Source organism: Marinobacter sp. F3R08 (assembly GCF_018860425.1).
GTDB lineage: Bacteria > Pseudomonadota > Gammaproteobacteria > Pseudomonadales > Oleiphilaceae > Marinobacter.
This window is the reverse complement of sequence record NZ_JAHKPI010000014.1, coordinates 172,656-403,341: the sequence shown is the minus strand read 5'-3', so window position 1 is coordinate 403,341 and position 230,686 is coordinate 172,656. Positions and strand designations below refer to the sequence as shown.

The window sequence follows — 230,686 nt, the reverse complement described above, 5'->3', positions numbered from 1 at the left end:
AGCACCGTAAGAGTGGCCACCAGGAACCGGCTGATGGTCGTGCCGAGAAACTGGTCAACCGTGTCCAGATCGGTAATAAAATGGCTGCTGATCCCGCCGGACCCCCTGGTTTCGTATTCGGACATGGCGACCCGCTGCAAACGCCCCAGCAGCCGGGACCGGATACGGAACACCACATCCTTCGAGACTTTGGAAAACTCCCGGGACTGCAAGACGTTAAACAACAACGCCGCTACGCGGAGCAAAAAGGCGGCCAGAACCATCAGGCCGATGTAGGCCACCGGCGTTTGCCAGCTCTCTGACAGAATCGAGTTCATGACCGGCAACACCGGGCCTGATTCACCCAGCAGCACTTCATCCACCAGTACCGGCAGTAACAGTGGAACAGGAACACTCATGATGGTGGCCATAATGGCCAGCAGGTTGGCACGCACCAGTCTCGGCCTATGCTTCAGCGCAAGCGAAAAAATATCCCGCCAGCTGTATCGCTGTCGGGTTTCAGCGGTGTCGAGACCGGTTACACTGTTATGCGTGTGTTCCAAGCAACCTCCGGATAGAAACCTTGTCGGGCTGAATACGCCCGGGAACTGACAATAGTCTACCTGTTAACTGATTTGCTGCGATCAAAACCGACATCTGTCATCATGAACCAACGAATTTCTGATGGACCAGGACAAAAGCACCAGTGAAACACGATTGCCACTATCATCCAGGCGAATCCGCCAAATGGCACTGCGGGGAGTGCCAGATTCACTACTGTAATCGCTGCATGCCTGATGCCGATACCCGGCAGCGACGAGCCCTGTGCCCGCATTGCAGCAAAGCCATGCGATACCTTGGTGCCGCCACGGAGGTCATCCCCTTCTGGCAGAGGCTGGGTGCCTTTTTCCGCTACCCATTTCACACCGATCCTCTGATTGTTATTGCCATCTGCACCCTGGTGCCCGTTGTTGCGCCGGCCAATCTGATCGGTATTGTGATCTGGCTGTTACTGGCGCTCGCCCTGTTCAAATACACTTACGCCGTCATCAATCACACGGCGGAAGGCCACCTGAAGCCACCGGCCGTATCCGTTGCGTTCACCGGCAGCGGCTTTAATATTGTCGTACTCCAGCTGCTGGTGTTCGTGCTGATGGGCGGGCTGGTTGGCACCGCGGCCATGCTCGGCGGCTCGATTCTCATGCTACTGGCCCTGGCATTCGTGGTTCTGGCACTGCCCGCCAGCATCATGGTTCTGGCCATGGAGCGCTCGGTCGGCGCGGCAGTGAATCCGATGAATCTGGCCCTGCTGATATCCAGAATCGGCACGCCTTACTTCCTGCTCTATGGCTACCTGATTCTGCTGACCCTCGCCTCCGGCGCCGCCCAGGACTTTGCCGTCAATCACTTTCCCATGTGGGTGGCCCAGCCCCTGGCCGGTTTCCTCAACAGTACCTTCACACTGATTCTGTTCCACATGCTCGGCTACCTGTTGTTCCAGTATCAGGAAGAACTCGGATTCGCCTCCGACATCCAGGACGATATTGCTGACCAGGACACGCACCAACGGGACCGCACCAGCCGCTTCGATGCAGACATCGACATGAACCTGAAAGATGGTAACTACGACCGGGTCATGGGTATGCTCAAGGAAGCGCTGAAGCGGGACAGGGACAACCCCGTGCGAATCGGCCAGCTTTACCAGCTCACCACGGCCCGCCAGGACGTTGAAGAACTCTACCGGTACCATCCGCGTATGCTGGGTTGGCTGGCCGATCACAACGACGGCGAAGGCATCGCCGGGCTGTTGAAAACGCTCCAGCAGGCAGAACCCGACTTCAAAGTCGAGGATCCCGAGTTGACCGTGCGTTGCGCCCGCTCGTTGTACAACAAAAACCTGTTCAAACCCGCTCTTCGGCTGCTGCAGGATTTTCACAAGCGATTCCCGGACAACGAACAGCTGCTACCCGCCTACCTGCTGGTGGCACAAACCCTCGCAAATGGTTTATCCCAGTGGGAAAAGGCGACAGCCTACCTGACGTTTATCCAGAAAAACTGCGAGAGTCACCCGCAGCATGATCAGATGACGACTTATCTCGAACAGGCCCGGAATAAAGAGCCCCTGAAGGGACCAAAAGCAACGTTTTCCGTACAGGACTGAGGCAGCGCATGGGAGGGGCTTCCTTGCCCTCCCGGCACTAACCGGCTTGCAGAAGCTGGCGATAGTGAAGTGCTTTCGGCGTCATCTGTAGCTTTTCAAACTCTTCTGCCAGTAACCGACAGGCCTCTGCTGTCAGCACGTCATTCCCCGTGCTTCTGATCCGCTCGAAGGCTTTTTCAGCGGCTTTGAGATCGTGCTGTTTCAGACTGAGGAACAGGACTCGGTTATGGTCTTCCGCTGCCAGTGGCTGGTGACTCTCACCCTTGCTGAGGTATTCCTGCCAGATGCCAATCATCTGCTCCGGCTGCCGCCGGCTCAGTGTATCGTTCATCAACTCTCTGGCAAGGTCGCGGTACTGGGGCAGATCCGGTCGCAGTTTTGCCAAATGGTAAAGATGCTCGAGCAGGATATGCCGGTCGGGATAATGCTCGCGCAGGGCCTCAAACTGTCGGCGGGCCAGGTCAAATTCCATCCGCCCAAGGCTCGCCATGGCCTGGGCGTAGCCAGAGGTAAAACGCGCGTCCTGCTCATCTTCCTCCGGCTCGAAGAACTCCTCCCGCACCTGGAGCCAGCTTTTGCCAAGCAGCCAGACCAGACCGGCACCGGCTATAAGGCCACCCGCATGGGCCATGTAGGCGACGCCGGTGGCGCCAGCAAACCAGTAATCGTAGATTTCCTTGCCAAGCCATACCGGCAGGATGGCAAGGGCGGGCGCACGGAAGTAATTGAAATAAACTCCGAGAAAAAAGAAAAACCGGATCTTCTGCAGCCCATAAATCGCCACGTACATGCCCATCAGACCGGAGATCGAACCCGAGGCTCCCACCAGGGGAATGTGGCTGCCAGAGGAGAAGGCCGTAAAGACCAACCCTGACAACGCCCCGCACACCAGATAGGCAATCAGGAACCGACCAGGGCCCAGGGCTTTCTCAACCGTAAACCCGAGCAGGAACAGAAACACCAGGTTGCCGATGATGTGGCCCCAGCCGCCATGAAGGAACTGGTAAGTAATCAGGGTGGACAGTGACAGATCAGCAGGTATCAGACCAAGCTGGTTTGCGCTCAGTTTCTGGAGGTAGTCCTGTTCGATGACGCTCCGATACTCGCGCCAGTGGGCACGTTCCGCAGGAGCCCAGATAACATCTTGATTCAGGACGAGGTACTGGTAAAACTCCCGGTCCATCAACAGATTGATGGCCAGCCAGAAGTTCTCATTTTCCTCCCGGAGCTGCTGGAACTGCTGGAGTTCGTGTATCCGGCCTTCTTCCCCCCCGAATTGAATCTGCCGTTGCAGGTAATCCTCGTAGGCTGGCGCCTCAAGCTCATGGAGATCGACCTCCAGATAGTGTTCAACGGCTTGCTCAAGCTTGCGGCTGTCACCCCCCTGATAGAACAGGAACACCAGCAGACAGGCCATGATCAGGCCAAGGGTAACCCATGGCGGGCGTTTCCAGTTGATGGCGTTTTCGGCGGGAATAATCAGCATGGGCGGTCACAATTCATCATAATCTGTCCCTGAGAATCTGCTTTTTACCACAGCGGCGCCTTCTTTTCGCGCTCAAATGAAATCCGGCACACAGGTCATTGCGGGTCCATCCCGCAAACGTGGCACACACCGTAGGTGCAGGCAAAGGCCCAATAACCGGCCCGAATGTCATTAGGGCGTCACACAAATGACATTTAATCGCTTCCATCGAAGGACTGTGCCCGGACACGTATCGACCTTTCGCCAATTGCCGTTATTCCTGCGCCAGCCAATAGTAACCAGGAATAACAAGAAAAACCGGATAGCGAAACAAGGATTCTGCAGATGACCACACTCATACTGGACAACCCCGAGCTGATCGCCAGGGCAGCCATTGCCGCCGGCTACTCCGCGGCAACTCTTGAAGCCACGGTAAAAAAGCCACACCGGATGAAGTTCCACTACGGCTTCAACCAGCATTCGCTGAATGACGACGACATGGCTTTCCTGAAACAGCATGCCCTCTATTTAACCCAGTCACCTTCAGTCACAGTCAGAATTCATGGCCACTCGGACAATTTCGGCTCTGAAGGCTACAACCAGTTCCTTTCCCGGCTCAGGGCCAATGCGGTTGCGCGGGTCCTTATGAAGGAAGGTGTGCCTGAATCTCGCCTGCTCATAACCTGCTGGGGCTCTGCCCGCCCACTGACCAGACAAGAAGACCGAGCTGCCAATCGCCGCGTTGAACTGGAATACCTGACACTGGACGTCGCCCGGGCACTTTGAAGCAACGGCTTACAGAAAAGGGGGCACGCCCCCTCTTCCTCATATTCCTACACCTCAGGCCTTGTCACCCCACTCGGCCATAAACCTGCCAGACATTCCACAGCAGCAACAACGCAGCCACCAGAATAGCCAGCCAGGTCAGCAGGATACCGATCATTCTGGCTTTATGGGGGCCGCCGCGACCTTTGATCATCCCGAACGCATGCAGAATTCGGCCAACCACCAGCGCCATTCCGGTCCAGTAGATCAGACCACTGGCGACACCATTAAGCTCGGCTATCGCGAGCATGATCAGGCCAATGGGCGCATATTCCACCAGATTGGCATGAGCCCGAACCGCCGCCTCGAAGTCCTGGTCATCGGTGACGCCCAGGCCTTTTCTATATTTCAGGCGAAACTTGACGACCTGAACCGACAACACCAACAACAAAATGCCGATGACGGCAGCAAATACTCCGGTTACGGGTAGGATCATGCTCAGGCCTTCTTGATTGCACTTACAATAGCGAGGAGTAACACAGCACCCACGGTTGCGGTCACCAATTCACCTACCGCACCCTGGGCTGCCAGACCCAGCAACCGAAACACGAAACCGCCGACAATCGAGCCGACAATCCCAATACCGATATTGGCCAGGACGCCAAAGCCACGGCCCTTCATAATCAAACCTGCGAGCCAGCCCGCCACACCGCCTATAATCAGAAACAGAATCAGGTTCATCTTTTGCCTCTCCCTGAGGATGCTTGAACGAAACGATCAGTCACGCAAGACTGCCCTGTTTCCAGTGGTGCTTCAAGCACTTCCAGACGAGCCGATCACAGTGTTGCAATCGTCTCCGCCATGTCCCGATGGCACCGGGACATCAATTCCGGAATATCCTCAACCGTCAGGCCTTCAGTTTCGACGGGTGGCAACACCCTGATGGCCACAGACTCGCGGCGACCACTCCAGCCCTTGGCTTCATCAGCATATTCCTGAACACAGACCATGGTGATCGGTGCTCCGGATGCCACCGCTGCGTGAAAGGCGCCTTTCTTGAACTTCTGCAGGCCACGACCCTTGCTGCGGGTACCCTCGGGGAAGATCCAGAGACTCTTCCGATCACGGGCGATAGCACTGCTTGTGGCCTGCATGACCGCAACAGCTTTGTGAGAGCGCCCGCGATTGAGGATAACGTTGCCACCGAGCCAGAACACCTGGCCAAAAAAAGGCACCCACACCAGTGCCGATTTACCAACGGTCACGGTGCGCGGCGGCAGCAGGTCTCCCATCACGAAAAGGTCATCATTGTGCTGGTGGTTGGCAATGACCACCGTCGGCCGATCCTGTGGCAGGTTGTCCCAGCCCTCAAGTGGCCGATCCATACCCAGAACAGCCCGTCCGAAACGCGCCACGGAACACCCGAGAAAACGGTTGTTGTCCGGATTGAACGGCCTTGCCACATAGAACACCAGCGCAAACAGGCAGATGATCGGCACACTCAGCCACGCCATCAATTTTCTAATAACACCCATGCAACCAAACTCTGCAGCCAAATTATGGCGCACAAGTGTACGCCAACCTTATATCCCGGCAACAGTGTCTATTTTTTCCCACTGCTTGCCCTTTGCCGAGGCCGTAACCACGTACCGAAGCGGTCCACCCGCATCAACGCTGTCAAACGGGTAACAGGTCACGAGTAGCAGGGTTCCGTCCGGCAACCGCTGTGTGTCAATCAGCTCTGCCCGGCTGTCAACTACCCGGATACCCTCAACGCGATACTCTTGCCATCGGCCATCCCGGCCTTGCAGGCGAACCTCATTGCCGGCTTCCAGCGCTTTCAGGCCCCGGAAATGCGTATCCCGATGCCCGGCAATGATCACGGCTCCGCCACGCCCGCCCCCGGCCAGGCGACCCGGACCGAAGGCCAGGCTTTCGCCGTGGGTATCGGCCAGGACGATCATTGAATCGTTAAGCTCCGGAATGGCAAGACGGGCCACCGGCCAGGTATCTGCCCACGGCCAGGGCCGCGACTCGGTTTGCCGGGCCTGGCTCTCCGCCCAGGCGAGCTCCAGTAATTCCTGGGCAATCGCCGCCTTGAGAGGAATCCATAATCCGAATACCAACAAGGTAGCAGAGCTGGAAAAGAGCAAAAGCAGCAACCTTCTCATGAGAACGTCCTCCGCTGCAGCAGCACAAGGGCAAGCGAAAACATCAACCCAACCAGCCCGAGCGCAATCAACAGCGGCGCCGACGTTGCCGTCTGCGGATATCGCAGCATGCCGGCCTGACTCCCCGCTGGCAGCAAGGTGGGCAGGTTATCCGATGCCATTGGCGTATCCACGCTACGGACGGGAGTGGATTCCACGGCGACAAAACTGGTGTAAGCCGACATCAGCCCATGGTTGACTGCCAACTCGGTGATACCGGCCTTGTCTGGTTCCCGACCCGTTACTTTCGCTTCATCCTCCAGAGTGTCGATCTTCTCTCTGGCCCAATGCCGATGAAGCCCTGTTGCGGAAGCAGCCTGCTGCAGATCCAGCGTCCAGCTCCAGTCCTTTCCACCGGGCAGGCGCCCCGAAACCTTCAGTTCACCGGTAGCCGTGACGCCCCGGGCAACAAACATCAAAGGCTCACCCTGAAACAGATCTCCCGGACGCCGCGGGAACGACTCAATACCCGCCTCCTGCCCCGGCCAGTTGACCCGGATATCCGTGAGCACCGGCGACTCCATGGCCGAAAACAACGCCTGCAGCGGGCCGTCAACATCTGCAGGCGACTGGATGGCCGTGTAGCTACCCCGTCCCCAACGGGCTGCCTCACGCATGAAATGGCGATTCGGCGCAGAACCGATGCCCACGGTAAACAAGCGTTTATTGCCTAACTGCTGACGAATCTGTTGAAACAGGGCCGCCTCGTTACCCACTGCGCCATCGGTAATAAAGATCACCTGGCGCACCCGCGCCCCGTCGTCCGTCTCGGTTGGGCCGTTTAAGGCCAGTGACAGAGCTGGCGCCATTTCCGTTCCACCATCGGCCTGGAGACGGTCAACGTATTGTCGGGCCCGGGCAAGATTGTTCCCGGTCGCCACTTCAGGCTGCACGAACAGCGAATACGTCTGGCTGTTAAACTGAATCACATTGAACCTGTCCGCCGGTGTCAGCGTCTCAAGACCGGCCTTAAGCGCGCTGCGAGCCTGGCGAATCGATTCACCCGCCATTGAACCGGAGGTGTCGATCACGAAGATCAGATCCCGTGGCAGCGCCATGGTCCCCTCCTCACCCGGCATCAGCATGGCCATCAGATAGTCCTCGCCCAACCAGGACTGATGAAAAACCGCCGCGGAAGGCTCGACCCCGGAAACCGGACGCCAGCGCACCACAAAATCCCGGTCCATTAGGATCTCACCGCCATCCGGACGAACTCTGAACGTCTGACCATCCTGACTGGTAGTCAGGCGATGTGACGGGCTGGAGACGCTCTCCAACGGCAACCCGGAATCAATGACCAGACTGATCGACGCCCGATGGCTGTCCGCTGACACATCGCCAGGGTTGACTGTAAACGGGCTGATAGCACCGGCATCAGGAACTTCGGTGGTCGGTACAGCCCAACCACCCTGCCACTGGTCTGGTGCCGATCTGACCGGCGTTCCCGGCATATAACGCGGCGTGAGCGTGGTTGGAAGAGTGAGCTCGAAAACGCCCGCCTGATACTGCACCGGTTGCTGGTACTTCAGCTCCACCGAGACCGTTTCTCCCGGAGGAATATTGGCAACCCGGGCGGTAAACAGATTCGGTCGCTGTTGCTCCACATTCGCCGCATGCTGCCCGGCTTCCCTGGCTTTTTCATAAGTTCGCCGGGCCTGCTTTTTAGGCTGCACCTCGCCCTCTATGGTCCGCTCCCCCACCTTCATGGTGAGACCATAAACACTGGCTTTCTCCGGTAACGGAAACACAAAGACCCCTTCCCGCCACTGATCGCTGGTATTCCGAAAACTGCGCAACAGGCGACTGTCAGCAATCAATCCGCTGATTTTTATGTCAAAGTCACTGTCCAGTACCAGTGCTGGCTCCTGCCACACACCCTGGCCGTCCACAAAGTGCAACTGACCGACGTGGTCCGCTTCATCCGCTTCGGCATAGAGTGGGTGAACAAACAACATCAACAACACCGTAAGCCAGAGGCTTACCCCCTCCAGCAAGCGTTTGAACCGGAATCTCTGGCGTCTGGAAACAGTAGCCGGTGTGTATAGCCGTAATGGAGAACTGGAAATAATCATGAGAGCATCCTTTTGACTGCATGACTGTGCGAAAACGCCATTTCAGCAATCCGGAAAGGAACTCCCATGGCAGAAAGCGACAAACCACCCATCAAAAAATGATGAATTATGGCAACAGAGACTTTCTCCCTTGTCATCAACACCTGCCGTGCTTAAATAGGCACTCACCGGCAAGGGGAAGCAGCCGCTACCATGAAGAAACACGTTGTACTGATCGAGGATGAACCCGCCATCCGCGACAACTACCGCGCGGCGTTTGAACGCCGCGGATATCGGGTAACCGCGCATGCTGACCGGTCGTCTGCCTGGCAGGTGCTCCGTCAGTCATTACCAGACCTGGCCATTATCGACGTGGGCCTGGGCGACGAACCGGAAGGCGGCTTTGCCTTGTGCCAGGATCTTCGGTCACTGTCACAGACCCTGCCGATCATCTTCCTGACCGCCCGTGACAGCGATATCGATTCCGTCCACGGCCTGCGCCTGGGCGCCGACGACTACGTCACCAAGGACATGAGCCTGGACCACCTTCTGGCCCGTGTCACCGCCCTGCTCAGACGGGCTGATGCCTGGGCCGAAGCTCTTCAGAAGCCGGATGAAGTTCTCCAGCGGGGCAAGCTTTCCCTCAATGTTGATCGCATGACGGTCGCCTGGGAACAGACACCCATTGACCTGACCGTCACCGAGTTCTGGATGTTGCATTCACTGGTGCAGCATCCGGGCCATGTGCGCAGCCGGGAACAATTGATGGAATCGGCGAGCACCGTGCTGGACGACAACACGGTTACTTCCCATATCAAACGTATCCGGCGAAAGTTCCTGCAGCTGGACGAATCCTTTGATGGTATCCAGACCGCCTATGGCATGGGTTACCGCTGGAATGCCCGTGAGGTCTGAGACTTGAGCCTGAAACGCCAGTTGTTTGTTGCCAGCCTGCTGATGCTGCTGATCCCCTGGGCAGGTTTGCAATTTGTCCTGGAGCTGGACGATGCCCTCCGGCAACAGGCCCGGCTGCAACTGCAGGCCCAGGCCGGCAGACTCGCCGAAGCCGCCGGCGACATGATCATCGGCAAGCCTGTTATAGGGCCAGATGAGCCAGCCATTTATGTTGAACCCCTCACCGGCGGCCTGAATCTGGACGGCTACGACGCCGACTGGCCCGGCTACGACCAGGAAAATCAGTCCTGGAGCGGGCAAGGCCGTACCGGCTCTGACGCCGGAGAACCCACTCTGACGTGGCAGGCAATCAGTGACCGGCGCTATCTGTATCTGTTCATTCGTATCAGCCAGCGCAAACCGGTTTACTTCAACCCGGGAAGCCCCGAGCAGCCCCACGACCGCCTCCGGATGTGGCTCGAACCGCCCTCCGGGACCCTTGGCCCCGACGCAAAGCCGAGATCCTGGCTGTTACGCACGCCAGCGCCCGGCCAACTGTATGGTCTGGATGAATCAACCATGCAGCCGGATTACCGTGTTTCCTCTTTCATGCATGGCACCGTAGAAGGCTGGCAACTGGAACTGAAGATGCCGATGCCCGCAGACCGGAGCCGGCTCGGGTTTGCTGCCTTGTGGGGCAACGAACCGTCAGCCGGCGTTGCCACCTCCACCAACCCGCTGCCGGTTCTGGTCAGTCGCAACCAGGCCCTTGAACGACAGTTTGAACCACGACTGAACGAAGGCCAGCGCGTCCGCCTGGTGGAACCGGCAGGCTGGGTAATCGCCAGCCAGCAATTCGCTTCGGCCGCCCCAACACCCGATTTTGACACCCTCAGCCCGCTTCAGGTGACTGAACAGATAAGTCTTAACGCCCTTCGAGCACTGGTACGCTTCTACCAACCGGAACCGACAACCATCGAAAACGGCAGCAGCCGGATAGCAATCGGAGCAATCCCCGAAGAAGGCCTGGTCCGCCACGAAGATGACAGCGTCTGGCTGCTGACCACCCGGAAAGTCTTCGGTGGCCGAACCCTGATCCTGGAGCAGTCCTTGGACCAGCTTCTCACCCTCTCCGGCTCCACGCTTGGTTCAGTCATTGCCCGCAGCACCCTTATCATCGTTGCCCTGACACTGGTTTTGCTCGGGTATGCCAGTTGGCTGTCATGGCGGATTACCCGGCTACAGCGGGCTGTCAGCGCCAGTATTGACGAGGATGGACGGATTACCGGCAAGGTGCCGGACTCCGGAACCAAAGATGAGCTGGGGCAGCTTCAGCAGCACTTCAGCCAGATGGTGGATCGTCTTCATGGCTACAACCGGTATCTGGAGAGCTTTTCCCGACGTCTGTCCCATGAACTGAAGACTCCGGTTGCCGTTGTCCGTTCATCGCTGGAGAACCTCAGCCATAGCGACTCGGAAGAAGAACGCCGGCAGTACATTGAGCGCGCCACCTCTGCCACGGAACGTCTGCGACAGATACTCCACGGCATGAGCGAAGCCGCACGCCTGGAACAGAGCCTGGACCATGCCGACAAGGAACCGTTTGATCTGGCAGAAGTGGCAGGCGCAGCTACCGGCGCCTATCAGGCACTGGATAGCAGTCATCAGATCCGTTACGCAGGGCCGGAAGCCGGCTGTCCAATCACTGGCTCCCCGGAGCTGATGGTGCAACTGCTCGACAAACTGGTGGATAACGCACGGGATTTCACACCCGAGGACGGGCTGATTGAGGTAGGCCTGGAAGCCACGCCAGAGGGCTTGTGCCTGTCGGTTTTCAACCAGGGTTCAAAGCTGCCGGAAGATGCCTCAACCGACATCTTCAGCCCCTTTGTCTCGATGCGGGACGGACAGGAACAGGGCCACCTGGGGCAGGGTTTGCTGATCGTCAGCCTTATTGCCGACTACCATGGTGCCCGGGTGGAAGCCAGGAATCGCTTCCAAGGTGGCATTGACGGTGTAAGCTTCCGAGTTATCATCCCTGCCATCCATTCTTGAAAACAGGACCTTCCCACCGTGAGCGCACGCCTGGACTCCCTCGACATCCATCCGCTACGGAATGACCTCTATAACGAGCTGCATTCGCGACCGTTTCAGGTGCTGCCTACGCCGGCGCGGGTCACCCAGATGGCGGTACTCACCACGCCGGAGCAGCGAGAAAAGCAGTTCCAGCATCTTCAGGAGCTGCATCGTTTGCTGGGGCATCCGGTGCCGGAAAAGGAAGTGAGCTGTTTTGAACACACCTTTGGCACCTTCCGCGTGCGACGCGAGATGCACATGGAATTCGCATCCTACACATTTATCAACCTTGCCGTGGATGACGAAACTCCCTTTACCACAACCGGTATTAGCCCGCTGCCCGCAGGATGGCTGGAGCAATTAACCGGAACGGTGATTGCGGCATTCCATCTGGACGTCCGCCCCGCCGCCGACGGCACCGAAGGCGATCTGGGCTTTGTTCGCAAGCACTTCGAAGGTATGCGGCTTGTGGGCAGCAGCCCCCAGGAAGGCGCCGCCCGGGTGTGGGGCACCTTCCGCCTGCACAGCGATGGCTTTGGCCGGTTCATGGTGATGAACCACCACATGTCCGACAGCCAGCTGGGCCGACTTACCCAGCGACTGATGGAGATCGAGACCTACCGGCTGATGTCATTGCTGGCACTGCCGGTTGCCCGGGAAATCACCCCATCCCTGAATGATATGGACGAAAAACTGGCCGTGATCACCCGCTCACTGGCCGAAAATGAAGATGTTGATGAAGAGAAGCTGCTGGCCCAGCTGACCAACATTGCCGCCCGCATTGAAGCTTTTCGGGCCCATTCCACGTTCCGTTTTGCAGCAACCCGGGCTTACCACCAACTGGTACTGACCCGCCTGGAGGAACTCCGGGAAGACGAACTCTCAGGCCACCTGACCCTGACCGAATTCATGACCCGCCGACTGACCCCGGCGGTAAAAACCTGCGAAGCGGTGAGCGAACGGCTGGAAGACCTGTCACGCCGGGTAGATCGGGCTTCGGACATGATGCGCACCCGGGTGGAACTGGCCATCCAGAGCCAGAACCAGCAATTACTCAGTTCCATGGATCGGCGCTCCAAGATCCAGCTGATGATGCAGCACACCGTGGAAGGCTTCTCGGTGGTTGCCATCACCTATTACCTGATCGGGCTGCTGAAATTCGGACTGGATTCGCTGTACGAAGCCGGCGTCGCCTTCAACAAAACCCTGGTTCTGGGCCTCGCCATCCCCGTGGTCATGGCCCTGGTCTTTCTCGGGGTCCGGGTGGTGCACCATCACTTCATCAAGATGGCAAAGCGGCAGTAGTGCCGCTTAGGCGCCCATTTCCCGTTCCCCGGCAAACTGCCGATAAAACTGCTGGGCGGTGCGGCCGTTACGGACACCCTTGGACGTAGCAAAGCGAATCGCCTCCCGATGCAGGCCCTCCCGATCCTCAACCTCCGGGAACAGCGCATCCACCGCCTGCAGGTAAACCTCCTGTGAAAACGCATAAAACGACAGTTGCAGGCCAAACCGGTCTGCCAGGGAAACCTGCTCCTCAATGGCCTCAGCCGGATGCAGCTCACCATCGCGCATCTCGCTCTTGAGGTTATCGGACATGAACTCCGGCATCAGATGCCGGCGATTCGACGTGGCATAAACCCGCACGTTCTCCGGCGGCAGTTCGAGGGAACCCTCAAGTATGCTCTTCAGAGCCTTGTAGCCCGATTCGCCCACATCGAACGACAGGTCATCGCAGTAAATCACGAACCGGAACGGCAGATCACAGACCTCATCGACAATTTCCGGCAGGTGCACCAGATCGTCCTTGTCCACCTCAATCATCCGCAGACCACTGGCCTGGTATCGATTCAACAATGCCTTGATCAGCGACGACTTGCCGGTACCCCGGGCACCCCACAGCAACGCGTTATTCGACGGTTCACCGGCGAGAAAACGCTCGGTGTTGCGGGCGAGGGCCTGTTGCTGCCGGCTGATGCCCGTCAGGTCCTGCCACTGGACCGGATCGAGCCGACGAATCGCCCTCAAACCCGCACGATGACGGCGCCAGACGGCTGCCGGTATGGTTTGCCAATCAAAGGATACTGTTCCAGACATAAACCTCTTTCCTATTCCGTCCCGGGCCAGCCTGTGAAACACTGCCCCGAAGAAACAACCGGTTAAAAAGGAGACTTTACCGCAAATGGCCGTAAAATCCGTCGCTCTGGTAGCACACGACAACAAGAAAAAGGAACTGGTGGACTGGGTCGAAGACAATCGCACCCGTTTTGCCCCACTGACACTCTACGCCACCGGCACCACCGGCCGGCTGCTTCGTGACAACCTGGGACGGGATGATATCCATTGCCTGCTCAGCGGCCCGTTGGGCGGTGACCAGCAGATCGGGGCCAAGATTGCCGAGGGTGAAATCGACCTGCTGGTGTTCTTCTGGGACCCGCTGGAACCCCAGCCCCATGACCCGGACATCAAAGCCCTGCTGCGCATTGCCGCGCTCTGGAATATTCCTGTGGCCTGTAACCGGGCAACAGCGGAGTTCATCCTGACTTCGGCTTACATGACCGACGACCAGCACCACCCGAAAAAGCCCGATTTCTCCGATTACACCGGCCGCTCTGTCAGCACCTGAGCAGTGATAAACTAGCCAGAACAAAACAACATGGAGGACACCATGGCACGAATCTACGAGGACAATTCCCTGTCCATTGGCAACACCCCATTGGTCAAACTGAACCGCGTGAATGATGGCGCAACCATCTGGGCCAAGATTGAAGGACGCAACCCGGCCTATTCAGTCAAATGCCGGATTGGCTCTGCAATGATCTGGGACGCCGAAAAGCGCGGCACCCTCAAGCCCGGCATGACCATCGTGGAGCCCACCAGCGGCAACACAGGCATCGCGCTGGCCTACGTGGCTGCTGCCAGAGGCTACAAGCTTATTCTGACCATGCCGGCCTCCATGAGTCTGGAGCGTCGCAAAGTCCTGAAAGCCCTGGGTGCAGAACTGGTACTGACGGAACCCGCCAAGGGCATGCCGGGTGCCATCGCCAGGGCTGAAGAAATTGCCGCCTCGGACCCCGAGAATCATTATCTGCCCCAGCAGTTCCAGAACCCGGCCAACCCCCGCATTCACGAAGACACCACCGGCCCGGAAATCTGGAACGACACCGACGGAGAAGTGGACATCTTCGTGGCAGGCGTGGGAACCGGTGGCACCCTGACGGGCGTGTCCCGCTACATCAAGGACACCAAGGGCAAAAAGATCACCAGCGTTGCCGTTGAACCCACAGATTCCCCGATCATCACCCAGGTAATGAACGGCGAAGATCCCAAGCCCTCGCCCCACAAGATTCAGGGTATTGGCGCAGGATTTGTGCCCAAGAACCTGGACCTTGAGCTGGTCGACCAGGTGGAAACAGTCAGCAACGAAGACGCCATGGATATGGCTCACCGTCTGATGCAGGAAGAAGGCATTCTCTGCGGTATTTCCTGTGGCGCGGCGGTAGTGGCTGCGGTGCGAATCAGCAAACAGCCGGAGCACCAGGGCAAGAATATCGTTGTGATACTACCGGATAGCGCAGAACGGTACCTTTCAACAGCACTGTTTGCGGACCGGTTCGGTGAAGCGGAAAACGTACAGTAAATGAAAAAGGCGCAGCCTTGCGCTGCGCCTTACACCCATCAGAACTGGAACTTCAGGCCAACACGCCCGGTATCGAATTCCGGCCCGCTATTGGTGACCTGGCCGTTGAAATCCTCTTTATCAATATCAACGTTGTAGCGGTTGTATTCCGCAAAGGCCGTCAGTTGCGGCGTTACACGGAAATCCACACCGGCACCCACATAGGGCGATACATCGTCGTAGGTTTCACTCTGTTCAAACGCATCCACATCGAATGCAGACACAAAGGCACCGGCTTTACCATATACGCCGAAACTTTCAGTGAGAGGTAAACGTCCCACTGCGCCAAGGCCAAAACCTTTCAGTTTGCCTTCAACATCGTCCTCGCCAAAGTTGCCAAAATCCGTGTATTCCGCTTCCAGAGCGAAAAACGAGTTGAACTGGTAACCAAGGGCGGCGCCAAGCAGGTCGTTTTCGTCCTCAAACTCGCCACCATGGGACTTATACCCCCCGTAACTGCCGCTGATGTAGGGGCCGGACTGATCACGTCCCACTTCGTCCTGAGCCATGACCACAGGCGCTGTGAAAACAGAAGCGGTAAACAGAGTGACACCGGTAAAACGGATCGCGGACTTCATAGGGCGTTCCTCCTAATGAGTTCAGGTTTCCTTCCAACGATTATTGAAAACTGCGTTTCAACAACTTGAACTCACCCTACCAGTGATCTCGCTAACACCGGGTTAAGATCGAACTAAGATATTGTAATCTAAGGTTAATTCTAAAAGGAGAAAGAAAGCAGGTCAGGCCGAAGGACCGGAACTTGAAGAGGTGGTTTCGCTCGTTGCTGGGGCTTCCGTATCGCCGGATTCCTCCGGTTTTCCGGATTCCGCCTGTTTCATCAACACCATCCCTCCTTGCAGGAGCAAGGACTTGAGCCGGGGATCTTTCTGTTCGGCAACCCCCACCGCAAACGCCATCAGCGCCGCCTCCATGGGATTTTCCTTGATCAGGCGGCGAATGGCATTGATGCCAGAGTTCGATTGGCCAGCAGACCCTGACTGAGACTTGCCGGATGAAACCGGGCGTGTCAGACGCTGGAAAACAAGCGCAAGCAGGAGCATGCACACCAATCCGACCGATCCCATGGCTCCGGCCTCGCCGAGCACAGGTGTCAGCGCCACGACCGCGGCCTGTATGAGAAGGTAAAGCCCGAAAAGCAGAAGAGCGGTGAACAAGACCAACGCCAGCAAAAAGCCAATGATGGCAGCGGCAGCCTTGCGCACCGCACCCTGTACCTGAGCGGAATCAAGCATGATCAGCGATCAAGCAGCTTGCCCACCAGGATGCCCGCCAGAAACATGAGGATTATGCTGAGAAACGGGCGCTCCTCAATCTTGTGTTCAACATCCTGAAACGCTTTATCACCAGCATCCTTGGCACGATGTAAAGCCTCATCGCCTCTTTGCCGGACCTGATCAAGAGCCTCTCGACTCTCTCGACGGATCTCGTCACGCAGGTTGCTGATGTTGCTTTTCTGGCCTTCAGAAACCGACCGGGTCAGCTTGGCCAGATCCTCGCGCAATTCCTGAAGATCCTGCCTGACCTGGTTATAGTCGTCCTGGGTAGAAGATTTGGCTTCCATGTTCTGCCTCCTTAAACAATAGATTTACTGCTAATTTGGCGATTGCAGATTAAGAGCACCCTCCGATGATCAGCGATCTTTACGGAGGGCCCTCTAGCCTAGCACATATAAATTAAACGCAGATTACCGGCTATTGGATCACCGGTGCCCCTTCCCGGGTTTGCCCGCCAGACCCATGCAGTTGGCGTAATACGTCGTGGTGGCCGGCCAGTCCGAGAAGATGCCTATCACACCTACATCTCGAGCCAGAACGTCAATCACAGTGAACATATCGCCATCGTTGTTAATGGCATCGGTTACCGTTTGGTAATACCAGCCACCGCCATTTTCAAGCGGACCACTGCGCTCAACCGTCCAGGCAATCATGTCCAGATCCGCCGTGCGAGCATTCTCTGCGTATTCGGATGGAACAATCTTGCCGTGGCTGTCCAGCGTCAGCATCTTCCACAGAGCCGGCGCCAGAATATTCACACCCTGGGCCTTCAGATCCTCCATGTAGGCCAGAGAGGTGTTCTCCGATGTAGGCGCTGACTGGTCCAGGAAAACAGCCTGCCGGCCAAACCGGGGCGTCTCGTTCACCCAGAAAAGCACATCATCCAGATTGAACGACTGGGGCCAAACATCTCTGGGTCGGACACCCGCATCAACATAATCCTGGATCATCTGCAGGGCATAATCCTGCTGGCTGTAATCGCCTTCAAATGGCATATCGACAACGGGTGATTTCAGCTCCGGGGTGAACTTCACACCCAACGTCTTGAAAAGCTCAATGCTCTCCTTGTGTGTCATCAGCGTGCCCTGACTGGCGTAAAGATCCGTACGCCAGTCTGCGGTGCCGCCCAGATACTCCTCCGGCGTGGTTGCCATCGGGTTGTAGGCATCCATCTTGCCCTTCAGGGACTTGAACTCGGCCAGGGTAATGTCGCTGGTGCGACACTCGGCCTTCGCGGGGGTACCAGAGGCCGGATCAGCCGGAACAAACGGCTGGGTACATTTGGCATTCAGCTCCGGCACAGCAACGATATTGGTGGTGGTGTGCAGATCGTTCTGGGCGTGCCGGCAAACCAGTTCCCGATCTTTGGTGAACGCCACGTCGCACTCCACAATTCCCGCGCCCATCTGGGCCGCAGCCACGTAGGACTGGAGCGTATGCTCGGGAAATTGCAGCGGAGCGCCACGGTGGCCAATAGAGAAATCCGAACGTTTGAATTGGCGGGTATTGCAGGACTGCAGGCGTTTTTTCAGCGGGCCGTCATCCATGTTCTCTACCAGCCAGAAAGGGCGTGGCCCAAGATGGATCGGCTGCCTGCCACCGGCCTGATTATGCCAACCGCTTGAAGGACCGTGCTTCCAACCCTCAGAACCGGGAGAACCCCAGGATTCTTGAGACCCCTTACCCGGGGCGGCATGTGCCGTTGTGAGGGCCGCCGTGCAAAGCGCGAGGCCCAGAATCGTGCGTAACTTCATAACCAGCTCCTTGTGAAATGAACGATACTGCCTCACCAGTGTTCACAAGGAGCGTTACGGCGTAAAGACGTTTTTATGAAGGCTAGATGATTCTCAACTGGCCGATGAAGCCTCGTACTCACGAATCATCCCGACCAACTGATCCTTCAGGTTCAGTCGCTTCTTCTTCAGGGTTTCAATGTACTCATCCGACGTGGTCTCGGCACCCGATTCAATGCGATGAACCTCATGATCCACCTCATGGTATTCATCAAACAGCTTGGCAAAATGGTTGCTGTTGGTTTTCAGCAGATGAATGGCTTCTTTGGAATCCGGCAGCTCATGAATCAGATCGTGTTTTTCCAAGGACATAATCGCAGTCTCCATGACTGTGGGGGGATAAAGTGTTTCCGACTCGTTTCAGTGTATGACTCGCCGCAACCGCCAGTCTTGATCCGTGTCAAACGCCCGCATGGATAAAGCAGAGGTAACCACTAGCTGTCACCGCAGGCTTTCTGCACTGTCGCGCCAAAATCCTCACGAATCCGGTCATTCTCGGCCTCATTCACATACACCCGCTCACCCTGTTCATTGATATCGTACAGCCTGGAGACACTGGCCAGATACTTTTCACGCGACTGAAGCTTTTTGCACAGGTCTGTGCGCTTTCTCGAATCCTCTTCAACCAGAACATCCACGGCCTGCTGCGCCGTGCGTTCACTCTGCTGTTGCTCCACAAATTCCATCATCCTCCGAACGCGCTCCCGGGCAGCGGCATCAAAGCTGGCCGGCGCCGGGTCAATCCTGACTTCACTGGATTCAGCGTCAGCCGGAGGGCGATCTCCAAAGTGAGTCTGCCCGTTGGCATCGACCCATTTGTAGACGCCGGCGTTTGCGGCGAGGGGGAGAATGCAGCAAGAGATCAAAACAACGAATGCTTTCACACAGACTTCCTTTAAAGCCGGTTAATTCCTTGGAGCCTCCGATAGTAAAAGGCTCTGGGTAAAACCTAAACTTTTATCTGCGTGACCGCCACCAATCAGATGCACGGCTCGACGAGAAGCCCACTTCCAGGGCAAATTTCCGAGAGTGAACTATTCTGCCAATATGGATAAACCATCGGAGTTATACCACCGGGCTCGTATAACTCCCTCAGTTAATCAGAGTAGGCCCTATAGGTATATGATATTTTTGAGGATAGTCATAAAAGACCTGAGAGTTATGCGTACGCCCTCAAAAGTGTCAAAGGAAAGAAATACATATAACTCCGGCACAAGCCGTTAGTCCTTGACTGTAAGTGTCTGGTTTTAGGGATTAAACTCATTTTTGGTCGATTGCCTGATTGGATTATCACGAATACGTGATAGGCGACCGCATTCGTCTAATTAGCCGTTAATGGCCAAGGCCTCGGAAGGATTCAGGCAGTAAAGCAGGGAGTTGCTTTCAAACGTTTATCACCGTCCAGCTCTTCTCCCCGCAAAATACTGCAAAATCCGTGAGTTTCGTGTTCTGGTTCCTTTCGCCATGGGCTAGGGTCAGTGCAAGCTGTTTGGTAAAAGGCATTCGGATTCGAGTGCCAGGGATGGACTGCCGGGTAACCGGCCATTAACAAGGCGCATCAGTACACGGCCGCTGGCCGCCGGACGCCACAGTCGTGGCGCCGCTGTGCTTCAGCGTTAACTCTGCAAAGATGGCAGTTAATGTAGTCAACAACTTGAGTCTGTATAAAAGGACGATTATGGAATACTCGGTCACTTATGAGGATGGATTTTTAACTAGGGAGATTGGTTCCATTGCCACAAAGGCCGATGTAGCCATCACAGAACTAATTGCAAATGGTCACGATGCAGGCGCGTCTGAGGTAAGAATCATTTTTCCGGATGAGAAAGGAAGCCTCATTACAGTCGAAGACAATGGGGTTGGCCTGACCGAATCGCAATTCGAGCAAAGGTGGTTGAAGCTACGCTATGACAGAAAGAAGCATCAAGGTTCCTTGGTAGAAATACCTGAAGATAATAATCTGGGAAAGACTAGACTCGCCTTCGGAAGAAACGGCGTCGGACGGCATGCGGGTCTCTGTTTTGATGATGAGTATACCGTCGAGACTTGGCGTAATAAAGAATGCAATATTTACGAGCTGAAGTTGTCATCCGGCAGGCAACCTATAGAGGTTAAAGAGCACCGCAAGGAAGATAAGCCAGGTCATGGAACAAAGATAAAGGTAATTGCTAATAAAAACTTGATACCGGTTGAAGAACTTACCGAAACTATATCAGCCAGATTTTTGTTCAATCCTGAATTCAAAGTATATGTAAATGGGAGGCTTATAACGCTATCAGAGCACCCAGGTATCGTCAAAAGCACAGAAATCAATCCTGTTGGAAGTATCAATATAAAGTTGACTCTGGTTGATTCATCAACAACCTCCCGAACGGCTAGACAGCATGGGGTAGCTTTTTGGTTGGGCGGTCGTTTATTGGGCGATCCTTCTTGGTCCATAAACGGGCAGCAAGTATTTGACGGGCGGAAATCTTTTGCTAAAAGATACACCGTGATAGCGGAGTCTGAGGACCTTTTTGACTTCATTGAGGCCGATTGGTCTGGCTTTAAATCTGATTTTTCCGCCCTAAATCTGATAGCAGAAGAAATTTCTGATTTTGTTAAATCATGCTACTTAGAGCTTTCAAAAAACGAAATAGAAACAACTAAGCGTCAGGTTTTTGATTCGCATAAAGGTGAGTTAAAAGAGCTGCCAAGACTGGCTCGAAGAGAGTTGGTTAATTTTGTTGATCAAATTTTAGCCGGAAGTCCTGACATAAGGATTGAGCTTCTTGAGCTTGCATTTAAAGCGGCTCTTAATCTTGAAAAATCTAGATCTGGGATCTCGTTATTATATAAGCTAACAAATATATCGCCAAACGATTCTGAATCACTGAACTCGTTCTTAGAGGAATGGAACGTGTCAGATGCAATGTCCATTCTTGCTGAAATAGATTCTAGAATAAAAGTAATCGAGGCGATAGAGAGGCTGAGCGGTGACCATAGTGTAGACGAGCTCCATACGTTGCACCCCCTTATCGAAAAGGCCAGGTGGGTATTCGGCCCTGAATTCGATACGCCAGAGTATGCAAGCAATAAGGGGCTGATCAAGACGATGATTTCTGTATTTGGAAGAAAATATAAGAAAGAGGATTTTACTAATTCTGCGAAGAGACCAGATATTGTGGTTGGTGAAAATTCCTCTATTAGTTCATTAGGTCTTGAAGAGTTCTCGGGTGAAATAAGAAAAACAAAAAGAGTTTTGTTAATCGAGCTAAAGAAAGGTGGCTTTGAGATTGGCCGCGGAGAAATGGATCAGGCTAAATATTATGTTGAGGATATCTGGCATGCCGGCGTTGGATCCTCTCAGCCATATATAAAAGCTTTTGTCGTCGGTGATAGTATTGACAACCTCACAGGAAAATACCAGTCAGTAGGAAAGTCAAAGGATGAGCAGTTTGGGGAAGTTCATGCGATAACATATTCTGAATTGGTACGGAGCGCTGAGGCTCGATTGTTTTCGCTAAAAGAAAAAATCGAAGGTCGGTATGACGGCTTGGAGGATGGTCCACTTCTAAATGAGCTTTTGGGGAACCCCGAGCAAAAAGATTTAGATTTTGCAGCCGGCCAAGAGTGAGGCAGAAGTTAACAAGGGGCTTCAGTCGACCAGTTTTCCGCTGCCGCTTCAAACTGGCGGCTGAGCCCGGCGCTATCCCCAAATCTGAATGTCCGCTTTGCGACCAGAGCGCCCAATTTGTAGTGTCAATCTCCAGCCATGTTGAGGTTTCAATACCATGCCCGATAGCACCGAATTGAGATATGTATTTACACGGCACAAAGCTCAGAGGTCTCAGTTTCTAAAGGCCAAGCCTCCCTTTCATGGGAAGCCGTCTTCCAGTCTGCCGATGACGCCCTTGAGAATACGAATGCGTTCGAGGCTATCCATGAAATTAACCGGCCTTTGATTCCCAAGAATCTCAATCGATTGGTTTAGCCAAGATTCTGCTAAAGTTGCATCATCGTCGAACGCCTCAACGGCCGCGCTCCTGATTGCCGCGCGCTGTTCTTTAAGAGTGTTTGCTGGGTCATTCATCAATGAATCTCCGTGCCCTAACCTATGTACGGTTAGGGGTGGTCAAGCCTACCCCGCTAAGTGGATTTCTTCACAATGGCAAATAGGTCAGTTTTAGCTAGGGACCAACTTACAGGGAAAATCGTCCACATCAGCGACGTCGAAGAGGGCTACGAACGCGCCATTTGCGATGTCTGCGACTCTAGGTTGGATGCTGCCAATTATTTTAGAAGCACCCGAAAGGTGGCTTTTTACTTCCGCCATCGCAGCGGTGGCGAGGGATGCTCATCAATGACGATGCTCCACGAATATGCGCAGCAGATTGTGCGTGATCGTGGGGTGATTCAGCTACCTGACTTTGAGGCGAGCGTCTATCCGAGAAATCCAAAAAATAATGTCGAACCCTTGGAGTTCAACCGAACGGGCTATCTAGCTAATCTGCTGAACCCTTCCTTGGAAAAAAACTATCCGACTATGCGAAAGCTGATCGCTGATGTTCATGGGACAGAGCCCGAAGTTGGAGATTTATATGTAGAAATTAAAGTCCATAATGAGGTCAATGAAGAGAAACAGGCCGCCCTCAGGAAAGCTGGCCTTGACGTTATCCAAGTTGATCTACGTTCACTCGTCGACCTGCCTGGTTTAACAAAGGAGCAAATTCAAGAAGCTGTTGTCTTCTCCGCCACTAGGGAATGGATTTCACAAAGGCGTTTTGAGAACGATTTACTATCCCTTCGACAACAGATGCGCGAATTGGAGCTTCAACTGACGTCAGAGAGGTGCAGCACCAGAATCGTACAAGAGGAGAAAGGCTTAAAGAAAAAGGACTGGCGAAGAAAACATAGCTCTGAGCTGGGATTACTTGAGGCCTATCACGACCTCGAAAATAGAAGGCTGGCAGTGAATCAGTTTTGGAAATGGTGCCAGGATCCTCAAAAACCGGAAAATACAGTTTACCGGAAGCTGACTGGTCGTTATGGGGGAGTTCCTCCTATCGTAAATATTCCAGTAAGGGGAGAGCTAGCATTTAAAGCTCATCGAACATACTGGCAGACCCTTATTTTTGAAGGGGTGATCTTGAAGATTTATGACGATCAAATGAGGAAAATTGCTCAGCAAAAACACAAGAATAAGCGTTTTTATTATGGTGACGAAATTGCCTGGCTAAGTGATCTTCCGTCTATTTATCCGGCAGATATTTATAAATTTCTGTTGAGAAGCGGTGTGCCTTTAACGACTTTGGCTAGCGCTTTTGAGGAACTTAGCGAAGAAGAGCCTTTGGCGGAGAGATATGGCTCAAGGCCTGACTCACTGCGGTTTGTAACAGTAAAGGAGTATGCAATTCTTCCAAAGCCGGTCCCTGCAATACGCAGATATTTAAAAGCGCTGTGCCAGATTGGGATAGTTTCCGCTTCTAACGACATCTTTTTCATCCCCTTCCAATCACGGCCCGAAGTTGATCAGAGCGTTGCTAACTATGACGAGCTGGCGAGGGAAGGTTTGTCAGAGTATGGGTGGTGAGTGCCTGCGAGGTTTTAGGCTACAGGCAACTTTCGATGGAGTGTGTCATGACGACCATGATCTGGAAGTAGGCCGACGATTTGTCAATTATCTTTGTGAAGTCAGATGCCTGTGATGCCCACACTAAATCGGGATATCAGTCTGTATGATCACTTTTCGCTCTGAGCAAAATTAGTAGAAAGCCGGGAAGTTATTGACCTGTAGGAACTATCTGCTTACTTTGAAGAATCTTCTGATTGAGGTATGAGTCACGAGAAAAGTGGTCTTGGGAGTCATATGTAATGCTAGCGCACGCAATGCAGGATATGCAGAGGCTCTGATGATCAAGACGGAAATACTGTCGGTTCGGAACCCTCAGTGGGCGAACGAAAATCGCACCGCCATTAACTGCTTGGTGAGAACTAACACTCTCCATCAAGAGGTGCCGTTTACTGCTAGTCCCCTCGATTTGGAGGCTCATGGACGCGAGACTTTCGCCAAGTGTCTTGCCGGTGAGTTTGGCGAAATAGCACCGATGGGCCCCAAGCTTTCGGAACAGTCCCCGTCACAACCAGAGCCTCCGGCGGAATACCTCCGCCTAGAGCGATTTCTTCTTGAAGCCAATCGAGAGAACAGCCGTAAATCTTTTCGTAGCGTCGTCATCGTTTGGGGCTCCTTACTAGATAACCTTCTAGATGAAATGCTGGAGGGCGAGGCCTTGCGTACTTCAGCTGCCGCAGAGGCCAGAGGAAAGCCACCGCGCAACTTTGATGCTCGGATTAATCGAGCTCTTGGTGCAGGCCTAATCGATCAGGAAGACGCTGACAGGTGCCATCATATAAGGCGAATACGGAATGCGGCAGCGCATGAGTGGGAGTTATCTTTGGAGACCAAGAATATCTTGCCGAGCCTTCGAGCACTTCACGAAGCGGACTACTCTGAATTGTTGGTCTTCCGCGAAGACCTGGAATTCCTCCTGCAACAAGTGTACAGCGCTTCTTGTGGGATGCTTGTTATGAAATTCGTTGATCGGCTTTCAGCGGTCAGTCGGTGAAGTTCTGAACGCTAACAATCGCAGGCACGGCGACGGCTACTCCATTGCGGCTTCGCCTCCATTCCGCAGCCGCGCATGCTGCGGGCATTAGAATTTCATATGGTTTAGTGACGTGACGCTTGTTAAGGGCGACACGGACTTTCTTGCGCCTTTGGAATATTATAGATTGTCGAATCGGCCCGGCTCAGCATTCCGGTTCAACAGAGAAGGAATCTCGACAGAAAAAGGAAATTTCTATGCACGCTCACATTCGTCGCATTACGCCCCATTGCAATTACCGCCAGCTTTCATTGATTTTTTCGCTGTGTCTGCTGGTCTTGCCGGCTCACGCAGACACCCTGAAAAGCTCAACCATTGAGTCGTTTCTCGCCAGCGTACAAGACATGATGCCCCTTTTTTACGATTCTGAGGGGAACAGTCCGGAGGAGAGTTTCGCCGAGGATGATGACTGGAACATGGACCTGACCAACATGTATTCGGGTATGGTCAAAGAGCTCAGCAACCATCCACCCACACTTAAAAAGGTAAGCGGTGTGGCTAAGCGTCACGGCTTTACGAACCTTGAACAGTGGGGTCAGATAGGAGACCGTATTTTTAACGCGTACATGGCAATCAACATGGAGGGCCAGCCGGCTATAGACACGAGGGCAATGGAGGACTACATGGCTTCGCTTGAGGGCCTGCCCGAAGCCGACACACAGAACATCCGTGCAGTGATGGAAAGTGCCATCAAATCAAACGAAGTGGTTCGCAATACCCCCGTTCGAGACATCGAAGCAGTGCGGCCCCACTTAACCGATCTGATGGCACTCTACGAGATTGAAGCCAGATAGAGGAATCGACAATGAGTGACCTGAAAACCCGCTTCGACGAAGCCGTCAATTACATCCAGACTGCCGAGGGCGATTTCAAACCCTCCAACGAGGTAAAACTGGAGTTTTATGCACTCTATAAGCAAGCCACCGAAGGCGATGTGTCTGGCAAACGCCCGGGCATGATGGATTTTGTTGGCCGGGCCAAGTTTGATGCCTGGGAAAAGCTCAAAGGCCTGTCCAGCGATGAGGCCATGCAGCAGTACATCGACAAGCTCGAATCCCTGAAGTAATCGTTTTTCCAGCCCAGACTCTGGTCACCAGATGACCAGAGTCAATCCTTCCTGTGTAAAGCTTTGCTCTCGCAAAATTCTTGTCATAAGATGCGCGCAAAATAATAAGACCAATTCATCAGGAAGAGTTATTTATGGACATCACAGAGGCGCTGGAACAATCCCAGCCGGGCCTTGTGGCGCGAGTCAAGGACGCCATTCACAAGCACAGTCTCAATCAACGCTCAGAGCAAACCTACCTTCACTGGATCTCACGTTTCGTGCTGTTCAACGATCTGAAGGATCCGGACGCTCTGGTCAATGAAGACCGGCGGCTGTTTCTTGAATACCTCAGCGATCGTATCCGGGTTTCCCGGGCACGGCTCAATCAGGCCAGCCAGGCCCTGACATTCTTCTATGAGGATGTGCTGGGTAAAACGTCTGCTGAGAACAAAGGCTGCGCGGCGGCCTGATTGCCGCGTCAGCGATCGTTCAGGTTAACGTTCAGCGTATCGTAGGCGCGGTTCTCTGGCGGCCGGATTACGTAGTTATTGCCGTGAGTCTGCCCGGGGATGATCTTGGGGTTGCTGAACTGAAACTCCGCCGGAATCTGGGAACGGCCGAGGTCGGTACGGTCATCACCCGGACGAAGGCCAAGCGGATCCAGATAAAAATCGTCTTCAACGCGGGGCTGTAGCGGCACACCCTCCGCCGGCGCAGCCAGGCCACCTTCGATTACCGTGTTGGCCAGGGTTTCTTCTTCGATGGAGTTCAGGTGGATGGTGTCGATAGTGGAGCGCTCTTCGTACTGAAACGCATTGTCCTGATGATCGTTCTGCGCATGCACTGCAGTTGAAAAGACCAACAGCAGGAGCGCCGACACCGATGGTGTGCACCACTTGCTCTGGTTGTTACTCACCGTTCCACACGTACCCATGGCAATGACCCCGGTAGACAGCCCTGTCTGCGATCTGTTGTGACAAATTTTGATCAGTCTATCGGCAAATCCCACCCTCTGCCCGGGCAGTCGTCAATTTTGTGACATTATTCACTTGTCGTCGGTTGGGGCCTGATACCGAATCCCCACCACGAACACCGACTTCCAGCCTTCGGGGGTGCGAACGCTCACTTCATCATCCAGGCGCTTGCCGATCAGGGCCCGGGCCAGGGGGGAATTGATACTGAGGTAGCCTTTGTTAAGGTCGAACTCGTCTGCGCCAACCAGGCGATAGGTCTGTTCGTCACCGTCTTCGTCTTCCACGGTCACCCAGGCGCCAAAAAACACCTTGTTCCGGTCTTCCGGCAAACGGTCTACAACGGTGAGCTCTTCCAGGCGCTTGCTGAGAAAGCGAACCCGACGGTCGATTTCCCGTAGCTGCTTCTTACCGTATATGTACTCGGCATTTTCGGAGCGATCGCCAAGGGCAGCAGCCTCACGTACCGCCTGGGTAACCTCTGGCCGCTTGATCTTCCAGAGGTACTGCAATTCATCACGCAAGGTCCGTTCACCGTCTGGAGTGATATACCTTGGGCGCGGGCCGCCGCTGCCGGGAACCTGAGTCATTGATCTCGCAACATCCTATGCCAACTGGGAAGTGTCATTGAGGGCAAAAAAAAACCCCGTAGAAACGGGGTAAGGCTAGCGCTGTGCTGGAGGAAGAAGCAAGCAACAATTGGGCTGGCTTCCATAACTACATTATCTATTATGCATGGGGTTGATTACGCGGGCGTGGCCGAGGAATTACCTTTTCGTCAGAGAAACTGCGGGCTCAGGTCGCCGGAATTAGGTTGCAGACTCTAGGATCAAAGCATAGCGTGGGCGCATACATTTCTTTTAACGCTGCCACTCAGGGAGAGAACAACATGAACACCCAATCGCTGCTCAACATGGCACTTAATGGTGTGGATGCTCTTGGCTACCGTCTGGACCAGTACGGAATTACGGGCAAGGTCAATCGTCACAACATTGCGGCTTTTCTGGCCGCCGAGCAGAAGCATCTGGAAGGTGAATGGGACAGTATTCAGGTACGGGTGAACCGTCGTCGTTCACAGGTTGAGAGGATTACCCACGAGATTGAATCCCGAAAAGACGCACTGATCGGCCCGGTGCTGTCAAAAATCAATCGGCTCCGCGCCAGTCAGTGAGTTTTCACGCCGTTGGATTCAGTGGCCGCCTGGGGTTCCCCGCCCACTGAATCCGCCGGCTGTTCGGCCTGGGCCGTGCGAATTCGTTTTCGCGCCTCGGTAAAGACCGGAATTCTCACTGCCACGGTCAGCCCCGGGGGTTCTTCTTGTGGCCTGGTATCGCTCAGAACGATCCGTCCCTGATGAATTTCCGCAACGGCGCTCACCAGGCTAAGCCCCAGACCATTCCCCGGTAGTGATCGGCTCTTGCCCACCCGATAGAAGCGCTGGAATACCTGATCCTTCTCAGCATCAGGAATACCGATGCCACTGTCCCGCACTTCAAAGATGGCTTCAGCGCCTTCCCGCCTGACGGAAACGCCGATAACCCCGTGCTCGGGCGTGTATTTGATCGCATTATCAATGAGGTTGCTGACCATCTGGAACAGAAGGTCACGGTCGCCATCGATCATCACACCGGTTTCCAGCTTCTGCTCAAACGACTGGTCTTTATCCTCGGCCAGCGCCTCGTAGAGTTCGCAGGCATCGGTTACCAGCTCGTCCAGTGACACCGGTTTCATGTCGGCCGTGTTGCCGCGGGTTTCCAACCGGGCAATACGCAGCAAGGCGTTAAACGTGGCCAGCAACTGATCGGCTTCTGCGACGGCTCGGCCAGCCTGTTCCCTTGCCTCATCGTTATCCACCGACATCAGGGTGTTTTCAAGCTGGTTGCGGAGCCTGGTCAGGGGTGTGCGCAAATCGTGGGCTATGCTGTCGGATACGTGCCGGATACCTTCCATCAGATACACAATCCGGTCCAGCATCTGGTTCAGATTGCCTGCCAGCTGGTCAAAATCATCATCGGTACCGCGGGTCGGAATTCTCAAGGACAGGTGGCCGTTCATAATTCGGCGGGAGGTGTTGTTGATCACCTCAATACGACGTGTCGTACTTCGGCTCATCAGAAAGCCGCCGAGTAACGCGAGAGCAAGGGTGATCCCCATCCCCCAGTTGATGGCTGTTTCTATCACCCGTTTCAGGTTGGTGAGCTCGTCTACATCTCGCCCTACGAGCAGGCGCATACCGCCCTGAACCTCAAAAATACGGGCACGGGCGAGGCGTTCGGAGCCTGCCCAGCCAACCGATTCATCGAGAGTGAAATTGATCCAGCCACTTTCCGAGCGGCTGCCTTCCGGCCAGGTCTCGATGTTGCCGGCCAGCTTCAGGAAGTCGTCGGTGGTGAGCAGATAAATGGATTTAGCGTTGGGATCGCGGGCGACACGCTCGCGAATAATGGTGATCAGGCCGTTGACGCCTCGACCACGGTACTGCTCCGCCAGACCAGCGATTTCCGCTTCTATGGTTTCATCGGTCTGAGCGGTCATGAACCCCGCTGTACGCCAGTATATAAAGGCCAGTAACAAGAATACCGAGGTGGCGAATACCACCATGTACAGCAGGGCTAGCTGGAAGGACGATGTCCTGAGCTGGCTAAGCAGTTTCACGTAGCATATACCCTGCACCACGAATGGTTTGCAGTAGGGGTGTATCGAATTCCTTATCGATCTTGGCTCGCAGCCGGCTGATGTGTACGTCGATCACGTTGGTCTGAGGATCAAAATGATAATCCCAGACCTTCTCCAGCAGCATGGTGCGGGTCACCACCTGGCCGGCATTGCGCATCAGATATTCCAGCAGACGGAATTCCCTGGGCTGAACATCAATGTTCTGACCGGCCCGTTTGACGGTGCGCGCCAACAGATCCATTTCAAGATCCGCCACCCGCAATACCGTTTCCGTTTCGGCCGACTGGCGGTTACGCCGTACCAACGATTCGATGCGGGCCAGCAGTTCAGTGAACGAAAATGGCTTGGTCAGGTAGTCATCACCACCACCACGCAAACCTTCAACCCGGTCGTCTACGTCACCCAGGGCGCTGAGAATAAGGACAGGCACCTGGTTTCCCGTTGCACGAACCGTCTTGATGATGGACAAACCGTCCATTCCCGGCAGCATGCGGTCCACAATCATGATGTCGTAATCTTCACTGGCCGCCATCATCATGCCTTCTTTGCCATCGGCTGCATGATCGACCACAAAGTCGGATTCTTTCAGCCCTTTGACAAGATAATTTGCAACGTCCTGATCGTCTTCGATTACCAGTGCTTTCACCGGCTCTCCTCCCGATAGCGGATTACAGTAACGACAAGGGTACGAAGAAGTTGGCAACCCGGCCAGTTACGATCTTGTAAGAGGGTGTCGCCAATGGCGACGGTCAGCGCCCCCCTGCAAACCAGCTCAGACTGTCAGCAGTGGCGCCCGTGGGCCGATATTCGGCGCTTACCCAACCTTCATAGCCCATGGTGTCGATGGCCTCAAAAACATTCGAAAAGTTAATCTCTCCGGTTCCGGGCTCGTGGCGACCGGGATTATCTGCAAACTGGATGTGACCAATCCACGGCAACAGGCACTCCATTGAGCGCACCAGATCTCCTTCCATAATCTGCATATGGTAGAGGTCGTATTGCAGGCGAACGTTGTCGGCATCAACGTCCTCAATCAATGCGAGCACCTTGCCGGAGGTATCCAGAAAGAATTCCGGCATGTCCACTCTGGAATTAATTGCCTCCAGGCAGAGGGTTATATTCTCGTCCGCCAGCTTCCCGGCCGCCCAACTGACATTACTCACCAGGGTCTGCCAGGCAGTTTCATCCGACAGGTCAGTGGGCTTGAGTCCCGCCAGGCAGTTCAGCTGCCGGCAATCCAGGGCCCGGGCATACTCAATAGCCTGTTCAACGCCAGCCCGAAACTCCTCTACCCGGTCTGGCAGGCAGGCAATACCGCGCTCGCCTGCATCCCAGTCACCGGGGGGCAGGTTGAACAGAACCTGAGTGAGCTGGTTGTCGTTCAGTAACTGTTTGAGCAGGTCCTTTGGGCAGGCGTAGGGGAACAGGTATTCAACCCCTTTGAACCCCGCGGTCCGGGCCATGGCAAAGCGCTCGGGAAAATCCACTTCCGTGAACAGCATGGACAGATTGGCAGCAAATCGGGGCATCACCTGGTTACTCCTTTGGGCCGCGGCCAAGAGAGCCAAGCAACGCACCGTTCAGGTGCTCCAGCTCAAGCAGCAGGCCACTGTGGTCGACATCACTGTGACCGTTGGCCACCAGCGACAGGTATTCATTGTGAGTCTGCTGAGCCAGTGGCAGCGTTAACTCTTCCGCACGGGCCTCATCCAGAATCATCCGCATGTCCTTGAGCTGGATACGCGCAGGCGCACCCGGTGCGAAATCCCGGTCAATCATCCGTTGCCCGTGCAACTCCAGAATCCGGCTACCCGCAAAGCCTCCCATCAGAGCCTCCCGAACCGCCGCCGGATCCGCCCCGCCCTTTGCGGCAAGCAATAACGCCTCGGAAACAGCCCCAATGGTGATGCCAACAATAGCCTGATTGGCCAGTTTTGCCAGTTGTCCGGAGCCCACGGGGCCAATTCGGGTGCACTTTCCGAGCGCTTCGAATATCGGTAAAGCACGGGCCACATCCGCTTCCGAGCCTCCGGCCATAATACTCAGACGCGCCTCAGACGCGCCCACCGTACCCCCTGACACCGGGGCATCCACGTAGCCTGCGCCCTGCTGCGCTGCGAGTTCTGCATGGCGCCGGGCGACAGACGGCTGGATAGAACTCATATCAATAATCAGTGCACCTGGCTTCAGGGCATCCAACACGCCCTGCTCCACCAGCACCCGCTCCACCACATCGCTGTTTTCCAGCATCGTGATAACCACGTCGGCACCGGTAACCGCCTGCGAAGCGGACTCTGCAATCGATGCCTCCGAGGCAAACGGCTCGCACTTGCTGGCCGTGCGGTTCCATAACGTCATCGGAAAGCCCGCGTCCAACAGATTACGGGCCATGGGCGCACCCATTAGTCCGATGCCAAGAAATGCGACGTGAGGAGTAGTCGAGGTCATTTTCACTGGGCCTTACTCAAATGTTCGGGTGATTATACAAACAAAAACGCCACCAACCGGAACCGGTGGTGGCGTTTAAAATTACCGTGTCCTTGAACACTGGCCGATAGATCAGGCCGCCTCGGACATCTGAATGCGAATCTTCTTCATCGCATTCTTTTCAAGCTGCCGGATACGTTCCGCCGACACGCCGTATTTGTCCGCCAACTCGTGCAACGTTGACTTGCTCTCGGACAACCAGCGCTCCCGCAGAATATCCTGGCTGCGTTCGTCCAGCTGCTCCAGGGCGTGCATCAACCGACCATTGGAATCATCGGTCCAGTCAGCATTTTCAAGCTGGGTGGCAGGGTTGCTGCGCGCATCTTCCAGATAGTACGCCGGTGCCTGATAGGCGCTATCGTCATCATCGTCTTGAGGACCGTCAAAGGCGGTATCCTGCGACGCCAGACGGCCTTCCATTTCGCGGACCACCTTCGGCTCGACGCCAAGATCTTCAGCAACCGCATTCAGCTCGTCATGGCTGAGCCAGGCAAGCTTTTTCTTCTGGCTGCGCAAATTAAAGAACAGTTTACGCTGAGCCTTGGTGGTGGCTACTTTCACGATGCGCCAGTTACGCAGAATAAACTCGTGAATTTCCGCCTTGATCCAGTGTACGGCGAAAGAAACCAGCCGCACACCGTATTCCGGGTTAAAACGTTTAACCGCCTTCATAAGGCCAACGTTACCTTCCTGGATCAGATCCGCCTGCGCCAGGCCATAACCCGAGTAGCTACGCGCGATGTGAATCACGAAGCGCAGGTGAGACATGACCAACTGACGGGCAGCTTCCACGTCGCCCTCGTAATGAAGCCGTTCTGCCAATGCCCGCTCTTCATCCACTGTGAGCACCGGAATGCGGCTCGCGGCCTGAATATAAGACTCGAGATTCTGGCCCGGAACCAGTCTGTCAATCAGCTGTAAACTCGTACCCATGCTCTAACCTCCGAACCCAACGGCCCTTAAATATATCAATTACTTTTTAGACCGCCAAGAACTCTGAAAGTTCCAAAAATCTCCAGTAAAACGTTGTATATCAACCAGCTGGAAATTTCACCGTTACTTTACTGACTCTCAAACTACGCCAGTACAAGTTGTTTCTTCAATACGGTTTTCCCGCTATCCGGATCATCATCCTCCGGCAATATCTCCCGGCTCCATGTCATCCAGATGACGCTTGACCGCGACCCAGGCGCCAAGCCAGCCTAGCAGCATCGCAACAATAATCAACGCCAGCGCACCATCAATCTGCAGCCCGTCGAGAGAAAAATCACTTCGATACAGCACCGCCAGCCGCTCTATGGGGCCGCTGAGCCACCACATAGACAATTGCAGCAGGATCAGCGCAACAGCACCCCCTCCCAATCCAAACCAGGTACCGGTATACAGGAAAGGCCGACGGACAAAGCTGTCTGTACCGCCCACCAGTTTCGCCACCAGAATCTCGTCACGACGGCTCTCGATAGAAAGCCGCACCGTATTGCCAATTACCAGCACAACTGCAGCTGCCAACAGGATCGCCAGCGCCCAGACGGCACGAGCCAGGAGATCTGTCATGGCGTTCAGACGCTGCAACCAGCCCAGATCTACCTGAACCAGCTCTACCCCTTCCATGCCTTCGACAAACCGCACGAGCCCTTCCACGCCCTCGGTGGACCGGGCACCTTCCTTCGGGGTAATCAGCAATGTGTGTGGCAGCGGGTTGCCTTCAAGATAATCCAGGGCATCCTCGAGTCCTGACGACGCCCGGAATTCAGTTAATGCCTGCTCCCGATCAACCAGTTCAACGCCAGCCACCCGACCATCGCCGGAAATGTCATCGGCGAGCACGCGGGCCCGATCGAGGGACACATCCAGCTCCATATAGGCAGTCACCCGGGCACTGCTCTCCCAACCGGCACTGACACCTTGAAGACTGGTCAGCAGTAGCAGAAGCGCTACCGGCAAGGCCAACGCAACACCCATCACTGTCCAGGTCATCAGGCTGGCCACCGGCGTTTGCCAAAGACGACGGGCGCTGTCTTCAGCCACCTTGCGATGGTGAGTCAGGTAGCTTTCAGCCTGCTCGCGCCAGGGCGAACGGGCTTTGTTGGCACCACGGGCAGACTCGGCTTTTCTGCGTGGATCAGAGGCCACTGGCAGCCCCCCCGATAACCGAGGTACCACCGGCGATCAGCCGGCCATGATCCAGCGTGAGGGTACGCCGCCCCATCTCGTTAATCAGCGCAATATCGTGGGTGGCGATCAATACCGTGACGCCCACCTGGCTGAACTGACCAAACAGATTCATGATATCCGCGGACAGCTCCGGATCAAGGTTACCGGTCGGCTCATCCGCCAAGAGTACCGGCGGCTTGTTAACCACCGCCCTGGCGATACCTACACGCTGCTGCTCCCCTCCGGAAAGCTGCATCGGGTTCATTTTCTCTTTCTTCAGCAAGCCCACCTTATCCAGGGCAGCCCGAACCCGACGGCCAGTGTCTCTGGGAGACGCGCCCATGACTTCCAGGGGCATAGCAACATTGTCGAAAACAGTCCGGTCAAACAGCAGCTGGTGGTTCTGGAACACCACGCCGATGTGCCGGCGTATATAGGGGATCTGGCGGCGGGGCAAACGATTGAGAACCTGGCCGCCCACCACTACCTCGCCAGCAGAGGGGCGTTCCATCACCATGACCAGTTTCAGCAAGGTGCTTTTGCCGGCACCGGAGTGCCCGGTAAGAAACGCCAGCTCACCTCGCTCCAGGCCAAAATTCACCTGGCGCAGAGCGGTGTGATCACTGTCGTAACGCTTGGTGACCTGGTGGAACTCAATCATCGGCGATGTCCGCGCGGCTGTATTCTGAGCTATTCGTCAAACAGGGCATCCACAAAGGTTTCAGCGTCGAAACTGCGCAGGTCGTCGACCTGCTCACCAACACCAATAAACCGGATGGGCAACTGCAACTGACGGGCAATGGCGAACACAATACCGCCTTTGGCGGTGCCGTCCAGTTTCGTTAACGTAATCCCGCTCACACCTACCGCCTGCTGGAACACCTGAGCCTGATTCAGCGCGTTTTGTCCCGTACCGGCATCCAGTACCAGCATCACTTCGTGAGGCGCAGACTCGTCCAGCTTTTTCATCACCCGGACCACCTTCTCCAGCTCCTGCATCAGGTTGTCCTTGTTCTGCAGACGACCCGCGGTATCGGCAATCACCACATCAACGCCGCGAGACTTCGCAGACTGGATGGCATCGAAAATCACCGAGGCGCTGTCAGCGCCGGTGTGCTGCGCCACGACCGGCACATTATTTCGCTCGCCCCAAACCTGTAGCTGCTCCACCGCCGCAGCACGGAAAGTGTCGCCCGCCGCCAGCATTACCGACTTCCCTTCGTTCTGGAATTTCTTGGTGAGCTTGCCAATGGTGGTGGTTTTCCCCACACCGTTTACACCAACCATCAGGATGACGTAAGGCGCTTTACCGGCGTCGACCTCCAGCGGCCGGGTCACATCCTTCAACAGGCCATGCAATTCATCCCTCAGAGCCTTGCGTAAAGCTTCTCCGTCCTTGAGCTGATTACGCTCAAGCTTGTCGGTGAGAGAATCAATAATTTCGGACGTGGCGGTAACACCAACGTCTGCCATAAGCAGCGTGGTTTCAATCTCCTCCAGCAGGTCCTCATCGATTTTCTTATTCAGCGAGAACAGGTCCGACAGGCCACCGGTCAGACTGGCCCGGGTTTTCCCAAGACCTTGCCGGATGCGTTCGAAAACGCTGACCTGCGGCTCTGGCTTTGGTTCGGGTTCGGGTTCGGGTTCGGGCTCGGGCTCGGGCGCCGTCTGTGGCGCTGGGGCAGGCACCGACTCAACCTTTGGTTCTGGCTCTGCAACCGGCTCGGGCTCGGGCTGCGACTCAACGGCGGCAGGTGCTTCGCTCTGGACCTTTTGCGGCTGTGGCGCTGGCCCTTTGGCAATCTCTGGTTTGCGCTGTGGCACCGGTTTCGGGCGCGGCGCCCGGCTTCGGTTACCGGCGATATCCAGGACAAATACGAGCACAAGAAGGGCCAGAAGGCCGATTGAAATCCACTCTGCCGTCATAAAGTCAATCCATCAGTCTGAATGGGCGGGACAAATAAAGCCGACATTCTAGCAGACTGTCCCGATGAAGTGAGCGTCGTCCGGATTATCACGCCCGTGAAGGTTTCCGGTAAGATGCGCGCTTGGACCCTGAACCGAACAGACCCGTGGAGCCGAGATTATGGCGCGCCGAAAACCTGCAAGCCAGAGCCCCTCGAATAGAAACCCGGCCAATCGTGGTGCGGGTTCGGCACGTAAAGATATTGGCGCCGGTGAACTGCGAATCATAGGCGGCGACTGGCGCAGCCGCAAACTGCGCTTCCCGGACGCCGGTGGCGTGCGGCCAACGCCTGCACGCACCCGCGAGACCCTGTTCAACTGGCTGAATTTCCACATCGCAGGCAGTGACTGCCTGGATCTATTCGCTGGTTCCGGTGCACTCGGGCTAGAAGCTCTCTCCAGAGGAGCCGGGAGGGTCACTCTGGTGGATCACACACCAGCGCTGGCCAGGGCACTCCGTGACAACCTCAGGCTGTTGAAGTCCGATAACGGGGATGTAGCCTGCGCAGAGGTCGAAAACTACCTGAGACACAGAGACCGCGCCCCGTTCGACATCGTGTTTATGGATCCCCCATTCCGACAGGGTTGGCTGGAAAAACTGTTTCCGCTTCTGGAGCACGAAGCCTGGATAAACCCCGGCGGCTGGGTTTACGTGGAACACGAGAGCGAATCGCCTACCCCGGCCGTGCCTGCAAGCTGGCACCTGCATCGACAGAAGAGCGCCGGCCAGGTTACCTATTCTCTGTTCCGGGTATCCCCTGAGACAGCATGACGGATGCTCAGAAACAAAAAGAGGCCAGATGAACGCATTCATCTGGCCTCTTCATTTTCATTGGCCGCCGGGCTGACTCAGGCAGCGGGGCGCAGCGAATAGGCCCGCAGGTGCTCGGCAAACTCCTCAAGATACCGGATGCCGCTGGCTTCCGCCTCCCGGCACCATTCCATCAAAGCGTTCAATTTATCCTGGGGTTTAAGCCCACGCTGACGCCACAGCGCCTGCAATTCATGGCTCTTTTCATAAATCTGGCGCAGTACCGCATTGCGCTCCAGAACCGCCTCAAGGGTTTCCTTTTCTTTCGGTTCAATCAGAGTTATTTCACGAGACAATAGCTGTTTGAGCTTCCGGTAACGTGGACGGATCTCATCATCCATCAATGACTTTTGCTGGCGCAACACCGGCTCCATGACACGTTTGCGGTACTGTCGCATGATGTCGAACCGGTTGTTGGCAATCGCCTGAACGGTTTCCACATCCATTTCCAGCTTGCCCGGCACATGGTGAGCTATAGGCCGATAGCCTTTCGGCTTGGCGAGTCCGAATAACTGGAACAGCCGGATATAGCCCCAACCGACATCCACTTCAAACCAGCGACGGGAAAGCTTGGACGAATTCGGATAGGTGTGGTGATTGTTGTGCAGCTCTTCACCACCGATAAGAAATCCTATGGGCGAAATATTCCGGGCGTTGTCGGCACATTCATAATTCCGGTAACCCATCCAGTGCCCAATACCGTTGACCACACCCGCAGCCCAGACCGGGATCCACATCATCTGAACCGCCCAGATCCAGATACCATGAACGCCAAACAGGGCCAGGTTGATAACGGCCATCAGGGCGATCCCCAGCATCTTGTACCGGCTGTAAACATTGCGCTCCACCCAGTCTTCCGGGGTGCGCTGCCCGTAGCGCTCAAGCGTTTCAGGCGTTGCCGATTCTGCATAGAGCTCGGCGCCCTCAAACAGAACCTTGCGGATACCCAGGACCACCGGACTGTGAGGATCTTCCTCGGTCTCGCACTTGGCATGGTGTTTCCGGTGAATGGCTGTCCATTCCTTGGTGTTCTGGGCGGTGGTCAACCAAAGCCAGAAACGGAAAAAATGCTTCAGAACCGGATGCAGATCCAGCGAGTTGTGCGCCGAATGGCGATGCAGGTAGAGCGTAACACTGACAATCGTGACGTGGGTCATTCCAAGTGTTACCAGAATGAGCTGCATCACCGACAGGTCAAGAAGACCGTTAAACCACATAGAAAATCCTCAAAATCCCAAACTTTGGCACAAAGCCAACATTCCAACTTTAGCGTACAGCTGTAAGCCTCAACAACAGTATTTGGATGCAAATTTGTTACTGTTTACACTTAAATGGTTTACGCCGGAGATAACCACCTGTGCCCGAACTGCCTGAAGTAGAGACCACCCGCCGCGGCATCGCCCCCCATTGTGAAGGCGCAACCGTTGCCCGAGTGACTGTCCGCAATGCCGGCTTACGCTGGCCGGTTCCGGCGGATCTGGGCGAAAAGCTGGAAGGTCAGGTCATCAGAAGTATAGACCGACGAGCCAAGTACTTGTTCCTGAACATGGATCAGGGTTCTGTGATTGTTCACCTTGGCATGTCCGGAAGTCTGCGCATTATCACCGACAACACGCCACCAATGACTCATGATCATATTGATCTGGCGTTACAGTCCGGTGTCATTCTGCGGTTCAACGACCCCCGCCGGTTTGGCTGCTGGCTGTGGGCCGATTCTGCCGCTGACCACCCCTTGATCAGCCATCTCGGACCAGAGCCTCTGGCCCCCGAGTTCAATGGCGCGCTGCTTTTCCGGCTGTCCCGGGGTAAAAACACCCCGGTAAAATCTTTCATCATGGACAGTCAGGTAGTTGTCGGCGTTGGCAACATCTACGCCAACGAAGCCCTGTTCAAATCAGGCATTCACCCTCGCCGTAAAGCCGGACGGATCAGTCTCGATCGCTACCACAGGCTGGCAGACGCCATCCGTGAAACCCTCAGTGCCGCCATACTGATGGGCGGAACCACCCTGCGAGATTTCGTGAACAGCGATGGCAAGCCGGGTTATTTTGCCCAATCCCTTCTGGTTTACGGTCGAGGCAGTGAGGCCTGTAAAGAATGCGAAAATCCCCTGAAGGAAATCCGGATGAACAATCGCTCGACGGTCTATTGCCCGCGATGCCAACGCTGAAGATGCCATCGATCCACTGTTTATTCGCCCGCCCCGGCCAGGGCAACCTTACGTGCGCTGTCTCGCTGCACCCGCATCGGCAAAAAGCCTGAAAAGGTTGAGCAAAGCGACAACTGATCCTTCCAGAGGGCAAGACTCCGTATTTTCACCGCTTGCCCTTGCGCCCAAACTCCGGCAGCCTGACGAAAACTCCTCAGGCTGTTTCTTTCTATGGTTGACTGGTCATCCCTGAATACTGTGTTCCTGGATATGGATGGGACACTGCTGGATCTGCATTTTGACAACCACTTCTGGCTCGAACATCTGCCAGCGCGCTATGCCGAGCGCTACAACCTTCATCCTCAGGAAGCGAAAGACCAGCTGATTACAATGATCATGGCCGAGCGCGGTTCACTGAACTGGTATTGCACTGACTATTGGAGCGAGCGGCTATCCCTGGACATCACGGGCCTGAAAGCAGAAGTAGGTGACCGAATCGGTTACAGGCCCCATGTGGAAGACTTTCTGGACGCGCTCCGGAGCTCAGGGCTCCAATCAGTAATCGTCACCAACTGCCACCCAGACCCCCTGGCCCTGAAGCTTCAACGCACCGGCCTCGCCTCACGGGTGGACGCTATCGTCTCCAGCCATCAATTGGGCAAGCCCAAGGAAGATCCGTCGTTCTGGCACGATCTACAAAAAATGTCGCCCTACGATGCGCGCAAGACTTTAATGGTTGATGACAGCTTTCCGGTACTCGAAAGCGCTATTGCCGCCGGTATTGCCCAGTGCCTTGCCGTGCTTGCACCGGACAGTCAGCAAGATGCCCGACAACAGCACCCGGAAATTCCCAGCATCCACCACTTCGACGAAGTTTTGCCCTCCCTTCGCCAACGGTCGCCCCTGCCATCCGGTCGATGACAGAGGTATAATTGGCCCACTAGCCCATCAGGTGAGGAGACATGACGGCATCAACCGCTGACGACCAACGTATAAGACTCGATAAATGGCTCTGGGCCGCCCGCTTCTACAAGACCCGCTCCCTGGCAAAGGAAGCAATTGAGGGTGGCAAGGTTCATTACAACAATCAGCGCTGCAAGCCCGGCAGGCTTGTGGAGGCAGGCGCAAAGCTTACGTTGCGCCTGGGCTGGCAGGAAAAGGTCGTTATTGTTGATGACATCAGTGACCGTCGCCGTGGTGCGCCCGAGGCCCAGAAGCTCTATCACGAAACCGAAGACAGCGCCAAGAAACGCGAGGAAATGGCCTGGCAGCGAAAAACCATGCAGGCAGCACAGCTTCCTCCGGCCAGACGTCCCTCCAAGAAAGACCGGAGAGATATTCAGCGCTTCCGCGATCAAAACGGCCTCTAAACTCTTTACACCCTGCCCATAGCCAACGTGCAACGACAGGCATCCAGCATTCAGGAGACACAACATGGCATCCCGCGACCAGTTCCAGCGCTTTATTTTTGAACACAGCCAGGTGCGGGGAGCCTGGGTGCAACTCGGCGAGAGCTATCAGAAAATCGGCAGCCAGGCTCCCTATCCGGACACCGTCCGGGAACTCCTGGGAGAGGCGCTGGTCTCCAGCATTCTGATGAGCAGCACTCTCAAGTTTGAGGGCACTCTTTCGATCCAGGCCCAGGGCGAAGGTCCATTGCGCACCTTGATGGCCGAATGCAGCCACGACAGGCATATCCGTGGTCTGGCGCGCTTTGATGAACAGGCGGTCAGCGAAGACAACTTCCATGATTTACTCGGCGAGGGGCGAATGGCCATTACTATTACGCCGAACCGTGGCAATCGCTATCAGGGCGTGGTGCCGCGGGAACAGGAGACGCTTGGCGGATGCCTTGAGGAATACTTTGACCGCTCGGAACAGATTCCCACCAGCCTGTTTCTCTTTGCCGATGAAAATGGCGCCGCAGGGCTCATGCTCCAACGCCTGCCGGGTGCAACAGAGGAAGACGACGATCTCTGGGAGCGGGTAAACCACCTGGCCCGGACAGTGGCAGCCGCTGAATTGCTCGAGCTCGACAGTGAAACCTTGCTTCACCGTCTGTTCCATGAAGAAACGGTTCGGTTGTTCGACGCAGAACCCGTCGCTTTCCGTTGCAGTTGCTCCCGGGAGCGCACCCTCGGTGCACTGGAAGCCATAGGTCAGGAAGAATGCTACAGCATTCTGGACGAACAGGGCTCCATCGAGATGGATTGCCAGTTCTGTCACGCACACTATCGCTTCGATAGAAATGATATTGATCATCTTTTCACCGGCCACACGTTACACTAGAGGCCTGTTTGATTCGCCGGGAAGTCCCTGACAACAAGGCTTCCCGGGCAGTCGTTTTTTACCGGCGTCTCTGGCATAATAGCGCGCCTGAATTGACCCGATTGCTCAGATTTCCGTCAATAATGGGGGGCGGGCTGGGCAATCACTAAGACATCCCGAGGGCGAGGTCGAAGTGAGCAACACTTATTGTGATCTGAGTACAGCACAACTGGTCGAGTTGGCGCTGGCACGTGAAGAAGGCCAGCTGGCTTCCAACGGTTCCCTGGTAGTAAGAACCGGCGACCGCACAGGCCGGTCACCCATGGACCGCTATATCATCGAGGAGCCAAGCACCTCGGACGATATCCACTGGGGGCCGATCAACCGTCCTTTCGACGCCGAAAAGTTCGACGCTCTCTGGGACCGTGTTGAAGCCTACATCGCCGAAAAAGACCAGTTTGTGTCTCATGTTCATGTGGGTTCCGACCCGGAACATTATCTGCCGGTTAAAATGACCACCGAAACCGCCTGGCAGAATCTCTTCGGCCGCAATCTGTTTATTCGCCCGGACAGCTACAACCCGGCTGACAAGCAGGAATGGCAAATTCTGAACGCTGCAAACTTTGAGTGCGTGCCAGAGCGTGACGGCACCAACAGCAATGGCTGCGTGATGATCAACTTTGCCAAGCGCAAAGTTCTGCTGGCAGGCATGCATTACGCCGGCGAAATGAAGAAGGCGATGTTCTCAGTCCAGAACTTCCTGTTGCCGGAAAAAGACGTGCTGCCCATGCACTGCTCCGCCAACGTCGGTGAAGATGGCGAGACCTGCCTGTTCTTCGGCCTGTCCGGCACCGGCAAAACCACGCTCTCCGCGGATCCACATCGCTTCCTGATCGGCGATGATGAGCATGGCTGGGGCCCCGGCACCGTATTCAATATCGAGGGCGGTTGCTACGCCAAGTGCATTGATCTGTCCAAGAAAAACGAGCCGATCATCTGGGACGCTATACGCTTTGGCGCCATCGTCGAAAACGTGATGATCGACCCGGAGACCCGCGAACCGGATTACACCGATGTCTCTCTGACCGAAAATTCCCGCTGCGCCTACCCGCTTGAGCATGTGGAAAAGCGCGTCATTGAGAACCGGGCTGGTGAGCCGTCTCACATTGTATTTCTGACCTGTGACATGACCGGCGTTCTGCCGCCCGTGTCCATCCTGAGCCGTGAAGGCGCTGCTTACCACTTCCTGAGCGGCTACACCGCGCTGGTGGGCTCCACGGAAATGGGCTCCTCATCAAAACTGAAGTCCACGTTCTCCACTTGCTTCGGTGCGCCCTTCTTCCCCCGTCCGGCCGGCGTCTATGCCGAACTTCTTATGAAGCGAATGGATGAGTTTGGCAGCAAGGTCTTCCTGGTAAACACCGGCTGGACCGGTGGTCCCTACGGTGAAGGACAGCGATTCAGCATTCCGACCACCCGGGCCATCATCGCCGGAATCCAGAACGGTGATCTGGATGACGTGGAAACCGAGCACCTGCCAACCTTGAACCTGGATGTGCCCAAGCACGTTCCGGGCGTAGATACCGAGCTGCTGAACCCCCGGAACACCTGGGTAAGCCCGGATTATTACGACGGCAAGGCTCAGGAACTGATCGCCCAGTTCGTCGAGAACTTCAAGAAGTTTGACGTGGCAGATTCGATTGTTGAAGCCGGCCCGAAACTGAGCTGATCCAGCATCGGTCTATCAGAAAGCGCCCTGCGAAAGCACGGCGCTTTTTTTGTATGATAGCGCAACATAATCAAGGAAACGGCTTCATGAAACAGCGCCTGCGACAGCTTTTCTCTTTTATCCTCCGGCCACTGGAGTCGGGGAACGTCGGACCCAACTACAAGGATTCACACCGGACCATCCTGAACGTGGTGGGTGTTCTGTTCCTCTTTCTGGCAACGGTATCAGCCATCGCGATGGCGTATACCGGAAAAGTCGGCGCCCTGATTCCGGTACTTGTGTTCCTTGGCATCGGGAGCGTCTCAGTGATCGTCGGAACGCTGGGCTCTGATGCAGCCGTCTCGAAAATGTGGGGCAATCGCTGATCATGGAGCTCAAACGCAGTGTTCTTGATCAGGCCACCAGAGACGAAATCATAACCAAAGAGCAGGCCGATCAGCTTTGGGCACTGTTTTCAGAACATGGTCAACAGACACCATCCTTTCGATTTACCCACATTCTCTATTATCTGGGTGGCCTGATTGCCATCGGCGCCATGAGTCTGTTCATGACCCTGTCCTGGGAATTGTTTGGCGGGTGGGGTTTACTCCTGATCGCCGTGATATACGCCGGTGCAGGGCTATGGCTGACCGAAGTGTTTCTACACCGCATGGATCTGAAGATTCCAGCGGGAATTACTGCCACCTTCGTTGTCGTACTCACTCCCCTGGCCGTCTTCGGCTTTCAGGCCGGTATGGGCTGGTGGTCGGACGACCATGAATACCGTGACTACCATCGCTTTATTGACTGGAGCTGGCTGTTCATGGAACTGGCCACGCTGGTGGCAGGCGCAATCATGCTTTGGCGCTACCGGCTACCGTTTCTGGTTATGCCCGTGGCCGTCACGCTCTGGTATATGAGCATGGACCTGACTCCTTTTCTGTTCGACAAGGAGTACGTTTCCTGGGAGCTCAGGAGACTGGTGTCGCTATGGTTCGGGCTCCTGATTACCCTGCTTGCACTCTGGGTAGACATCCGGAACAAAAGTAGCCGTGATTTTTCGTTCTGGCTGTATATCTTTGGTGTCACGGCATTCTGGACGGGGCTGTCGTTTACGAGTTCCAGCAGCGAATGGAGCAAGTTGCTCTACTGTCTGATGAATGTTGCAATGATTCTTACCGGTGCCACTCTGGGCCGAAGAGTCTTTGTGGTCTTCGGAGGATTGGGGGTTGCTGGATACCTTGGCTATCTCGCTTATGAAGTCTTTAAAGAGAGCCTGATGTTTCCCATTGCACTCACCTTTATCGGCTTGGGAATCATATGGCTCGGCATACTATGGCAGCGGAACGAACAGCGTTTGGCAGACCAGTTGCGAGGCGTCCTTCCTGTGACACTCAGAGAGTTGATTGCGCGCCGTCGTTAGACGGCGCGCGCTGGTCAACATGACTCAGGCATAAAATATCAGCGGCACGAAGGCCACCAGAACTAGAGAAATACCCATAGCAATGAGTGGCATGATGATACGCTCGTGGCGCTGATAGAACGTCCCCGCCTCCTGTTGGGCTGCGAGCACTTCTGCCTCACCAACCACTTGCCGGGTCAGAAGATGGTTCAGAGCCACTGGGGGGCTCAGGTAGCCCAGCTCAAACGCCACCAGTGTCACCATCCAGAAATGGACCGGATGAATCCCGCTGGAATATGCAATTGTGGCAACGGTGGCGGTTACCAGAATCACAGCGCCAAACGCGTCCATGATCATGCCCAGGATCACGAGAATGACCACCATTAACAGCATGGCTGACCAGGCACTGTTAAACGCCTGCGGGAAAGCCTCCATCAGGTGAGCCCGCTCGATCACTCCGCCAATGCTGACCGACAGACCAAGCAACAATAACAAAGCGCCAATTTCCGCCGTCGTATCGTTGGTGGCATTACGAAGACTCCACTCCAATCTCTTATGGTTGATGTCTCCTGAGGCTTTTCTTCTCCGGTTCTTCAGACTGACAGACTCATACACCAGGATTGCGAGCATGATGACTGGCAGCAGCCTTGGTGCCGAGAATTCATCCATGCCCACGTCCAGAACCAAGCGGTAGAAGAACACTACGGCAGCGATGACCAGCACATAGGGGATCAATGGTTTGAGTGCCTGCATCATGGCCGGGAAAGCCTCGGCAGAGGGCGCCAGATTGAATTGGCCCTGACGATTCACACTCAGAGCCACAAGCGCGAACATTGTGGCGGTCAGCACGAACACCCAGATACCCCAGCCGAACAGCTCGTCAGTGGTTACTTCCCGGTTCAGATAGGCAATCACAACCACTAACAGGCAAGGTCTCAGCACCACCCCCAGAGAACCAGACATGGCGGTAGCTGCCAGGGCCAGGTGTCGTCGGGCGCCGGCCGCACGAAGCTCTGTGTAAATTACCGCACCGGCCGCAATTACGAAGATACCAGAAGCACCGGTATAGGCTGTCGGCACGGCAGCAACCAGAACCGCTACAACCGCCAGCATTTCCGGTGGCATGCGCCAGGGCCGGAAAACGTTGAACACCAGGGTGGCAAGGTGGGTCTGCTTGAGCATCATACCGACCCAAACGTATAACCCTACGTTCAGGAACATGTCGGACAGCTCCATCATCTTGCCGAGGTAGATACCAATCCCGGAAGCGTGTCCGATCAGGGCGAAATAGCTGCCAGATATCAGGCACATCACGGTATAGAGTGGTACGGCCAGCAAGGCCTTGTTCAGACTGCCACCACCCCGGAGATCCTCCGGCACCCGAAACAACCGGTACAGACTGGCCAGCGTCAGGCAAGCGAAGCCTGCAATCCAGAAATTGTGCAGCAACAGTTCTTCTGAGGATACCGCGGTGGCTGAGCCCAGACTGGACTGCCGGAAAATCGCGCTTGAACCCAGCAACATGGCATTGGCAATGGTTTGCAGGGTATGGGAGACGGTGTAATCCAGCCGGGTCTCCATAGCGCGCATGGCGATGTGATGTCGGGTCAGCGTGGCGGTTACAGCGCACAACATAACCAGGATCACCAACACAAAACGCTGGGACTCCAGGCCAAACGCGATCAGGTCGGCAATGAACAGCTCGGCGGCCCGATAGACTTTCAAACCGGGTGTCAGCTGACCTCTGAGGTCGTCGAAATCCTGCAGTGCCGCGCGACAATCTGCGACCGCCCGCTCGATCGCTAGCCGGACATCGGCCGGGTCTTTTTCCTCGGTACCCAGCAACGCCGCCATGGGGTCGTCCGCTACGGTGCCGGCTGCCAGCTCGGCAGCCACCGCCGCTTCAATATCCCTGTTCGGATCACACGTGGGCTGGACCGGATCCATTCGCAATTTGTAGTAGCCGCTCCAGAGCTCTTCGCCTCCGCGCAGCATCTGATTGTGAATGTCACTGCTGGTGGAGAAAATAACCACCGCCAGCAAAAGCAGACAGGCAGGCAGCGATGAAAACCACTCCAACCCGCTACGCTGAAAACCGCCCTTCGACATAACTGATTACTCTGGGTATGGAGTGGTTACAGAAGATCATCCAGATCCATGATTTCAACGTTGCCCGACTGGTCGTCCCAGAAGGAGCCAAGCTGGCCCATAGGCGTGCGATGCCCCGTGTTTTCAGCCCACAGACGGTCAGACACTGCAACGATCATGTCCGTTGCCATAGCATCCACAAATCGCCAGTTCTCATTGGCCGGCGTGGTCTCAAGAGACTCCGCGTGCTTGCGAATCACCTGCCGGACCATCGCCTCGTCCCCTTTATTCAGGGCAGCTATGGCGTGGAATACATGTGGCAAACGAACTCCCGCAGCCTCTCCCTGCCTGCCGGCAATAGCCAACCGCTCGAACGCATCCTCGCCTTCTGGCTGGGCGCCCGGGATCATGGCCCAGACGGTTGCCCGCAGGGCCATAGGCGCCCCCCACCATTTGTCATTTTCAAGACAACTGGAGGCCCGGGCAGCGATGGAACCAAGGTTGGCAGGGACACCAATGGATGAGGTTGACTGAATCTGGGCGTTCAATGCCTGAAGACCGGACAGCAGACCGGCCATATAGATAAACTCGTCCAGGTCGTCATCAAAGTCCGGACACTCCCCATCCGCAGGATTGCCGTAGTGCGCACTATGATGTTGCCAGGCGGTAAAATAGCGCCGGGCGGCGACTGCGTATGCTCGCTTCTGACGGATCATGGCATCCTGTGCGGCATTCCCGTTTACGGCATGCAGGGCAGCAAGGGCAGCCAACTCATGTTGCCTGGCATCCTCTTCAGCGCAGCCACCGGCAGAGAGGTAAAGCATCACTGCAAGCTGGTCTGGCTCATGGGTAACCCGACCGAAAGACATCAACAGAGGGGCCGTTGCCTGGCTCATGGCACACCCCATAGCCAGATCATCACTGAGCATAAGAAACGGAACCGTGTGATCCCGGGAAAAGCCCTGCATTACATCCCCGGTGGTCTTGTAGATCATATTATTGACCGCACCACAGCCGCTCAGGGCCACACTCGCCGTTACAGCCAGCGCGAGGCATTTCAGATGGCGTGGGAAAAAAAGCGTCTTGAGGGCGGCACTCCGGAAATGGATCATACCTTCTTCACCTTTTCGTTTTTGTTCTGATGCCGCCTTGCTGCAATAGGCGAGGCGGGCTCTGGCAAACGAACACGTTTGTTACAGACTGTAACCAGGCGCGCATTATGGCTTAGAGGGTTGTGTTTTTATGCGACCGATGCCGCAAATGACACCGAATTGCGCACACCGTTGCCGTCAGGGTTTGCACAATGGGCAGGAAGCCACTATAGATTGGTGCAACCGTGAGTCGTAACGATTCCGGCCAGGACAGACCGAACCAGCAGAACTAAAACAAAGGAGTATCCGATGCTCAAACCTGAACTCGCGGCAGCCATTGCCGAACGCACTGAGCTAACCCGGGACAAGGCCAGCGAAGTGATTACTGCGTTCACCGATCAGGTGTCAGCCGCGGCCTCACGCGGAGAAGATGTCACCCTGATCGGTTTTGGCACCTTCAACATCCGGAGCCGCGAGGCTCGGGACGGACGCAACCCGCAAACCGGCGAGACCATTCGCATCCCTGCCAGCAAGACTGTCGGCTTCAAGGCCGGAAAAGCTCTGAAAGACGAAATCCGCTAGTCAGGCGCAGGCCCGCGCAAGTGGGCCTGCCCCACTCCGGTGTCAGGTTCCTGCAACCGAGGCACACTCGGAACGGGTGGCATCTACCCGACACCGAATCGCTTTCATGAGCTTGATGGCCCGCTCGTCGTAGACACCGTCTTCCAGTAACGACAGGCGCACCTTGCGCAGCATCTTATCGTATTCAGCGGTATCCTCCCGGGGCAGATGCATCCAGACCTCATCCGGAATCTCTGCTTCGGCCTGGGCGATGATTTCATAGGCCTCATCAATACGCTTTATCGCTTGATCGCGCACCATTTGACCGGCGGAATCCGGGAACCGGTCCCGATGAATGATGACCTGGAAGTTCATATAACCGAGCGCGTATTTGACCACTGCACCATTCGGTTGAACGCCTTTGTATAACTCTAACGGGGTGTAGGCAACCGCCGGGGCATACGCCAGGTCGACACTGCCATTATTAAACTTGCCGGCAAAGTTCGCCGAGTTGGCCCCTACCACCGAGGCCCCCACATGACGCACCATCCGCACGGATGCCTGATCGTAATCCAGGGTAGCAATCCGCTTACCCTGCAGTTTCTGGACGGAATCGATACTGCGATCACGGGTATGCAGGTAAATAGCTCCACCCGGGAAAACCCCGGCCACTTCATAGGGGCCGTCAATCAGAAACGGCCGGGCCTTGGCCTGACTCAGTGTGTTGTACAGCAGGCGCATTTCCTCTTCGCCGGGAACAGCGCCCATGGCTTCGAGGGTACCGGTGAACTTGTTGAACTCCCGGGCCCGGGTCCCGGTCAACAGAACGGCATCACACTGGCCCGCCTTGAAGTCCTCGGCGGCAACCTTTTCATCGGTATACGCGCGAAGAGCCAGCTTGATTCCGTTTTGCAGAGCAACCGGCTGAAAGGTCTTGGTAATGGTAAACAGAGGTCCATTCGCGCCAACCGGATCAAAAACGCAAAAACTGCGTTCCAGAGGCTCGTTCTGCGCATGCCCTATCAAGGGAAGCGCCAGGCTGGCACACAGGGCAGCCGCCATGGCCACCCTTCGGGGAAGGTTTGCTGATTTCACGGGATGACTCCTGATTATTATTGTCGGGCGCCAGTCCACTCATCGGCACTGGCCAGGCCACGTTTTTCTTGGTCGACCATAAGGCGACGGCTACAAGAATACGTTGGCACAGGTGCCTTCCATCAAGCGTTTTTCAGCAACAGGGGGGTAATCTGTGATGATGTCGACAGAGGTTCCGCAACCTCTGCCGCACTTTCAGACAATGATCCGGGGTCAGCCTGCTGTCTGCGGCCAGGCCTTGCGACCCTCACTCAGAGTAAGCCTGACAACGCCCGGTAATTCCCGATGGGTCACAGGTGCGTGGCGACCAGCCGAAACCAGTGTTTTCGAATCCGGAGTCCAGAAGGCGTCGGGATCAAACAGGCAAATATCAGCGGTTTCACCCTCCTCCAGACGAGCCGTTCGGCCAAGCACAGCTGCTGGACCGGTGGTCAGCGCCCGGATCAGGTCAGGCAGTGCCAGTTCATTCATCTCTACCAGCTCCAGCCCCAACGACAGCACACTCTCAATACTCGACAGTCCCGGTTCGGTGGCGGCCATAGGCGCCTGCTTCGCGGCGGTATCGTGGGGCTGATGCTGGCTGACGATGGCATCAATGACGCCGTCCCGGACACCGGCAATCAGGGCCTTCCGGTCACTCTCGCTGCGCAGAGGCGGCCGGACATGGAAGCGGCTATCAAACCCTGCAAGGGCATCCTCGGTAAACACCAGCTGATGCAGCGCGACATCGGCGGTTACCGCAATACCGCGACGACGGGCATCCCTCAGCATTTCAACACTGCGGCCGCAGGACAACTGACTCAGGTGCAAACGAACCCCAGTTTCCTCCGCCAGCAACAGCATTTCCATGACCGCAGCCGTTTCTGCCACTTCCGGAATACCAAGCAGGCCCAACCGGGAAGTGACCAGACCATCGTGGGCGTAGCCGTCGGCGGCCAGAGCCTGGTTCTCGGGACTGAACATCACCGTCAGACCGAATGTTTGGGCGTAGGCCATGCACCGGCGCAATATACGCGCGTTACGAACACCCCGGGACCCATTCCCCACCGCCACACACCCGGCAGCGGCCAGTCCAGCCATATCACTGAGCAGATCGCCCTCAAGGCCACGGGTTATTGCACCCACGGGTAAAACCCGGATGGGAGACCGGCTGGCCGCACCATCCCGGATCAGATGGGTGACGGCACTGGAATCATTGACCGGCGACGTCTCCGGAGAGGCACACACTGTGGTAAATCCGCCATGGGCAGCCGCGAGGGTTTCGGAGGCGATGTTGCCCTTCTGACCATTCCCCGGTTCGCGGAGGTTACAACAAAGATCCACAAAGCCTGGCGAGATCACGCTGTTTCCTGCGTGAATGATTTCATCAGCGTCTTCCCGGGCAGCCGCTTCGCCAATCGCCGCAATCCGGCCGTCCCGAATCAGCAAGGCCGTATTGTCCCGCTCTTCGCTGTAACCATCGAAAAGTCGGCCTCCGGTAATCTTCAGGCTGCTTCCGGATGTGTTGACACTAGTCATGCCTGGCCCCTCTCGCTCAATTTCTGCTGACGCTCTGCTACCTGCCCGCCCATCGCCATGGACATGACCGCCATGCGGATGGCAATGCCATTGGTGACCTGATTCAGAATCACCGATTGCGGCCCATCGGCCACAGCCGATTCGATTTCAACGCCCCTGTTGATGGGACCGGGGTGCATAACGATACAGTCTGGGTGAGCCAGCGCCAGCTTCTGCTGGTTCAGACCGTACAATCGGTAAAACTCCCGCTCGCTGGGCAACAGAGCTCCTTCCATACGCTCTTTCTGGAGACGCAGCATGATCACCACATCCAGGTCCTTCATGCCCCGCGTCATATCGTATTCGACCTTACAGCCCAGACTTTCCACATCTTTGGGCAGCAGGGTTCCGGGCGCGATGATCCGGACCTCCCCAGCGCCCAGCTCATTCAGGGCCCGAATCTGGGAGCGGGCCACCCGGGAGTGCAGCACGTCACCAACGATGGCCACCTTCAGACCTTCGAACTGTCCTTTTTTCTGGCGGATAGTGAGCATGTCCAGCATGGCCTGGGTCGGATGCGCATGGCGACCGTCACCGGCATTGATAATGGCCACGCCCGGGGTCACGCTCTCGGCAATAAAATGGGGGGCGCCACTCTGGGAGTGCCGGACCACGAACATATCGCTGGCCATGGCCTCGAGGTTCAGCAGGGTGTCAGACAGGGATTCGCCTTTGGAGGTGGCAGATGTGCTGATATCAAGATTCAGCACATCCGCGGATAAACGCTTGGCCGCCAGTTCGAAGGTACTGCGAGTCCGGGTGCTGGACTCGAAAAAAAGGTTCACGACGGTTCTGCCCCGCAGTAGCGGTACCTTCTTGATCGTGCGCTCACCTACCTCGATAAACGAATCCGCAGTATCGAGAATATCGGTCAGCAAGGCGCGGTTCAGGCCATCCAGGGTAAGAAAATGCCGCAACTGACCATCCCGGGTCAGCTGCAAGTGGTGCGGGGAAGAGTCATTCGCGGTCATGGGTCGCCTGTTATCTGATTCGGAGGTTTATTGTCCGGCTTCCTGAAGCTCAACACGGAGCGGGTCGGGGCCACGCAGCTTGACGCGCTGATGGGACTCCAGAGCCAGCGCCCGGCCCGTCACATCTGGCTGTATGGGCAGTTCCCGGGCGCCAAGATCAATCAGCGTGGCCAGTATGATACTGGCTGGACGGCCATAATCGAAGATCTCGTTCATTGCTGCCCGGATAGTCCGACCGCTCATGATGACATCATCAATCAGTATGATATCGCGACCTTCTGTATCGAACGGCAGACTTGAAGGTTTGACCCGGGGGTTCAGACCGATACGACTGAAATCATCCCGGTAGAAAGAAATGTCCAGTTCGCCGAATGGCTCTTCTGTACCGAGCCGTTTGCTGAGCACATCCGCCAGCCAGACACCGCCGGTACGAATACCAATCAACACCGGAGACTCGATCCCCCGTTGTTCAAGTACCTGACGCAGCCCGCCTTCCATCTGGTCCAGTAACTGATCAATATCAAGCAATGCCGTCATTCAATTCTCACTGTTAAAAAAGGTTTCCAGGATCAGCACCGCGGCCCGGTCATCGACTCCGTGGCGGCCAAAATCACGGCTGCCACCGGCGGCCATGACCTCGCCCTTGGCCTCAAAACTGGAGAGCCGCTCATCCACCATTTCAACCGGAACGTGGTAGCGGCCATGCAAACGCTTGCCGAATTTTCGTGCCCGGGCACACATATCATTCTCAGTGTTATCCATATTCAGTGGCAGACCAACCACCACAAGGTCCGGACGCCACTCTTCCAGCACGGCTTCAATCTGCTGCCAGTCGGGGATACCATCGCGAGCGGGAATCAGCGCCACGGGCTGCCCGGTGCCCAGCAGTTCCTGCCCGATCGCAACGCCAATCCGGCGGGTACCAAAATCAAACGCCATGACGCGACGGCTTGTCGGTTCAGGCATGACCCACCGACTCACTGAGCTGGTTGAGATCAATGCCGATAAGACCCAGTACCGCTTTGTAGCGCTCAGCCCAGGGCGTGCGGAAAAGAACGTCGGTGGTGGCGGGGCAGGTCAGCCAGGCATTGCTACCCAGCTCCTCTTCCAGCTGGCCTTCACTCCAGCCAGAGTAGCCCAGTGCCACCAGATACTCGGCGGGGCCCTGGTTACGGCCAATGTCCGCCAGGATGTCACGGGATGTGGTCAGTAGAACGTCCTCGTTCACCTCTGCCGTGTTCTGCCATTCGGTTCCGGGAGGATGAAGAACAAAGCCCCGCTCCGGTTGCACCGGGCCGCCGCTGAAGACCGGAAGATCCAACTCGCCCCCGGCCAGATCCAGCTGTTCCAGAATCTCGCCCAGATGAATGTCCAGAGGATGATTAATCATTAACCCCAGGGCACCGTCGTCAGAATGCTCGCAGATATAGATGACGCCGCCATGAAAACGCGGATCAGCGAGATAGGGTGAGGCCACCAGGAAATGATGCCGCAGGCTGTGAGGAGAGTGTTTTGATGCTGTCATCCGGATGTTAGACCCCGCTGCTGGAAGGACCAGGTACGTATGATCTCGAGTTCATCCACATTTTGTCGCATTTCGTCGGGAAATGGAGCAAAAGGCGCGGCCATTCTGACAATGCGGATTGCAGCGTCGTCCAGCACGGTGCTACCAGATGACTGCAGAATCGCCACTTCTTTAATGCTGCCGTCTTTCTTCAGCGACACCAGCATTCTGAGTGTGCCATGGATTCCGGCATTACGCGCCTCGGTCGGGTAGTTGATATTGCCCACCCGGGTCACTTTACTCACCCAGTTCTGAACGTACCAGGCGTTGCTGGACTTCAAGGTTGAGGCAGCAGTAACCCGCATCACCCTGGGTTTACGGGCGTAGGCTTGCCGTTGCGCATCGAAGCGGGCCTCCAGACTCGCAATTTCAAGACTGCGCTCCATAAGGCTCTTTTTCTCCCGCACCGGCAGAGGTTCCTCTTCTGGCGTTGTGCGCTCTTCCGGCTTGCTGACCTTCTGGCTGGACTGGCTGTCAGTCTGTACAACCTGAGTTTCCTGGCGCGGCTGCGGCTCTGTCTGGGCCGGAGGCTCGGGCTGAACCTGAGCCACTTCCGGCTGGCTGACGTCCGCCGGCTGTGGTGTGGTCATTTCCCGGACTTCATCCTGGGTTCCGCTGCCTTTCTGGCTGGTCTGGGCCAAAAAATCCGCTTTCTCCGGGGCTTCCTCATCGTCAAACTGAGATAAGGTAATTTCCATGGTCTGGGCCGAAGAGCGCGGCGACTCCGGCGCAAAGGTAATTCCCAGCACCACGATAGCGTGCACCGCCAACGCCATAAAAAGGGTGAAGGAAAACCGGTCGAAGTCGCTTACCTGAACTGCCATGCCTGATACGGATCCTTTCGTTAAACCTGCCCGGTCGTCGTGACCGGATTATGCCTGATCCAGGCGTTTTGCAATTGCATCCATCAAAAGCCCGGCAATATCGATTCCAAACGCCGAATCGAGTTCCCGGATGCAGGTCGGGCTGGTGACATTGATTTCAGTGAGATAATCGCCGATGACATCCAGGCCCACAAAGATAAGACCTTTTTCCCGAATCACCGGTGCAACACGCTTACAGATTTCCCGATCCCGAGCGGTCAGTTCACGCCCCTCACCTCGACCTCCAGCGGCAAGATTACCCCGATTCTCTCCCTGAGAAGGGATTCTCGCAAGCGCATAGGGCACCGGCTCACCGTCAATCAGCAGGATGCGCTTGTCGCCATCACGGATTTCCGGAATGTATTTCTGGGCCATGGCCTGATGAGCGCCGTAATTGGTCAGGGTTTCAATAATGACCCCCAGATTGAAATCGTTCTCCCGGACCCGGAAGATCGAATGCCCGCCCATCCCGTCTACCGGCTTCATGATGATGTCACCGTGCTGGGCGTAAAACTCACGAAAACGGGTTGCCGAGCGACTGACCAACAGCGGCGGCGTCAAATCCTCGAACTGGGTGGCAAACAGTTTCTCGTTGCAGTCGCGCAGCGTGGACGCTGGATTAACCACAAGAGCCCCCTGCTGCTCGGCCGCTTCCAGTATATAGGTGGCCATCAGGAACTCACGATCTACCGGCGGATCCTTGCGCATGAGAATGACATCCAGATCGCCCAAAACCCGATCCTGGGCCGCACCGAAGCTATACCAGTTTTCGGGATCCATATGGACAGTCAGATCCCGGGTGTGCGCCATGGCCTTGCCGCCATCAAGATACATGTCCGGCAGCTCCATGTATTCGATCTGCCACCCGCGTTTCTGGGCAGCCAGCAACATGGCCAGTGAGCTGTCTTTCTTGAAGTGAATATCTTCAATCGGATCCATTACGATCCCGAGTCTGACGGTCATGGGCGTTCCTGCACTCCTGAGGGTTAAAAACACGAACCGGTCTGCAGAGCGGACCGGACATTAAGTGCTATGCTATGAAACCAGATGGTATTGTACCCGAGCTGCAAATGCATCCGGAGAAATCCTCAGTCATTTACGTGACATTGCAGGCAACAGTACATTTGGTCACAAACAAATACTTTTTATCCGGCCATTGATAATCTATAAATGAGCGGGGTTTATAGATGAACCTTAAGGTTTGTGTTAAAACCCCCGTTTTAAAACAACGACAGTCGCTGAGCGCAAGGCAGTTGGACAATGGATGACAACTTCGAGAACTTGAAGATCATGGTGATCGACGACAGTAAAACCATACGTCGCACCGCAGAAACCCTTCTGAAAAAGGTTGGCTGTGAGGTCATCACCGCGACTGACGGATTTGACGCTCTTGCCAAGATTGCCGATTCCCAGCCTGACATCATTTTTGTTGACATCATGATGCCACGCCTGGACGGCTACCAGACCTGCGCACTTATCAAGAACAATTCCTCCTTCAAAAAGACGCCGGTTATCATGCTCTCCAGCAAGGACGGTCTGTTCGACAAGGCCAAGGGCCGGATCGTCGGCTCGGACCAGTATCTGACCAAACCGTTCAGCAAGGATGAGCTGCTCAATACCATCCGCCAATACGTTCCACAGGCGGAACAGTAAACCTGCTGACCCAAAGAACCATCGAGGAAACCATGGCCCGCATTCTGATTGTTGACGATTCCCCTACCGAGGTTAAGAAAATTTCCACGATCCTGGAAAAACACCAGCATGAAGTGCTGACTGCCGACAACGGCGCAGACGGTGTTGCCAAGGCCCGTGCGGCGACCCCGGACCTGGTTTTGATGGATGTGGTTATGCCCGGACTGAATGGCTTCCAGGCAACCCGCCAACTGACTCGCGCACCAGAAACCGCATCCATCCCTGTGGTCATCGTAACCACAAAGGATCAGGAAACTGACCGCGTATGGGGCACTCGCCAGGGCGCCAAGGGTTATCTGGTCAAGCCGGTTAACGAAGACGACCTGATCAAAACAATCAACAGTCTGATTGCCTGATCCCTAATCGTGGAGTAAGCATGTCCGCCCAGGCCGCCCCTTTTGCCGTTCTGACGGATATCGCCGAGCGCAGCCGATCCATGGCTGCCGGCCTTCCGGAACAACAGGAAGCCGTTGAGCTGTGGAACGGCATTGGCTTCGTTCTTGCGGGTGAACGTTACGTTGCCCCCATGGGCGAAGTCACTGAAATTCTGCATGTTCCCCGTTTCACGCACATTCCGGGAGTCCGCCCATTTTTGCTTGGAGCGGCCAATGTCCGTGGCCGTCTCCTCCCCCTGGTAGATCTCGCCAGCTTTTTCGATATCCCCCGCTCTTCCCGAAGCCAACGGGAACGGCGAGTGCTGGTTATTGAGCAGAGCGATATTTTCAGTGGGCTGGTGGTCGACAGCGTATTGGGTATGCAGTATTTCGCAACTGACAGTTTCAAGGATGCGCCCGAGGGTGTACCTGAAAACGTTCAACCGTTTGTCTCAGGCGGTTACGAACGTAACGAGGAAGTCTGGAAAGTGTTCTCGGCCGTCGATCTGCTCGAGGACGAACGCTTTCTGGACGTTGCACAGTGGTAAGGGTGGTGACAATGGCAGGAACATCACCCTGACCGCCTGAAACCTGAAACCTGAAAAAAAACTTGCCAATTTCTTGAAGAGGCCGGGAGCCAGAAAATGAAGAACAGAGCCGGAAGACTCAGTATGGGACAGGGAGGCAACAAGCTGGTTGCCGGCCTGATCGCAGCGCTGATCGCACTCACTATCCTGCTCGTTGTGGTGCTGTTCATTCTTAATACAGACAGCCAGAACGATCAGGAATACATCGCCAACACCGCCGAACTGAGGGTGCTGTCCCAGGAGATTGCGAAGAACGCGACCGAGGCTGCCGGCGGAACCGCCGAAGCGTTTAACCAGTTGCGCCGCTCCCGTGACGAATTCCAGCAGCTCTGGACCAACGTTACTGAAGGTAATCCCGCAACAGGCCTGCCGCCGAGTGAACTGGCTAAACAGAGTGGCGCTCAGGAAAACTGGAACACTGTACGGGAAAACGCCGACAGCATCCTCTCTACTCAGGATGCTGTACTGGGCCTGCATGAGGTCGCCCGGACTCTGAACGAAACCATTCCGCAGTTGCAGGTTGAGTACGACGATATCGTACAGATCCTGCTTGATAGCGACGCACCCGCCGAACAGATTGCCCTGGCTCAGCGGCAGTCACTTCTGGCGGAACGGATTGTTCGCTCAGTCAACAACGTACTCTCGGGTGATGAAGATGCGGTTATCGCCGCAGACCGTTTCGGTCGTGACGCAAGCCTGTTCGGGCGAGTGCTCGAAGGCCAGTTGAACGGCAGCCCGGGGATGGGTATCTCACAGGTAGATGATGAAGACGCCATTTACGGCCTCGAAGCCGTCGATGAGCTGTTCCAGTTCGTTTCCCAGAACGTAGATGCGATCCTTGAAGCTTCTCCCGACCTCTTCAAGGTTCGTACTGCGGCCAGCGACATCTTCCAGAATTCCGAGATCCTGCTTTCCGAACTCTCTGTGCTGGCAGAAAGCTTCCGGGCCCAGTCCGGCTCTCGACTGATCAGCCCTACTCTGGCCTTTGCCATCCTGGCCGCGATGATTGCCATTGTTGTCTTCATCGGTCTGGCTCTGTACCGCGAAGCCCAGGCCCGTCTGGCCACTACCCAAGAGCAGAACGAGCAGAACCAGAACGCAATCCTGCGACTGCTGGACGAACTGGCCGATCTGGCTGATGGTGACCTGACTACCGAGGCCACGGTTACCGAGGACTTCACCGGCGCCATCGCCGACTCCATCAACTACGCGATCGACCAGATGCGCGGTCTGGTACAGGCCATTCGTGGTACTGCCGTACGGGTAGCGTCAGCCGCCCAGGAAACCCAGGCTACGGCAATGCATCTGGCTGATGCTTCCGAGCACCAGGCTCAGGAAATCGCTGGCGCCTCCGCGGCGGTCAACGAGATGGCGGTGTCCATCGACCAGGTATCCTCAAACGCAGCGGAATCCTCTGCGGTTGCGGAGCGGTCGGTTGCGATCGCGAAGAAAGGCGCGGAAGTGGTACAGAACACCATCCGCGGCATGGATAACATCCGTGAACAGATTCAGGAAACCTCCAAACGGATCAAGCGTCTGGGTGAATCTTCCCAGGAAATCGGTGACATCGTATCCCTGATCAACGACATCGCCGACCAGACCAACATCCTGTCCCTGAACGCCGCCATTCAGGCCTCCATGGCCGGTGATGCAGGCCGAGGCTTCGCGGTTGTTGCTGACGAAGTTCAGCGACTGGCGGAACGTTCCTCTGCGGCAACCAAACAGATCGAAGCCCTGGTTAAGACGATCCAGTCTGATACCAACGAGGCGGTTATCTCCATGGAACACACCACCGCCGAGGTGGTCCGTGGTGCACGCCTGGCTCAGGACGCAGGTATCGCCCTCGAGGAAATCGAGAACGTATCCATGTCTCTGGCGGAACTGATCCAGAACATCTCCAACGCCGCACGCCAGCAGTCTTCGTCGGCAGCGCACATTTCCAACACCATGAACGTTATCCAGGAAATCACGTCTCAGACGTCCTCCGGTACCAACGCTACGGCGAAGTCGATCGGTAATCTGGCAGAGATGGCATCCGAGTTGCGGTCCTCTGTTGCCGGCTTCACCCTGCCGGAAGAAGACGTGGTTGACCAGGAAGAAGAGGAAGACAGCGACGTTCCGGTGGTGGGCTGATTTTCGGCCCGGGGCTGTTGACGGTTTATGGCGCCAATGCATAACAACCTGTCATCCGCCGACGGCATCTGGACACTGCGCCGACTCCCAGACATGGATGAGGCGCAGTTCAGCCAGTGGCAAACCCTGCTGGAACATCGAACCGGTATAACCCTGTCGGCCGAGCGCCGTTCGTTTCTGGAAACCAATCTTGGTATCCGGATGCGGGAAATCGGATGCGCCAGTTATCAGGACTATTACGAAAAGATCGTAACCGGACCAGATGCGATCAGGGAATGGTCAACGCTGGTAGACCGGCTGACGGTTCAGGAAACCCGGTTCTTCCGGGATCCGGACGCTTTTCAGCTGGTTTCCGACTACGTCCTGACCAGGCCGAGGGAGCAGCTGAAAAAGCGCCCACTGGAGGCATGGAGTGTCGGGTGTTCCACTGGCGAAGAGCCTTACACCCTGGCCATGGTGCTGAACGAATGCATGGGCAAGCTGGCATTGCAGCCACTGTTTGGTGTTACCGGCTCTGATATCAGCGCACCGGTCATCGAAAAGGCCCGAAACGGTCAATTCAATCCCCGCAAACTGCTGGGAATGGACGAAGACCTGAAATCCCGGTATTTCCGCCCGGCCGAGCGGAATACCGTAGAAATTGTAAACAGCATCCAGGACAGGGTGTGCTTTACCAGACTGAACGTTCTGGACCTTGATAAGGCACCTATGCACGGGATGCACATTATTTTCTGCCAGAATCTGCTGATTTATTTCCGCCGCTGGCGCCGGCGGGAAATTGTCAAGCGACTTGCAGAGCGGCTGGCGCCCGGGGGGTTGCTGGTTCTGGGCCAGGGAGAGCTGACCGACTGGCAGCCTCCCGGGTTACAGAGAGTCCCCTCGGAACATGTGCTGGCGTGGATCAAACGCCAGACTGACGAAGAATAACCGGAGTGGTTATGGGCAATCACCATGACAGCATCGCCCTCGACTGGGTTCGGGGAGAGATACAGGACACGCTGACCCAGGGTCAGCATGCACTGGAAGCGTATGTCGAAAATCGTGAAGACACCGCGCGCCTGCGCTTCTGCCTGAATTATCTCCATCAGGTACACGGCACTCTGCAAATGGTCGAGCTCTACGGTGCAGCCCTGCTCACCGAGGAAATGGAAAAGCTAACGCAGTCCGTGCTCAACGAAACCGTTGCCAATACCGACGAAGCCGTTGAAGTCCTGATGCAGGCTATCCTGCAGCTGCCACAATACCTTGAGCATCTGGCCAGCAGCCAGGACGACTTTCCTATGGTGCTGCTGCCGTTGCTCAACGACCTGCGTGCAGCCCGTGGCGAATCATTGCTGTCTGATACCTCGCTGTTCAAGCCGGATCTGACTCCTTCGCAAATAGCCGTGACCGGCAAGGTGTCTCAGCGCCTGCAGGACCCGACAGTTCTGGGGCACATCCGGAAGCTACGGCAGATGTATCAGTTTGCGCTCGCCGGCGTCATCCGGGAAGCGGATCTCGATGCCCATTTCGATTACATGCAGAAGGTGATTCAACGACTGATTCGCCTGTGCCAGAAAACGCCTCGGGGCGAGCTCTGGAAAGCCGCGAGCGCGTTCGTGGAAACACTGCATGCTCACGAAAACCCGGTCAACGCAGCGGTAAAATCTCTGCTCAGAGAGCTGGACAGTGAAATCCGACGTCTAACCGACGAGCACGCGGATATTCTTCAACAGCCCGTCCCTGAAGCACTGCTAAAACATCTGCTCTACTATGTTGCCCGTGCCCGAGACCTCGATTCACCCCAGGTTAATGCCCTGAGGGATGCCTATCAGCTGAATCAGGCGCTGCCGTCAGAAGACGATGTAGATGCCGCCCGAACTCGCGTATCCGGTCCTGGACGGGATGCCATTCATTCGGTTGTCGGCGCTCTGAATGAAGAGCTGGCAAAACTGAAAGATCAGCTTGACCTCTTCGTTCGGTCAGAATTGCGCCAGAACGGCGAACTTGACGACCTTTTGCCTGGTTTGCGCCAGGTGGCCAATACCCTGGCGGTGCTGGGCCTGGGCATTCCGCGCAAGGTGGTCACCGAGCAGGTCGAACTGGTTGAAAAGCTCTGCGCACAATCCGAGCCGGTGGATGATGGCACCCTGATGGACATCGCTGGTGCTCTGCTCTACATCGAAGCGAGCCTGGCCGGTCTGGACAGCGAGGGGCAACAGGAACCCTCTGCCGAGGACACCACTGATGCCCCGGTGAACCTTGGTTCCAGGGAGTTGGGGGAGGCCAGTGGCGCGCTGCTCCGTGAATCCCGGAACACCCTTGAGCAGGTTAAATCCGCGATTGTGAATTTCATTGCCTCGCAATGGGATACCCGTGAAATCGAGCACGTCCCGGGGTTGCTCCACAGTATTCGCGGAGGCCTCAGTCTGGTTCCGTTGGACCGGGTGGCCGACATGCTGGCCTCGGCCGAGCGTTACATCACCGATGTTCTGCTAAGCAGCAAGCAGGTCCCGGACTGGAAGCAGCTTGATACCCTGGCCGACGCAGTGACCAGCATTGAATATTATCTCGAGCGACTTGCCGAGGGGATTGGCGACAACGATTCGATCCTGATGGTCGCGGAAAACAGCCTCGAATCCCTGGGCTTCCCGGTCGGGGCGGAGCCCACCTGGACGGAAGCCGGCGATGAGGAAGTACCTGTCATCGAGTCGGTGGAAGAACAGCCGGAAGCCGTCGTCACGGCTGATCCCGAGGAAGCCAAGAGTTCGGATGCGGAACTTCTGGACGATGAAATTCTCGGCATTTTTGTTGAGGAGGCCGAGGAAGTTCTCGAAACCATCCACGATTTCTATCCCCGGTTGCGCCAGAATCACGGCGACCGTGAGGCCTTGACCGAAGTTCGTCGTGCCTTCCATACGCTCAAGGGCAGCGGACGACTCGTTGGCGCTACCAGCCTTGGCGAACTGGCCTGGTCTGTCGAAAACCTGCTGAACAGAGTGATTGATCAGACCATTCGTCCGACTGACGACATGTTTACTCTGCTGGACGAGGTCAATGCCCGCATTCCCTCGCTGATTCAGGAGTTCAAGGAAGGCCATACTGCAGGCGACGTCGAAGCGCTCAAGAGTCGGGCTGAGGCCATGGCAACGACTCGCCGCACTGACGATGAAGCCCAGGCGGACACCCCCCAATTGGAGCAAGTCAGCGTTGAGGCGGCAAACGAAGAGCCGGAAGCACCATCAGGTTCTGACGCTGACGTCACCTCCGAGACTCTGTTTGAAGAGTCCGCTGATGACGACGACCTGATTGACGATGAAATACTGGAAATCTTCGTTGAAGAAGCCGGTGAAGTGCTGGACACCATTCGCGAATATCTGCCGATGCTTCTGCGTCAGCATGATGATCGCAGCGCCCTGTCGGAAGTCCGCCGTGCCTTCCATACGCTGAAAGGCAGCGGCCGGATGGTTGGAGCTCTGGTTGTTGGTGAGCTGGCCTGGTCCGTTGAAAACATGTTGAACCGCGTCATTGACGGCAGCATTTTCATGAACGACGACATCGCCAGTTTGCTGGAAGATGTCACTGCCAATCTGCCGGTCCTGGTTGAAGATTTTGAAAAGCGGCGCGCACCGTCGGTTGACACGACGAACCTGGCAGCTCGTGCCAATGCCCTGGCCAACGGAGAAATCCCTGATGCCAGCACTATGCCGAGCGCCGAATCGGACGACTCTGAAGCCAGGACCGAAACCGGCGGAACCTATACAGGTGCCGGTCGCGCTGACGAAAGTGCGGTCGATACCGTGTTGCTCGATATTTTTGAGAGCGAAACCGAGACTCACCTACAGACCCTCAGGGACTTCCTCTCGGCAGCAGGTGATAAAACCACCGTCACCTATACCGATGATCTTTCCCGGGCCCTGCATACTCTCAAGGGCAGCGCACACACAGCAGGCATCGGACCGATTGCCAGCGTCATTACGCCAATGGAGCGATTCGTCAAGGAATCCCGGGCCCAGAACAAGCGGGCAAATCGCGACGTTCTTTCCCTGATTGAATCCGCCTGCGATTTCCTGGCTCAGGGCTTGGCCCAGATTCGTGAAAATCCGCAAGCCTCTTTGCCAGGTACCGAAGCTTTCCTTGAAAAGCTTGGGCAGCTGACAGATGAAACGTTCAGAATGCACAGCGAAGAGGCCTCGAGCCAGCCGTCGCAGCAGGCACCATCCCAGCTGGTTCAGCTGTTCCTTAGCGAAGGCCTGGATATTGTTCTTGATGCCGAACGGATTCTTGATCACTGGCGCAACAACCCCGGTGAAATGGAGGAGCTGAACCCGTTACGTTCCGAACTGGAACAGCTGACCACCAGCGCCTCCGGTGCCGGACTCAGTGACGTTGCCGCCCTCTCGGGTGCCCTGAAGGAAACCTATGATGAAGCGGCCAAACAAGAAGAGGCACCTGATGAGGCCTTCTTCGAGACTGTCCGCGCAGCTCATGAACAGCTGATTAACATGATGGATCAGGTGGCAGCGGGACTTGCCACGGAATCCACCGATGACATGATCGTCGCCCTTGAAGGGCTGAAACAGGCTCCCAGCCTGGACGACGAGAAACCGGACCCCTTCGAACAGGAGTTTACCGGCGATCTTGAGGAAATTGATCTCAGCTTTGAGATGGACGAAGCCGAGACGCCAGCCTCAACGGAACAACCTCCGCTACCGGAAATCTCCGAATCCGATGCCGAATTGGATGAGGAGCTGGCAGAGATCTTCCTGGAAGAAGCCCAGGACCTTATCGATAGCACCGCCGAAGCACTCCAGAGCTGGAGTGAGGATACCGGGAACCTGGATATCCTGCGCCTGCTGCAAAGAGATCTGCACACCTTGAAAGGTGGCGCCCGACTGGCGGACATTCCCGCCGTAGGCGATCTCTCTCACGAACTGGAAACCCTGTTCGAAGGACTTACCGAACAGCGGTTGTCGGTTAATGAAGAGCTCTCCGACTTGCTGTTCCGCTGCCATGACCGTCTTGCGGGCATGGTCGAGAATATGGAGGCGAAGGAGCCCCCTCGTCCTGCTCCGGATCTGATTAGCGAAATCCAGGCTTACATGGACAGCGAAAGTGCCTCCAGCATACGGCCGGTCACTAACGTAGACGAACAGGATGACGCATCGGAGCCGGATGCAAACACCCAAGCGCAACCCCCGCTGCCGGACGTGGATGAACCCGAAAGCGGCGATCTTGCCGCAAGGGAAGCCGATGACACCTCCGAGATGCAAGACGGGGTCACCGATCTCTCTCATCTTGATCCAGAGTTGGTAGGCATCTTCCTGGAAGAAGCCTACGATCTGATCAACTCCACCGGCAGTGCCCTGCACACCTGGACCGAAAATCCCTCTGACCGGCGCATTGCCGCTGAGCTGCAACGGGATGTCCATACCCTCAAGGGTGGCGCCCGGATGGCCGGCGTAGAAGCCATCGGTGATCTGACGCATGTGCTGGAAGACCTTTTTGAGAAAGTGGCTGACGGCCGACTGAACGCCAGCGAATCCATGAACGATCTGCTGTTTGCCTGCCATGACAGGCTTGCGCAGATGGTCGAGCAGGTTGCTACCCAGAAGCCCTGCCCGCTGGCCGACGAGCTGGTAGACCGGGTGCAGGCGATCCTTCGGGGCGAAGCTATGCCGGCGGATACCCTGGAGGAAGAACCCGAGGCCCCGGAAGCGACCGCTCACACTGAACCGACGGCTGAGCCCGCTCAAGAAGCACAGAGCCCAAGCAAGGCCGTGGTTCAAGCTGCTGATAACGACCTGATCGGCATCTTCCTGGACGAAGCCCTGGAAATTTACGATGCAATCAATGAGTGCCTCGACCAGTGGCGAGAGCAGCCAGAGGAATTGACAGGACTGACTCAGTTGCAACAGGAGCTTCACACGCTCAAGGGTGGTGCACGACTGTCTGATGTTGATCCTATTGCCAACCTGGCAGAAGCCTGGTCTGACGCCCTGGATCCGTTGATCTCCGGAGCCAATAACCAGAAGACTCTGCTGCGCCTCAGCGAACAGGCACTGGCCAGCCTCAAGGCCATGCTCAATAGCCTGGAAGAAGGCGGCAAGACCGAATCCGATACCGGACTCATTGAGGCGTTCCAGACAGCCCACGATACGTCGGCCGAAGAAAACGTCACCCTCCATGAAGAGTCCGAACAGGACGCGATTGATCCGGAAGTGCTCGAAATCTTCCTTGAGGAAGCCGGCGAGATTATGGATCAGCTGGAACGAGTGCTTGACGATTGGCGCAAAGAACCGGCAAACCCCAACTTCAACCAGGAAGCTCAGCGGGCCTTGCACACCCTCAAGGGTGGTGCCCGTCTGTCCCAGCTCACCCAGCTTGGAGATCAGGCCCACGCCCTTGAGACCCGACTGATTGATTTGGGCGGCAATGCCCCTGATGAGCATCAGTGGCGAGCCATTACCGACGACCACGACGCCATCGTGGCCCTGGTCGCCGATATTCGTAGAGGCTATAAGCCGGGCCCGAGCGTGCCCGAAACGAAGGAGCCTGAACAACCCGCGGCACCCGTTAAAAAAGCAGATGCACCGGTTGCACCAGCACCAAAATTCGGAAGTTCTCCGGCCAAAGCCCGCAAACAAGCGGCTGAAGCCCAGCGCACCGCCCAGGAAACCATACGGGTATCCGCGCCGTTACTTGACGAGCTGGTCAACCTGGCCGGTGAAACCAGTATTACGCGTGGCCGACTGGAGCAGCAGACCAGCGACTTTGGCCATACTCTGGATGAAATGGCTGCCACTATCGAGCGTTTGCGTGAGCAGTTGCGGCGGATGGAAATCGAAACCGAAGCCCAGATTCTGTTCAGTGCAGAAAAAGAGCACGGCCCTGATTACGGCGACGATTTTGACCCATTGGAGATGGACCGTTACTCCTCCATTCAGCAGCTCTCCCGAGCCTTGACCGAATCCTCATCAGACCTTGCAGATCTGCGTGAAACTCTGTCTGACCGGGTACGGGATACCGAAACCCTGCTGGTGCAGCAATCGCGGATCAACACGGAACTGCAGGAAGGTCTGATGAAGACCCGGATGATTCCGTTCGCCTCCATGGTGCCGCGCCTGCGCCGGATCGTCCGCCAGATCAGCGGGGAACTTGGCAAGAAGGTTGAGTTCGATGTCCGCAACGCTGAAGGCGAGATGGATCGGAACATTCTCGAGCGCATGATCGCGCCGCTCGAACATATGCTTCGCAACGCCCTTGACCATGGTATCGAGACGCCGGCCGATCGGAAGCAAGCTGGCAAGCTCGAAACCGGCGAAGTCACTCTGTCACTGACCCGGGAAGGCGGCGATGTTGTTCTGCGCATGATCGACGATGGCGCTGGTATTCCCTCGTCCGTGATTCGCGAAAAAGCGATTCGCCAGGGCATGCTGCGAGAAGATGAAGATCTGTCCGAGCGTGAAATTCTGCAGTTCATCCTGCAACCCGGTTTCTCAACCGCACAGGCGGTAACCCAGATTTCCGGCCGCGGTGTGGGCATGGACGTGGTGGCCAGCGAGATCAAGCAACTTGGTGGCAGCCTTGATATAGATTCCGTCGTGGGCCGTGGCACAACGTTCACTGTGCGCCTGCCTTTCACGGTTTCGGTGAACCGCGCCTTGATGGTCTCTACAGGTGAAGATTTCTACGCTATTCCGCTGAACACTATTGAGGGGATTGTACGGGTCAGCACCTACGAGCTCGAAGAGTACTACAAGCCGGATGCGCCGATGTACGAATACGCCGGACAGGAATACCGGCTTCAGTACCTAGGCAGTTTGCTGAACAGCGACCACCATCCAAAACTGCAGGGACAGGCTTTGCCGTTACCGGTCATTCTGGTGCGCGGTGCCGAGCAACCAATGGCCTTGCAAGTGGACAACCTGATGGGCAGCCGGGAGATCGTTGTTAAGTCCCTGGGGCCACAATTCAGTTCGGTTCGGGGCGTCTCCGGTGCCACCATCCTTGGTGATGGTAACGTGGTGGTGATTCTTGATCTGCCGGCCATGATCCGGACCGATATCCTGTCGGAACGCCAGCGCCTGGCGGACCTTGAGAAGGAACGTGAATCGGCCCGTTATGAAGAACAGACCACCGTGGTTATGGTGGTGGACGATTCGGTTACGGTACGGAAGGTTACTTCACGACTTCTCGAGCGCAACGGCATGGAAGTCATCACTGCAAAAGACGGTCTGGATGCCGTCGCCCAACTGCAGGACCATAAACCGGATATTATTCTGCTCGATATCGAAATGCCGCGAATGGATGGTTTCGAAGTTGCCAGCTTTGTTCGCCACGACGATAACCTGCGGGAAACACCGATCTGCATGATTACCTCCCGGACCGGTGAGAAACACCGTGAGCGGGCGCTGGCCATCGGTGTCAACGAATATCTGGGCAAGCCGTTCCAGGAAACCGAACTGCTTGAGACCATTGAGCGACTGACCGGACGTCCGTGATGACCGGCCAGCCTGGCCGGCCACGCGTCGGGATTGTGTCTGATGTCGTCTTGCAACGACATCGGCTGCAGGCCGCCACATCCAAGTTTGGCCTTGAGGTGGGTTTTTCCGGAGATCCGGACCGTTTGCTGGCCTATCCGGTGTTTCCGGATGTCAGCGTCTGGCTGGTGACGCTCGAAGACGAGGCCGATCACCCTTTGCTGTTCGATCACCTGCTTGAGAACACAGAGGCACCGGTTCTGTTCGGGCTGGACGAAACGCCCAGGCCCGGGGGTACTGAGTATTTTCGTTGGGAAAGACGACTGCTGGACAAACTGGAACAGCAACTGGGGCATCTGGAAGAACTGGACTCCGAAGCGACGCTGGCACAGCTGGAGCAGGACGCGGCGACGGCAACATCTTCGCCGGGGCTGCCATACTGGGTTCCGCCAGCAGCCCCCGGGTCGGTGGCCGAGGAGGTCTGGATTCTGGGCGCCTCACTGGGGGGACCAGCGGCGGTAAAAACGTTTCTCGATCACCTGCCCCCGAGTCTACCGGTCGGTTTTATTTACGCCCAACACATTGATGGTAACTTCACCGAGGTTTTGACGCGCGTACTGGGACGCCATGCCCACTACCAGCTCAAACCGGCGCAAGAAGGTTATCAGGTTCGAAACGGTGATGTTGTGCTGATGCCGGTAGAGCACGAATGGAAGCTGAGCGAACAGGGGACCCTGACCGAAACCTCTGATCCCTGGCCAGGGCCCTACGGGCCTTCTATTGATCAGGTCCTGCTGAATGTCGCAGATCATTACGGCCAGCGCTGCCATGCTATTCTTTTTTCCGGCATGGGTAATGATGGCGCGATTGCAGCACCTTTACTGAAAGCCTACGGTAGCCGGATCTGGGTTCAGGAGAGTAAAAGTTGCGGCAACAGCTCCATGCCCGAATCCGTGGCCGCCACCGGCTGCACCGGATTTTGTGGCACCCCAGAGCAACTAGCTCGGGAACTGATAAAAACCATCGAAGAATCCTGCCTGCTCAAGAGCCGGCAGAAACGGGACTCCGCCTGAGGTAACACGCAATGAATGACAACAGCCAATCCCTCTCCTGCGTCATGATTCCCATGAGCGGTCGGCAACTGTTGCTCCCTAACGTCTCGATTGCGGAAGTGGTCGATTACGCCAGCAGAGATGCCGGCACCAATACACCGGAATGGCTGGTTGGTTACCTGGACTGGCGAGGCCTTCAACTCCCGGTGATCTCTTACGATGCGGCCAACGGGGGTGAGCTTACCGTTCCGGGCGACAATCGCGGCCGTATTGTTGTACTCAACACCATCAGTGAGCACCATAAAGACATTCCCTTTATGGCTCTGGTTACCCAGGGCATTCCCAGCCAGGCCCGTATAACCGAAGAACAGGTCAGGAAACTGGACGACGAGCCGGGCCCTGCAGACCTCATGCAGGTTGAGATAGACGGCGAGAACGCCTGGATTCCGAACCTGAACTTCCTGGAATCTCTGGTTGCACAGTCCCGACATTGATTGGTCACTGACTCCAATGCCGGGCATGTCAGACAGCCCTGCCAATGTTATAATATTTCAAATTTTGCAGGATTCCGACCATGTCTGCCCGCGCCATTCCCTATCGGCCTCACAACCACGACGCCTGCGTCAGCCAGGCCCTGACTGACGCAAGAGCAATCTGTCAGCAGCAAAACGCCCGGCTTACACCGATTCGGGAGCGGGTTCTGGAACTTATCTGGCAGTCCCATAGACCCCTGGGAGCCTACGATGTGCTTTCAGAGCTGTCCTCTGATGGACACAATGCGGCCCCGCCCACGGTTTACCGCGCGCTGGACTTCCTGCAACAGCATGGTCTGGTGCATCGCATTGCCTCGCTCAACGCCTTTATTGGCTGCACACATGCCGGAGAGAATCATACCGGCATGTTCCTGATCTGTCGGGCCTGCAGCAATGTCCTGGAGTTAACGGCAACGGCAGTCTCAACGGAAATTCGCAAAGCAGCTTCCGGAGTGGGCTTTCAGGCCGAGAACACCACCCTCGAAGTCTCAGGCCTGTGTCCCCGCTGCCAGGCGGAGCCCGACGATGGCTGATTCTCTGGTTAGCCTGGACAATCTTACAATCCGCTTTGATGAACGGCTCGTGGTGGATCGGGTGAATCTGAAGGTTCACCGGGGCGATATCGTCACTATTATCGGCCCCAACGGGGCGGGCAAAACAACGCTGATCAAAGCGATACTGGGAATCCAGAAGGTATCCTCCGGCCAGGTTTCTCTCAAAAAGGATCTGGTGATTGGCTATGTTCCTCAGCATCTGACACTGGAAAGTACGCTGCCGCTGAGCGTCAAACGCTTTATGCTGCTCAGCGGCAAGTCGCTGGCCGAATGCGAGTCTGCCTTGACTCGCACCGGCGTCAGCCACCTGTTGCATGCCTCCGTACACCACCTGTCTGGAGGCGAGAAACAGCGATTATTACTCGCCAGAGCCCTGGCCCGTAAACCGGATCTCCTGGTACTTGATGAACCAGCCCAGGGCGTGGATATCAACGGTCAGGCCTCACTGTATAACCTGATTCGCCAATTACGAGATGAGCTGCACTGCGGTGTGATCATGATCTCTCACGATCTGCATCTGGTCATGGCGGCCACTGACAAGGTTATCTGCCTGAATCAGCATGTCTGTTGCAGTGGTTACCCTGAGGACATCTCCCACGACCCGGCCTTCATCGAGACGTTTGGCCGACCGGTGGCAGAGTCTCTGGCGGTCTATCATCATCACCATAACCACAGTCACAATCTGCATGGTGATGTCATCAACGGCGGCGCCCCTGACGCACCGACCAGCCATGGCGGACACCCGGAGTGTGATCATGCACACCATTGATGCCATTCTGGACGATTTCTTCTGGCGCGCCCTGATCGGCGGCCTGGGCGTCGCTTTGGTGGCAGGTCCACTGGGTTGTTTCGCCGTGTGGCGCCGTATGGCCTATTTTGGCGATACCCTCGCGCACTCGGCTCTGCTGGGCATTGCACTCAGCTTCCTGATCAGCATTCCGCTGAACCTTGGCGTCATCATCACCTGCTTGGTTCTGGCCATTGCCCTGGTGTTTTTGTCTCGGCTGCGAACCCTCGCCACCGACACTCTTCTTGGCATTCTTGCCCACAGCGCGCTGGCCATCGGCCTGGTCACCTTGAGCTTCATGCCGGACGTCCGCGTAGACCTGGCAGGCTTGCTGTTTGGAGATCTGCTGGCCATGAGCCGCAATGACTTGATCTGGATTTATGGTGGCGCGGCATTGATTCTCTTTCTTCTGGCGTTGCTCTGGCGCGGGCTGCTAATGAGTACAATTCATGAGGAACTCGCCAGGGTGGAGGGCGTCGCCGTGGAGCGCCTCAGATTGATCCTGATGCTGATGTTCTCCCTGGTCATAGCCGTGGCCATGAAGATTGTTGGCGTACTGCTCATAACAGCCTTGCTCATCATTCCTGCCGCTACCGCGAGACGGCTGGCCCACAACCCGGAAGTCATGGTGGTCATGGCGGTCGCCTTCGGGTTCATTGCCGTCACTGGCGGCCTGAGTCTGTCCTGGCATCTGGACACGCCCGCCGGGCCGTCGGTTGTGGTAACAGCTTTCGCCGTTTTTCTACTGGTATACGGTACCGCAGGCAGGGCTCGGGCCTGAGACGCTTCAGGAATAATACACGGCGACGCATGGCGCTCTAGTCGAGATGCTTGTGACTGCCATCGCACAGAGGGGCGTTTCCCGTCTGCTTGCAACCACAGAACCAGACCCACTCTTTCTTCTCAGCCTCGTATCTGACCGGGCTTATGCCTGTTCCTCTATGGGAACCGTCACAGAACGGCTGGCTCCCGCTTCGGCCACAGGCACACCAAAAGTAGTTCTTTCCCGCGTCCACCATGACTGAGTATGGCGTTTTACTGGCAACGACCGGTTTTTCATCAGACGACATAGCGCTCACCCGATTGATGACTGTACCAAACCAGTATAGTCCTTCTCAGGGATGTTCTGCGCTCAGAGAGGCTTGACGACATCGGGCAGACGCCCGGTTTCGACAAGTTCCAGAAACTCATCCCCCAGACGCTCACTCTCGGCAATGGCCGTTCGCCAGGCTCGCTCCCGGCCGGCATCGTCCCCGACGTAGCGCTCGAAATCCTTTCTGTCCGGCAGCTTACGGTCAGGCAGTGATGCCAGATAGGTTTTTGAAGGTGCCACCAGGAGTACATCCTGCAACCGGGTGGCGTCTCCCCGCCGCCAGGGCAAGGACTTATCGAACCAACCGGGCACCACCCTGTCGGTGAAGTGAGGATATAGCACCACACCCGGCTGCTGATAGGGCAGATCCAGGTGATAATCCAGAAGACCGCCATCGCGATACAGGCCTTCGGGGGCACCGGGAATGTTACGGACACCGGACATAACAAGCGGTATAGACGCAGACGCCAGGAGAGCCGGCAACAGGTTGTCGCGGGTCAGCGCAACCTCATGACTGGGGAAATCCACCAGCTTGGACACAGGCGCTTTCAGACGGTTGTCATGGATAATACCTCGCTCCATGAACCTGCCCAGATGCCGTCGGCTCACCAAATTGGCACTGATGGCACTCATCAGGCCGAGGCCTAACCGTCCCCGTGCATCTTCTGCCAGCATACCAAGGCTTCGAACGACCACCACGTTCAGCCGGTACCAGGGATGGTTCAGAATGTAGTCTTCCCGCCCAGCGAGCAACTCGTCCAGAAACAATACGCTCTTGCGGCTCACTTCCGCTGCGCTGACGCCCTTGGCAAAACGCTGGGACGTGTACAGATCAGCCAGTCGAGCGAGTTGGGCTTTCGGATCATCGGAAGAAGCAACGGCCGCAAAGCGCCAGCTTCCGATTGATGAGCCGATCAGCGATCGTTCCTGCGGCACCCGAGGTAACCAGTCACCGAAAATGGCCTTGTCCAGGCCACTGATTCCCAGTGCCTTGGGGCCACCGGCAGCGCCCGGTATAACGTGCACGTCCTCCGGCGTCAGAGGTTTTTCCTTGAGGCGCTGCATGGTGCGCCGTCCGGCGCGGATAACCAGTGCCGGTTCTCGGGTATGAATAGCAGTCATAAGGTCGTCCCTGGGCGTCTCCCTGAATGGATTCCGGGAGTTTAGCGAAATGGACATGGGCCGGCCAACGAACAAAATTAATCGCGACCATAAACGACACTCTCTGCTTCATTAAATGCATGGCCATGCTAGACTCCCGGTAGGTCCCGAAACAGGAAGCGGGCGGATTCGATTCGAACAGCAGGAGTAGCTGTGCATTTTCCATTACCCCCTCCCAGACTCGCCACCAACCCCACCCTTGCGGTTCTGGGCTTCAAGCGCCAATTGGTCTATCACCTGCATTTCTGGGCCTTCGTCGCGGTAGCGCCGCTGATTGTCATCCAGTGGCAGCAAACCAATTTTCTACTCTCTGCAATACTGCTGCTATTCGCAACCAACGCGCTCCTGGTGATCGGTTTCCTGAAATTTCGTGGCTCCTATTTTCTCCAGGGCCGCCTGTTCCCTCTGCTTGCGGTGATCAGCGCCGCCTACTCTACGCACATCAATGGCCACACAGGCCTGTACTGGGCCTACCCTTCCGCAACAGCACTGTTCTTCCTGCTACCGCTAAGAGAGGCTATCGGTAGCAATATCGTTTTCGTGATTGTCATGGCCGTGGTTTCTTTTCTGCGCTTCCCGGAAGCCGACTTCTGGCGGATCACCTTTTCCCTTGGCCTGACCTGCCTTTTCGCCATGATTTTTGCTTTTCTGGTGGGCAAGCTTCAGCAGGAGCTGACTCGGCTGGCCACCACGGACCCACTGACCGGTTGCCTGAACCGCTCGCAGCTGGCGGACATTCTCAATAGCCAGATTCAGATGCGAGAGCGGTACGAGAGGGTGTCCAGTCTGATCCTTCTGGACCTGGACTATTTCAAGACGATCAATGATCAGTGGGGCCACCTGGCCGGCGATAAAGTGCTTACCGAAATGGCGCTGCGCCTCAGATCCCGCTTGAGGGAAAGTGATCAGTTGTTCCGGATCGGGGGCGAGGAATTCATGATCGTGCTGCCGGAAACCCGCCAGAAAGACGCAGACATTCTTGCCAATCAGCTGCTGACCAGCATCAGTGCCCGGCCCTTTCTTGACGACATCAAGGTAACCGCCAGTGCCAGTGTCGCTGAAGTCAGCAAGGGCGAAACCTGGTCGGTCTGGCTGAATCGGGCGGACCAGGCGCTGTACGAAGCGAAATCCCGGGGTCGCAACCAGGTGTTCAATGCGGCCCGCCCGCTACCGGTTGTCGGCCGGGGTGCCGAGGACAGGCCTGATCCCGTATCGCGCTGATGCCCGGCAACCCGGGCGTTCCGTTTACCGATCGCAGCGTTTGCGAAACTCCCTGTAGGCGCTGAAAACGTCCCAGGGACACTCAAAATGCGGGTAATGCCCGATATTTCTCAGACAGACCACATCGCTATCGGATATCAACTCCCGATACCGGCGGGCCATGCCCGCTCCTGACACCGGATCGGCCGTTCCCGAGATCAGTCGCATCGGCTGCGCCGCCTTCTGCAACGCACCTACCCAGCGATTCCGGTGACAGCGGCGCTCTTCCATGAACTGGATCAGATGATGCAGGATACCCCGCCCGTTATTGTAGGTAAGCAAATGCCAGAAATCCTCCATGTCCTGACGGTCAGGTGGATTCTGGTCGCCGAACAGACCGCGGAAATTGCGCTCGAAGCTGCGCCGGGTAAGGACTCGGCTGATCAACCCGCCAAAGGGGCTTCTCAGCAGTCTCTGAATCAGCAACGGATTGTGAACTTCCGGAAAAAGAGCACCATTGAGCAAGCAGATACTGGCAATCCGGAAAGGCAGCTCACCTTCCTGCTCCCTGGCCAGCAGCTCCTGAGCCACGCTGCAGCCATAATCGTGAGCCAACAGGTGAACGGAGGGCAAACCAAGCCCCTCAATCCACCCCTGGAACAGGTCGGCCTGGTCTTCGATGCTGTATTCATAGTCCGTAGGCTTGTCAGAGAAGCCGAAGCCCAGCATGTCCAGGGTCAGCACATTATACTGCTGAACCAGCATCGGCCAGAGGCGATTCCAGTCCCAGCTGGCGGTGGGAAAACCATGAATCAGGATCAGCGGTTCTCCTGAGCCGGCCATTCGGCTGAAAATGGCATGCCCCTCGAAACTGAACCATTTACCTCCCTGTTGCCACCCTCCAAGGGTACCTGCGTCCTGGCCTGCGGCGGAAGCCCCTCCAGCGGTGGGTATCACCTGTTCCATGCCTTGTCCCCGGTGACTATTCATAGCCTGAGACTGTAGAACAAAGCGGCCCGCGCTGCCACAGTCCGGGCACCAGACATCTCAACAATGTGGTCTTTTCCCGCCCGGGCACCGTAAACCGTAGAGATAGCGGGCAAATTGCCTTAAGCTTTGGCCCTCGTAAGACACTGCTAATCGGACAAGACTATGACCAAACTCCTTGACGACCTCTCGGGGCACTTTCGAGCCATTATCAACGGGCTCGGCGAAGACACCAATCGAGACGGTCTGCAAGACACCCCCATGCGCGCGGCCAAAGCAATGCAGTTCCTGACTTGCGGCTATCAACAGGATCTTGGCGACCTGGTCAATAACGCGGTATTCGAATCCGCCATGGATGAAATGGTGGTGGTGCAGGACATCGAGCTTTACAGCATGTGCGAACACCACATGCTGCCCTTCATTGGAAAATGTCACATCGCCTACCTGCCTCAGGGCAAGGTGCTGGGACTGTCCAAATTCGCCCGCATCGTTGATATGTATGCCCGCCGACTGCAGATTCAGGAGAATCTCACCCGGCAGATTGCAGAAGCCGTCGAAAGCGTCACTGACGCCAAAGGCGTTGCCGTGGTGATCGAAGCCCAACACATGTGCATGATGATGCGAGGCGTTGAAAAACAGAACTCACGCATGAAAACGTCGATGATGCTGGGTCAGTTCCGTAAGTCCCAGGCAACTCGCACCGAATTTCTCACGCTTATCAGCAATAATCGCTGAAACCGCCGACTCTAGGGAGGCCACATGACAGAGGACAGCGGGAATCACCTGGCAAAAGTCCGAATCAAGGATCTGCTGCTCAGAGCCTATATCGGCATTAAGGAAGAGGAAATCAACAATCAGCAGGATGTGCTGATCAACGTCTGTCTGACCTACGATGCCTCGGAAGCGGTCAATCGGAACGAAATCTCCGCCGCTCTGAACTATCGCACCATTACCAAACAGATCATTGGTCATGTGGATGGCAACCGGTTTGCTCTGCTCGAACGCCTTACCCACGAGGTTCTGTCCATCGTGATGGGCCATGAGGCGGTGCAGTGGGCCGAGGTGGAAATCGACAAGCCCCACGCGCTACGCTACGCAGAATCCGTATCTGTCTGCCTTCAGGCACACCGTTAGTCAAACAAGGTTCCGCCAGCATCATGCCCAGCAATACACCGGATCATTTACGCAACATCCTGACAACCGTCAGAACCATCGCCCTCGTTGGCGCCAGCGAGAAGACCAGCAGGCCTTCCCACGAAGTGATGGAATACCTCCAGACCCAAGGCTACCGCATCCTTCCGGTGAACCCCCGGCTGGCAGGCAAAACGGTGCTTGGCGAAACCGTTTACGCCGACCTGAAGAGTTTGCCGGAACCGGTGGATATGGTTGACGTGTTTCTGGCACCAGAGCGCACAGATGCCATCATAGAACAGGCCATTGATCTCAATATCGCGGTCGTATGGCTGCAAATTGGCGTCATCAACGAAAAAGGCGCTGCCCGGGCGGAAGCCGCGGGACTGACCGTCGTGATGGATCGTTGTCCAAAACAGGAAATTCCCCGTCTGGGCATTCCCACCGTTTCTGAACATCGCTGAGCACGGATCTGCACCAGTGGTGTCTATCTTTCAACGCCACAAGCACACTGAGACCGCTGCCACCCGTTTGCCGGCATCTGCGCTGCACGCATTTATGCAAATGATGGGTGTGTATCCGCCCCGCACTCTGGTAAAACTATTCAGAGGCCCAGTGGCGGCCTGAGTCGACTCGCCCCGGAACGGAATCAAGGAACTGATGGCCGTAGCGAATAAAAATAGCTCATAATTGTGCTGGTGTTGCCACTGACTGGCACCACTGATTCAGGGCACGGAGTAACTTGTGGATCAATGTGTATCACCACCCAAAGTTGTTGTGTCCGGTCTTTTGAGCCCGGCATTTCCGGTGGTGATCTTTCTGGTTTTTCTGGTTCTGGCCGCTGGCCTTCACTACGGACTGGTTCAACAGGATAAACGCCAGATAGAAGCAAACCTCGCCAATGAAGCCCGGGCTCTGACCAATCATCTTGAACGGGAATTCCTGGTGCACGCCGAAGCGATCCGGCGCATGGCCAAGCGCCTGGAGGCAAACCCCGGCGAAACCGAACAGGAATGGCGACAGGACGCTCAAAACCACCTCGAAGACTTCGGCGTTTACCAGGCCATTGAATGGATTGACCCGGATTTTATTATCCGTTGGGTGGAGCCAATCACCGACAACGAAGAGGTCATCGGCTACAACGTTGCCTTCAACGAAACACGTCGGCAGGCACTGGAACTGGCGAAACAATCTGGCACCTGGAATCTGTCCGGCATTATCGATTTGCGCCAGGGCGGCAAAGGCATGGTGATCTATGCGCCGGTAGGTGCAGGGCCCGGAAACAATGGCTTTATGGCCGGCGTGTTCAAGATGGACGTGCTCGCCCGTCAGCTTCTCACTGAACGGGTTCTCGAGTCCTTCCGCATCGAAATCAACGAAGCTGACGAACTGAGCTATGAACTGAACGACTCACAAACGGTCAGTCCCGACTTTTCCCAGAGCCACCCCGTTAACCTGCCGACTCTAGATTGGACGTTAACCCTGCGCCCATCCGTTGACTGGGTCGAAAACCAGTATAGCGACTGGCCGGTGATGACCTTTGCAACCTTCCTGTTAATGGGTCTGTTGACCAGCCTGACCACACTGCTGGTACAGCTCATTCTCAAACGCAGACGCGACCTGTTGAAAACCCGGCAGGAACTGGACCTGGAAATCGAACAGCGCATGGCGATTCAGCAGGATCTCGTGCGTCTGGAATCTACCGACACCCTTACGGGGCTCGCAAACCGCCGGTTCTTCATGGAGGACTTGTCCCACACGCTGAACATTGCTGATCGTCAGATGCGCCAGGTTGCCCTGGTTATGCTCGATCTGGATCGCTTCCAGACGCTCAACGACTCCCTCGGCCACCAGGTTGGGGACGAGTTGTTGATCAAGGTGTCCGAGAGACTGAATCGTCTCAGCAATGAACGGCTGCTGGTCGCATACTCGGGCGGCGATGAGTTCATGTTTTGCCAGCAGCAGGTGGACAACCTGGACGACATCATTCACCTGCTGGGGCAGATCAAGCAGTGCTTTGCCCAGCCTTTCGATGTCCAGGGTCAGTCCCACAGCATTACCTGCACCATGGGGGTGGCGGTGTATCCGCAAAGCGGTCTGGACGGGGATACGTTGATGCGGAATGCAGACGTTGCGCTCTACCGTGCCAAGGAACAGGGCAGAAATACCTACCAGTTCTATACCGAAGGCATGCAGGAGCGGGAGGTCATGCGTCTGGAGCTGGACAAGGACCTCAGCCAGGCCCTGGCCAATAACGAATTCGTGCTTTTTTACCAGCCTCAGTTGAACCTGGACTCCGGTGAAATCCAGAGTGTCGAGGCACTGATCCGCTGGCGCCATCCCCGTCGCGGCCTGCTGTCACCGATCGAATTTATTCCCCTGGCGGAGGAGAGTGGTCGGATCACCGACATCGGACGCTGGGTGGTAATGGCAGCCTGCCGGCAGCTTGCCGCATGGAAAGGTACGCCACAGGAGCGTCTTCGCATTGCCGTCAATCTTTCGGGACGGGAACTGGACGACGAGAATCTGGTCGATCACATCCGGGAAGCAATGACGCTGGAAGGTGTGCCGGCGGATCGTCTGGAAGTGGAGCTGACCGAAGAGATCTTCATCCAGAATATCGAGCACAACCTGAATCAGCTAACCCGTCTGCACCAGCTTGGTATACACCTGTCCATCGATGACTTCGGGGTAGGCTATTCGTCTCTGGGTTACCTCCGGGATTTTCCGGTCGACCTGCTTAAAATCGATCGATCGTTCATCACAAACGTCACCGAACGTCATGACGATGCAGTGATCACCCGGGCGGTGATCAATCTGGCCCACAATCTGGGTATTCAGGTGGTCGCCGAGGGTGTGGAAACCGAGGAGCAGCTCAGCTTCCTGAAGAATCACCGTTGCAACGTTGCCCAGGGGTATCTGATAAGCCGGCCGATTCCCGTGGCCGACCTTGAGCAGGCCCTGGCCTCTGGAATTCTGTCCGTCACCAGTGCTGTCGGTTCCGGATTGTAATTGCTGCGGTCCACCCCCAAGATACGGCTAAACATTTCAGGTGAATCTCTATGGCCGCACAATACCTGAGTCCGGAACAGGATGAGAAAATTCGACAGTGGGAACGCTGGAACCGGAACTATTTCATTTTCGCGTTTGTGGCGCTGACCATAATTCTGGTATTCAGCAGTCAGTTGGGGTTGTCCAGCGGTGACAGCTGGGGGCCCCTGGGTGTTCTGATCGCCGCCCTGATCACGCCGATCATTGTTCTGCAACTGAAGCTGGCGTGTCCGGCCTGTGGTCACAAGCTTGGCTGGCAGGCAAAGCTCATGGCGCCGGACCAGTGTAAGACCTGCGGCACGTTTCTGCGCTCCAGGAGCCAGTAGCCCTCTCCCGATTCTTCCTTTTCAAAAACCCTTTGACCTGTGAGTTGCTCACAGGTTTTAGGCTATCCTCAGTGTGTTGGCTATCTGCCCTGTTGCGGCTAGTCCCAACTCGGCATCGACATAAGCGATGAATTTCTGACGACCTTCCCTTTGCGAAGTGGCAACAGACGATGAAAGTAAAAGACATTGCGGAAGCCGCTGGCGTAAATCCCGATACGGTTCGGTTTTACACCCGCGAGAACCTGCTGAAACCGACCCGGAATCCGGACAACAACTACCAGCAGTTTGATGCCGAGGATCTGCGGCGGCTCAAGTTTGCCCGGAAGGCCCGGCAACTGGGGCTTTCATTGCCGGAGATACGACAGATTCTGGAACAGGCGGACGACCATCATTCACCCTGTCCGATGGTTCGGGATGTGTTTCAGCATCGCCTGGAAGAGGTTGAGCGGGAAATTCGGGAACTGCAGCAACTGCGCAAACGAATGACTGCGGCGCTGGCTGCCTGGCAAGACATGCCCGATGGTACGCCGGATGGTCATACGATTTGCCGGTTGATCGAACACTGGGATGATCCGGCGCCCTGTTGCGATGCAGACGAACAGAGTAAGGGGTGATTTCGAATGACTGACGCACCTGTTTTACAAACGACTCTCAGCATTTCCGGGGCTTCGTGCCAGGGCTGTGCGAAGAAGATTCGCAGCGCCCTGGAACCGTTGACTGGCAACCCCGAGCTGGTTGAGGTCGATCTGGAAAAGCAAACCGTCGCCCTACCGGAAGGCATCGATGCCGCTGAAGCGGCCCGGATTGTTACCAAAACCGGCTTCCCGGCAGAACCTCTTGAGGACGGTGCCAGCACTGCGGAATCTGCGCACCAGGCTCCAGAGACGGCGGCGAGGTCCGACGATACCGGGCCTGAATCTTCCGGGAACGGGCAGGTTCACCTCGCGGTGACCGGCGCGACCTGTGCGTCCTGCGTGAATACCATTGAGAAGGCCCTGATGTCGGTGGCCGGTATCAGCCATGCCCATATGAACCTGGCAGACAATACCGCCACGGCAAGCGGTAATGCGGATCCTGAGGCGCTGGTGAACGCGGTGGAGAGTGCCGGTTATGGCGCCAGCGTTATCGAAGACGAAGACGAGGCGGATGACCGCAAGCAGGAAGAGGACAGAAAGCAGTACAGGACGCTGCTACTGAAGATGGCGGTGAGTCTTGGCCTTGGGCTCGGGCTGATGGTCTGGGGCATGGGCTTTGGCACCATGATGGTGACGGACGCCAATCAGGGCACCTGGCTTGGACTGGGTGTGCTGACGTTGGTTGTGATGGCCGCCACAGGCGGGCATTTCTACACCGGAGCGTGGAAGGCATTCCGGCATCACAACGCCAACATGGACACTCTGATTGCTCTCGGCACAGCCACCGCCTGGCTGTACTCCATCGTCGTGGCCAGCATTCCGGGCGCGTTGCCTGAGATGGCGCGCCATGTGTACTTTGAAGCCTCGGCCATGATCATTGGTCTGATTAATCTGGGCCAGGCCCTGGAGCTGCGGGCCAAGGGCAAGACATCGGAGGCTGTGCGCCGGCTGCTGGACCTCCGGGCGAAGACTGCACGGGTGATCCGTGACGGTGAGGAGCAGGATCTTCCGGTGGAGGAAGTCCGCAAGGGCGACCACATACGGGTCCGGCCCGGGGAGAAGTTGCCGGTCGATGGCATGATTGCCGAAGGCTCTACCCGGATTGACGAGAGTATGCTCACGGGTGAGCCCATGCCGGTAAGCAAGGCAGAAGGCGATGAAGTCTCCGCCGGCACCCTGAACACCCATGGCTCGATTGTGTACCAGGCCACCCGGGTGGGCAGTGACACGGCACTGGCGCAGATTATCAAACTGGTAAAGAAAGCCCAGGGCTCCAAGCCTGCCATCGGCCGCCTTGCGGACAAGATTTCATCGGTATTCGTGCCCACTGTCATGCTGATCGCCGTGGTGGCGGCGCTGGTGTGGTACAACGTGGGTCCAGAGCCGGCGGTGGTGCATATGATGGTGGCCGCAACGACGGTGCTGATTATTGCCTGCCCCTGTGCCCTGGGCCTAGCCACACCCATGTCAGTGATGGTCGGCGTTGGCAAGGCCGCTGAATACGGCGCGCTGATTCGCCAGGGTGACGCCCTGCAAACCGCAGGCAAACTGGATCTGGTGATTCTGGACAAAACCGGGACCATCACCGAAGGTCACCCGACAGTGACCCGGGTTCATGCCAGCGACGGGGATGAGCAACGCCTGCTGGCCCTGGCGGCCAGTCTTGAGCAACACTCCGAACACCCGCTGGCCGAGGCCATTCTGGCCACAGCCAAGGAACACGATGTCCAGCCCGGGAAGGTGACCGGTTTTGAAGCCCTCAATGGCAAAGGAGTGCAGGGTCATCTCGACGACAAACCCCTGCGTCTGGGCAACCGCCGCTGGCTGGAAGATCTGGGCATCGCCCTCGACGACCTGGCCGATGCCGCCCGTTCCATCACCGATGAGGCCGGCACGCCCCTGTTCCTGGCATTGGGCAACGAGGCTCTCGGGGTCATCGGCGTGGCCGATGCCATCAAAGCGGACTCCAGGGCCGCTATCCATCGCCTTCATGAGGCAGGCATCAAGGTCATGATGGTAACCGGCGATGTCGATGCCACCGCCAGGGCCATCGCGAAAAAGGCCGGTATTGATGACTACCGGGCGGAAGTGCTGCCAGAAGACAAAGCCCAGGTGGTCAATGAAATGCGCGGCGAGGGGCACACAGTGGCGATGGTCGGCGATGGCATCAACGACGCGCCGGCCCTCGCGGCAGCGGATGTCGGTTTTGCCATAGGCACCGGCACCGATGTGGCCATCGAGAGTGCCGGCATTACCCTGATGCGTGGTTCTCTTCACGGTGTACCCGATGCCATAGAGATCTCCCGGGCCACGGTTAAAAACATCCAGCAGAATCTGTTCGGTGCGTTCGTCTACAACTCCCTGGGTATCCCGGTGGCCGCCGGCCTGCTCTACCCTGTCTGGGGCATAGTGATGAGCCCGATTCTGGCCGGCGCCGCCATGTCCCTGTCATCGGTCACCGTGGTCTCGAACGCCAACCGTCTCAGGCTGTTCCGGCCCCGTCACCGCCTGGAACAGAACAGCAGTAACAGTGATCCAGAACAGCAAAAGGAGCGGATCTGATGGAAACCCTGCTGGTCAACGTCGGCGGATTTGCGCTGATGGCCGCCATCGTTTGGTGGTTCTGGCTTTCCGATTCCGACAACAAAGGCTCAAGTGAGCATCAACATCACCACTGAGGTATTTGCCATGAAGAATAACGCCCTGGCTCTTGGCCTGATGGCAGCCCTGGGATTCAGCACCACAGCTCTGGCCGGTGGCGCCGCGCAGAGCATCCACGTTTACAAATCCCCGACCTGCGGCTGCTGTAGCGACTGGATCGACCACCTGGAAGAAAATGGCTTCAGGGTGAACGCAACCGATACCAACAACATGGGCAGGATCAAGGCCAATGCCGGCCTGATTGCCGGTCTTGGCAGCTGTCATACCGCTTTCGTTGGCGATTACGTGATTGAAGGCCACGTTCCGGCGGACGATATCAAGCGGCTGATCAGCGAAGCGCCCCAGGCCAAAGGCCTGAGTGTGCCGGGCATGCCCATCGGGTCACCCGGGATGGAGATGGGCGACCGGAAAGATCATTACAACGTTATCCTGTTCAATGAAGCGGGACAGACCCGGATCTTTTCCCGGTACAACTAACCCGGACCAACGGACGAGGGCTTTCACTATCGAGCCCTCGAAATCCGCGCCCTGCCATAAGCTCGTCAGATCCTGCCCGTTTTTTCTACAAACTGGTTAGCCAGTGTTCTATTATTGACACCCAGAAACCCAGAAATTCTGCGAGGGATCCTCTTTGAGCTTGAAAACCCGCTTCCTAGGCCTTGCCGCATGCCTGATTATTGTGGCGTCGCTGGCCTCTTGGCTGGCCTACCGGGAGCTCTCCGAGAGTATTATCGAGCGCTGGGGGCAGCAGGTCGCGGAAATCCAGGTTCGTTACGACAGTGCGCGGCTCCTGCAGTCTCTGGAGCGGGAAATCGGCCTGGCGCGACAAATGGCCAGCTCTTCTGCCCTGATCAACTGGGCCGCCAATCCGGACAACGCTGCTCTGGAATCTGAAGCCATCCGGCAAATGGAAAGTTTCCGTACCAATTTCCGCGACAACACCTACTTCGTTGCGCTGTTGAACAATCGCCATTACTACTACAACAACGCGGAAAACGACTTTGCCGGGAGCCAGTTCCGGTATGTTCTCGATGAAGACAAGCCCGATGACGCCTGGTTTTTCCAGCTTGTTGAAGAGGGCCGGGACTTTCATCTTAACGTCAACCCGGATCCGGAGCTGGGTGTTACCAAGCTCTGGATCGATGTTCTGATGCGCAACGAAGCGGGCGAGGTTGTCGGCATGGTCGGCACCGGTCTGAGCCTGGATGCATTCCTTCAGGATATTGTCGATATCGGTCAGGAAGGGATTACCACCCTGTTCGTGGACTACAACGGGGCCATCCAGTTATACCGCGATCGGAATTACATCGATTTCGCCAGCATCATCAAACCCGAAGGCCAGAAAAATACCGTGGACCTGCTGTTTGATGATCCTCAGGACAAGCAGCAGATTCTGGGTATGCTGCAATTGCTCAAGAAGCGCAGCGACCAGGCCGGCCAGGTGGAAAGCGGTTTTGTGACTGTGGATGGCAAAGAGCATCTGGCGGGGGTTGCCTTTCTGCCCGCCATTGGCTGGTTTGAAATCACCCTCCTTGACCTCAATACGCTGGTGCCTTCCAGCTACCTCTGGCCACTGGTGGGCGTATTCCTCGGTACATTGCTGTTCACACTGGTGCTGTTTCACCTGATCATCCAGTCCCGCATTCTCAAGCCGATCATGGGCCTCGAGCATGCCGTGGAAAAGGTCCGGGAAGGCAGCTTCGAGTTGCCACGGCTGGATAAACCGGACAATGAGATTGGTTGGCTGGCTGATCACTTCGAAAAAATGGCGCACAACCTGGGCCACTCTACCCGTGAGCTCGAAGAAAAAGTCGCACAAAGAACGGAAGAGTTGAACCGACTGGCTCGAATCGATCCTCTCACCGGCCTGAAAAATCGTCGGGGCCTGGACGAGGTGCTGGATGAGGAAATCCAGCGTGCCCGCCGACAGGAAACCGGCTTTGGCGTGATCTGGCTCGACATTGATCACTTCAAACACATCAATGACAACCTCGGTCATCAGGCTGGTGATCAGATTCTGTGCCGCGTAGCCCTGTGGCTGAAAGCCGGCGTCCGTCCCTATGACTACCCGGGACGCTGGGGCGGCGATGAATTCGTGGTTCTGCTGTCACCCTGCGACCCAGGCACTCTGAGCCGGATCGCTCGGCGAATCCGGGAATCCGTAGAGCAGGAAAGTCACAAAACCGGAACAACAGTGACTGTCAGCGTCGGTGGCTACCATGCAAAGCCCGGCGATAGCAGTGACACCATTCTTCATTACGCCGACCGGGCCCTCTACCAGGCCAAGGGTGAAGGGCGTAACCGGGTCTGTATTACCACCTCGGAAGACCCCGAGATTAACCCCGCGTAACAGGTCTGACTCATACCGTCATAACCGTTATACTCCGCCTCATCATTCATTTTTTACCAGCCAGGTTACTTCATGCTCAATGCCGACGCCCTCAGCCAGTTGCGCCAGCTGAAATCGGATATCAAAGACAACAAGGTGGTCTTTCCCGGTACCGTCAAAGCCACCAACGGCCGCTTCGGATTTGTTGCCCTCGACGAGGGCCGGGATGTCTTTCTGCCCCCAGAAGAGATGCAGAAAGTACTGCCGGGTGACCGGGTAAATGTCACAGAAGAGGAAGTGGACAAGGGCAAAACCCAGGGTGTCGTGGACGAACTGCTGGAATCCCGCCTGAACACCTTTGTCGGCCGCTACCTGGTCAAGGGCAAAGGCCATTTTGTAGTGCCGGAGACGCCCGGCATCAACCGCTGGATTTTCATTCCGCCCAAGGAGCGAATGAATGCCCAGCAGGATGACTACATTTACTGCCAGATTCACAGGCATCCGATCAAGGACGGCAAAGGCCAGGCCCGGGTATTGCGCATCATCGGCAAGGCAGGAGAGCCCGGCATTGAACGCTCCCTGACCCTGGCAACATTTGACCTGACAGACACCTGGCCGGAAGCCGTGCAGACACAGGCCGAGAAACTTGATCAGGCCGATATCGAAGCCCGGGAAACCGGTCGCGAAGACCGCACTGACCGTCCCTATGTCACCATCGACAGCCCGGGCACCCAGGACATGGATGACGCTCTGCTGGCGGAGCCCAATGCCACCGGCTGGTCGTTGTCGATCGCCATTGCTGACCCGACCGCAGTGATTGCAACAGACAGTCCGACGGAACAGGAGGCGTTCAACCGAGCGACCGCCATCTACTTCCCTGGCGAACCGCTGCCCATGCTGCCAGACAGCATCAGCACCCGTCTGTGTTCGCTGATGCCAGACGTGAAACGGCTGGCTCTGGTTTGCGACCTTCAGGTCAACAATGACGGCAGTCTTGGCGAATACAGCTTCCATCAGGCGGTTATCCAGTCCAAAGGCAAACTCAGCTATGAACTGGTATCCAACCTGATCGAAGGCCGGCAAGACGAAGAGATCAAGGCCCTGCCCGATGCTGTGGGCAACAGCCTGGACCAACTGCACCAGGCAGCCACAGCCCTGAGAAAATGGCGCAGCGAACATGCGTTGCTCAGCGGTGACAGGCCGGAATTCAGGCTTCGACTGGACGAAAACAAGCGCATCCGCCTGATAGAGCCGTCCATTCAGAATGAAGCTCACCGTCTGGTGGAAGAGTGTATGGTCGCAGCGAACCGCTGTGCCGCGGACTTTTTGTCAAACCAGGCAGAGGGCCTGTTTATCCAGCATCCCGGTTTGCGGGATGACCGTGCCGACAATATCCGGGCTCTGATTGACAGCCACGCGCCCCACCTCTCGGGAGTCGATGCGCACAAGGCCGAAGGCTTCCGGACACTGATGAAGGAAACCGACACCCTGGAAGCTGAGGTGCCGGTGAAGGCCATACTCTCACGGCAGCTGGCCCGGGCCGAGCTGAGCTTCAAGCCAGCGCCTCACCAGGGCATGGGGCTGGATGCCTACACCACCTTCACCTCGCCGCTGCGCAAATTTTCGGATTTTTACGTGCATCGGCTGATCAAAGCGGCGCTGTGGGACACCCCGATGAAAGCCCTGACCGAGGATCAGCTGGACCTACTGCAGGCTGCACAGATCCGGGCCCGACAGGCTGCAAACAGCCTGGAGACCTGGCTGAAGAGCGATTTTGCCAAATCCCTCGGAGAAGATCCCCTGACTGGCATTGTCAGCCGCACGGTGCCGGCCGGTTTCTTTGTCCGTCTCGATATCAACGGACTGGAAGGGTTCGTCAGTTGCAAGGACCTTGACGGCAAATACAGCTTTGATCCGGTCACACTGCGCCTGATCCACAACAAGAACGGCCGAATTTTCCAGTTGGAGCAGCCAGTCACGGTAAGCTTTGCCGGGGTGGATGAGGAGCGCAGACAGATCAATTTCAAACTGGTGGAAGCTCAGGAAATTCCGACCGGGACCGACGCTGACAACGGTTGAAAAACCGCAGTGGCAGGCGCACCGTATGAATAAAGACACGATTCATTGATGGAGGTGCGCTATGCCCATCAGCCCTGACGAATTCCTCAAAAAGTACGGCTTCGACAAAGAAGAGGAAGATCGCGACCACAGCCTCCGTAACAATGCCATGGAGCACGCCAAACACCTGCGCAGACCCCATGCCGGAACGCCCCATGACTGGGAAGAGTGGGAGCGTTACAAGCGGGAACATCCAGATGAAGTAGAGGATGATTCCGATAGCTGATAGCCGGTGCTCAGGCTTTACTGTCCAGCATCCGCTCCAGCCGTTCGTCCTTGGCCTGCCACTGTTCCCCCAACCAGTTTTTTACATTCCTGCGATGCTCGGCATCCGTTGAGTAGTCCCGGCCCTTTAAATGCTCCGGGATCTCAACGGTCTGAATTTCCATTTTTACTTCCTTGACCCGACCACAAATAAAGTCCCAGAAAGTTGGCGCACCGGCCGGATACGCAATGGTCACATCCACCAGGGTCTGGATAGAATCACCCATCGCGTCGAGCACAAAGGCGGCACCGCCAGCCTTGGGCGTCAACAGATGCTGGTAAGACGATTTCTGTTTGTCGTGCTTCGCCTGGGTAAAGCGGGTGCCCTCGACAAAGTTCATCACGCTCACCGGGGTATAGCGAAACTTCTCACAGGCCCGGCGGGTTGAACGAAGATCTTCACCGCGCTTCTCCGGATGCTTGATCAGATATTCCCGGGTGTAGCGCTTCATAAACGGGAAATCCAGGCCCCACCAGGCGAGACCGATCACCGGCACCCAGATCAGCTGCTGCTTGAGGAAAAATTTCAGAAACGGTGCCCGGCGATTGAACACCCGCTGCATGGCCAGGATATCCACCCAGCTCTGGTGATTGGCGAGCACCAGATACCAGCTTTCCCGTTTGAGATTTTCAGCACCTTTCACGTCCCATCTGGTGCCATGGGTAAGCCTCATCCAGCCGGTATTGCAGGCAACCCAGGCTTCGGCAATCCAGATAATCACCTTGGTACACAGAACCCGAAAGCCAGTGACAGGGACAATCAGTTTCAGAATCGCCGGGATGTAGAGCAGGATGCACCAGAACAGGGTGTTGATTCCCAGCAGGATGGAATTGATAACACCAATAACGGGGGCGGGGAGAAAGCTGAGCATGGCGATCCTGTTTTTCTCGTTTTTCTTTTCAAATGGGGCCTAATCATACCAACCACTGGCCGCATTGGGCAGTAGCCTGGAGTGACCGGTTTACCCAACGGCCTGGAACCTTGTGCCATGCCCCACGATGGTCCCGGCCGGTTCGCCACTGATCGGCGTAAACATCAAAGATGCCCTGACGTCAGAGCGTCCTCAACGTTGCATCCAGTTCCGACAGGCTGTTGATTACCGCAGTAGGCTGAATTCCCCAGTCTTCAAAAACCTTACCCGGATCCCTCTGTACCCAGATAGCGAGCAATCCGGCAGCCCGGGCCCCGATAACATCCCAGGCATTACTGGATACAAGACACAGGGGGGATTCCCAGGCACCGGTGGCTCGGCGCGCATAGGTATACACGGCAGGATCGGGTTTGAAGCTCTTGATGTCATCCACCGACACCAGGCCTTCAAACTGTTCCAACAGGTTGTTATGCCCCAAGACCTTTTCCAGCGCCGGATAACTTCCATTGGAAAACGCGAATAGCGGATACTGTGGCTTGAGTGATGTCAGTGCCGGCAGCGCATCGTCGAACGCAGGCAGCGACAAGTAGGCTGTCATCAGGGCATTTTCGCGTTCTTCGGACAGGGTCAGTTTGTGGGTAGCCATGGCGTAGCGCAGGGCCTGCCGGGTACAGACACCGAAGTCTTCGTATACTTTCATCAAGCCCTTACGAAAAGAAAATTCCAGCTGTTTTTCTCTCCAGAGTGCAGCCACCACTTCGGCGCTCTCATCCGCGTCCTCCGCCAGAAGACGGGACATGCCCATTGGGTCGACCAGGGTTCCATAGACGTCGAAAGCAAGAGTCAGGCTCATTAGCGGGGTTCCTCATCCGGAAGGGGGCTCAGGGTTATAGAATGGACCACAGTATCGGGATTTGAACGATCACTCAACATAGACAGGCAGAAACAGGGAGTCGCAAAGACGTCATAGCGACACTGAAGACATCGGGTTACACTGCCATTCATGAGCCCCATTGATACATTAAATCTGGATTTCCGCGCCCTCAGCACCTTTTTAGCGGTGCTCGACGAAGGCAGCGTGTCCCGTGCTGCCGTTCGCCTGGGTGTGACTCAGTCCGCTGTCAGTCATACCCTGGAGCGCCTGCGGCAGGCCCTTGGTGATCCCCTGTTTGTGAAATCCGGGCGCGGCATTGTTCCAACCCGCTACGCGCTTCAGGCCGGGCCGCACATCCGCCAGATTCTGGACGACCTCCAGACCCTGTCCTCAGGCCCGCCATTCAGTCCTGCCACTGCCGAGTTCACCTTCACCATCGCCGCCAATGACTATCAGCGTGATCTGCTGCTGCCCGGCCTGGTGCGAACTCTGCGTGCGGAAGCGCCAGGAATCAGCCTTCAGGTCATCCCGTCCGGTATTCCCCGGGCAGACCTGTTACGCAAGGATGTCTGTGATCTGATTATTTCTCCTCACGCACCGGAAGCAACCGACATCATGCAGCGGGGCCTGATGGCTGACCGGTTGGTGGTGTTCTACGATCCCGAGAGCCGGAAACCGCCGGCGGACCTTCCGGAATACCAGAAGGCCGACCACATCGCCCTGCTTTTCGCTACCGGCGAAAAGCCGACTGTTGAAACGGCCATGGAGGCTCGTGGCCTGGTGCGTCGAAACGTGGTGACGGTCTCCAACTTCTCGGGCCTGCCGGAGTTTTTGCGGGGCACCGATATGCTGGCAACCGCCCCGGAGGGGATGAGCAAACACTTACTTCGAGACTTTGCCTGGGTTCCCCTACCCTTTGATTTCAAACCTTTTACCCTGCTTATGTTATGGCATCGCCGCAATCAGAACGACCCGGCTCACAAGTGGCTGCGTAATCAGGTGAATGCTGTTGCCGCTACGCTCAATGGCCTGAACAAGTAATCAATTAGTTTTGCTCATAGGTTGTATGAGCATGCACGCCGTTATCTTTTCACCTTCCCTCACCTAGACTGCCATCACTCAGCGGTCGGCCAGGCCGGGAAAGACTTTCCAACCTGGCCTTTCGTAACTTTCTGATAACGCATTAGGAAATCCATGCTGACTTTGACCAGTGTCTGGACAACTGTACTTCTCGCTGCCGCTGTGGCCCTTGGGCCGCTGGCGACTGATATGTATCTGCCAGCACTGCCTCAGATTGGTTCAGACTTCGGCTCCGGCACAGATCAGGTACAGCTGACTCTCAGCTTGTATATGGTCGGCTTTGCTATTGCCCAGCTGATTTGCGGTCCTCTGGCGGATCGTTTCGGTCGCAAACCGATCATGATGGGTGGATTCGTGCTTTTCGCCATCGCCAGCATCGGCTGTGCTCTGGCCACCAATATCGAAACCCTGATTCTGTGCCGATTCCTTCAGGCTCTGGGTGGATCTGCCGGGCCGGTGTTGGGCCGGGCGGCCATTCGGGATATTTACACGCCCCGTGAAGCGGCAAAAATTCTCGCCATCCTGGCCAGCATTATGGCTCTGGCACCGGCGGTTGCACCAACCATTGGCGGCTTGCTTACCGCTCATCTGGGCTGGGCTTCGGTGTTCCTCGCATTGGGTGGTTACGCGCTGGTGATGGCCGTGGTGGTGGCCTTCGGGATTCCCGAGCCCATGCGCCCGGAACATCGGCAATCCCTGAAGCTCTGCAGCCTGCTGCGAAACTACCGGACCATTGCCAGGGATATCAGCTTTCTGGGTTACACCCTGACCAACGCCCTGATTTTTGCCGGCCTGTTCGCGTTTCTCTCGGGTTCGTCGTTCGTGCTGATTGATTTTCTCGGTGTGCCAACAGAGCAGTTCGGCCTCTACTTTGCCTGTATGGTCGCCGGTTACATCATCGGCAATCTGAGCGCTGTCAGGCTTGGCCGCGCCCTGCTGCCCGACCAGATCCTGGTTCGCGGCCTGATCATCGCCGTTGCCGGCGGCAGCCTCATGGCCGTGCTGGCAGTGAGTGAAGTGTTCAACGTCTGGGCCGTCATCCTGCCCCAGGCCCTGTTCATGATCGGCACCGGCATGGTGCTGCCACAGACCATGGCCGGCGCCCTGGCCAACTTCCCGACCATGGCGGGCTCCGCTTCTGCCCTGTTCGGCTTCACCCAGATGGCCGTCGCTGCTATCGCCGGCATGCTTGTCGGCCACCTGCACGATGGCACCTCTCTGGTCATGGCAACCATCATCGCCGCTTGCTCCGCTATCGCGATGGGCTGTTATCTGCTGCTGGTTCAGCGTTATCCTGCCAAAGGGTTCGAGCCGCAAGGTGCGACCAACAGTTAAGGCAAAATCATCCAAAGTGGTCTACACAGAGTACGTAATTCTCTGAACCAGACATCAAGGAGCAAACAGTATGAGCAACGTGACACTGGACGGTAATCCCATCGATGTGAGCGGGAAGTTTCCCGAGCCAGACGACAACGCCTCTCCCTTTACCCTGACCAACAGCGGCCTGGAAGAGGTCAAACTCGACAGCTGGGCAGGTAAGCGCAAGATCCTGAATATTATTCCCAGCATCGACACGGGCGTCTGCGCCGCATCCACGCGGAAATTCAACGAGAAGGCCGGCAGCCTCGACAACACCGTGGTTCTGGTAATCTCCGCCGACCTGCCCTTCGCCGCAGCGCGATTCTGCGGTGCCGAAGGCCTGAAAGACGTGGAAACCCTGTCCACCTTCCGGAACTACAGCTTCCAGCAAGATTATGGCGTCGCCATCCAGGACGGCCCCCTCGCCGGTCTCTGCGCCCGGGCGGTGATTGTACTGGATGAAAACAACAAGGTGCTGCACAGCGAACTGGTTGATGAAATCAAGAATGAGCCAGACTACGATGCGGCGCTGAAGGTGCTGTAACACGCACATTCGGCGCTCAGGCGCAGCGACCGGCGCGGTTTTCCAGGACTGAGCATTGCCAGGGAGGGCAATGCCAAGCCCCCAGGAATGGGTTCACGGCGTGCTCTGGAAGGCCGCGCCGGTCGCTTTGCTAACACTCTAGCCGGAAACTGTTAGAATCCCCGCCCAAAGCCAGATCGCCAACCAAAGGCTCCGGACACCGCGTGCAAACAGCCCCCCAAAACCCAAGCCTGCCACGCCAGCTCTACAACATGACCTGGCCCATGCTCTTCGGGGTGCTTTCCCTGATGACCTTCCAGCTCGCCGACAGTGCTTTCGTGGGCCAGCTTGGCCGTGACCCGCTGGCCGCTCTGGGCTTCACCCTGCCGATGCAACAGCTGATCATCGGCCTGCAAGTGGGCCTTGGAATCGCCACCACGGCCATTATTTCCCGCACACTGGGTGCCGGCGATGACCTTCGGGCCTATCGTCTGGGTGGTCTGATCATTACCGTTGGCGCAACCATGGTATTTGTCATCTGCGTGGTGCTCTGGCTTCTGCAGAGCCGGATCATGACCGCCCTCGGCGCAGAAGACACTTTGCTTCCGCTGATTCGAAGCTACTGGGTGCCCTGGCTCCTCGCGGCCTGGACCGGCGCGGTTCTGTACTTCGGCTACAGTGTCTGCCGCTCCCATGGAGATACCAGGTTACCGGGTTACATGATGGTGGTCACCAGCCTGACCAACATCGCCCTGGACCCGCTGTATATCTTTGTATTTGGCTGGGGTCTGCCCGGTGCGGCATGGGCCACCGTTACCTCATTCGGCATCGGCTGTCTGGTTATCTACCCGAAACTGTTGAAGCGTCACTGGGTCCGGTTTGATCTGCGCCAGCTTGCTTTGTGGAAGTCGCTGAAACAGCTCAACAGCATCATGGCCCCGGCGATGGTCAGTCAGCTCATGCCCGCTGCCTCAGCGATGCTGGCAACCGCCCTGGTGGCCGGCTTCGGCTCCGCTGCGGTCGCGGCCTGGGGCCTGGGCACCCGCCTGGAATTCTTCTCGATTGTGGTCGTTCTGGCACTGACCATGTCGATGCCACCGATGATTGGACGATTACTGGGTTCCGGAGATATCGAACAGATCCGGAAACTGGTTCGGATCGCGGTCCGGTTTGTGGTGGTCTGGCAACTTGCCATCGGACTGATCTGGCTGGTGGCGTCAGGACTGGTTTCAGAACTGTTCACCAGTGATCACGACGTTCAGGAAGTACTCGCCGGCTACCTGGTGCGGGTACCGCTCAGCTACAGTGGCCTGGGCGCCTGCATGCTGATGGTGTCTGTCTGCAATGCTCTGGGATTGGCATTACGCGCATTGCTGGTATCAACACTGCGGCTGTTCCTGTGCTTTTTACCATTGCTCTGGCTGGGCAGTCAGATCAACGGCATCTATGGCCTCATGAGTGGTGCGCTGGTGGGCAATCTGTTTGCTGGCGCCATGGCTTACAGCTTCTATCGATCCGGCATGACGCGCCTGAAGACAGAGATGGCGTCAGGCAAACCGTGAACGGAAACTTTCGGGTACCGGCACCACTTCCTTTCGGTGGTAGTTGAAGAACACGAAACCGTACTTGGCCAATGCGACAGGCTGGCCGCTCTCGGCTTTGGTCACCCGGAACACAAAATCCCCGCCATAGTTATTGAAATCCATAACGCCCAATTCGAAGCGTAGCATTTCCGGAAAGAAGGACTCGGACTGATACATGGTGGCCAGATCGGTGACTATGATACCAACGCCGTCCTGACCTGCCTCCTGGAGGCCATAACTGACCAGAAACTGAGCCCGGGCTTCCGACAGCATGGAGATCAACGCATCGTTACCGAGGTGATTGGCGCCGTTTATGTCGGTAATTCTGACCGGCATTCTGGTTTCGAAGCAGAAAACGTCGTCCGGGAAAGAAAGTTTGATGCGCGCCACGGTGGGTTCCTGTTTTCGCTGGGTCTCTGGAGGCGAATCATACGCTGTTCGCCTTACGGGTTCATCCCGAGACGTTTGGGGTCATATCGGTTATCTTGCTATTGAACCTCTGCGCCTTGAGTGTTGGTGGAGCAACCGCAGGGAAGAGGCAAGCGCACACGAAAAACAATGATCGATAATGGGAGTGTTATGGATATTCAGCCTGCCGCCACACTGGTTTTAGTTCGTAACAATGCCAAAAGCCTTGAAGTCCTGCTGCTTCAGCGCACCTGGGATGCGGTGTTTATGCCCGGGTATTTTGTGTTTCCCGGAGGAAGGGTCGAAGAACACGAGACTCACGGGCGCAAGCATGTTTCCGGGACCGAAGACGCCGAGATCAGTCAGACCATGAGTGTTGACGAGGGTGGCGCGGATTTCATGCTGGCAGCAGTCCGGGAGTGTTTTGAGGAGTCCGGAATTCTGGTTGCAGTGGATAGTCAGGGAAGTCCGATATCCGGAGATCACCCCGCTCATTCCGATCGGCAATCCGTGTTTGACGGTGACCTGTCACTGGCGGGCCTGTGCGAGAAACATGAACTGGCCATCCCGCTGGACAGACTGGCCTACCTGGGTCACTGGATAACCCCACCGGGACCACCGCGGCGTTACGATACGCGGTTCTTTGTAACCCCCGCACCGGAACACCAGGTCGCCAGTCACGATGGTCAGGAAACCATAGATCATGTCTGGATCCGTCCAGAGTTGGCGCTTGCAGAGCATCGCAATGGCCAGCGCTTGCTGGGACTACCTACAATCCGGACATTGCGAATACTCAGCGATTTTGAATCCACCGATGCCTTGATGCGTTACGCCCATGCCAACCCGCCTGAACCGCATCCGAGCCAGCCCTGGCCGGCGCGGAGGAAAGGCAAGCCGGTAACGCTGGAGCCGGGCGCACCGGCTTATGATGAGGCAGCCAAGCTGGATCCCGAAGGCGAGGGGTCAACGTCGGCCGAGATTATTCCCGGTGAAACAGTTCAGATCGCAGCCCGGGTAACACGCCTGACGGCACCCAATCCCGGAATGATGACCGGGCCCGGAACCAATACCTACCTGCTGGGTCATGAGCGTTTCACGGTGATTGATCCCGGCCCTGCCAACGAAGCCCATATCGAGAGGATTCTGGAGGTGACCGGTGGTGCCATTGATCAGGTTCTGGTGACCCACACCCATCAGGATCATTCACCGGCGGTTGCCGCGCTCAGAGAGCGCACCGGTTGTCGGGTATTCGGCTGGCCTGCCCCCCAGGGTGCCGGGCAGGATCAAACGTTCAGAGCGGACGACGAACCGGCGCACGGTGACCTGATCGTCACCGAAGCCGGCCTTCTGAAGGTACTGCATACCCCCGGTCATGCCTCGAACCATCTGTGTTATCTGCTGGTCGATCAGAAGCTGCTTTTTTCCGGCGACCACGTCATGCAAGGGTCCACCGTTGTCATTAATCCGCCAGACGGTGATATGAAGGCGTACATCGAGTCGCTGTACGATTTGCTTACCGAGTCTGTACGCCACATTGCACCCGCCCACGGGTTCGTGATGGGCCATCCGGAAGCGGTCATTGATTTCCTGATCACCCATCGCCTGTCCCGGGAGCACAAGATCATTCGGGCTCTTGAGGCACTGTCTCCGGTAGACCTGAAGGGATTAACCGCAAAAGCTTACGATGATGTACCAGCCGCGATCCATGGTCTGGCAGCACGATCAGCCCTGGCGCATTTGTTGAAACTGGCGGCCGAGGACAGAGCGTTCCAGAAGAATGAACTCTGGCATGCCATACACGACAGCTAACGAGGGAGTAACGAAAGCACACCGGATTTCGCAAAACACCCATATTGTTAATCGCTCTTCCAGCGTATAACTGGCATCTCTATTACTTGCCCGGATTTCATGAAAGTGGCATTAAACCTTTGTCACAGCCGTATTCATGACCGCCAGAGGCACTCTATCCTTGAGCGCATACTGACGAACCGTGAGGAAATATGCTGTTTGAACGGCTTCTAGAACCATCCCACCGGATCCTGCTGATAGGTCTGGGTTTAGCCTGGCTCTCAACACCGCTGATGGCCGAAACCGATGCGGAAAAATCCGGTAAAAAGCCTGATGTCCTGATGGCGGAGCTCGCTGAAGATGAAAGCGTAGAGGACGTTGAACAGTCGGCACCTCTGGAAACCGCGGCGCCAGGAAAAGAAGCCGTAAACCCCGGTTCTTTACGAAGCGGAGTCGGCATCGATACGCCTTCATCACCATCCCGCAAAGTGGCCCCGAATATTGATCTGAAGGAGATTGCGCCGCCACCGGAAGCGCAGGCCTCAGAGTCCACTGACACAGCCCCGGATGACACCGGCTCTGCGGTCGTGGCCACAAAGCCTGAGCCCGAACCTGCGATTCGTGAAGGTGAGGTTTTTACCCTGTTGGATACCGATGTCATGCCCGGCACGTCTACCCGCCTGGCATGGACACCCGGCATCCAGATTGCCGGTCTGTCCCAGACAACGCCTGTTCTTGTGGTCAACGGTATCAATGCCGGTCCCACGCTGTGTCTTACAGGGGCAATCCATGGTGACGAGCTGAATGGCATCGAAATCATCCGCCAGACCATGTATGACCTGAACCCTGAGAAACTGTCGGGCCGGGTCGTCGGTGTGCCGATTGTGAATCTGCCCGGATTCCAGCAAGGCAGCCGTTATCTGCCCGATCGCCGGGATCTCAACCGGCATTTCCCTGGCAGCCAGAACGGCACTCTGGCAGATCGGATTGCCCATTCATTGTTTGAAAATGTCATTCGCAAATGCGACATGCTGGTGGATATTCATACCGGTTCACTGAAGCGCACCAATCTGCCGCAACTCCGGGCCGATATGAACAACCCGGAAGTGGCAGAATTCACCCGGGGCTTTGACCGCATGGCTGTGGTTCATAGCTCAGGCTCTGCAGGCATGTTGCGCACGGCCGCCGTGGAGGCCGGTATTCGAACCGTTACTCTGGAAGCCGGTGAATCCCATCGTATCCAGCAGCACCAGATCAGCGCAGGGGTGAACAGCCTGACCAGCCTGATGGAGCGACAGGGCATGATCTCCCGCATGTTTGTCTGGGGCGATCCGGAACCGGTCTACTACGATTCCAACTGGATCCGCGCAGATCATGGTGGGATTCTGTTCAGCGACATTGAGCTGGGGGCAACGGTCTCGAAAGGCGAAATCCTCGGGTATGTCTCGGATCCGATCACCAATGCCCAACACCCCATTCGATCCTCCAGCGATGGCAGGGTTATCGGCATGGCCGTAGACCAAGTAGTGATGGCCGGTTTTGCCGCCTACCACATTGGTACGGAGGCAGAAGTTCCCGGAGAGTAGTATGCTAGGCGTTTTTTGGGCATCACCAACCCCACAGGAGCCTTTGTGTCTTCCGAGAACGCAGGAGTCTTGACGCGAATTCCCGGCCTGGCCTACTTCGGGCTGGTTCTTACCCCTCTGTTCTGGGCCGGCAACGCGGTTGTGGCCCGGGGCACAGTAGACAGCATTCCGCCACTCTCCATGGCGTTCTGGCGCTGGGTCATTGCCCTGGCAATCCTGCTTCCTTTCGGGTTGCCGGGTATCTGGCGACACCGCCAGGTTATTCGCCAGCACTTCGGCTCCATACTGGCCCTGGCAACCTTTAGCGTGGGTGCGTTTAATACCCTGCTTTATCTTGCGGCAACCACCACCACCGCCACCAATATTGCCCTGATCAATGCCACCATTCCTGTTTTCGTGGCCCTGCTCGCCTGGATAATGCTGGGCGACCGTACCCGCCCGGTTCAGGCCATAGGGATCGCACTGGCGATTGCAGGCATCATCACGGTTATTGCCCGCGGTGACCTCTCGGTACTGACCCGTCTTCAGGCGCAACCCGGCGACCTGATCATGGTGGCGGCGGTATTCAGTTGGGGCCTTTTCTCAGTGTTATTGAGAAGACAGACGGTGCCTCTGCCCGCCCTGACCTTCCTGACCACCCAGATCCTGCTTGGCACGCTGGTTGTCCTGCCGTTCTACCTGCTGGATCTGGCGTTTTACTCCGGTGGCTTCGAGTTGTCGGAAAAAACCGCATTGCCATTGCTGTACATCGCTATTTTCCCGGGGATTCTGGCCTATGGATTCTGGAACCACGGCGTGCACAAGATTGGTCCGGCCCGGGCCGCGATCTTTCTCTACCTGACCCCCGTGTTTGCCTCGATTCTGGCCGGTATCTTTCTGGCCGAATCCCTCGGTCTCTTTCATGTTATCGGTGGTCTGTTGATCCTTGTCGGACTGGTGCTGGCCACTCAGGTCCGAACTAAACCCCATTACCCAACCTCAGAGCAGTTCGCAAAAGGAGACACCCATGATTAAACGCATACCCGGACATACTCGCAGCTTCTTTTGCCTCATCCTTGTTCTGATGGCCGCCAGCCTGTCTTCGACGGCGGCAGCTGAAACCTGCAACCCGGAGCAGGCCACCTGGGATCCGAACCACTTCTACCCCGAGGGGGCCGTGGTTTTCCACAAAGGTGACTGGTACGAATCCCGTGAGCTGCACAAAGCTCTTGAACCGGGCATTACCTTCGACTGGATCCGGTTGGACTCGGTGCCAGACTGCGAGAACCGACCTCAAGGCAGGGACAACTCGAAAAAAAGCGACGACACGGAGGGTAGCCAAAACGACCCCACTCAATCGCACCGCGGTGAAACAGCGTCCGGCATGTGCATCAAGCCGGAGCAGTGGCTGTTCTCCAAGGACTATGAAAAGGGAGACCTGGCCAGCCATGGCGGGCAAATTTGGGAAGCAACCGCCTCAACACGGGGCGACATGCCCGACATGGCTGAGCCTCCCCTCTGGAAACTCGTTGAAGCGCATTGCGCCCTGCATACTCAGTGATCTGACAGACCTCAGGTCAGGGCCGCTTCAATGCGGCCAATCACCATTTCCAGAACCGATTTCGGGCAGCCGATGTTCAAACGCATAAATCCGCTGCCCGGATCGCCGAACGAAATACCGGGGTTCATACCCACGCCCGCTTCCCGGACGAAAAAGCGTTTCAATCCGGCATCGTCCAGTCCCAGTTCCCGGCAATCCAGCCACATCAGGTAACTGCCTTCCGGAGCGGATACGTGAATGCCGGGCAGACGCTGGCCCACAGCCTGCACGACATAATCCCGGTTGGCCTGCAAATAGGTCATCAGATCGTCCAGCCAGGGCCCGCCATAACGATAACCGGCTTCAAACCCCGCAATGCTGAACGGATTGCACTGGGGCAGGTGCATCGACTCGAATACTGCCTTCAAGGCGTTGCGCCGGTCTGCGTCCGGGATCACCAGGGCCGACAGGCCCAGCCCGGGTATATTGAAGGTCTTGCTCGGAGCCACGGCGGTTACCAGGGCATCCTCAGGGCCAGCCAGTTTCGCCAGCACGGTATGAGCGGGCTTGTCACGGAACGTCAGATCACAATGGATCTCGTCGGAAACCACCACAAGCTGATGCCGTCGGGCGATATCCAGCACAGCCTGCAGCTCTTCCTCAGACCAGACGCGGCCCACCGGATTGTGAGGCGAGCACAACAACAGGATGCGGGCGTCCGGCCGGGCCGCGCACTGCTCCAGATGGTCCAGGTCCATGCGGTAATGTCCCGGATCCCCGGTATCCGGGTCTTCCGGCAACAAGGGATTCTCGATCACCACCCGACCACTGTGCCGAACCGAACTGAAGAAGGGCGGATAGACCGGTGGCTGGATAATGACCCCCTCGCCAGGCTCGGCATAGGCCATGCACGCAGCGTTGATTGACGGCACCACGCCGGGCGCCATCAGGATCCACTCCCGCGGAATCTCCCAACCATGACGGGTTGCGAACCAGTCGATCATCGACTGGTAAAGGCTGTCCGGAAACAGAGTGTAGCCGTACACCGGATGGGCAGCCCGCTCACTCAGCGCCCGTGTCACAGCCTCCGGTGCCGCAAAATCCATATCGGCAACCCAGACCGGAATGACATCTTCGGTACCAAAAACGGCCGGACGGGCATCGTATTTAACCGAACAGGTATTGGCCCGGGAAACGGGCTGATCGAATAAACTGGCCACAGACATTCTCCAGAGCAGATAAGCAGCTTAATTATCGGTATTGTGGTGGGGCCGACCGGTCATCGCAACCGTCGCACCCGAACATCACCGTTGCAATGATCCCCGGCTTTGGTCGAACATCGGCGATTAACACTTGCCCAAGCGGGCTAATACTTGCGAACCTAACGGTTTACTCAATAATAACCCTTGCGCATTTCCCGGAGCCTGCTCAATGATTGGCCAGATCCTGTCCACGATGTTGCCAGTATTTCTGATTGCTGGGTGTGGAGCCCTTTACGGTCGTTACCGAACCCCGGACATCCAGGGTCTGAATGTCCTTAACATGGAACTGTTTGTCCCCATGCTGGTTTTTGCGGTATTGGCCGACCAGCAGGCGCCCCTGCAAGACTATGCCAAACTGGCTCTGGCCGCCGCCGTGGTGGTGCTCGGATCCGGCCTGGTGCTCTACCCGTTGGCGAAGATTCTGAAACTGAACATGAAGACGTTTCTGCCGCCAATGATGTTCAACAACTCCGGAAACATGGGGATCCCGCTGCTGGTTCTGGCGTTTGGCGATGCGGCGCTGCCGGCAGCCATTGTGCTGTTTATCGTGGAAATGCTGCTGCATTTCTCGATCGGCCTGTACATGCTCGACCCGCACACCTCGATCGTCAAACGCCTCAAGTTGCCTATCGTATTTGCCAGTATCGCCGGCCTCTCGGTCAATCTGGGGGGCGTGCCACTGCCAGAGTGGCTACTGGAAACCCTGAACATGCTCGGTGGCGTCTGTATACCGCTGATGCTGTTTGCGCTCGGGGTGCGCATGCTCGATATCGATTTCAGTGACTGGAAACTGGGTATGCTGGGAGCCATCGCCTGCCCTGCCAGCGGTCTGATACTGGCGTGGCCGATGATCGCTGTTCTTGATCTTCCGGGGATGCAGATAGCGGCGTTGTGGGTCTTTGCGGCGCTGCCACCCGCGGTGTTGAACTATATCGTGGCAGAACAGTACCGACAGGAACCCCACAAGGTCGCCTCGCTGGTATTATTGAGCAATCTGGGCAGTCTGGTGGTCATGCCAATCGTGCTCGGACTGGTGTTTGCCGCCGGCTATCTTTGATCAACGACTCTGAAGCCGGCCCTGTCCCTGCCCCATTCCCGGCAGGGATCTGGACTGCGGTAAAGACCAAGGGCTTCTTCCTGCCCCCCCTTGCAACTGATCAGGCTTTGACCGATGGTAAAGGTCAGTTTCTAGCCGAATGCATTCACGATAGGGAGGTCTTCACATGAGTGTCCTACTTCTGCTGATCAGTGCCCTGGTACTGATCTATCTGGGTATTGGCGGCACCACAGCCGCTGCTGTCATGTCCATCGCCACCGTTGTGGGTCTGTTCCAGGATGAATGGCACCTGCTCAGCATTGTCTGTGGCGGTGTGCTGCTGGCACTGGCGTTGATCCTGGTTATCCCCGGAGACTTGCGTCTCGACAAGCTCAGCCGGCCATTGCTGGGCTGGGTCCGCAGCCGATTGCCCAAACTCTCGGACACCGAAGCCGAAGCGCTGAAATCGGGATCGGTGGACTGGGATGGCGAGCTTTTCTCCGGAAAACCCCAGTGGAACAAGCTCCTGGATGCGAAACCGGCACACCTCACCAGCGAGGAGCAGGCCTTCCTGGACGGCCCGGTGGAAAAACTCTGCGCCATGCTGGATGACTGGAAAATCACCCACGAGCAGTACGATCTGCCAGACAAGGTCTGGAAGTTCATCCGAGAAAACGGCTTCTTCGGACTGGTGATCCCCAAGGCAGACGGCGGCCTCGGTTTCTCCAACACGGCCCATTCGGAAATCGTCATGAAGATTTCCACCCGCAGCGTCTCCGCCGCCGTGACCGTGATGGTGCCCAACTCCCTCGGTCCCGGCGAATTGCTGATGCTTTACGGTACCGAAGAGCAGAAACAGCACTATTTGCCCCGGCTGGCCGGTGGCGAGGAGATCCCCTGTTTCGCCCTGACCTCCCCGGTGGCCGGCTCCGACGCCGGCGCCATCCCGGACAAAGGCATCGTCTGCAAGGGCGAGTGGAACGGCAAGGAAGTGTTGGGCCTGAAAGTCACCTGGAACAAGCGATACATCACCCTTGCTCCGGTCGCCACCCTGATTGGCCTGGCCATCAAGGTCTATGATCCGGAAAAACTGCTGGGTGACTCTGACGAGATAGGCGTGACCTGTGTGCTGGTTCCCCGGGAAACCGAGGGCGTGAACGCCGGTGCCCGTCACCTGCCCATGAACACGGTATTCATGAACGGCCCGACCTGGGGCAACGACGTGTTCATCCCCATGGAACAGGTGATTGGTGGACAGGACATGCTTGGCAAGGGCTGGACCATGTTGCTGGAATGCCTGTCCATCGGCCGCTCCATCTCCCTGCCCGCCCTGGGCACGGGCGCCGGCAAGGTGGCAAGTCTGGCTACCGGCTCCTACGCCTATACCCGCGAACAGTTTGGCCGCTCCATCAGTCAGTTTGAAGGGGTTCAGGAAGCCCTGGAGCCCATTGCCGGCTATACCTACATGATGGACGCCGCACGGCTTCTCACTTCCGGCATGCTGGACCGGGGTGTACGACCCTCGGTACCCTCAGCCGTTCTGAAATACCGCAACACCGACCTGATGCGGGAAGTGATCAACCACGCCATGGACGTTGTTGCCGGTCGCGGTGTCATTACCGGCCCCCGCAACTTCCTGGCCCGGGCCTACCAGGCGGTACCCATAGGCATTACCGTGGAAGGTGCCAATATTCTCACCCGAAGCCTGATGATCTTCGGCCAGGGTTCTATCCGCTGCCATCCTTTCATCGTTGAAGAAATCGAAGCCGCGGGCATGGAAGACGAAGACAAGGCCGCAAAGCAGTTCGACGGTATTTTCTACCGTCATCTGGCCCACACCACCCGCAACGCCCTGCGGGCCCTGCTGCTGGGTCTGACTCGCGGCTGGATCGAATCGGTGCCACGCCAGGGTGATATCAGGCCCTGTTACCGGCAACTGGCCCGGTTCTCGGCCGCTTTTGCATTGATGACCGATGTCACCCTGCTGACCGTTGGTGGTGGCCTCAAGGCCCGCCAGCGCCTCTCCGGCCGCATGGCCGACTGTCTGGTGCAGCTGTATTACGCAACCGCAGTGATCAAGCAATGGCACGAGGAAGGCTACCCGGACGATCAGCGGCCACTGGTGGAGTGGTGCCTGAAAACCTGCCTGCGGGATCTGCAGGGGTCCATGCGTGAAGCCATCATCAACTTCCCGGTACCGGCCCTGCGCTGGCCTTTGCGCCTGCTGGTGTTCCCACTGGGAGCCACCGGCCTGAACGGCCCGGACGACACACTGGGCGCGAAAGTCGCCGAATCCATCGTCAAGGACACCCCGGTGCGCCAGCGCATCAGCCGGGGCGCCTACACCACACTGGATCCGGAAGATCCACTGGGGCGGGTGCTCAACGCCTACACGCTGGCCAACGAGACGGCAGACATGCGCAGCAGGCTGCATGAGGCCATCCGCAATCGCGATGAAGACGAGCTGGACGGCATTGCCCTGCTCATGGGTCACGAACGCAAGGAACTGGTGGACTGGGCCTGCGCCCAGGGCGTGGTGAAAGCGGATGAGTGCGACAAACTTCAGGAGGCACTAACCGCGCTCTATGACGTCATTCGTGTGGATGCCTTTGAAGGCGAGGGCCTGAAAGCCCTTTCGCGATGTGCCAAAGGCAAACGCAAGGTGGTCGAACGCTCCCCGGGAGAAGACACCTGATACGCGGGCCGGCCAATGAGTAATGGCCCTGAAGGACTGCGTCCCGGCGAGCAAAGCGCCGAGCTCGAACCGGCCAATGACGCCAGATTGCGTTTCATCGGTACCATTCGGACGCCCTGGCACGATCGCCGGGATTGCCCGCGCCAGGGTCGACTTGACGGCCCGGAGTGCCAGATGGTTCTGGACCCTGTCTGGCACGCCGCGCTGCAAGGGCTTGAAGAATACGACACCATCGAGGTGCTCTATTGGCTGGACCAGAGCCGGCGCGATCTGGTCCGGCAAAGCCCGAAAAGCGATGGCCAGACGTTCGGAACCTTTGCCTTGCGTTCGCCGGTGCGACCAAATCCGATTGGCACGGCCATGGTTAAACTGCTTCGCATCGAAAAGGGCACGCTGGTTGTGCGCGGACTGGATTGTCTCGACGGCACACCGCTGATTGATATCAAACCCGACCGCTGCGCCTTCACTCCGAAGGCACCACCAAAAGCCGGCTCCTGACAGCCTCATCCACCAGCCAGTGTCGAAGGGTCTGGATACCCCGCTCCCGACGACGACTGGTCTTCCAGGCAAAATAGAAGGTGTCACCGGTCATCACCGAATGCGTTGGCAAACGCACAAAATCTTTCGAATCACGACGCGTACTCAACATGTAGTCATTGGTCAGGGCCACCCCCTGATGGAACCGCGCCGCCTCAAGAGCCAGCAACATATGGCTGAAATGCTGCACCCGTGCGCCAGCCGGCAAGCGCTCGCCAGCCTCCTCAAACCACGCCTGCCAGTCCGCGTTGGCACGATCGAAAATACTGTGGGTCGACAACAACGGAAACTGCGCCAGCTCCTCCAACGACAAGGTCGGCTCATCCCCCACCACCAACTGATCATTCCGCCCCAGTTCCCGCCGCATCCGCTTCCAGTAATCCTGACTGCACACCGGGAACAGCCGTTCCTCATACAGTTTGTCGTAGCTGAAAGCCGGCGCATCCGTGCGAATGGTGATAAAGCAGTCCGCCACCCGGTCCGCCAACACGGGATTGGCACTGCTCATCTCAAGCGCCAGATCCAGCTGGGGATGCAGGCGCTGCAGGTAAGGCAAGCGCGGAACCAGCCAGCGCACGGCAAATGAACTGAACACCGATAGCCGAAGCCGGGCCTCCTCATGCCCAAGCAGCTGTTCACTGGCCCGTTCGATCTGCAACAGCGCCGAGCTGACCGCATCCAGATACTCCCGCCCCTCATCGGTCAACGACAGCGTTCGCCCACTTCGCCAGAACAGTTGCTCCCCCAGATAGGTTTCCAGCTGTTTGATCTGATGACTGACCGCACTCTGGCTTACCGCCAGCTCTTCGGCAGCGAGCGAAAAGCTGTTAAGACGGGCAACCGCCTCGAATACGGGCAGGGATTTGAGAGGTGGCAGTTTCATTATCTAATTTTCTAATGGCAGATGAATAATGATCATTTTATCGGATATTAAAACCCAAATAGAATCCCTGAGCCAGTAAGGAAAGCCATGTGCTGACCCGGCTCAAGCACCCAACGTTGTAGAATCAAGGAGAAAGACATGTCAGGAAAAACCGTAAACAGCGCCATTTTGCTGCTGGTGATCGGCAACGCTCTGGCCTTGATCTCGGACGTGTTCATCAAACTGCTTGAACCTGGTGCCCCGGTGTTCCAGTTCGCTTTCCTTCGCAGCCTGATCACTCTGGCCCTGCTGCTGCCACTGGCCGGTCAACTGGACCGGAAAAACCTTTTCGCCGGCTTCAGAATCCATGCCCTTCGTGCTCATATTCACCTGGTGGGCATCCTGTGCATGATCATCGCACTGGGCAACCTCCCCTTAGCGACAGCCAATGCCGTGTTCTATGCCGCTCCCATCATGGTCATGCTGCTCTCGGTCTTCTTCTTCCGGGAAAAACTGACGCCGTTAAGCGTTACCGCCGTGTTCAGCGGCTTCGCCGGCATCATCCTGATTCTGCGTCCGGTGGAGTTCAACTGGGCCGCTGTGGCAGCCCTGGGCTCTGCCCTGGCCCTTGCGATCAACGCGGTCATGGTGCGCAAGCTGCCTGAACACCAGACCACGGTCCATAAACTGTTCCTGAATTACCTGCTGGTTCTACCCGTGGCGGGCGGATTGGCGTGGTGGGAAGGTGCAACCTGGGACCCGGGACTCCTGATCAGTGCCCTGGGCTCTGCCCTGTTCATCCTAGGCTATAACATTACTGTGCTTCTGGCCTACCGACAGGTAAATGCCAACCAGGTCACCAGTGCTGAGTACACCGGTCTTATATGGGCCGTCGCGATTGGCTGGATCTGGTTCGGGGAGGTTCCCGACGCCTGGTTCCTGGCCGGCAGCCTGATGATTATCGTACCCCTGCTGTTGATCGGCCTGCAGCAGCGACGTATGGCCCCTGCACGGGGGTTCAACCCGGCTCCGAAGCAGAGACAACGCCGGAGCCGGTCTGGATCACTCAGTGCCGGGACGATCCAATGAGCACGTGAGTGTCATAGATGATTCTCCCGATCCGGACTTCTGGCGGCAGCCGATCGCGGTGGCCCAGTATGATGCGATAACTGCCCGAAGGGTGATAGTGCCGCTTGACGACACGATGGCTATGCGTGTGGCGGGTGTGTTTATGGCCGTGGTTCTCGTAGTGGTGTTTCTTGACACCCGGCGCATGTCGGTCCTTGTCATGTGCCATCGCCGGTGCAGATGCCAACAAACACGCCCCGATCAGGCTTCCGATCAATAATCGTTTCATGATAGTTCTCCCGTTTTGTTCAGAGACATCCGGAACCTTTGCCGGCTGCCTCTGAATCAGACTATCGGATCGGGAGGAAAAGTCAGGAGCCTGGATCCGGCTTTACGGGATCTTTACCCAAAGCCGTATCTCCTTGACGTTCTAACGCTTTTTTGTATCGCTTTTGACGTCATACCTGAGATGAAACTCGACGGCGAAAGTGTGCGGGCAATCCGCACCCAATGCCCGTAACGACTCGGCAAGTCTGAGGAGATACTCCGCGTTGGGGCCGCTAGGGCCCGAAGCGGAGGCAATCTGGCGGGCAATATCCGCATCCGGTGCATGACCGAGGAAAGCTTCGTTGTCTTCCGTGGCGATGTAAACCAGGCCCTCGGTCTGGTCGCCGTCGTCGAAGGTAAGAGTGGTGCGCAGGCGCAGGTAACCGTTCTTCTCCCGGACATCCAGATGCTCGAACACCTTGGGCGATACCCTGAACGCCATACCCTGACAGACGGCACCCGGGCGCTTTACCAGAGTCACCACCCGTCCGGGCGCCTCCGGTGTGCCGCGATGATCATGCGACCCCTGCCAGAACCGCCGTTCCCAGCCTCGAATCGACGCGGGGCGCTGCTCCAGGAAAGGAAAATCGACCTTGTAGATCAGGGAGCCATAACCGAACAGCCATACCGACTCAACGCCGGAAAAATCGAAGCGACTGCGATTGTGTTCAATGGTATTGGCTGACATCAGACACCCTGAAACGCAAACAAATACCGGATTACTTTAAGTGGAGGCAATGAATCCGGCAATGCCTGTCAGCACAATCTCCGCTGCCATGGCCGAAAGAATCAACCCACTGACCTTGGACATGATATTCAGCCCGGTCTTACCCAACGCTTTTTCAAGATACCCCGACAGATGCAGTAGCACCCCGAGGAGCAGCAAGCTGGAGACAAGCCCCAGAAGACCGCCGGCCACTTCGGATACCCTGTTGAGTTCGGCACCGTAAACCAGGATCGCACCAATGGTGGCCGGACCGATCATCACCGGAATGGCCAAAGGCACAACGGCAATGTCATCCCGGTCTTCCTCAGGCAGACCCGTGGCGTGATTTCGGGTACCGCTGGTCACCAGGCTGATGGCCGTCAGAAACAGCAAACAGCCTGCACCGATTCGGAAAGAGTTGAGCGTGATGCCGATCGCGCTGAACAGCAGTGGGCCGGCAAAAAACAGAATGACGCCCAGAACAACCGCTGAGACACAGGCGCGTCGGATGATCGATGCTTTCTCCGAGGCTGGCAGGCCTCTGGTCAGTGCCAGAAACATGGTTACCACGAAGAAGGGCGCCAGCAGAAACAGAAAACGGATGGTACTGCTGATGAAAGTGGAGAAGAACGTCTCAATCATTTGGTGTCGTCCAGGGATCAACGAAAGCCGCCAAGCATAGCGTGCCAGAACCCTGGTTGCCGTACGGAAGTGAACGTATGCCCCCCCTCAGAACCCGGCAGAATCGGCCGGGCAGTGCATCAGGACAGCTCTTCCAGATAAGTCGCTCCATCCTGATACAGCGAGGCGAACTCCTGCTCGGGCACCACCGTTACAGCGATTTCCGGTTCGTGGTCACCACCGCCGAGCAACACACCCCGCATCGGAGTGATGTCGGAAAAGTCCCGGCCCCAACCCAGGGTGATATGCTCCAGGTCCGGCCAAAGCGCATTGGTAGGATCCAGCTCAAGCCAGCCAAAGCCCGGCACGAAAACAGCCACCCAGGCATGGGTGGCGTCCGCTCCCACCAATCGTTCTTTGCCCTCAGGCGGATGCGTAAGTATGTACCCGCTCATATACCGTGCGGCCAGGCCAAGGGACCTCAGGCAAGCAATCATGATGTGGGAGAAGTCCTGGCAGACGCCCCGGCGGGCCCGAAAGGCCTCTTCCACAGGCGTGAAGGTTTCCGTTGCCGTTGGATCAAAGCTGAAATCGCGATGGATCATCTTCATCAAGTGATCTGCGGCGTCCACCAGCGACCGTCCCGGCTGAAACGCCTCACCGGCATAGGCTGCATACTGTGAATCGATGGGAACATTTGGCGACACAAACCGGAATGCGGTGGCCTGCAAATGATCCGGCGGATACTTCCGGTCAGCGCTGTAGCGGAGGCTGTCGCGTACAACCTCCCAGGTAACCTTCAGCGCCTCTGCGGACGGCCTGGGCCGTTTACGCAGTTCCACCCAGAACTCGCTGATGATCTCCAGATACTCATGATCGGCGGTAAAATGAATGGCCGAAATCCGGTTCCCGAAACTGTCGAGGAACGATCGCCGCACCGAGGGTTCCGGCGCAATGGCCAGGTGATGTTCAAGGTTCTTCTGCCAGCCCAGGGCTCGTGGCGTGAGCCTGAGCAGGTGGTGGGACTCCCCTACGACCTGATCGTACTGGTACAGGGTCTCATGACGAACGTGGTATCGAATAAATGTCATGACAGCCGCCTCAATCCGGTTTCACAGCGCGGTGTGAATACCGGGTATGAATAAAACACTGTCGCTGGATTTCATCTGACACACGATAGACCTCAGAACGCACGTCACACAACAACTCGCCCATCGCCCTGCAGGCTTTATCGGCCTGTTTGCGTTCAAACGGATGCAGATCCACTGCCTGCAGCCGTTGCAGGGAGCTGGCCAGATCCGGGGGAAACAGCTGCCCGGTTTTCCGGCCCATTTCCGGCAGGTCCTTTTGCAACTGGCGCAGCTGGAACATCACCGAATGGGGGTTGCTCGCGTCCATCACCAGAGTATGCAACACGCCCAGAAGCTCTGGCGTACGGCGGTACCGGGTGCGATAGGTGACTTCCGAATTCGCCACCTCCAGCAGCCACTCAAGCATAGCGTGGCGGCTGAAGCGGTCACTGAACAACGGCACGCAGATCAGGGTACACAGATTGGCCAGACGCTCAAGACGCCGGCCTATCACCAGGAAAACCCAGCTGGCGTCCCGGGTGATGTCATCCATGGCAAACCCTGCCAATGATACACAATCCAGCAGCACAAGATTCAGAGCCCGGATGGATTGGTACGGATTGGCCGGTGGCGGTGTCAGAGGTTTACCCAAACGATTAAGCGTGTGCCAGTTGTCGGATGACAACCGGTCCCGAACCTGGCTGGCATTAAAGAGAAGCGTCTGCAGGATGGAGGCTATCGAACCGGGGAGTGCCGGATCACTCACCGCTCTGAGCAACGCTTCGGGGAGTGGCTCCCGTTCGGCATCTTCCTCGGCCTCCGGAAGTGTTCCGAACTGCTCAGCCGCCTGCTGCAACCCGAGCAGGGCTTCCTCGCTGACCTGATCGTGACCCGACAGCCGATTGAATGCCGCCCGAAGCAGCCGGGCTGAAGCTTCCGCCCGCTCCGAGTGCCGGCCCATCCAGAACAGGTTTTCACCCACACGGGAAGGCGTGTCCCGCTCACCTTCAAGCAGGTCGGACACCTGCAGCCGTTTCTTGATCAGCGACGTTGAGCGAGCTGTATGACGCGCCTGTACCCAGGTGTCTTTCGAAAACCCGCCCCGTTGCATGGAGATCACCTCGACCCCTTCATCCATGGCCACACGGGTCAGCCCACCGGGCATCACCTGCCAACCGGAAGGCGTGGCGGCGGCAAACAGGCGCAAACCGATGGATCGTGTTTCCAGTGGCTGATTCTTCTCACCTTTCCAGACCGGTGCCTGGGAGAGGTGTACCAGCTCCTGCCCCACGAAGGCATGGGGATGGGCGTTCATCTTCTTGATCAGTGCGTCCCGTTCCTTGCCCTTCACCTGATAGCCGAAAACCGGCTCCATTCTCATCGTTGCGAAAGCCGGTTTGATCACCAGTTCGTCCAGGTGCTCTAACACATATTTCAGAGCTGGCTTTTCTCCGCACCACCAGGAGGCTACCGAAGGCATGGCTAGGGGAGAGCCCAGCAGTTTCTTCGAAATCTCCGGCAGGAAGCCGAACAGGGCGGCACTTTCCAGCACACCCGAACCAAGCGCGTTCGCCATCAATACCTTGCCAGCCCGAACCGCCCCCAACAGCCCCGGAATGCCCAGAACGGAATCAGCCCGAAGCTCCAGCGGATCACAGAAGCCGTCATCCAGCCGGCGGTAAATGGCGTGCACTCTGCGCAGGCCCTGAAGTGTTTTCAGGTAGACCGTATCGTCACGGACGGTCAGATCCTGCCCTTCAACCAGAGGCAAGCCCAGATAGCGGGCCAGAAAAACATGCTCAAAATAGGTTTCATTGAACCGCCCGGGGGTCAACAGAACACACAGGGGCGACTCTGTCCCGGACGGTGACATGCCGGCCAGATTGTTCTGGAAGCCCTGAAAAAACTCCGACAGGTTAGTCACTGGCAGGTTGTGGAACGGCGCCGGGAAAGTGCGGGATATCACCAGCCGGTTCTGCAGGGCGTAGCCCGCTCCCGATGGTGCCTGCGTGCGATCCGCCATGACCCACCAGCCACCGTCAGGTGCCCGTGCAATATCCAGCGCATACAGGTGCAGGAACCGCCCACCGGCCGGGCGGATGCCCTGACAAGGCCACTGGAACCCCGCCTGTCCGTATACAAGAGCCGGAGGCATCAGCCCCTCTTTAAGCAGGGTCTGTTCGCCATAAAGGTCTGCCAGAACGCGGTCCAGCAGCTCGGCACGCTGAGCTACTGCCCTGGAAAGCCACTGCCATTCATCAGCGCCCAGTACCAGAGGCAGAAGATCAACTTCCCAGGGCCGGGTGTCACCACGGGGATCGTTGTAGACGTTGTAAGTGACACCGTCTTCGGCAATGGCATTCGCAACTGCCTGAGCCTTCTGATTCAGGCCGCCGACCGAATCAACGTTGAGCTGCTGCAGCAGGGGCCGCCAGTGAGACTTGGGCCCGGAACCCATGGAGCCAAGCTCATCAAACCGATCCGGCACCGGATGGTACTGGCGGAGGATATCAGTTACTGCGTGCTGCTTCGCCACCTTGAATTCGGGCCCCGTTGGTCAGTGAGCAGGAAGCATAGCCCCTTTATACGCTCCTGAGCCAGTATCAAACCGTAAGTTCCTGCGCCTTATTTGTGATATCGAAGATCCAGGGTGAACGGGAATTCCCGATGTTCGGGAACCGGTCGCAAAGGCTGTTGACCGGAACTGTGACCCGTTCTGAAGAACCGGGCCATCCGCCTGCCTTCCGCCTCGAACGAATTGACCGGCAGTGTCTCGAAATTGCGGCCACCGGGATGTGTGACGTGGTATTCACACCCGCCCAGGCTGCGTTCGTTCCAGGTATCCACAATATCGAATACCAACGGGCCATCCACGCCAATGGTTGGATGCATACACTGGGAGGGCTGCCAGGCCCGGTAGCGCACGCCTGCAACATATTCACCCACCATTCCTGTCGCCTGCAGAGGCAATGGCACCTCGTTACAGGTGATCTGGTAACGGTCCGGCGCAGCGCCACGCACCTTCACCTGCAAACGCTCCAGCGAGGAATCCACATAGCGGGCCGTGCCTCCGATGGCGCCGTGTTCACCGGTGACGTGCCAGGGCTCAAGGGCGGAACGCAGCTCGAGCGTGATGCCTTTGACCTTGTAGTCGCCGATTCGGGGGAACCGGAATTCGAAATGAGGCGCAAACCACTCGCTCTCAAGCGGGTAACCCTGAGCCTTCATATCATCAATAACATCCTCGAAATCCTGCCAGACATAGTGCGGCAACAGGAACCGGTCGTGCAGCTCGGTCCCCCAGCGCACCAGGCCGGATGGCTTGTAAGGCTGTTCCCAGAAGCGGGCCACCAGAGCCCGTAACAGCAATTGCTGCGTCAGGCTCATCCGGGCATGGGGCGGCATTTCGAAGGCACGTAGTTCCAGCAGACCATGGCGTCCGCCCGGGCCGTCCGGGGAATAGAGCTTGTCGATACAGAACTCGGCCCGATGGGTGTTACCAGTGACGTCCGTAAGCAGATCCCGGAGCAGGCGGTCTACCACCCAGGGTGCAACCTTCTTGCCCATCGGACACAGCCGTTCCATCTCCTTGAAGGCCAGCTCCATCTCGAACACGTGGTCGTTCCGGGCTTCATCGATTCGCGGTGCCTGGGAACTGGGACCGATAAAGAGGCCCGAGAACAGGTATGACAGGCTGGGATGGTTATGCCAGTAACTGATCAGGCTACGCAGCAGATCCGGACGTCGAAGGAAGGGAGAATCCTCGGCCTTCTGGGCGCCCAGCACGAAATGGTTGCCTCCGCCGGTGCCGGTATGGCGCCCGTCCATCATGAACTTCTCGGAGGTCAGCCGGCATTCATAGGCGTCGGCGTACAGGGTTTCTGTCTGTTCCACCATCTCATCCCAGGTTCGAACCGGCTGCACATTCACTTCGATCACTCCCGGGTCCGGGGTGATCCGGAAGTGACTCAACCGAGAGTCCGAAGGTGGCTCATACCCCTCCAGCAGCACCGGCTGCCGGAGCTCGGCGGCGGTCTTCTCAATGGCAGATACCAGCCCAAGATAGGGCTCAAGCTCCTCCAGCGGCGGCATAAAGACACGTAGAATGCCATCCCGGGGCTCCACACACAGCGCCGTGCGGACAACCTCGGGTGCCGACTTGCCTTTCGCGGGAGGCTCCCGCTCCGGAGACGACTGGCCAGCCTGGCCACGACTGTTCCATTGCCGGATTTCCTCGCTGCCGGGTAAGGGGCCACGGGGCGCAAAAGGATCCTGCTCGTGTATCCAAGGGTAGTCGGCTTCTTCCACCCAGGGCTGGCTATCCAGGGGCAGGCGGTGGCCCATGGGTGAGCCACCCGGAATCAGATAGCAGCGCTCGCTGCGCAGAAACCAGGGGCCCGTCTCCCATTCCTGTCCCTTTTCGGTGACACGCAGGGGAAGCACGTAGCCAACAGGCTCATCCAGACCCCGACTGAAAATCTGCTGCAGCTGCTTCCGCTCCAGGGCATTCTCGAGTTTGGCATCAAACGGATCAACGTTTACCGGCAGGCGTCGTTCCCGCCACAGGTAATAGAACGCATCCTCGAACGCCGGAAACTGCTGCGTTTCATCAACACCCAGTTGTTTCGCCAGCCCCGACAGAAACCGCTGGGCATCTTCCGGGGTCGCCTTACTCGCGGAGCGCTCATCCGCCAGCCAGCGCTCATCATGCCAAAGTGGCTCCCCATCGTTGCGCCAGTAACAGTTCAGGGACCATCTTGGCAGCGGCTCGCCCGGATACCACTTGCCCTGGCCGAAATGCACCAGCCCGCCCGCGCCATAGCGGTCTCGCATCCGATGATAGAGCTCGATCGCCTTCAGCCGTTTGGTAGGGCCCATCGCCTCGGTGTTCCACTCCGGTTCGTCCCGGTCGTGATTCGCGACAAAGGTTGGTTCGCCGCCCTGGGTCAGGCGTACATCCAGCTCCGTCAAACGCTGATCCACATCATGGCCAAGCCCGACGATTCGTTCCCACTGGGCTTCCGTATAGGGTTTGGTCACCCTCGGTGCTTCCCAGATGCGCTGAACGCCCATCTGATGCTCAAACTCAACCTCGCAGTCTTCCACCATACCGGTAATCGGTGCCGCAGAAGACGGTTCGGGACTGCAAGCCAGCGGAATGTGCCCTTCCCCGGCAAACAGGCCGGAGGTTGGGTCCAGCCCTACCCAGCCCGCTCCCGGCAGAAAGACCTCACACCAGGCATGCAGATCGGTAAAATCCTCCTCCGCTCCAGAGGGACCATCGAGCGCTTTCTGATCTGCCTTGAGCTGAATCAGGTAGCCGGATACAAACCTGGCAGCCAGACCCAGGTGACGAAGCGTCTGGACCAGCAACCAGGCAGAATCCCGACAGGAGCCCGAGCCTTTGCTGAGGGTCTCTTCCGGGGTCTGCACACCCGGCTCCATCCGGATCAGATAGTCGACCCGCTCGGAAAGCCGCTGGTTCAGGCCAACCAGGAAATCGACGCTGGGCGTTTCCGTGCGATCAACGGACGCCATCCATTCCCGGAATTGCGGCGTTTCCGGCAGTTTCTGGAAATAAGGCGCCAACTCCGTTGTCTGCCACTCCTCGTAGGCAAAAGGAATGGTTTCTGCCCGAGGTTCCAGAAAGAAATCGAACGGATTGATAACGGCCATCTCTGCCACCAGGTCCACCACAATCTTGAGCTCCCGGGTTTTCTCCGGAAACACCAGGCGGGCCAGATAGTTGGCCTGTGGATCCTGTTGCCAGTTAACAAAGTGGTCTCCGGGTTCCACTCTCAGGCTATAGCTCAGAATGCGGGTGCGGGCATGCGGACAGGGACGCAGACGAACCACCTGGGGCCCCAACTCGATGGGGTACTCATAGCGGTAATGGGTGGTATGGCTCAGAGCAACATGGATCGACATGGAACCTATCTCTTAATCAGAAAAGTGTGGTTTCAAACTGTCTCACTGACAGGAAACCAGGTCTCTGCAATATCCGCATGGAGTTCGCCGATTTCCAGCTGCAGCTTTTCCAGGAACGGGATCACCTCGTCCTTCCGGATCAGCCCGTCGACGTCGCCTTCCCGGGTGTGGCGGACGGCCTGCAAGGCGGTTCGCAACGGAATCTCATTCCTTGGCAAACGATCAAGCGCACTGGCCACCTCGTTGAGGCTGTGCAGCACCGATCGTGGAAACGGCTCGTTCTGCAGCAGGAACCGGATGACCTGAGGCCCGCTGACCTTACGCCGGACGTTATGCCGGTACATCTGAAAAGCACTCTGGTAACGCAGAACACTGGTCCACAAGAGCCCGCCATAGGTTTCGGTGCCATCCCAGCCATCCAGAAACTGCAGGGCGCCAATCTCAATCTGCCGGGTGGCCATATCGGAACGCTCCAGATTGCGACCGACCCGGATAAAATCGTAACCGGCGTCGTGGCTCATGCAGCCAGCCAGCAATCCGTTAAGCATCTGACAGCGGCCCACGATTTCACTCAGAAAATCGTATCTTGCCCGCTTGCCAATCCCCTGATCCAGGTTATCGAGAACGTATCGATACAGTTCATTGATCACTTCCCAGGCGTCAGTGGGCACCTGATCACGGGTGGTGCGCACGTTTTCCCGGGCCGCCTTGATGCAGGACGCTATAGAGCTCGGGTTGTAACCGTCAGCAATCAGAAACTTGACGCAATTGCGTTCATCAGCCCGCTGATAATGCTGTTCGAACAGCTCGCCCATGCCCGTAACCGCCACCAGCCCCTTCCAGGACAGACGGGTTTCCCGGGGCATGTCCAGCGCCAGGGTATTGAAAGCCATGATCATCCGGGCATTGTTCTCGGCCCGCTCAAGGTATCTGGCCATCCAGTACAGTCGTTCCGCTACACGTGACAGCACATCAATTCTCCTCGTCCACGATCCAGGTATCCTTGCTTCCACCACCCTGGGAGGAGTTCACCACCAGGGAGCCCTTTCTCATCGCCACCCGGGTCAGTCCTCCAGCAGTCACATAGGTTCTGACGCCCTGCAGAACGAATGGCCGGAGATCCAGATGCCGGGGCGCCAGACCTTCCTCACACAAGGTCGGGGAAACAGACAGGCTCAGGGTAGGCTGTGCAATGTAGTTGCGCGGGTTTTTCTGGATCAGAGCGGCGAACTCGGTTCGCTGCTTCTTTGTTGAATGGGGGCCCACGAGCATGCCGTATCCTCCGGATTCGTTTGCCGGTTTGACGACCAACTCTTCCAGGTGTTCCAGCACATATTCCCGATCCTGCTTGTTGACGCACATCCAGGTGGGCACATTCGGAATGATCGGCTCTTCGTCCAGATAATACCGGATCATGTCGGGAACAAAGGTATAGATGACCTTGTCATCGGCAACACCGGCACCGGGCGCGTTGGCCAACCCGACCTTGCCATTGCGCCAGGCTCGCATCAGACCCGGCACGCCAAGAGTGGAATCGGAGCGGAACACTTCCGGATCGAGGAAATCGTCGTCAATGCGCCGGTAGATCACATCCACACGTTCCAGCCCCTCCACCGTGCGCATGTAGACACAATCATCCTCACCGACCACCAGGTCGGCCCCTTCAACCAGCTCAGCACCCATGCGCTGGGCCAGGAAAGAATGTTCAAAATAGGCCGAGTTGAAGATACCCGGCGTCAGCACGGCAATTTTCGGATGATCCTGGGGCCGTGGCGAGATCGACGCCAGCATGTCAAAAAGCTGATTGGTGTAGTCGTCCACCGGAAGAATATTGGTGTTCTCAAAAAGCTCCGGAAACACGCGCTTGGTCAGCTGTCGGTTCTCGAGCATGTAGGAAACACCTGAGGGAACCCGCAGGTTGTCTTCAAGGACGTACACGGTGCCATCTTTATCCCGGACAAGATCCGAGCCGCAGATATGAGCCCAGACACCGAGGGGCGGTGTAAAGCCCCGACACTGCTCGCGGAAATTCTTGGAATTGGCGAACACGTACTTGGGAATTACCTTGTCCTTGACGATATTCTGGTCATTGTAGATATCGTTGATGAACATGTTGAGAGCGGTCAGGCGCTGAGCCAGTCCCTTCTCGATGGTTTTCCACTCCTTGAGAGGAATGACCCGCGGGATGATGTCGAAGGGCCACGCCCGATCAATGTTTTCCCCCTCGCTGTAAATGGTGAAACTGATGCCCATCTCGAGTATTGCCAACTCGGCTGCCTGCTGGCGCGCCTGGATTTCTTCCGAGCCCAGATCTCCAAGGTAATCGGTGACGGTGTTCGCCGCCGGTCTGGGACAGCCTTTAGCGGCAATCAGCTCATCGAAGAATTCGGTCGGATCGTAATTCTTCCAGTCAATGAGTCTGTTCTTTTTCATCTTGGGTCCTTTCGTTACTGACGGCTCGATCCCGTGCGCTGCGTTCATCCGCTGCTCGTCAATCGGCGGACCGAGCGCAGTTTGTTAACCATCGGCTCCACCTGCACACAGAGATAAGCCGCTTCATGCCTTGTGCTTCGATTAAGCCCGTCCCCCGAACAGGAACCTGCCTGTCCTTCACCCTTGCCCCGAATCGTCTGGCGGTCTCCAGGGTATCTACCCCATGCAGGTACTGTGCCCAGGTTCTGCACAGTTTTCCCGGGCAGGGCTGTGGTATGCCCGCTCAGGCACCAGGCCTGCCACCTGGCCGATAGACCACACGGGTAGCAGCAGGCCATCGCGAACCGGAATTGCCCGGCAATCATGACCGGCCTCATGGCAAAGGCGCCCTGAAACAGTGCGGCAGGGCCACGCTTCCAGTATTGGTGAAACAGGCCAAAATGCAACAAAGTCGGCAGGTCAGGCTTGGTTACGAGGTTCTCGTTGAAGGAGGGCTTGCAGAGCTGAGTGCAACCCCGCGACTGTCTGGAGCGGAGTCTGTTCGGTGGTGTTGTACACGTATGATGATACGGGTCATCGGGAATAAAAAAGCCGCAGGCCCGAAGGCTCTGCGGCTGGTTCCGATCATGCGACCGCAGGAATCGGTCAGTAAAGCTCGGCGAGAGATTTCTTGGCGAAGGATTCGACCTCGTTCAGACGGCCTTCCTTCACTTTGGTCAGCCATTCAGGATCCTGCAGAAGCGCCCGGCCCACAGCAATCAGCTCGAATTCATGGTTGGTCATGCGTGCCACCAGTTCATCGATACCCGCCTTCTCAACGGCTTCCTGCTTGCTGGCAAAGGTACCGCTGATGAAGTCTTCCGTCAGTCCGACACTGCCCACGGACATGGTCGGCTTGCCAGTGAGCTTCTGGGTCCAGCCAGCCAGGTTAAGATCCGAGCCTTCAAACTCCGGCTCCCAGAAACGACGGGTAGAGGCATGGAAAATGTCCACGCCAGCCTCAGCCAGAGGCTTGAGAAATGCTTCAAGTTCTTCGGGACTGTTGACCAGCTTTGCGTCGTAATCCTGCTGCTTCCACTGTGAGAAGCGCAGCATGATCGGGAAGTCCGGGCCCACCCGATGACGAACCGCCTCAACAATCTCGACCACAAAACGCAGGCGGTTTTGCAGACTGCCACCGTACTCATCCTCGCGCTGGTTGGTGCCTTCCCAGAGGAACTGATCCAGCAGATAACCATGAGCCCCATGAATCTCTACCCCATCAAAACCCAGTGCTTTGGCGTCCTGGGCGGCGTCGGCGAAGGCGGTGACAACATCGTCGATGTCGTCTTTGGTCATGGCCTTGCCGCTGGGCTTGCCGGGGGCAAACAGGCCGGACGGACTGTAACCGGGAACCGAAGGATCCGGAGGTGTCCCCTCCTTACGAACCGCGCCAACGTGCCAGAGTTGCGGGAAAATGGTTCCTCCCGCCTCGTGCACAGCATCCACTACGTTTTTCCAGCCTTGCAGGGCGTCGGCCCCGTGAAAAGCCGGTACGTTAGGATAGCCGTTGGCAGCCGGGTGATTGACCGTGGTGCCTTCCGTAATGATCAGACCAACGCCGGCTTCAGCCCGACGACGATAGTAGGCCTCCACGTTCTCACCCGGAACACCGCCAGGCGAGAAATTGCGGGTCATCGGTGCCATGGCGACCCGATTGCGTAGCTTGAGGTTGTGGAGTTCAAAGGGTTCGAAAAGCGGGCCAAGATTCATGCTCATGGTAATATGCAACCTCATTAATTTGGTTTCGTTAAGCAACCCTATTAAATCTGGTTTTAAAATGCAACCCTATTCGGTACACTGAAGCCATGGCCAGAAAACGTTTTGATGACTCCAATTGCTCCGTCGCCCGTGCCCTCAATGAAGTGGGAGACTGGTGGTCATTGCTGATCGTGTTGCACGGGATGTATGGCACCCGCCGCTTCGTCGATTTTCAGCAAGAGCTTGGTATCGCCAAGAATATTCTGTGCGATCGTCTGGCCAGGCTGGTGGACAACGAGGTACTCCGGAAAGTGGATGTGGGCGAGCATGGTTCGCGCTTTGAATATCGTCTGACGGAAAAAGGCAGGGACCTTTTCCCGGTGGTGATTGCCCTTCGCCAGTGGGGCGATAAATGGAACCCCGCCCCGGATCAGACACCTCTGGATTTGCGTGACCGGGCCACGGGTCGTCCGATCCACTCCGTGGAAGTCCAGGACGCTGACGGCCGCGCCCTTTCCATACGGGATGTGTTCGTACCGGACGAGAGCTTGCCCGGGGATAAAAAGAACACCGCCTGACTATCCGAAGTAACCGCAACACCGTTTGCTTTTTTGAGTTAAATCAATCCTCTGGTCAAACTCCCCTGCCTGTCCGGGCATTATTGCGCTAAATCAAGTTTCCATTCGCCGATGCCATTAACCTGCGTTCATCAACGATTCAGGTTAAGGAGATGGAGATGTCCCGCACATTCAAACTTGCTGTTCTGGCTGCCTCAGTTATGGCTGCGGCGCCCGCCGCTCAAGCATTCGAAGCCGGTGATTTCGTGATTCGCGCCGGCGTTGCCCATGTCGCACCGGACGACTCCAGTGAGTCAATCACTGTCGGTGGGGCTCCGCTTCTGGGACCGGGTGTCGATTCAAAAGTCACCGTAGATGCAAACTCCCAGTTGGGCATTCGCGCCACCTACATGGTTGCCAACCACATCGGTATCGGTGTCCTCGGTGCCACACCGTTCAAGCATGACATTAACGGTGGTGGCGATATCTCCAGTGACGTGAAACTTGGCGAGACAAAGCATCTTCCGCCCACACTGACCCTTCAGTACTTTCCGATGCACAGCGCATCTGCCTTTCAGCCCTACGCCGGTGTCGGCGTTAACTACACCACGTTTTTTGAAGAAAAAACCACTGACAACCTGAATGGTGCGTTGGGTGTTGCGTCCAGTGAACTGGAGCTGGAAGACAGTGTCGGCGTTGCCCTTGAGCTGGGCATGGACTACATGCTGAGCGAAAACTTCGGTCTGAATGCGGCTATCTGGTGGGCGGATCTCAACACCGACGCCACCGTCAAGGTTTTTGATGGCGCCGGCAGTTTCCTTGCCGAAACCGATGAGTTTGACGTGGAAATCGATCCGATGGTTTACATGGTCGGTTTCACCTACAAGTTCTGATCCCCGCACCTGAGCCAGTCGCCACGGTCTGTTGGCTGGCCCAGGTGCGTTCTCCTGTGCGGGGCCCTCCGGCCCCGTCTTTTTTACCGCTTTGAAACAAAAAAACGGAGCCGAAGCTCCGTTTTTTTCACTGCCGGGCGCCCGTCAGGCGCTCTGGCCCTGACCTGATCTACCCCGGTTACCACCGCCATTCTGGCTACGGCCACCGCTGCGACCACCAGGCCTGGCGCCGAAGCTTTTCGGTTTACCACCCGGACGACCATTACCACCACCGTTACCATTACGGTTGCGTGCGCGGCTGGGATCCGCCTTGGCCTTGGGTTTCAGCGGCAGGTTGTTGGTTGGCTCAAAGCCCTCCACTTCCTTGCGCGGCAACTGCTTCTTGATCAGTCGCTCGATACCGGCAAGCAGTTTGCCCTCATCGGCACTGACCAGTGACAGGGCGTGACCGCTCTCACCGGCACGACCGGTACGGCCAATGCGGTGCACATAGTCTTCCGCTACGTTGGGCAATTCGAAGTTAACCACTTGTGGCAACTGTTTGATATCCAGGCCGCGGGCCGCGATGTCGGTCGCAACCAGCACTCGTACGTCACCGGCCTTGAACTCCGCCAGCGCCCGGGTACGGGCTCCCTGTGACTTGTTGCCGTGAATAGCGGCAGCGGTAATGCCGTCCTTCTCCAGCTTCTGGGTCAGGCGATTGGCCCCGTGCTTGGTTCGGGTAAAGACCAGTACCTGCTCCCAGCTGTTGTCACGCACCAGCTTGCTCAGCAGCGCTGTTTTCTGGCTCTGATCCACCGGGTAGACAGACTGCTTTACCTTCTCGGCTGTGGTGTTACGGGTAGCAACCTCCACCTGAACCGGATTATCCAGCAGGCCTTCGGCCAGTGTCCGGATCTCGCTGGAGAAGGTGGCAGAGAACAGCAGGTTCTGGCGTTTGGCCGGCAACAGCGCAAGAATCTTGCGGATGTCGCGGATAAAGCCCATGTCCAGCATGCGGTCGGCTTCGTCGAGCACCAGAATTTCCACTTCGTTGAAGCGCACAGCGTTCTGCTGATACAGGTCCATCAGACGACCGGGTGTTGCCACCAGCACATCCAGGCCCTTGCGGAGCTTCATCATCTGTGGATTGATTTTTACGCCACCGAAGACCACTGCGGCCTTGGTAGGAATGTATTTGCTATAGAGATTCACGCTGTCGTGAACCTGCGCCGCCAGTTCGCGGGTAGGCGTCAGGATCAGAGCGCGGGGGCCTTTGCCGGTACGCGGGTTTTCACCCAGGCGCTGCAGCAAAGGCAGGGTAAAGCCGGCCGTTTTGCCGGTACCGGTCTGGGCCGCAGCCATGACATCCCTGCCAGAAAGCACGGCGGGAATGGCCTGGGCCTGAATAGGAGATGGGGTTTCGTAACCCTGGTCAGACGTTGCACGGACCAGCTGCTCGGACAATCCGAGTGAAGAAAAACTCATATAAGATCAACTCTTGATTATTCTGCCTCCACGAACACCGTTCTCGGTGAATGCGGGCAGATGCCATGAACATTCATGGAATAAAAGACGACTACGGTCACGCGCCGTTATCGGGGTGACGTCCTCTGACAGGTCGTATGGAAAGGTCGCACGGGCATATAGCCTTAAACTGCGGAATCCCTAGAGGCAGGATGCGGGCACAGTAACAGAGGCCCGGGCAATTAGCCATAGGTGATTATAATAAGCATCCGAAGGAACCCGGCGGGCAAGTGCCGGAAACGCAACGCCGCGCCGAGTTCCCGCTTCTGCCACTCTATCGGGTCGCTGCTTTGGCAAAATTGCCGAGCGCACCACTGACTTTGTTCAGCACCTCATCACAACCTTCAATGCCGTGGCGGCTTTTCAGGTACTGTGGGTCGTTGTACCCCAGCCAGACATCGCCGTTGGCGTCTTCCCAGATCAGGGCTTTCTGGGGTAAATCAATGGCGACGCTCTGGGCGCATTGCATAAGCGGCGTGCCAACCTTCGGGTTGCCAAAAATCACCAGCTCGGTTGGCCTCAGTACCAGACCAGCCGCAGCTGCACCCTCAGCGTGATTGATACGGTTCATGATCTTCATGCCTTTGTCACTCAGAACCGCCTCAAGTTTGTCAGCGGTCGCGGCAACACTGTGATTGCTCTTCACGGTAATCAGGCCCTCTGCAGCCTGGGCCATACCGCTAACGGCCATAGCCAGCAGCGGCACCGCAAGAATCTTCAACGCTTTCATACACCCTCTCCCTGAAAATTGGCACACTAAAAATCAGACCAATGCACAGCAAGCCATGGATCCGATCTCAAAATCAAGGAGTAGAGTTAATGATGAGCACATGGTAATACGTAGATGTCACATTCAAAAAGACAAGGTTTCACCATGCCCCAGGGGAAGTTCGCCGGTGGCCTCCTGATACTGCCACTGTTATTGATGGGTTGCAGTGAGAGCGCCTCCAAACAAGAAGAGACGACGGTTCTGAAACCACCCTCTGAAACGGGCGTCCTGAAAGTTGCTACCCGAAATGGCTCCACGACCTATTATCTGGACCGACACGAAAACCCGATCGGTCCCGAGCACGCACTGATCAGCGCCTACGCAGAGCACCGGGGCTGGCAGGTGGAATGGACCATGCTCGAGTCTACCCGTGATGTGCTGGCGGAGCTGGAGTCGGGCACCACCCACCTCGCCGCAGCGGGACTGACACACCTCGCTTCCCGGGATGAACGGTTCGCCCGAGGCCCTGCCCACACTGAAATCACGGAACAACTGGTGTGTCACCGGGATTCCCGCCCGATGCCGCGGAAACCCGAGGACATCCCCGGAACGGATATTGTTGTCACGGCAAGTTCCAGTTACGTCGAGACCCTGAACAACCTGGCCGACCAACACCCGGGCATTCAATTCAAGGAAGACAAAGAGCGCACCACAGAAATCATTCTCTCGGCGGTTGCCGACCGGAGCGTCGGCTGTACCGTCGCCGACTCCAACATTGTTCAGGTAATGCGCAGGCACTTCCCGCATCTGGAGGTTGCCATGACCCTGACGGATGGCAGGAACCTGGGCTGGTACCTGCCCAGGAACCTGCAGGCTCTGGGAGACGACGCCCATGAATGGATGAACAGCGTAGAAGGCGATGAAGCCATTGGCTTGATGGAGAATCGCTATTATTCCTACATCGGCGATTTCGATTTCGTGGATCTGCGGGCTTTGAACCGCCGGATAGCGAACCGGTTGCCTCTGTTCATTGATACGTTCCGGGCCGCCGAAGCCAAAACGGGTATGCCTGCGGATCTGCTGGCGGCACTGGCGTACCAGGAATCCCACTGGGACCCCAAAGCGAAGTCACCCACCGGTGTTCGCGGCATCATGATGCTGACCCAACGCACAGCAACATCCCTGGGCGTGACCAACCGGCTGGACCCCGAGGCCGCCATTGATGGCGGCGCGCGTTACCTCGCCGACCGGCACCGCCGACTGCCGGAGACCATTCCGGAACCAGACCGTACCTTTCTGGCTCTGGCCAGCTACAATATTGGCCGGGGCCACCTGCTGGATGCCCGGGAACTGGCACGGACACTGAACAAAAATCCGGATTCCTGGCAGGAAATGACCGAGGTGTTACCCCTCAAGGCCGACAAGCGATACTACCCCAGTACCCGTTATGGATACGCCCGTGGCTATGAGCCCGTGCATTATGTGCAGCGAATCCGCAACTACCGGGACGTGATACGTTCTGCCTTTGAATAATCAGGTCCCGAACAGGGCTGAGCGCAGAGGCCGCAGGAATCCGTCGGATTCTCTGCGACTCGCGTGCTTCCGTTTCCCGTCAAATGCCAGGTAGCCATCTTCAATCGGCTCAAAGCGCAGGATTTTCACATCCTCCAGGTAGTTTTGCGACGATTTCCAGGGCCCGTGAGTACCCTGGCGGGGCAGGCGATCCGCCGCGCGGCGTATATAACCGGCGTTGAGAGAACCGAGAACGGTATCATTGCCGCGACTGTTATCGGTGTCCCGGGCCAACACAGTTCGGTAGCCCCGCCTGTCCATCAGGTTCAGCAACCGGCACAGATACTCGGCGGCTATATCCACTTTCAGGGTCCAGGAAATGTTGGTGTACCCGAAGATCATGCCCGCATTGGGGATGCCCTCCACCATCACATTCTTGTAGATGATCTTGTCTTTCATCACCACCTCCTGACCGTCCACCGTCGGCCGGATACCTCCGAACATCTGGATGTCGAGACCGGTGGCCGGAACAATGATATCCGCTGTCAGCTCCTGACCGGATTTCAGGCGGATTCCGTGTTCGGTAAAACGGTCTATATGATCGGTGGCAATGGACACCTTGCCCGATTTCATGGCCTGAAAAAGATCGCCGTCCTTCACGACACACAGACGCTGGTCCCAGGGATTGTAGTCCGGAGTGAAATGCCGCATGTCAGCGCTGCTCGCTACCTGTCGCTTGATTATTCGAAGGAAAAGCCAGCGCATGAGCTTCGGGCACTTTCGGGAACACTGGTAAAGAAAACGGGAAATGGAAATATTCCTGGCCCGGGTAAACCGGTAGGCAGCCTTCTCCGACAGAACGTTCTGCAGGGCCAGGGTAATCTTGTCGATGGACGGCAACGGCATCAGATAGGTGGGTGAGCGCTGCAACATGGTCACATGCCCGGCCCTCTCCGCCATGGTCGGCACCAGGGTAATGGCGGTAGCACCGCTGCCAATCACCACCACCCTTTTACCCGCGTAGTCCAGATCTTCAGGCCAGTGCTGCGGGTGGACTATCCGGCCTCGGAAACCGCACTCTCCGGGAAAGTCCGGCTTATAGCCCTGATCATAGTTGTAGTACCCGGTACAGCCGACCAGAAAGCGTGCGGTGTAGTGTTCCGTATCACCCGTCGCTTCATTAAGGGCGGTAAGCTTCCAGCATTTGTCCAACCCGGACCAGTCCGCTGTTTTCACCGCCAGCCCGAAGCGGATATGCCGCGCGACATCATGCTCGCTCGCCGTGTCCGCCAGATAGTGTTTGATGGACGCGCCGTCCGCCAGCACCTTGGCGCCCGTCCACGGCCGAAAGTGGTAGCCGAAGGTGAACATGTCGGAATCCGAACGGATACCCGGATACCGGAACAGATCCCAGGTGCCGCCCAGGGACTGTCGGCGCTCAAGGATGGCAAACGACTTGCCGGGGCACTCACGCTTGAGATGACATGCCATGCCGATACCGGAAACGCCGGCGCCGATGATCAGAACATCGAAATGCTGGTTACTCACTGCCTGCCCTCTCGGATTCAAATCCGTTTTTTTATAATTAATGGCCAGGAATCAAGATAGCTCAGGCGGCCCGGTGCGGAAATTGGCCAAAGTGATCCCGGTCACCGTTGTTTGAGTCAGTGGTGTGCTTTGACATCCGGATACTTTCGCTGCAATCGGTACAGACGGATGATGGTAATGACGTTGGTAACGAGAACCATCCCCTCTGCCAGCGTCCCGCCCACCGAACCAATAACAATGTTATTGAGCATCCAGGCCAGGGCGGCCAGCCCCAGGATGATCCGCAGAGGAATGCCCCGGAGCATGAACATGCCGACGGTGCCGAAGACGGCCGCGGCCAGTGGAAAGACATCCGTGACCGACTTCCAGGTAACCCAGGCTACCAGCAGGTTCACCGCCAGCATGCCCAGCATAATAGACCAGTTACCCTGGTACTTGCGGGCAAGGGTAATGCGTACGATGACCAGAACCGTCAGCGCCGATGCCGTCCAGCTCTCGAACAACGCAAACATCAGGGCGAAAGCAACATTGGCCGAGATCAGCAACACCATCAGCCGGTCATCGTTCCGGTTGGAAAAGCCGGCAATACAGAAACCGAGGGCAACCAGACCGCAAAGCTGGCCCAGGCCCTGTGCCAGAGACAGTTCCGCGATCAGATCGGTCATAACTGCTCGACAAGCTGCCGGATCAGTTGCCCGGCGGGAATCTCCTGACAGCCGCTGGCGTTCTGCCCCGACCACAGCGGGCTGAAATCGCCGGAATCTCTCGCTTCTGCCGCCGCCCGAAGCGGAGCGATGGCCGAAGTTGCCAGCGGAAATTCAGGTGCCACCTCAGCAACAGGGCCCAGCTCCCGCATCACCCGGTTCATAATGCTTCGCGCCGGACCGCCGGAGAACAGGTTGGTGATGGCCGTGTGGCGGGCTTGCGGGCCTTTCAGCGCCTCCCGGTGAACAGCCCGGGTGGTAGCCTCCGGACACAGCAGAAAAGCGGTCCCGAGCTGAACACCGGCTGCGCCCAGCTCCATGGCCGCTCGGATACCACCGACATCGGCAATCCCCCCGGCGGCGATCACCGGAATCTTTACTGCGCCTGCCACCTGGGGGACCAGGGCAAAGGTGCCCAGCTGTGTGGACAGGTCACGGGTCAGAAAGATACCGCGATGGCCACCGGCCTCCAGGCCCTGGGCAATGATGGCATCTGCCCCGTTCTGTTCCAGCCAGAGCGCCTCTTCAACGGTGGTTGCGGTAGACAATACCCTTGCGCCAGCCGCCTTGACCCTTTGCAGCAGGGCTGGTGCCGGCAGTCCGAAATGAAAGCTCACCACCTGCGGTCGAAAGGCCTCCACCAGAGCGGCGGTTTCCTCGTTGAACGGGGTACGGCCGCCGCCGGCCGGAATGGCGTGGGGGTCGATGCCGAACTCCCGATAATAAGGCGACAAGGCCTCACGCCACCGTTGTTCCCGTGCGTTGTCTGGCACCGGCGGAGTATGGGCAAAAAAATTGACGTTAAAGGGCTTTCCTGTACCCGCCCGAAGGGTCTCCAGCTCTGATCTGAGGGCCTCGGGGCTCAGCATGGCGCAGGGCAAGGACCCCAGACCGCCGGCGTTCGATACCGCCAGAGCAAGCCTGCTGTCCTGCACACCAGCCATGGGGGCCTGAATGATCGGCCACTCGATACCCAGTACATCCTGCAACGCCATAGCGGTAATCCCCTCTCCCCGAAAAAGGCCTTAGCCTGCCACAATTATCGGGGTTGAGCCATGAAATGCCCTGTGCCAACGTGACCGTCATCATTCACCGAGGACCACCCGAGACCATGAAAACTGTTTTCTCTCCGCTGCACAGCCGCCGGCATGTAAGAACCGAACTGGACGGTGGCCTGCTGATTGAACCTCACGAAAAGCCTTCGCGAGCCGAAACCATTCTGGCCCGTGTGAAGGACCAGGCGCTTGGAGAGATTCTGGCGCCGGAAGAGTTTGGTCTTGGTCCGGTCAAACGGGTACACACGGCCGATTACGTCGAGTTTCTGGAAACCTGCTGGGAGGATTGGCTGGCTGCCGGTAAGCCCGGCGAAGCCATTCCGGCAGTCTGGGCCGGCCGCGGCATGCGTCACCGGCTGCCGAAAGACATCGACGGCAGGCTCGGCTACTTCAGCTTTGCGGCGGAAACATCCATCTCGGAAGGCACCTGGGAGGCGGCCCGGGCATCAGCCAATGTGGCTCTTACCGCCCAGAAACTGGTGGCCGGTGGCGAACGCGCTGCCTTTGCCCTGTGCCGCCCGCCCGGACACCACGCTCATGCCGATCTGTTCGGCGGTTACTGCTTTTTAAACAATGCGGCCATCGTAGCGCAGGCTTTCCGGGATCAGGGCTATGGCAGGGTCGCGGTACTGGATGTGGATTTCCATCATGGCAACGGCACCCAGGCGATCTTCTACCAGCGCAGTGACGTGCTGACCATCAGCCTGCACGGCGATCCGGACCTGGTATTTCCCCATTTTCTGGGTTTTGAAGACGAGACTGGCGAGGGCGCCGGCGAGGGCTCTAACCTGAACATCGTGTATCCGCCAGACACACCCTACAGTGTATGGAGTCAGGGACTGGAAAAGGCCTGCCAGCGGATTCAGGCATTCCAGCCGGACGCCCTGGTGGTCGCCCTGGGTGTCGACACCTTCGAAGAGGACCCGATTTCCTTCTTCAAGCTGACCTCCGGCGATTACCTGAGCCTGGGCCAGCGACTGGCCGGGCTTGGCCTGCCGACCGTGTTTACCATGGAGGGCGGATACGATGTCGATGCCATCGGCGTCAATGCCGTGAATGTGATGCAGGGCTTCGACCGGGCTGCGGGCTGCCTCAGCCCTTGAAGCCCTTGCCAAGGATATAGACTTCCCGGGAGCGGGCCCGGGATGAGTCGGGCTTGCGCACCACGACCTTGTCGAACACGGCGCGTACCGATTTCAGGTATTCGTCGTACCCTTCACCCTGAAACACCTTGGCAAGGAAACTGCCTTTGGGCTTGAGCACCTGGTTTGCCATATCCAGGGCCAGCTCCACCAGATACATGGAGGAGGCCTGATCGGCAACGGTCACACCACTGATGTTCGGCGCCATATCGGAAATCACCACGTCCACCGGGTCATCGCCCAGGGTTGCCATGATCGACTCGAACACCTCGTTCTCGGTGAAGTCCCCCTGAATGAAGTCCACACCGGCAATGGCGTCCATCGGGAGGATATCTGAAGCAATAACACGGCCCTTGTGGCCCACCAGTTTTGCCGCCACCTGCGACCAGCCTCCCGGCGCCGAGCCAAGATCCACAACCACCATGTTGGGGTGAATCAGCCGATCCTTTTTGTTGATTTCAAGAAGCTTGTAACTGGCCCGCGAACGGTAGCCGTCCACCTGCGCCTGTTTCACGAAGGGGTCGTTCACATGTTCTTCAAGCCAGCGGTTACTGCTTTTGGATCGGGCCATAGGATCTCTTCAAACGGAAACATCAGCCGCCAATTGTACGTGTCGCATCTGTCTGCGGCAAAACCCTGACAACCCGGGCTGGCACACGTACAATTCAGCAGCATGCTGCGATTCCTGTACATCCGACAACGCCCACTCTCCGGGAGAGCACCCCTTTGAATCTGGCCGACATTAAAAAACTGCACCAGAAAAAATACCGGCAGTCGCTTGGTCATTACCTCGTGGAAGGCGAGCATCTGGTGCTGGAACTGCAGAAGGCGGCCACGCAGCAACCAGCCCTGGCAGCAGCAGAGCTGTATGTCACCGGCACCTATGAGCACTGGCAGAGTCCGTTCAGGACTCACGTCATCAACGAGCGCCAGATGGCCCAACTTGCCGATACCCGCACGCCTCAGGGTATTCTTGCGATCGTGCCCATGCCGGATCGTCTGCCTGAACCGGAATCCGGCGAAAAAGCCATTTACCTGCACGAGGTCCAGGATCCGGGCAATCTGGGCACGATACTACGCACCCTCGCCTGGTTTGGCGGTTTCCGGTGTCTGATGAGTCCGGGCAGTGTGGACCCTTACAACCCGAAAGTGGTGCGCGCCAGTATGGGAGCACTCTTTCATGTGCCCCTGGAAACCGACGTTGCTCTCACAAGCCTGAAAACCCGATATCAGAGCCTCGCCTGCCTCGATCTCCACGGCGCTTCACTGGCAACGGATACTTTCCGGCAGCACGACTGCTACCTGTTCGGCAATGAAGCGAGGGGTGTGCCAAAAGACGCACTCGTCGAACTCCAGGCAATGCCCTACACCATTCAGGGCGGGGGCCAGATCGAATCCCTGAACCTGGCATCGGCAGTCAACATGTGCACTTACGAACTCGTGCGAGAGCAATAAAGGCACCGGATCGCTCCGGTGCCTCTCTCATCAGGCAGCGTTGTTCGGGTTTACGCCGCTTCTTCCTCGTTCTCGTCCACGGAATTGCGGATCAGAAAGTCAAAGGCACTCAATGCGGCCTTGGAGCCTTCGCCCATGGAAATGACAATCTGCTTGTAAGGCACAGTCGTCGCGTCACCGGCCGCAAAAACACCCGGTACGGAGGTTTCATTGCGATCATTGATTATGATCTCACCGTGCTGGCTCAGCTCAATGTCACCCTTCAGCCACTCGGTGTTCGGAACCAGACCGATCTGGACGAATACGCCTTCCAGTGCAACATGGTGCTGCTCGCCGGAGTTGCGATCGATGTAGTTCAGGCCGTTGACCTTGCCGTTGTCACCGGTGATCTCTGTGGTCTGGCCGGAGGTGATGATGTCCACGTTTTTCAGGCTGCGTAGCTTCTTCTGCAACACCTCATCCGCCCGCATCTCGGCACCGAACTCGATCAGGGTCACGTGACCCACGATTCCAGCCAGGTCGATGGCCGCTTCTACACCGGAGTTACCACCACCGACCACTGCCACACGTTTGCCCTTGAACAGCGGGCCGTCACAGTGCGGGCAGTAGGCCACACCCTTGTTCCGGTACTCTTCCTCACCCGGAACGCCCATCTGGCGCCAGCGGGCACCGGTAGAGAGCACCAGGCTGCGAGCCTTGAGGGAGGCGCCATTCGCAAGGCGCACTTCATGCAGGCCGCCCTTTCTGGTTGCCGGGATCAGCTTCTCGGCGCGCTGCATGTTCATGATGTCAACGTCGTATTCTGTAACGTGCTGCTCCATGGCAGCCACCAGTTTCGGGCCCTCGGTGTAGGGCACGGAGATCAGGTTCTCGATGCCCATGGTATCGGCGACCTGCCCACCAAAGCGCTCGGCGGCAATGCCGGTGGAAATGCCCTTACGAGCCGCGTAGATCGCCGCTGCAGAGCCGGCCGGGCCGCCACCAATCACCAGAACCTCGAAGGCTTCCTTCTGGTTAAGTTTCTCGGCGTCTTTTTCGGCTGAATTGGTATCCAGCCTGGCGACAATCTCTTCCAGGGTCATCCGGCCCTGACCCCAGGGTTCACCGTTCAGGTAAACGCTGGGCACCGCCATAACCTCACGCTGCTCCACTTCATCCTGGAACAGGGCTCCATCAATGGAGGTATTGCTGACGTTCGGGTTCAGCACGCTCATCAGATTCAGGGCCTGCACCACGTCCGGGCAGTTCTGGCAGGAGAGGGAGAAATAGGTTTCAAACTCGAGTTTGCCCTCCAGGGACTGAATCTGCTCAATCACTTCCTGAGCAGCCTTGGACGGATGGCCGCCCACCTGCAGCAGGGCCAGAACCAGAGAAGTAAACTCGTGGCCCATGGGAATGCCGGCGAAGCGAACGCCAATATCGGTGCCTGCACGATTGATCGCAAAAGAAGGCCGACGCACATCGTCAGCTTCTTCCGTGCGCAGGCTGATCAAGGAAGACATCGGTTCCAGTTCTTCCAGCAGCTCCCTCAGTTCCTGGGATTTCTTGCTGTCATCGTAGGCTGCTACCAGCTCGATCGGCTGCTGCAGCTTGTCCATGTAGGCCTTCAGTTGTTCCTTGATATTGGCGTCCAACATATTCTTACATCTCCTTTAAGAGTTCGAGACTTCGTATCTGGATTCAAATACGGTAACTGGATGAGATGTATTCAAAGATACGGATCGGCAACCTGATGCTCAAATTAATTGCCCCAAACTGTTTGATAGGGCCTTGCTATCTATTGAGATTCAGCACCCGGAAAACTTGACCAATAGCGCATATCCACGCGTCGATTGCCGCAGTATGATGTGATGTCAATGTAGCAACATCATTCTCTGGTACTCAGAATAGGCAACGCATGTTTCTAGACCGTTTCCATACCATCGAGGACGGGCAGATCGTTATCTCCGCCCTGCAGGCCAGCCAGTTTGCCAAGGAAATCGCGGGAGACTTCAACCCCATCCACGACCCCGATGCCCGTCGCTTCTGTGTTCCCGGGGATCTGCTCTTTGCCATTGTTCTGGCTCGCTTCGGACTGTCGGAAAACATGACTTTCCGGTTCCGCAGTCTGCTCGGCGAGGGCGTTCCCCTCAGATTTGTGGAAACTGACGACGGCCTCAACGTCTGCGACGGGGCAGGCAAAGTCTATATTGAAGTTGCTCGCAGTGGCGCCTGCACTCAGGACAAACAACTGATTGAAGACATCACTCGTGCCTACGTGGCGGCCTCCGGCAAGAACTTCCCCCACACTCTGAAGCCCTTGATGGAATCCAACGGGGTGATGTTCAATCCCGACCGGCCGATGGTGATGTACGAGAGCATGAGCCTGGCTCTGGACAACCTGAATCTGCCCTCTCCCGACCTCGAACTGAACAACGCGACACTCGAGGCAGCCGGCAAGCGCGGCAACGTGCTGCTGGAGTACCGGCTGATGGCCGACAACAAACCGGTGGGCGAAGTGACCAAGCGGTTGGTACTGAGTGGTCTGCGGCCCTACTGTCCTGAGGCGATGGCCGGGGTGATTGAAGAGTTCTATCGCCTCAAGGCCCGTGGTGCCGACTATTTCAACAAGGACAACAGCGGAGACCACAGCGATGCCAATCAAGCCGGGTGATACCCTGCCAGACATCGAACTTCAGGTGATGGGCAGCAAAGGCCCGGAGAAAGTCAGCACCGGCAAACTCTTTGCCGGCAAGAAAGTGGTGCTGTTTGCCGTACCGGGGGCCTTCACGCCCACCTGTTCGGCAGCCCACTTGCCCGGCTTCGTCGTGAATGCCGACAAACTCCGCGCCAAAGGGGTCGACAGCATCATCTGCACCTCGGTCAATGATGCCTTCGTGATGGATGCCTGGGGCAAGGCCCATAACGCCGAAGAGATCATCATGTTGGCCGATGGCCTGGGCGAGTTTGCCCGAGCCCTGGATCTGACTCAGGACCGGACCGCGAACGGTATGGGTATCCGTAGCCAGCGCTACGCCATGATCGTAAGCGATGGCAGCATTGAATTGCTGAACGTTGATGCCCAGGGGCTGGACCTGACCAGCGCCGAAACCATCCTCGACGCGCTCTGAACGATCGCCTTTTCCAGGACACAAAAAAACCCCGGAATTCCGGGGTTTTTTTGTTCATAAGTTTCCCGAAGGAAAAACTTAGATCTTGCCAACCAGGTCCAGAGACGGAGCCAGAGTTTCTTCGCCTTCTTTCCACTTGGCCGGACATACTTCGCCAGGGTGGTTGCGAACGTACTGAGCAGCCTTGACCTTGCGCATCAGGTCGTCGGCATCACGGCCGATACCTTCGGCAGTGATTTCCATCGCCTGGATAACGCCATCCGGATCGATCAGGAAGGTGGCACGGTCTGCCAGGCCCTGGCCTTCACGCATCACGCCGAAGTTGTTGGTGATGGTACCGTTCTGGTCACCCACCATGTAGTAATTGATCTTACCAATGGTTTCGGAGCTGTCGTGCCATGCCTTGTGGGTGAAGTGGGTGTCGGTAGACACGGAGAATACCTCAACGCCCAGCTTCTGCAGCTCTTCGTATTTGTCTGCAACGTCGCCCAGTTCGGTCGGGCAAACGAAGGTGAAGTCGGCCGGGTAGAAGAAGAAGACCGACCACTTGCCTTTTACGTCCGCTTCACTGATTTCAACAAACTCACCGCTTTTGAATGCGGTTGCGTTGAATGGTTTGATTTCGCTGTTAATGATGCCCATTAAAGCTCACTCCTTGTTGATGGATTCATACGTCAATGAATTTACAGTGCCCACGTTAACCCGATCAGGCGCCGGGATAAAATTGATAATTTCCAAACCAGACATAGGCTCTGCCTATTCATGGGGTCTTAACCCGCAAGTTCAATCTTCCCGAAGTCCAGAATATTCTCTTTCGGTGACGCTTTAATGGCCGACACTTCCACCCGTTTCTTGGCGAGAATATACGCAAAACACGAGAAATAGAGCGCGATTACCAGAGCACCAACCCATTGAATCCGGAGGAAATCGAGCTGAAACAGCATGGTCAGGGCAACCATCACCAGAACATTGAACACCACATAGTTTGCCCGCCCGAGGCGCTGGGCGGTGATATTGAGGTTATCGGTGTACAGCCGGATCAGGGAATCCAGAGAATTCACCACCATCAAAACGCCAACGGAGATCATCGCAATATTGGTGAGCGCGGCAATCTGCAGCCCCTCGGCATGGTAGTGATAGAGCACCGTAAACCAGACACCAATGGCTATAGACGGCACCACCAGCATGGCAATCAGCAATTGCCAGGTCCGGATACCACTTACGAAACGGGCGGTAAACTGGCCTATCATGATGCTCCAGGCAAACCACCAGAACAGGTAGAACTCATGATAGTCATTGATCGGCAATACAAACTGGTGAATGTTAGCGAAGTACTCGCCGATCAGTCCGGCGGTGCCCAGGAAGTCGGCTGGGGAGCCGGCCCCCAGAACAAATGCCCGGAACCACATACCAACGATCAGAGCGATGAACAGCAGACTGGAGCCCAAACTGAGGATGCGCACGTACTTGATCTTGGAACTGGAGTAGACCGCCAGCCCGATCGCAACAAACACTATAGCGTAGAAAGCCGGCACCACGGACTCGCCATCGCCGAGCTGAGGCAGGTACCAGGGCAGGTTTACCAATAGCAGGTACGCCGTGAACGCGCAGGTGCCAATGATCACCACATTATTCACGAGCTTCACCAGCGGAATTTCGAAGAACTGCACTCTTGGTTCAACGATCACAAAATAGAAGCAGGTCAGGAAATAAAAGCCCCAGATCAGGAAGGCCCAGAAGCCGAACTCGATCGCCAGCGGGTTGGCAAAACCATACTCGGGGCTGGACGACAAGTCGCCATAACCACCGAACTCGGTGAGCGGGAACATGATCAATCCCACATCCAGACCGGAGGTGAACAGAATGGCAATGAAGGTGAAGGTTCGGACCGGCGTGACTCCGATACACTTGATGTCCCACCATTTATACAGAATCAGCACAATGGCGGCGAAGGTGAATATCAGTCCTGTGGATAACCAGAGTGTCATCGACGATTCCTCCGGTTGGATAGGTTTACAGTAAAGCACAGCATGGGTGTTCCTCCTCTACTTGGTAAGCGCTGCTTATTTCGAATCGGACACAAACCCAGGACTTGCCTATCTGGCGCCCGAAAACGGCTGAACACCGCTGCGCTGATAGGGAAATCCTGAGGGCTTGCAAAACCCCGGGCGCATTGCACGCCCGGGTGGGATGACGACGCGCTATGTCAGCGCGCGCTTTGCCTGTCCCGGTCTCTGACGTGCCTGCCACTGGTTGTCCATCACCACAGGTGCGTCAGACGGTTGAAGGGGCTCCCTGCCCCGGATCAGGTCGGCTGCCCGCTCGGCCACCATGATGGTGGGTGAGTTCAGGTTGCCGTTCGGTATGGTCGGGAAGATGGACGAATCCACCACCCGCAAATGACGGATGCCGTGTACCCGGGTATCTGGATCCACCACGGCGAGGGCATCGGTACCCATCTTGCACGAGCAGGATGGATGGTAGGCACTCTCCACCGCCTGGCGCACGAAGGCATCAATTTCGTCGTCCGTCCGGACGTCGGCACCGGGCTGAATTTCCGCGCCACGATACTCATCCATGGCTGGCTGATTGATGATGTCCCGGGTCAGACGCACGCAGTCCCGGAAACCTTCCCGGTCTGCTTCATGTTCCAGGTAGTTGAAACGGATGGTCGGGGCCTGTTTCGGGTCTGCCGATTGCACATGCACGAAGCCCCGGCTTTTCGGTTTGTTGTGACCGATGTGCAGCTGAAAACCATCGCCATTGAATGCCTCTCTGCCGTCGTAGCGCATGGCCGCCGGCAGGAAGTGGTATTGCAGGTCGGGCCATTCGACACCGGCTTTGGAACGAATAAAGCCGCAGGATTCAAAGTGGTTGGTAGCGCCCAGGCCGTCCTTGCGCAGAATCCAGCGGACGCCGATCTTCAGCTTGTTCCACCAGTCCAGCTTGCCGTTCAGAGACACCGGCTGCTTGCACCGGTACTGAAAGTAGAATTCCAGGTGGTCCTGTAGGTTTTCACCGACGCCGGGTAACTCGTGTTTTACCTCAATTCCGGCCCGCTCCAGTACCTCACGATTGCCAATGCCCGACAGCTGCAGCAGGTGCGGTGATCCGATAGAGCCGGCTGACAGGATGACTTCCTCGGCGGCCTTCGCCTCATGTACCTTGCCGCCCTGCTCATAGCGAACACCGGTGGCGGTTTTACCCTCCAGCAACACCTTGTGGACCAGAGCATGGGTTACCACAGTCAGGTTCGGACGTTCCATGGCCGGGCGCAGATAGGCATTGGCCGTAGACCAGCGACGGCCATTTTTGACGGTCATGTGCATGGCGCCAAACCCTTCCTGTTGCGCGCCGTTGTAATCGTCGGTTTCCAGGTAACCAGCGTCGGAACCCGCCTTGATGAAGGCCTTATAGAGCGGGTTCTGCATGTTGTTGCCGTTATTCACTCCAAGCGGGCCCTTGTCCCCCCGGTAATCATCGCCACCAAACGCCCAGGTTTCAGCCTTCTTGAAATACGGCAGGACGTTCCGGTAATTCCAGCCTTTGGCACCCTCGGCGTCCCACTCGTCAAAATCCCGGGCATGACCACGAACGTAGACCATGCCGTTAATCGAGGAGGAACCGCCAAGAACCTTACCCCGGGGACAATGCATGCGGCGATTGTCCAGAAACGGCTCGGGCTCGGTCTCGAACTGCCAGGCGTATTTTTTGGTATTCATGGGAATGGACAGGGCGGTGGGCATCTGGATGAAGATGCTCTTGTCGCTGCCTCCGGTTTCCAGCAACAGCACCCGATGGCGCGCGTCCTCAGTGAGACGGTTGGCCAGAACGCAACCGGCGGAACCCGCACCCACTATGATGTAGTCGTATCGGTTTTCTGTCATACGCGCTCTCCTGTGTAACCGTCGGTCTTAAAAGGGTGCATCAATGTCTTCCATCCCCACGTACACCGACTTGATCTGGGTGTAGTGAGCGATGGTTTCGCGCCCGTTTTCGCGGCCGATACCAGAGAGTTTGTAACCGCCTACGGGCATTTCCGCCGGGGATGCGCCGTAGCTGTTGATCCAGCAGATGCCCGCCTCGAGCTGGTGAATCACCCGGTGGGCACGACGGAGGTCATTGGTAAACACACCCGCTGCCAGGCCGGTATCGGTGTCGTTGGCTCTGGCAATCACCTCGTCCTCATCGGAGAAAGTGAGCACAGACATCACCGGCCCGAAGATCTCCTCTTTCACGATGGTCATGTCATCCGTGCAGTCGGTGAAAATGGTGGGCTCGACAAAATAGCCCCCCTTTGAATCCTCTGGTTCAAGCGCCCGGCCACCCTGACTGAGGGTTGCGCCTTCCGACAGCCCCCTGGCAATGTAATCAAGCACCAGATCCCGGTGCTTTTCGGAGATAAGCGCGCCGAAATTCGTGTCCGGGTTCATCGGGTTACCGGGCTTGATATTGTTCCGGGTGCGCTCCAGCAGTCGCTCCATAAAACGGGGATACAGGTTTTCATGGACAAACACCCGGGTGCCGTTGGTACAGATTTCGCCCTGGGTGTAGAAGTTGCCAACCATCGCAGCGGAGATCGCGTTTTCCAGATCAGCATCGTCAAAGATGATCAGGGGAGATTTTCCGCCGAGCTCCATGGTGACTTCCTTCAACGTGGAAGCCGCCGCAGTCATCACTTTCTTGCCGGTGGCGACCTCGCCGGTAAAGGAAACCTTGGCAATGTCCGGATTGTGAGTCAGCCAGGCTCCGACCTCTGCGGCACCCTGAACCACATTGAACACACCCGCCGGAACGCCGGCTTCCTGGTATATCTCAGCCAGCTTGACCGCACCCATGGGTGTCTCTTCAGACGGTTTGAAAATCATGGCGTTGCCACAGGCCAGAGCTGGCCCCGACTTCCAGCAAGCGATCTGGATCGGGTAGTTCCAGGCCCCGATTCCGGCGCAGATGCCGAGAGGTTCCCGGCGGGTGTAATAAAAATCGCCACCCAGATCCTGCTGGGTGCCCTCGATGGACGGGGCCAGCCCGGCAAAGTATTCAATCGTATCGGCACCGGTAACCACGTCCACAGCTTCCGCTTCCTGCCAGGGTTTCCCGGTATCCCGGACTTCAGTGGCGGCCAGCTCGTCGTTGCGTTCACGAAGCAATGCGACCGCTTTCAGCAGAATTCGGCTGCGCTCCACCGCAGGCATCGCAGACCACTCGGCAAAACCGGCACGGGCACTTTCGATGGCAGCCTGCTGCACAGACTCATCCGCCACTTCAACTTCGTAGATAACGTCACCGGTGGCCGGGTTGACCACAGGGAAGGTTTCGCCGGTACTGTTGTCCAGGAAGCGGCCATGGACAAAATTCTTAACAACAGGAAGAGATGCAGACATAGTCAGTGAGTAACCTCGGTTCGGTGTCTTCAGGCCTTGTGGGCCATTCGAATCTATCGCAGCTCAGGCAGTTGCCTGAGCCAGTGTCTCGTGGACGAATTTCTTGCAAAGCCGCTCGCCGGCTTCGAAACTCTCCGCCGCATCCAGGCTCAGGGCGCTGCGCAACCAGAAGCCATCAATCATCGCTGCGGTTTGGCGCGCCGCTTCCGTTGCCGCGCCGGGTTCAAGCACCTGCGCAAAGGAATAACGCAGATTGCTGTACAACCGGGCGTTGTTGATCTGCTGCAACCGTTTGAGTCCCGGTTCATGCATTGAGCGGGCCCAGAAGCTCAGCCAGGTCTTGGCCGCCAGCGCCGAACGCTGGAACTCCGAAAAGTTGGATTCGATGATGCAGTTGAGGCGCTGTTCCGGAGAGCGGTCCGTTTTCGCCATACGCTCTCTCAGTTCCTTACCCAGCTGATCCAGCAGATAGCGCAGAGCCGCTTCAATCAGGCCCTGCTTGCCTCCGAAATAATGGCTGATGATGCCGGAAGACATGCCTGCTCGTTTACTGATACTCACGATGGTGGTGTTCTGCATGCCCAGCTCGGCAATGGACGCCATGGTGGCGTCTATCAACTGCTGCTTGCGTGTGTCTTTCACTCCAACAATCGGCATGGCGGCTCTGGTTACCCGTCGTGAATCCGGAATTGAAAAGCAGCAAAAACACGACCTGCTTTTATTAATTGAACGTTCAATTAATAAAAAGGTTACAGAAGGCAGGCAGCAAATTCAAACCTGATCAGAAAACGTACAGCTCAGGGCCGCCAGGAAGCGGCCCTGTTGCAACGGCAGGAACGGGGGAAAATATCAGCGGTGGCGCCGGTAATCGGGGTCTGTCCAGCACACGGGCAACGCCTCACCAGAAGCAAAGGCAAGCTCGGATTTGGCAAAGAATTCGGGATCCTGTGCCTCCTCCCCGTAATGGAGACTGCCACTTACCTGCTGGATGTGCGGATCGAAGAGTCCCTGGGTGTCCAGCACCTCAATCAGATGCCCGGTGGCTTTTTCGGCGACGAACATAGAGGCCTCCAGTGCTATGTATTCACTCCTTAACCATAGCAGGCACCCCACAACCCAGACAGCCAGACGACACCCGGGAAACAATCCGGAACCGCGTACACCCCTCTGCGGCCACAACCATAACCAGGAACAACAGGGGCACTTGCAACGTCAGTATTTCCAAGGCATTCAGCTCAGTTGTCATAATCCTTATCCAGCCCCAGCCCACGGGCTTTCTGATTCACCCTGTACGGGAAGGTGACCTCCGGGTTTACCTGCTTGACCGCCTTATACATTTTTCTGATGTTATTGCCGTAATTCATTGTGATGTGATGAAAGCTGCCGTCTTTCATGAGGATTCCATGCTGTGGAATGCCACGACCTGCATGGGACAGAGTCTGTCTGTTCTCAAAGCGCTTGATATCACCCACGTTCACACAGAAAGACCATTGCTCAGAGCCGGGATATTCAACCATAAACTGCTTGTCGGTAATGATTGCCCGGTAGGTCGCGGGATTCCGGAGATGCCACCTCCCGATCAGAAAAAGGATGACACTGGCAAGCGGGAATGCCGTTACAACGGCAAGATACAAGCCCTCCGGCACAGGCTGTGCCCCAAATTTCTCGTAGACGAACAAGGCAGCGACATATACCCAACAGAACAGCGCCATTCGAAAGAACAGCCTGGACCTCTGTTTCCTTGATTTGCTGAATTGATAGAGCAGTTTTTCTGTCATAGTAAATCGCAAATCTGATGGTGCATCCATTGCCGGGAAGGTACCGCTCCAGCATTTCATAAGCCCCGTGTTTTTTCGACAAATACCGCCCTTTCACAGCCAGTCCGCCATCAACAGTACAATCCTTTCTGGCACCGGTCGGCATGCGGTCAAGGGTGTCGGTCGCAAACGCAAAGCCGTAGGCTATACTGACATTCAGCGCATTTTACATTCGTTGACAATGTGGCCAGTACCGTCGCGCAGCGGATCATATTGTGAATCAGGGAGTTCCACTATGAGGCCGTACCTTTCACCGACACGCACTCTGACCTGTATCGCATTGGCGAGCTTATTAGTTGCCTGTGCCGGACCGGGGCCAAAACCCGATAGCGAGCTGCAATCTGCAGAATCCTCCATCAAACAGGCCGAGGCCTCGGATGCCCGGAGATTCCAACCGGTATTGCTGAATCAAGCCATGAACAAGGTTGCCGATGCACGCGTTCTGATCAACCAGGAACAATACAAAGACGCCAGACATATGCTGCAACAAGCGGAGGTCGATGCCCAGCTCGCCGGCGCCCGTGCCGAGACCGAAAAGGCCCGGCGGGCGGTTGCCGAGATCAACAACAATATCGAAAACCTCCGCCAGCAACTGAATTCGAGCCAGCAGTAAGCCCGGTTAAAGGAGACACACCAGATGAACGCTATATTATCAATCGTTTTCGCGATCGGGCTGTCGGTACTGATGGTTGGCTGTGCAAGCACCCCGGAACAGAACGCCAGAGTTGACGAAGCCAGAGCCACCTACATGGCAATAGAGCAGGATCCGAATGTTGCTCGCAGTGGCGCCGCCCAATTACGTAAAGCCAAACTCGAACTGGACCGGGCCCAGACATTGCTGGATGAAGGCGCTGACGCAAACCGTGTAGATCATGTGGCCTACCTGGCAAAACGTCACGCCGAGATAGCCATGCAGCAGGGAAAGCGTGCCGACCTGGAACAAGAGATCAGCTCAGCGGAAGAACGTCGCAAACAGCTGATGTTGCAAATGAAGTCCAATGAGGCAAATCAAGCTCGCAGGGAAGCCGAAGCCCTGAGGGCTGAAATGGCGGCACTGAAAGCTGAGAAAACTGAACGTGGCATGGTCCTTACCCTGGGCGATGTCCTGTTTGACCTCAACAAAGCGGATTTGAAAGCCTCCGGCAAACGCACAGTGGAACGACTGGCTGATTTTATGAAGCAGTATCCGGAACGCCGGGTTCGCATTGAGGGCTATACAGACAGCACGGGTGCCGCCGCATACAACCAGGAGTTGTCTGAGCGACGCGCCAGGTCAGTCCAGAGTGAACTGCTGAATCAGGGCATAACGGGCAACCGGATTGAAGTGGAAGGCTATGGCGAGGCGTATCCCGTCGCCACCAACGATACCGGAGCCGGGAGACAGCAAAACCGGCGGGTGGAGATCGTCATTTCGGATGAATCCGGCAGTATCGACACCCGATAGAGCAACTCAGACGGCCTGGTAATCTCCAGGCCGTCTGTCCCGCTCAACTCTGGCGCTCTGCTGCTCGGAGCGCGCGGCCCAGCAGTTGGTAGTAGTCCCGGAAAGCATGGTTGATTCGCTCGCGCTGATCACCCGACGGATACAGACCCATCCTGGCATCCTCCGTCTCCCGGGTCCCGCTGACCAGGAACGCATTCTTGCAGTCGCTGTCCTGGACAAAGGCTTCAAACGCCCGCGCGCACATTTCCTCGGGCAGGCTGAAGTACTGGACACCGGCTATTTTGTCGGCCTTGACCGAGTGCCGGAACAGATCACTGGGCTCGCCTCCGCTGTCGTCCAGCAAAATGGCCTTGAAACAGGCCTGCAGCCGATCATTCAACGGATGACTGATGGCGTCGTCACGGGTGAGCCAGAGCGTTGACGCAAACCGGCCTTTTTGTGTTTCACCAAACAGTTTTTCGCCAATGTAATGATCAAAGGCGTGGAACCACTCGTGGGCGATACTGCCGGGGCCTGCGTTTTTCGCCAATGCAAAACTGCGGGTGGCCGGTGTGTAGTGGGCTGACACCCCCGGCCGACCTCCAATACCGTACTGCAACGCCAGGTTGCCACGCAGCGATATCAACGATTCGGTGCCGCCCAGAATGAGCATCAGATCGCACAGGGCATCATAGAACAGCGCGGCACTTCGCTGCTTTTCCGGTTCCGTCACCCAGCGTCCAATCTCGATGGAGCGAAACTGAAACCGGCGACGAACATCCAGGAATGTGACCGGGGAACCAGCGCGATGGTCCGGGCCCCGACGGTAAAAGGTTTTGACCATGACGCTATTGTACGATGAAAAACCAGGCTGTCTTGCCAAAGCCCGACAGAATGATCGTTTGGCGGGATTGACCGGTTTTATGTGAATTATGACCGTCTGATTTTTGGCCGGCTTGTGCCACACTGCCAAAACCAACAATGACAAAAACCGGACCGAGTGTTTGCCATGACCAGCACCCAGACCCATTACCGCACCTGCAATATCTGTGAAGCCATGTGTGGTCTCGAGATCCAGCATCGGGGCAATGAGATCCTTTCCATCAAAGGAGATCAGGACGATCCCTTCAGCCATGGCCATATCTGCCCCAAGGCCGTCGCGCTGCAGGATTTCTACAACGACAAAGACCGCCTGAAAACACCCATCAGGCGGACCGCCGATGGCTGGCAAGCCATCGGCTGGGACGAGGCATTCGAGGAAATCGCCTCGCGTTTCCGCGGCATCCAGCAGGAACATGGCAAGGACACCGTTGGTGTCTATCTCGGCAACCCCAATGCCCACAACTTCGGTAACGCCATCATGCTGCCGCGGTTCTTCAAGGCTCTGGGTACCAACAACCGGTACAGCTCAGCGTCGGCGGATCAGCTTCCCCATCATGTGGCCTCAAATTACATGTTCGGTGCCGGTATGCTGGTTCCGATTCCCGACATCGACCACACCGATTTCATGCTGATCATCGGCGCCAACCCCATTGTTTCCAACGGCAGCCTGATGACCGCGCCCGGGGTGGGCAAACGCCTGAAAGCCATTCAGCAACGCGGTGGCAAGGTAGTGGTGGTCGATCCCCGCCGAACCGAAACTGCCCGGAAGGCCGACCAGCACCTGTTCATTCGTCCGGAAACCGATGCCCTGTTCATGCTGGCACTGGTCCACACTCTGTTCGATGAGCAGCGGGTGACGCTCGGCCACCTGGAATCCCGGATTGAGGGCCTGGACCAACTGGCCGATGCGGTGCAATCCTATTCGCCGGAAACCGTCGCGGAGACCTGCGGCATGTCCGCCACTGCCATCCGTGAGCTGGCGCGGGAGATGGCGGCCGCCAGGAGCGCGGTTTGCTACAGCCGGATGGGCGCCTCGACCCAGTCATTCGGGGGCCTCTGCCAATGGCTGAACAACGTGCTGAACATTCTCACCGGTAACTTCGATAGCCGCGGCGGCGCCATGTTCCCGCAGCCGGCGTTCGATCTGGTGCGGGACAAAAAGGGCAAACCCAGTTCCTATGGTCGCTATGAGTCCCGGGTGCGAAAACTGCCCTACTTCAACAACGAGTTCCCGGTGGCCACCCTCGCCGATGAAATCCTGACGCCGGGCGACGGCCAGATCCGCGCAATGATTACCATCGCCGGCAACCCGGTGCTTTCAGCACCCGGCGGAGCTCGTCTGGACGAAGCATTTGATGCCCTGGATTTCATGGTGTCAGTGGATATCTACCTGAATGAAACCACCCGTCATGCAGACATCATCCTGCCCGCCACCACCGGGCTGGAGGTGCCCCACTTTGACGTATTCTTCAATTCCTTCGCCGTGCGCAATACCGTCAAATTCTCTGAGCCGATGTTCGAGAAAACCCCGGACCAGAAGCACGACTGGGAAATTCTCCGGGATCTGTCCCTGCAGCTGACCGGCCTGGAAGACGATGGCCTAACCCCGGAGGCGATGCTAGATCTGGGCCTCAAACACGGCGCCTACGGCAAACAGGGCATGAGCCTGGAGAAACTGAAAGCCAACCCCCACGGCGTAGATCTGGGACCGCTGCAGCCCTGCCTGGAACAACGTATCCAGACCGAGGACGGCAAGATCCGGATTGCCCCTGATCTATACCTGAACGATCTCGAACGGCTGGATGCCTGGGCCCAGGTTCAGGCGAACCAGAACGCTGACTATCCGTTCGCCCTGATCAGCCGCCGGCTGCCCCGCAGCCACAATACCTGGACCCAGAATTCCCACAGGCTGGTGAAAGGCAGGAACCCGTGCACGCTGCAGATGAACGCTGCCGATGCCAACAGGCTCGGTCTTGAAGACGGTCAACTGGCGACGGTCAGCTCGGTCACCGGTCACATCCGGCTGCCGGTGGAGATTGATGACAATATGTTTGAAGGCGTGATCAGTGTTCCCCAGGGCTGGGGCCACAATCGGGGCGACATCCGCATGTCCATTGCCGAATCACAACCGGGCGTCAGTATGAACGACGTGACGGATTCACACCGAATTGACGCTCTGACCGGCAACGCCGCATTTAACGGAACACGGGTGGCGGTAAACCCGGGCTAAAACACCGGCGGACGCCGGTGTGAAAAAGCCCTGAAATAAGGCACTCCGCTCAGGGCTGCACCAATACAGGCCTGTTCACGCCGGTCATCCTGATCATGGCCGGCGTTTTTCATCTCATCACAATGCGTTGTTTTTACGGCGTAATTTGTTCGTTTTCTGCTCAAAACGCAGCACCTCTCGCCTTTGGCCGGTACAAAACCTGCAAGCAGTGTTGTCAGGGTCCCGGTTCAGCAATCAGCCTTGTCCACACTGAATGGATACCCATCTCTGTGCATCGGTGCGCTGAACCACTGACAAAAGGAAACACCCAGACAGGAGTGCACCACCATGTTGCTTGCCACCGATCTCGACGGAACCTTTCTTGCGGGCGATCCGGGCGAACGTCTCAGGCTGTACCAGCTCATTTCCGCTCACCCTGAAATCCAGCTGGTGTTTGTGACCGGTCGAGGTCTGGAGTCCGTACTACCGCTGCTCTCGGATCCCACCATCCCCCAGCCCGATTACATCATCTGTGATGTTGGCTGCACCGTCGTGCACGGTGAATCCCAGCAGGCTATCCACCCGTTGCAGGCCGAGATCGACCAGATCTGGCCCGGAGAACAGGTGATTGAAGCTGCGCTGGCGTCGTTTGAAGGCCTGCAGCGTCAGGAAGTTCCCCAGGAGCGACGGGTGTCCTATTTCTGCAAGAGCGCTGCGGTGGGCGACCGTCTGAAAGCGAAAGCAGACGCTCTGTCCTGCGATGTTCTGTTCTCCGCAGGCAAATACCTGGACATACTGCCCCGGGGCGTCAACAAGGGTAGCACCCTGACCCGACTGGTCGAGCACCTGGGCGCAGACCCGGAAACTGTACTGGTGGCAGGCGATACCCTGAATGACCTGTCCATGTACCAGCAGAATTTCAAAGGCGTCTGTGTCGGCGCCTCCGAGGCCGGCCTGCTGGAAGAAACCGAACATCAGGCCCGGGTGTTTCATGCGGAAGCCCCCGGTTGCGGTGGCATTCTGGAAGCCTTCGAACACTTCGGTTTCCTCGGCCATGCCGGTATCGACGCGGAGATTCCCGACACCATGCGATCGGGCAAGTCGGATCTGGTAATCGTCTATCACCGCCTCCCTTACGAGGAAATCATCGAGAACGGCCAACTTATCCGCCGACGCCCGCGATCCCCGAATGGCATCATCCCGACACTGCTGAGCTTTTTTGCCGATGGCAAGGCCGGCTCCTGGGTGGCCTGGTCTATTGACGATCCGGACCTGGGTCCGTTTCAGACCCACACCGAAGTGGATACCAGCCGCTATGCCAAACTGGTTGCGGCGCGGGTGCCGTTAAGCGCCGAAGACGTCGACATCTTCTACAAACGTTTCTCCAAGGAAGCCTTCTGGCCAACCCTGCATACCTTCTGGGAGCGGGCTACCTTCCGGGATGACCACTGGCAGGTGTTTCTGCGGGTTAACCGGCTCTTTGCCGAACGCACGGCTGCCGAGGCCGCCGAGAATGCGGTGGTCTGGATCCACGATTACAATCTGTGGATGGTGCCGGCATTCCTGCGGGAACTCCGTCCGGATGTCACCATCGCCTTCTTCCATCACACCTACTTTCCCTCTGCCGATGTGTTCAACGTACTGCCCTGGCGTCGGGAAATCATCGGCAGCCTGCTGCAGTGTGATCACATCGGCTTCCACATTCCCCGACAGGCCGAGAATTTTGTCGATGTTGCCCGGGGCGTTACGCCGCTAGAAGTCACCCGCAAAGCCGGCTGCGCGCCACGGTTCCTGACCTATGGCTGTGCTGTGGGGTTGGACGAGATGAGCACCGAAATCAAGGTGAATGATCGCAGGATCGGGCTCGGGGCCCACCCGGTCGGACTGGACCTGGGCCGGGTTCGCAACGCTCTTCTTGATAACGATGTCATAGCCCGTATGGAAAGCCTCCGGGAAGAACTGGACGACATCCGGCTGATTCTCTCCGTGGAGCGACTCGATTTCACCAAGGGCATTCTGGAAAAACTGCACGCCTACGAGCGAATGTTATCCGAACACCCGGAACTGGTGACCAAAGTTACCCTGATGATGGTGTGCGTGCCGGCCGCCAAAGGGATGACCATTTACGAGGAGCTGCTGTCCCAGATCGAGCAGACCGTGGGCCGCATTAATGGCCAGTTTGCACAGGTGGGCTGGACCCCGGTGCAGTTTTTCTTCCGCGCCCTGCCGTTCGAAGAACTTGTTGCCTATTACACCATGGCAGATGTCATGTGGATTACTCCGCTGCGGGACGGCCTCAACCTGGTCGCCAAGGAATACATTGCCACCCAGGGTCTGACCAGGGGGCGTGGTGTCCTGGTGCTGTCCGAGTTCGCCGGCGCCGCGGCCGAACTCCGGGGCGCTATTCTGGCCAACCCCCATCACCCGCAGGATCTGGCCGATACCTGCTATTACGCCCTGGCCATGAGCCGCAGTGAAGCCCAGAACCGACTGGCCGAGGCCTACCAGGCCGTGTGTCGATACGACATCGAATACTGGGGACGGGAATTCATAGAGGCTGTGGAAGTGCGGCGCGACAGCAAACTCAAAAAGATCGTACCGCTGGGCAAGAACGCAGCCTGAAGGGTAATCGCCCTGGAATTCACGAACCTGGAGCCATGCCATGCTGCTTAAAAACGCAGTGCAGCTGATCTGCTATCCGGACCGGATCGGCAGCAACCTGAAAGACCTTCACACCGTGGTGGAGAAACACCTCTCGGAAGCCATCGGCGGGCTTCACATCCTGCCGTTTTTTCCCTCGAACGCCGACAGTGGCTTCTCGCCCCTGACTCACAAGGAAGTGGACCCGGACTTTGGAACCTGGGACGACATCGAAGCCTTTACCGGCAAGTATGATCTGTGTGTGGACCTGACCGTAAACCACATCTCCGATGAATCGCCGGAGTTCCGGGATTTCATTGCCAACGGATTCGACTCGGAATACGCCGATCTGTTCGTACACGTCGACAAGTACGGTGAGATCTCCCCGGACGACATGGCGAAAATCCATATCCGGAAGGAGAAAGAACCGTTCCGGGAAGTGACCCTGGCCGATGGCACCAGAACCCGGGTCTGGTGCACGTTTACCGAACAGCAGATCGATCTCAACTACGATTCCGACCTGGCCTACCGCCTGATGGAAAGCTACATTGGCTTTCTCACCTCCAAGGGCGTAAACCTACTCAGACTCGACGCCTTCGGTTATACCACCAAACGCATTGGCACCAGCTGTTTCCTGGTCGAACCAGAGGTTTACCGGATTCTGGACTGGATCAATGAGGTGGCCCTGAAGCACGGCGCTGAATGCCTGCCGGAAGTGCACGACCACACCAGTTACCAGTACGCCATCAGCCGGCGCAACATGCACCCCTATGGTTTTGCTCTGCCGCCACTGCTGCTGTACTCGCTGCTGGATGCGAACAGCACCTACCTGAAAAACTGGCTGCGGATGTGCCCACGCAACATGGTAACCGTGCTGGATACCCACGATGGTATCTGCATCCCGGATGTCGAGGGCGTGCTGCCGGACGACAAGATCCGGGTGCTTATCGACAATATCGACGCTCGCAGTGCTGACCCGATTCTGCGCCGATCTGCGGCGAATATTCACAGTGTAGGGGCCATCTACCAGCTAACCTGCACCTTCTACGATGCCCTCATGCAGAACGACGACGCCTACATTGCCGCCCGGGCGATCCAGTTCTTCACTCCCGGCATTCCCCAGGTGTATTACGTTGGCCTGCTGGCGGGCTGTAACGACCAGGAATTGATGGAACAAACCGGAGAACTGCGGGACATCAACCGGCACTATTACAGCATGGAGGAGGTGGACGAAGAAATTCAGAAGCCGGTGGTTCAGCGCCTGCTCAGTCTGATGAAATTCCGCAGCAACTATCCGGCGTTCGATGGCCGGTTCGAGCTACACTATTCCAACGATTCCAGTGTCGCCATGGCCTGGCGCCATGGCGACTATTACTGTCATCTGTTCGTGGATCTGAACTTCAACACGGTGAAAGTCGACTACCTTAATGTAGAAAACGGAAAAACAGAGCACCTGGCCTGTTAAAAGCCTGCAGGATCCCCCGATCAAATGAGGACCTGACCACCGTCCGACATCAGGACAAGCCGGTCACCTGGTTTGCACACTGGCCCCGGGATTGCAGCTCCGTGAGGTTGGCCAACGTGGTCTGAGCGATGCTCTCGAGGGCATTACGGGTAAAAAATGCCTGGTGTCCGGTAATCACCACATTCGGGAAGGTCAGCAGGCGCGCGAACACGTCGTCTTTAAGCACGGTATTGGAAAGATCTTCGAAGAAAAGGTCGCCTTCCTCTTCGTATACGTCCAGGCCAAGGTAGCCAATCTGGCCAGATTTCAGGCCCTGAATAATGGCCGCCGTATCAACGATAGCTCCCCGGCTGGTGTTGATCAGCATCACGCCTTTTTTCATCTTCGCGACGGCAGCCGCGTCAATCAGGTGGTGGGTGTCTGGCGTTAGCGGGCAATGCAGGCTGAGTATGTCTACCTGGCCAAACAGTGTGTCCAGATCGACATACTCGGCGCCATGCTGCTGGGCTTCCGGGTTGGGATGAAGGTCGTAACACAGTACCCGGCAGCCAAAACCGCGCATGATACGCACTACGCCCACGCCAATCTGGCCCGTGCCGACCACACCCACGGTGCGCCCTCGCAGGTCAAAGCCCAGCAGACCCTCCAGCGCAAAGTTGCCATCCCGGATGCGCTGGTAGGCCCGGTGAATCTGCCGGTTAAGCGTCAGTATCAGGGCAACGGTGTGTTCGGCGACCGCATCGGGCGAGTAGGCCGGCACACGCACCACATCGATCCCCAGCCTCTGGGCGGCTTTCAGGTCCACGTTATTGAAGCCGGCGCAACGCAGCGCCACGGCACGGATGCCGCCCTCGGCCAGTTTTTCCAGTACCGGTGCATCTACCTGATCATTCACAAACACACAGACAGCTTCAAAGCCCCGGGCAAGGGGGGCCGTCGCTTCGTTCAACCGGGTTTCCAGGAAGACCAGCTCATGCTGACGGGTCTCCTGACTGGCCTGTTTGAGAAATTGCTCGTCATAGGGCTTGGTGCTGAAAACAGCGACTTTCATGGGTATGGACCTTGTGCTGAGGTGACACCCGGCCGGACATGGCCGGGATACTCGATGTCTGACAATTCAGGTATTGAATCCCCTGTTTCAGCATAGATCAACTCAAGGTCGATACCCACAAGGGTCGCCTGGATTTACCACTCCAGCTGCGCGCCGGTCTGGTACTCGATCACCCGTGTCTCGAAGAAGTTCTTTTCCTTGCGCAGGGTGGCCTGTTCGTCCAGCCAGGGCGACACGTTCTTCGCACCGGGGAACGGCTCCTCCAGGCCAACGGTGCGGGCACGACGGTTGGCCACGAAACGGAACTGTTCGCTGTGATACTCGGCGGAATAGCCGAGGATCGGGTCTTTCAGGATGTAATTGGCGTAGGCGCTTTCCGCCGCCTCCGATTCATCCCACATCTCGCGCACAGCTTTCGGATTGAACGTGATGTTCTCCTCCTCCACGATCTGGTTCACCACTTTCAGGCCGAAGGAAAAGTGCATGGCTTCGTCCCGCAGGATGTACTGCAACTGTTCACCAGTGCCACGCATCAGTCCACGTCGTTGCAGGGCGAAGATAGGGCTGAAGCCATTGTAGAACCAGGTGCCCTCGAACACGGCGGCAAAGAACAGGTAGGACATGATGAATTCCTCAAGGTCGTCCTTGTTCCTCAGGTTCATGTCCGGACGCATGGCCGCATCCAGCCGGCGGTTGGCGATCTGGATCTTGCCGTTGATCGCAGGTACTACCCGGTAGCGGTTGTAGATCTCACTCTGGTCGAGGTTGAGGGTTTCAATGCAGTGCTGGTAGGCCCAGGTATGCATCGCTTCCTCGTAAACCTGCCGGGCCTGGTAAATCTGCAGCTCCGGCGCGCTCATTTTCTCCATCACCGCCAGGCCAATGTTACGCATGGCCAGGATATCGGAGGTTGTGAGATAGGCGAGCACGTTCTCGTACACATGCTTTTCCGGCGCCGTGAGCCGATGGTGATAATCGGAAACATCCTGGGCCATGTTGACATCCAGGGGCGTCCAGTGATTCTTGTTGGCGTTCATGAAGTACTCCCAGGCCCAGGGGTACTTGAACGGCGCTAACTGGTTAACATCGGTCTCGCCGTTGATCACACGTTTGTCGTCGACATTCACAGGGGCCGGGGCGTCCGGGTTGCTGTCCCTGGTTTTGGCTTTTGATTCGTCGTCCCAATCAAGCATGGTTCTGCCTCAAAAATTAAGTAAGCGTTTACTGACAGGCTTCGCAGTCCGGGTCGTCGATACTGCACACCTGGGGCTGCGGCGCAGCAACCGGGGCGGTTTTCTCAGCGCCGGTGGCTCCCAGTGAGCGCAGGTAATAGGTGGTCTTCAGACCACGTTCCCAGGCCAGCTGATACAGGGCATCCAGCTTTTTACCGCTGGGTTCGGCCATGTACAGGTTCAGGCTCTGGGCCTGATCCAGCCATTTCTGACGGCGGGCAGCAGCCTCCACCAGCCAGCGGGCATCAATCTCAAAAGCGGTGGCATAGCGGGCTTTCAGAGCGGTCGGAATGCGTTCGATCTGTTGCACGGAGCCGTCAAAATACTTCAGATCGTTGACCATCACGTTGTCCCACAGGCCTTCGGCCTTGAGGTCGCGGACCAGTGAGGGATTCACTACCGTGAATTCGCCAGAGAGGTTCGATTTAACGAACAGGTTCTGGTACGCCGGCTCAATGGACTGGGACACGCCCACGATGTTGGAGATGGTCGCCGTCGGCGCAATGGCCATCACGTTGCTGTTGCGCATACCGTGTTGTGCAATCAGCTCGCGCACCGGGGCCCAGTCGAGCCGTGCGTCGGTGTTCACCGACAGATCCCCTTCCCTGCGGTTTTCCTCCAGCAGACGGATGGAATCGATCGGCAAAATGCCCTGCTGCCACAGAGAGCCCTCGTAAGTTTCATAGGCGCCACGCTCACCGGCCAGGGTGGCGGAAGCGCGGATGGCGAAGTAGCTGAGCTGCTCCATGGCAACATCAGCAAATTCCACCGCTTCCGGGCTGGTGTACGGCAGGCCCAGTTGATACAGCGCATCCTGGAAGCCCATTAGGCCCAGCCCCACCGGACGGTGCCTCAGATTGGAGTTCCTGGCCTGGGGCACGGCGTAAAAATTGATGTCGATGACGTTGTCTAGCATACGCACAGCTGTGTTCACCGTGCGCTCCAGCCGTTGCACATCAAGCTCACCGTTGTGAATGTGTGCCGCCAGGTTCACTGAACCCAGATTACATACGGCAATCTCATCGGCACTGGTGTTCAGCGTAATTTCCGTGCACAGGTTCGAACTGTGGACCACGCCACGGTGCTGCTGGGGCGAGCGCAGGTTGCACGGGTCCTTGAAGGTGATCCAGGGATGGCCGGTTTCAAACAGCACGGTCAGCATCTTGCGCCAGAGCTGTTTGGCCGGGATCTTCCTGGACAACTTGATCTTGCCCTGCTCTGCCAGAGCCTCGTAATGCTCGTAGCGTTCACGGAAGGCATTGCCATAGAGATCGTGCAGATCGGGCACATCACTCGGAGAGAACAGGGTCCAGTCCCGGTCTTCGCGCATGCGCTCGACCAACAGATCCGGCACCCAGTTGGCGGTGTTCATGTCGTGGGTGCGACGGCGTTCGTCACCGGTGTTCTTGCGAAGCTCCAGGAATTCCTCAATATCCAGATGCCAGCTTTCCAGATAGGCGCACACCGCGCCCTTACGCTTGCCGCCCTGATTCACGGCCACCGCAGTGTCGTTAACGACTTTGAGGAACGGTACCACGCCCTGGCTCTGACCATTGGTGCCCTTGATGTGGGAACCAAGAGCCCTTACCGGGGTCCAGTCGTTACCCAGGCCACCGGCCCATTTCGAGAGCATGGCGTTGTCCCGGATGGCGCCGTATATGCCTTCGAGATCATCACCGACGGTCGTCAGATAGCACGAAGACAGCTGGGAATGACGGGTGCCACTGTTGAACAGGGTTGGCGTGGACGCCATATAGTCGAACGAAGACAACAGGTTATAAAACTCGATGGCACGCTCGTTCGGGTTGTCCTCGCGCAGGGACAGGCCCATGGCCACCCGCATGAAAAAGACCTGGGGCAATTCGAGACGGGCCTTGTTCCAGTGCAGGAAATAACGGTCGTACAGTGTTTGCAGACCCAGGAAGCCAAACTGCAGGTCCTGCTCCGGCTTCAGGGCCGCGCCCAGTCGTTCCAGGTCGAAGGTGGCGAGGGTTTCATCCAGCAGTTCGTAGCGAATACCGGCCTCGATGAAGGCGGATAGCGCCTGCGGGTAGATCTCTGCCAGCGGTTGGCTGGTGGACAGATTCAGGGCGGTCGCGGTTTCCAGTCTTAGCTGCTCCAGGAGCAGGCGGGCAGTCACAGCGCTGTAGTCCGGTTCGCGTTCGATCCGGCTGCGGGCCGTCATCACCAGGGCAGAAAGTACGTCCTCCTCGGCGATGCCGTCGTAGAGGTTGGTCACTGCATCATCTACCAGGGAGTCGCCATCAATGCCTTCCAGCCCTGTCGCGGCTTGCTCTACCTGCAGTTTCATCAGCCCCAGATCCAGCGGGGCTGTCTCGCCGCTGGCCTTTTTGACCGTCAGATGTGGATGAGCCTCCATGGGTGCATGGAGGGCCCGCTCACGGGCATGCTCTTCACGATACAGCACATACGCCCGGGCCACTTTCTGTTCCTCAGCCCGCATCAGGGCCAGTTCAACCTGGTCCTGAATGTCTTCGATATGCACTTTCCCGCCTGCTTTCAGACGGCGGCCAATGGCGTGGATAACCTGCTCGGTGACCCGGTGTACGGCATCGTTGATGCGGGCAGAGCCGGCCGCCTTATCCCCTTCCACAGCCAGAAAGGCCTTGGTTACAGCGACGCTGATTTTCGAAGGGTCAAAGCTTACGAGCGTGCCGTTGCGTTTGATAACCTGCAGGGATTCGGTATCGGCGTGCGAGGTGGGCCGGGGCTCGGCCAGGGATGAGGCGGACATATGGTGTTCTCCTGAATGCGCGTGAATTCCTTTCACCCTCGCGTGCGCAGGGGAACACCTAACCACAGGCGTGGCTTGGCATCACCGGTCTGCTCACCCTGACTCGCGAAGGTGCAGTGAGGAGCTTTTGGCTCCTTATCCCTGGCAGGTCTTCGGACTCAGGGGCGTGAATCGTGTGATTCTGCCTTACGTGGCGACTTCCCGGCTTGCGCCAGTGTCGTTGATGCCACGCTTGTTCCCCAATACCGCTGCGCGTCAGTTCCGGAGTCTCACCGGATTCCCGATACCAGAAAACGAAAATGATCAGGCATTGATCGTTTTGATCACGCTATGATCACTACATCTGGTATCTTACCAAGAATAAAAACACTATATACACGATTTCAGTTCAGGACAAGATGGGCAATAAAAAAGGCCCCCGAAGGGGCCAAACACGTGACAGTCTCACAATCTTCATTCAATCAGTGGCTGATCATCCATGGCCGCATGGAGGGGAACATTTTCTTCCCGTCAGCGGTGTAGAACAGCATGTGCTTGCCGTCAGACTTCTTCTTGCAACCACAGGCCTTGCGGTGCTCGGCGTCTCGCGCGCGCTGATCTGCGGTGGAGATAATGGGTTCATGCCGCGCCTTTTCGTTGCGCTCCTCGGCCTGGCGCTTGGCAGGATCCATACCCAACAGTTCCGACGGCAGCACGATAACCCGGGCTGACAGTGCCTTGCAGGTGGGACAGGCGGCCGGGTTGCCGGCCTCCGCCATGGTGCCCAGCTCCTGGAACAGGCCGTGCTCACGGCATTTGTAGTCATACAGCGGCATGGCTTATTCCTTATCCTTTGACAGAGGTACGTCAACGCCCGGTGTGACCTTCTTGGTTGGCCCTTCCGCCGTCGGGTTAATGTCAAAGTCAAAGATTTCAGTCGGCAGCCAGAGTGTTGCACAGGCGTTCGGCACGTCCACGACACCACTGATGTGTCCTTCCACCGGCGCACAACCCAACAAGGCGTAACTCTGAGCCGGGGTGTAGCCAAACTTGGCAAGGTACTCAATGGCGTTCAGACAGGCCTGGCGATAGGCCACATGCACATCGAGGTAATGCTGCTTGCCCTGCTCATCGACCGAAATACCCTCGAAGATCACATAATCCTCGTAACGCGGCTTGATGGTGCTGGGTTTGAAGACCGGATTCTTGATGCCGTATTTCGATATCCCATCCTTGATCACATTCACCCGCAGATGGATCCAGCCAGCCATTTCGATAGCACCACAGAAGGTGATTTCACCATCGCCCTGGCTGAAATGAAGGTCGCCTACCGACAGGCCGCCACCTTTCACATAAACCGGGAAATACACCTTGGAACCCCGAGACAGATCCTTGATGTCACAGTTACCGCCGTGTTCACGGGGCGGAACGGTACGGGCGGCTTCAGCCGCGGCACTCTTGACGGCATCGCCGGCCAGCTTGCCCAGGTGAGCGGTATCGGCGTACGGCAGATTGGCCAGGCCGGGCACACGATCGGGCTCGGTATCGTAGAGTTCTTTCTCGCGCCGGTTCCATTCATCCAGCATTTCCCTGGAGGGCAGACAACCAATCAGCCCCGGGTGGATCATGCCGGCAAATTCCACGTTCGGGATGTGACGGGATTTGGTGAACATACCGTTGAAATCCCAGATGGATTTCTGCGCGTCCGGAAAATGCTCAGTCAGGAAGCCGCCGCCATTCTGCTTGGAGAAAAAGCCATTGAACCCCCACTGCTGATCCTTGAAGGCACCGATATCGAGGATATCCACCTCCAGCAGATCGCCGGGTTCAGCGCCTTCAACGCCGACCGGGCCAGACAGGAAATGCACCTGGGTAAGATCAACATCACGCACATCATCCGCGCTGTCGTTGTTCTCGATCTGCCCCCCGGTCCAGTCATAGCATTCAAGGACAAAATCATCGCCCGGCTTGACGGTCACCGCCATCGGGATATCGGGGTGCCAGCGATTGTGGATATTCTCGTTCTCGTAAGCGGATTTGCTCAAATCAACTTTGATAAGGGTTTCAGCCATCGTGGTAACTCCTCAGCGAATCATCGTGGTCGAGTGGACAGGAACACGATCACTATCGGTGAATCCACTGAGTGCAGCTATTCGTTAATAGCACCACCCACCTACGTCATTTAACGTAGGCGGGAGGCTGATGATGGTCTTCGTTACCTGTCAGGCTGAGTGGCTATTTCGGCATAGGCCCCAGCTTTACGCCATCGGGGTAGTATTTCCAGCCATCTCGGATCTTGACCTTGTCATCCCAGGGGAGCTTGTAGTTGCCCTCGGCAAGATCCTTGACCCAGGTGAGGTAGTTTTCGGTGCTGCCTCCAGGCTGGCCAACGTAGGCGCGACAACCCAGGTTGAAGATGTTGTTCTCCAGTGCCCAGTTTTCCCTTGCCTTGTCCACCAGTCTCGGGAACAGCTCCGCGGTGACAATCTCCCATGGATTGCGATGCCCCTGCTGGACCACGTTACCGTCGTAGTTACAGACCGTGCCTTCACCGAAGTAATAGAAGACGCCGTCATAACCTGCGAGGTTGACCGAGATGGTGTACATCAGGTTTTGCCAGGCATTTGTGCGGTTGGTCCAGATCCACTGATCGTTAACCTGGGTGGAATAACCGGAGATACGAATGTAGACGTTGGCACCTTTGTAGGCGGCCTCCCGGGCCAGTTCCGGGAACATACCGTCGTGGCAGATACACACCGCCAGCTTGGACCCTTTAGGCCCGTCACAAACCGGCATGCCGTAATTGCCGGGGGACCAGGGCTCAATCGGCACCCAGGGCTGAAGCTTGCGGTAGTGAAGTGCAATTTCACCATCACTGTTGACGATAATGGCCGTATTGTACGGTGGCTTTGATGGGTCCTCATTTTTCTCCATCAACGAAAACACAGCCCAGACGTTGTTATCGATACAGGCCTGCCTGAACTGGTCTATTTCCGGGCTGTCGATGGTCAGCAGCATTTCGTCATAGGTCCAGATCGCGGTATTCAGGCCCTGGGTGGAATACTCCGGGAAAACAATCAGATCCAGATCCGGATAACCTGCCTTGGTCGAGGCAAGAGCCTTGCAGATCTGATCCACCTGGACCTGGATATCCTCCGGCCCTTTGATCACGGGAACGGGGTACTGAATCATTGCAACCAGAAGCGCTTCTTCCCAAGCGCTGACACTACCTGTACTCGCCATGTTAAGACTCCTGAATAATGTCCGATAAAATTCTCAGCAGCTGCCATGGAATAGTGGCAATGTTATAACGTTCCAACAATGCGTCAAATAACGTAGTCCGTCTACGCCGCTGCTGACAAGGCTTTCAGCCCAATAAACCAGCTCTCTAAGCCCGAGCTCGGGCCGTCAATTCGTTGTCTGTACAGTCCACGTCAAAACCTGTGGACGCAGGATTCGACAACATTGCTCTGGCAACGACAGGCCCCAGTTCATGGCGAACCACCCGGCCCAGATCTCGGGCACCGTAGCGGGTATCGTAATCACGGCACATGAAATCCCTGGCCGCCCGCGTCAGTTCCAGATCGACATGATGATCCTGTAATCGCCGGCGCAGTTTGTCCAACTCAAGGTCGAGCAGTCTTCCCGCTTCGCCTTCAGGTAAACGCTGGTACTGCAGAATGAGGTCAATACGATTCACAAACTCCGGATCAAAGCGACGATTCAGCGCCTCATCAAGAATACGCGATTCTGACACCTGTCGGGGCTTGAGCAGTTTCCGCCATCCTCGCCGAAACCGGTTCTGGTATTGCAGCAGCTCGGTCGCACCAAGGTTGCTGGTCATGAATATCAGGGTGTTGTGAAAATGGATCGTCCGGTTACCAGCTGGCAGCGTCAGTACCCCCGTATCCAGGATATTCAGCAAGCTTCGAATCACCTCCGGGCTGGCTTTCTCCAGTTCATCGAACAGGACAATACCCGGTTTGCTGTAACTGCCCTGAATCTTGTCTGCATCGAACAGGGTGTGGCCTTCCTTGCTCCCCACATAGCCCGGCGGTGCTCCGGTGAGGGCAGATGCATAGTGCTCCTGGCTGAGCGTATTCATATCGATACGGCACAACGCCTGACGGCTACCGTGAATCAGCTCCGACACGATATGAACCGTCTCTGTTTTACCGACTCCCGTCGGCCCCATAAGCAGGCAGACACCCAGGGGGCGATGGTTGGAACCAATGTCTGCCCGGACAACCTGAAGCAGACCGTCAAGGTGAGACAGAGCCTCACTCTGCCCGACGATCCGCGATTGCAGGGCCCGGGAAACATGGTCCGGGTCGAAGGTATAACGCGTCTGCCTCAGGCCCGGTGGAGCTTCATGCTCCGCAATGACGCGCCGGTTAGCCTCAATCTGATCATTAATGAAAGGCATAGATGCTCGTCTCCAGGGCAGGCAGAATGTTACCCGCCTGCCGATTTCTCTTTTCCGTCCACCGGAAGCTGGCCAACCGGGCATTCAGCGACGCCGATCGTACCCCGGGTCATGGCTTCAACGTTTTCCTGTGCCTTTTGGGCGTCCATCACCCAGGTGCGGTAGAAGTCAAAAGGACAATCCGCCACGCCCTTGTCACCATCGCCGGAATTGTGAACCCCGGTGTAACCCCGGTGCAGCAGCTTGAACAGGTGATTCTGCGACTGGTCGTTCTGGCGGGCATCACGGATCTGGCTGACAGAAAGCTGGGCGTACTGAACCCCCATGTCTTCCTCGCCACACTCACCCAGGGTGCGGCCATCAAAGCCGATAATCGCGGAGTGGCCAAAGTAGGAATACACGCCGTCAAAGCCCGAGGCGTTGGCCACCGCTACATAGCAGTTATTGGCCCAGGCCATGCTTTTGGCCATCATCACTTGCTGCTCCTTGGCGGGGTACATATAGCCCTGGCAGCGGACAATGAGTTCGGCGCCTTTCATCGCGCAGTCGCGCCAGATTTCCGGGTAATTGCCGTCGTCACAGATGATCAGGCTGATCTTCATGCCCTTCGGGCCTTCGGTAACATAAGTGGTGTCACCGGGGTACCAGCCCTCAATTGGGCACCAGGGAATGCACTTGCGGTACTTCTGTACGATCTCACCTTCGTTATTGATCAGCACCAGTGTGTTGTACGGCGCTTTATTGGGGTGATCTTCATGGCGTTCACCGGTGAGGGAGAACACGCCCCAGGTATTGGCCTCGCGACAGGCAGCGGAGAAAATAGCGGTTTCGTCACCGGGGATCGTGGCGGCCGTCTCCATCATCTCGTCGTTGTCGTACATGATGCCCATGGTGCTGTATTCCGGGAACACCACCAGATCCATGCCCGGCAGGCCGATCTTCATGCCCTTGATCATGTCAGCGATCTTGCGGGCGTTATCCAGCACCTCGGCCCTGGTGTGCAGCCGGGGCATCTTGTAGTTCACCACCGCCACTCCGACGGTGTCGTCACTGCTGGAAATATCACCGTGTCTCATCACGTAACTCCTCGTTAAACCGCCAGATAACTTGCAATCTTGTCCTGATCCGCTTCTTCCCTACTCTCTTCGTGCACAATGGCGCCCTTCTCGATCACCAGGATCCGGTCCGCCGCGTCCATCACGAAACTCAATACCTGTTCAGACACCACAATCGACAGGCCCCGCTCATCCCGAATGCGACGCAGAGTCTGGGCAATGTCCTTGATAATGTTGGGCTGGATACCCTCGGTGGGTTCATCCAGCAACAGCACCTTGGGACGCGTTGCCAGAGCCCGGGCGATCGCCAGCTGTTGCTGCTGACCACCCGACAGGTTGCCACCCCGACGGTTCTGCATTTCCTTGAGCACCGGGAACAACTCGTACAGGTCCTCGGGAACCTTCTTCTCACCGACAGCAGCCAGACCGGTTTCAATGTTCTCCCGCACCGTCAGGGTCGGGAAAATCATGCGCCCCTGGGGTACGAACCCGATCCCGGCACGCACCCGCTGAAAACTCTTCAGGTTGGACAGGTTGGTGCCATCAAGGGTGACGTCACCACCTTTGGTGGGCGTCATACCCACCAGGGATTTCATCAGCGTGGTTTTACCCATACCGTTACGACCCACGACGGCGACAATTTCCTGCTTGGCCACGTCAAGATTCAGGTCATCGATGATGGTGCTTTGGCCATAGGCCACAGAATGATGTTTCACGTTCAGCATGATCAGTGCCCCAGGTAGACTTCGATGACTTTCGGATCCGACTTCACATGCTCGATGGACCCTTCCGAAAGAACCTTGCCCTGATGCATGACGGTGACCCGATCGGCAATATCGCCGACAAACTGCATGTCATGCTCAATCACCAGTACCGTATGATCCCGGGTGATCACCTTGAGCAACTCGGCGGTTTTCTTGCGCTCCGCCACGGACATGCCAGCCACCGGCTCGTCCAGCATCAGCAGGTCGGGTTTCTGGATCAGCAACATACCGATCTCCAGCCACTGCTTCTGTCCATGGCTCAACAGCGCTGCCGGTTCGTTCAGGGCATCGGTCAGGAAGATGGTCTCTGCCACTTCCTCAACCGCCTCAATAACCGCGGCATCACGTTTGAACGCCAGTGCCCCCATCACGCTGTGGCCCTGGGGGTAGGACACCTCAAGGTTTTCGAAAACCGTCAGGTCTTCGAAAACCGACGGGGTCTGGAATTTCCGGCCGACCCCCGAGTGAACAATCTGGTGCTCCTTGAGTTTGGTGAGCTCCTTGCCCGCAAACTTGATTGAGCCTGCCGTCGCTTTGGTCTTGCCGCAGATCAGGTCCAGAACGGTTGTTTTTCCAGCCCCGTTAGGGCCGATGATGACCCGGATTTCCTTTGGATCGAGATAGAAAGACAGGTCGTCCACGGCCTTGAATCCATCGAACGACACGGTCAGGCCCTCAACCGCCAACAGAAAATCCTTGCCTTTGCTCTTGGCTGCACTCATCACGATTTCTCCGGGCTATAAGAGTTGATCATCGGATCATAATCGTCGGCTTTCTCAGCATCCGGCTGTGCCGCTGCAGGCTTGGCCGCAGGTTCAGCCTCTGGCTTCTTACGCTTGAGCAGACGGTCCTCCAGGGGTATCACGTAACTCTGGTAAAGCCCTGCCAGACCATTCGGGAAAGCCAGCACCACACCGATAAACAGTGCACCCATGGCAAACGGCCAGAGTTCCGGGAAGGATTCGGAGAAGCCACTTTTGGCGGCGTTCACCAGCAAGGCACCGTAGACCGCTCCGAGAATGGACAACCGCCCGCCAAGCGCACAGAAGATAACCATCTCGATGGAGGCAACAATGCCGATGAACGACGGCGACATGAAGCCAACAATCAGGGTAAACATCGCGCCGCCGATACCGGCGAAGGCCGCAGCGAGGCAGAACACGAAGATCTTGAAGGCCGCCACGTCATAACCGGAAAAGCGCACCCGCATTTCCTGGGCATTCATGGCCACGAGAATGCGACCCAGCTTCCGGTTCTGGACCAGTCGCGCCACGAACAGGCACAGGAACAACATGCCAACACAGATGAAGTACAGGGTGGTTCGCGCCTCATCGGTACGGATGTCCCAGCCCATCAGGGTCTTCAGATCGGTAATGCCGTTTACCCCACCGGTGTAACCCTGTTGCCCGATGATCAGGATGGTCAGGATGGCGGCGATGGCCTGGGTGATGATGGCGAAGTACACGCCACCAACCCGGCGGGTGAACATCGCAAAACCGATCACAAACGCCAGCAGCATCGGCACACCGATAACGGCGATCAGGGTGAACGAGAAGCTGTGGAACGGCTCCCAGAACCAGGGCAGCTCGGTGAGCTGGTTCCAGTCCATGAAATCCGGAATGCCCGGTGTGGACTGGATTGCCGTGGCCTCCGGCGTGGAGGCCTCCAGCTTCAGGAACATCGCCATGCAGTAGCCGCCCAGACCAAAGAACACACCCTGGCCAAGGCTGAGGATACCCGCTTTACCCCAGCACATTACGAGGCCGATGGCGACGAAGGCGTAAGTCAGATATTTGCCCACCATGTTCAGCCGGAACGGATCCAGAGCCAACGGCAGGATAATCACCAGCAGGAAAGCCAGTGCCAGGTAATACAGCCCCTCTCGGGAGCCAAACCACTTCAGGGGGGATGAACTTTTCATGACAGTCTCCTAGCGACGGACCTTGAGGGCCATGAGTCCTTCCGGACGCAGCATCAGAATGCCGACGACGACCAGCAGGGTGAGTACCTTGGCCATGGAACCACTGAGGAAGAACTCCATGGTGGACTGAGCCTGGGAAATACCGAAGGCGGAGATAATGGTGCCGATCAGGCTTTGCGCGCCGCCGAAGACCACCACCAGGAAGGTATCGACGATGTAGGCCTGGCCGGATGATGGCCCGGTAGAACCGATCATGGTGAACGCTGCGCCAGCAATACCGGCGATGCCACAACCAAGAGCAAAGGTAGCCCGGTCAATACCGGCGCTGTTGATACCAACGGCTTCGGCCATGGGCCGGTTCTGAACCACGGCACGGACTTTCTTGCCGTAGCCGGAGCGGTACATCAGTAGGTAGACGCCAACCGCGATGGAAAGCGCGATAATCATTACGAACAGACCGTTGATTGGCAGTTCCACGAGGTCGGTCACGCTGATCGCCCCGATCATCCATTCCGGCAGCTCAACACCCACTTCCCGGGCGCCAAAGATAGAGCGATACGCCTGCTGCATGATCAGACTCAAACCCCAGGTTGCCAGCAGGGTGTCCAGTGGCCGGTGGTACAGATGCCGTATCATGAGCCACTCGACCAACGCCCCGAGTGCGGCACACACAATAAACGCCAGGACCATGGCGATAAGAAAATACCCGCCGAACAATCCCGGCAAGTAACTCTGAAAGAAACCCGATGTCAGGTAGGTGGTGTAGGCTCCGAGGATCATGAACTCCCCGTGGGCCATGTTGATCACCCCCATCTGACCGAAAATGATGGCCAGGCCCATTGCCATCAGTACGAACACTGAAAACAGGGAGAGCCCGGCAAATCCCTGCATGGCAAATATCGACATCAATTCACTGCTGGTGTAGCCATCGAACATGACCCTTCTCCCCTTCAAACCAACATGCTTTGCGTTATGGAGGCGATGAAAGCCGGCGCACTGGGGCGCCGGCCATTCAGTCTTACTGGTAACCCTCCGGGAACGGGTCCGGCTCCATCAGCTCTTCCGTTTCGTAGACAACTTTGTATTGTCCGTCGAGCTGCGCCTGGCCAATTCGTGTCTTGGACCAGAGGTGATGGTTCTCGTGAATGCGCACATAACCTTCTGGCGCCTTGTTGAACTCGATACCGGCAAACTCTTTGCGGATTTCGTCAATATCGAAGGAGCCGGCTTTTTCAACAGCCGCCTTCCACAACCAGGGACCAAGGTAAGCCGCTTGGGTAACGTCACCGATCACCATGTCGTCGCCGTAGGCTTCCTTGAAGGCCGCAACAAACTCTTTGTTGTTGGGGTTATCAAGACTCTGGAAGTACTTCATGGAGGCGTAGATGCCTTCCACGTTCTCACCACCGATACCACGGATTTCGTCTTCGGTTACCGAGATGGTCAGCAGCAGAGGCTTCTCATCGGTGAAATCAACACCGGCCGCTTTCATTTGCTTGTAGAAAGCAACGTTGGATCCGCCCACAACCGAGGCGAAGATCACGTCGGGCTTTTTCAGCTTGATCTTGTTGATAACGGAGTTGAACTGGGTGTGGCCAAGCGGGTAGTACTCTTCACCCACTACTTTCAGGCCCAGTTTGTCGATGTGCTTGCGGGCAATCTTGTTGGAGGTACGCGGCCAGATGTAGTCCGAGCCGAGCAGATAGAATGTCTTTGCGCCTTTTGCTTCAACAGCCCAGTCAATACCCGCGAGAATCTGCTGGGTAGCTTCCTGGCCGGTGTAAACCACGTTGGGAGACTGCTCGAGTCCCTCATAGAACGTGGGGTAATACAGCATGCCGTTGTACTGCTCGATGACCGGCAGGATGGCTTTGCGTGAGGCCGAGGTCCAGGCTCCAAAGATGGCTGCCACATTGTCCTGGCGCAAAAGCTTGCGCGACTTTTCAGCAAATGTCGGCCAGTCACTGGCACCGTCTTCCTGGACGAATTCAATCTGACGCCCCAGAACCCCGCCCGAGGCGTTGATCTGATCAATGGCGAGCTTCTCCGCCTGAACAGAACCAATCTCACTGAGCGCCATGGTGCCGGTGATGGAGTGCAGTATACCAACGGTGACGGTGTCATCCGTTACCGCCAGGCCGGTAGTGTTGACCTCAGCGGTGGCCGGTGTCGCCCCGTGTGCGGAAGTGGCCAGCATGACGGACGCCGCCAATGTCATCAGGCTTTTTCGAAATCCAGTTCCCTTGCCAAATGGCCGCCCTCTGGCGGCTATATCTGTGGTACCCATGGTGATTCCTCGCATTGTTTGAAGTCCGGATCCGCGCTTCCCTTCGAAAGCACAGTGCCCACGACAATCATTCTGCTCGGCCCCCTCAAGGGTGCCCATTCGGCATTCACCCCAGCGCACTACGTCATTTGACGCATTCCGATACCGGGCAACACAGGCTAAAACGCAGGTGCACGAATCAGGTGTGACCGCATTTCCCGGTGCAACAGGCTATGGCACGAAACTTGATATGATTTTCAGTTCCAACACGCCGAACCAAAGAATCGCACCAAGACCGGGCAATTCCCCGGGTTAGACAGGCAAGGCAACAATGGCCGCAAAACAGAATATTTTTCGGGTTCGGCGCCGCTACAACCAATGGGTCGCCAACCAGACGCTGGAAGACTATGCTCTGCGCTTTACTGCCAAGAGCGCCCGGCGCTGGTCTGCTTCCCGGGTCAGCAACACGGCCCTGGGGGCAATCTCGTTCCTGGCCATGGAGGCCATTGGCGGTTCCATTACCCTGCACTACGGCTTTGATAACGCGGTGGCCGCTATCCTGGCGGTCAGCCTGGTGATCTTCCTCACCGCGATTCCGATCAGCTACTACGCCGCGCGCTATGGCGTGGACATTGATCTGCTCACCCGGGGTGCCGGCTTTGGCTACATCGGTTCAACCATTACTTCGCTGATCTATGCCTCGTTCACATTCATCTTTTTCGCCATCGAAGCCGCGATCATGGCCATGGCCCTGGAGATGCTGTTTGATATCCCTCTGGTACTCGGTTACCTGATCTGTGCGGTGGTGATCATTCCCCTGGTCACTCACGGCATTACCACCATCAGTCGGTTTCAGGTCTGGACCCAGCCTGTGTGGCTTCTGCTGCAGCTGGCACCTTTCGTGTTCATCATTTATGCCGACGCGTCGTCCATCAGTGACTGGACCCGGTTCGAGGGTGTCGGTCTCAGCGCCGGTCAGGGGCTCAACGTGGTGATGTTCGGCGCCGCTGCTGCGGTGGTGTTCTCACTGATTGCCCAGATCGGCGAGCAGGTCGATTTTCTGCGCTTTATTCCCGAACCCCGGAACGAGGCAGAGCGAAAACGGTGGTGGCTGGCGGTCATGTCCGGTGGTCCGGGCTGGATCGTGGTTGGGACCTTGAAAATTCTGGCAGGCTCCTTTCTGGCAGTCCTTGCGCTGAATCAGGGCGTGTCGGCAAGTGAAGCGGCTGACCCCACCCAGATGTACCTGGTGGCGTTCAGCTACATTACGCACTCCCCGGAAATATCCCTGGCGATGGCCGGTATCTTCGTCATCCTGTGCCAGCTCAAGATCAACGTCACCAACGCCTACGCCGGCTCTATTGCCTGGTCCAACTTCTTCTCGCGGCTGACCCACAGCCATCCCGGTCGCGTGGTCTGGCTGTTCTTCAACGTGGCAATTGCCCTGTTGGTGATGGAGCTGGGGGTCTACCGGGCGCTGGAGGAAACCCTCGGGTTCTATGGCATCATCGCCATTGCCTGGGTTGGGGCTCTGGTGGCCGATCTTGTGATCAACAAGCCGCTCGGGCTCAGCCCCAGGCATATAGAGTTCAAGCGAGCCCATCTGTATGACATCAACCCGGTAGGCGTCGGTGCCATGCTTGCCGCCTCCGTGGTAGGCATCGTTTGCCACACCGGCACCCTGGGTGAGTATGCCCAGGCGCTGTCCCACTTCATTGCGCTGGGGGTAGCACTGCTGACAGCCCCCCTGATCGCCTGGAAAACCGGCGGTCGGTTCTATACCGCCCGCCCCTTTGTTCCCCTGGCAACCGACCATCAGCTGGTTCAGTGCACAATCTGCGAGTACAAGCTCGAACCGGAAGACGTGACCACCTGCCCGGCGTACGACGGCATCATCTGTTCCCTGTGCTGCTCGCTGGACGCCCGGTGTGGTGATTCGTGCAAACCTGGTGCCGGTTATCAGGCACAGCTCCAGCAATTTCTGGGCAAGCTGATTCCCCAAAATATACTGAGCCGCCTGCATTCCCGTCTTGGTCATTTCCTGACTTTGCTGGTCCTGATCAATGGTCTGTCCGGCCTGCTGCTGTCTCTGATCCACTACAAGACACCCGTGGCCTCGGCGCCCGAAGCACTGCTGCTGTCTGTCACTCTGTGGAAAGTATTCTTCATTCTGCTGATCGTTACCGGCGTGATCTGCTGGCTGTTTGTGCTGGCTCATGAAAGCCGGGTCGTCGCCGAGGAAGAATCCCAGCGTCAGACCCGCCTGTTGACGGAAGAGATCCTGGCGCACGAACGAACCGACCAGGCGCTGCAGCAGGCCAAGGAACAGGCGGAAGCGGCCAATGGTGCGAAGAGTCGTTATCTGACCGGAATCAGCCACGAACTCCGGTCACCGCTCAATGCCATTCTCGGCTATGCCCAGCTCATGGAGAACGATGACTCTATCCCCGACAACCGCAAAGAAGCCCTGGGTGTCATCCGCCGCAGTGGTGAATATCTCGCCGACCTGATTGAGGGCCTGCTGGATATCTCGAAAATCGAAGCCGGCCGGCTCGACCTGCACCGGGATCAGGTGCGCATCGGTTTGCTGATGGAGCAGCTGGTTACCATGTTCCGGCTGCAGGCCGAAGAGAAAGGACTGGCCTTTGATTACCATTGTCCGAACCCGTTGCCGGAAATGGTAACCACCGATGAAAAACGGCTGCGCCAGATTCTGATAAACCTGCTCTCCAACGCTATTAAATACACCGACAAGGGCGGAGTAGCCCTGACCCTGCGTTATCGCAGCCAGGTCGCAGAATTCACCGTGCAGGACACCGGCGAAGGCATCGCCGACGAAAACATGGAGCGCATCTTCCGTCCCTTCGAACGGATCCGTCTGCCGGGACAGAGCCGGGTTGGCACCGGCCTGGGCCTGACCATCACCCGACTGCTGACCGAAATCATGGGAGGCGATATCTCCGTGGACAGCGAAGCTGGCCGCGGCAGCACGTTCAAAGTCAGCCTGATGTTATCCAGCCTGCACAGCGCCAGCCCTCATTCAATCTCGGCACCGGCACGCCAGATTTATGGGTATCAGGGTACCCGTCGAAAAATCCTTCTGGTGGATGATGACACCTCTCATCGTCAGGTCATCCGCGCCATGCTGTCTCCGCTGGGTTTCGAAATTTTCGATACCGGCAATGCGCTCAAGGTTGTGGACGTCGTTGAGGCCAAACGACCGGATCTGGTCTTGCTGGACGTTTCGATGCCCGGTCTAACAGGCTGGGAGGTCCTGGAACAGCTACGGGCAGACAAACGTACGATGCCGGTGGTCATGGTGTCCGCCGATGCCAATGAAGGCCAGCACTCGGCGGACTCCACTCGCCTGCATGATGGCTACATCATCAAGCCGGTGCGCCTGAACCTGCTACTGGACACCATCGCCCGGGTGCTGGCGCTGGAGTGGCGATTCGAAAAGAGTGCCGAGCCGCTGGCGGCCATCCCGGTATCGGACACCGGCGATCTGCCGCTTCCGGCCATGGCTCATCGTGAGTCATTGGCGAATCTCGCCCGCATTGGTCACCGCAAGGGATTGCATGAACTGCTCCACGATCTGAGGCATCGGGGAGAAGCGACAGAACGCTTTACCGACGAACTGACTCAACTCACCAACGATTTCCAGTTCGGGAAAATCCTGGAACTCCTTGAGGTAGCTGAACATGAAGCTTCAAAATGACCGGAAAACGGTCGTGATGGTCGTGGATGACGCGGTCGACTCCATTCGAATGATTAACGATGCCCTGGAAGAGGCTGGCATGACCGTGTTGGTAGCGCTTGAAGGCCATCAGGCACTGACCATCAGCCAGAACATCACCCCCGATGTGGTGCTGATGGATGCCCTGATGCCGAACATGGACGGATTCGAAACCTGCCGACGTCTGAAGGAGAATCCGGCGTTTGCGGATATACCCATCATCTTCATGACCGGGCTGAGCGACACAGAACACGTCGTGATGGGCCTCAATGCCGGTGGTGTGGACTATGTGACCAAACCCATCAACACCACCGAACTGCTCGCCCGGATGGACGTGCACCTGACCAACGCACGAATGACCCGCAGTGCCCGCAGCGCTCTGGACACGGCCGGACAGAATCTGTTCGCCGTCGACCGGGGAGGCAATCTGCTCTGGGGAACACCCCGTGTCTGTCAGTTTCTGCCTGATACCGCGCACCCGGAGTTTTCAGAGGTCCGAGGCCGGCTTGAGGAGTGGCTGGGACATCAACCGGAACCGGGGCACAGTATGCCAATGGACATTATGGGCACGGCCCGATCGGTAGAGTACCTGGCGCTTGTGGATGACCGGGAATACCTTCTGCGGCTGAAAACCCCCCAGAACCAGAACAACGCAACAGCAGCACTGCGGGAACGGTTCGACCTGACCATCAGAGAATCTGACGTGCTACTGTGGATTGCCAATGGCAAAACTAACCGGGAAATCGGTCAGATACTGGACATGAGCCCACGAACCGTCAACAAGCACCTGGAACAGATCTTCCGGAAAATGAGCGTGGAAAACCGGACCGCGGCGGCGGCAAGTGCGATTCGGCTGCTGGCCATACAATGAGGGTGTCCGGGCACTTCTGAGCTAATATCCTGTCCATCGGGTTAGCCTTTCCCGGAAACAGGAAATACCATGAAAATAACAGCAAAGTCCCTGATATTGCTGGCGTTCGTCAGCCTCTCCGGCCCCCTGACGGCGGCGCAACCATCAACGCTGACACCGTTTTCCACAATGCAGTCCCTGAACGACGGCTGGGAACCACTGGAATTCCCTAAAATTGACCAGCTCACCCGTTATACCCTGGTAACAGAAGATGGCCGGCAACGGATGAAGGCGACTACCGAGGGTGGTGCCTCCGGCCTGATAGCCCGGGTAAGTCTGCAACCGTCGGATTCACTGATACTCCAGTGGCGCTGGAAGATTTCCAACGTTTTTGAACACGGAGATGCCCGTCAGAAATCAGGTGACGACTACGCTGCCAGAATCTATGTCGCATTCGAATTCCAACCCGAGAAAGCCGGCTTTTTCGAACGCGCCAAACGGAAAACAGTTGAGGTGCTGTCTGGCGAAACCCTCCCGGGCAATGCCCTTAACTACATCTGGGCCAACCGTCTTGCCGAAGGGGAGATCGTAGCCAATCCCTACACGGATAAAACCATGATGATCGCCGTTAGTTCCGGTTCAGAGCGTGTTGGAGAATGGGTCTCTGTGGAACGGGATATCATGGCAGACTATCGCACAGCCTTTGGCGAGGAGCCGCCACCGGTGGTGGGTATTGCCATCATGTCGGATTCGGACAATACCGGTGAGAAGGCCACGGCCTGGTATGGGGATATCCATCTGAAACCCGGGCTCTGAAGCGCCGCACTGGCTATCGGTACTGCTCCGGAAAGCCCGGGATAACGTAGCCCTCCTTCAGCTTCCGGACCGGTGGAACCTCACCGGTCTCTGCCAGGCGGATATAGGCATCGTCAAACGCTTCCCGAACAATGGCGGCACGCGGATTGGCCAGAGAAAAGAGCCAGGCCAGATTTCTGGAACGCACTTCAGACTCGCGAATCATACTGTCAGCCGGCACTTCCAGCGTGTCCATGACCGGTTGCCGATAGTCGAGCAGATAATCACCCCGCCCCCGCTTCAGCATATCCAGGGCCGAGCGATGATTGGGCGCTTCCGTGACGCGAATGGAATCCTTGCTCTCCAGCCAATACAGCAAACCGCCATAGGTATAGCCCCCGATAACGATGACGGTCTTGTTCAGAAGTTTGTCGAAGTGATCCAAAGGCTGTGTACCCGCCAGATACCACGCACTTAACTGCGCGGGAAGTGGACTCGCCCAGCTTTCCAGAACCTCACCATCAAGGGCCGGAATATTGGTCAAACCCGGCCAGACATCAACCTTCCCGTTGGTGAGATATAGATAGGCACGACTCACCGGCAGATAGACAAACTCCGGTTCGTAACCCGCCTCAACAGCAACCTTCCTGGTAAACTCGATAAACATTCCTGCCGGCTTACCATCGGGGGTTTGATAGGTAATCGGCGGAAACTCGACGTAGGCCACGCGAAGCGGGTTGCCGGGAACACCACCATGGGCATGGGCTCCCATGGCCAGCAGAGTGACAGCCAGCAAAAACCGGCGCATGAAGAACGAAAACCCGGTAAATGGCAGATAAAATAAACAGATCGGGCAGTGGCTGTGCATAAAGTCTGGGTGTTTGGCCTTGTTTAGAGAAAGGTTAACAGACCCAGCCAAATCTGCACGGACGCTGCCCTAAAAAATGGGGACTCGTCGTCAGATATGGTTCATCACCATGTACAGACCGACACCCCCCATTACCAGCATGTACGGAAACGCCATGATAACCATCTTCCCGTAGGACAGCCGAACCAGTGGCGCGATGGCAGAGGTCAGCAGGAACAGAAAAGCCGCCTGGCCATTCGGGGTCGCCACACTCGGAAGATTGGTACCGGTATTGATGGCCACCGCCAGCTGCTGAAAATGCTCATAGCTGATCGCGCCCGCATCCAGGGCCTGCTTCACCTCACTGATATACACCGTAGCCACGAACACATTGTCACTGATCATCGACAGCACACCATTGGCGATAAAAAACATGCCTGGCTGACGCGCTTCCGGTAGCGACAAAACGTAGTCAATAATAGGCTTGAACAGGTGCTGTTCGTGAATCACTGCAACCACCGCGAAGAACACCACCAGCAGGGAAGTAAACGGCAGGGACTCCTGGAAGGCTTTACCAATCTGATGCTCATCGGTCACACCGGTAAATGAGGTAATCAGGATGATGACCAGCAAACCAATCAGGCCAACCTCGGCCAGATGGAACGCCAGACCAATAACAAGGATCGCTGCAGCAACCCCCTGAACCCAAAGCGCTGCCTGATCCGCCTTGGTGCGCTTGGTCCGCTCGTTCTCGGCAAACTCTTCCAGCACACGGCGCACAGGCTTGGGTAAGCGTCCGCCGTAACCAAACCAACGCAGTTTCTCCAGAGCCCAGCAGGTAAACAGTCCCGCTGCCAGTACCGGCAGACTCACCGGCGCCATGTGCAGGAAGAAATCGGCGAAATCCCAGCCTACCACCTTGGCAATCAACAGGTTTTGCGGTTCACCCACCATGGTGGCTACACCACCCAGAGCCGTCCCGATTGCACCGTGCATCAGCAGACTGCGCAGGAAGGCCCGGAAGTTTTCCAGATCTTCGCGGTGCAATTCGATGACTTCATCATCACTACCGGCGTTGTGATCCTTGTGCTGGTATCCCTTGCCCGAGGCCACCTTGTGGTAAACCGAATAAAAACCCACTGCGACGCTGATGATCACCGCTGTGACCGTCAGAGCATCCAGGAATGCCGAGAGAATCGCCGCCGCAACACAAAACAGCAAGGACAAGGCAGACTTGGAACGCACGCCCACCAGAATCTGGGTAAAGGTCACCAGCAACAGTTCTTTCATGAAGTAGATGCCTGCGACCATGAACATCAGCAGCAGAATAACCGGGAAGTTGGTGAGCACCTCAAGGTATACGGCATCGGGCGTGGTCAACCCGATGAGCAAGGACTCCACGGCGAGCAGACCTCCCGGCAACAAGGGATAACACTTCAGCGCCATGGCGAGGGTAAAGATAAACTCGGCAATCAGCAGCCAGCCAGCCGTTCCCGGTCCCAATGTCCACATGACAATCGGATTGGCGACAAGAAACAACAGAATAACCTGCTTGTACCAGATGGGCGCCTTGCCCAGAAAATTGTGGGTAAAGCCGGAGATGACGGTAGTGGGCATTGCGACAGTCTTCTGAAAAAACGGGTTATTGGAATGGTGTGGCAGAAGGCTCGCATCTTCCTTGATATTAACGTTGCGCGGTAGGGTCCAAAGGTACGTTTTCAGACCTTACTTGGTCGCAATAACAATAGGAGGACAAGAAGAGTTCAGCCACCACGGCGCTTTTACTAGCGTTACTGGATGAGCATAACCACAGCGACTGTATTTTAACCGATTCCAGAGGAAATAAGGTCACTTTGGTTAAAAAACCGCAATCTTTGCACCCGCAAAGCGTGGACCATCAAAATAATGATAATGCGAGTCGTTTGCGTTATTATTTTGCTTGAAGATTCACGCACGTGAAAACCACCCCATCAACAGGAAACCCAGCATACGGGATGACCGTCTCAGGCCGACAACTCCAACAGAGCAGAATTGATCAGGTCCTGAAACACATCCACGGGAACCTGGACAAACCCCTGGCCGTTACCAGTCTGGCAAAGATCGGTGGATGGTCCCGTTGGCAGTTCAATCGGGTGTTTTCCTTCGAAACCGGGCAATCAGCGAGCCAATACGTGAGAGGTCTCCGGTTGAGTCTGGCAGCCGAAATGCTGTTGTTCACCGACCAACGGATCATTGATATCGGACTTGCCTGCGGCTTCGGGTCAGATATCAGCTTCAGCCGAAGTTTCAAACAGCACTTTGGCTGCCCACCCGCTCAATACCGCCGGCGCGGGCTTCCTTGTCTGCTGACAACGCCTCTGTGTCTTGATCCCGAGCTTCTGCCAGACAGGTCTCTTCGTGCCAGAGTCCCTGGCATTCGCCTGGATTCAAAACCGGCATTTTCGGTTACCGGCAGGTCCGATAAAGTGCAGGGGCTGTTTTCACCCAGCCCGGATTTTGAGCGTAAGGTACCGGAGCTGTGGAGGTCGGTTTCGAGGGCCGGTGCCCTTGCCGACGAATGCCCGAGCTTTGGGGTTCTGGATCTGTCCCAGGGACCAGGTTCCGGGTTTTCCTACCTCGCCGGCGTTGAATCCGCCAACGCGCCAGCCGGCCAGGCCCTGGAAACCCTGTCAGTACCTGCCCAGAACTACGTTGTCATTTCTTTCCAGGGACCCATGACCTCCCTGTCTGACATCCTGAAATGGTTCTTCAGCGCCTGGCTGCCCTACGCCGGCTGTAAAGCGATCTACGGATACGATCTGGAAGTCTACCCGCCTGGCTTTGATCCCCGGGCACCGGAGGTTGCCATGGAATACTGGCTTCCGGTCACTCTCAACAAGCCATTAATTTTGCGGCATGCACCAATCGGTTAAGTCCTGCCTAACAATTTAAATATAATGGTAATGATTCGCATTTAATTACTTCATGTTGTTACAGGATCCGATCATGCCCGCTTCCCTGATCAAACCCTCTTTGCTGACTGTGGCCGTCAGCCTGGCTGTCAGCCAGATGGCCGTTGCCGATACCAATGAGCCGATGGAACTCGACGAAATGACGGTATACGGGGAAACTTACCGTAATACCGCGACCAAAACGGCTCTGGAGCCCGAAGAAACTCCACAGAGCATTTCAGTTCTGGACCAGCAGGCCCTGGACATGCGGGATGCGGATTCGGTTGCTACGGCGCTGCGCTACAGCCCTGGTGTCAACACCGAACTGCGCGGCGGCGCCGTTGGCCGACTGGACCTGTTCAGTATCCGTGGTTTCCTCAATTACCAGAATTACTACGATGGCCTGCAACTGCTGTTTAACGACTGGAACCTGCAACCCCAGATCGATCTGAAAGCCGTTGAACAGGTTGAAGTGTTTCGGGGTCCGACCTCCACACTCTATGGGGCAATGCCTCCCGGCGGTATGGTCAACCTTATTGGCAAGCAACCCGCCACGGACAGCTTCAACAAGATCGAGATGTCTGCTGGCACCCGCAATCTGACCGAAGCCTCGGTTGAGAGCCGCGGTCAGCTGGGCGACTCCAACCTGTCCTACAGCCTGGTCGGCCTGACCCGAAGCCGCGATGGCCAGGCGGAAACGTCCGGAGAGGAACGCCACATGATTGCGCCCTCGGTGGATTGGCAGGTGACCGAAGACACCCTGGTCAATTTCAACCTTTACTACCAGAAGGATCCGGAAGCAGGCATCTACACCAGTCTGCCCGCCTCCGGCCTGTTCCTGCCCAATGCCAATGGTGAGCTATCTCGGGACGCTTTTTCCGGCGACGCCAACTGGAACGAGTTCGACAAAGAAGTACTGCTGGCGGGGTACAAGATCAACCACAACATCAATGACAACTGGACGTTTCTGCAGAACTTCCGGTACACCGATGCCGAAGCATTCCAGACCAATACCTATGGAACAGGGTTGGCAGCGGATGGCCGGACACTCTCCCGCGCGGCGTATCTGACCGACGAAGCCACAACAGGCTTTACTGTAGACAACCAGTTTTCCGGCCGTTTCCAGACCGGTCAGGCCCGGCACAATATTCTGGTCGGTGTGGATTATCTCAGCCTTGACTCGGACGTCATCTATGAGGACACCTCATACTACGATGCCAGCGGTACCTATTTCGGTGGCGCGCCCAGCATTGATCTCTTCAACCCTGACTACTATCAGATCTCACTCAACACCATCGACATCACCGATACCCTGTACTCATCGGACTTCAACATCCGGAAGAAACAACTGGGGATCTACCTCCAGGATCAGATCGAGCTGAACCGCTTCGTCTTCATCGGCGGCGTACGCTGGGATGACTTTACCGGTGAGGAAACGGGGCTGAAATACGGCAGTAACGTCGATACCCGACTGGAGCAGGACAATGTCTCCACCCGCGCCGGAGTCATGTATCGGGGTGCCAACGGCATTTCTCCCTATATCAACTACGCAGAAAGTTTCGAGCCACAAACCGGTAGCGACCGGAACGGTAACGAATTTGACCCGTCTGCAGGTAACCAGTGGGAGCTGGGTGTTAAATACCAGTCACAGGACCGCCGCACCTCCGCAAACCTCGCATACTTCCGGATCACCAAGGATAACGTACCCACCCGAGATCCGGACGGCACAGCCTACGACCAGATTCAGGCCGGGGAAGTGCGGTCCCAGGGTATTGAGCTCGAGGCCCAGGCGCAACCTATGGATAGCCTGCTGATGACCATGAGCTATACCCTGCAGGATGTGGAAGTCACCAAGGACAACAACGGTCTTCAGGGACAGACACCGGTCTGGGTTCCGGAGCATCTGTTGTCGGTCTGGGCTGACTACGGCTTCTACGACGGTCCACTGGATGGTCTGGTTGCCGGGATCGGTGCCCGCTATATCGGTGAATCCGAGTACGACGCCACAACCAACGAAGGCCACGTGCCTGATGCGACCCTGGTCGACATTGCGCTTCGCTATAGCCTGGGGCAGCTGTCTCACAGCCTGCGAGGCACCGAATTGGGGCTGTCAGTCAATAACCTGACAAACGAGCGTTACTTCAGCTGCTACGACAGTTCCAACTGCTGGTTTGGCGAGGAACGGACGCTTGAGGCATCGGTTTCCTACACCTTCTGAGGGTGTGCAAAGGAACCATCCACGAATCATGAAAAAGGAGTCGCCGCCTGTGAAAACCTTGCAGACCATTGTTGCCATCGAACAACCTTCACTGCTGTTGAATCGACTGTGCAAACATTTTCGTCACAAGGTACCAGCAGAGTGGGATGAACATCAGGGCCGGGTCGAGTTCAAACCCGGCCTGTGTTTGCTGACTGCGGAGGGTAACCGGTTACACATCTTACTCGAAGCAGAAACGGATTCGGCCCTGGAGTCCCTGAAAATGATTCTGGACATTCATATCCAGCGCATGGCCAGGAAAGAGGAGTTGGAGCTGACCTGGGAATCAGCTCCAACCTAGCAGCGGTCAGGTGGAATTGCGCATCAGATCCAGGATGAGTCGCCGAACACATTCTCTGGAATGAACATCCAGGCAGGAAAAATCCTGAGCGTGCAGATGGTGTTTTTTCAGGAGCCGGGACAGGCAGTCGGCATCTAGGGTGATGGATATTTTCCGGTTCCGGACATCCTCGTTCCAGTCAACGCTGGATGCCTGCAGCACGTGTCCCGGATCTGATCGTCTGACCGCCATGCCCATGCCACCTCCTGTCAGTGCAATACCCGGCCGCAGGCTTCGCCTGCCACTTTGAAAGGTATTCCTGGCCAGTTCAGGTAGTCCGAATAGAATTCCGCATGCCTGGCGCAATCCAACAGTACATCAACACACTCATGCAGCCCGCAACAGGAGTCTCCGCTCTGCATCGGCCGCCCGACGAGAAGAGCATCAACCGCTTTCGCAATCACTTGCTCAGCGACCTCCCTGTTCGCCCTATCAGACAACAGACGGGATACCAGAATGGCCGAGAGCGTCAGCTCTATGTGCATACAGCTCTCGTCATCCTGCAGTGGCAAACAGGCAAGGTCGAACGCACTCCCCGCCAGCGAGATCGCCTCTCGCCATTTTTCCTGATTACTGGATGTTGCCGCTTTCTCCATCCAGACCAGCCATAACTCCTTGCGATCTGCCAGCGGCAATTGAGAGAAATGACGACGATGATTGAGGCACAGAAAATTCACAGCATTCTCCTTTTGCTTTTACTCAAATGATAATAATTATCATTTGAGTAAAGTTCAAGGATCAGCCTGCGTTTATGACCATACCTTCATCCAACCACCGGCAGGCAGCTCAGCTCAGGTGCTGCGCATGGAATCGCAGATGCTCATCAATGAAGCTGGCAATGAAATAATAGCTGTGGTCATAGCCCTCATGCCGACGAAGCTCCAGAGAATACCCACTGACGGCCGCTGCGGCCTCAAGTGATTCCGGTTTCAGTTGCTCCTCGAGGAAGTTGTCAGCCGCCCCCTGATCGACAAGCGTTGGGACCGATGCCTGAGCCGCTGCCATTAACACACTGGCGTCGTATTGTGCCCAGTTCTCCGTATCGTCTCCCAGATAGGCCGAAAACGCTTTCTGCCCCCACGGGCAATTGAGCGGATTGCTGATCGGGCTGAATGCCGACACCGACCGGAACCGGTCAGGATTGCGCAGTGACACTATCAGGGCGCCGTGGCCACCCATGGAATGCCCGGATATCGCTCGTTGATCGCTGACCGGAAACACCGATTCGATCAGCTCTGGCAGCTCCTCCAGCACATAGTCGTACATCCGGTAGTGCCGGTTCCAGGGACTCTGCGTGGCGTTGACATAAAAACCGGCACCCTGCCCCAGATCGTAGCTTTCGTCGTTCGGTACGTCGGCGCCACGGGGGCTGGTATCCGGGGCCACAATCGCAAGACCAAGTTCGGCAGCCAGCCGGTGGGCGCCGGCTTTTTGCATGAAATTCTCATCGGTGCAGGTCAACCCGGACAGCCAGTACAGCACAGGGACCTTCTGCCCATTGGCCACCTGAGGCGGGAGGTATATCGCAAAGCGCATGGTGCAGCCGAGTGTCCGGGATTGGTGACTGTATTGCTTGTGCCAGCCGCCAAAACTCCGGTTACTGCTCAGGTTTTCAACCGTCATGGAACTCTCCGTCAACGCCGGAGCCCACCCGGTCGGGGCGGGCTCCGGCGATGGATCACTTGTCGAAATGGATAACGCTACGAATGCTCTTGCCCTCGTGCATCAATTCAAACGCCTCATTGATCTTTTCCAGACCCATGGTATGGGTGATGAAATCATTGAGTTTGAATTCCCCCTGAAGGTAACGCTCAACGATACCGGGTAATTCAGAACGGCCTTTAACGCCACCAAACGCAGAGCCTTTCCAGACCCGGCCGGTGACCAGCTGGAATGGACGCGTGGAGATTTCCTGACCGGCCCCGGCCACACCAATGACGATCGATTCGCCCCACCCCTTGTGGCAACATTCCAACGCAGAACGCATAACGTCGACGTTACCGATGCACTCAAAGGAGTAATCCACACCGCCATCCGTCAGTTCCACAATGACTTCCTGAATCGGTTTGTCATAGTCTTTCGGATTGATGCAATCGGTCGCGCCCAATTGGCGCGCCAGGTCGAATTTGCTCTCGTTGATGTCGATACCGATGATGCGACCGGCTTTGGCCATGGTGGCGCCAATAATCGCCGACAGTCCGATCCCGCCAAGACCAAAGATGGCCACGGTAGCGCCCGCCTCCACTTTGGCAGTATTCATCACGGCACCCATGCCGGTGGTCACACCGCAACCAAGCAGGCACACTTCTTCCAGCGGGGCATCCTTATTGACCTTCGCCAGGGAGATCTCAGGAAGAACAGTATACTCGGAGAAGGTAGAGCAGCCCATGTAGTGATAAATCGGCTGACCATCCTTGAAGAACCGCGTGGTGCCGTCCGGCATCAGGCCCTTGCCCTGGGTTTCCCGGATTCTGCCACAGAGGTTGGTCTTGCCAGACAGACAGAATTTGCACTCTCCGCATTCGGGCGTGTAGAGCGGAATCACGTGATCGCCAACCTCAACGCTGGTGACGCCCTCACCGATGGCCGTCACAATACCGCCACCCTCATGACCCAGAATCGCCGGGAAAATGCCTTCAGGGTCGTCACCTGAAAGCGTAAAGGCGTCTGTGTGGCAGACACCGGAGGCAACAACACGTACCAGAACCTCACCCGCTTTGGGCGGCATGACGTCCACTTCTTCGATGGACAAGGGTTGGCCAGGTCCCCAGGCAATAGCCGCTTTGGATTTGATCATCTCAGTCATAACAGTCTCGACGGGGTCGGTTCATGAAGGGCGGGCAACCGCCCAAGGATACGCCCATTGTAATTGCTTTCTCGTTGGTGATAATCAAGCTAACTGTCAATTCACTTTTTCTGTATGGCAACAATGAACCGAGCAAAGCAATCCGCACATTCTTGGGAAGGGGTATCAGAATTCGTTGCCGTCCTGGAAACCGGGGGATTTACCAGTGCGGCCAGGCGTCTTGGCATTTCCACGGCCCAGGTCAGCCGGCAAGTCAGCACCCTGGAAAGCCGACTCGGGATCAAACTGTTCTACCGGACTACCCGGCGGGTTTCAGCAACCGAGGCCGGTCAGCTCTATTACCAGCACTGCCGACAGGTTCTGGATGCCCTGGAAGAAGCGGAACGCTCGGTAACCAGTATGCAGCTCGCACCGAAGGGCAAGCTCCGGCTGACAGCCCCGGTGACGTACGGAGAAACGAACATCGCCCCGCTGGTGAACGACTTTGTTCTTCAGTATCCGGAACTCGAGGTGGAGATGAGGCTGACTAACCAGAAACTGGATCTGGTGGCCGAAGGCTTTGATCTGGCAATTCGCCTGGGAACCCTGGAGGACTCCAGCATGATGGCCAGACGCCTGGCCTCCCGGGCTTTGTACGTGTGCGCATCGCCAAGGTATCTCTCGGCACACGGAACACCGCACTCGTTATCGGAACTGGATCGGCACAACTGCCTGATGGGTAACCTGGATTATTGGCGCTTTCAGGATCAGGGCAGAACCCGGAATATCCGGATCCGGGGTTCCATCCGCTGCGACAGCGGCAGAGCGCTGCTGGATGCGGCCCTGAAAGGGCTGGGTATTGTACAGCTCCCGGACTATTACGTTCAGCAGGCCCTGGATGAAGGCTTGCTGATCCCCCTGCTCAATCACTACCGTGAAGATGAGGACGGCATCTGGGCGGTCTACCCACACAACCGCCATCTGTCGACCAAGGTCCGGATGCTGCTGGACTTCCTGACCGAATCCCTGGTCTGAGGGATTCCACCGTTGTGTGGAAGTCTTCGGTGGATCACTCCACCGTCACGCTCTTGGCCAGGTTCCGCGGCTGATCCACATCGGTACCCTTCAACACGGCAACGTGATACGACAACAACTGCAAGGGCACGGTGTAGACAATCGGGGCAGTAATCGGATGCACTGAAGGTATCGGCATGACGTGCAGACTCTCTTCCGGTTTCACGCCGGCTTCCTTATCGGCAAACACAAATAACTCACCGCCCCGGGCCCGGACCTCTTCCAGGTTGGACTTGAGCTTCTCAACCAGGTCGTTGTTCGGCGCTACGGTAACCACAGGCATTTCACTGTCGACCAGGGCCAGTGGGCCATGCTTGAGCTCGCCTGCCGGGTAAGCTTCGGCGTGAATGTAAGAGATTTCCTTCAGCTTCAGGGCACCTTCCAGGGCTACCGGGAACTGGGAGCCCCGGCCAAGGAACAGGCTGTGGTTCTTGTCCATGAACGCCTTGGACAACTCGGCAATCTCGCCATCCAGGGCCAGCACATCACTGACCTGTCCGGGCAACAGATGAATGGCCTCAATAATGTCGGCTTCCTTCTCCTCCGACAAACCGTTGTGACGGGCCAGGGCAAGGGTGAAAATCAGCAACGCCGTCAGTTGGGTGGTGAAGGCCTTGGTAGAGGCCACGCCGATTTCCGGACCGGCCTGCGTCATGATGACCAGGTCGGATTCGCGGACCAGCGAACTGCCGGGTACGTTACAGATGGCCAGTGCCGCCCGGAAACCGGCCTGCTTGGCCTGACGAAGCGCGGCCAGGGTATCCGCGGTTTCGCCGGATTGGGAGATGCACAGGAACAGCGTATCCTGCTGGATAACGTGCTTGCGGTATCGGAACTCGGAGGCCACTTCCACCGAGCAGGCCACGCCCGCAAGCTCTTCGATCCAGTAACGCGCCACCATGCCGGCATGGTAACTGGTGCCACAGGCAATGATCTGAACGTGGCGAACGTTCTCCAGCAGGTTAGCCGCTTCGGTACCGAGAGCCTGCTCCAGTACCCGGGTTTTGGTCACCCGTCCTTCCATGGTGGCCTTGATCACTTTGGGCTGCTCATAGATTTCTTTGAGCATGAAATGCCGGTATTCGCCCTTGTCGGCAGAGTCCGCACCATGCTCAAAACGCGTGACTTCACGTTCCACAGCCTGGCCTTCACGGTCCAGGATGGTCATACCATCCTTTCGGATATCGGCAATGTCCCCTTCTTCCAGGAACATGAAACGGTCTGTGACCGGCAAAAGCGCCAGCTGATCTGAGGCGATGAAATTCTCACCGATACCCACACCGATCACCAGTGGACTGCCTTCCCGGCACACCACCAGATGGTCCGGTTCTTCAGCGTGTACCACTGCCAGTGCATAGGCACCTCGAAGCCGTGAAATGGAAGCTCTCACGGAATCATGAAGGTTGCCCAGAGTGCGGTAGTTCTTTTCTATCAGGTGCGCGACCACTTCGGTGTCGGTCTGCGAGGTAAATTCAAAGCCGTCGGCCCGGAGTTCTTCCCGGAGTTCCTGATAGTTTTCAATAATTCCGTTGTGAACAATGGCCAGGTGCTCGCCCGACATATGTGGATGGGCGTTGATCTGGGATGGCTCGCCATGGGTGGCCCAGCGGGTATGGGCAATGCCCAGGTGACCGGTCTGCGGATTCGCTTTCATGGCCTCTGCCAGTGAGGCCACCTTGCCCACTTCCCGGGCTCGCTGAACCCCTTTGGCACCACCGATCACAGCCATGCCGGCGGAGTCGTAACCCCGGTATTCCAGGCGGCGCAGACCCTCAAGTAGGATACCCTGAACGTCCCGTTCCGAAACCGCACCTACAATTCCACACATGCTGTTTTACCTGTCTGTTAATCGTTTAAATCAGTGTTTCTTCGGTTTTTCCCAACCGGAGATATTGCGCTGCCGGCCTCGGGCTACAGCCAGTTCGTTGTCAGCCACATTCCGGGTAATGGTGGACCCGGCTCCGATCGTGGCGTCCGCTGCAACACTGACCGGGGCAACCAGCGCCGTATTCGAACCCACGAACACCCCGTCGCCGAGCACCGTCTGATACTTGTTCACCCCATCATAATTACAGGTGATCGTTCCTGCACCCACATTCACATTACGGCCCAGTGAGGCATCGCCCACATAACTCAAGTGATTGATCTTGCTACCCTCACCGACAAGGGCTTTTTTCGTTTCCACAAAGTTGCCAACCTTGGTATTGGCCGCCAGTTCGGTACCCGGACGAAGCCGGGCAAACGGCCCTATCTGGGCATTGGCACCAATCACCGCACCATCAATCACGCTGTGGGCGTTGATCTGTGCACCGTCAGCAATGGTAGCGTCCTTGATGACGCAACCCGGGCCAATGGACACCTGGCTCCCGAGACTGACCTTGCCTTCGAAAACAACGTTCACATCGATCCACAGGTCATTGCCAATGCTGAGTTCTCCACGAACATCAATCCGGGCCGGATCCGCGAGCGTGGCGCCTTCAGTCATCAACCGGTCAGCCTGTTGACGCTGGTACCAGCGTTCAAGCTCGGCCAACTGCAGTCGGTTATTCACACCCTGCACTTCGTAAGGATTGTCCGGCTGGGACACGGAAACCCCCAGACCCTGTTGCACCGCCATGGCAATAATGTCGGTGAGATAGTACTCACCCTGGGCGTTGGCATTGGACAGCGTGGGCAACCAGGTTTTCAGATGTTTCGCGGCAACGGCCAGAATACCTGTGTTGACCTCGCGAATCTGTTGCTGCTCCAAAGAAGCGTCTTTCTGTTCGACAATGGACTGCACCGCGCCCTCGGTGTTTCGGACAATCCGACCGTAACCCTGAGGGTTGTCCAGGGTCACGGTTAACAAGCCAAGGGTGCTGTCATCCAGCGTACTGACAAGGCTCTCGAGGGTTTCATGGCGAGTGAGTGGAACATCGCCATAGAGCACCAGCACGCGGGCGTCATCAGGGAGATCCGGCAATGCCTGGGCGACCGCATGACCGGTTCCCAGCTGCTCGCGCTGGGTAACCCAGTTTACTGACGCTTCATCCGTGGCCGAGCGAACGCTGTCGGCGCCATGACCGATCACCGTATGAATCCGTTCAGCTCCAAGCTGTTTCGCCGTGGCAATAACGTGGTGCAGCATCGGTCGACCTGCGATCGGATGCAGCACTTTGGGCAATGCGGATTTCATTCTGGATCCCTGGCCTGCGGCCAGGATGACAACGTGTAGCGGGCTCATGGAAAGTTCAGGCTCCCGGAGTTTTTCCTGTCTGAATGCTGAAAATAAAAAAAGCCGCACCCCTCATGACTGAATGGCCAACGCAACACGTTGATCATACAGCCGCTCAGGATGCGGCTTCGGTGTTCGGCAAACCCGAAACGAAAATGCTTAACGCATTTTGTTACGCAGCTGCTGGATGGTGCGAAGCTGGGCAACAGCTTCGGCCAGCTCTGCAGCCGCACGGGTGTACTCGAATTCACCGGTCTTGTTGGCAAGTGCGCTTTCGGCCTCTTTCTGAGCCTCAAGCGCGGCCGCTTCGTCCACATCCTTTGCACGAACCGCAGTATCCGCCAACAAAGTCACCAGATTGGGCTGAACCTCCAGATATCCGCCGGAAACGTAGAGAATTTCTTCCTCTCCGCCCTGCTTGATAATCCGAATGGGACCCGGCTTCAGCTGGGTCAGCAGCGGCGTGTGACCCGGGGCAATACCCAGGTCACCTTCAGAGCCCGCTGCGATCAGCATTTCCACCAATCCGGAATAGATCTTTGTTTCGGCACTTACCACATCACAATGCACGGTCATACCCATGTCAGTTGCCTCTTTGATCGATCCGGAAACAAATGCATCAGCTCAGATTAGCTCTTTGCCTTGCTCTTCATTTCCTTCCCTTTCTCAACCGCTTCCTCAATGGTACCAACCATGTAGAACGCCTGCTCGGGCAGTTCGTCATAGTCGCCATTCAGGATGCCCTTAAAGCTGCTGATGGTTTCCTTGAGAGAAACGTACTTACCGGGGGAACCGGTGAATACTTCAGCAACGTGGAACGGCTGAGACAGAAAACGCTCGATCTTACGGGCACGGGCTACGGTCAGCTTGTCTTCTTCTGACAGTTCATCCATACCCAGGATGGCGATGATGTCTTTCAGTTCCTTGTAGCGCTGCAGGTTGGTCTGCACGCCACGGGCCACTTCGTAATGCTCCTCGCCGATGATCAGCGGATCCAGCTGACGGGAGGTGGAGTCCAGCGGATCGATCGCCGGGTAAATACCCTTGGAGGCGATATCACGGCTCAATACTACTGTAGCATCCAGGTGCGAGAAGGTGGTTGCAGGCGACGGGTCAGTCAAGTCATCCGCCGGTACATAGACCGCCTGGATAGACGTGATGGAACCGTTCTTGGTGGAGGTAATACGCTCCTGCAGCTGACCCATCTCTTCAGCCAGAGTGGGCTGGTAACCTACCGCAGACGGCATACGGCCGAGCAGTGCGGATACTTCGGTACCGGCCAGGGTGTAACGGTAAATGTTGTCCACAAACAACAGAACGTCACGACCTTCGTCACGGAACTTCTCAGCCATGGTGAGACCGGTCAGGGCCACACGCAGACGGTTTCCAGGGGGCTCGTTCATCTGGCCGTAAACCATGGCAACCTTATCGAGAACGTTGGACTCCTTCATTTCGTAGTAGAAGTCGTTACCTTCCCGGGTCCGCTCACCAACACCTGCGAATACAGAGAGACCGGAGTGCTCTTTCGCGATGTTGTTGATCAGCTCCATCATGTTTACGGTTTTGCCCACACCGGCACCACCGAACAGACCAACCTTACCACCCTTGGCGAACGGGCAGATCAGGTCGATAACCTTGATGCCGGTTTCCAGCAGGTCGGCAGATGCAGCCTGATCGGCATAGCCAGGAGCTTTCCGGTGAATCGCCCAGCGCTCTTCTTCGCCGATCTCGCCGGCTTCGTCGATGGGTCGACCCAGAACGTCCATGATCCGGCCCAGAGTCTGGGTACCAACCGGTACCGAAATCGGGTTGCCGGTGTTTTCTGCTTTCAGGCCACGCTTGAGGCCCTCGGTGCTGCCCATGGCGATGGTACGAACAATGCCGTCACCCAGCTGCTGCTGGACTTCCAGAGTTGTTTCGCCACCTTCAAGCAACAGTGCGTCATATACTTTGGGTACGGAGTCACGTGGGAATTCCACGTCGATAACCGCGCCAATGATCTGAACGATTTGTCCGCTACTCATGCTCGGTTCCTCGTTATCTTGATAGTCAATAAAACCAGTTGGATTGTGGGCTGGATCAGACCGAAGCCGCGCCGCTCACAATCTCCGATATCTCTTGGGTAATAGCCGCCTGACGCGCCTTGTTATAAGCCAACTGAAGCTCGTCGATAATGCCACCGGCGTTATCAGTTGCGCTCTTCATGGCGATCATCCGGGCTGCCTGTTCACATGCCAGATTTTCTACCACACCCTGGTACACCTGGGATTCAATAAAACGTGGCAGAAGGCCATCGAGGATCTGCCTGGCATCGGGCTCGTAGAGATAATCCCACTGGTTCTTGATCTCTTCCTCGTCTTCACTCTCAGGCAGAGGCAGAAGCTGCTCCACCTTCGGGCTCTGGGTCATGGTGTTAACGAACTCGTTGCTTACCACATAAAGGCGATCGATCTTGCCTTCCGAGAACGCATCCAGCATAACCTTGACGTTGCCGATGAGTTTTTCAGAGCTCGGACTGTCCCCCAGATGGGTCAGCGCTGCGACAACATTGCCGCCGTAGCTCCGGAAAAAGGAAGCCCCTTTCTGTCCGATGGCGCACAGATCGGTTTCGACTCCCTTTTCTTTCCACGCTTTCATTTCACGGACAAGCGCTTTGAACAGGTTGATGTTCAGACCACCGCAGAGGCCACGATCAGTCGATACCACGATATAGCCCACGCGCTTTACCTCGCGCTCGACCATGAACGGGTGGTTGTACTGAGCGTTCGCCTTGGCAATGTGCCCGATCACCTGACGCATCTTGTCGGCATACGGACGTGTCGCCTGCATGCGTTCCTGAGCCTTGCGCATCTTACTCGCAGCCACCATTTCCATGGCGCTGGTGATCTTCTGCGTGCTCTTGATGCTTGAAATCTGGTTACGTATTTCTTTGCCGACGGCCATAACTCACTGCCTTCTCAAGTTAGACACTCGTTGCTACGAAAATCGGCCCGCAACCTAGGCTGCAGGCCCGTTTTCTTACCAGCTCTGAGTGGTCTTGAATTTCTCAAGTGCAGCTTTGAGGCCGGCAGCGATTTCGTCGTTGTAATCGCCTTTCTCGTTGATCTTGTCGAGGAGGTCTTTCTGCTCGGAGCGCATCCAGTCAAGCATCTGCGCTTCAAACTTCACTACCTTGTCGACATCAACATCGTCCAGGAAGCCTTCGTTGGCTGCGAACAGAACCGTACCCATTTCGGCCACAGACATCGGGCTGTACTGGTTCTGCTTCATGAGTTCCGTTACACGCTGACCGTGCTCAAGCTGCTGACGGGTTGCTTCGTCGAGATCAGAAGCAAACTGTGCGAAAGCAGCCAGTTCACGATACTGGGCCAGAGCCAGACGGATGTTACCGCCAAGCTTCTTCATGATCTTGGTCTGGGCTGAACCACCTACCCGGGATACGGAGATACCGGCGTTCATCGCCGGACGGATGCCGGAGTTGAACAGGTTGGTTTCCAGGAAGATCTGACCGTCGGTAATGGAGATAACGTTGGTCGGTACGAACGCAGATACGTCGCCGGCCTGGGTCTCGATGATCGGCAGCGCGGTCAGGGAACCGGTCTGGCCTTTCACTTCGCCATTTGTCAGCTGCTCTACGTAGTCAGCGTTCACGCGGGACGCGCGCTCCAGCAGACGTGAGTGCAGGTAGAAAACGTCACCCGGGTAGGCTTCACGGCCCGGCGGACGACGCAGCAGCAGGGAAATCTGACGGTAAGCCACAGCCTGCTTGGACAGATCATCGTAGATGATCAGGGCGTCTTCACCACGGTCACGGAAGTACTCACCCATGGAGGTACCGGAGTACGGAGCCAGGAACTGCATTGCTGCAGGGTCCGCGGCACCGGCGGCAACCACAATGGTGTGATCCATGGCGTTGTGCTCTTCCAGTTTGCGCACTACGGCGGCAATGGAAGACTGCTTCTGGCCAACGGCAACGTAGATACACTTGATGCCAGTATTCTTCTGGTTGATGATCGCATCGATCGCAACAGCGGTCTTACCGATCTGACGGTCACCGATGATCAGCTCACGCTGACCACGACCGATCGGAACCATGGTGTCGATCGCTTTCAGACCAGTCTGAACCGGCTCATCAACGGACTGACGTGCGATAACGCCCGGTGCAACCTTTTCAACCGGAGAGGTCAGATCGGTACCGAGGTCGCCTTTGCCGTCAATGGGGTTACCCAGAGCGTCAACTACGCGGCCCATCAGTTCCGGCCCAACCGGCACTTCCAGGATCCGGCCGGTGCAACGAACTTTCTGGCCTTCAGCCAGATCTTCGTAATCACCCAGTACAACCGCACCAACGGAATCACGCTCCAGGTTCAGAGCCATGCCGAAGGTGCCATTGGCGAATTCAATCATCTCACCGTACATAACGTCGGCAAGACCGTGGATCAGCACAATACCGTCAGAAACTGACAGGATCGTACCTTCGTTCTTTGCTTCGGAAGAGATATCGAGTTTCTCGATTCTCTTCTTGATGATGTCACTGATCTCGGATGGATTCAGTTGCTGCATGCCAATATCCTCAAACCTTGTGCTGAAATCAGGAGCCCAGAGCGTCGGCCAGCTTGGTCAGCTTTCCGCGTACAGATGCGTCAATGACCAGATCGCCGGTGCGAATAATCACGCCGCCAATAATAGACTTGTCCGTTGACGCCGCGAGTGACACTTGCCGCTCGAGTTTCTTCGAAAGTGCCTGGGCGAGCTTCTGTTGCTGTTCGTCCGTCAGCTCGAAAGCTGCGGTAACCGAGATATCAACAGTGCGCTCCAGATCAGCCCGGTACGTGTTGAAGAGCGCTGCAATCTCAGGAAGAAGAGCCAGACGGCGGTTTTCGGCCAGTACAGCGAAAAAGTTGCGGACCTGATCGGTAACGCCTTCTTCGGCGACCTCCAGAATCAGCTCTGCCTTCTTCTGCTCTTCCAGACCCGGATTCGCGAGAAGCTGTCGAATGTCTTTGTTCGCGGTGACCTGCCCGGCAATTGTCAGCACCTGGGACCACTCAGCCAGCTGTTCATGCTCCTGAGCGGCACTAAATGCTGCCTTTGCGTATGGACGGGCCAGCGTTCTCAGTTCTGCCATGATGAACCTCGTCGTTTAAAGTTCTGCCGCCAGTTTTTCCAACATCTCGTTGTGCTTGGAGGCATCGACAGAGGTTTCCAGGATCTTCTCGGCACCGGCGACAGCGATAACGGCAATTTCTGCCCGCAACGCTTCACGAGCCTGATTGCGCTCCTGCTCAATTTCGGCCTTGGCCTGCTCAATCAGCTTCTGGCCTTCCTTGCGGGCGTCATCCTTGGATGCTTCCACAATCTGGGCCGCACGCTTGTTGGCCTGTTCAATCAGGCCAGCAGCTTGCTGCTTGGCTTCACGCAGTTCCTGAGCTGACTTTTCCTGAGCCAGTTCCAGATCGCGCGCAGCGCGGTCTGAGGCAGCCAGTCCGTCAGCGATCTTCTTTTGACGCTCCTGCAGTGCGGCCATGATTGGCGGCCACACGTATTTCATGCAGAAGACGACAAAGATAAAGAACGCGATGGCTTGACCAATCATCGTCAGATTAATGTTCACGTCTTCACCTCTCGCCTGTTTTGTTAAGAATCATCTGCCCGGGGTGAAGCCCCCGGCTGGCGACTCGATTAACCGGCGATCTGGCCGACAAACGGGTTGGCGAAAGTGAAGAACAGTGCGATACCAACACCGATCATGGTGACGGCGTCCAGCAGACCTGCAACGATGAACATTTTAACCTGCAGCATCGGGGTCATTTCCGGCTGACGCGCAGCGCCTTCCAGGAATTTGCCACCGAGGATACCAAAGCCAATCGCGGTACCCAGGGCACCCAGGCCAATCAGCAGTGCAACGGCAATCGCGGTCATTCCAACTACAGTTTCCATGATAACTCCCAGTTTTCAGTTAGGTTTTTCAGTTTTAGGGTTTAGGGTTTAGAACTACGGCTTAATGGTGTCCGATCAGTGACTGTCTTCGTGAGCCATGCTCAGGTACACGATCGTCAACATCATAAAGATGAATGCCTGCAGGGTGATAATCAGGATGTGGAAAATCGCCCAGGGAACAGACAGTGTCCACTGCGCCCACAGAGGCAGCAGCGCAATCAGGATGAAGATCAGCTCGCCGGCGTACAGGTTACCGAACAGACGCAGTGCCAGAGAGATCGGCTTGGCCAGCAGGCTGACGCCTTCCAGAAGCAGGTTCACTGGAATCAGCAGTACTTTCAGAGCCAGGTTGTCCGAGGAGAACGGGTGCAGAGTCAGTTCGCCAAGGAAGCCGCCAAGGCCTTTCACCTTCAAACTGTAATAGATGATCAGAGCGAATACGGACAGAGACATGCCCAGGGTCACGTTCACGTCAGTGGTCGGAACCACCTTCATGTACTGGAAGCCCATCAGATGGAACAGCTGGGGCAGGAAATCGACCGGCACCAGATCCATCAGGTTCATCAGGAAAACCCAGCAGAAGATGGTCAGAGACAGAGGTGCAATAACCTTGTTCTTGCCATGGAAGGTTTCCTTGACGCTCTGGTCAACAAACTCAACCATCACTTCCACGAAATTCTGGAGCCCGCCTGGCTGGCCAGAGGTGGCACGCTTGGCCGCGATCCGGAACACAATCAGGAACACCAGGCCAAGGCCTACCGCCCATCCCAGAGAGTCAACATGCAGAGCCCAGAAGCCCATATCGGACGCTTCTGAGGCACTGGTGGCCATCGTCCAGGTGGCTTGGTCAAGGACGTCAACGACGTTGCCATTAGCGTCCAACCGCTCGTAGCCGGCTGGCAGTTTGCCATACGTGAGGTTCTGGAGGTGATGCTGGATATATTCGGATGCACTTCCTGCCATAACGGTTTCCCAGGTCCAGTTAGCTTTGCTGCGTAGTGCTGCCCGCCAGAAGCGGTGTCAACCAGTTGGTGACCAGCATGATCGCAAATGTTAAAAAAAGTGCCGCTATATCAAGCGGCTGAATCCATTTGAACACCATCGTGAAGAGGATGGCGCACAGGATGAGCTTGCCGGCCTCACCCTGGTAAAACGAAGTCATGATCTTTTTGGCAGACCGCGCGCCGGCGTAGCGGAATGCCTTTAGCGCAAAATAACCATGGGGGATCAGAAAGATAAGTCCGCCCAGCAGCGCTGAATAACCAGAAACCTGGCCTCGCAAGAGAAACGCCAGGCTGACAAAGACAAGTACCACACTCTCTATTACAAACCATCGTGTGATGGGCGGACGGCCAATAGCGCCCGGGGCTGCCTTTGTCATAATTGTCCCGAAAAAACGGTGCTTATTGTTCGATGTCGTATAAAAAGTAAGCAAATACACCGATACGAGCGCCGCAGATTATATGTGTTCAATGTACACGAATCAACAAAACCGGGTGTCGGCTGGCCCGCCTGAAACGGCGTGATAACTGGGTTTTGGCAATTTTCGTCACAAATAGACACTAGTTCAGTTTTTCACCACTACATGTTGTGTATATTTGCAGGAACGAACTTTCGTAGTGGGTCGAAGGACCCAGCCAACTCCGACGATTTTATTTGATATGGCCCAGGATGCCGTCGAGTTCATCCAGTGAGCTGTATTCGATCACCAGTTTGCCTTTGCCGCGCTGACCGTGGTCAATGGAGACTCGTGCGCCCAGTCGTTCGGCCAGATCGTCCTGCAGAGCACGAATATTGGGGTCTACGGCGCCTGTTTTACGGGATTTGCTGTCCGGCGTTTCCTGCTGGACACGGCGCACCAGTGCTTCGGTCTGGCGAACAGAAAGCGATTTGGCCACCACCTGTTTGGCAACCTGCATCTGCAATTCCGGCGCGAGGGTCAGCATGGCGCGGCCGTGCCCCATCTCCAGATCACCGTGCTCGAGCATAATACGCACGTCTTCGGACAATCCGATCAGTCGTAGCAGGTTAGTAATGGTCGTGCGGGATTTACCCACGGCTTCAGCCACCTGAGCCTGGGTCAGACCAAACTCGTCCTGCAGACGCTGGAGCGCAAAGGCTTCTTCAATCGGATTGAGATTCTCACGCTGGATATTCTCGATCAGCGCCATGGCAATGGCAGCTTCATCCGGAACATCCCGGATAATAGCGGGAATGCTGTCCAGGCCCGCCATCTGGGTGGCGCGCCAGCGGCGTTCACCGGCAATCAGCTCGTAGCGTCCTTCGCTTATCGGGCGGACAACCACTGGCTGCATCACCCCTTGCTGGCGAATGGAATCGGCCAGCTCCTGAAGGGCGGCAGGATCCATATCGCGCCGGGGTTGGTAACGGCCACGCTGGATCAGATCAACGGGAACTTCGCGAAGCTCACCGTCGTGGTCTTTCAGTTCCTGATCCAGATTGACCTTTGAGCCCGCCAGCAGGGCACCCAGTCCACGTTCACCCAATCCTCGTTTCTTCGCCGCCATGGTGTCAGTCATTCTTCCCGTTGAATATCTTTATGCTTAAGTGAGTGACAGGGCGGTATGTTACACCGCAACAGGCGCAGATGTCTTTTTCGAACCATGGCGACGGACCATCTCACCCGCCAGTGCCAGGTATGCGATAGCGCCCTTGGAGGCCCGGTCGTACTTCAGGGCAGGGACCCCGTAGCTGGGCGCCTCGGCCAGGCGAACATTGCGGGGAATCACCGCGCGATAGACCTTGTCGCCGAAGTACTCGCTCAGTTGGCCGGAAACATCCAGCGTGAGGCTGTTACGAGGGTCATACATGGTGCGCAGGATGCCTTCGACCTGCAGATTCGGGTTCACGGTTTCCTGAATCTGCTCAACGGTGTTCATCAATGCCGCCAGCCCCTCCAGGGCGTAGTATTCGCACTGCATGGGGATCAGCACAGAGTCTGCCGCCGACAGGGCATTCACCGTTAACAGGCTGAGCGACGGCGGGCAATCGATCAGGACGTAATCGTAGTTATCGCGAACCGTATTCAAAGCCAGACGCAGGCGATGCTCGCGACCAATCTCGTTCATCAGCTCGACTTCAGCCGCGGTCAGATCGCCGTTGGCAGGCAGGATATCGAACCCGGAAGCCTCCGCGGGAAAAATAACCTCAGCGGCGCTGGCTCGCTTGGTCAACAGGTCGTAGCCGGACAGCTCCAGGGCATTTTTATCCACACCACTGCCCATCGTGGCGTTGCCCTGCGGATCCATGTCCACCAACAGCACCCGGCGTTTGGTTGCGGCCAGGGAGGCAGCAAGGTTGACGCAGGTGGTGGTTTTGCCCACACCGCCTTTCTGATTGGTCACTGCAATCACGCGCGCCATGTCTTGCCTCCTTGTGTATGGGTTACCGGTTCAGAAACGGGACTGCCGAATTACCGGTCATTCTCTGCCCGGTCAATCAACAACAGATGACGCTCGCCATTGGCGCCGTGGACATCCAGGGAATGCGTGGATTTTACCTGCCAGGCAGCCGGAAGAGCAGCCACTTCATCATCCGGAAACTGACCTTTCATGGCAAGAAACTCGCCGCCATTTGCCAGCAGATCGCCGCACCAGATCACCAGGTTCTCAAGCGCGGTGAAAGCCCGGCTGCTGATCTGGGTGAAAGGCGTCTCTGGTTCACAATCTTCCGCCCGACCGTGAATCACCTCAACATTGCCAAGACCCAATTCCAGCACGCATTGATTGAGAAAACGGGTCTTTTTGCCGTTGCTGTCAAGCAGTGTAAACCGCTTCTCAGGCAAGGCGATGGCCAGAGGAATACCGGGCAGGCCGCCGCCCGCTCCCACGTCCAGCAGATGCTCCGTGGTCACCCAGGGAAGAATGCTGAGGCTGTCCAGTAATTGCCGGGACACCATGTCCTGCTCATTCCGAACCGCGGTAAGGTTGTAAGCGCGGTTCCATTTATTGAGCAGACCAAGAAACGCCAGCAGTTGTTGCTGCTGCGTTTCGGTCAGGGACACGTCCATAGCAGCCAGACCATCCCGGAGCTGGCGCTGCCAGAGTTCATGAATCATGGCCGCGGCTCAGGCTGACTGCTTGCGCAACAGGTCGCGCTTTTTCAGATGCACCAGAATCTGGCTGACCGCCGCCGGAGTCACACCCTGTACTCGGGAAGCCTGTGCCACAGTTTCCGGACGCACCGTCTTCAGCTTTTGCTTGATCTCGTTGGACAGGCCACCAATCACGTCGTAATCCAGATCTACCGGCAGGGAGGTGTTCTCATTTTTGCGCAGGCGCTCTATCTCGTCCGTCTGACGGGAAATGTAGCCCTCGTACTTGATCTCGATTTCCACCTGGTCTGCGACAACCGGGTCATCGGCCTGCGCGGCACCAATCTCGGCGATGTGACTGTAAACAATCTCTGGTCGACGCAACAGTTCCGCCAGTGACTGGTCCCGGGTCATCGGCTGTTTGAGGAAGCCATTGGCCCGCTCACCAGCTTCGGTGTTCGGGTGAATTCGGGTGCCTTCCAGGCGGGAACGTTCGCTGGTGATCGCTTCGCGTTTTTCGTTGAACTTCTGCCAGCGCTCATCATTCACGAGGCCGATTTTACGCCCGGTTTCGGTCAGGCGCAGGTCGGCGTTGTCCTCACGCAGAATCAGCCGGTACTCGGCTCGGCTGGTAAACATACGGTAAGGCTCAGAGGTACCCATGGTGATCAGGTCGTCCACCAGTACCCCCAGGTAGGCTTCATCCCGGCGCGGGTACCACTCGTCTTTGTCCTGGGACCGCAGAGCTGCGTTGATCCCCGCCAGCAGCCCCTGTGCACCCGCCTCTTCATAGCCGGTGGTGCCATTGATCTGGCCGGCAAAATACAGACCCTGGATAAACTTGGTTTCCAGGGTATGGCGCAGATCCTGCGGATTCAGGTAATCGTATTCAATGGCATAACCCGGCCGGGTGATATGGGCATTTTCGAACCCGGGAATGGAACGTACCGCCGCCAACTGGATATCGAATGGCAGGCTGGTGGAAATACCGTTCGGGTAGAGTTCGTTGGTAGTCAGCCCCTCCGGTTCCACAAAAATCTGATGGGAATCCTTGTCGGCAAACCGGTTTACCTTGTCCTCAATGGAGGGACAATAGCGAGGGCCGACACCCTCAATGCTGCCGGCAAACATCGGCGAACGGTCGAACCCGCTGCGGATAATATCGTGGGTCTGTTCAGTTGTGCGGGTCACATAGCAGCAGACCTGCTCGGGATGCTGACTGCGACTGCCGATAAAGGACATCACCGGAGTAGGGTCATCGCCCCATTGCTCCTGCATGACCGAGAAATCCACAGACCGGGCGTCAATACGCGGCGGCGTGCCGGTTTTCAGGCGGCCAACATTGAATGGCAGTTCCCGCAGGCGCTGGGCCAGTGCATTGGCCGGGGCGTCGCCGGCGCGGCCGCCGGCGTGGTGCTGCATACCAATGTGGATAACTCCGCCAAGAAAGGTCCCGGTGGTCAAAACGACCGTTCTGGCGTTAAAACGAATACCCGTCTGGGTGACGACACCGGTCACCTGATCGTTTTCCACAATCAGATCGTCTGCAGCTTGCTGGAACAGCGTCAGATTCGGCTGACTCTCCAGGGTATGGCGAATAGCCGCCTTGTAGAGCACACGATCCGCCTGGGCCCGGGTGGCACGGACCGCCGGGCCCTTGCGACTGTTAAGCACCCGGAACTGGATGCCCGCCCGGTCTGTGGCTTCTGCCATGGCGCCGCCCAGGGCATCGATTTCCTTCACCAGATGACTCTTGCCAATCCCGCCAATGGCAGGGTTACAGGACATCTGTCCCAGAGTCTCAATGTTGTGGGTCAGCAGCAGGGTTTGCGAACCCATGCGTGCAGCCGCAAGAGCGGCTTCGGTACCGGCATGGCCACCACCAATGACAATGACATCGAAACGGGTTGGAAAATCCACAGTTCACCTCGGAAATCGGGCTGAAAAGAAGGTACAAAAACAGGGCGGCGAGTATAACGCTTCACCCGGAAAATTGCAGTCGGAATGTGCAAATTTTAACCAGAGACGCCACTGGTTGGAAGTTAACGGGCCGTCGTGCGCAGTCAAACGAGGCTTTTGCGCAGGTTTACAAGGATGGTGGAAAACCGAAATGCATGGCTTTTCATAGGTTTGGATCGGTCTTTTCACAAAAGTTTTCAAGAAAGTTATCCACATGAAAGCCCCCTTGTCAATCACCCCCAAAAAACCCTTAAACCATTGTTTTAACTAATATTAATATAGATCATCCAGAAACTGTCCGTAGGTTGTCCAACTAATTATCCACAGATTGGGGAAGCGATTTTCGTCGAAGCTGCCAGACCAGCACCAGCACCAGCACGACGGCATTCAGCAGCGATAACAACAGGAAGAAACCGGGAATACTGAAATCCAGCAGACCAAGAACCACAATGCCTGCCAGTGCACTCACCACCATGAACAGGGCATTGATCACATTCAAAGCCGCAATGATACGGGCACGTTTGTCACGCGGGGTTTCATGCTGGATAAAGGCGTACAGTGGCACAATGAACAGTCCGCCGCAGATGCCAACGCCAACCAGATCCACCAGGACTCTAAGATAGACAGGATCGGTGATCAGGGTCCACCAGGTCGACGCCACCGGGTCGTCAGGCACCGCAAAGTACAGATCGGTTCCAAACAGGCTCAGCCCCAGAGCTCCCCAGGGCACAGGAATCAGGGTGACCCGGTGTTTTGTCAGGCGCTCACACATCATGGATCCGATGGAAATTCCGACCGTAAACATAGCCAGCAATAACGTTACCACCGTTTCATCGCCACGCAGGTTGGTGCGCGCAAAATTGGGGAACTGGGTCAGGTAGGCAGCGCCCAGGAACCAGAACCAGGAGATCGCCAGCACTGCCAGCAACACGTGACGACGTTCAGCCGCCACAGCCATCAGCTTGACCGTTTCCAGTACCGGTCGCAGGCGCACGGTAACACCGGAACCATCCGTTTGAGTTTCCGGAACCCGGCGTGCCGCCAGATAACCCAGCACAGCCATGACCACCACGGCGATCGCTGTCAGTCTGGCGGCCGCCTCGAACCCCATCAGCAGGCCGGCCGCAATGGTGCCCAGAAGAATCGCCACAAACGTACCCATGCCTACCAGGCCATTGCCCCCCACCAACTCCTCGTCAGCCAGTACCTGGGGCAGGATTGCGTATTTGACCGGGCCAAAGAAGGTGGACTGGGTGCCCATCAGAAACAACAGGACCAGCAGCAGTTCGTACCAGCTGAACCAGAGCCCAAGTGCGGCCACGGACATGATCACGATTTCCGCCAGTTTTACATTCCTGATGATCCGGGATTTTTCATAGCGATCCGCCATTTCCCCGGCGATGCCAGAGAACAGGAAAAACGGAAGGATAAACAGAAAGGCCGCCAGATTGACCACAATATCCACCGACAGACCCATCAGGCCCCCGGCGCTGTATGTGATCAACAGCAACAGGGCGTTCTTGAACAGATTGTCGTTGAACGCTCCGGAAAACTGGGTGAGGTAGAAGGGCAGAAACCGCCGTTGACCGAGCAGACGGAACTGGCTTTTTGATGACATCAAGAAATCCTGTTTCAGTGCAATAACAAGGTAAGAAGACCAGGGTCTGCGCTAATTCAGTGCAAATCTGCGACTGCCCACGACAAGGAAACGTTTATTTGACGGGATTAAGCAGCGCTAATAGCTTGGATTTTGACCAACTGGTACGAATTTCGCTTTAATCTCTTGTTCAAAAACATTTTTTTCATTTGGCCAGGATGGCTAGACCATTAGCAGTATAAAGGTTCCTGACCATGAGCAGCGTAGCCCGACTTCCCCGGCGCATCTATCGCGGAGCCGAAATAACCCAGACTCCGAACATGATTGAAGATTATCACTTCAGTTCTGTTTACCAGCCAATTCTAAGCCCGACCCATCGAAAAATGGTTGGCTATGAGGCGCTGGTAAGGGTCGAACGGAATGGCGAGACTATCTCTCCCTTCGAGCTTTTCGAGCAAGCCGAAGAACACAACCAGGCGACAAAACTGGACCGGCACCTGTTGCAGCTTCACCTGGATAACTTTGCCGTCAGTTCCGAGCCTGTCTGGCTCTTTCTCAATATCAATCCCGGCACCTGTATTCACCCGGACGCACCTCTGGAAAAGCTCGCCCTGCAATGTCAGAGCAGCGGGATTGAACCGGAGAAGGTGGTTCTTGAACTGGTGGAAACGGCATCCGACAACCCAACGGCGCTTCTGGAGTTCATCCAGAAAGCAAAGGCCCACGGTTTCCAGGTTGCGATTGACGACTTTGGTATGGGCGATTCAAATTTCGAGCGACTGTGGCGTATCAATCCGCTGATTGTAAAGCTCGATCGCAGCCTGCTCGTGAACGCTGAAAACAATAGTCGGGCCCGGATGCTTCTGGAGAGTCTGGTAAAAATGATTCGCGAGAGCGGCAGTCTCGTGCTCCTGGAAGGTATCGAAAACAGCACTCAAGCTCACATCGCTCTACAAACCGAAGCCGATCTGCTGCAGGGGTTTCTGTTTGCCCGGCCAACCAGCCTGCAAGACCATGAGGCAAAAGTGACCGAACAGACCTTGAAACAAATTATTTCCGATTCCAGCGAGTCATCGGCCCAGGACATCCGGGATCAGGAAAGTTATTTTCGACTTTTGCGCTTCGAAATTCTCGAAGCCTGCCATTCCCTGAGCCGGGAATTAGCATTCAGCACCGCATGCAACCGGCTTCTGGACCTGGACGGCGTGAAACGCTGTTTCCTGCTCGACCCCCAGGGCATACAACAGGGCAACCTGGCGCGGGCCAATCCGGACATTCATCGCGGAAAGTTCAACCCTTTGCTCCACTCCGCGGGTGCCCAATGGGCCCACCGGGAGTACTTCCGGAACGCTCTGAACCGTCCCCAGCACATTAACAGCTGTCGTCCCTACGTCGGTCTGCCCGATGCAAAACGCACGGTAACGCTTTCTACAATGCTACCGGGACAACACGTCTTGTGTGTGGATATCCACCCGGACGAGGTGCTCGAGGGCAAGCTCGAGTTTCCCGCCACCCTCTGATTCTGGTCGCTCTTAAAAGTCGTCAGCGCGTTTCTGAGCTACGGCCAGACCACCACCACCAGCGCTGCCCGAGGCCTGCCGCTCCAGTTCCTGCTCCACCGCGTTAGAGGATTTTGCGTACCGGGCCAACAGGTTATAGAGCACCGGAATAATGAACAGTGTCAGAGTGGTTGCGAAAATAAGGCCACCCAGAATAACCATACCAATGGCCGCACGGCTTTCCGCCCCGGCGCCGGTGGCAATGACCAGGGGAATCGCGCCAAAAATCGTCGATATTGTCGTCATCAGAACCGGCCGGAAGCGCAGGCAGGCGCCCTCAAGAATCGCGTCCTTGACCTCGTAGCCCTTATCCCGAAGCTGATTGGCGAACTCCACAATCAGTATGCCGTTCTTGGCCATCAACCCCAGCAACATGATGATCCCGATCTGACTGTATATGTTCAGGCTGATTCCGCTCCACCAGAGTGCCAGCAGCGCACCGGTCACTGCCAGAGGCACGGACAGCATGATGATCAGCGGGTGGATCCAGCTTTCGAACTGTGCCGCCAGGACCAGGAACACGATGACAAATGCCAGCGCAAAGGTGACATAGATAGCGGCTGAGGAGTCCTGGAACTCACGGCTCAGCCCCTTGTAACTGACCCGGGCTTCTGATGGCAGGTTATCCACAGCCAGGTTATTCAGGTAGGTCAGCGCCGAGCCCAGGTCATAGCCATCTGCCAGAGAGGCACTGATAACCACTGCCGGAAGCCGGTCAATACGGCGCAGGTCCGGGTTCGCGCCAACTTCGTCCACCGATACCAGCGCCTGCAACGGAATCAGGTTACCGCCTTCCCGGGGCCGGAGGAAAATCTGCCCCAGGTCAGCCGGGGTTGCCCGGTTGGCATCCTCAGCCTGGACGATCACATCATACTCGCGGCCCCGGTCGATGTAGGTGGTTACCTGTCGGGATGCCAGCATGGTTTGCAACGTCAGCCCGACATCTTCAACAGTGATGTCCAGATCCGCCGCCCGTTCCCGGTCTATGTTGACCCGAAGCTCCGGTCGGGTCAGTTCGAAATCGGTATCCAGATTCTGCAGATTCGGGTTTTCCTTCGCCCGCTCCACAATCTCCTGGCTCCAGGCCTGGACCGATTCATAATCCGGACCAGCCACAACAAACTCAACGGCCTGACTGAACCCGCGCTGCCCCAGACCGGGCGGATTCACCGCAACCGTTCGGATTCCGGACACATCGGCGAGCTTCTTACGGATGTCACTGGTCACCTCCTGCTGTTTGATCTCACGTTCGTCCCAGGGCGACAAACCCATGATCAAAAACGCGTTATCCTCTTCCTCCCGGAACCCGACAATGGCCAGCAAACGGTTGGCGGTCCCCTCTTCGAGGTACGGCAGCAGGGTCTCTTCCACCTGGCGGACGTAGTGGTCGGTATATTCCACCGTTGCCCCTCTTGGCGCGCTGGTCGGCATGATGATCACCGCCCGGTCCTCAGTGGGTGCCAGTTCCTGGGGTAGCTTGGGATACACCACGGCCGTAATCACCAGGCCCACCAGACCCAAACCCAACAGCAATCCCGGTTGACGCAGCGAAAACAGCAACAGTTTGCGGTACCCGTTGGTCAGACCATTCAGCAACTTCTCGCTGGCTGCCCAGAAACGGTGCCCTTCTGCGGTCTCCGGACTGTGCCTGAGCCACTTGGAGCACAGCATGGGCGCCAGTGTCAGGGCGACCAGGCTGGAAAACACCACTGCCGCGGCGAGGGTAAAACCAAATTCTGCAAACAATCGACCTATGTTCCCACCCATGAATGAGATGGGGATAAAGACAGCGACCAGTGTCAGCGTCGTGGCAATAACGGCAAACGCAACCTGTTTCGCTCCGCGATAGGCGGCAAGCAACGGAGGCTCACCCTCGTCGATCCGGCGCTGAATGTTTTCCAGCATTACGATCGCATCATCCACCACCAGACCAATGGCGAGAATCACCGCCAGCAAGGTCAGGACGTTGATGGAAAAGCCCAGGAACCCCAGCCCGATAAAAGCACCAATGACGGCAACCGGAATGGTCACCGCCGGTATCAGGGTGGCGCGCCACGAACGCAGGAACAGGAAGATAACCAGAATAACCAGAGACACTGCGATGGCCAGCGTGGTTACCACTTCCTTGATAGAGGCCCGGATGAAGATGGATTCGTCATAACTTTCCGCAATAGTGACTTCCGGTGGCAGAGTCTCGCGAATCTTTTCAAGCTCGGCGCGGACCGCATCGGAAACAGCCACTGTGTTGGCCTTGGACTGGCGGATAATACCCATGCCAATGGCGGTCTGGCCGTTCGCTCGCAAGCGGCTGACGTCCGACTCCACCCCCATCTGGACATTAGCCACCTCTCCGAGACGCAGCAGATCGTTGCCATCCCGGCGAACCACCAGCTGCCGGAACTGTTCCACATTCGACAACCGCCCCTCGGCTCTGACCGTAAAGTTACGAGTGGACGAATCCACCGAACCGGCCGGTAACTCCACGTTGTTGGCGCGCAATGCGCGTTCAACCTCCGCCACCGTGATATCGCGGGCTGCAAGCCGCTCCCGGTCCAGCCAGACCCGGATAGCGTATCGACGTTCACCACCGATACGCACGTCCGCTACACCATCGAGCACCGACAGCCGGTCAGACAGAACACGGTCAGCGAAATCACTCAACTCGGCGCTGTCCCAGATGTCACTGCGCAGGGTGACCCACATCATCGGGCGGGCATCGGAATCGGCTTTGCGTACCACCGGTGGATCCGCTTCATCCGGCAGCTGGTTAGCCACCCGGGACACCGCATCGCGAACGTCATTGGCAGCTATGTCCACGTCCCTGGCGGTGCTGAATTCGATGCTGGTTCGGGATTCGCCCTGTTCCGTTGAGGATTCAATGGACCGTATGCCTTCAATGCCACTGATGGTGCCCTCAATCACCTGGGTGATCTGGGTGTCCACGACTTCCGCGGCTGCGCCGGTGTAATCGGTGGATATGGAAACGACGGGTGGATCAATATCCGGATATTCCCGCACCGGCAGACCCATCAGGGCTGCCAGGCCAAATACCACGATCAGAAGACTGAGAACCGTCGCGAAGACCGGACGTTTGATGGAAATATCAGATAAGACCACGGATCACGATTCCCTGGCAGTAACAAAGCGGTTCTCGGGAATGGACTGGTCATCCTCCAGAACCCGAATCCGATCCCCACTACTGAGCCTGTCCTGACCGGTCACAATCACCGAATCATCCTGTTGCAGGCCAGTGGCAACCTCGACAAAACCCGGCATGCGCGAACCCAGACTGACGGAAACCCGTTTTGCCACACCATCGTCGACCACAAACACGTACTGTTCATCTCCGCGGATCATGACCGCCTGTTCCGGGATCACCAGCGCCTGCCGTTCCCGAAGCGTCAGGGTCGCAGACATGAACTGGCCCGGCCGGAGCAGGCCATCAGGGTTGTCGATCAATGCGCGCACCGGCAGCGACCGGCTCAACTCACTGACCCGGGAACCCAGCTCGACCAGTTGACCGGAAAATGGTCGATCAGCGTAGGCCGGAGAGGTTCCCTTTACCTCCTGGCCAAGACCAACCTGGCCAAGAAACCGCTCGGGAATCGAAAAACCGAGCTCCATTCTGTCTGTTGTATCCAGAGTGGTCACCGACGTTCCCGCCGTAATATAAGCTCCGATACTGATGTCACTCAGCCCCACCACGCCGGAAAACGGCGCCTCTATCCGATGGTTTTCCAGACGAACCTGCGCTGCCTGGCGCTGGGCTTCGGCCACGTCCACCGACGTTCTCAGTTCGTCGACCTGGGACTGGGAAATACTGTTGTTGGATCGCAGCCGTTGCGCTCTTTCAAACTGTCGACGGGCATCGGCCAGTTGGGCTTCGATGACGTTCAGATCGGCCCGGGCCTGGCGATCGTCCAGGCGTAACAGAACCGCACCCTGCTCTACACGGCGACCGGTTTCCAGATTCAGCTCCACGACCCGCCCGCTGACCTCGGTGGTCAGTTCAACCGCGTTGAGAGCTTTCAGACTGCCAACGGCGTTGACCACATCTCGAACCGTGTCCATGCGTGGAACAACCGTGTTGACGGCACTGGCCGAACGCTCCCCAACACTCTGGGAATCTGCGCCCGCGTCCAGCTTCTGATACACCACGGCCCCGCCTACAGCAACGGCCACCAGCACCAACGCAATCAACCACTGTTTCCACATAGGGTTTCCAGAATTTCCCGGTTTCGTTTTTTTGATCAGTTGTCTGTTACTTTTTCTGGATGACCAGAACCACCTCACCCACATTGACTCCCCACTTGCTCATAGTGGTCTGGTTAATCAACGTGTCCGGAGTGACCAGGTACATCCAGTCGTCCATGCGCACATCCAGGGTTCCATCACCGTAAGCCACACGAAGAACATAATTCATGTGTATTGCGTTGCCACTCCAGCGCATGGTTCCAGGTTCAACCACATCACCAGCCTCGGCATGATAGCCCTGAGCCGACGGCGTCAGCGTCCAGACCCGGGTCTGGACCTCGCCATCATCAAATCGAAATACTTCATTCAGGGTCCCGACATCCTCATCATCCCAGGACGCGGTGATATCTGCATCGAAGGTACGAATGACCTGCCCTGAGAAATCCTTGACCTCGCCACGGGCGGAAAGTTCGCCGGAAAAGAATTTTTCAGGTACCAGTTCAGGGTTCTGATCTGCATAGTCCTCAAGCGAAGGGCCAGCACAACCACTCAACAACAGCGCCGATAACAGTACCCAGAGTATAGTTGTCGAAATACGATTCAATATTATACTTATCAGGCTTTGCATGACTTTTACACTCTCCGATGGATGTTGACGAATTCCTGGCAAACAGAAATACGCCACAGAGAGCTTCAACGATCATTACCGGGAACCCGGATTTCCCCTGTTCGCGGGCGTTACAAGGCGCTGTTGCCGATCTAGTCCAATGGCAGCGAAAGGCTCTCCTTCACCTCTTCCATCACAATATAGCTCTTCGAATTCTTGACCCCGGGCAACGTCAGAAGCATGTCTCCAAGTAAGGCCCGATATTCAGAAATCCCGCTGATCCGTGCCTTGATCAGGTAATCAGAATCGCCAGACACCAGATGACATTCCAGGATATAGGGCAGCGCTTCGACTGCCTCACTGAATTCCTGGAACGAGTCCGGCGACTGGTAGGACAGGGAAATCTCCACAAACACCAGCATGTTGTAGCCAAGCCGCTCGGGGTTCAGTCGGGCATGGTAGCCCTCGATATAACCCTCTTTTTCCAGTCGCCTCACCCGTTCAATACAGGGCGTTGAACTGAGGCCAACCTTGTCGGCGAGGTCGACGTAGCTGATTCTGCCATCCTTTTGCAGTGCCTTGAGGATACGGATATCCAGTTTGTCGAGAGATCGCTTTCTTCCTTCATTCATTTTTAGAGTTTTCCACTATTTTAGGTGATTTTTTCAAAGGTTAATCCTTTATATTCCTTAAAATCAAAGTTTATTAATGGTGTTTTGATAATAAACTGGTGATATCAAATTACTTGTATCTGGCTGGAGACGGACTATGAAAGTGCTGGTTTTAGGTAGCGGCGTTATCGGCGTAACGACCGCCTGGTATCTGGCAAAAGCGGGCAATGAGGTCATCGTGGTAGACCGCCTGGACACTCCGGCCACCGAAACAAGCTATGCCAACGCCGGCATGCTGTCCTTTGATTATTCAACGCCTTGGGGCGCCCCCGGAGTGCCGTTGAAAGCCATCAAATGGATGATGCAGGATATTTCCCCTCTCTACTTCGACGTCAAACGTTTCGATGCCAGCACCATCAGCTGGATGATGAAAATGCTGGCCCAGTGCTCATCCGAGGCATTCGATGTGAACAAGGAGCGGATGCTGCGTGTGGCCCGCTATAGTGCCGACTGTTTCCGGGAGCTGAATGCCGAACTGGATCTGGACTACGACGTGCGAATGAAGGGAACCCTGGAAGTCTTCCGAAGCCAGAAAGAACTGGATGGAGCAGCCAGTGACGTGGCGATTCTGGAGCGTTGCAATGTTCCCCATGAAATGGTCGATGTACAAAGCTGCATCAGCCATGAACCGGCCCTGGCCAACGTGAAAGACAAGATCGTCGGAGGCCTCTATCTGCCCGGCGACGGAACCGGTGACTGCCACAAGTTCACCAACGGTCTGGCCCAGGAATGCCGGAAACTGGGTGTGCAGTTCATGATGGGAACCGAAATTCACTCGATCGAAACCACAAAGGGTAAGGTCAGCTCCCTGAAAACCAGTGCCGGCGAACTCAAAGCCGACAAGTACGTGATAGCCCTGGGCAGCTATGCACCGTACCTGACCCGCCAGATTGGTATCAATCTGCCGATCTACCCGCTGAAAGGTTATTCCCTGACCATGCCGATTATTGACGAGAGCAAGGCGCCGGTCTCCACCGTCATGGATCAGAAGTACAAGGTGGCGGTGACCCGTTTTGATGATCGTATTCGGGTTGGCGGTATCGCCGAGATCGCCAACTTCAACAAGGAGCTGAATCCGAAACGACGGGGCGCCATCGAGTTCACAGTCAGAGATCTGTTCCCGGGCGCCGGCGATGTTGATGGTGCCGAATTCTGGACCGGGTTGCGTCCCATGACCCCCGACAGTGTGCCCATTCTGGGCAATACCCAGTACGACAATCTGGTCCTCAACAGTGGTCACGGTACGCTGGGCTGGACCATGTCACTGGGCGCCTCCCGCTACGTCGCCGATGTGGTCAACGGCAAAAGCCCTGATCTCAATCCTGAGGGGCTCTCCATGGCCCGCTATCACTGATCTTTCACCCGTAGAGTAACGAAAAGGGATCCACCATGGCCCGCGCAGCAACCTTGACGATAGATCTGGATGCCATTGCCCACAACTACCAGATCGCGAAATCCAGAGCACCAGAGCAACAGGCTCTGGCAGTGGTCAAAGCCAATGCCTATGGCCATGGCGCGATTGATGTGGCAAGAAAGCTCGAACCCGACGTGCCCGGGTTTGCGGTTGCCTGCATTGAAGAAGCGGTAGAGCTGCGTGATGCCGGTATTCGCAAACCGATTCTGCTGCTCGAAGGGTTCTTCACCGCTGACGAACTCGATTACATCTGCCGCCATAATATCTGGACCGCGGTACACAACGATTTCCAGCTCGACGCGATTACCTCAGCGAAGCTGGCCGAACCGGTAAATGTCTGGCTGAAGCTGAATACCGGTATGAACCGACTGGGCTTCGGCCCGGATGACTACCGGCTAGCCTATCAGAAGCTGAAGGATCATCCGCAGGTCAGTGGCATAACCCTGATGAGCCACCTCACCTCAGCGGATAATCTGGCCAGTCCCGAGACCCGGCAACAGATCGAACGCTTCAACAGCGTCTATCGCGACTGCCCTACTCCCCGGAGTATTGCCAATTCCGCCGGCACCATGAAGCACCCCGGGGCACTCCAGGACTGGCAACGCCCGGGTATCATGCTCTACGGTTCCTCACCGTTGACGGATGAAAATGAGGTCCAGAGCCGGTTGAAACCAGCGATGACTCTGACTTCAGAGGTTATTGCCGTGCATGAGCTGCAACCCGGAGAGGCCATCGGTTATAACGGTACCTGGGTGTGCGAGCGACCAACCCGGATCGGTACGGTGGCGATGGGCTATGCCGACGGCTATCCACGTCAGGCCAGGAATGGCACACCAGTGCTGGTGAATGGCCAGCGCACCCAGCTGATCGGCCGGGTGTCCATGGATATGCTGACGGTAGACCTGACTGGCCTGGACGCAGGCCTCGGTTCGGCCGTGGAATTCTGGGGAGACAATCTGTTGGCCAATGAAGTCGCATCCTGGTGCGACACCATTTCCTACACCCTGTTTACCGGTATTACCCGCCGGGTGCATCGCAAGCTGCAGGGCTTTGAGAGACGCTAGCAAGGGGACCGGAGACACGCCTGATTATTGCCCTTGAAAAATTCGGACCTGTCCCCCAGCTTTACTCCCGAATTTTCAATTTTTATATCTTAACTAATTGATATTTAAATTTAATTTTCAGATTTCAGTATAAAAGATGGAGGTTCGAATATGGAAACTCGTGCTGACGACTTTTATCCAACCCGCCTTGAACGCCCGACCAAAAGCTTCGAACGGCAGGACCCCGTCGTGCATAGCAAGGGTCGGGACCGCGCCGACGGGCCACTGAGTGACACCGAGCTGGCACAGTACGAGGATGACGGCTTTCTGGTATTCAACAACTTTCTCGATCCAGCCACCGTTCGTCAGTTCCGGGAAGATCTGCGAGCCTATGAAGACGATGACCGTATCCTTCGCTCGGAAGGCACTATTACCGAGCCAGGTAAGCAGGAAATACGCTCGATCTTCGGCATTCATGAGCTTTCCGATCGTTTCGACCGCCTGACCAGGGATCCCAGGATCCTGGCTATGGTACGCCAGCTCCTGGGCAGCAAAGCGCACATCCACCAATCGAGAATCAACTTCAAACCCGGTTTTCACGGCAAGGGCTTTGACTGGCACTCTGATTTCGAAACCTGGCACGCCGAGGACGGGATGCCCCGGATGCGGGCGGTCAGCTTTTCCATCGCCCTCACCGATAACACGCCGTTCAACGGCCCGTTGATGCTGATTCCCGGGTCCCACAAGACCTTCGTGCCCTGCGTCGGCCGCACGCCGGAAGACAATTATCAGTCGTCACTGAAAAAACAGGACCTTGGCGTTCCCAACAACCGGGACCTCGCCGCCATGGCCGATGAACACGGTATCAAAGCTCCCACCGGACCTGCCGGATCGCTGATCATTTTCGAGTGCAACACACTGCATGCTTCAAATGCCAATATGTCGCCCTGGCCCCGAAGCAATCTGTTCTTCGTCTATAACAGTGTGGAAAACCAGCTTCAGGCGCCCTACTGTGGCAATAAACCCCGGCCAAATTTTCTCGGCAACCGGGCATCGACAAACGCTTTGCAAGCAATCAATACCCGGCGCCGGAAACAGGCAGGGTAATACGTGCTCAGATAAAAAAGGGAAGCCACAAGGCTTCCCTTTTTAGTCTTCCACCCGTGCTGATCAGAGTCCGTACTTGGTCTCGATGGCTTCGAACATTCCGGACTCCTGAATTGCTTTGAGCCCCTCAGTCAGTTTCGCAATGACCTCATCGGGAGTTTCCGGATTCATCGCCAGAAACAACTGTGTCGCATTGAACGAGAAGACCGGAACCAATCCCTCAATATCCTGCTGGGAAGCAACGTAGGGGCCACCAAGGCGATCTGCCAACCACAGATCAATCTGACCGAGTTCCAGCCGCTTCGGATTCAGATCATCACTGTCGAGTGCCGAAACCTTGTAACCGCGTTTGATGAGGTATTCCGACTTCACATCATTCCGATAACCACCAAAGACCTTATCTTTCGCTTGTTCCAGATTGGTCATCTGAAAATCGGAGCCGGCCGGAGCAAACACCGTCCAAAGGTTGTTGGTTAATGGCCCAACCCATTTGAACAACGGCGCACGGTCTTCTGTGTAGGTGGTGCAGAAGATCCCGTGATTGGGTTTGCTCAATGCCCGGTTATATCCGTAATCCCAGTTCCGGAGTTTAATGCGGTAATCCAGATCGGTCTCTTTAAGGGCAGCCAGCACCAGCTCTGTGCACAGCCCACCAATTTCTTCGGCACTGTGCTCGAAGGCTCTTCCGGAATTGCTCATGTTGTACGGAGGGAAATTTTCCGTATAAAGATACAATCGATCGTCGGCCTGGGTGGCCAAAGAGGTTAAAACCAGGCCCAACAACGCACTGATACTGAGTAGTATTCTGAACACGTTTCATCTCCGAGCAGCTAGTAAATTCAATACTACCTACATTAAGGCAAAATTTACGCCTTACGCCTCTACCACTCTCAATAAAAACGTTTCAATTGGTAACCGGAGAGACGGAGCCTGGCCTGGCTCCGTCAGCTTCAGAATCTGCTTTGCTGAGCAGTCGCAGATACACTAACGCCTGGGCGCGTTCTCAGGAACAGCGACCAATTTCCCATCGAGTTTTTCACAGGTCGCCTCGAGACTCTCGCCACCGCGTCCGGCAAAACTTACATGTTCACCCTCTGCCAGACCTTCACAGGCTTCGAAGGCTTCCGGGGGCGGTCCGGATGGGCGCTTGCCGCCGGATGAACCAGGCTGCCCAGCATGGCTGCAGGCCGACAAAGTACCCATCAGGATCAGAGTCATCAGTACAGATCGGGATTTGCCCATCGGTTGTATCACCTCGCTAAATGGATTGGTGTTGCGATCAGGCAGAAGTGTATTGAGAAGCGTTGTCGAGATTGTGAGAGAACTATGGAATTTGCCCTTTTGCCGGGGATCGCCAGTGCGCATTCATTCCGGATCAAAGCGATAGCCTGCACCGTAGACCGAGTGGATAATCTGTTTACCCGGACAGTGAGGCGCCAGTTTCCTTCGCAGATTTTTGATATGGGAATCAATGGTCCGTTCGCAAACCAGGCGATAGTCATCGTAGATAATATTCAGGAGCGCATCACGGCTGAACACCACGCCAGGTTGTTCCAGCAGATGACTGAGCAAGCGATATTCCACCCGGGTCAGGTCCAGAGGCTGTCCCTGGACCCGAATGGTCATTCGCGCCGGATCAACAGTGAATGGGGAAACAGGGGAGTTTTCCCGCGGGAACGGTGTACGCTCCATTCGCCGGAACATGGCTTTCACCCGGGCAACCATCTCTCTGAGACTATAGGGTTTGCAGACATAGTCATCGGCGCCGGATTCAAGCCCACGCAACCGATCCGCCTCCTCAACCCGGGCAGTCGACATAATGATAGGTATCGGAAACGCGTGCCGAATGTCATTGCACAGGTTGAGTCCATCGCCTCCGGGCAACATCAGATCCAGAATAATCAGGTCGGCGTCGTGGCTGGACAACCAGGGCATGACCTCGTCAGCGCGATACAGACAGTGAACCCCGAAACCGGCAGCTTCCAGATAATCCCGTAGCAATGCTGCAAGCTTCTCTTCATCCTCAACAACCAGAACGGTTCTGTCGGTTTTTGTCATGTCGGTTAACTTCCTCCCGCTGGTTCGCCGAAACGGGGCAATTCCACCCGGATGGCCAGACCACCCATCGAACTCCTGTTGGCCGAGATTGTTCCTCCATGAGCCAGAACGATCTCCCGACAGATCGCGAGGCCCAGACCGGAGCCACCAAGCGCACGACTGCGGGATTGATCGACCCGGTACAGGCGATCAAAGATCTTTTCACAATCCTCCTCGGACACCGCCGGAGCGGAATCGAGAACCTCCAGGACAACCAGCGTGTCACCGGCGCTGAGCCGGACACACACCTCACCGCCCGGGTCCGTGTATCTGAGACTGTTTTCCAGAAGATTTTTCACCAGTTGGGACAGTCGATGGGCGTCTGCCTGCAAGCAAACCTGTCCCCGTATCTCGGTGTCCAGCGCCAGATCCTGTTGCTCCATGCGGGCTCGGAAATGGGCTATCTGGTCCCTGACAAGACCTGCCAGATCAATCTCTGCCCATGTCAGCTCAAGAGAGGCCTGATCGGCCAGGGACAGCAGATGCAGATCATTCACCAGTTTACCGAGGGCATCAATTTCACCATGCAGAGCAGCCATGCGTTCCGGGGTGGGCTGTCGGATACCATCGATAATGGCTTCCACTTCGCCCCCGAGAACGGCAATGGGAGTGCGAAGCTCATGGGAGATATCCACAATCCACTGGCGCCGAAGCTGCTCGTTACGGGCCAGAGTTCGGGCAAGGTGATTAAAGTTGATGGCCAGTTCACTCAACTCGTTTCGTCCCTTGACCGGTACACTGACTTCATAGTGTCCGGCCGCAAGTTGCCGGGCCGCATTCATAACACGATGGATGGGATTCAGGAACCATCTCGCCCAGACCATGGCCACCAGTAACGCCAACACCAGACCTGCCAGCATTATCCAGACAAGGTTAGTGCGTTGTTGATCAATAAAACTGCGTGCAAGCTGGTTACTGACAATCTCTGTGGGCTGCAGTCCTAACCAGCCGACCGATTTGCCGTTGGTGCGAATGGGATACCAGTGGTCTTCAGAAACCGGAATCGATGGGCCCGCGACCCGCTCCCAATTGTTATCCACAAGCACAATCCGGTGAGCCAGGGGAACCATTGCCGCCATCAGGTCAGGCTGTTGAGGGGCGTGTACGCCACCTGTTTCCCCCCGAGTGCGAGGCCGCGGCGGCTGACGCATCTCGGACGGAACAGTAATAGCTGAGGCTTCCAACAGCCTCGGCCAGTGCCGACCATCATTCCGCAGAAACTGCCAGCTACCATGTTGAAGGTATTCACCGGCAAGCAGATTGGCGGTGTGGACAACCTGCTGGGTCTCGATCTGCCGGACGTAGGAAACGAACCCGCGCTGAAAGGACCAGTTCACAACCACCAGTATCATCGTAACAATGACACTGAAGGTCAGCAGGAGGCTTAGCAGCCACTTGTAAAACACTCCGAATCTCACGGATCACCGCTTCAGGAACAGAAAGTCCGTATTTGACCCGGAGTGTCAGTGATTGGCAAGTATGTTGCTCCTGAATCAGGATATCGCTGACAGCGTTTCTGCCAACAACTCGACCCGATCCTGCCCCCAGAATTGCTCACCATTCAACACATAGGCAGGCACACCTACCACGCCCTCGCGAACAGCATCCTCGCTGTTGCGATCGTATTCATCCGCAATCTCTGCACGTTGAGCAGCCGCGATAATACCGTCGCTATCCAGCCCGAGACTGTTCAGAATGTCACCAATCACGGCTTCGTCCGCAACATTTTTCTCCTCAGCCCAACAGGCCGTCAACACCCGTTGTACAAACTCGCCCGGAGAATGACCCGCATGCTGCAGGGCCATAGCGCAACCGTCTGCCAAAACCGGACTCGCCGGAAAATGTGCCGGTTTGAGATTCACAGCCAAACCACGTTTCCTGGCCCACCGTTCGATTTCAAGCAGTCGATATTCCTGACGGCAAACCGGGCGCTCCGGGATAGGTTTCGCGCCGGAATTAGCAAATACGGTTCCCAGTTTAACCGGCTTGAAGTTGATCTCTGCACCGGCCTTTCGGGCTGTCTCAAGGAATGCCTGGTGTCCAAGGTAAGTGAACGGGGAAATGCACGTGAAGTAATAGTCGATCTTGGGATTCATCGCGTTTGGCTCCTGGATAATTACTTTTGTTTGTTTTGTTCGTCCAGTACTCTAGCGATTATTGAGTGACCGCTCAACAAAAATGAACACTGATTGTGAAAAAGCCGGTCATACCAGTATCGAATGACTACTTGCCAATGCAGAAACTGCTGAAAATCTTGCCCAACAGTTCATCAGGCGTCAGGTGACCGGTAATTTCACCCAGTGAATCCTGGGCGGCGCGCAGATCTTCCGCAAGAAGTTCGCCTGCACCAAACCCCTCCAACTGACTCTGCCCCTGAATTAACAGGTCCCTCGCACGTTCCAGTGCATCCAGATGACGACGACGGGCCAGAAAACCGCCTTCTGTCGTGCTGGCAAATCCCATGCATTGCTTCAGATGGTCTCGCAGTATTTCCAGACCGTCGGCACCTTTCGCTGCCAGACGAATGACCGGAGCGTCGGGATGGTCTGTATTGCTGATTCCCACTGTTTCGCCCGAAAGATCCACTTTGTTACGGATAACCGTGACAGGTGCTTTCTCGGGCAACTGGTCGATAAAGTCCGGCCAGATTTCATGGGGTACGGTTTCGTTGGTGGTAGTGGCATCCACCATCAGGAGGATGCGATCAGCTTGCCGGATTTCCTCCCAGGCCCGTGCGATACCAATCTGTTCAACTTCATCGGGGCTGTCCCGGAGACCTGCGGTATCGATAATGTGCAGTGGCATGCCATCAATGTGGATATGTTCTCTGAGAACATCCCGGGTAGTTCCTTCGATGGCCGTTACAATGGCCGCCTCACGACCAGCCAGAGCGTTGAGCAGACTGGATTTACCGGCATTGGGCCTGCCGGCGATTACCACTTTCATGCCATCTCGCAGGATAGTGCCCTGCTGGGCTTCCGCCAGGATTATCTCAAGCCGATCCAACAGGTTCTGCAGGTCGCTGGCTACCTTGCCATCGGCCAGAAAATCAATTTCCTCTTCCGGAAAATCAATGGCCGCCTCAACGTAGATTCGCAAATGGGTAACCGCATCTACCAGATCTTCTATCTGCCTGGAGAACACCCCCTGCATGGAACGAACAGCGCAACGGGCCGCCTGTTCCGAACTGCTCTCAATCAGATCGGCAATGGCTTCGGCCTGAGCCAGATCGAGCTTATCGTTCAGAAACGCCCGTTCGGAGAATTCTCCCGGCCTGGCCAGCCTCGCGCCCTGACTGCAGACTTCACGAAGCAGCAAGTCCAGGATGACTGTTCCACCGTGCCCCTGCAGCTCGAAGACATCTTCCCCGGTGAAGGAGTGGGGATTGGGGAAAAACAATCCGATGCCCTCATCAATCAGCTCGCCCCCACTATCGTGGAAGGGTCCGTAATGCGCATAGCGGGGTTTGGGCTCGTAACCCAGTATCTGACAAGCAATGGCACGGGCTCCAGGGCCGGAAACACGCACGATGCCGACTCCGGCCTGGCCGGGTGCCGTCGCAATGGCTGCAATGGTTTCGGTACTTTGACTCATGCTTTTTCCACAGGCTGAAAACAGCAAAGGCTCCACAGAGGAGCCTTTGCCGGGACGGTTCGGGCACCGATCAGTGCTTTTTGCCGGCCATTTCTGTTTCGATCTTGCGGGTAATGTACCACTGCTGGGTGATCGACAGAATGTTGTTTACCAACCAGTACAGAACCAGACCAGCCGGGAACCAGAGGAAGAAGACCGTGAAGATCAACGGCATCAACTTCATGATCTTGGCCTGCATGGGATCCGGTGGTGTCGGGTTCAGACTCATCTGCACAAACATGCTGGCGCCCATCAGGATCGGCAGAATGAAGTAAGGGTCCATCACCGACAGATCCTGGATCCACAGCATGAATGGCGCATGGCGTAGCTGCACACTTTCAAACAGTACCCAGTACAGAGAGATGAACACCGGCATCTGAACCAGTATCGGCAGGCAGCCGCCAAGAGGATTGATCTTCTCACGCTTATACAGCGCCATCATTTCCTGGGACATACGCTGACGGTCATCACCGTACAGCTCTTTCAACCGGGTTAACTGAGGCGCCACCGCCCGCATTTTGGCCATGGATTTGTAACTGGTGGCGGACAGGTGGAAGAACACTGCCTTGACCAGCACGGTCAACAGGATAATGGACACACCCCAGTTGCCGACGATGCTATGGAACCAGTCCAGAATGATGAACAACGGCAGCGAGATAAAGAAAAGCCAGCCGAAATCAACAGTACGGTCCAGGTTCGGAGCCATGGCTTCCAGACGATCAATAATCTTCGGTCCGACGTAAGCCTGGGCACCTATCTCGGCAGTCTCACCCGCCGCTACGGTGGTTGCAGGATAGACAAAGCCCATTACGTAATTCGAGCCGCGCTGTGTGGTCTGGTATTGGGCAGGGATATCACGCTCCGGCACCCAGGCAGACAGGAAATAATGCTGCAGGAAGGCCAGCCATCCGTTGGTTACAGACTGATTGATCTGGGTTTCCTGCAGATCACCGAAATCAAATTTTTCGTACGGATCTTCCGGCGAACTGATAACCAGACCCAGGAAGGCCTGAATACCCATGCTGGTCTGTGATGTCGGATCCGGCGCTTGGTCACGGACGATTTTGCCGGTGAAATTGGCTTGCCAGTCATCACTGGACTGGTTTGCAATCAGGTACTTGACGTCAATTTCATAACTGTCGCGTTGGAATTGATAGCGCTTGGTGATCTGGACACCTGTCTCTGTGGTGTAGGTCAGATCTACCTGCAACTCGTTATCACCCTCGGCCAATTCATAACTGGAAGCGTCGGTGCTGTAGACAGGTGCGGAACCGTTCTTACGGCTATCGGGGCCATCACGACCTATCAGACCACTTTCCAGGACATACAGTCGGTTCTGGGTGTTATTCAGCAGAGTTAACGGATCTGTGCTGTTGAGTGAATCGTCGTAGTTAAGCAGCTGAGCTCTGACCAGGTTGCCGCTGACCCGATCAATTTGCAGATCGTACACGTCAGTGCGAACTGAAATGAACTGATCACTCACGGTGGTGTTGGTTTCTGTCGAGCTGATAACCGCCTGACCTGTTTCCGGCGTAGAGAATTCGCCATTACCGTCAACCTGTGCGGAGCCGCTTTCCGGTAGCATCATATCGTCTGAACTACCCATGCTGCCTGTAGACTGCGAAGGCTGAGATTCAGAGACTTGCGGGGTTACGGGTTGCTGATGGTAATCCTCATTCCAGGCAAGCACCATCAGATAACTGACAATAGCCAGGCCGGCAAATAATACGATGCGTTGAATGTCCATAGAGTTACTGTCTGGTCTGGGTTGTTGTGTGGGAATGATCAGCGTGTGAGCAGAGTGTTACGGTTTCCTGACCCTGGAGTTCTTTTGTTCCAGGCACGGGATCATAACCGCCTTCCGCCCAGGGATGACACCTTAACAGACGCCGGATTGCGAGAAATAATCCTTTGATCGCGCCATGGTGAGTTATCGCTTCAACGGCGTATTGTGAACACGAGGGATGGTGGCGGCAATGGCTAGCCATCAGAGGACTGATTGCATACTGGTAGAAGCGGATGGGCAGAAGCAAAAGCTTGCGCATTAACCCGTTCCTCGATCGGCAGTTTCGGATGATGCTGCCCGGGATGGCTGGGATTGTGCGTGTTTTTTCCTGAGACGACGCCAAAGATCATCTACGGATGCACGAACGGAAGGATTATCGAGGGAAGCAAGTCCCTGACGACCCAACACGATCAGATCGAGGCCAGGCAGATCCGTCTGTAGCCGAAAACTTTCTCTGATTTGCCGTTTTATCCGGTTTCGCTGGACCGCGTGCTTCAGATTCTTTTTGGAAAAAATTAATCCGATCCTGGCATGACCGAGGGTATTCGGTGTCGCCAGGATCAGAAAATTCCGATGCGGAACCTTCAGCTGCACGTCGTTGAAGACTTTGCCGTAATCAGCAGGTCGCAGAAGACGATGCGATTTCGGGAAACTCAAAGCCTTCATGAGGCAGTCAGAGCTTACGCGGACAGACGTGCGCGGCCTTTGGCACGACGACGGGAAATAACTTTGCGGCCGTTGGCAGTGGCCATACGGGCACGGAAACCGTGAACGCGCTTACGCTTCAGGACGCTTGGTTGAAACGTTCTTTTCATGGTGATGATCTCACAATTCGTAAGTTAAAAATTCAGTAACTGGCTGGAAAATGATCAGCCAAAACAGGAGCGGCATTCTATGCAAATACCGGGGGGAATTCAATGATTATTGCTAGGGGGTTGTGCGCATGCCGAAATTTAACGGCGTTGTCCCTGCGCTAATAAAATCAGTAAGTATTTTTAGAATTCTTTTAAGGATTAATTATTACTGTTATTAGTATCGATGGTTTCTGTGGATAATCGATAAAAAAACTTAAAAAACAAATCTTTACGAGGTTCATAAGGATATTGATAAGGCAGCGTGAGGTCTGTGGATAGCGGCGGGGCGAAATGTGGGTAAGCAGGATTGTCTGTTTCGATCAAAGTTATCCCCGTTGGCGTCCCGGGGTTTCCAACAGGGTTAACCCTAGTCTGTACACACAGGGCTGTGGGTAACTAATCTGTAGGGATATTTCTGTACACAAGGTTGTAGGTAAGTCTGTAGTTTGTTGAATTATAAATAAATAAATTTCCACAGGCTGTTCATGAACTGGCTTTAGCTCTTTCACTGGGGGGCTGCTCGGGTTAGAATCCGGGGTCATCTCAATGGACAGGATGTCCCATGTCCGTTCAGAGACATTTCAGGGTTATCGGGAGCAGGCTGTCGTGCCAAACCAGATGTGGCATCAATGTCTTGAAGTACTTCGGGACGAGTTTCCCGCACAACAGTTCAATACCTGGCTCAGGCCCCTGCAATCCGATCACCGGGAGGGGCAACTGATGCTGTTTGCACCCAACCGTTTTGTTATGGACTGGGTGAATGAGAAGTACCTGCGACGTATCGAAGAGGTACTGAAAGATCTGAATGGTGGACAGGCACCACGGGTCAATATGAAAGTGGGGTCAGCACCCCGGGAAAGTGAGCCGGTCAAACGCTCCGAAGCGACGGGGCCAGCCAATGGCCGGGTTCAGGATGAATCAGGAAGCCGGGTAACAGAAGAAGAGAGAGGTGTGGCTGCCACCGTGGCGGGCTCAACGTCTGTGCGCCCGAAAAACGGAGGAGAACGCCGGCCGGTTCAGGTTGAGGGCGATATCAAGCATCAGAGCTTCCTGAATGAGGGGTTCACGTTTGAAACCTTTGTAGAAGGTAAGTCTAACCAGCTGGCAAGAGCGGCTTCCATGCAGGTGGCTGAAAATCCTGGTGGCGCCTACAATCCCTTGTTCCTTTATGGTGGCGTTGGCCTGGGTAAAACCCACCTGATGCATGCGATCGGGAATGAGATTGTTCGGCGCAACCCCAGAGCTAAAGTCGCGTATCTCCGTTCGGAACGCTTTGTGGCGGATATGGTCAAGGCGCTGCAGCTGAATGCGATCAATGAGTTCAAGCGTTATTATCGCTCTGTTGATGCCCTGTTGATCGATGATATTCAGTTTTTCGCCCGTAAGGAGCGCTCCCAGGAAGAGTTTTTCCACACCTTCAACGCATTGTTGGAGGGTGGACAGCAGGTGATCGTTACCTGTGATCGTTTTCCCAAAGAAATTGTCGACATGGAAGAACGGTTGAAATCACGGTTTGGCTGGGGCCTGACCGTAATGGTCGAGCCTCCGGAACTGGAAACCCGGGTGGCGATTCTGATGAAGAAGGCTGATCAGGCCAACGTGAAGTTGAGCAGCGAAGCGGCATTTTTTATCGCGCAGAAGATTCGATCTAATGTTCGAGAACTCGAAGGCGCGCTGCGTCTGGTGATAGCGAATGCTCACTTCACCGGATCAGAAATTACGCCGCCTTTCATTCGTGAGAGTCTGAAGGATCTGCTGGCCCTGCATGAGAAACAGGTAAGTATCGATAATATCCAGCGCACTGTGGCGGAGTATTACAAGATCAAGGTCGCTGATCTGTTGTCGAAACGTAGGACCCGCACGGTCACCCGGCCCCGGCAGGTTGCCATGGCGTTGTCCAAGGAACTGACCAATCACAGTTTGCCGGAGATAGGAGATGCCTTCGGTGGTCGAGATCACACCACCGTATTGCATGCGTGCAAGAAAATCGTGGAATTGCAGGAGACCGATCCGGGCATCCGCGAGGATTATCAGAATTTTATGAGACTGCTGACCACCTGATGTCAGGCGTTGGCGAACCACATTCACCCTTCCAACATAAAGAAAGCTGAGTGCCATGAAACTGACGATCAGCCGTGAATCCCTGCTTACCCCGCTGCAAAGTATTGCTGGTGTGGTAGAGAAGAAACAGACCATGCCGGTATTGTCCAACGTGTTACTGGTAGCCGAGGACAATACCCTGACCCTGACCGGGACCAATATGGAAGTGGAACTGGTTGCCCGGGTAACACCGGTGCATGTGGATCAACCGGGACGGATTACTGTACCTGCCCGCAAACTGTCTGACATTTCGAGGGCCCTGGGTGACGAAGCGCCGATGGAGCTGGCTCTGGAAGGAGACCGTTTGCATTTGCGGTGTGGTGCCAGTCACTTCACGTTGTCTACCCTGCCGGCAGAACACTTTCCGAATGTGGAAGACGAAGACGAAAGTTTCCGTCTGGAACTGCCCCAGAAAGAACTGGGCCGGATGCTCGATGCTACGGCTTTCGCCATGGCCCAGCAGGACGTGCGTTATTACCTGAATGGTCTGCTGCTTGAAGTGGACAAGGATCACGTAAGGACGGTTGCTACCGACGGTCATCGGCTGGCAATGGCGCATCTGGAACTGGCCACGAATTGCCCTGAGTTGCGGCAGGTGATTGTACCGCGCAAGGGGGTATTGGAACTGGCGCGGTTGCTTGAAGATGTGGAAACACCGGTGACTCTGGTTATTGGTGACAATCACCTGAGGGCGACTGTCGGTTCCTACACGTTCACGTCAAAACTCATCGAAGGTAAGTTCCCGGACTACAACCGGGTTATCCCGAGGGGCGGTGACAAGGTGGTTCTGGCGGATCGTGCCACGCTGAAGAATACCCTGCAACGGGCCGGGATCCTGTCACATGAGAACATTCGCGGCGTACGCCTGAATCTGGCGTCGAGTGAACTTCAGGTGTTTGCCAACAATCCGGATCAGGAACAGGCCGAAGACGCGCTGCCGGTGGACTATCAGGGGGAATCTCTGCAGATCGGATTCAATGTAGGTTATCTGGTCGATGTAATGAACGCCCTGGATGAGGACGATGTGAAAATTACCCTGTCCAATCCCAACAGCAGCGCGCTGATAGAAGCGAAGAACGACAACCGCTGTCTGTACGTTGTGATGCCGATGAGGTTGTAGGAGGATCAGACTGATGAGTACCGTAACGAATGGAATCAAAGGGGCTTTTCGGATTGGCCAGACGGTGTCGGTACTCGGGCGTACCGGATTCAATTGGTTGCGGGGGGAACGTCCCCCGGCGCCGAAAATGCTGAGACAGACCTTTGAATCTCTTGGCGCAACCTACATCAAGCTGGGTCAGTTTATCGCCAGCTCGCCCACGTTTTTCCCCAAGGAATATGTGGAAGAATTCCAGTACTGCCTTGATAAGACCCCCAACCTGCCTTTTGGCGTGATCAAGAAGATTGTTCGGGAAGAGCTCGGACGACCTCTGGATGAAGTTTATTCGGACATTGATCCGGTTGCGCTGGCATCGGCTTCTATTGCGCAAGTTCACGCTGCCCGTCTGGTTACCGGTGAAGATGTAGTGATCAAGGTGCAGAAGCCCGGGGTTGAGAACATTCTTCTTACCGATCTGAACTTCCTGTACCTTTCCGCTCGTATCGTGGAGACGCTGGCGCCGAAACTGTCCTGGACGTCTATGTCGGGTATTGTTGAAGAAATTCAGCGAACCATGATGGAGGAATGTGATTTCATCAAGGAAGCCAATAATCTGAGAGTGTTTCGGGATTTTCTGCACGATACCCATAATGAAGACGCCGCGGTGCCGAGAGTGTTCGAACACTGCAGTACCCGCCGTATTTTGACGATGGAACGTTTCCACGGTGTACCACTGACTGATCTAGAAAGTATTCGAGGGTATGCCCGGGATCCGGAGCGCACGCTGATAACGGCGATGAACACCTGGTTTGCCAGTCTGACCCAGTGTGAATTTTTCCATGCAGACGTTCATGCCGGAAATCTCATGGTTCTGAAAGATGGCCGGGTTGGTTTCATCGATTTTGGAATTGTGGGGAGAATCAGGCCTGATACCTGGCAGGCGGTCAGCGATTTTATTTCGGCGGTTATGGTGGGCAATTTCAAGGGCATGGCAGATGCCATGATTCGTATTGGGGTTACCCGTCAGACTGTTCGCGTGGATGACCTTGCCGCAGATCTGCAACGTCTGTACCAGCAGATGGACAAGATGGTGCCAGACGAGGTGCCCTACGAAGCCGATCAGGCGGAAGACGATGTTAATCATATTTTGATGGATATGGTTAAGGTTGGTGAAAGTCATGGGCTTCACTTTCCGAGAGAGTTTGCCTTGCTGTTGAAGCAATTTCTGTATTTTGATCGTTACGTTCATATCCTGGCACCGGAAATGGATGTGTTTATGGACGAACGTCTGAATATGCTGCACTGAGGCTGTCGCCTTAATCCTCGGGCTTTTGTACACTAGGGCGGCGTTACCGAAGGGGTAACGCCGCCCTTTTGGTTCTGGGGTTTGTATTGGTTCCTTCCTTTCCCCTTCGAGTTTGTTGCTCTATGGCGCTCGTAAAATTCCAGACAGAGAACTTCCGCAATCTATCGGCCTCGCCGGTCAGCTTCTCGTCCTCCTTTAATTTGCTTTACGGTCAGAATGGCAGCGGAAAGACCAGTGTGCTCGAAGCGATAGGTTATCTGGGGCTTGGGCGGTCTTTTCGGGTAAATCGACATCAGGCCGTGGTAAGTCACGGGGAACAGCGTTTGACGGTGTTTGGTGGTCTCGACCGTGGCCTGAGTCCTTCCGGGACGGAAATCGCTGGAAAGCCAGAAGAACTTGAGCACAGGCTTGGCATTTCCAGGGACGTGGGACAAAAGGAAACTGTGTTAAGAGTGGATGGCGAAGCGGTGCGGAGTTTGTCAGGGCTGGCTAAGCATCTTCCGGTTTCGGTGATTGATCCTGGTGTTTTTGATGTGGTGGCCGGTGGGCCGGGCAAACGACGTCAGTTCCTCGACTGGTTGGTGTTCCACGTGGAACCTTCGTTTGGGTCCGACTGGCAACAATGCCAGAGAGTGACATCGCAGCGGAATCAAACGCTCAGAAATGGTAGACTAGACGAAAAGCTGTTGCGGGTCTGGGATCAACAATACGCAGTGCTCAGTGAGCGGATTACAGAGACTCGCATGGGTATTTTTGCACGCTTCAAAGAGGCGTTTGAAAGGCTGGTCCAGGAAGTCGAAGTACCCTGGACGGAAGGTCTGAAGCTGGAGTATTACCCTGGCTGGGATCTTTCAAGGCCATTGGCGCAAGTGCTTGTTGATCATCGTGAGCAAGAGCGCAAGGTTGGGCATACGCTTTATGGTCCTAACCGCGCTGATATCCGCTTGAAGTTTCAGGCGCGCCCCGTTGCTGAAACCTTCTCTCGGGGCCAGCAAAAAACTCTGGTGATATTGATGAAAATTGCCCAGGGCATGGTCTTGAGCCAGATGGGCAAACAGGTGACCTTTTTGCTTGATGATATCAATGCCGAGCTGGATGAAGGGCATCGGGCCATGTTGGCCGGGAAGTTACAGGCATTGCGTTGTCAGGTGTTTATTACGTCTATAGAGCGCCCTCAGGTGGAACAGCTCTGGCCAGAGGGTAAGGCACCGGATTACAGATTGTTCCACGTGGAACATGGCAAATTGATGGAAGAATAAGACCGGTGCGACGACAAAGAATGCCCCGGCCTATTACGCTTCAGGAGTTTCCGAATGAGTGAATCGAACTACAATTCCTCCAGTATCAAAGTCTTGAAAGGACTGGATGCGGTGCGAAAGCGGCCAGGCATGTACATTGGTGATACCGATGATGGCACCGGCCTGCACCACATGGTCTTTGAATTGGTGGATAACTCCATCGATGAAGCACTCGCGGGCTATTGTTCGGAGATCGGGGTGATTATTCACCCGGATGAGTCGGTATCCGTCAAGGATAACGGCCGTGGCATACCGGTAGACCTGCATGAAGAAGAGGGTGTGTCGGCAGCGGAAGTCATTATGACCGTGCTGCACGCCGGTGGTAAGTTCGACGATAACTCCTATAAGGTCTCCGGGGGTCTGCACGGTGTTGGTGTATCCGTTGTTAATGCTCTGTCCTCTACCCTCACCCTGACAATTCGCCGGGATAACAAGGTTTACGAGCAATCCTACACCCACGGTGTGCCCAATGCGCCGTTGAGCGCGGTTGGTGAAACCGATGCCTCCGGCACCAAGGTGCACTTTATTCCGTCTCCGGAAACCTTTACCCACATTCAATTCCATTACGAGATTTTGGCGAAGCGGCTCCGGGAACTGGCGTTTCTGAACAGCGGCGTTCGGATCCGGTTAACCGACGAGCGCTCCGGTAAGGAAGAAGTCTTTGAATATGAGGGTGGCCTGCGAGCATTTGTCGAGCATCTGAACGCCAACAAGACGCCCATCAACCGGGTATTCCACTTCACTCGCGAGCGTGAAGACGGCATCGTGGTGGAAGTGTCCATGCAGTGGAACGACGCTTTCCAGGAAAATATTTACTGTTTCACCAATAACATTCCGCAGCGCGACGGAGGTACCCATCTCGCCGGTTTTCGGGCAGCCCTGACCCGTTCACTGAATAACTACATCGAGCATGAGGGCCTGGGCAAGAAGGCAAAAGTAGCCACCTCCGGCGACGATGCTCGTGAGGGTCTGACGGCAATCATCAGCGTGAAAGTGCCGGATCCGAAGTTCTCGTCACAGACCAAGGACAAGCTGGTGTCTTCCGAAGTGAAGACAGCAGTGGAACAGGAACTGTACCAGAGCTTTGCGGAGTACCTGCAGGAACAGCCCAATGAAGCGAAGCTTATCGTCAACAAGATGATTGAAGCAGCCAGAGCTCGTGAGGCGGCCCGTAAAGCCCGGGACATGACCCGTCGTAAAGGTGCGCTGGACATTGCCGGTCTGCCGGGCAAACTGGCCGACTGTCAGGAGAAAGACCCTGCCCTGTCCGAACTGTACATTGTGGAGGGTGACTCTGCGGGTGGCAGCGCCAAACAGGGGCGTGACCGGAAGACTCAGGCAATTCTTCCCTTGAAGGGTAAGATTCTGAACGTTGAGAAAGCCCGCTTTGACAAGATGCTGTCTTCTGCAGAAGTTGGCACCCTGATCACTGCTCTGGGCTGTGGTATCGGGCGGGAGGAATTCAATCCCGATAAACTCCGTTACCACTCCATCATCATCATGACCGATGCTGATGTGGACGGCTCCCATATCCGGACTCTGCTGCTTACCTTCCTGTTCCGTCAGATGCGTGAAATCATCGAGCGCGGTCACGTCTTTATCGCCATGCCTCCGTTGTATAAGGTAAAGCGTGGCAAGCAGGAGCAGTACCTGAAGGACGAGAAAGCCAAGGAAGCCTACCTCACCCAGACGGCTCTCGAGGGAGCTCAGCTGTATGTGAATCCTGAAGCTCCGGCGATCAAGGATTCGGCCCTTGAGACCATGGTCAAGGACTATCAGGCCGTAATGGCCATGATTGGCCGGCTATCCCGGGCTTATCCTGCCAAGGTACTGGAACAGATGCTCCAGAACATTACGCTGAAGGCTGAGCACCTGAAAGACGAAGCCGTTGTGGCACGCTGGGTAGCACGCCTGGGTGACGGTCTGGATCTGGATACCCGCACCGGTACCAAGTATACCTTCTCGGTTACCAAGGATTCAGAGCGGGATCTGTACCTTCCGAAAGTGACTATCTATGTGCATGGTATCCCCTATGAGCATGTATTCAGCCACGAGTTCTTTGACTCCTCCTCCTATGCAGCCATTGCTCGTATGGGAGAAACCCTGGATGGCCTGATCGAAGAAGGTGCCTATGTTCAGAGGGGCGAGAGAAAACAGCCTGTACTGTCCTTTGAGGGCGCCCTGGAATGGTTGATGAAGGAAGCTCAGCGAGGCCTCAACATCCAGCGCTATAAGGGACTGGGTGAGATGAACCCGGAGCAATTGTGGGAGACCACCATGGATCCGGAGACCCGGCGTATGATGAAGGTGACGATCGAGGACGCCATTGCGGCGGATCAGATTTTCACCACCTTGATGGGAGACGACGTAGAACCGCGTCGAAATTTCATTCAGACCAACGCTCTGGAAGTGACCAACCTGGACATCTGATCTGGCACCACATTCAGCAGTAATAAAAAAAGCGGCGGAGGCTTTCAAACCTCCGCCGCTTTTTTATGTCCGGCGTTACTTCGACCCGCTGGCGCTTGCTTATTCTCCGGTGGTCGATTCCGACGATTTGTTTTTTTCTTTCTCTTTCTCTGCCAGATGGGGCGCCATGACATCTTCCAGGGTGTATCCCGTCAGACGACGAATCGTGCGCCAGAGGTAGTAGAAAATCAGCATCATCATGATCATGGAGGGAATGGCGATCATCGGATAACTGACCAAAGTCATCCGCCCAAGCTCTTCGTTGAAAGCCTGAGTACCCGAGGGGCTGACAACTATCCATTTCGCCAACACGTAATTCATAATGGATGAGAACAGAAAGGTTCCGGAGAAAAAGTAACTGGCTTTCAGCAAACGGGCCTCAAACTCCCCTACCCGGTTGTGCTCTTTCAACCTCTTGTGAATTTTTTCCACATCCAGAACGGTGGGGTTATACAGCAGGGTCCGCACCAACGGGTATCTGGTTCGGGTGGATGCCAGAACGGCCAGACCAATCACCGCAGGAATTGCCGCCTCTTTGATGGCCAGCCAACCGGCATCAAGTTCCAGTAATCCGATGCCCCCGGTGAGTCCGACACTGATCAGTCCGAGCACGGCGATGAAGTTTTTCTTACGGTACTTCACCAACTCGAACAGACCCCAGCCCAAAGGAAAGGCGAGGCCCAGGAGCAGCGCGTTCACGTTGCCAAGGTGCTCATCGCCACTGAATTTCATCAGGATAACCGATGGAATGATAATGCTGACCAGCAGATCGACCCAGGGCCTTGGCTTGTGGTCCGGAATGTCAGTGGAGCTCGGAGACGTCATGATTAAGCCTGGTTGGTGGAACTGAAGCAGGCCTTAGGCCCTGCCTGAGAAGTCTCGGCAGTATACGATGAATCACAGTGCAGACGTAACCGTACAGAGACGAAGGCGCTGTGAGTCACCTATCCCTCTTTTTCGAGGCGCACTTTTTTAAGATAGCCAATAATACCGCCCGTTAGAATCAGATCTTTGCTTTTTAACGGAACCCTCTGACACTGGAGAACATCCCCGGTTTCTTCAACTGATATCTGTTCTGTTTCCCAGTTGAAAGATATCGTCTGCCAGCGTTCCACAGCCGAGGTGATCCCGGGACATTCGATCAGTGGATAGCCATTGGAGGATTCGCCTCTGTAAAACCCTGGTGAAAAGGATTCTGCAATGATTGCATTGATACCCAGAGCTCTCAGTGCGCGGCAGGATGGATAGTGGGGGTGCCCATAACCAAAGTTTTTACCTCCTATGATGACGTCGCCTGCCCTCACCTTATCGGGAAACTCCGGATCGAAACTGGTCATACAGACCGATTTCAGTATGTTAACGTCTTGCGTCTTCATGTGGTCGACGCCAACAATCAGGTCAATGTCGAAGTTGGGTTCCTGAAAAACCCAGGCAGCCCTGCCTTGAATTTTTGGTAGCATGAATGTGCCCTCAAAGCATTGTACGTGGATCTGTTATTTTTCCATTAATGGCTGTTGCAGCAATTGTGTAAGGGCTCGCCGTGAAAATCTCGGCGCGGTTACTGCCCATTCTCCCGGGGATATTCAGTGTACCCGTTGAAACTGAGCGCTCACCTTCGCTGAGTGCCCCCATCTGACCAATGCAAAAGTCGCAGGTTGATACATGGACCTGGGCTCCCGCGTTAATAAGTTTGGGAGTCAGCCCAAGTTCACTCATCTGTGCCTGGATACGAGTGGTAGTGGGTACTGCGTTCAGCCGAAAGTACTCGGCAACATGTTTGCCCTCGAGAATCTCAAGTGCCTGCTGAAAGTCCTTGATTCGTCCACTGGCGCAGGAGCCGATGTAACCCGAATCAATCCGGGTACCGAGAGCGTCACTGATGGAGATCGTATTCGCCGGAGATGGCGGCGCAACAAGAACGGGCTCCACATCAGAAAGATTAATGGTCACTTCCCTTTCGTACCTGGCACCGGGATCCGCGAAAACAGGCGGATGCCTTTTGCCGGTTGTTCGCTCAAGATACTGGTCCGTTTGTTCATCCGTTTCCATGACTGCTGAAATGCCGCCGAGAAACATGGCAAGGTTGCACAAAGTAAAGCGTTCATCCATTTCCAGGGATTGAAGGCCTTTACCTCCGTACTCGATCACAGCCTGCCGGCAGCCGTCAGGACCTATTTCTCGGACGATCCAGTGGAATACATCGCGCGACGTGACCCCTCTTTGTAATGCGCCCTCGAGATTTATGCGTACTGAACCAGGAACGACCAATGATACCTCTTCGGTAGCAAACGCTTCGATCATGCTGTTTCGTATACCAATACCGAGAGCTCCCAGAGCGCCGATAGTGCTGATATGACCATCAAAGTGGGTTACGAACATACCAGGTTTAACGTATCCCTTCTCTGAGATTACCTGATGTCCTATGCCGTCTCCTTCATGAAGTTTGAAACCGTAACGCTTTGCGAACCTTCGGGTAATCTGATGAATCTGTTGGGCTTTGGCGGTACCAGCAGGATAGAGGTGGTCAATGAACAGCACGAAACGCTCTGGGTGTTTTACACTGGTGATCCCAAGTTCTTCGACCATCTGTGTTTCGTATTTATCGATATAGCCCGGATAGTCATAGGCGGTAATCAGGTCAGGTGGAAAAATCGCTTCGGTACCGGCACTGATCGTACGGCCAGCAACACGGGAAAAAATCTTCTCGGCGATGGTTTGGTTCATGACGTTGCTCCAGATAAAAACGATACGGGGCGTAACTTAATTGGACACACTGACCGGGCCTGCTCGAAACGCTGCTTCACAGAAGGCAACGATTCGATTGACTGACTCATCCATACTGTTGGTATTGCACAGTCCATTGCTCACCTCATCCAGTCGCTTAAGGTCCGTAATGGTGTAGTGAAGAGCGCCAAGAACGAAATGCAAACGCCAGTGAATATCGGCTTCGTCCAGCTCCGGTAGTGTTCGTTTGAGGTGCGGGACGAAGCGCTGAAGATGTCTGACATCCCGATAGAAAAGTTCATTCAGAGGAGATGATGGATCAAGCTGGCAGCGGATCATGAACTGAATGAAGAGTCCCCGCTGGCCTTGATCAAATGACCACCGGATACCCGGAAGCAGCAATGCCCGCATGATTTGCCGAAGAGGAATGACTGATCCAGCGGAGGTCTCCTCGGATTCATTGAGCATGGCTACCCGTTCACGGTTGAGCTCAATGGCTCGGCGCAGGAAAACGGCTTTCAGCAAGTCGTCTTTACTGCCCAGATGGTAATTCACGGTAGCAACACCAACCGACGCGGCCTTGGCAATCTCACGAAGAGAAACGGAGGCAAAGCTTCGGGTAGCAAACAGTCGCTCGGACGCATCCAGAATTCCCTGTTTTGTGACTTCGCTTCTCTCTTGCCTTTTTACGCTGTCTTCGTCCATTCCTGACTCCTGGGCAGCAAAGGTCTCATTCATTGGTGTTTCTCCTTAGAGAGTGGACTGAGAGCTGAAAAGCGATTTCTGATTGGCTGATGATAATAATAGAACAACTGTTTGTAAAATTAATGCTTATAAAATAGCTAAAAACCATCTTTAAACTAATCCTAATAGCAGTAGACGATTAAAATCGTCGTTAACTGTCCTTTTTGAGGGGGTTTGAGGTGATAATCCAATAAATTCCTACTGATTTGTTGACAGAGTCCGGTTTTATCAGCAAATATTTAGAACAGGTGTACGGCTTTTCGTTAACGTATCGTGACGTCGATGATTACCGAACGCTGTAACGCCATAGACAACAACAAGTTCTTGAGGATTCTGGTATGAAATGGTTTGTTCGTCGCATGACCGTGGGCGTCGCCCTTGCTGCCTGTTTTTCTTCTGGCCCTGTTCTGGCCCAGGAGAGCTTTAATTTCCGAGTGACTTCTGCGTTGAGCGCCAGCCATGGCCAATGGCAGGGCTTTACAAAGCCATGGATGGAACAGGTAGAAGAAAAAAGTGATGGCAGGATCACCTTCACCCCGTTTGTATCAGGCGAACTGGTAAAGGCTACCAATGAGCCGGATGCCTTGAAGCAGGGCATTGTGCAGATAGCTGCTCCTCTCCTGCCAACCTATGATCCGGCAATGTTTCCGATGTCTGAAGTACCGATGCTTCCTCTGACCAAGTCCAGCCCGGAAATCGGTAGCCTGGCGTTGAAAGCCCTGATAGAGAGCGATGAGCCGTTGATGGACGGAAAAACGTTCTCTGAACTTGAGTACGAAGCGAACGGTTTGGTTGCGATTCCAATTACCATTTCAGAGGAATACTCCATTTCGACCACCGGGCACCGGTTTGAAACGGTCGACGATGTTCAGAGCGTAACGCTCAGAACACCTTCCCGTATCCACGAGATGTACGCCAAAAACGTTGGTATCAACTCTATTACAATGCCGGCTTTTGATCTTTTCGATGCACTGAGTCGTGGTGCCGTCGACGGCAGCTTCCTGTTTATTTCTGACTGGACCGGATACGGGTTTGATGAACTGTTCAAGTACACGGTAACGGATGTAAACCTTGGACATTTTGCTTCGGTTATAGCGCTTACCAAAGACCAATGGGATGCACTGCCCGAGGACCTGCAGAGCGTGATGCTCGAGGCGGCCTCTGATCAGATCACCAAGGGCGCGCAGCTCTGGGTGGATCGTCGTCAGGATATTATGGCGAAGACCCAGGCAAACGGTGCAGAGTTTGTTCCGGTGAGTGAATTGGCTCCGGAGGTTCAGGAACTGTTGATGTCGGGTATGGAAAAAACCTGGTTTGATTACATCGATAACCTGGAGCAGAAAGGGCTTCCGGGTAAAAAATTGGCCCGTCTGTGGCGAGACATCGTGATTGAACAGGGCGGAGACGTTCCTGACGCCATTCACGATCTGTAAAACGCCCATCGCAACGACGAATGACTGCGTTGTCTGTTCGTAGACGGCGCAGCTTTTTTGCTAACCAGAGCGTTAATTTCCCATGAGTGACCCACTGTTCATACTCTCTATTGTTTGTGCCTTTCTGGTCCTGATGGCGGCCGGTTTCCACATCCATTCGATTCTTCTTGGGATTGGGGTGATGGGTCTGGTTCTTATTCAAGACTTCAATATTGCTGCGGCGTTTTTGAGGTCGGATCCCTTTGGACAGATCGCCAGTTATGCACTGACGACGATTCCTCTCTACGTCATCATGGCGCAGTTCATCCTTAAATCAGGGGTGGTTCAGGATGCCTTCGTTATGGTTTACAAGGCGTCCAAGGGTAAACCCACGGTACTGGGTTCCATGACGGTGGTTATTGGTGGTTTTCTGGGTGCGGTATCCGGTTCAGGGGCAGCTACGTCTGCATCCCTTGGCAGTGTGGCCGTTCCGGAATTGCGAAATTATGGTTTCCGTCCGGACCTGGCCGGTGCTATTGCCGCTGCCAGTGGGTCCCTGTCCGGCATTATTCCTCCGAGTATCATATTGATACTTTATGGCGTCATTACCGAAACGCCCATAAGCGATCTTTTCATGGCGGCGATGATTCCTGGCGTGTTGACCATGCTGGTGTTTGTTGGCTGTGTGATTGTCATGCACCGCAATGGATCTGAATCCTCAATAGATGTGGCTTCGTCCCCAGAGCTTAAGATCGGTGCGAGAAGAGCCATTACGGTCGTGGCCGTGGGTATCTTTATGTTCACCCTGATTTTTGGTGGCATATACCTCGGGCTGGTTACCCCGACTGAGGCCGGCGCGATTGGAGCACTTGGCGCGTTTGTTACAGCCCTGGTTCTGGGCAAGGTTGACCGGACGTTCATGGTTTCGTCGGTCAGGGATACGGCTGTCGTTACCGGAATGATAGTCCTGATCCTGATTGGTGCGGCGATTTTCGGCCGGTTTGTTTCTTTTTCCCTGTTGCCGAGACGGATTCTCTCGATGATCGAGTTCTTGATTCAGTATCCGTCGATTGTACTGATCATTCTTGCGATCGCCTTCTTCTTCCTGTTCATGTTCATTGAAGGAACCGCAGTGATCCTCATGGCTCTGCCAGTGGTGTTGCCGGTCATTGAACAGGCGGGAATCGACGTTCTCTGGTTTGGGGTCTTTATCGCTGTTATCTGCACGCTGGGACTGATTACGCCGCCGGTTGGCTTGAGTGTCTATTCTGCGGCCGGAACCA

The 230,686-nt window shown here is 56.4% G+C and carries 210 protein-coding genes and 1 riboswitch (2 of these 211 only partly in view); of the genes, 88 read left to right on the top strand and 122 right to left on the bottom strand.

Annotated features, from left to right (window positions below; all coding sequences use genetic code 11):
* Positions 1–542, bottom strand: partial view of an ABC transporter ATP-binding protein gene (locus tag KO499_RS04920; protein ID WP_215982591.1) — the 5' portion only. It extends 1,282 nt beyond the left edge of the window; the window shows 542 of its 1,824 coding nt (coding positions 1–542); the start codon lies at positions 540–542; its stop codon lies off the left edge, out of view.
* Positions 543–685: 143 nt separating this feature from the next.
* Here KO499_RS04920 and KO499_RS04915 point away from each other — a divergent pair, with 143 nt between their 5' ends.
* On the top strand, positions 686–2,140 hold the full coding sequence (locus KO499_RS04915; protein WP_215982590.1) for a hypothetical protein: 1,455 nt from the start codon (positions 686–688) through the stop codon (positions 2,138–2,140).
* A 37-nt stretch (positions 2,141–2,177) separates the two neighbouring features.
* Here the strand turns inward: KO499_RS04915 and KO499_RS04910 are convergent, their stop codons facing one another.
* Positions 2,178–3,626 carry a rhomboid family intramembrane serine protease gene (locus KO499_RS04910; protein ID WP_215982589.1) on the bottom strand — a complete coding sequence of 483 codons (1,449 nt, stop codon included), beginning with the start codon at positions 3,624–3,626 and terminating at the stop codon, positions 2,178–2,180.
* 324 nt (positions 3,627–3,950) lie between these two features.
* On the opposite strand from KO499_RS04910, the gene KO499_RS04905 reads away from it, so the two are divergent.
* Complete coding sequence (locus KO499_RS04905; RefSeq protein ID WP_215982588.1) at positions 3,951–4,391, top strand: OmpA family protein; 441 nt, start codon at positions 3,951–3,953, stop codon at positions 4,389–4,391.
* Between the two features lie 64 nt (positions 4,392–4,455).
* Here the strand turns inward: KO499_RS04905 and KO499_RS04900 are convergent, their stop codons facing one another.
* The 5 genes from KO499_RS04900 to KO499_RS04880 form a co-directional block, all read right to left on the bottom strand.
* The gene (locus KO499_RS04900) at positions 4,456–4,866 is read right to left on the bottom strand and encodes an MAPEG family protein (RefSeq protein ID WP_215982587.1); all 411 of its coding nucleotides are present in this window, start codon (positions 4,864–4,866) and stop codon (positions 4,456–4,458) included.
* Between the two features lie 2 nt (positions 4,867–4,868).
* The gene (locus KO499_RS04895) at positions 4,869–5,111 is read right to left on the bottom strand and encodes a GlsB/YeaQ/YmgE family stress response membrane protein (protein WP_215982586.1); all 243 of its coding nucleotides are present in this window, start codon (positions 5,109–5,111) and stop codon (positions 4,869–4,871) included.
* A 95-nt stretch (positions 5,112–5,206) separates the two neighbouring features.
* A complete protein-coding gene (locus KO499_RS04890; RefSeq protein ID WP_215982585.1) occupies positions 5,207–5,905 on the bottom strand; it encodes a lysophospholipid acyltransferase family protein in 699 nt (232 codons plus the stop codon).
* Positions 5,906–5,953: 48 nt separating this feature from the next.
* The gene (locus KO499_RS04885) at positions 5,954–6,541 is read right to left on the bottom strand and encodes a class GN sortase (RefSeq protein WP_215982584.1); all 588 of its coding nucleotides are present in this window, start codon (positions 6,539–6,541) and stop codon (positions 5,954–5,956) included.
* The gene (locus KO499_RS04880) at positions 6,538–8,652 is read right to left on the bottom strand and encodes a marine proteobacterial sortase target protein (protein ID WP_215982583.1); all 2,115 of its coding nucleotides are present in this window, start codon (positions 8,650–8,652) and stop codon (positions 6,538–6,540) included. Before KO499_RS04880 ends, KO499_RS04885 begins: the two co-directional genes overlap by 4 nt.
* 192 nt (positions 8,653–8,844) lie before the next feature.
* On the opposite strand from KO499_RS04880, the gene pdsR reads away from it, so the two are divergent.
* From pdsR to KO499_RS04865, 3 genes are read left to right on the top strand one after another with little or no spacing between them, the layout of a single operon-like run.
* Positions 8,845–9,546, top strand: a complete 702-nt coding sequence (gene pdsR, locus KO499_RS04875) for a proteobacterial dedicated sortase system response regulator (RefSeq protein WP_215982582.1) — start codon at positions 8,845–8,847, stop codon at positions 9,544–9,546.
* A 3-nt stretch (positions 9,547–9,549) separates the two neighbouring features.
* Complete coding sequence (locus KO499_RS04870; protein ID WP_215982581.1) at positions 9,550–11,580, top strand: ATP-binding protein; 2,031 nt, start codon at positions 9,550–9,552, stop codon at positions 11,578–11,580.
* A gap of 18 nt (positions 11,581–11,598) precedes the next feature.
* Complete coding sequence (locus KO499_RS04865) at positions 11,599–12,906, top strand: DUF3422 family protein (protein WP_215982580.1); 1,308 nt, start codon at positions 11,599–11,601, stop codon at positions 12,904–12,906.
* A gap of 6 nt (positions 12,907–12,912) precedes the next feature.
* Here KO499_RS04865 and KO499_RS04860 read toward each other — a convergent pair whose 3' ends face one another.
* Positions 12,913–13,698, bottom strand: a complete 786-nt coding sequence (locus KO499_RS04860) for an ATP-binding protein (protein WP_215982579.1) — start codon at positions 13,696–13,698, stop codon at positions 12,913–12,915.
* A gap of 85 nt (positions 13,699–13,783) precedes the next feature.
* Between KO499_RS04860 and KO499_RS04855 the strand changes: the two genes are divergently transcribed.
* Positions 13,784–14,227, top strand: coding sequence for a methylglyoxal synthase (locus KO499_RS04855; protein WP_215982578.1), 444 nt, complete (start codon positions 13,784–13,786; stop codon positions 14,225–14,227).
* A gap of 42 nt (positions 14,228–14,269) precedes the next feature.
* Positions 14,270–15,241, top strand: a complete 972-nt coding sequence (gene cysK / locus KO499_RS04850) for a cysteine synthase A (protein WP_215982577.1) — start codon at positions 14,270–14,272, stop codon at positions 15,239–15,241.
* A gap of 38 nt (positions 15,242–15,279) precedes the next feature.
* Here cysK and KO499_RS04845 read toward each other — a convergent pair whose 3' ends face one another.
* The 6 genes from KO499_RS04845 to KO499_RS04820 all read right to left on the bottom strand — a co-directional run bounded on the left by KO499_RS04845 (position 15,280) and on the right by KO499_RS04820 (position 19,252).
* Positions 15,280–15,858, bottom strand: coding sequence for a porin family protein (locus KO499_RS04845; RefSeq protein WP_215982576.1), 579 nt, complete (start codon positions 15,856–15,858; stop codon positions 15,280–15,282).
* A 162-nt stretch (positions 15,859–16,020) separates the two neighbouring features.
* Positions 16,021–16,533, bottom strand: coding sequence for a hypothetical protein (locus tag KO499_RS04840; RefSeq protein ID WP_228339754.1), 513 nt, complete (start codon positions 16,531–16,533; stop codon positions 16,021–16,023).
* Positions 16,534–16,535: 2 nt separating this feature from the next.
* On the bottom strand, positions 16,536–16,862 hold the full coding sequence (locus KO499_RS04835; protein WP_215982575.1) for a DUF883 family protein: 327 nt from the start codon (positions 16,860–16,862) through the stop codon (positions 16,536–16,538).
* Between the two features lie 138 nt (positions 16,863–17,000).
* Positions 17,001–18,329: a glycerophosphodiester phosphodiesterase family protein gene (locus KO499_RS04830; protein ID WP_215982574.1), complete on the bottom strand. Its 1,329-nt coding sequence runs from the start codon at positions 18,327–18,329 to the stop codon at positions 17,001–17,003.
* Positions 18,330–18,422: 93 nt separating this feature from the next.
* The gene (locus tag KO499_RS04825) at positions 18,423–18,680 is read right to left on the bottom strand and encodes a YdcH family protein (protein ID WP_215982573.1); all 258 of its coding nucleotides are present in this window, start codon (positions 18,678–18,680) and stop codon (positions 18,423–18,425) included.
* A 122-nt stretch (positions 18,681–18,802) separates the two neighbouring features.
* Entirely contained in the window at positions 18,803–19,252 is a 450-nt protein-coding gene (locus KO499_RS04820; RefSeq protein ID WP_323133320.1) for a DUF4124 domain-containing protein, read from the bottom strand.
* Between the two features lie 794 nt (positions 19,253–20,046).
* On the opposite strand from KO499_RS04820, the gene KO499_RS04815 reads away from it, so the two are divergent.
* Positions 20,047–21,984, top strand: a complete 1,938-nt coding sequence (locus KO499_RS04815; RefSeq protein ID WP_215982572.1) for an ATP-binding protein — start codon at positions 20,047–20,049, stop codon at positions 21,982–21,984.
* 240 nt (positions 21,985–22,224) lie between these two features.
* Here the strand turns inward: KO499_RS04815 and KO499_RS04810 are convergent, their stop codons facing one another.
* On the bottom strand, positions 22,225–22,440 hold the full coding sequence (locus KO499_RS04810) for an antitoxin Xre/MbcA/ParS toxin-binding domain-containing protein (RefSeq protein ID WP_215982571.1): 216 nt from the start codon (positions 22,438–22,440) through the stop codon (positions 22,225–22,227).
* Between the two features lie 75 nt (positions 22,441–22,515).
* Here KO499_RS04810 and KO499_RS04805 point away from each other — a divergent pair, with 75 nt between their 5' ends.
* The 5 genes from KO499_RS04805 to KO499_RS04785 all read left to right on the top strand — a co-directional run bounded on the left by KO499_RS04805 (position 22,516) and on the right by KO499_RS04785 (position 26,530).
* Entirely contained in the window at positions 22,516–23,940 is a 1,425-nt protein-coding gene (locus KO499_RS04805) for a hypothetical protein (protein WP_215982570.1), read from the top strand.
* Between the two features lie 319 nt (positions 23,941–24,259).
* A complete protein-coding gene (locus KO499_RS04800) occupies positions 24,260–24,973 on the top strand; it encodes a DUF4145 domain-containing protein (protein WP_215982569.1) in 714 nt (237 codons plus the stop codon).
* A 236-nt stretch (positions 24,974–25,209) separates the two neighbouring features.
* Positions 25,210–25,806 (top strand): hypothetical protein, encoded by a 597-nt coding sequence (locus KO499_RS04795; protein WP_215982568.1) that lies wholly within the window; start codon positions 25,210–25,212, stop codon positions 25,804–25,806.
* Positions 25,807–25,817: 11 nt separating this feature from the next.
* Positions 25,818–26,078 carry an acyl-CoA-binding protein gene (locus KO499_RS04790; RefSeq protein WP_215982567.1) on the top strand — a complete coding sequence of 87 codons (261 nt, stop codon included), beginning with the start codon at positions 25,818–25,820 and terminating at the stop codon, positions 26,076–26,078.
* Between the two features lie 134 nt (positions 26,079–26,212).
* Positions 26,213–26,530 carry a site-specific integrase gene (locus KO499_RS04785; protein WP_215982566.1) on the top strand — a complete coding sequence of 106 codons (318 nt, stop codon included), beginning with the start codon at positions 26,213–26,215 and terminating at the stop codon, positions 26,528–26,530.
* Positions 26,531–26,538: 8 nt separating this feature from the next.
* Here KO499_RS04785 and KO499_RS04780 read toward each other — a convergent pair whose 3' ends face one another.
* Together KO499_RS04780 and greB are read right to left on the bottom strand one after the other, a co-directional pair.
* Entirely contained in the window at positions 26,539–26,994 is a 456-nt protein-coding gene (locus KO499_RS04780) for a hypothetical protein (protein ID WP_228339753.1), read from the bottom strand.
* Positions 26,995–27,105: 111 nt separating this feature from the next.
* Positions 27,106–27,621 carry a transcription elongation factor GreB gene (gene greB / locus KO499_RS04775; protein WP_215982565.1) on the bottom strand — a complete coding sequence of 172 codons (516 nt, stop codon included), beginning with the start codon at positions 27,619–27,621 and terminating at the stop codon, positions 27,106–27,108.
* Positions 27,622–27,920: 299 nt separating this feature from the next.
* Between greB and KO499_RS04770 the strand changes: the two genes are divergently transcribed.
* Positions 27,921–28,202: a hypothetical protein gene (locus tag KO499_RS04770; protein ID WP_215982564.1), complete on the top strand. Its 282-nt coding sequence runs from the start codon at positions 27,921–27,923 to the stop codon at positions 28,200–28,202.
* Here the strand turns inward: KO499_RS04770 and KO499_RS04765 are convergent.
* The 8 genes from KO499_RS04765 to ftsY form a co-directional block, all read right to left on the bottom strand.
* On the bottom strand, positions 28,196–29,686 hold the full coding sequence (locus KO499_RS04765) for a sensor histidine kinase (RefSeq protein ID WP_215982563.1): 1,491 nt from the start codon (positions 29,684–29,686) through the stop codon (positions 28,196–28,198). The genes KO499_RS04770 and KO499_RS04765 overlap by 7 nt on opposite strands.
* On the bottom strand, positions 29,673–30,353 hold the full coding sequence (locus KO499_RS04760; protein WP_008175694.1) for a response regulator transcription factor: 681 nt from the start codon (positions 30,351–30,353) through the stop codon (positions 29,673–29,675). Before KO499_RS04760 ends, KO499_RS04765 begins: the two co-directional genes overlap by 14 nt.
* 103 nt (positions 30,354–30,456) lie before the next feature.
* Positions 30,457–31,236: a hydroxypyruvate isomerase gene (gene hyi, locus KO499_RS04755; RefSeq protein ID WP_215982562.1), complete on the bottom strand. Its 780-nt coding sequence runs from the start codon at positions 31,234–31,236 to the stop codon at positions 30,457–30,459.
* Between the two features lie 7 nt (positions 31,237–31,243).
* Positions 31,244–32,155: an NAD(P)-dependent oxidoreductase gene (locus KO499_RS04750; RefSeq protein ID WP_215982561.1), complete on the bottom strand. Its 912-nt coding sequence runs from the start codon at positions 32,153–32,155 to the stop codon at positions 31,244–31,246.
* Positions 32,156–32,266: 111 nt separating this feature from the next.
* Positions 32,267–33,127: an RNA polymerase sigma factor RpoH gene (gene rpoH, locus KO499_RS04745; RefSeq protein ID WP_215982560.1), complete on the bottom strand. Its 861-nt coding sequence runs from the start codon at positions 33,125–33,127 to the stop codon at positions 32,267–32,269.
* 195 nt (positions 33,128–33,322) lie between these two features.
* Positions 33,323–34,327, bottom strand: coding sequence for a permease-like cell division protein FtsX (gene ftsX, locus KO499_RS04740; RefSeq protein ID WP_215982559.1), 1,005 nt, complete (start codon positions 34,325–34,327; stop codon positions 33,323–33,325).
* Positions 34,317–35,009 carry a cell division ATP-binding protein FtsE gene (ftsE, locus tag KO499_RS04735; RefSeq protein WP_215982558.1) on the bottom strand — a complete coding sequence of 231 codons (693 nt, stop codon included), beginning with the start codon at positions 35,007–35,009 and terminating at the stop codon, positions 34,317–34,319. Before ftsE ends, ftsX begins: the two co-directional genes overlap by 11 nt.
* A gap of 29 nt (positions 35,010–35,038) precedes the next feature.
* Positions 35,039–36,274: a signal recognition particle-docking protein FtsY gene (gene ftsY, locus KO499_RS04730; protein WP_215982557.1), complete on the bottom strand. Its 1,236-nt coding sequence runs from the start codon at positions 36,272–36,274 to the stop codon at positions 35,039–35,041.
* Positions 36,275–36,434: 160 nt separating this feature from the next.
* On the opposite strand from ftsY, the gene rsmD reads away from it, so the two are divergent.
* Positions 36,435–37,085, top strand: coding sequence for a 16S rRNA (guanine(966)-N(2))-methyltransferase RsmD (gene rsmD / locus KO499_RS04725; RefSeq protein WP_215982556.1), 651 nt, complete (start codon positions 36,435–36,437; stop codon positions 37,083–37,085).
* A 77-nt stretch (positions 37,086–37,162) separates the two neighbouring features.
* Here rsmD and KO499_RS04720 read toward each other — a convergent pair whose 3' ends face one another.
* Positions 37,163–38,341 (bottom strand): fatty acid desaturase, encoded by a 1,179-nt coding sequence (locus KO499_RS04720; protein ID WP_215982555.1) that lies wholly within the window; start codon positions 38,339–38,341, stop codon positions 37,163–37,165.
* 140 nt (positions 38,342–38,481) lie between these two features.
* On the opposite strand from KO499_RS04720, the gene mutM reads away from it, so the two are divergent.
* The 7 genes from mutM to KO499_RS04685 all read left to right on the top strand — a co-directional run bounded on the left by mutM (position 38,482) and on the right by KO499_RS04685 (position 44,672).
* On the top strand, positions 38,482–39,294 hold the full coding sequence (gene mutM / locus KO499_RS04715; protein ID WP_215982554.1) for a bifunctional DNA-formamidopyrimidine glycosylase/DNA-(apurinic or apyrimidinic site) lyase: 813 nt from the start codon (positions 38,482–38,484) through the stop codon (positions 39,292–39,294).
* A gap of 210 nt (positions 39,295–39,504) precedes the next feature.
* Entirely contained in the window at positions 39,505–40,194 is a 690-nt protein-coding gene (yrfG, locus tag KO499_RS04710) for a GMP/IMP nucleotidase (RefSeq protein WP_215982553.1), read from the top strand.
* Positions 40,195–40,235: 41 nt separating this feature from the next.
* Positions 40,236–40,643, top strand: a complete 408-nt coding sequence (gene hslR, locus KO499_RS04705; RefSeq protein ID WP_215982552.1) for a ribosome-associated heat shock protein Hsp15 — start codon at positions 40,236–40,238, stop codon at positions 40,641–40,643.
* A gap of 64 nt (positions 40,644–40,707) precedes the next feature.
* On the top strand, positions 40,708–41,562 hold the full coding sequence (hslO, locus tag KO499_RS04700) for an Hsp33 family molecular chaperone HslO (RefSeq protein WP_215982551.1): 855 nt from the start codon (positions 40,708–40,710) through the stop codon (positions 41,560–41,562).
* A 172-nt stretch (positions 41,563–41,734) separates the two neighbouring features.
* Entirely contained in the window at positions 41,735–43,270 is a 1,536-nt protein-coding gene (locus tag KO499_RS04695) for a phosphoenolpyruvate carboxykinase (protein ID WP_215982550.1), read from the top strand.
* 86 nt (positions 43,271–43,356) lie between these two features.
* A complete protein-coding gene (locus KO499_RS04690; RefSeq protein ID WP_215982549.1) occupies positions 43,357–43,635 on the top strand; it encodes a hypothetical protein in 279 nt (92 codons plus the stop codon).
* Between the two features lie 2 nt (positions 43,636–43,637).
* Complete coding sequence (locus KO499_RS04685; RefSeq protein WP_215982548.1) at positions 43,638–44,672, top strand: DUF2157 domain-containing protein; 1,035 nt, start codon at positions 43,638–43,640, stop codon at positions 44,670–44,672.
* A gap of 24 nt (positions 44,673–44,696) precedes the next feature.
* Here KO499_RS04685 and KO499_RS04680 read toward each other — a convergent pair whose 3' ends face one another.
* Positions 44,697–46,760 carry a TRAP transporter large permease subunit gene (locus KO499_RS04680; protein ID WP_215982547.1) on the bottom strand — a complete coding sequence of 688 codons (2,064 nt, stop codon included), beginning with the start codon at positions 46,758–46,760 and terminating at the stop codon, positions 44,697–44,699.
* A 26-nt stretch (positions 46,761–46,786) separates the two neighbouring features.
* Positions 46,787–47,851 (bottom strand): hypothetical protein, encoded by a 1,065-nt coding sequence (locus KO499_RS04675; RefSeq protein ID WP_215982546.1) that lies wholly within the window; start codon positions 47,849–47,851, stop codon positions 46,787–46,789.
* 288 nt (positions 47,852–48,139) lie between these two features.
* Between KO499_RS04675 and KO499_RS04670 the strand changes: the two genes are divergently transcribed.
* On the top strand, positions 48,140–48,412 hold the full coding sequence (locus tag KO499_RS04670) for an HU family DNA-binding protein (protein WP_215982545.1): 273 nt from the start codon (positions 48,140–48,142) through the stop codon (positions 48,410–48,412).
* Between the two features lie 42 nt (positions 48,413–48,454).
* Here the strand turns inward: KO499_RS04670 and KO499_RS04665 are convergent, their stop codons facing one another.
* The 8 genes from KO499_RS04665 to gshB form a co-directional block, all read right to left on the bottom strand.
* Positions 48,455–49,453, bottom strand: a complete 999-nt coding sequence (locus KO499_RS04665; RefSeq protein ID WP_215983382.1) for a putative solute-binding protein — start codon at positions 49,451–49,453, stop codon at positions 48,455–48,457.
* Positions 49,454–49,699: 246 nt separating this feature from the next.
* Complete coding sequence (locus KO499_RS04660; protein ID WP_215982544.1) at positions 49,700–51,004, bottom strand: dihydroorotase; 1,305 nt, start codon at positions 51,002–51,004, stop codon at positions 49,700–49,702.
* Complete coding sequence (locus KO499_RS04655; RefSeq protein ID WP_215982543.1) at positions 51,001–52,014, bottom strand: aspartate carbamoyltransferase catalytic subunit; 1,014 nt, start codon at positions 52,012–52,014, stop codon at positions 51,001–51,003. The genes KO499_RS04660 and KO499_RS04655 overlap by 4 nt, the downstream gene beginning before the upstream one ends.
* A gap of 27 nt (positions 52,015–52,041) precedes the next feature.
* Positions 52,042–52,551, bottom strand: coding sequence for a bifunctional pyr operon transcriptional regulator/uracil phosphoribosyltransferase PyrR (gene pyrR, locus KO499_RS04650; protein WP_215982542.1), 510 nt, complete (start codon positions 52,549–52,551; stop codon positions 52,042–52,044).
* Positions 52,552–52,980: a Holliday junction resolvase RuvX gene (gene ruvX, locus KO499_RS04645; RefSeq protein WP_215982541.1), complete on the bottom strand. Its 429-nt coding sequence runs from the start codon at positions 52,978–52,980 to the stop codon at positions 52,552–52,554.
* Positions 52,973–53,539 (bottom strand): YqgE/AlgH family protein, encoded by a 567-nt coding sequence (locus KO499_RS04640; RefSeq protein ID WP_215982540.1) that lies wholly within the window; start codon positions 53,537–53,539, stop codon positions 52,973–52,975. The genes ruvX and KO499_RS04640 overlap by 8 nt, the downstream gene beginning before the upstream one ends.
* A complete protein-coding gene (locus KO499_RS04635; RefSeq protein WP_215982539.1) occupies positions 53,536–54,402 on the bottom strand; it encodes an energy transducer TonB in 867 nt (288 codons plus the stop codon). Before KO499_RS04635 ends, KO499_RS04640 begins: the two co-directional genes overlap by 4 nt.
* Positions 54,403–54,450: 48 nt before the next feature.
* Entirely contained in the window at positions 54,451–55,404 is a 954-nt protein-coding gene (gshB, locus tag KO499_RS04630; protein WP_215982538.1) for a glutathione synthase, read from the bottom strand.
* A gap of 297 nt (positions 55,405–55,701) precedes the next feature.
* Between gshB and pilG the strand changes: the two genes are divergently transcribed.
* The 11 genes from pilG (at position 55,702) to znuB (ending at position 71,396) form a co-directional block, all read left to right on the top strand.
* Positions 55,702–56,094, top strand: a complete 393-nt coding sequence (gene pilG, locus KO499_RS04625; protein WP_008175635.1) for a twitching motility response regulator PilG — start codon at positions 55,702–55,704, stop codon at positions 56,092–56,094.
* Positions 56,095–56,126: 32 nt separating this feature from the next.
* Positions 56,127–56,489 (top strand): twitching motility response regulator PilH, encoded by a 363-nt coding sequence (pilH, locus tag KO499_RS04620; RefSeq protein ID WP_215982537.1) that lies wholly within the window; start codon positions 56,127–56,129, stop codon positions 56,487–56,489.
* A 20-nt stretch (positions 56,490–56,509) separates the two neighbouring features.
* Complete coding sequence (locus tag KO499_RS04615; RefSeq protein ID WP_215982536.1) at positions 56,510–57,055, top strand: chemotaxis protein CheW; 546 nt, start codon at positions 56,510–56,512, stop codon at positions 57,053–57,055.
* Between the two features lie 96 nt (positions 57,056–57,151).
* A complete protein-coding gene (locus KO499_RS04610) occupies positions 57,152–59,227 on the top strand; it encodes a methyl-accepting chemotaxis protein (RefSeq protein WP_215982535.1) in 2,076 nt (691 codons plus the stop codon).
* A 27-nt stretch (positions 59,228–59,254) separates the two neighbouring features.
* Positions 59,255–60,154: a CheR family methyltransferase gene (locus tag KO499_RS04605; protein ID WP_215982534.1), complete on the top strand. Its 900-nt coding sequence runs from the start codon at positions 59,255–59,257 to the stop codon at positions 60,152–60,154.
* An 11-nt stretch (positions 60,155–60,165) separates the two neighbouring features.
* Entirely contained in the window at positions 60,166–67,710 is a 7,545-nt protein-coding gene (locus tag KO499_RS04600; RefSeq protein ID WP_215982533.1) for an Hpt domain-containing protein, read from the top strand.
* Positions 67,710–68,762 carry a chemotaxis protein CheB gene (locus KO499_RS04595; RefSeq protein ID WP_215982532.1) on the top strand — a complete coding sequence of 351 codons (1,053 nt, stop codon included), beginning with the start codon at positions 67,710–67,712 and terminating at the stop codon, positions 68,760–68,762. Before KO499_RS04600 ends, KO499_RS04595 begins: the two co-directional genes overlap by 1 nt.
* Before the next feature lie 11 nt (positions 68,763–68,773).
* Complete coding sequence (locus tag KO499_RS04590; RefSeq protein WP_215982531.1) at positions 68,774–69,235, top strand: chemotaxis protein CheW; 462 nt, start codon at positions 68,774–68,776, stop codon at positions 69,233–69,235.
* Positions 69,236–69,315: 80 nt separating this feature from the next.
* On the top strand, positions 69,316–69,807 hold the full coding sequence (locus KO499_RS04585) for a Fur family transcriptional regulator (protein ID WP_215982530.1): 492 nt from the start codon (positions 69,316–69,318) through the stop codon (positions 69,805–69,807).
* Positions 69,800–70,597 (top strand): zinc ABC transporter ATP-binding protein ZnuC, encoded by a 798-nt coding sequence (gene znuC / locus KO499_RS04580; protein ID WP_215982529.1) that lies wholly within the window; start codon positions 69,800–69,802, stop codon positions 70,595–70,597. The genes KO499_RS04585 and znuC overlap by 8 nt, the downstream gene beginning before the upstream one ends.
* The gene (znuB, locus tag KO499_RS04575) at positions 70,584–71,396 is read left to right on the top strand and encodes a zinc ABC transporter permease subunit ZnuB (RefSeq protein ID WP_215982528.1); all 813 of its coding nucleotides are present in this window, start codon (positions 70,584–70,586) and stop codon (positions 71,394–71,396) included. The genes znuC and znuB overlap by 14 nt, the downstream gene beginning before the upstream one ends.
* Positions 71,397–71,433: 37 nt before the next feature.
* Here the strand turns inward: znuB and KO499_RS04570 are convergent, their stop codons facing one another.
* Together KO499_RS04570 and KO499_RS04565 are read right to left on the bottom strand one after the other, a co-directional pair.
* On the bottom strand, positions 71,434–71,685 hold the full coding sequence (locus KO499_RS04570; protein WP_215982527.1) for a CDGSH iron-sulfur domain-containing protein: 252 nt from the start codon (positions 71,683–71,685) through the stop codon (positions 71,434–71,436).
* A 62-nt stretch (positions 71,686–71,747) separates the two neighbouring features.
* Entirely contained in the window at positions 71,748–72,830 is a 1,083-nt protein-coding gene (locus tag KO499_RS04565) for a patatin-like phospholipase family protein (RefSeq protein ID WP_215982526.1), read from the bottom strand.
* A gap of 192 nt (positions 72,831–73,022) precedes the next feature.
* Here KO499_RS04565 and KO499_RS04560 point away from each other — a divergent pair, with 192 nt between their 5' ends.
* Complete coding sequence (locus KO499_RS04560; protein WP_215982525.1) at positions 73,023–74,090, top strand: sensor domain-containing diguanylate cyclase; 1,068 nt, start codon at positions 73,023–73,025, stop codon at positions 74,088–74,090.
* A 24-nt stretch (positions 74,091–74,114) separates the two neighbouring features.
* On the opposite strand, the gene KO499_RS04555 is transcribed toward KO499_RS04560, so the two are convergent.
* Complete coding sequence (locus tag KO499_RS04555) at positions 74,115–75,035, bottom strand: alpha/beta fold hydrolase (protein WP_215982524.1); 921 nt, start codon at positions 75,033–75,035, stop codon at positions 74,115–74,117.
* Between the two features lie 186 nt (positions 75,036–75,221).
* Here KO499_RS04555 and folE point away from each other — a divergent pair, with 186 nt between their 5' ends.
* The 11 genes from folE (at position 75,222) to KO499_RS04500 (ending at position 87,533) form a co-directional block, all read left to right on the top strand.
* Positions 75,222–75,791 carry a GTP cyclohydrolase I FolE gene (gene folE / locus KO499_RS04550; RefSeq protein ID WP_215982523.1) on the top strand — a complete coding sequence of 190 codons (570 nt, stop codon included), beginning with the start codon at positions 75,222–75,224 and terminating at the stop codon, positions 75,789–75,791.
* A 24-nt stretch (positions 75,792–75,815) separates the two neighbouring features.
* Complete coding sequence (gene folX, locus KO499_RS04545; RefSeq protein WP_215982522.1) at positions 75,816–76,190, top strand: dihydroneopterin triphosphate 2'-epimerase; 375 nt, start codon at positions 75,816–75,818, stop codon at positions 76,188–76,190.
* 23 nt (positions 76,191–76,213) lie between these two features.
* Complete coding sequence (locus KO499_RS04540; RefSeq protein ID WP_215982521.1) at positions 76,214–76,651, top strand: CoA-binding protein; 438 nt, start codon at positions 76,214–76,216, stop codon at positions 76,649–76,651.
* A 280-nt stretch (positions 76,652–76,931) separates the two neighbouring features.
* On the top strand, positions 76,932–79,199 hold the full coding sequence (locus tag KO499_RS04535) for an EAL domain-containing protein (RefSeq protein ID WP_215982520.1): 2,268 nt from the start codon (positions 76,932–76,934) through the stop codon (positions 79,197–79,199).
* A 50-nt stretch (positions 79,200–79,249) separates the two neighbouring features.
* Positions 79,250–79,564 (top strand): hypothetical protein, encoded by a 315-nt coding sequence (locus KO499_RS04530; protein WP_215982519.1) that lies wholly within the window; start codon positions 79,250–79,252, stop codon positions 79,562–79,564.
* Positions 79,565–79,734: 170 nt separating this feature from the next.
* Positions 79,735–80,178, top strand: a complete 444-nt coding sequence (locus KO499_RS04525) for a MerR family transcriptional regulator (RefSeq protein ID WP_215982518.1) — start codon at positions 79,735–79,737, stop codon at positions 80,176–80,178.
* Positions 80,179–80,184: 6 nt separating this feature from the next.
* On the top strand, positions 80,185–82,761 hold the full coding sequence (locus tag KO499_RS04520) for a heavy metal translocating P-type ATPase (RefSeq protein WP_215982517.1): 2,577 nt from the start codon (positions 80,185–80,187) through the stop codon (positions 82,759–82,761).
* Positions 82,762–82,887: 126 nt separating this feature from the next.
* Positions 82,888–83,337 (top strand): DUF411 domain-containing protein, encoded by a 450-nt coding sequence (locus KO499_RS04515; protein WP_215982516.1) that lies wholly within the window; start codon positions 82,888–82,890, stop codon positions 83,335–83,337.
* Between the two features lie 154 nt (positions 83,338–83,491).
* Positions 83,492–85,210 carry a sensor domain-containing diguanylate cyclase gene (locus KO499_RS04510; protein ID WP_215982515.1) on the top strand — a complete coding sequence of 573 codons (1,719 nt, stop codon included), beginning with the start codon at positions 83,492–83,494 and terminating at the stop codon, positions 85,208–85,210.
* 72 nt (positions 85,211–85,282) lie between these two features.
* Positions 85,283–87,268 (top strand): ribonuclease R family protein, encoded by a 1,986-nt coding sequence (locus KO499_RS04505; RefSeq protein WP_215982514.1) that lies wholly within the window; start codon positions 85,283–85,285, stop codon positions 87,266–87,268.
* A gap of 61 nt (positions 87,269–87,329) precedes the next feature.
* Complete coding sequence (locus KO499_RS04500) at positions 87,330–87,533, top strand: hypothetical protein (RefSeq protein ID WP_215982513.1); 204 nt, start codon at positions 87,330–87,332, stop codon at positions 87,531–87,533.
* Positions 87,534–87,543: 10 nt separating this feature from the next.
* Here KO499_RS04500 and KO499_RS04495 read toward each other — a convergent pair whose 3' ends face one another.
* On the bottom strand, positions 87,544–88,443 hold the full coding sequence (locus KO499_RS04495; RefSeq protein WP_215982512.1) for an acyltransferase: 900 nt from the start codon (positions 88,441–88,443) through the stop codon (positions 87,544–87,546).
* Between the two features lie 181 nt (positions 88,444–88,624).
* Entirely contained in the window at positions 88,625–89,296 is a 672-nt protein-coding gene (locus KO499_RS04490) for a haloacid dehalogenase type II (protein WP_215982511.1), read from the bottom strand.
* Positions 89,297–89,446: 150 nt separating this feature from the next.
* On the opposite strand from KO499_RS04490, the gene KO499_RS04485 reads away from it, so the two are divergent.
* The 4 genes from KO499_RS04485 to KO499_RS04470 all read left to right on the top strand — a co-directional run bounded on the left by KO499_RS04485 (position 89,447) and on the right by KO499_RS04470 (position 93,841).
* Positions 89,447–90,358 carry a LysR family transcriptional regulator gene (locus KO499_RS04485; protein ID WP_215982510.1) on the top strand — a complete coding sequence of 304 codons (912 nt, stop codon included), beginning with the start codon at positions 89,447–89,449 and terminating at the stop codon, positions 90,356–90,358.
* A gap of 153 nt (positions 90,359–90,511) precedes the next feature.
* A complete protein-coding gene (locus KO499_RS04480) occupies positions 90,512–91,732 on the top strand; it encodes a Bcr/CflA family multidrug efflux MFS transporter (RefSeq protein WP_215982509.1) in 1,221 nt (406 codons plus the stop codon).
* A 70-nt stretch (positions 91,733–91,802) separates the two neighbouring features.
* Entirely contained in the window at positions 91,803–92,300 is a 498-nt protein-coding gene (tpx, locus tag KO499_RS04475) for a thiol peroxidase (RefSeq protein ID WP_215982508.1), read from the top strand.
* A 203-nt stretch (positions 92,301–92,503) separates the two neighbouring features.
* The gene (locus tag KO499_RS04470) at positions 92,504–93,841 is read left to right on the top strand and encodes an MATE family efflux transporter (protein ID WP_323133319.1); all 1,338 of its coding nucleotides are present in this window, start codon (positions 92,504–92,506) and stop codon (positions 93,839–93,841) included.
* Here the strand turns inward: KO499_RS04470 and KO499_RS04465 are convergent.
* Positions 93,827–94,252, bottom strand: a complete 426-nt coding sequence (locus tag KO499_RS04465; protein WP_215982507.1) for a thioesterase family protein — start codon at positions 94,250–94,252, stop codon at positions 93,827–93,829. The two genes, KO499_RS04470 and KO499_RS04465, sit on opposite strands and share 15 nt — an antisense overlap.
* A 189-nt stretch (positions 94,253–94,441) precedes the next feature.
* On the opposite strand from KO499_RS04465, the gene KO499_RS04460 reads away from it, so the two are divergent.
* From KO499_RS04460 to KO499_RS04445, 4 genes are all read left to right on the top strand, one after another.
* A complete protein-coding gene (locus KO499_RS04460; RefSeq protein WP_215982506.1) occupies positions 94,442–96,079 on the top strand; it encodes an MBL fold metallo-hydrolase in 1,638 nt (545 codons plus the stop codon).
* 191 nt (positions 96,080–96,270) lie between these two features.
* Complete coding sequence (locus KO499_RS04455) at positions 96,271–97,644, top strand: succinylglutamate desuccinylase/aspartoacylase family protein (protein ID WP_215982505.1); 1,374 nt, start codon at positions 96,271–96,273, stop codon at positions 97,642–97,644.
* 45 nt (positions 97,645–97,689) lie between these two features.
* Positions 97,690–98,658, top strand: coding sequence for a DMT family transporter (locus tag KO499_RS04450; RefSeq protein ID WP_323133318.1), 969 nt, complete (start codon positions 97,690–97,692; stop codon positions 98,656–98,658).
* Entirely contained in the window at positions 98,651–99,184 is a 534-nt protein-coding gene (locus KO499_RS04445) for a carbohydrate-binding protein (RefSeq protein WP_215982503.1), read from the top strand. The genes KO499_RS04450 and KO499_RS04445 overlap by 8 nt, the downstream gene beginning before the upstream one ends.
* Positions 99,185–99,195: 11 nt before the next feature.
* Here KO499_RS04445 and KO499_RS04440 read toward each other — a convergent pair whose 3' ends face one another.
* On the bottom strand, positions 99,196–100,383 hold the full coding sequence (locus KO499_RS04440) for a MalY/PatB family protein (RefSeq protein WP_416240382.1): 1,188 nt from the start codon (positions 100,381–100,383) through the stop codon (positions 99,196–99,198).
* Between the two features lie 211 nt (positions 100,384–100,594).
* Between KO499_RS04440 and KO499_RS04435 the strand changes: the two genes are divergently transcribed.
* From KO499_RS04435 to tsaA, 3 genes are all read left to right on the top strand, one after another.
* Positions 100,595–101,482 (top strand): AEC family transporter, encoded by an 888-nt coding sequence (locus KO499_RS04435; RefSeq protein ID WP_215982501.1) that lies wholly within the window; start codon positions 100,595–100,597, stop codon positions 101,480–101,482.
* A gap of 166 nt (positions 101,483–101,648) precedes the next feature.
* Positions 101,649–104,156 carry an acyl-CoA dehydrogenase gene (locus tag KO499_RS04430; protein WP_215982500.1) on the top strand — a complete coding sequence of 836 codons (2,508 nt, stop codon included), beginning with the start codon at positions 101,649–101,651 and terminating at the stop codon, positions 104,154–104,156.
* A 15-nt stretch (positions 104,157–104,171) separates the two neighbouring features.
* Positions 104,172–104,654 (top strand): tRNA (N6-threonylcarbamoyladenosine(37)-N6)-methyltransferase TrmO, encoded by a 483-nt coding sequence (gene tsaA, locus KO499_RS04425; RefSeq protein WP_215982499.1) that lies wholly within the window; start codon positions 104,172–104,174, stop codon positions 104,652–104,654.
* Here tsaA and KO499_RS04420 read toward each other — a convergent pair.
* Positions 104,620–105,576 (bottom strand): LysR substrate-binding domain-containing protein, encoded by a 957-nt coding sequence (locus KO499_RS04420; RefSeq protein ID WP_215982498.1) that lies wholly within the window; start codon positions 105,574–105,576, stop codon positions 104,620–104,622. The two genes, tsaA and KO499_RS04420, sit on opposite strands and share 35 nt — an antisense overlap.
* A 138-nt stretch (positions 105,577–105,714) precedes the next feature.
* Here KO499_RS04420 and KO499_RS04415 point away from each other — a divergent pair, with 138 nt between their 5' ends.
* Positions 105,715–106,644: a DMT family transporter gene (locus KO499_RS04415; protein ID WP_215982497.1), complete on the top strand. Its 930-nt coding sequence runs from the start codon at positions 105,715–105,717 to the stop codon at positions 106,642–106,644.
* On the opposite strand, the gene KO499_RS04410 is transcribed toward KO499_RS04415, so the two are convergent.
* From KO499_RS04410 to KO499_RS04370, 9 genes are all read right to left on the bottom strand, one after another.
* Positions 106,622–106,912, bottom strand: coding sequence for a hypothetical protein (locus KO499_RS04410; protein WP_215982496.1), 291 nt, complete (start codon positions 106,910–106,912; stop codon positions 106,622–106,624). The genes KO499_RS04415 and KO499_RS04410 overlap by 23 nt on opposite strands.
* A 141-nt stretch (positions 106,913–107,053) precedes the next feature.
* Positions 107,054–107,638 carry a gamma-glutamylcyclotransferase gene (locus tag KO499_RS04405; RefSeq protein WP_215982495.1) on the bottom strand — a complete coding sequence of 195 codons (585 nt, stop codon included), beginning with the start codon at positions 107,636–107,638 and terminating at the stop codon, positions 107,054–107,056.
* 36 nt (positions 107,639–107,674) lie between these two features.
* Entirely contained in the window at positions 107,675–108,298 is a 624-nt protein-coding gene (locus KO499_RS04400) for a MarC family protein (protein ID WP_215982494.1), read from the bottom strand.
* 119 nt (positions 108,299–108,417) lie between these two features.
* A complete protein-coding gene (locus tag KO499_RS04395; RefSeq protein ID WP_215982493.1) occupies positions 108,418–109,368 on the bottom strand; it encodes a transglutaminase family protein in 951 nt (316 codons plus the stop codon).
* Positions 109,369–109,378: 10 nt separating this feature from the next.
* Positions 109,379–111,883 (bottom strand): circularly permuted type 2 ATP-grasp protein, encoded by a 2,505-nt coding sequence (locus KO499_RS04390; protein WP_215982492.1) that lies wholly within the window; start codon positions 111,881–111,883, stop codon positions 109,379–109,381.
* Positions 111,884–111,972: 89 nt separating this feature from the next.
* On the bottom strand, positions 111,973–115,275 hold the full coding sequence (locus tag KO499_RS04385) for a DUF2126 domain-containing protein (protein ID WP_215982491.1): 3,303 nt from the start codon (positions 115,273–115,275) through the stop codon (positions 111,973–111,975).
* A gap of 32 nt (positions 115,276–115,307) precedes the next feature.
* Positions 115,308–116,246, bottom strand: coding sequence for an alpha-E domain-containing protein (locus KO499_RS04380; RefSeq protein WP_215982490.1), 939 nt, complete (start codon positions 116,244–116,246; stop codon positions 115,308–115,310).
* A gap of 1 nt (position 116,247) precedes the next feature.
* Positions 116,248–117,708, bottom strand: coding sequence for a circularly permuted type 2 ATP-grasp protein (locus KO499_RS04375; RefSeq protein ID WP_215982489.1), 1,461 nt, complete (start codon positions 117,706–117,708; stop codon positions 116,248–116,250).
* A gap of 645 nt (positions 117,709–118,353) precedes the next feature.
* Positions 118,354–119,466, bottom strand: a complete 1,113-nt coding sequence (locus KO499_RS04370; RefSeq protein WP_215982488.1) for an NADH:flavin oxidoreductase — start codon at positions 119,464–119,466, stop codon at positions 118,354–118,356.
* An 89-nt stretch (positions 119,467–119,555) separates the two neighbouring features.
* Here KO499_RS04370 and KO499_RS04365 point away from each other — a divergent pair, with 89 nt between their 5' ends.
* Both KO499_RS04365 and KO499_RS04360 read left to right on the top strand, forming a co-directional pair.
* Positions 119,556–120,026 (top strand): winged helix-turn-helix transcriptional regulator, encoded by a 471-nt coding sequence (locus KO499_RS04365; protein WP_215982487.1) that lies wholly within the window; start codon positions 119,556–119,558, stop codon positions 120,024–120,026.
* Positions 120,027–120,184: 158 nt separating this feature from the next.
* Positions 120,185–120,898: an OmpW/AlkL family protein gene (locus tag KO499_RS04360; RefSeq protein ID WP_215982486.1), complete on the top strand. Its 714-nt coding sequence runs from the start codon at positions 120,185–120,187 to the stop codon at positions 120,896–120,898.
* A gap of 144 nt (positions 120,899–121,042) precedes the next feature.
* Here KO499_RS04360 and KO499_RS04355 read toward each other — a convergent pair whose 3' ends face one another.
* A complete protein-coding gene (locus KO499_RS04355; RefSeq protein WP_215982485.1) occupies positions 121,043–122,365 on the bottom strand; it encodes a DEAD/DEAH box helicase in 1,323 nt (440 codons plus the stop codon).
* 313 nt (positions 122,366–122,678) lie between these two features.
* Entirely contained in the window at positions 122,679–123,134 is a 456-nt protein-coding gene (locus tag KO499_RS04350; protein ID WP_215982484.1) for a DUF302 domain-containing protein, read from the bottom strand.
* Positions 123,135–123,248: 114 nt separating this feature from the next.
* Between KO499_RS04350 and mltF the strand changes: the two genes are divergently transcribed.
* Positions 123,249–124,646 carry a membrane-bound lytic murein transglycosylase MltF gene (gene mltF, locus KO499_RS04345; RefSeq protein WP_228339752.1) on the top strand — a complete coding sequence of 466 codons (1,398 nt, stop codon included), beginning with the start codon at positions 123,249–123,251 and terminating at the stop codon, positions 124,644–124,646.
* Here the strand turns inward: mltF and KO499_RS04340 are convergent, their stop codons facing one another.
* The 3 genes from KO499_RS04340 to KO499_RS04330 form a co-directional block, all read right to left on the bottom strand.
* Entirely contained in the window at positions 124,647–126,173 is a 1,527-nt protein-coding gene (locus KO499_RS04340; RefSeq protein ID WP_215982483.1) for a flavin-containing monooxygenase, read from the bottom strand.
* A gap of 116 nt (positions 126,174–126,289) precedes the next feature.
* Positions 126,290–126,838 (bottom strand): YgjV family protein, encoded by a 549-nt coding sequence (locus KO499_RS04335; protein WP_215982482.1) that lies wholly within the window; start codon positions 126,836–126,838, stop codon positions 126,290–126,292.
* A complete protein-coding gene (locus KO499_RS04330; protein WP_215982481.1) occupies positions 126,835–127,872 on the bottom strand; it encodes an NAD(P)H-dependent flavin oxidoreductase in 1,038 nt (345 codons plus the stop codon). The genes KO499_RS04335 and KO499_RS04330 overlap by 4 nt, the downstream gene beginning before the upstream one ends.
* 116 nt (positions 127,873–127,988) lie before the next feature.
* Here KO499_RS04330 and KO499_RS04325 point away from each other — a divergent pair, with 116 nt between their 5' ends.
* Positions 127,989–129,035 (top strand): histone deacetylase family protein, encoded by a 1,047-nt coding sequence (locus KO499_RS04325; protein ID WP_215982480.1) that lies wholly within the window; start codon positions 127,989–127,991, stop codon positions 129,033–129,035.
* Here the strand turns inward: KO499_RS04325 and rlmE are convergent.
* A complete protein-coding gene (rlmE, locus tag KO499_RS04320; protein ID WP_215982479.1) occupies positions 129,025–129,645 on the bottom strand; it encodes a 23S rRNA (uridine(2552)-2'-O)-methyltransferase RlmE in 621 nt (206 codons plus the stop codon). The genes KO499_RS04325 and rlmE overlap by 11 nt on opposite strands.
* A 155-nt stretch (positions 129,646–129,800) precedes the next feature.
* Between rlmE and KO499_RS04315 the strand changes: the two genes are divergently transcribed.
* Entirely contained in the window at positions 129,801–130,529 is a 729-nt protein-coding gene (locus KO499_RS04315) for a TrmH family RNA methyltransferase (RefSeq protein ID WP_215982478.1), read from the top strand.
* A gap of 50 nt (positions 130,530–130,579) precedes the next feature.
* Here the strand turns inward: KO499_RS04315 and ahpF are convergent, their stop codons facing one another.
* Positions 130,580–132,166, bottom strand: coding sequence for an alkyl hydroperoxide reductase subunit F (gene ahpF / locus KO499_RS04310; RefSeq protein WP_215982477.1), 1,587 nt, complete (start codon positions 132,164–132,166; stop codon positions 130,580–130,582).
* Between the two features lie 260 nt (positions 132,167–132,426).
* Between ahpF and KO499_RS04305 the strand changes: the two genes are divergently transcribed.
* The gene (locus KO499_RS04305) at positions 132,427–133,182 is read left to right on the top strand and encodes a DUF3581 domain-containing protein (protein ID WP_215982476.1); all 756 of its coding nucleotides are present in this window, start codon (positions 132,427–132,429) and stop codon (positions 133,180–133,182) included.
* Positions 133,163–133,639: a peroxiredoxin gene (locus KO499_RS04300; RefSeq protein WP_215982475.1), complete on the top strand. Its 477-nt coding sequence runs from the start codon at positions 133,163–133,165 to the stop codon at positions 133,637–133,639. Before KO499_RS04305 ends, KO499_RS04300 begins: the two co-directional genes overlap by 20 nt.
* Positions 133,640–133,717: 78 nt before the next feature.
* On the opposite strand, the gene ahpC is transcribed toward KO499_RS04300, so the two are convergent.
* The 8 genes from ahpC to KO499_RS04260 form a co-directional block, all read right to left on the bottom strand.
* On the bottom strand, positions 133,718–134,281 hold the full coding sequence (ahpC, locus tag KO499_RS04295; protein ID WP_215982474.1) for an alkyl hydroperoxide reductase subunit C: 564 nt from the start codon (positions 134,279–134,281) through the stop codon (positions 133,718–133,720).
* 128 nt (positions 134,282–134,409) lie between these two features.
* Positions 134,410–135,627 carry a BCCT family transporter gene (locus KO499_RS04290; protein WP_215982473.1) on the bottom strand — a complete coding sequence of 406 codons (1,218 nt, stop codon included), beginning with the start codon at positions 135,625–135,627 and terminating at the stop codon, positions 134,410–134,412.
* A gap of 213 nt (positions 135,628–135,840) precedes the next feature.
* A complete protein-coding gene (betA, locus tag KO499_RS04285) occupies positions 135,841–137,526 on the bottom strand; it encodes a choline dehydrogenase (RefSeq protein WP_215982472.1) in 1,686 nt (561 codons plus the stop codon).
* Positions 137,527–137,553: 27 nt separating this feature from the next.
* On the bottom strand, positions 137,554–139,023 hold the full coding sequence (gene betB / locus KO499_RS04280) for a betaine-aldehyde dehydrogenase (RefSeq protein WP_215982471.1): 1,470 nt from the start codon (positions 139,021–139,023) through the stop codon (positions 137,554–137,556).
* 63 nt (positions 139,024–139,086) lie between these two features.
* Entirely contained in the window at positions 139,087–139,680 is a 594-nt protein-coding gene (gene betI / locus KO499_RS04275; RefSeq protein WP_215982470.1) for a transcriptional regulator BetI, read from the bottom strand.
* 192 nt (positions 139,681–139,872) lie between these two features.
* The gene (locus KO499_RS04270; RefSeq protein WP_215982469.1) at positions 139,873–140,085 is read right to left on the bottom strand and encodes an acetyltransferase; all 213 of its coding nucleotides are present in this window, start codon (positions 140,083–140,085) and stop codon (positions 139,873–139,875) included.
* A gap of 22 nt (positions 140,086–140,107) precedes the next feature.
* Complete coding sequence (locus KO499_RS04265; protein WP_215982468.1) at positions 140,108–140,269, bottom strand: hypothetical protein; 162 nt, start codon at positions 140,267–140,269, stop codon at positions 140,108–140,110.
* Positions 140,259–140,735 carry a hypothetical protein gene (locus tag KO499_RS04260; protein WP_215982467.1) on the bottom strand — a complete coding sequence of 159 codons (477 nt, stop codon included), beginning with the start codon at positions 140,733–140,735 and terminating at the stop codon, positions 140,259–140,261. Before KO499_RS04260 ends, KO499_RS04265 begins: the two co-directional genes overlap by 11 nt.
* 340 nt (positions 140,736–141,075) lie before the next feature.
* On the opposite strand from KO499_RS04260, the gene KO499_RS04255 reads away from it, so the two are divergent.
* Positions 141,076–141,453, top strand: a complete 378-nt coding sequence (locus KO499_RS04255; protein ID WP_215982466.1) for a DUF4398 domain-containing protein — start codon at positions 141,076–141,078, stop codon at positions 141,451–141,453.
* 24 nt (positions 141,454–141,477) lie between these two features.
* Positions 141,478–142,284 (top strand): OmpA family protein, encoded by an 807-nt coding sequence (locus KO499_RS04250; RefSeq protein WP_215982465.1) that lies wholly within the window; start codon positions 141,478–141,480, stop codon positions 142,282–142,284.
* 43 nt (positions 142,285–142,327) lie between these two features.
* Here the strand turns inward: KO499_RS04250 and KO499_RS04245 are convergent, their stop codons facing one another.
* Complete coding sequence (locus KO499_RS04245) at positions 142,328–143,107, bottom strand: CLCA_X family protein (protein ID WP_215982464.1); 780 nt, start codon at positions 143,105–143,107, stop codon at positions 142,328–142,330.
* A 165-nt stretch (positions 143,108–143,272) separates the two neighbouring features.
* Here KO499_RS04245 and KO499_RS04240 point away from each other — a divergent pair, with 165 nt between their 5' ends.
* From KO499_RS04240 to gtfA, 3 genes are all read left to right on the top strand, one after another.
* Complete coding sequence (locus tag KO499_RS04240) at positions 143,273–145,375, top strand: molybdopterin-dependent oxidoreductase (RefSeq protein ID WP_215982463.1); 2,103 nt, start codon at positions 143,273–143,275, stop codon at positions 145,373–145,375.
* Between the two features lie 327 nt (positions 145,376–145,702).
* Positions 145,703–147,976, top strand: coding sequence for a glucosylglycerol-phosphate synthase (gene ggpS, locus KO499_RS04235; RefSeq protein ID WP_215982462.1), 2,274 nt, complete (start codon positions 145,703–145,705; stop codon positions 147,974–147,976).
* A 40-nt stretch (positions 147,977–148,016) separates the two neighbouring features.
* Complete coding sequence (gene gtfA / locus KO499_RS04230; protein ID WP_215982461.1) at positions 148,017–149,459, top strand: sucrose phosphorylase; 1,443 nt, start codon at positions 148,017–148,019, stop codon at positions 149,457–149,459.
* A 49-nt stretch (positions 149,460–149,508) separates the two neighbouring features.
* On the opposite strand, the gene KO499_RS04225 is transcribed toward gtfA, so the two are convergent.
* The 13 genes from KO499_RS04225 to urtA all read right to left on the bottom strand — a co-directional run bounded on the left by KO499_RS04225 (position 149,509) and on the right by urtA (position 164,839).
* Complete coding sequence (locus tag KO499_RS04225) at positions 149,509–150,510, bottom strand: 2-hydroxyacid dehydrogenase (protein WP_215982460.1); 1,002 nt, start codon at positions 150,508–150,510, stop codon at positions 149,509–149,511.
* 134 nt (positions 150,511–150,644) lie between these two features.
* Positions 150,645–151,703 (bottom strand): ribonucleotide-diphosphate reductase subunit beta, encoded by a 1,059-nt coding sequence (locus KO499_RS04220; RefSeq protein ID WP_215982459.1) that lies wholly within the window; start codon positions 151,701–151,703, stop codon positions 150,645–150,647.
* Between the two features lie 28 nt (positions 151,704–151,731).
* Positions 151,732–154,497: a ribonucleoside-diphosphate reductase subunit alpha gene (locus tag KO499_RS04215; protein WP_215982458.1), complete on the bottom strand. Its 2,766-nt coding sequence runs from the start codon at positions 154,495–154,497 to the stop codon at positions 151,732–151,734.
* Positions 154,498–154,622: 125 nt separating this feature from the next.
* Positions 154,623–154,820: riboswitch (cobalamin riboswitch) on the bottom strand.
* Between the two features lie 138 nt (positions 154,821–154,958).
* On the bottom strand, positions 154,959–155,312 hold the full coding sequence (locus KO499_RS04210) for a zinc ribbon domain-containing protein (protein ID WP_215982457.1): 354 nt from the start codon (positions 155,310–155,312) through the stop codon (positions 154,959–154,961).
* A 3-nt stretch (positions 155,313–155,315) separates the two neighbouring features.
* Complete coding sequence (fmdA, locus tag KO499_RS04205; protein ID WP_215982456.1) at positions 155,316–156,548, bottom strand: formamidase; 1,233 nt, start codon at positions 156,546–156,548, stop codon at positions 155,316–155,318.
* Between the two features lie 163 nt (positions 156,549–156,711).
* Positions 156,712–157,719, bottom strand: a complete 1,008-nt coding sequence (locus tag KO499_RS04200) for a formamidase (protein ID WP_215982455.1) — start codon at positions 157,717–157,719, stop codon at positions 156,712–156,714.
* Between the two features lie 145 nt (positions 157,720–157,864).
* Positions 157,865–158,902, bottom strand: a complete 1,038-nt coding sequence (locus KO499_RS04195) for an AAA family ATPase (RefSeq protein ID WP_215982454.1) — start codon at positions 158,900–158,902, stop codon at positions 157,865–157,867.
* 29 nt (positions 158,903–158,931) lie between these two features.
* Positions 158,932–159,978: an aliphatic amidase gene (locus KO499_RS04190; protein WP_215982453.1), complete on the bottom strand. Its 1,047-nt coding sequence runs from the start codon at positions 159,976–159,978 to the stop codon at positions 158,932–158,934.
* Between the two features lie 14 nt (positions 159,979–159,992).
* Positions 159,993–160,682, bottom strand: coding sequence for an urea ABC transporter ATP-binding subunit UrtE (gene urtE, locus KO499_RS04185; protein ID WP_215982452.1), 690 nt, complete (start codon positions 160,680–160,682; stop codon positions 159,993–159,995).
* 2 nt (positions 160,683–160,684) lie between these two features.
* Complete coding sequence (gene urtD, locus KO499_RS04180) at positions 160,685–161,443, bottom strand: urea ABC transporter ATP-binding protein UrtD (protein ID WP_215982451.1); 759 nt, start codon at positions 161,441–161,443, stop codon at positions 160,685–160,687.
* On the bottom strand, positions 161,443–162,642 hold the full coding sequence (urtC, locus tag KO499_RS04175; RefSeq protein WP_215982450.1) for an urea ABC transporter permease subunit UrtC: 1,200 nt from the start codon (positions 162,640–162,642) through the stop codon (positions 161,443–161,445). The genes urtD and urtC overlap by 1 nt, the downstream gene beginning before the upstream one ends.
* A 9-nt stretch (positions 162,643–162,651) precedes the next feature.
* Positions 162,652–163,578: an urea ABC transporter permease subunit UrtB gene (gene urtB / locus KO499_RS04170; RefSeq protein WP_215982449.1), complete on the bottom strand. Its 927-nt coding sequence runs from the start codon at positions 163,576–163,578 to the stop codon at positions 162,652–162,654.
* 82 nt (positions 163,579–163,660) lie between these two features.
* Entirely contained in the window at positions 163,661–164,839 is a 1,179-nt protein-coding gene (gene urtA / locus KO499_RS04165; RefSeq protein ID WP_228339805.1) for an urea ABC transporter substrate-binding protein, read from the bottom strand.
* A gap of 400 nt (positions 164,840–165,239) precedes the next feature.
* Between urtA and KO499_RS04160 the strand changes: the two genes are divergently transcribed.
* The 3 genes from KO499_RS04160 (at position 165,240) to KO499_RS04150 (ending at position 170,310) form a co-directional block, all read left to right on the top strand.
* A complete protein-coding gene (locus KO499_RS04160; protein WP_215982448.1) occupies positions 165,240–168,626 on the top strand; it encodes an ATP-binding protein in 3,387 nt (1,128 codons plus the stop codon).
* Positions 168,610–169,515, top strand: a complete 906-nt coding sequence (locus KO499_RS04155) for a DNA-binding response regulator (RefSeq protein WP_215982447.1) — start codon at positions 168,610–168,612, stop codon at positions 169,513–169,515. Before KO499_RS04160 ends, KO499_RS04155 begins: the two co-directional genes overlap by 17 nt.
* Positions 169,516–169,683: 168 nt before the next feature.
* Positions 169,684–170,310 (top strand): DUF3047 domain-containing protein, encoded by a 627-nt coding sequence (locus KO499_RS04150; RefSeq protein WP_416240384.1) that lies wholly within the window; start codon positions 169,684–169,686, stop codon positions 170,308–170,310.
* Between the two features lie 13 nt (positions 170,311–170,323).
* Here KO499_RS04150 and KO499_RS04145 read toward each other — a convergent pair whose 3' ends face one another.
* Both KO499_RS04145 and nhaB read right to left on the bottom strand, forming a co-directional pair.
* Positions 170,324–171,097, bottom strand: coding sequence for a substrate-binding periplasmic protein (locus tag KO499_RS04145; protein WP_215982445.1), 774 nt, complete (start codon positions 171,095–171,097; stop codon positions 170,324–170,326).
* A 150-nt stretch (positions 171,098–171,247) separates the two neighbouring features.
* A complete protein-coding gene (nhaB, locus tag KO499_RS04140; protein ID WP_215982444.1) occupies positions 171,248–172,753 on the bottom strand; it encodes a sodium/proton antiporter NhaB in 1,506 nt (501 codons plus the stop codon).
* A 377-nt stretch (positions 172,754–173,130) separates the two neighbouring features.
* Here nhaB and KO499_RS04135 point away from each other — a divergent pair, with 377 nt between their 5' ends.
* From KO499_RS04135 to KO499_RS04125, 3 genes are all read left to right on the top strand, one after another.
* Positions 173,131–174,048 carry a helix-turn-helix domain-containing protein gene (locus KO499_RS04135; protein WP_215982443.1) on the top strand — a complete coding sequence of 306 codons (918 nt, stop codon included), beginning with the start codon at positions 173,131–173,133 and terminating at the stop codon, positions 174,046–174,048.
* A gap of 73 nt (positions 174,049–174,121) precedes the next feature.
* Positions 174,122–176,284 (top strand): TonB-dependent siderophore receptor, encoded by a 2,163-nt coding sequence (locus KO499_RS04130; RefSeq protein WP_215982442.1) that lies wholly within the window; start codon positions 174,122–174,124, stop codon positions 176,282–176,284.
* 28 nt (positions 176,285–176,312) lie between these two features.
* Positions 176,313–176,624: a DUF2218 domain-containing protein gene (locus KO499_RS04125; RefSeq protein WP_215982441.1), complete on the top strand. Its 312-nt coding sequence runs from the start codon at positions 176,313–176,315 to the stop codon at positions 176,622–176,624.
* Between the two features lie 6 nt (positions 176,625–176,630).
* Here KO499_RS04125 and KO499_RS04120 read toward each other — a convergent pair whose 3' ends face one another.
* The 4 genes from KO499_RS04120 to KO499_RS04105 form a co-directional block, all read right to left on the bottom strand.
* Positions 176,631–176,855 (bottom strand): hypothetical protein, encoded by a 225-nt coding sequence (locus tag KO499_RS04120; protein ID WP_215982440.1) that lies wholly within the window; start codon positions 176,853–176,855, stop codon positions 176,631–176,633.
* A 17-nt stretch (positions 176,856–176,872) separates the two neighbouring features.
* Positions 176,873–177,340: a hypothetical protein gene (locus tag KO499_RS04115; RefSeq protein ID WP_215982439.1), complete on the bottom strand. Its 468-nt coding sequence runs from the start codon at positions 177,338–177,340 to the stop codon at positions 176,873–176,875.
* Between the two features lie 109 nt (positions 177,341–177,449).
* On the bottom strand, positions 177,450–178,286 hold the full coding sequence (gene fghA, locus KO499_RS04110; protein ID WP_215982438.1) for an S-formylglutathione hydrolase: 837 nt from the start codon (positions 178,284–178,286) through the stop codon (positions 177,450–177,452).
* Between the two features lie 55 nt (positions 178,287–178,341).
* The gene (locus tag KO499_RS04105; RefSeq protein ID WP_228339803.1) at positions 178,342–179,460 is read right to left on the bottom strand and encodes an S-(hydroxymethyl)glutathione dehydrogenase/class III alcohol dehydrogenase; all 1,119 of its coding nucleotides are present in this window, start codon (positions 179,458–179,460) and stop codon (positions 178,342–178,344) included.
* A 132-nt stretch (positions 179,461–179,592) separates the two neighbouring features.
* On the opposite strand from KO499_RS04105, the gene KO499_RS04100 reads away from it, so the two are divergent.
* Positions 179,593–180,483 carry a LysR substrate-binding domain-containing protein gene (locus tag KO499_RS04100; protein WP_215982437.1) on the top strand — a complete coding sequence of 297 codons (891 nt, stop codon included), beginning with the start codon at positions 179,593–179,595 and terminating at the stop codon, positions 180,481–180,483.
* A gap of 34 nt (positions 180,484–180,517) precedes the next feature.
* Here KO499_RS04100 and glmS read toward each other — a convergent pair whose 3' ends face one another.
* The 16 genes from glmS to KO499_RS04020 form a co-directional block, all read right to left on the bottom strand.
* Positions 180,518–182,350: a glutamine--fructose-6-phosphate transaminase (isomerizing) gene (gene glmS, locus KO499_RS04095; protein ID WP_215982436.1), complete on the bottom strand. Its 1,833-nt coding sequence runs from the start codon at positions 182,348–182,350 to the stop codon at positions 180,518–180,520.
* 30 nt (positions 182,351–182,380) lie between these two features.
* Complete coding sequence (gene glmU, locus KO499_RS04090; protein ID WP_215982435.1) at positions 182,381–183,745, bottom strand: bifunctional UDP-N-acetylglucosamine diphosphorylase/glucosamine-1-phosphate N-acetyltransferase GlmU; 1,365 nt, start codon at positions 183,743–183,745, stop codon at positions 182,381–182,383.
* A gap of 150 nt (positions 183,746–183,895) precedes the next feature.
* The gene (locus KO499_RS04085; protein ID WP_215982434.1) at positions 183,896–184,318 is read right to left on the bottom strand and encodes a F0F1 ATP synthase subunit epsilon; all 423 of its coding nucleotides are present in this window, start codon (positions 184,316–184,318) and stop codon (positions 183,896–183,898) included.
* A 47-nt stretch (positions 184,319–184,365) separates the two neighbouring features.
* The gene (atpD, locus tag KO499_RS04080) at positions 184,366–185,760 is read right to left on the bottom strand and encodes a F0F1 ATP synthase subunit beta (protein ID WP_215982433.1); all 1,395 of its coding nucleotides are present in this window, start codon (positions 185,758–185,760) and stop codon (positions 184,366–184,368) included.
* 55 nt (positions 185,761–185,815) lie between these two features.
* A complete protein-coding gene (gene atpG, locus KO499_RS04075; protein ID WP_215982432.1) occupies positions 185,816–186,679 on the bottom strand; it encodes a F0F1 ATP synthase subunit gamma in 864 nt (287 codons plus the stop codon).
* A gap of 75 nt (positions 186,680–186,754) precedes the next feature.
* Positions 186,755–188,299 carry a F0F1 ATP synthase subunit alpha gene (gene atpA / locus KO499_RS04070; protein WP_215982431.1) on the bottom strand — a complete coding sequence of 515 codons (1,545 nt, stop codon included), beginning with the start codon at positions 188,297–188,299 and terminating at the stop codon, positions 186,755–186,757.
* 28 nt (positions 188,300–188,327) lie between these two features.
* Positions 188,328–188,864: a F0F1 ATP synthase subunit delta gene (locus tag KO499_RS04065; RefSeq protein ID WP_215982430.1), complete on the bottom strand. Its 537-nt coding sequence runs from the start codon at positions 188,862–188,864 to the stop codon at positions 188,328–188,330.
* A gap of 15 nt (positions 188,865–188,879) precedes the next feature.
* Positions 188,880–189,350 carry a F0F1 ATP synthase subunit B gene (locus KO499_RS04060; RefSeq protein WP_215982429.1) on the bottom strand — a complete coding sequence of 157 codons (471 nt, stop codon included), beginning with the start codon at positions 189,348–189,350 and terminating at the stop codon, positions 188,880–188,882.
* A 68-nt stretch (positions 189,351–189,418) separates the two neighbouring features.
* Positions 189,419–189,676: a F0F1 ATP synthase subunit C gene (gene atpE / locus KO499_RS04055; protein ID WP_012138088.1), complete on the bottom strand. Its 258-nt coding sequence runs from the start codon at positions 189,674–189,676 to the stop codon at positions 189,419–189,421.
* Positions 189,677–189,751: 75 nt separating this feature from the next.
* Entirely contained in the window at positions 189,752–190,639 is an 888-nt protein-coding gene (gene atpB, locus KO499_RS04050; RefSeq protein WP_215982428.1) for a F0F1 ATP synthase subunit A, read from the bottom strand.
* A gap of 19 nt (positions 190,640–190,658) precedes the next feature.
* A complete protein-coding gene (locus KO499_RS04045; protein ID WP_215982427.1) occupies positions 190,659–191,057 on the bottom strand; it encodes a F0F1 ATP synthase subunit I in 399 nt (132 codons plus the stop codon).
* Between the two features lie 271 nt (positions 191,058–191,328).
* Positions 191,329–192,204 carry a ParB/RepB/Spo0J family partition protein gene (locus KO499_RS04040; protein ID WP_215983377.1) on the bottom strand — a complete coding sequence of 292 codons (876 nt, stop codon included), beginning with the start codon at positions 192,202–192,204 and terminating at the stop codon, positions 191,329–191,331.
* A gap of 60 nt (positions 192,205–192,264) precedes the next feature.
* Entirely contained in the window at positions 192,265–193,059 is a 795-nt protein-coding gene (locus tag KO499_RS04035; RefSeq protein ID WP_215982426.1) for a ParA family protein, read from the bottom strand.
* Positions 193,060–193,109: 50 nt separating this feature from the next.
* Positions 193,110–193,754, bottom strand: coding sequence for a 16S rRNA (guanine(527)-N(7))-methyltransferase RsmG (rsmG, locus tag KO499_RS04030; protein WP_215982425.1), 645 nt, complete (start codon positions 193,752–193,754; stop codon positions 193,110–193,112).
* Positions 193,755–193,763: 9 nt separating this feature from the next.
* Positions 193,764–195,650: a tRNA uridine-5-carboxymethylaminomethyl(34) synthesis enzyme MnmG gene (gene mnmG / locus KO499_RS04025; RefSeq protein WP_215982424.1), complete on the bottom strand. Its 1,887-nt coding sequence runs from the start codon at positions 195,648–195,650 to the stop codon at positions 193,764–193,766.
* A 352-nt stretch (positions 195,651–196,002) separates the two neighbouring features.
* Entirely contained in the window at positions 196,003–197,307 is a 1,305-nt protein-coding gene (locus tag KO499_RS04020) for an MFS transporter (RefSeq protein ID WP_215982423.1), read from the bottom strand.
* 233 nt (positions 197,308–197,540) lie between these two features.
* Between KO499_RS04020 and KO499_RS04015 the strand changes: the two genes are divergently transcribed.
* Positions 197,541–198,806 (top strand): EAL domain-containing protein, encoded by a 1,266-nt coding sequence (locus KO499_RS04015; RefSeq protein ID WP_215982422.1) that lies wholly within the window; start codon positions 197,541–197,543, stop codon positions 198,804–198,806.
* Between the two features lie 12 nt (positions 198,807–198,818).
* Here the strand turns inward: KO499_RS04015 and KO499_RS04010 are convergent, their stop codons facing one another.
* The 4 genes from KO499_RS04010 to KO499_RS03995 all read right to left on the bottom strand — a co-directional run bounded on the left by KO499_RS04010 (position 198,819) and on the right by KO499_RS03995 (position 204,278).
* A complete protein-coding gene (locus KO499_RS04010) occupies positions 198,819–201,962 on the bottom strand; it encodes an efflux RND transporter permease subunit (RefSeq protein ID WP_215982421.1) in 3,144 nt (1,047 codons plus the stop codon).
* 3 nt (positions 201,963–201,965) lie between these two features.
* Positions 201,966–203,060 carry an efflux RND transporter periplasmic adaptor subunit gene (locus KO499_RS04005; RefSeq protein WP_215982420.1) on the bottom strand — a complete coding sequence of 365 codons (1,095 nt, stop codon included), beginning with the start codon at positions 203,058–203,060 and terminating at the stop codon, positions 201,966–201,968.
* Positions 203,061–203,106: 46 nt separating this feature from the next.
* Positions 203,107–203,667: a DUF3833 domain-containing protein gene (locus tag KO499_RS04000; protein WP_215982419.1), complete on the bottom strand. Its 561-nt coding sequence runs from the start codon at positions 203,665–203,667 to the stop codon at positions 203,107–203,109.
* A gap of 131 nt (positions 203,668–203,798) precedes the next feature.
* Complete coding sequence (locus tag KO499_RS03995) at positions 203,799–204,278, bottom strand: winged helix-turn-helix transcriptional regulator (protein ID WP_215982418.1); 480 nt, start codon at positions 204,276–204,278, stop codon at positions 203,799–203,801.
* A 136-nt stretch (positions 204,279–204,414) separates the two neighbouring features.
* Here KO499_RS03995 and KO499_RS03990 point away from each other — a divergent pair, with 136 nt between their 5' ends.
* The 3 genes from KO499_RS03990 (at position 204,415) to thpD (ending at position 207,881) form a co-directional block, all read left to right on the top strand.
* Positions 204,415–205,671 carry a D-amino acid dehydrogenase gene (locus KO499_RS03990; protein WP_215982417.1) on the top strand — a complete coding sequence of 419 codons (1,257 nt, stop codon included), beginning with the start codon at positions 204,415–204,417 and terminating at the stop codon, positions 205,669–205,671.
* 35 nt (positions 205,672–205,706) lie between these two features.
* Positions 205,707–206,795 (top strand): alanine racemase, encoded by a 1,089-nt coding sequence (gene alr / locus KO499_RS03985; RefSeq protein WP_215982416.1) that lies wholly within the window; start codon positions 205,707–205,709, stop codon positions 206,793–206,795.
* Positions 206,796–206,945: 150 nt separating this feature from the next.
* The gene (thpD, locus tag KO499_RS03980) at positions 206,946–207,881 is read left to right on the top strand and encodes an ectoine hydroxylase (RefSeq protein WP_215982415.1); all 936 of its coding nucleotides are present in this window, start codon (positions 206,946–206,948) and stop codon (positions 207,879–207,881) included.
* A 63-nt stretch (positions 207,882–207,944) separates the two neighbouring features.
* Here the strand turns inward: thpD and KO499_RS03975 are convergent, their stop codons facing one another.
* The 10 genes from KO499_RS03975 to rpmH form a co-directional block, all read right to left on the bottom strand.
* Entirely contained in the window at positions 207,945–208,694 is a 750-nt protein-coding gene (locus KO499_RS03975; protein WP_215982414.1) for a substrate-binding periplasmic protein, read from the bottom strand.
* 171 nt (positions 208,695–208,865) lie between these two features.
* The gene (locus KO499_RS03970) at positions 208,866–209,123 is read right to left on the bottom strand and encodes a hypothetical protein (protein WP_215982413.1); all 258 of its coding nucleotides are present in this window, start codon (positions 209,121–209,123) and stop codon (positions 208,866–208,868) included.
* A 123-nt stretch (positions 209,124–209,246) separates the two neighbouring features.
* A complete protein-coding gene (locus tag KO499_RS03965) occupies positions 209,247–209,939 on the bottom strand; it encodes a response regulator (RefSeq protein WP_215982412.1) in 693 nt (230 codons plus the stop codon).
* A gap of 5 nt (positions 209,940–209,944) precedes the next feature.
* Positions 209,945–210,802 carry an ATP-binding protein gene (locus KO499_RS19960; protein WP_228339799.1) on the bottom strand — a complete coding sequence of 286 codons (858 nt, stop codon included), beginning with the start codon at positions 210,800–210,802 and terminating at the stop codon, positions 209,945–209,947.
* A gap of 669 nt (positions 210,803–211,471) precedes the next feature.
* Positions 211,472–212,074 (bottom strand): 2-hydroxychromene-2-carboxylate isomerase, encoded by a 603-nt coding sequence (locus tag KO499_RS03955; RefSeq protein WP_215982410.1) that lies wholly within the window; start codon positions 212,072–212,074, stop codon positions 211,472–211,474.
* 127 nt (positions 212,075–212,201) lie between these two features.
* On the bottom strand, positions 212,202–213,572 hold the full coding sequence (mnmE, locus tag KO499_RS03950) for a tRNA uridine-5-carboxymethylaminomethyl(34) synthesis GTPase MnmE (RefSeq protein ID WP_215982409.1): 1,371 nt from the start codon (positions 213,570–213,572) through the stop codon (positions 212,202–212,204).
* A 70-nt stretch (positions 213,573–213,642) separates the two neighbouring features.
* Positions 213,643–215,358 carry a membrane protein insertase YidC gene (yidC, locus tag KO499_RS03945; protein WP_215982408.1) on the bottom strand — a complete coding sequence of 572 codons (1,716 nt, stop codon included), beginning with the start codon at positions 215,356–215,358 and terminating at the stop codon, positions 213,643–213,645.
* Between the two features lie 4 nt (positions 215,359–215,362).
* Positions 215,363–215,656: a membrane protein insertion efficiency factor YidD gene (gene yidD / locus KO499_RS03940; protein ID WP_215982407.1), complete on the bottom strand. Its 294-nt coding sequence runs from the start codon at positions 215,654–215,656 to the stop codon at positions 215,363–215,365.
* Positions 215,656–216,063 (bottom strand): ribonuclease P protein component, encoded by a 408-nt coding sequence (gene rnpA / locus KO499_RS03935; RefSeq protein WP_215982406.1) that lies wholly within the window; start codon positions 216,061–216,063, stop codon positions 215,656–215,658. The genes yidD and rnpA overlap by 1 nt, the downstream gene beginning before the upstream one ends.
* A 14-nt stretch (positions 216,064–216,077) precedes the next feature.
* Positions 216,078–216,212, bottom strand: a complete 135-nt coding sequence (gene rpmH / locus KO499_RS03930) for a 50S ribosomal protein L34 (RefSeq protein ID WP_008172542.1) — start codon at positions 216,210–216,212, stop codon at positions 216,078–216,080.
* A 657-nt stretch (positions 216,213–216,869) separates the two neighbouring features.
* Here rpmH and dnaA point away from each other — a divergent pair.
* The 5 genes from dnaA to gyrB all read left to right on the top strand — a co-directional run bounded on the left by dnaA (position 216,870) and on the right by gyrB (position 224,484).
* Positions 216,870–218,312: a chromosomal replication initiator protein DnaA gene (gene dnaA / locus KO499_RS03925; protein ID WP_228339798.1), complete on the top strand. Its 1,443-nt coding sequence runs from the start codon at positions 216,870–216,872 to the stop codon at positions 218,310–218,312.
* A gap of 55 nt (positions 218,313–218,367) precedes the next feature.
* On the top strand, positions 218,368–219,471 hold the full coding sequence (dnaN, locus tag KO499_RS03920) for a DNA polymerase III subunit beta (RefSeq protein WP_215982405.1): 1,104 nt from the start codon (positions 218,368–218,370) through the stop codon (positions 219,469–219,471).
* A 13-nt stretch (positions 219,472–219,484) separates the two neighbouring features.
* On the top strand, positions 219,485–220,756 hold the full coding sequence (locus tag KO499_RS03915; protein WP_215982404.1) for an ABC1 kinase family protein: 1,272 nt from the start codon (positions 219,485–219,487) through the stop codon (positions 220,754–220,756).
* A 122-nt stretch (positions 220,757–220,878) separates the two neighbouring features.
* Positions 220,879–222,015 carry a DNA replication/repair protein RecF gene (gene recF, locus KO499_RS03910; RefSeq protein ID WP_215982403.1) on the top strand — a complete coding sequence of 379 codons (1,137 nt, stop codon included), beginning with the start codon at positions 220,879–220,881 and terminating at the stop codon, positions 222,013–222,015.
* A 54-nt stretch (positions 222,016–222,069) separates the two neighbouring features.
* The gene (gene gyrB / locus KO499_RS03905; protein ID WP_215982402.1) at positions 222,070–224,484 is read left to right on the top strand and encodes a DNA topoisomerase (ATP-hydrolyzing) subunit B; all 2,415 of its coding nucleotides are present in this window, start codon (positions 222,070–222,072) and stop codon (positions 224,482–224,484) included.
* Positions 224,485–224,583: 99 nt separating this feature from the next.
* On the opposite strand, the gene KO499_RS03900 is transcribed toward gyrB, so the two are convergent.
* From KO499_RS03900 to KO499_RS03885, 4 genes are all read right to left on the bottom strand, one after another.
* On the bottom strand, positions 224,584–225,348 hold the full coding sequence (locus KO499_RS03900) for a VC0807 family protein (RefSeq protein WP_215982401.1): 765 nt from the start codon (positions 225,346–225,348) through the stop codon (positions 224,584–224,586).
* Positions 225,349–225,467: 119 nt separating this feature from the next.
* Positions 225,468–225,860: a hypothetical protein gene (locus KO499_RS03895; RefSeq protein WP_215982400.1), complete on the bottom strand. Its 393-nt coding sequence runs from the start codon at positions 225,858–225,860 to the stop codon at positions 225,468–225,470.
* Positions 225,861–225,993: 133 nt separating this feature from the next.
* The gene (locus KO499_RS03890) at positions 225,994–227,247 is read right to left on the bottom strand and encodes a 3-isopropylmalate dehydratase large subunit (protein WP_215982399.1); all 1,254 of its coding nucleotides are present in this window, start codon (positions 227,245–227,247) and stop codon (positions 225,994–225,996) included.
* A gap of 36 nt (positions 227,248–227,283) precedes the next feature.
* Positions 227,284–227,985, bottom strand: a complete 702-nt coding sequence (locus KO499_RS03885) for a TetR/AcrR family transcriptional regulator (protein WP_215982398.1) — start codon at positions 227,983–227,985, stop codon at positions 227,284–227,286.
* Between the two features lie 344 nt (positions 227,986–228,329).
* Between KO499_RS03885 and dctP the strand changes: the two genes are divergently transcribed.
* Together dctP and KO499_RS03875 are read left to right on the top strand one after the other, a co-directional pair.
* Complete coding sequence (dctP, locus tag KO499_RS03880; protein WP_215982397.1) at positions 228,330–229,424, top strand: TRAP transporter substrate-binding protein DctP; 1,095 nt, start codon at positions 228,330–228,332, stop codon at positions 229,422–229,424.
* A gap of 82 nt (positions 229,425–229,506) precedes the next feature.
* A protein-coding gene (locus tag KO499_RS03875; protein ID WP_215982396.1) for a TRAP transporter large permease crosses the window boundary here: on the top strand, positions 229,507–230,686 show its 5' portion. It continues 131 nt past the right edge of the window; only the first 1,180 of its 1,311 coding nucleotides appear in the window; its start codon is at positions 229,507–229,509; the stop codon falls past the right edge of the window.

What these genes read in the sequence shown, in the direction of transcription:
- KO499_RS03995 (WP_215982418.1), bottom strand. Translation starts at nt 204,278, where the DNA reads ATGAATGAAGGAAGAAAGCGATCTCTCGACAAACTGGATATCCGTATC.
- KO499_RS04330 (WP_215982481.1), bottom strand. Translation starts at nt 127,872, where the DNA reads ATGGCGTTGCAGGATGTACTGGGTATCGAGTGGCCGATCATTCAGGCC.
- KO499_RS04660 (WP_215982544.1), bottom strand. Translation starts at nt 51,004, where the DNA reads ATGACTAGTGTCAACACATCCGGAAGCAGCCTGAAGATTACCGGAGGC.
- KO499_RS04120 (WP_215982440.1), bottom strand. Translation starts at nt 176,855, where the DNA reads ATGGCGGTCAGACGATCAGATCCGGGACACGTGCTGCAGGCATCCAGC.
- KO499_RS04365 (WP_215982487.1), top strand. Translation starts at nt 119,556, where the DNA reads ATGGCCAGAAAACGTTTTGATGACTCCAATTGCTCCGTCGCCCGTGCC.
- KO499_RS04405 (WP_215982495.1), bottom strand. Translation starts at nt 107,638, where the DNA reads ATGTCAGCCAATACCATTGAACACAATCGCAGTCGCTTCGATTTTTCC.
- KO499_RS04065 (WP_215982430.1), bottom strand. Translation starts at nt 188,864, where the DNA reads ATGGCAGAACTGAGAACGCTGGCCCGTCCATACGCAAAGGCAGCATTT.
- KO499_RS04160 (WP_215982448.1), top strand. Translation starts at nt 165,240, where the DNA reads ATGGCCGCAAAACAGAATATTTTTCGGGTTCGGCGCCGCTACAACCAA.
- KO499_RS04600 (WP_215982533.1), top strand. Translation starts at nt 60,166, where the DNA reads ATGGGCAATCACCATGACAGCATCGCCCTCGACTGGGTTCGGGGAGAG.
- KO499_RS04210 (WP_215982457.1), bottom strand. Translation starts at nt 155,312, where the DNA reads ATGCCGCTGTATGACTACAAATGCCGTGAGCACGGCCTGTTCCAGGAG.
- KO499_RS04500 (WP_215982513.1), top strand. Translation starts at nt 87,330, where the DNA reads ATGCCCATCAGCCCTGACGAATTCCTCAAAAAGTACGGCTTCGACAAA.
- KO499_RS04215 (WP_215982458.1), bottom strand. Translation starts at nt 154,497, where the DNA reads ATGTCCGCCTCATCCCTGGCCGAGCCCCGGCCCACCTCGCACGCCGAT.
- KO499_RS04015 (WP_215982422.1), top strand. Translation starts at nt 197,541, where the DNA reads ATGAGCAGCGTAGCCCGACTTCCCCGGCGCATCTATCGCGGAGCCGAA.
- KO499_RS04255 (WP_215982466.1), top strand. Translation starts at nt 141,076, where the DNA reads ATGAGGCCGTACCTTTCACCGACACGCACTCTGACCTGTATCGCATTG.
- KO499_RS04490 (WP_215982511.1), bottom strand. Translation starts at nt 89,296, where the DNA reads ATGAGCCTGACTCTTGCTTTCGACGTCTATGGAACCCTGGTCGACCCA.
- KO499_RS04855 (WP_215982578.1), top strand. Translation starts at nt 13,784, where the DNA reads ATGGCCGTAAAATCCGTCGCTCTGGTAGCACACGACAACAAGAAAAAG.
- KO499_RS04720 (WP_215982555.1), bottom strand. Translation starts at nt 38,341, where the DNA reads ATGTGGTTTAACGGTCTTCTTGACCTGTCGGTGATGCAGCTCATTCTG.
- KO499_RS04100 (WP_215982437.1), top strand. Translation starts at nt 179,593, where the DNA reads ATGAACCGAGCAAAGCAATCCGCACATTCTTGGGAAGGGGTATCAGAA.
- KO499_RS04780 (WP_228339753.1), bottom strand. Translation starts at nt 26,994, where the DNA reads ATGGGTACGTGTGGAACGGTGAGTAACAACCAGAGCAAGTGGTGCACA.
- ahpF (WP_215982477.1), bottom strand. Translation starts at nt 132,166, where the DNA reads ATGTTGGACGCCAATATCAAGGAACAACTGAAGGCCTACATGGACAAG.
- KO499_RS04570 (WP_215982527.1), bottom strand. Translation starts at nt 71,685, where the DNA reads ATGTCGTCTGATGAAAAACCGGTCGTTGCCAGTAAAACGCCATACTCA.
- KO499_RS04040 (WP_215983377.1), bottom strand. Translation starts at nt 192,204, where the DNA reads ATGGCGGCGAAGAAACGAGGATTGGGTGAACGTGGACTGGGTGCCCTG.
- dnaA (WP_228339798.1), top strand. Translation starts at nt 216,870, where the DNA reads ATGTGGCATCAATGTCTTGAAGTACTTCGGGACGAGTTTCCCGCACAA.
- KO499_RS04485 (WP_215982510.1), top strand. Translation starts at nt 89,447, where the DNA reads ATGAGCCCCATTGATACATTAAATCTGGATTTCCGCGCCCTCAGCACC.
- KO499_RS03890 (WP_215982399.1), bottom strand. Translation starts at nt 227,247, where the DNA reads ATGAACCAAACCATCGCCGAGAAGATTTTTTCCCGTGTTGCTGGCCGT.
- KO499_RS04555 (WP_215982524.1), bottom strand. Translation starts at nt 75,035, where the DNA reads ATGGAACAGGTGATACCCACCGCTGGAGGGGCTTCCGCCGCAGGCCAG.
- rsmG (WP_215982425.1), bottom strand. Translation starts at nt 193,754, where the DNA reads ATGATTCATGAACTCTGGCAGCGCCAGCTCCGGGATGGTCTGGCTGCT.
- KO499_RS04355 (WP_215982485.1), bottom strand. Translation starts at nt 122,365, where the DNA reads ATGAGTTTTTCTTCACTCGGATTGTCCGAGCAGCTGGTCCGTGCAACG.
- greB (WP_215982565.1), bottom strand. Translation starts at nt 27,621, where the DNA reads ATGACTCAGGTTCCCGGCAGCGGCGGCCCGCGCCCAAGGTATATCACT.
- KO499_RS04675 (WP_215982546.1), bottom strand. Translation starts at nt 47,851, where the DNA reads ATGATCCATTTCCGGAGTGCCGCCCTCAAGACGCTTTTTTTCCCACGC.
- KO499_RS04685 (WP_215982548.1), top strand. Translation starts at nt 43,638, where the DNA reads ATGGAGCTCAAACGCAGTGTTCTTGATCAGGCCACCAGAGACGAAATC.
- KO499_RS04300 (WP_215982475.1), top strand. Translation starts at nt 133,163, where the DNA reads ATGCCAATCAAGCCGGGTGATACCCTGCCAGACATCGAACTTCAGGTG.
- glmS (WP_215982436.1), bottom strand. Translation starts at nt 182,350, where the DNA reads ATGTGTGGAATTGTAGGTGCGGTTTCGGAACGGGACGTTCAGGGTATC.
- KO499_RS04635 (WP_215982539.1), bottom strand. Translation starts at nt 54,402, where the DNA reads ATGGCAGTTCAGGTAAGCGACTTCGACCGGTTTTCCTTCACCCTTTTT.
- KO499_RS04665 (WP_215983382.1), bottom strand. Translation starts at nt 49,453, where the DNA reads ATGGCGGCTGCCCTGTGTGCCAGCCTGGCGCTTCCCTTGATAGGGCAT.
- KO499_RS04005 (WP_215982420.1), bottom strand. Translation starts at nt 203,060, where the DNA reads ATGTGGAAACAGTGGTTGATTGCGTTGGTGCTGGTGGCCGTTGCTGTA.
- gyrB (WP_215982402.1), top strand. Translation starts at nt 222,070, where the DNA reads ATGAGTGAATCGAACTACAATTCCTCCAGTATCAAAGTCTTGAAAGGA.
- KO499_RS04150 (WP_416240384.1), top strand. Translation starts at nt 169,684, where the DNA reads ATGCAGTCCCTGAACGACGGCTGGGAACCACTGGAATTCCCTAAAATT.
- KO499_RS04335 (WP_215982482.1), bottom strand. Translation starts at nt 126,838, where the DNA reads ATGACCGATCTGATCGCGGAACTGTCTCTGGCACAGGGCCTGGGCCAG.
- rpoH (WP_215982560.1), bottom strand. Translation starts at nt 33,127, where the DNA reads ATGGGTACGAGTTTACAGCTGATTGACAGACTGGTTCCGGGCCAGAAT.
- KO499_RS04910 (WP_215982589.1), bottom strand. Translation starts at nt 3,626, where the DNA reads ATGCTGATTATTCCCGCCGAAAACGCCATCAACTGGAAACGCCCGCCA.
- KO499_RS04590 (WP_215982531.1), top strand. Translation starts at nt 68,774, where the DNA reads ATGAATGACAACAGCCAATCCCTCTCCTGCGTCATGATTCCCATGAGC.
- KO499_RS04035 (WP_215982426.1), bottom strand. Translation starts at nt 193,059, where the DNA reads ATGGCGCGCGTGATTGCAGTGACCAATCAGAAAGGCGGTGTGGGCAAA.
- KO499_RS19960 (WP_228339799.1), bottom strand. Translation starts at nt 210,802, where the DNA reads ATGGTCTGGGCGAGATGGTTCCTGAATCCCATCCATCGTGTTATGAAT.
- KO499_RS04435 (WP_215982501.1), top strand. Translation starts at nt 100,595, where the DNA reads ATGATTGGCCAGATCCTGTCCACGATGTTGCCAGTATTTCTGATTGCT.
- KO499_RS04585 (WP_215982530.1), top strand. Translation starts at nt 69,316, where the DNA reads ATGTCTGCCCGCGCCATTCCCTATCGGCCTCACAACCACGACGCCTGC.
- KO499_RS04400 (WP_215982494.1), bottom strand. Translation starts at nt 108,298, where the DNA reads ATGATTGAGACGTTCTTCTCCACTTTCATCAGCAGTACCATCCGTTTT.
- KO499_RS04385 (WP_215982491.1), bottom strand. Translation starts at nt 115,275, where the DNA reads ATGTCGATCCATGTTGCTCTGAGCCATACCACCCATTACCGCTATGAG.
- KO499_RS04655 (WP_215982543.1), bottom strand. Translation starts at nt 52,014, where the DNA reads ATGACCGCGAATGACTCTTCCCCGCACCACTTGCAGCTGACCCGGGAT.
- rpmH (WP_008172542.1), bottom strand. Translation starts at nt 216,212, where the DNA reads ATGAAAAGAACGTTTCAACCAAGCGTCCTGAAGCGTAAGCGCGTTCAC.
- folE (WP_215982523.1), top strand. Translation starts at nt 75,222, where the DNA reads ATGACCAAACTCCTTGACGACCTCTCGGGGCACTTTCGAGCCATTATC.
- KO499_RS04370 (WP_215982488.1), bottom strand. Translation starts at nt 119,466, where the DNA reads ATGAGCATGAATCTTGGCCCGCTTTTCGAACCCTTTGAACTCCACAAC.
- KO499_RS04825 (WP_215982573.1), bottom strand. Translation starts at nt 18,680, where the DNA reads ATGTCCTTGGAAAAACACGATCTGATTCATGAGCTGCCGGATTCCAAA.
- KO499_RS04200 (WP_215982455.1), bottom strand. Translation starts at nt 157,719, where the DNA reads ATGGCGAGTACAGGTAGTGTCAGCGCTTGGGAAGAAGCGCTTCTGGTT.
- tsaA (WP_215982499.1), top strand. Translation starts at nt 104,172, where the DNA reads ATGAGTAATGGCCCTGAAGGACTGCGTCCCGGCGAGCAAAGCGCCGAG.
- KO499_RS04305 (WP_215982476.1), top strand. Translation starts at nt 132,427, where the DNA reads ATGTTTCTAGACCGTTTCCATACCATCGAGGACGGGCAGATCGTTATC.
- recF (WP_215982403.1), top strand. Translation starts at nt 220,879, where the DNA reads ATGGCGCTCGTAAAATTCCAGACAGAGAACTTCCGCAATCTATCGGCC.
- KO499_RS04790 (WP_215982567.1), top strand. Translation starts at nt 25,818, where the DNA reads ATGAGTGACCTGAAAACCCGCTTCGACGAAGCCGTCAATTACATCCAG.
- urtA (WP_228339805.1), bottom strand. Translation starts at nt 164,839, where the DNA reads ATGCTGGCCACTTCCGCACACGGGGCGACACCGGCCACCGCTGAGGTC.
- betA (WP_215982472.1), bottom strand. Translation starts at nt 137,526, where the DNA reads ATGACAGAAAACCGATACGACTACATCATAGTGGGTGCGGGTTCCGCC.
- urtE (WP_215982452.1), bottom strand. Translation starts at nt 160,682, where the DNA reads ATGCTGAACGTGAAACATCATTCTGTGGCCTATGGCCAAAGCACCATC.
- rsmD (WP_215982556.1), top strand. Translation starts at nt 36,435, where the DNA reads ATGGCGCGCCGAAAACCTGCAAGCCAGAGCCCCTCGAATAGAAACCCG.
- KO499_RS04900 (WP_215982587.1), bottom strand. Translation starts at nt 4,866, where the DNA reads ATGATCCTACCCGTAACCGGAGTATTTGCTGCCGTCATCGGCATTTTG.
- cysK (WP_215982577.1), top strand. Translation starts at nt 14,270, where the DNA reads ATGGCACGAATCTACGAGGACAATTCCCTGTCCATTGGCAACACCCCA.
- urtB (WP_215982449.1), bottom strand. Translation starts at nt 163,578, where the DNA reads ATGTTCGATGGCTACACCAGCAGTGAATTGATGTCGATATTTGCCATG.
- KO499_RS04795 (WP_215982568.1), top strand. Translation starts at nt 25,210, where the DNA reads ATGCACGCTCACATTCGTCGCATTACGCCCCATTGCAATTACCGCCAG.
- KO499_RS04565 (WP_215982526.1), bottom strand. Translation starts at nt 72,830, where the DNA reads ATGACTGCTATTCATACCCGAGAACCGGCACTGGTTATCCGCGCCGGA.
- betI (WP_215982470.1), bottom strand. Translation starts at nt 139,680, where the DNA reads ATGCCGATTGTTGGAGTGAAAGACACACGCAAGCAGCAGTTGATAGAC.
- ahpC (WP_215982474.1), bottom strand. Translation starts at nt 134,281, where the DNA reads ATGGGCATCATTAACAGCGAAATCAAACCATTCAACGCAACCGCATTC.
- KO499_RS04020 (WP_215982423.1), bottom strand. Translation starts at nt 197,307, where the DNA reads ATGTCATCAAAAAGCCAGTTCCGTCTGCTCGGTCAACGGCGGTTTCTG.
- KO499_RS04840 (WP_228339754.1), bottom strand. Translation starts at nt 16,533, where the DNA reads ATGCTTGATTCCGCTCAGGTACAGGGTGCGGTGCGCAAGGCTGCCGCT.
- KO499_RS04860 (WP_215982579.1), bottom strand. Translation starts at nt 13,698, where the DNA reads ATGTCTGGAACAGTATCCTTTGATTGGCAAACCATACCGGCAGCCGTC.
- pyrR (WP_215982542.1), bottom strand. Translation starts at nt 52,551, where the DNA reads ATGACGGCATTGCTTGATATTGATCAGTTACTGGACCAGATGGAAGGC.
- KO499_RS04830 (WP_215982574.1), bottom strand. Translation starts at nt 18,329, where the DNA reads ATGAAGTTACGCACGATTCTGGGCCTCGCGCTTTGCACGGCGGCCCTC.
- KO499_RS04105 (WP_228339803.1), bottom strand. Translation starts at nt 179,460, where the DNA reads ATGATCAAATCCAAAGCGGCTATTGCCTGGGGACCTGGCCAACCCTTG.
- KO499_RS04240 (WP_215982463.1), top strand. Translation starts at nt 143,273, where the DNA reads ATGACCAGCACCCAGACCCATTACCGCACCTGCAATATCTGTGAAGCC.
- mltF (WP_228339752.1), top strand. Translation starts at nt 123,249, where the DNA reads ATGTCACATTCAAAAAGACAAGGTTTCACCATGCCCCAGGGGAAGTTC.
- KO499_RS04445 (WP_215982503.1), top strand. Translation starts at nt 98,651, where the DNA reads ATGATTAAACGCATACCCGGACATACTCGCAGCTTCTTTTGCCTCATC.
- KO499_RS04250 (WP_215982465.1), top strand. Translation starts at nt 141,478, where the DNA reads ATGAACGCTATATTATCAATCGTTTTCGCGATCGGGCTGTCGGTACTG.
- yidD (WP_215982407.1), bottom strand. Translation starts at nt 215,656, where the DNA reads ATGCGCAAGCTTTTGCTTCTGCCCATCCGCTTCTACCAGTATGCAATC.
- KO499_RS04000 (WP_215982419.1), bottom strand. Translation starts at nt 203,667, where the DNA reads ATGCAAAGCCTGATAAGTATAATATTGAATCGTATTTCGACAACTATA.
- atpG (WP_215982432.1), bottom strand. Translation starts at nt 186,679, where the DNA reads ATGGCCGTCGGCAAAGAAATACGTAACCAGATTTCAAGCATCAAGAGC.
- atpE (WP_012138088.1), bottom strand. Translation starts at nt 189,676, where the DNA reads ATGGAAACTGTAGTTGGAATGACCGCGATTGCCGTTGCACTGCTGATT.
- KO499_RS04785 (WP_215982566.1), top strand. Translation starts at nt 26,213, where the DNA reads ATGGACATCACAGAGGCGCTGGAACAATCCCAGCCGGGCCTTGTGGCG.
- KO499_RS04395 (WP_215982493.1), bottom strand. Translation starts at nt 109,368, where the DNA reads ATGACATTTATTCGATACCACGTTCGTCATGAGACCCTGTACCAGTAC.
- KO499_RS04885 (WP_215982584.1), bottom strand. Translation starts at nt 6,541, where the DNA reads ATGAGAAGGTTGCTGCTTTTGCTCTTTTCCAGCTCTGCTACCTTGTTG.
- KO499_RS04880 (WP_215982583.1), bottom strand. Translation starts at nt 8,652, where the DNA reads ATGATTATTTCCAGTTCTCCATTACGGCTATACACACCGGCTACTGTT.
- KO499_RS04085 (WP_215982434.1), bottom strand. Translation starts at nt 184,318, where the DNA reads ATGGGTATGACCGTGCATTGTGATGTGGTAAGTGCCGAAACAAAGATC.
- KO499_RS03990 (WP_215982417.1), top strand. Translation starts at nt 204,415, where the DNA reads ATGAAAGTGCTGGTTTTAGGTAGCGGCGTTATCGGCGTAACGACCGCC.
- KO499_RS04680 (WP_215982547.1), bottom strand. Translation starts at nt 46,760, where the DNA reads ATGTCGAAGGGCGGTTTTCAGCGTAGCGGGTTGGAGTGGTTTTCATCG.
- KO499_RS04690 (WP_215982549.1), top strand. Translation starts at nt 43,357, where the DNA reads ATGAAACAGCGCCTGCGACAGCTTTTCTCTTTTATCCTCCGGCCACTG.
- nhaB (WP_215982444.1), bottom strand. Translation starts at nt 172,753, where the DNA reads ATGCCCACTACCGTCATCTCCGGCTTTACCCACAATTTTCTGGGCAAG.
- KO499_RS04905 (WP_215982588.1), top strand. Translation starts at nt 3,951, where the DNA reads ATGACCACACTCATACTGGACAACCCCGAGCTGATCGCCAGGGCAGCC.
- KO499_RS04605 (WP_215982534.1), top strand. Translation starts at nt 59,255, where the DNA reads ATGGCGCCAATGCATAACAACCTGTCATCCGCCGACGGCATCTGGACA.
- KO499_RS04890 (WP_215982585.1), bottom strand. Translation starts at nt 5,905, where the DNA reads ATGGGTGTTATTAGAAAATTGATGGCGTGGCTGAGTGTGCCGATCATC.
- KO499_RS04350 (WP_215982484.1), bottom strand. Translation starts at nt 123,134, where the DNA reads ATGAAAGCGTTGAAGATTCTTGCGGTGCCGCTGCTGGCTATGGCCGTT.
- KO499_RS03970 (WP_215982413.1), bottom strand. Translation starts at nt 209,123, where the DNA reads ATGGGCAAATCCCGATCTGTACTGATGACTCTGATCCTGATGGGTACT.
- KO499_RS04460 (WP_215982506.1), top strand. Translation starts at nt 94,442, where the DNA reads ATGGATATTCAGCCTGCCGCCACACTGGTTTTAGTTCGTAACAATGCC.
- KO499_RS04270 (WP_215982469.1), bottom strand. Translation starts at nt 140,085, where the DNA reads ATGTTCGTCGCCGAAAAAGCCACCGGGCATCTGATTGAGGTGCTGGAC.
- KO499_RS03965 (WP_215982412.1), bottom strand. Translation starts at nt 209,939, where the DNA reads ATGACAAAAACCGACAGAACCGTTCTGGTTGTTGAGGATGAAGAGAAG.
- KO499_RS04610 (WP_215982535.1), top strand. Translation starts at nt 57,152, where the DNA reads ATGAAGAACAGAGCCGGAAGACTCAGTATGGGACAGGGAGGCAACAAG.
- KO499_RS04375 (WP_215982489.1), bottom strand. Translation starts at nt 117,708, where the DNA reads ATGAAAAAGAACAGACTCATTGACTGGAAGAATTACGATCCGACCGAA.
- dctP (WP_215982397.1), top strand. Translation starts at nt 228,330, where the DNA reads ATGAAATGGTTTGTTCGTCGCATGACCGTGGGCGTCGCCCTTGCTGCC.
- yrfG (WP_215982553.1), top strand. Translation starts at nt 39,505, where the DNA reads ATGGTTGACTGGTCATCCCTGAATACTGTGTTCCTGGATATGGATGGG.
- KO499_RS04750 (WP_215982561.1), bottom strand. Translation starts at nt 32,155, where the DNA reads ATGACCTCGACTACTCCTCACGTCGCATTTCTTGGCATCGGACTAATG.
- KO499_RS03900 (WP_215982401.1), bottom strand. Translation starts at nt 225,348, where the DNA reads ATGACGTCTCCGAGCTCCACTGACATTCCGGACCACAAGCCAAGGCCC.
- urtC (WP_215982450.1), bottom strand. Translation starts at nt 162,642, where the DNA reads ATGAAAAGTTCATCCCCCCTGAAGTGGTTTGGCTCCCGAGAGGGGCTG.
- hyi (WP_215982562.1), bottom strand. Translation starts at nt 31,236, where the DNA reads ATGCCCCGATTTGCTGCCAATCTGTCCATGCTGTTCACGGAAGTGGAT.
- KO499_RS04125 (WP_215982441.1), top strand. Translation starts at nt 176,313, where the DNA reads ATGAAAAAGGAGTCGCCGCCTGTGAAAACCTTGCAGACCATTGTTGCC.
- KO499_RS04130 (WP_215982442.1), top strand. Translation starts at nt 174,122, where the DNA reads ATGCCCGCTTCCCTGATCAAACCCTCTTTGCTGACTGTGGCCGTCAGC.
- znuC (WP_215982529.1), top strand. Translation starts at nt 69,800, where the DNA reads ATGGCTGATTCTCTGGTTAGCCTGGACAATCTTACAATCCGCTTTGAT.
- KO499_RS04155 (WP_215982447.1), top strand. Translation starts at nt 168,610, where the DNA reads ATGAAGCTTCAAAATGACCGGAAAACGGTCGTGATGGTCGTGGATGAC.
- KO499_RS04495 (WP_215982512.1), bottom strand. Translation starts at nt 88,443, where the DNA reads ATGCTCAGCTTTCTCCCCGCCCCCGTTATTGGTGTTATCAATTCCATC.
- pdsR (WP_215982582.1), top strand. Translation starts at nt 8,845, where the DNA reads ATGAAGAAACACGTTGTACTGATCGAGGATGAACCCGCCATCCGCGAC.
- KO499_RS04805 (WP_215982570.1), top strand. Translation starts at nt 22,516, where the DNA reads ATGGCAAATAGGTCAGTTTTAGCTAGGGACCAACTTACAGGGAAAATC.
- KO499_RS04540 (WP_215982521.1), top strand. Translation starts at nt 76,214, where the DNA reads ATGCCCAGCAATACACCGGATCATTTACGCAACATCCTGACAACCGTC.
- KO499_RS04265 (WP_215982468.1), bottom strand. Translation starts at nt 140,269, where the DNA reads ATGACAACTGAGCTGAATGCCTTGGAAATACTGACGTTGCAAGTGCCC.
- folX (WP_215982522.1), top strand. Translation starts at nt 75,816, where the DNA reads ATGACAGAGGACAGCGGGAATCACCTGGCAAAAGTCCGAATCAAGGAT.
- mnmE (WP_215982409.1), bottom strand. Translation starts at nt 213,572, where the DNA reads ATGAGTCAAAGTACCGAAACCATTGCAGCCATTGCGACGGCACCCGGC.
- KO499_RS04595 (WP_215982532.1), top strand. Translation starts at nt 67,710, where the DNA reads ATGACCGGCCAGCCTGGCCGGCCACGCGTCGGGATTGTGTCTGATGTC.
- KO499_RS04770 (WP_215982564.1), top strand. Translation starts at nt 27,921, where the DNA reads ATGAACACCCAATCGCTGCTCAACATGGCACTTAATGGTGTGGATGCT.
- KO499_RS04670 (WP_215982545.1), top strand. Translation starts at nt 48,140, where the DNA reads ATGCTCAAACCTGAACTCGCGGCAGCCATTGCCGAACGCACTGAGCTA.
- KO499_RS04430 (WP_215982500.1), top strand. Translation starts at nt 101,649, where the DNA reads ATGAGTGTCCTACTTCTGCTGATCAGTGCCCTGGTACTGATCTATCTG.
- KO499_RS04525 (WP_215982518.1), top strand. Translation starts at nt 79,735, where the DNA reads ATGAAAGTAAAAGACATTGCGGAAGCCGCTGGCGTAAATCCCGATACG.
- KO499_RS03885 (WP_215982398.1), bottom strand. Translation starts at nt 227,985, where the DNA reads ATGAATGAGACCTTTGCTGCCCAGGAGTCAGGAATGGACGAAGACAGC.
- thpD (WP_215982415.1), top strand. Translation starts at nt 206,946, where the DNA reads ATGGAAACTCGTGCTGACGACTTTTATCCAACCCGCCTTGAACGCCCG.
- KO499_RS04845 (WP_215982576.1), bottom strand. Translation starts at nt 15,858, where the DNA reads ATGAAGTCCGCGATCCGTTTTACCGGTGTCACTCTGTTTACCGCTTCT.
- betB (WP_215982471.1), bottom strand. Translation starts at nt 139,023, where the DNA reads ATGTCTGCATCTCTTCCTGTTGTTAAGAATTTTGTCCATGGCCGCTTC.
- ftsE (WP_215982558.1), bottom strand. Translation starts at nt 35,009, where the DNA reads ATGATTGAGTTCCACCAGGTCACCAAGCGTTACGACAGTGATCACACC.
- urtD (WP_215982451.1), bottom strand. Translation starts at nt 161,443, where the DNA reads ATGAGTGCAGCCAAGAGCAAAGGCAAGGATTTTCTGTTGGCGGTTGAG.
- fmdA (WP_215982456.1), bottom strand. Translation starts at nt 156,548, where the DNA reads ATGGCTGAAACCCTTATCAAAGTTGATTTGAGCAAATCCGCTTACGAG.
- KO499_RS04505 (WP_215982514.1), top strand. Translation starts at nt 85,283, where the DNA reads ATGCTCAATGCCGACGCCCTCAGCCAGTTGCGCCAGCTGAAATCGGAT.
- KO499_RS04815 (WP_215982572.1), top strand. Translation starts at nt 20,047, where the DNA reads ATGGAATACTCGGTCACTTATGAGGATGGATTTTTAACTAGGGAGATT.
- rlmE (WP_215982479.1), bottom strand. Translation starts at nt 129,645, where the DNA reads ATGGCCCGATCCAAAAGCAGTAACCGCTGGCTTGAAGAACATGTGAAC.
- KO499_RS04530 (WP_215982519.1), top strand. Translation starts at nt 79,250, where the DNA reads ATGGCCGCACAATACCTGAGTCCGGAACAGGATGAGAAAATTCGACAG.
- KO499_RS04895 (WP_215982586.1), bottom strand. Translation starts at nt 5,111, where the DNA reads ATGAACCTGATTCTGTTTCTGATTATAGGCGGTGTGGCGGGCTGGCTC.
- KO499_RS03915 (WP_215982404.1), top strand. Translation starts at nt 219,485, where the DNA reads ATGAGTACCGTAACGAATGGAATCAAAGGGGCTTTTCGGATTGGCCAG.
- KO499_RS04225 (WP_215982460.1), bottom strand. Translation starts at nt 150,510, where the DNA reads ATGAAAGTCGCTGTTTTCAGCACCAAGCCCTATGACGAGCAATTTCTC.
- KO499_RS03955 (WP_215982410.1), bottom strand. Translation starts at nt 212,074, where the DNA reads ATGAATCCCAAGATCGACTATTACTTCACGTGCATTTCCCCGTTCACT.
- KO499_RS04220 (WP_215982459.1), bottom strand. Translation starts at nt 151,703, where the DNA reads ATGCTTGATTGGGACGACGAATCAAAAGCCAAAACCAGGGACAGCAAC.
- gtfA (WP_215982461.1), top strand. Translation starts at nt 148,017, where the DNA reads ATGCTGCTTAAAAACGCAGTGCAGCTGATCTGCTATCCGGACCGGATC.
- KO499_RS04045 (WP_215982427.1), bottom strand. Translation starts at nt 191,057, where the DNA reads ATGACAAAGGCAGCCCCGGGCGCTATTGGCCGTCCGCCCATCACACGA.
- KO499_RS04260 (WP_215982467.1), bottom strand. Translation starts at nt 140,735, where the DNA reads ATGGCGCTGTTCTGTTGGGTATATGTCGCTGCCTTGTTCGTCTACGAG.
- KO499_RS04325 (WP_215982480.1), top strand. Translation starts at nt 127,989, where the DNA reads ATGAAAACTGTTTTCTCTCCGCTGCACAGCCGCCGGCATGTAAGAACC.
- KO499_RS04410 (WP_215982496.1), bottom strand. Translation starts at nt 106,912, where the DNA reads ATGAAACGATTATTGATCGGAAGCCTGATCGGGGCGTGTTTGTTGGCA.
- pilG (WP_008175635.1), top strand. Translation starts at nt 55,702, where the DNA reads ATGGATGACAACTTCGAGAACTTGAAGATCATGGTGATCGACGACAGT.
- KO499_RS04455 (WP_215982505.1), top strand. Translation starts at nt 96,271, where the DNA reads ATGCTGTTTGAACGGCTTCTAGAACCATCCCACCGGATCCTGCTGATA.
- atpA (WP_215982431.1), bottom strand. Translation starts at nt 188,299, where the DNA reads ATGCAGCAACTGAATCCATCCGAGATCAGTGACATCATCAAGAAGAGA.
- KO499_RS04360 (WP_215982486.1), top strand. Translation starts at nt 120,185, where the DNA reads ATGTCCCGCACATTCAAACTTGCTGTTCTGGCTGCCTCAGTTATGGCT.
- hslR (WP_215982552.1), top strand. Translation starts at nt 40,236, where the DNA reads ATGACGGCATCAACCGCTGACGACCAACGTATAAGACTCGATAAATGG.
- KO499_RS04415 (WP_215982497.1), top strand. Translation starts at nt 105,715, where the DNA reads ATGTCAGGAAAAACCGTAAACAGCGCCATTTTGCTGCTGGTGATCGGC.
- KO499_RS04245 (WP_215982464.1), bottom strand. Translation starts at nt 143,107, where the DNA reads ATGGTCAAAACCTTTTACCGTCGGGGCCCGGACCATCGCGCTGGTTCC.
- dnaN (WP_215982405.1), top strand. Translation starts at nt 218,368, where the DNA reads ATGAAACTGACGATCAGCCGTGAATCCCTGCTTACCCCGCTGCAAAGT.
- fghA (WP_215982438.1), bottom strand. Translation starts at nt 178,286, where the DNA reads ATGACGGTTGAAAACCTGAGCAGTAACCGGAGTTTTGGCGGCTGGCAC.
- KO499_RS03895 (WP_215982400.1), bottom strand. Translation starts at nt 225,860, where the DNA reads ATGACCAGTTTCGATCCGGAGTTTCCCGATAAGGTGAGGGCAGGCGAC.
- pilH (WP_215982537.1), top strand. Translation starts at nt 56,127, where the DNA reads ATGGCCCGCATTCTGATTGTTGACGATTCCCCTACCGAGGTTAAGAAA.
- yidC (WP_215982408.1), bottom strand. Translation starts at nt 215,358, where the DNA reads ATGGACATTCAACGCATCGTATTATTTGCCGGCCTGGCTATTGTCAGT.
- atpD (WP_215982433.1), bottom strand. Translation starts at nt 185,760, where the DNA reads ATGAGTAGCGGACAAATCGTTCAGATCATTGGCGCGGTTATCGACGTG.
- rnpA (WP_215982406.1), bottom strand. Translation starts at nt 216,063, where the DNA reads ATGAAGGCTTTGAGTTTCCCGAAATCGCATCGTCTTCTGCGACCTGCT.
- ruvX (WP_215982541.1), bottom strand. Translation starts at nt 52,980, where the DNA reads ATGCCTGAACCGACAAGCCGTCGCGTCATGGCGTTTGATTTTGGTACC.
- alr (WP_215982416.1), top strand. Translation starts at nt 205,707, where the DNA reads ATGGCCCGCGCAGCAACCTTGACGATAGATCTGGATGCCATTGCCCAC.
- KO499_RS04290 (WP_215982473.1), bottom strand. Translation starts at nt 135,627, where the DNA reads ATGACACTCTGGTTATCCACAGGACTGATATTCACCTTCGCCGCCATT.
- glmU (WP_215982435.1), bottom strand. Translation starts at nt 183,745, where the DNA reads ATGAGCCCGCTACACGTTGTCATCCTGGCCGCAGGCCAGGGATCCAGA.
- ftsY (WP_215982557.1), bottom strand. Translation starts at nt 36,274, where the DNA reads ATGACGGCAGAGTGGATTTCAATCGGCCTTCTGGCCCTTCTTGTGCTC.
- znuB (WP_215982528.1), top strand. Translation starts at nt 70,584, where the DNA reads ATGCACACCATTGATGCCATTCTGGACGATTTCTTCTGGCGCGCCCTG.
- KO499_RS04145 (WP_215982445.1), bottom strand. Translation starts at nt 171,097, where the DNA reads ATGCGCCGGTTTTTGCTGGCTGTCACTCTGCTGGCCATGGGAGCCCAT.
- KO499_RS04520 (WP_215982517.1), top strand. Translation starts at nt 80,185, where the DNA reads ATGACTGACGCACCTGTTTTACAAACGACTCTCAGCATTTCCGGGGCT.
- tpx (WP_215982508.1), top strand. Translation starts at nt 91,803, where the DNA reads ATGAGCAACGTGACACTGGACGGTAATCCCATCGATGTGAGCGGGAAG.
- KO499_RS04135 (WP_215982443.1), top strand. Translation starts at nt 173,131, where the DNA reads ATGACCGTCTCAGGCCGACAACTCCAACAGAGCAGAATTGATCAGGTC.
- KO499_RS04420 (WP_215982498.1), bottom strand. Translation starts at nt 105,576, where the DNA reads ATGAAACTGCCACCTCTCAAATCCCTGCCCGTATTCGAGGCGGTTGCC.
- KO499_RS04480 (WP_215982509.1), top strand. Translation starts at nt 90,512, where the DNA reads ATGCTGACTTTGACCAGTGTCTGGACAACTGTACTTCTCGCTGCCGCT.
- KO499_RS04190 (WP_215982453.1), bottom strand. Translation starts at nt 159,978, where the DNA reads ATGAGACACGGTGATATTTCCAGCAGTGACGACACCGTCGGAGTGGCG.
- atpB (WP_215982428.1), bottom strand. Translation starts at nt 190,639, where the DNA reads ATGGCAGGAAGTGCATCCGAATATATCCAGCATCACCTCCAGAACCTC.
- ggpS (WP_215982462.1), top strand. Translation starts at nt 145,703, where the DNA reads ATGTTGCTTGCCACCGATCTCGACGGAACCTTTCTTGCGGGCGATCCG.
- KO499_RS04640 (WP_215982540.1), bottom strand. Translation starts at nt 53,539, where the DNA reads ATGACAGCATCAAAACACTCTCCTCACAGCCTGCGGCATCATTTCCTG.
- KO499_RS04195 (WP_215982454.1), bottom strand. Translation starts at nt 158,902, where the DNA reads ATGCCTTTCATTAATGATCAGATTGAGGCTAACCGGCGCGTCATTGCG.
- KO499_RS04515 (WP_215982516.1), top strand. Translation starts at nt 82,888, where the DNA reads ATGAAGAATAACGCCCTGGCTCTTGGCCTGATGGCAGCCCTGGGATTC.
- KO499_RS04835 (WP_215982575.1), bottom strand. Translation starts at nt 16,862, where the DNA reads ATGGAAGCCAAATCTTCTACCCAGGACGACTATAACCAGGTCAGGCAG.
- KO499_RS04615 (WP_215982536.1), top strand. Translation starts at nt 56,510, where the DNA reads ATGTCCGCCCAGGCCGCCCCTTTTGCCGTTCTGACGGATATCGCCGAG.
- hslO (WP_215982551.1), top strand. Translation starts at nt 40,708, where the DNA reads ATGGCATCCCGCGACCAGTTCCAGCGCTTTATTTTTGAACACAGCCAG.
- KO499_RS04800 (WP_215982569.1), top strand. Translation starts at nt 24,260, where the DNA reads ATGATCAAGACGGAAATACTGTCGGTTCGGAACCCTCAGTGGGCGAAC.
- KO499_RS04810 (WP_215982571.1), bottom strand. Translation starts at nt 22,440, where the DNA reads ATGAATGACCCAGCAAACACTCTTAAAGAACAGCGCGCGGCAATCAGG.
- gshB (WP_215982538.1), bottom strand. Translation starts at nt 55,404, where the DNA reads ATGACCGTCAGACTCGGGATCGTAATGGATCCGATTGAAGATATTCAC.